This is a genomic window from Paraprevotella xylaniphila YIT 11841 (genome assembly GCF_900683745.1).
GTDB classification, from domain to species: domain Bacteria; phylum Bacteroidota; class Bacteroidia; order Bacteroidales; family Bacteroidaceae; genus Paraprevotella; species Paraprevotella xylaniphila.
This window is the reverse complement of sequence record NZ_LR215980.1, coordinates 2,549,043-2,779,728: the sequence shown is the minus strand read 5'-3', so window position 1 is coordinate 2,779,728 and position 230,686 is coordinate 2,549,043. Positions and strand designations below refer to the sequence as shown.

Below are 230,686 nucleotides of genomic sequence, written 5' to 3'. Positions count from 1 at the left end.
CCGCACGATAATGGACGAATTGCAACGAATCGATTCCCACCTCCTCTTTTATTCCTGTCTGGCCATGGACATGGGTGCGCTTACGCCTTTCTTCTATGGTTTCCGCGAGCGTGAGATGATTCTCGACATATTCGAGGATACCACCGGGGGGCGGTTGATTCAGAACTACAATGTGATTGGCGGCGTGCAGGCCGACCTGCATCCCGATTTCGTGCGGAAGACGAAAGAGTTTATCGTGCACTTGCGGAACATTATCCATGAATACCACGACATCTTTACGAAGAGCGTCATTGCCCGCACCCGTCTGAAGGGGGTCGGCTTGCTTTCGCGTGAGGATGCCATCTCGTTGGGCTGTACCGGCGGTACGGGCCGTGCCTGCGGATGGGCCAACGACGTGCGCAAGCACCATCCCTACGCGATGTACGGCAAGGTGGACTTCAAGGAAATCACCTATACCCATGGTGATTCGTTTGACCGCTATATGGTGCGCATGGACGAAATCATGGAATCCTGCCGGATCATAGAACAGTTGATAGACAACGTGCCCGAAGGGGAGTTCCGGGTGAAGACGAAGCCCATCCTCAAATTGCCCGAAGGCGTGTTTACGGCTTCCGTCGAGGCCAGTCGTGGCGAGTTCGGCGTGTTCCTCATCAGCCGGGGGGACAAGATGCCTTACCGTTTGCATTACCGGAGCACGGGCCTGCCGTTGGTGCATGCCATGGACACCGTGTGCCGGGGCGGGAAGATAGCCGACCTGATTGCCATCGGCGGTACGATGGACTTCGTGATACCGGATATTGACAGATAACATACAGACACATTTAAATATATGGATCAAGCATTTTTGGATTATTACAGCCTGGAACCGTTCACGCAGTGGATACACCGTACGTTGTGCGGCGTGATGCCTGAGGACTGGGCTGTTTTTATCGAAGGGTTGGCGCTGGGCATAGTCATTTTGTTGGCATACGCCGTGTTGGCCGTGGTGCTCATTTACATGGAACGCAGGGTCTGCGGCGCTTTCCAGTGCCGTATAGGGCCGAACCGTGTGGGGGGCAAAGGCGGGTTGTTGCAAGTGCCGGCCGACGTGTTGAAGATACTGACCAAGGAGATCATACGCCTCAGGAAGTCCGACCATGTGCTTTATGAACTGGCGCCTTATCTAGTGATTCTGGCTTCCGTCATTTCGTTTTCCTGTCTGCCCTGGCACAAGGGAGCAGAGATTCTGGACATGCAAATAGGGATATTCTTCGTGTTGGCCGCTTCGAGCATCGGGGTGATCGGCATTTTGTTGGCCGGATGGAGCAGTAACAGCAAGTACACGATTATCGGTGCCGTCCGCAGTGGTGCCATGATTATCAGCTATGAGCTGTCTTTGGGTATCACGGTACTTACGATGGTCATCCTGAGCGGGACGATGAGCATCAGCGGCATCGTGGAAAGCCAGGCCGGAGGATGGAACATTTTCAGGGGACATGTCCTGACGTTGGTGGCTTTTGTCATTTACCTCATTTCCGGCAATGCCGAAGCCAACCGCGGGCCGTTCGACCTGGCTGAAGCCGAGCAAGAATTGACAGCCGGTTACCATACGGAATATTCCGGCATGCATTTCGGCTTTTTCTACTTGGCCGAGTACCTGAACCTTTTCATTACGGCAGGTATTGCCACTACGCTTTTCTTAGGGGGGTGGATGCCTTTGCATGTGGCCGGGCTCGACGGGTTCAATGCCGTGATGGACTATGTTCCCGGTATCGTATGGTTCCTGGGCAAGACGTTTTTCGTCATATTCCTGTTGATGTGGATCCGGTGGACCTTCCCCCGTTTGCGTATCGACCAGGTGCTGACGTTGGAATGGAAATACCTCATGCCCTTGTCGCTCGTAGTCATGTTGGCCATGGTGGTGATGAAGGTTTTCGGATTGGTTTTTTAAAACGATAGTAATGAAATGAGTAAATTCACAAAATATATAAAGAGATATTGGCGTAGCACGGAGAGTCTGGCGGGAGGACTGAAAACGTCCATCAAGGTGTTCTTCCGGAAGAAAGTGACGGAGCAGTATCCGGAAAACCGGCATACGACGCTTTACATACCGGAACGTCATCGGGCACAGTTGGAAATGATTCATGACGACCGGAACCAGCATCATTGTGTGGCCTGCGGGTTGTGCCAGATGGCCTGTCCCAACGATACGATCCGTGTGGTTTCCGAAGTGAGGGAAGATGCGGAAGGAAAGAAGAAGAAGTATTTGGTGAAGTATGAATATGATTTGGGTTCCTGCATGTTTTGCCAGCTTTGTGTCAATGCCTGTCCGCATGGCGCCATACGTTTTTCCAATGATTTTGAGAATTCGGTTTTCGAGCGTGACAAGTTGCTGCTCACGTTGAACCGGGAAGGTTCGGTGTTGGCACCGGCTCCTGAGAAAAACAAACCTATAAAAGCATAATGTAATATGGAAGGAATCACTCTTGGGCAAGTAGTTTTTGGGGTTGTCTCACTGATGATGGCGGTCTGTTCGGTGTTGGCTGTGACATCGGGGCGTATTTTGCGTGCGGCCACGGCTCTGTTGTTTGTGCTTTTCGGGACGGCCGGCCTTTATTTCATGTTGGGCTATACCTATTTGGGAGCGGTGCAGTTGTCGGTTTATGCCGGAGGTATCGTCGTGCTTTATGTCTTCTCCATCCTGTTGACCCGTTCGGACAAGAACATGAACGAACGTATCCCACGGGGACGTTGGTTTGCGGCCATGCTGACGGTATTGGCCGGTTTCGGGTTGACGGTATTCTTGCTGTCGTCTTACGGTTTTGCACGTTTCTCCGTTCCTCCGTTGGTGGAACTGGATCCGGTGAAAGTCGGCAACGCGCTTGTCGGAATGGGGAAATACCAGTTTGTCCTGCCTTTCGAGGTCGTCAGTGTGTTGTTGTTGGCCTGCATGATCGGTGCCATCATGATTGCGCGTAAACGTTGATTAAACAAACAGAGTTATGGAAATAGATGCTTTTTATTATCTGATACTGAGTTCGGTGATGATGTTTGCCGGTATTTACGGCTTTTTCACGCGACGCAACCTGTTGGCCACGCTCATCTCCGTGGAATTGATGCTGAATGCCACGAACATCAACTTTGCCGTGTTCAACCGTTATTTTTATCCGGGTGCGCTCGAAGGCCATTTCTTCACGCTCTTCGGCATTGCCATCTCGGCGGCGGAAACGGCTGTGGCCATTGCCATTATGATAAATGTGTACCGTAATGTCCGGAATATCCAGACGGATGATGTCAGCGACCTGAAGGGTTGACGCCGGAAACTGATAAAAAGAAGAATGATATGGAATATACGATATTGATACTCCTCCTGCCCGTACTGAGTTTCTTAGTGTTGGCTCTGGCAGGTATGAAGATGTCCCATCGCGCAGCCGGTCTGGTCGGTTCGTTGTCATTGGGGGCTGTGGCCGTGTTGAGTTATGCCGTGGCATACGGTTATTTCACCTTGCCGCGTTTGGCCGACGGGACGTTTGGGACCCTGGTACCTTATAATTTTGTATGGTTGCCTTTCACGGTCGGCCTGCATATCGACATGGGCATCCTGCTCGACCCTATCTCGGTGATGATGTTGGTGGTCATTTCCACCGTCTCGCTCATGGTGCACATCTATTCTTTCGGGTATATGAAAGGGGAGAAGGGTTTTCAGCGTTATTACGCTTTCCTGAGCTTGTTCACCTTTTCGATGCTCGGCTTGGTGGTAGCCACGAACATTTTCCAGATGTATGTGTTTTGGGAACTGGTGGGCGTGTCCTCTTACCTGCTCATAGGGTTTTATTACACGAAGCCTGAAGCCATCTCCGCTTCCAAGAAAGCTTTTATCGTGACACGTTTTGCCGACCTCGGATTCCTCATCGGTATCCTGATTTACGGTTATTATATGGGTACGTTCACCTTTGCGCCTGCCGAGGAGAACCTTATGCAAGGCGCATTGATGCTGCCGTGGGCATTGGGGCTGATGTTCGTGGGCGGTGCCGGTAAGAGCGCCATGTTCCCGCTCCACATCTGGTTGCCCGATGCCATGGAAGGTCCTACGCCGGTGAGTGCGTTGATTCATGCGGCCACGATGGTCGTGGCCGGAGTGTACCAAGTGGCACGGATGTTCCCGCTTTATATCGCATACGCGCCGGAAACGTTGCACATTGTGGCCTACGTCGGGGCTTTCACGGCTTTCTATGCCGCTTCCGTGGCTTGCGTGCAAAGCGACATCAAGCGGGTGTTGGCCTTTTCCACCATTTCCCAAATCGGGTTCATGATGGTGGCTTTGGGAGTCTGCACTGGCATGCCGAGCCATGAAGGCGGTCTGGGCTACATGGCTTCCATGTTCCATCTTTTCACCCATGCCATGTTCAAGGCTTTGCTCTTCCTCGGCGCGGGTTGCATCATCCATGCCGTGCATAGCAACGAGATGTCCACGATGGGCGGCTTGCGCAAGTATATGCCGGTGACGCATGTCACGTTCCTCATCGCTTGCCTGGCCATTGCCGGTATCCCGCCGTTTTCCGGTTTCTTCTCCAAGGACGAGATCCTGACGGCTTGCTTTGCTTTCAGCCCGGTGATGGGTTATGTCATGACTTTCATTGCAGGGATGACGGCTTTCTACATGTTCCGTCTGTACTATTGCATTTTCTGGGGGCACGAGAACAAGGAACTGCATGCCGCGCACGTGCCGCACGAAAGTCCGCTTACGATGACTTTCCCGTTGATGGTATTGGCTGCCGTGACCTGTCTGGCCGGTTTCATTCCCTTCGGGCATTTTGTCACGGGCGACGGTTTGTCTTACGACATCCATTTGGACGGTGGCGTGGCAGCCACAAGTTGCGTGGTGGCTGTATTGGCCATCGCCTTGGCCACTTTCATGTATGCCCGCAGCGAACAGCCGGTGGCCGATGCCTTGGCCCGTCGTTTCCCGAAACTGTACCGTGCGGCCTACCGCCGTTTTTATATGGACGAAGCCTGGCTGTTCGTCACCAAACGGATTATTTTCCGCTGCGTGTCTGTCCCGTTGGCATGGTTCGACCGCCATGTGATAGACGGTTTCATGAACTTCCTGGCTTGGGGCACCCGTGCTTCGGCCGAGGAAGTACAGCCCATGCAGAGCGGGCGGATACAGGCTTACGTGATTTGGTTCCTGAGCGGCATTATCCTTTTGACTTTGGTCTTGTTGGCCGTCTGACGATTCTTTAAAAAAGTAAAAACGATATGAATATATTAAGTCTTTTCGTATTGATTCCCCTGTTGATGATGCTCGGTCTGTGGATGGCCCGTAGTGTCAACCAAGTGCGGGGAGTGATGGTAGCCGGTTCTTCCGCGTTGTTGGTGCTGGCGGTCTGGCTTGCCGTGGATTATCTCCGGCTTCGTGCGTTGATTGCCAATCTGCCTTTCCCGCAGCCTGAGATGCTCTACACGGATAGTGTCGTGTGGTACGCTCCCTTGCATATCTGTTATTCCGTCGGGGTGGACGGCATTTCCGTGGTCATGTTGCTGCTGAGTGCCATCATCGTGTTCACGGGCACTTTCGCTTCATGGAAACTGAAACCCCTCACGAAAGAATATTTCCTGTGGTTCACCTTGCTCTCCACGGGCGTGTTCGGTTTCTTCATCTCCACCGACCTTTTCACCATGTTCATGTTTTATGAGGTGGCCCTCATCCCGATGTACCTGCTCATTGGCGTATGGGGCAGCGGGCGCAAGGAATATGCCGCCATGAAGCTGACGCTGATGCTGATGGGCGGGTCGGCTTTCTTGCTCATCGGTATCCTGGGCATCTATTACGGGGCCGGGGCGCAGACGATGAATGTGTTGGAAATTGCCGGACTGCATAACATCCCCGAAGGGATGCAACGGCTGTTCTTTCCTGCGGTGTTCCTGGGTTTCGGCGTGTTGGGTGCCTTGTTCCCGTTCCATACATGGAGCCCGGACGGCCACGCTTCCGCCCCCACGGCGGTGTCCATGTTGCATGCCGGGGTTTTGATGAAACTGGGCGGATACGGGTGTTTCCGCGTGGCCATGTACCTGATGCCTGAAGGGTTGGCCCAGTGGGGCGACTTCTTCCTGATACTGACTACGGTTTCTGTGGTTTACGGGGCTTTCAGTGCCGTGGTGCAGACCGATTTGAAATACATCAACGCCTATTCTTCCGTGAGCCATTGCGGCCTGGTGCTTTTCGCCTTGCTGATGGCGACCCGCACGAGCTGCACGGGCGCCATCCTGCAAATGCTGAGCCACGGGCTGATGACGGCCTTGTTCTTTGCCCTTATCGGCATGATATACGGCCGGACGCACACCCGTGACGTGCGCGAGTTGAACGGATTGATGAAGGTCATGCCTTTCCTGGCTGTGGGGTACGTCATTGCCGGTCTGGCCAATCTCGGCCTGCCCGGCCTGAGCGGCTTCGTGGCCGAGATGACGGTGTTCGTGGGTTCTTTCGAACATCCCGATGTGTTCCACCGCGCCTGCACCGTCATCGCCACGGTGAGCATCGTCGTCACGGCAGTGTATATCCTGCGTGTGGTGGGCAAGATTCTTTATGGCACGTGCCGCAACCCCGGGCATCTGAAGTTGACGGATGCCACGTGGGACGAGCGTTTTGCCGTCATTTGCCTGATTGTGTGTGTGGCAGGACTGGGACTTGCCCCGTGGTGGGTGAGCGACACCGTCAGTTTCAGTGTAGAGCCTATTGTTTCACATTTTAATCTTCCCTGATCCAAGTCATGAACAGTAATTTATCTGCTATATTGTCTTTGCATGCCGAGCTTTCGTTGGTGTTGATTCTGTTGGTAGCCCTCTTGGCCGACCTTTTTGCCGGGCCGCTGCGCCGGCGTTGGTTCCATCCGGCCGTTTGCGTGCTGATGGCCCTCCAGATAGGATTGAACCTTACGCCCGACACCCGCGCACTCTTCGGCGGCATGTATGTCAACACCCCGTTCACATCTATCGTCAAGTCCATCCTTTCGGCCGGCACGTTGCTTATCTTCCTCCAAAGCGGCGAATGGCTAGGGCGGAAAGACACGCATTATAAACAAGGCGAGTTCTACGTGCTGACGCTCGCCACCCTGTTGGGCATGTTCTTCATGGTGTCCGCCGGGCATTTCCTGATATTCTACATCGGATTGGAGATGGCCAGCATCCCCATGGCCTGCCTCGTGGCCCTCGACAAATACCGCCACCACAGCGCGGAAACCGGTGCCAAGTTTATCCTGAGCACGATGTTCTCTTCCGCCTTGCTGCTCTACGGCCTGTCGTTCATCTACGGCACTTCCGGCACGCTCTATTTTGCCGACCTTCCGGCCATGCTTCAGGGCAGCGCGTTGCAGCAGTTTGCCCTGGTGCTCTTCCTGGCCGGGATGGGATTCAAGATGAGCCTCGTGCCCTTCCATCTGTGGACGGCCGATGTCTATCAGGGGGCACCCACAAGCGTGACGGCTTACCTGAGCGTCATTTCCAAGGGAGCCGCTGCCGTGGCCTTGGCCATCGTCCTGCGTTTTGTGTTCCCTTTGATGGAAGAAGACTGGACGCTCGCCGTGGCCCTGCTTTCCGTCGCCAGCATCACCGTGTCCAACCTGATGGCCGTTTTGCAGGGCGACATGAAGCGTTTCATGGCCTTCAGCAGCATCTCGCAGGCCGGTTATATCCTTCTGGGTGTGCTTGCAGGTACGGCTCAGGGCATGGCCTCGCTGGTGTTCTATGTGGCCGTGTATGTGGTGGCCAACGTGGCCGTCTTTGCCGTCATCAGCACCGTCGAACAGCACGCGGGCGGCCAGACGGGCCGTGACGCTTACCGCGGGCTTTATCGAACGAACCCGCGCCTGACGTTGGTGCTGACGTTGGCCCTGTTCTCGTTGGGCGGCATACCCCCGTTTGCCGGTTTCTTCTCCAAGTTCTTCATCTTCGCGGCGGCCTTTGCCCAAGGGTGGTGGTTGGTCGTGTTCCTCGCGTTGGTGAACACCATCGTCTCCCTTTTCTACTACCTGTTGGTGGTCAAGGCCATGTACATCTCCGAGCCCCTCACGGAGGACGGACTCCCGGCGGTGGCCCCCTTGCGCAGCCATCCGGGCGTGCGCCTCACGTTGGCGCTCTGCACGGCGGGCATTTGCCTGTTGGGCGTGGCGAGCTTCGTCTACGAGGGCCTGGCGCGTTGGGCGGGGATGATGTAGGAATCCTTTTTTGCTAACAAAAGGATTAACAATCTGATTTCGGATTTCTATGATTTAATTTACTGAAAATCAGTATGCTGAAATTATAAAATCACTTGGCGCAGAATGATTTTTCGTTCTGCGCCAAGTGATTTTTCAATCTGCGGCAAACGATTTTTCATTTGGCGCAGATTGATTTTATAAAGTGCTTTTCCTTGACAAATGCGAAAAAAAACTTTTTTGCTGATATAATCCTAATTTAAGTTTAAATAGTCCAATGATAGGGAAAGGATTACTCGTTATATTTGCAGTGTATCAAGGTTCTTCATTGAATTAAGATTCACTTTCCCGGGAGAATGGGAGGGTACGTAACATTAATAATTAACTTAAATTTCTGTGTAATGAAAAACAGGTTACTCGCCTTAATGGCACTTTGTGGTGCGACATCGTCCACCTTACCTTTATGGGCCGCGTGGGAAGACCCGGAGTTGCAATTCGTAGAGCCGAATCTGGCCACCGACGGTACAGGCGGCGGAGTGTACTACGTCTATCATGTGGCTACCCAGAAGTTCATGGGGAATTCAGCCACGCGTCTGGTTGTGTCCGACCAAGGTCAGGAAGTTACCCTGACTTACGGTGAGGATTATGAATTGAGCCGTCGTCCGGAAACGGATCCGGAATATTTCACGGGGAAAGGATGGCGCCTGAGCATGATGAACGCGCCCACCAACGGGGGATACCATGAGTTGTTCCTCAATACGGGCGGTGCCGAGATTTACGTGGACCACAACAAGACGGGCCACATCTTGTGGAAAATCGTGAAGGAAGGCGAGGTGTACCGTATCAAGGTGATTGACGAGGACAAGCTTTACGGCGTGGCAGCCCAAGATGGTTTGTATGCCAACTCATACATTGCGGTAGGCGAAGGCGAGACCGAGGTGGATCCGTTGATTGACAAGAGTATGGCCGGACAAGAGAATGCCGGGGATGAATGGAAATTCGTGTCTGTGGAAGCTTATGAGGCTTTCCAAGCCAAGAAGAAGTTGTTGGGACAGTTGAACAAGGCAGATGAAGTTGGTTTTACTGGTTACGGGGAATATGCCGATGTCTACAATAATCCGAAAGCTACAGCAGAAGAGGTCGAGGCTGCGGCTACCGGCCTTAAACAAGCTATAGTGAACTGGCAAAGTTCGAATGCGACACCGGAACACCCCGTGGACTTTACCAATGTCATTACAAACAATTCGTTTGCGGACGGCACGACCAATGGATGGACCACCGTAGGCACTCCTGGTGTCCAGTCTGTGAGTTATGAGACTCCCACGAATGAATACAAGATGCAAAATTTTGCGGAGAAATGGACATGGGCGGATGGGTCGAACCTGAACAGTCTGGCGAACGACCCGATGGAAGTGTCGCAGGTTTTGGAAAGCATGCCGGTCGGGAAATACCGCCTGACGGCCAACACCATAGGCTACCAACAAGGCAATAGGGACATAGTGCCCTACGGAGTGTACCTTTATGCAGAAAACGGTGGTATTGAGTCGCGTGCGGAAGCCCATAGCCTGGAGTTCGGTGGATTAAGGGAAGGGGTTGTTTCAGAGAGCGACCCATATCCCCGTAACACCGTGTTGGAATTCTTTGCCATGGACGGAACCATTAAAGTGGGGTTCAAGACCGTCAATACGAATTGCAACTGGGTCGCAGTCGATAATTTCAAATTGGAGTATTTAGGACAGGTTGAAGGCGGTATGGCCGAGGAATTGAAGAAAGTCATTACGCAGGCCGAGGAGTTGAAGAATGGTTATGACCTCCAGTTCAAGAAATATTCGGCTGCCGGCGAAACCAAATTCAACCAATCGGTTGAGACGGCCAAGCAGGCGGCAGACAATCCGGATACGGACGACAAGACATTGGGACTGGTACTTACTTCATTGCAAGAAGGTATGGACGAGTTGAAGGCCGACGTGAATGCTTACGAAATATTGAATGTAAAGCGTCAGGAGCTTCTTACGGAATGGGACGAGTCGCCTTATGCGGAAGTGGATTTCCCCGAGTATGAAAAATATGTGTACGGTCTGGACGATGCCTATGAACAGCGTACGTTCGACCCGGCAGAAGTGGACAGCATACAGCCGCGTGCCGACAGGCTGTGGATGTCGTGCGTGAGGGAAGCCTTGACGAACGGAGATACTGACAACGTGACCGGATTGATGGTGAACCCTAATTTTGAGGGGAGCAATGATGGTTGGACCAAGACCGGAGATGGGGATTTCAAGAACGATGGCACAAGAGTCACTGAGGTGTGGGGCGGACAGAACTGGGAGGTCTATCAGGAAATCAACAATCTTCCTCAAGGGTCATATAAGATAAAGGCCCAGGCTTTCTATAATCCAAGTTCTACCAATGATAATGCTTGGCATGAAGGATGGGGGCAGGAAGGCGACGAGACGAGTAATATCCATGGCTACCTTTTCGGTAACGATGCTTCCGAGCCGCTTCTTCATGTGACGGCTTGTCCGCAGGAGGAAAATGTGGCTGAAAACTGTGAGGAAGTGACTTGGACCGAAGATGCTTCTTTGGCCGGAAAGTGGTTGTGTTACGGCAAGAACTCCGCACAGGAGGTATTCGAGGCTGATGAAGGGAATTACCTGAATGCCACGACTTGTTACGTGGGTAAAGACGGGAAGCTCCGTGTGGGCGTGAAGATGTCGGGTGTGACTTGGGGAGCCGCTTGGGTCGTTTTTGACAACTTTCAGGTGGAATACTTAGGTGCCGACAACATGGACGGTGCGCAAACGGCTTTGGATGCTTTGATCCGTGAAGCCAACGAGATGTTGGCTTCCGATGCTCTGACCACGCAGGAGGCCAAGGACGGTTTGAGCAAGGCCATAGAAGCAGCTTCTGGCGTGGGAGAGTTGACTCCGGAGATTTATGAGGAACAGACGGAAGCGTTGAATGCCGCCATCAAATTGGGGCAGGAGTCCATGGATGCCGCTGTGGCATTGGAGGATAAAGCCATCGTGCATTCGGATAGATTGAGCGGTACGGGCGAAGCTAGCTACGAAGCGTACGTGGGAACAGAGGGGTATGGTGAGTTGGAAACTTTGGTCGGTGAAATCCTCGACAACAAAATTGCCGATGCGGGCATCTTTGCCACTTTGGATGAAATCAGCGGTTATTCCCTGCGTCTGGACAAGGCTTATTCCAAGATGCTGAGTGCACATATCGATTTCACCACGGCAAGCAAGGACGAGCCGGTGGATGCCACGGGATTGATAGTCAACCCGAGCTTCCAAACCAAGACGGAGAACGAACAGGGTGAAATTGTAGACACCCAGTCGGGTGAAGGATGGACGATTGAGTCGGAGTACGACATGACTGGTATTAAGGATGCCATGCTCTGTGAAATCTATAGCGACAGTAGCAAGGTGTACCAACCGTTGTACAATGCTCCTGCGGGTTATTACCGCGTCATCTTGAACGGCTTCTACCGTGCGGGCGGTTATATCGAGGCCGGTGTGGCCCGCCGTGACGGCACGGAGGCTCGGAATGCCGAGTTGTTCATAGAGTCCGGCAAGGGCAAGTGGTCGGAGAAGCTGCCCTCCATCTTCGAGAACGTCAGCGAGTGGAAATATGAGACCAGTGATGTGGCATTGCCGGATTCTCTGTTCCCTGAATCCGACAAGTTGTACCATTTCATCGTAGATCAACCGGGCGGTGCGAAGTTGGCCTTTGAGGACGGTGCCTATGAGTGTGACACGTACTTCTACGTGGGTGAAGGCGAAGTGCCGGTATTGGGTGTCCGCAAGACGGGCATGCTGACGAACGACTGGTCTTGCTTCGACAACTTCCGTCTCTATTACTTGGGAGATGGCGATGCCAACAAGCCGGACGGTTTTGTAGATAGCATTGACGGCGTGGCGGCCGACGGTACGGCCAAGGTGGTAAGTTCCGCTTGGTACACCATCAACGGTGTACGTGTGGCCGAGCCAAAGCAGCGTGGCATTTACATCCGCCAGGACATGATGAACGACGGCACGAAGAAAACAGTGAAGGTATTAGTTAAGTAGTGTTTTGCTAAAGTTATTAATAGGAGTGGCTGTCCTGCGCCGGAAAAATGAGGCGCGGGGCAGCTTTATAAGTAAAATCAACATAGTTACCATTATTTTCAACATGGTTACCATTGTTTTTATGGATTTAAAGTATAATTTTGCATCACATCTTATATGTAATACCATATTATTATAGGATAAAGAACATTAATTATTAACTTAAATTTCTGTGTAATGAAAAACAGATTACTTGCCTTGATGGCACTTTGTGGTGCGACATCGTCCACCTTACCTTTATGGGCCGCGTGGGAAGACCCGGAGTTGCAATTCGTAGAACCGAACTTGACCGCCGATGAAACAGGCGGAGGCGTGTACTACATCTATCATGTGGCCACCCAGAAGTTCATGACTAACGGGCAGCCTTATGGTACACGATTGGTTGTAGCGGAAACAGGTCAGGAAGTAACCCTGAGCTACGGTGAAGATTATGAATTAGCCAATCTTCCGGAAACGGATGAAGAATATTCCACTGCCAAAGGTTGGCGTTTGAGCATGATGAAAGCACCGAGTAACGGAGGATACCATGAATTGTTCATTAATCCGGGTGGTGCCGAGATTTACGTGGACCATAACAAGACGGGCCATATCCTGTGGAAAATCGTGAAGGAAGGCGAGGTGTACCGTATCAAGGTGATAGACGAAGACAAGATTTACGGTGTGGAAGCCAATGGAGGCTTGTATGTCAATTCCTACATGGCAGTAAACGAAGGGAAAACTACGGTGGATCCGTTGATTGATAAGAACACGGCCGGGTATGAGAATGCCAAAGACGAATGGAAGTTCGTGGCACCGGAAACTTACGAGGTCTTCCAAGCCAAGAAGCTGTTGAAGGTACAGTTGGAAGCTGCCGATGCCATCGGGTTTACGGAATATACCGATTATGCTGCTTTATATAACCAGGCAGATGCCACGGTAGAGGCGATAGAAAAGGCAGTGGAAGACTTGAAGGCCGATATTATCGACTTCGGTTATTCCGTGGCTACGGAAGAAAATCCGTTGGACGTGACGGAAAAGTTCGTAAAGGAAGCCTCGTTTGCCAACAGTACGGACGGATGGGACATCGTGCAAGGTTCAGGTGCCAACTACCAACGCAAGACGGGCGACCGTTTCGAGAATGGCGCGGGAAGTTTGCCGGAAGGGTTAGCCCTTGAGAACTTTTATGAGTGCGCCACCAACAATGGTAGTAATATGCCTGACTGGTCTATCAAGCAGAAGATAGAAGGGGTTCCTGACGGAAAATACCGTGTGGGGGCTTGGATTCTGACCAACAAATTGCCGACGGAGGATGCGCCCACCCCGAAAGGGCTGTTCTTGTATGCCCAGTCTTTAGCCGGGGAGAAAAAGGTGGAGGCCACTGACCCTGCGGAAACAGCCAATGAAGGGCGCGGTTATGGTACGTGGCACCATTACACCGTGGATGTAGATGTCATTGGTGGCATCATCACGATAGGATATGTCGTACAAGGAGCCAATTCCACCTGGTCGGCCGTGGACAACTTCACGTTGGAATATATGGGCAAGAGTGGAAGCGGTGAGGTCAATATACGCGAAATACTGAACCAGAATATTGAGAGTGCAGAGGCACAGTATGCCGAATATACCGGTGCCAACAAGGCTTTCAGCGAATCGGAGAAGGTGAAGTACGAAGAAATGATTGCTGCGGCTAAGGAAGCTTATCAAAACCAGAGTCTGGACAGTGAGGCGCTTACCGGTGTCATAACTTCTTTGTTTGCGCGGATGGACACGTTGGCCAACAACGTGGCTGCTTACGAGACCTTGGCCCAGAAGATAGAAGCCTTGAACAAGGCTTACGATGAGACGCCTTATGCCAACGACGGGTTGGAGGACTATGAGGTTTATTTGGACGAGGTTTTACAAGCCGGTTATGACAATGGTACGTTCGATATAGCCGAATTAGATAGCGTTCAACCCCGTGCCGACAGGATTTTCCGTGAATCTGTGATGAAAGCTTTGGCAGACGGGACTACGGATAATGTGACCGGCTTAATGGTGAATCCCAATTTTGCGGGGAGCAATGATGGTTGGACCAAGACGGGCGACGGGGATTTCAAGAACGATGGCACGAGGGTTTCTGAGGTGTGGAACGGACGGAATTGGGAAGTCTATCAGGAAATCAGCGGCCTGCCCCAAGGATCGTATAAGATTACCATGCAAGGGTTCTATTCCCCGAGTTCCGGAAATGATAACGCATGGCATGAAGGTTGGGGGCAGGAAGGCGACGAGACGAACAAGATTCTGGGTTACCTTTTCGGTAACGATGCTTCTGAACCCCTTCTCCATGTTACAGCTTGTCCGCAGGAGGAGAACGTGGCTGAAGACTGTGAGGAAGTGACTTGGACAGACGACGCTTCCTTGGCCGGGAAATGGTTGTGCCATGGAAAGAATTCCGCACAGGAAATCTTCGAGCAGAATAGCGAGAATTACCTGAATGCCACGACTTGTTACGTGGGTGAAGACGGTAAGCTCCGCATAGGGGTGAAGATGTCGGGTGTGTCTTGGGGGCAGGCTTGGGTCATCTTCGACAACTTCCAAGTGGAATACTTAGGGGCCGACAACATGGAAGGTGCCCAAACGGCCTTGGATGCCCTGATTCGTGAGGCTAACGGGATGTTGGCTTCCGATGTCCTGACCACGCAGGAGGCCAAGGACGGCCTGAGCAAAGCCATAGAGGCCGCTTCTGCCGTGGGAGAGTTGACCCCGGAGGTTTACAAGGAGCAGACAGAGTCGTTGAATGCCGCCATCAAGTTTGGGCAGGAGTCCATGGATGCCGCTGCGGCATTGGAGACTAAAGTTACTGCCCACGATGCTAAGCTAAGCGGTAATGGTGAAGCAAGTTACGAAGAGTATTCCGACACAGAAGGATATGAAGAGCTGTATGACTTGACCATTGAAGTCTTCGACAAAATAGACGGGGAAGGCATCTTTGCTACTTTGGACGAAATCAACGATTATTCCCTTCGTTTGGACAAAGCTTACTCCAAGATGCTGAGCGGGCATATCGATTTCACCACGGCGAGCAAGGACGAGCCGGTGGATGCCACGGGCTTGATAGTCAACCCGAGTTTCCAGACCAAGACGGAGAACGACAAGGGGGAAATCGTGGATGCCGCATCGGCCGATGGATGGGTTGGTGCCACTTTGGACGAGAACAGTTCTAGCAAGGTGACGGGAGCTATGATTTATGAGATGTTCAGCGACAGTAGCGAGATACATCAGTCGCTTTATAATATGCCTGCGGGATATTATCGCGTTGTCATGAATGGTTTCTATCGTGCGGGAGGCTTTATTGAGGCGGGCGTGGCTCGTCGGGACAGCGCAGATGCCCGGAACGCTGAGTTGTTCGTTGAATGCGGCGAAGACAAGTGGACCGAAAAGTTATCGTCCATTTTTGAGCATGTCAGCGAGTTGAAATATGACGGCAGCGATGTGGCATTGCCTGATTCCTTGTTCCCGGAATCCGATATGTTGTATCATTTCATTGTGGATAAAGTCGCAGGTGCGAAACTTGCGTTTGAGGATAATGCCTATGAAGTAAACTTTAGTTTTTACGTGGCTGAAGGTAAAGAACCTGTATTGGGCGTACGCAAGACAGGCATGCTGACGAACGACTGGACTTGTTTCGACAACTTCCGCCTCTACTATTACGGTGACGGCGATGCCAACAAGCCGGATGACTTCGAGAGCGGTATCGGTGGCGTGGCAGCCGACGGTACGGCCACGGTGATAAGTTCCGCATGGTACACCATCAACGGTGTGCGCGTGGCTGAGCCGAAGCAGCGTGGCATTTACATCCGTCAGGACATGATGAGCGACGGCACGAAGAAAACAGTGAAGGTGTTAGTTAAGTAATTTTGTTTAGGTTAAATTTGTGAGAGTGGCTGTCCTGCGCCGGAGTATGAGGCGTGGGACAGCTTTTTCTTTGTAGTCTCTTGACGGGATGGCAAAAAGAGAGGGGTGGCAAAATGATAGTGCCACCCCTTCAATACTTGCTAAGAAGAATGAGAAAACTTCATAGCTTTTTCCGGCATTTACTTTCCGGTTACCACATATTTCTTTCCGCCAGCAATGTAGATACCCTTCTTCAGTCCTTTCACGGCATCGGCGCGTTTCACTTGGCGGCGTACGAGTGTTCCGGTAAGGTCGTATACATCCACCAATTCGGTTTCCAGAGATTCGGAATCTTTCAACACTTTGTCCATGCTATCGCCCTTTCCAGAGTTGATGTAGTAGAACCGGAAGTTGTCAGCAAACCATTGTTGGCCGTGGCCGCCCACGACACGTCCGTCACCCTTTATTCCGATGGTCACAGCCCCCTTGTCTACATAGACGGCAGGAATTATGGTATTGGTACCAACCTCGGCTTGTGCGATGTCCCAAAGGTCACGGTTGCCGTTCAAAATGGAATATTCAAACTGGTCTTCGGTGTACGTGTACACGGTGCTGTCTTGTCCGAGGATGTCGGGCACGGTGGAAATTTCCACGTCGTTTGTCTGCGCATAGAACCACAGCGCATCAGCTCCGCCGGTAGCATGAGTGGCTGCTTCCACACGGTAAGTACCCACGGGCAATTCGAATTTGCCTTCTTCGCCAATCTGTGTTCCCACAACCTGACGGTAATTGGTAGCTGATCCGATGTTGTGACCTTCATGTCCGGACCAACTGTAGCACCACAACCATGTGTCTTCTGTATGTTCAGTGCGGTCCGTCCCGTCTGCGTTGGTTTCGCAAATCCATCCGTTGATGACTTTCCTGGAGGGGTTACCGGCTTCATCCACGTAATCCTGGTAGATGTTGGGGTTCACCACGAAGGTGGTCATGTCGAACGGGTTGTCGCTCGTGGCTTTGGCCAAAACGTCGGGTGTCATGGCTGTCAGGCAAACGGCTTGCAGTTCTTTCACCGCCATGTCTGCATCTACGTTGTCAAATTCATCCTGTTTGAGCAATTCCTTCACGTTCTTGTAAGCCTCATTTTCAGAGAGTCCGCCAATCTGGTTCGCCAATACAATGGCAGTTCCCATCGGGTAGCAAATGGCGATGGAGGACTTCAGGGTAGTGGTAGCCTCATTGAGAGCTTCAGTCTGACGTCCCACTTCGTCGCTCACATAAGTCTCCCATGTCATGTCTTCTGCTATGATGGAGGCCTCCACCAATGCGTCGGTAAACGTCTTGCGTGCAGCCGGTTGTGCAAAAACCTTTTCATTGTTGAGGGCATCGAACAAGTCATTGCCCTTTCTCACCAACGGGGTGAGAGCCAGATACTGGTCTATCACTTTTTGGGCATCGAGGATGAGGTTGTCCATGTCTTCGATGGCAGTAATCATATCTTGGATGGGCACGCCATCAGCCAAGTACTGGTAGTAGCCTTCTTCTTCGTCCAAGACCCAACCCAGATAATCCCAGTCGTCGATACCGTAGTTCACCAATGAGTCATGCCATACGATGCCTTCTTCCAGGCGTGCGGTCAAACGGTCTCGATAGGCTTCTGTGGCATCGGAACCCACGTAAGAAAGACGGAAATTATCGGCACGCCATTCCGCTCCCATCACTCCGCTACGGCCTTCACCGTTGATTCCGATGTAGAGTTTGCCGTCCGACACCAGGATATTCTGCACAGTCGTAGTGGTTCCCATGTTCTTGGAAGCGTCGCCATAAGCTTCTGCGTCCCGATTGAAAATGGCCCTGGAGAAATTCACGCTGTCGGGAGTAGCGTACAAGTAAATTTTTGTGCCTTCCTGGCCGGTTGTGTACGTTGCGGCACTTAACTCATACACTCCGTTAGGCAGCTTCACCCCGTCTTCCTTGCCTATCATCTGTTGGTAATGTCCCTTGCAGATGCTGTTCGCGTCGTTGTCCGACCAACTGGAACAGTGCAGTTCCGTATCCGCGTGGTCTGCCAGTGTCGGACTACCGTTGTCGGAACTTCCACGATCGATCATCACCCATCCGCCGGGCATTTCGGTCATGACTCCATCCTGGAAGATATTGGGGTTGGTAATGAAACTGGTCATGTCTATCGGATGTTCAGCCGATGCCGTGCCCAGGAATTGTTCCGTCATCGCGGCCTTGCATACGGCATTCAGTTTCTCCACATCAGTCACCATGTCTGTATAAGTAAGTTCGGTCGCGTTGAGGTCGGCCGCTACTTTCTTGTATTCCTCCGTGTCGCTCAGTCCGCCAATCTTGTCTGCCAGCCCCTTGGCTACTTGCAAGGAGTGGTTGAGGCCTACCACCGCATTGGTATTCTTGATGGCTTCTTCTATGGCGGGCACACCTTCCACCAATGCGTCGGCCACCTCTGCCAGTGTAGGTTTGGCAAGTACGGCCTTGGCTTCGGAGATAGCCTTGCTGAGATTGGCCTTCACTTGTTCCGACACGGTGTAGGCTCCGCTCTCAATCTTGTCGTAGATGCCTTGGGCTGCGGTAATGTCTTTCTGCATCGTGTTCGCGTTCAGGCATACGGCCATGGCCAGTTCCACTTTTCCGGCAATTTCACCCACGGCTGCGTTGATGTCTTCTTCAGGCGTGGATTCTGTGTAACCGGAATATTTATCGAGCAACGTGGTAAGTTCGGAAGAGGCCGGTATGTCGAGGGTGTTCAACGAGTCGCGCATCACGGTGGCACGGTTCATCTGCATGCGGAAGGCATCGAAAGCCACACCGTCGAAATAGAGTTTGAAATCGTCCCAGCATGTCCACTCGCCGCCACGCATGTCCACGCCGATAAGCATTTCGCCTTTGTCGGAAACGGTGAACTCCAATACGTTGTTATACTGGTCGGGGTGGGCTTCACAGTACTTCGCCATGCCTTCCATCCCGTCTGGCCAACCATCGCGTTGGTTAGGTATGGTTTCGTCTTTTACCCCGCTATAGAGGGATACGAATGGGATTTCGGCATCTCCTGCTATCAGGAACGCATTGATTACTTCAGTACCGGCCTCATAATCCTTTCCGCCATTAGCCCCTGCGGCGCGATGGAAACCGCGAACGGTCAATTTGTAGTTGCCGGGGCGGAGGCCGAACACTTTTTGTCCGGCAATATTCTTTTTCCTGAAATATTCCGCATTCTTGAAGTCCTTATTTACAACCGGATCCAAATTCCCGTCTTGCCAACCCTCTGAAGTTCCGGTCGAGAAATCCGCGTTCTCCAGATAAGTATCCGTCACATCAATCCACTGGTGTTGTTGTGCGAACAGCACCGCACTGCTCATCATGGTAAACATGATGGCCAACGGGATACGCTTTCCATTTCCTTTTGAAATTTTTCTTTTCATGTTCATAAGTTTAAAGGTTCTCATTTTACGTCTTCCTGTTGCCGAACCTGATGGCAATAGGAGCGTTTCTTAATTTTGTACTATCCGGTTCGGTTATGTCAGTACATGGCTTTTAGCGCATTTTCATTCCTTGCGTGCGGCCGGAGGTTCCCACATAGTGCAACAACCAACCTACGTTTTGTACCGGGAGGCCAACCTCATTCTTTCCGGCCGTACAACGCACCGACTTGACCAGGCGGCCGTCGAAAGAATAGATTTTCAGCATGCCGCTTTCTTGGGCTTCTACCGCCAAATGGTTGCCGTGACGGTTACAGGATATCAATTGTGCCTCTTCACCTTTCATTTCGGCCATCACCTCTTCCATTCCGTCGGGGTTATCTGTCTTTTTCACGATACGGAAGGGAAATCCGGAGCAAGGGGCTTGCGACACTTCCAACAACATGCCGTCCTCGCTGGGCAACAGCATGCCACCGGAAGCCGCCGGTGAGCGTTGGATGGCATATACACCTTCGTCCGTACACTTGCGGAGTATGTTGAACGAGTTGTTGGCATAATCGCTCCCGTTCATCATCTTGCCGTCTTTGGACAGATGCATCTTGCTGTTCGTGCGGCTGAAGAGCATATAACGGTTGCCATAACTTGCGCTCAAGCGTCGCAGGCGCCACAGGTAATCCTGGTCGTTTTCTTCCGCGTATGGTACGAACTGGGCATCCGTGTTACGAAGATAAGCACCCCACTCATTACTGATGTAATAGCTGTCTTCCGAGGACGGGTCTTCCGTGCATGCTTCATACGCGTCTACGTTGAAATGGCAAACAGACTTGGCTTCCGCTCCCGATTCGGCAACCCTTTGGAAAACCAACTTGCACTTGAAACAGCTGTCAAGGCTCTTGATATGCAAGGTGTCGTTCAAGTCGGCCACTTTGTTGCCTTGTTCGTCCAGATGATAAGTCAAAGTGTCTGCCTGGATGGTATCCGTGCCCACTACCCACTTATAAATACGGGTGGTTTCCGGCAGCTTGCCTAAGATAGATGTCGGAACGCCGTACATGCTGAAGGAAGAACCTTTCTCCAACACCAGGTTGGTTCCCGGTTGGGATTGGTTTCCGTGTATCACATAAGGGTCCACCTCTGCCACTTCCACAAGGAAATTCTTTATGATGGTGGCACCGGACGGATGTGTCATGGTCACACGGTAATAGTAGGTCTTGGCCACGCTTTCAATCTCCAACAGGTTGCAATTCGTTTTCAAGTCAGTCCACCGCTTGCCGTCTGTGCTGCGTTCCCATTTCCATTCACGGATAGTAAAGCCATCATAATTCATCCCTAATATCACGTTGGCATATTTCTTGGCATAAATCACGGAGTCATGGATTTCCACACTGTTGACCTTCGCATAAACATCGGCATAGCCTTCGGGGGTTCCTTCGCCTTCCACGTGCAGGGAGTACATGCGCGTGCATTCCACGCCCTTGCTGTTGATGTAACGCACGCGAATCACACTGGATGTCTCCAAGGTAAGTTCTCGCTCGTTGCTTTTACAGGTGGGGTCGTCGTCCCATGACCACTTGCCGGTATCCTCTTCGTCCTCCGGCAAAATCACGGTAATCTTCATCTGTGAGCCTTTCGGGATGTTGGATACTTCCGTACGGGTGGTGGACACGCCGTTGTACTGCACCGTTCCGCCCAATTTGGTCGGCACCTTGGTTTTGTCTGTCAATGGATCCAGGCTGCACATCAATGCGGTAAAGCCTAAATGGTCATAACCGCCTCCTCCGCCATAGAAGCCTCCTCCGCCGTCAAGTCCTGTGCCATTATTATGCCTCATCATGATGGCATGGCCCCAAGGCATTTCCACCCCGCGCACATTCTCATAATAGTTTATGATACGCGGCCAGCATGGGCGGTCCACGCCGCGTCCGCCCCACCCGGGTTCCGGGAAATAACCTCCCTCCATATTCGTGTAGGGTACGTATGGAACGTCCTGCCACATGTTATAGCGGGCCACATATTCAAAACCGGCCGCAATACGGTCGTCCTTGTGCATATAGGCATCCTCCCCTTGGTTGCGTCCCACGCCGCAGACATCTGCCGCCAGGGCTACCGCCATGCTGGCATGGCTTTGGTCGCGGTTGGACTCATGCATCTGCCCTATGTAGCCGAACGGGCCATCTTCATCCTCGAACAAGTGGTAAACCAACATGTGGATAGACTCGCCGTAACGGTGGTCCTCCATATACTTATAAAATTCCATGCCCCGGTTATACACCCATACGTCATCGCACAATATGCCTGCGGATATGATGCAAAGCACATTGCACAATCCCCAATTGGACCAATAATGGTCGTCGTGCCCTTCCGCGCGGTTTTCAAGGAAACTGAGGGAATTGCGGACGAACACCCTACGTATAAAATCTTGGTAACGCTTGAAGTCTGCGGGTTTCCATCCCTCATAGTCGCGCATCAGTTCCCCCGCGTTGGCAAACGCATAGCCGGAAAGTCCCGAAGCCAGGGCGTAATTGTTGTTCCCGCCGATGTCCTTGCAGGTTCGTGCCCAGGCGTTCAAGTACTCGACGGCTTTTCGGGCATATTTTTCATCCCCGGTAATCTTCCATTCGAGTGCGAATTGATAGGCCGCGTGCGCATTATCCTGTGGTGTTCCATAGTTATCCGTGTTTTCTCCTGGGGGTAGCCACGGGCAACCGGCCCCGCAGCCACGGACAATCCTGCGCACCGGAGTGGGATGCCGGTCGTCCACGGTCATGATATACGGGCTGGTTTTGAAAAACTTGTAAGCTGCAGTCCATGGTTCTTCGCCGTTGGCCAGCTTCTCTTTCACCCGGTCAAAATCCGCTTGGGTATGCAATGCCCCCGGATGGATAAACCCTTGTGCCATGCTTCCCAACGGGAAACATAAGGTACATAACCATAACAAAACGTTTTTTTTCTTCATACCATCTCGATTTTATTTTCATACCTTGCAAATATATGTTCAATATTCAATGGGTTATGGGTCAAATAATAACATAATATGGGGTATTACATACCATTTTAAGAAAAATGGACTTCCGGTTGACAAAATGACACCTTCCTTTCCTTTTTGTGCTTATGCTTGCCCCTGTATTTGTAGCCTTCCATAAGCTTTTAAAACCCTTTCCGGATACATAAATTTGCGTTTCAGCCTGTTATTATACGTTTTTTAACCTAAGTAGAACCCCAATCTCAGCCGAATGATTTTTCGTTCGGCTGAAAAAACATTTTTTTTGTCCGCATCTTGTTCCGCCGATGTCCGTTTGTGGGTGGAAAAGGCTTTGGAAGGCAAAGTGAAAAACGGGCTTTTGGCACCTTGTTTTTCCTATTTGGATGGGATTTGCCTTCAAAATCCGGATGTCAGGATGTCAGGCCGGTGCCACGATGTGCTGACGTGTTTCCGGTTTGCCTGCGCATGCCGCGTGGCGAGGCCGGGCAATTTGCCAATATAAAGAGAGGCCGGGGTGGCGAAAAGACATTTTCCTGATGCGTGAGAATCGTGTATCGGGGAACAAGGGCGGACCGGGGGACAAATAGCGCAGCCACGTGGAGCCTGAATTGACAAATTGACAATTTGGCAATTTCCGGGTGCCGTTCCCTAAAAAACGTGAAGCTTTGCGATAAACTACTTCTTCCGTCCTCTTTTCTGAAAGGCTTTCGCTATATTTGTGTACATGAATAAAAAAAAACGTGGGAGTATGAAATATAAAATGTTAGTGCTCGACGTGGACGGGACACTGTTGAACGACGAGAAGGAGATTAGCAAGCGGACGCTGAACACGTTGCTCAAAGTGCAGCAGATGGGCGTACGCATCATGTTGGCATCGGGACGTCCCACTTACGGTTTGTTGCCATTGGCCAAGAAACTGGAATTGGGTACATATAACGGGTATATCCTCTCTTATAACGGTGGCCAGGTGATTAACGCTTCCAACGGAGAGGTGGTATTTGAACGCCGTATCAATCCGGAACATATCACTTATTTGGAGAAGAAAGCCGAGAAAAACGGTTTTTCGATCCTTACTTATAACGGGGATACGGTCGTGACGAATAACCCGGATGATCCGCATGTGCGAGCCGAAGCGGCCTTGAACGGCATGAAGTTGGAGCATCAGGAGTTTTTCTCTGCGGCAATAGATTACCCGCCTTGCAAATGTATGTTGGTGAGCGATGACGAGGAAGCTTTGGTGGGGTTGGAGAACCATTGGAAGCGTCGTTTGAACGGTGTATTGGATGTGTTCCGTTCCGAGCCGTATTTCCTGGAAGTGGTGGGCAGCCGGGTGGACAAAGCCAATACGTTGGGCGTCATCATGGAAATGGAGGGCATCAAGACGGACGAGATTGTGGTGTTCGGCGACGGCGTGGCCGACGTGACCATGTTGCAGTTGGCCGATTTGGGCATTGCCATGGGGAATGCCCCGGATTCGGTGAAGCGTTGTGCCGACTACGTGACCCTCTCCAACAATGAAGACGGTGTGGCCGTGGCGGTGGAGAATGCTTTCCTGGCCGAGGTGCGCGAAAGCGAGATACCGCTTGATGCCTTGAATGCACAGGCGCAGACTACGTTGATGGGGAATTTGGGCATACAATATACGTATGCTTCCCACGAGCGGATAGAAGCCACCATGCCGGTGGACCACCGCACGCGCCAACCTTTCGGCATCCTGCACGGCGGGGCCACGTTGGCTTTGGCAGAGACAGTGGCCGGGTTGGGGTCGATGGTGATTTGCAATCCCGATGAATTCGTTGTGGGGATGCAAGTGAGCGGCAACCATATCTCTTCGGCCCACGAGGGGGATACGGTGAGGGCTGTGGCCACGATTGTGCATAAAGGGCGCTCTTCACACGTGTGGAACGTGGATGTGTTCACTTCCACGGGGAAATTGGTGTCTTCCATCCGGGTGATGAACAGTGTGATGAAACGCAAATGAGCCGCATGCAGGACGACGAGGCGGTAATAGATGAATGGATTAAGGGCGGAAAAGATGCCTTTGTGTTCTACCGTGAGCCGGGGGAAAGTGTTTGTCACGGCATACGGGCGGCACGGTCCTCCCTGCAATCTTTTGAAGGCATCCCGCCGTTGGACGGGAAGACTGGTTTTGTGTTTGCCCCTTTTCGGTTCGGAGAGGGGCATCCTTTATGGCTGCTTCCCTTGGAGGAGGAAATAGAAGCCGGTATATCCCGGGCTGTATGTTCCGATGAGGTGGAGGCACCTGCGCCGATGCCCTTTTGCGGACAGTTGGAGGAACAGCCCTCGAAGGGGTACCGTGAGGCTTTTCGTGTTTTTTCCGGTGCGCTTCGTGCCGGGGATTTTCAGAAGTTGGTGCTTTCGCGTCGTTGTACGGATGCTTTTCCCCGGGGCTTTTCATGGGCACGGGCTTTCACGGCGGCCTGCCGCCGTTATGTGCATTCATACGTGTATTTGTTCCATACGCCTCAGACTGGTTTCTGGTTGGGGGCTACGCCCGAAATTCTTTTGGCCGGAGGCAAAGGGGAGTATCGTACGGTGGCTTTGGCCGGTACGCAATTCCTGAAAGAGGGCAAGTTGGCAGTTCCGTGGTCGGAAAAGAACATCCGCGAACAAGCATTCGTGACGGAATATATCGGCGATTGCTTGCGCGAACGAGGTATCCGGTTCACTTTGGAAGGGCCTTATACGGCTACGGCCGGAGAACTGGCCCATTTGAAAACCGATATCCGTTTCCGTCTTTCTTCGGCCGAAGCCTTAGGCGGCTTGTTGCAGGCTTTGCATCCTACGCCTGCCGTATGCGGGTTGCCCAAAGAAGAGGCTTTTCGCTTCATCCTGTCGCATGAAGGATATGACCGTGGCTATTATGCCGGTTTCCTCGGACGGTGGGAGCCGGAGGGGAAGACGGCTTTGTATGTGAATTTGCGATGCATGCAATGTGGCGAAGGGGCGGAAAAAATCCGCCTGTATGCCGGAGGCGGGATCTTGCCGGCTTCCGTGTGCGAAGAAGAATGGATGGAGACGGAACGTAAGTTGCAGGCTATGAAATATGTAATCTCGAAAGGAGGAACTGATGTATTCGGATAAGAAGAACGTGTTGCAGCTTGTTGCCTTGCTGCGTGCGCACGGCATTCGCCGGGCGGTGTTGTGTCCCGGAAGCCGTAATGTACCGTTAGTACAGGCTTTCGCCACGTGTGAGGATTTTGAATGCTTTTCGGTGACGGACGAGCGCAGTGCCGGTTTCTTCGCCGTCGGATTGGCTTTGCATGTACAGGCTCCCGTGGTGGTCTGTTGCACCTCTGGTTCGGCTTTGCTCAACCTCCATCCGGCGGTGTGCGAGGCATTTTACCGTCGGGTGCCTTTGGTAGTCATTTCCGCCGACCGTCCGGCGGCTTGGATCGGGCAGATGGACGGGCAGACTTTGCCGCAGCCGGGTGTTTTCGGTGGCTTGGTGCGGAAGGCGGTCAACCTGCCCGAGGTACGTACCGGGGAAGATGAATGGTATGCCAACCGGCTTGTCAACGAGGCTTTGCTTGAAGTGGACCACCACGGCTACGGGCCGGTGCATATCAATGTCCCCCTTTCCGAACCGTTGTTTCAATTTACGGCGGAAGCTTTGCCTTCCGTACGGCGTATGGTACGGCGGGATATGTCCGACGAGGGACGGACTTTGTCTTTCTTCCTGAAAGAAGAGCTTCCCAAGTACCGTCGGGTTCTGGTCGTGTCGGGGCAGATGTCTTCGGACGAGGCGGCCGGTGTAGCGGCTTGCCTGTCCGGCAGTCGCGTGGCTTGGTTGGCTGAAGTGTTGGGGAATTGCCCGTCGGCTTCAGATGCGGTACGGGGCTTCGATGCATTATTGTATGCAGCCCGTGAGGAAGACTTGCAGGCGTTGCGCCCGGACTTGGTGATAACCGTAGGCGGGCATGTCGTGTCGAAACGTTTGAAACAGTTCCTGAGGCGTACGCCTTCGTTGGTGCACTGGCATGTTTCGCCGGATGGCCTTCCGGCGGATTTGTTTTGTGCGCTGACCACGGTTGTGGAGGCTTCTCCTGCTGATTTCTTCCGTTTGTTTTTCCGGTCGGAGGCTTTGCCGTCCGGGGCGTATGCGCAGCTATGGCATGAAAGTTGTGCCCGGTTGGCCTCTCCGGAAACCGGATACTCCGAGATGTATGCCGTGCGGCGCGTGTTAGAGGCATTGCCACCCCATGCAGTGCTCCATTTGGCCAACAGTTCGGTGGTGCGCTTTGCGGAATTGTGCCGCCTGCCCGAAGGTGTGGAAGTGCAATGCAACAGGGGAGTGAACGGCATAGAGGGTTCCGTGTCGGCTGCGGTAGGTTATGCGGCAGTGTCCGACCGGATGAATTTCCTGCTTGTAGGTGATTTGAGTTTCTTTTATGACATGAATGCGTTATGGAACGGCCATATACGTTCCAACCTCCGCATTGTCGTGTTGAACAACGGCGGCGGGGCCATTTTCCATGCCTTGCCCGGATTGGACATGGCCGGGGATACGCGGCGTTTCGTGACGGCTTCTCATGGCGCGTCGGCGGCAGGTTGGGCTGAATCGCAGGGATTCACTTATTTGCAGGCTACGGACACAGTGTCCCTCTTGGCCGCTTTTGATGATTTGTTGGACGAAACAGCCACGGCACCTGTCTTGTTGGAAGTGTTTACCGATGCGGAGGCCGATGCCGAAGAGCAGCGGAGTTACTATCATGCGATAAAGGAGAGATGGAAGAATTTTTAAGATGAAGGATATGAACAGAGAATGGAAAACTTTGAAGGAATACGAGGATATTCTTTTTGAATTTTATAACGGCATTGCCCGTATCACCATCAACCGCCCGCAGGTGCGCAACGCTTTTACGCCGCGCACGGTGTCGGAGATGAGCGACGCGTTCTATATTTGCCGCGAGCGACGCGATGTCCGTGTGGTGGTGTTGACAGGAGTGGGCGACAAGGCTTTTTGTTCCGGAGGCGACATGCACGTGAAAGGGCACGGGGGATATGTCGGGGACGACGGTGTGCCCCGTTTGAATGTGTTGGAGGTGCAAAAACAAATCCGTTCGTTGCCCAAGCCCGTGATTGCGGCGGTCAACGGTTTTGCCATCGGCGGAGGGCACGTGCTCCATGTGGTGTGCGACCTGACGATAGCTTCGGACAATGCCATTTTCGGGCAGACCGGACCTCGCGTGGGCAGCTTCGATGCCGGTTTTGGTTCCTCTTATCTGGCCCGTGTCGTAGGTCAGAAGAAAGCCCGTGAGATATGGTTCCTGTGCCGGAAGTATAATGCCCGGGAGGCCCTCGACATGGGATTGGTCAACAAGGTGGTGCCTTTGGCTGAATTGGAAGACGAATATGTGGCATGGGCGGAAGAGATGATGCAACTCAGTCCGTTGGCCCTGCGTATGATAAAGGTGGGGCTGAATGCCGAACTGGACGGCCAGGCTGGTATTCAGGAACTGGCCGGGGACGCCACGATGCTTTACTATATGACTGATGAGGCTCAGGAGGGTGGCCGTGCTTTCCTGGAGAAGCGTAAACCGAAGTGGAGGTTCTAAAAGTATGTGGAACAAGGCGGTGTAACAGGTGGCAGCGTCTATCTTATTTTGATTGGGTCCGGATTGAAACGGTAGGTTTTCAATCCGGACTTTTTATATGTCCGATTCGTATCCTTCTTTTCAAAGGAAGAAAGGAATATGGCATGATATATGACGGAAAACGGGTCGGAAAATGTATTTTGGTAAGATTTATCCTATCATTGGTTATTTTATGTCTTATTCCAATGTGGGGGAAGAATATAATTTTGTATCCTGAAAAAGGAATAGAAACAAGTTGGCTAGCATGATGTTTATTCCGTATGAAAGCTCCGTGTCCTCGTCAATAGGTTCGGTGGCGGCACGGTGGAAAACAATAGAACCTTAAAATTTTTAAACATGAAAAAGAAAATACCAAATTCTTTGTTCCCGTTGATGGGGAAGCGTAGGCCGTTGATGGCTGTGTTTGTGGCTTGTATGGCCGCGAACGGGGTGTGGGCACAGGAAGAATCTTCTTGGGTGGGGGAACCTTTGCCTGCCGAAGGTGGAGAGTTTTACCTTTATAATAAGGAAGGTGGAGGATTCCTGCTTGGGGCAAATACTTGGGGCACGCAAGCCTCGTTAGGGCAGCCCGGCCTGTTGTGTACGTTAGAGGTTATGCCCGATGGTAAATATGCCATCAAGACGACGGCTAATAATTATTTGAAAGATGACTACATTGACAAAGACAAGACCGGATATATTTTTACTGACCAGAATATAGAAGACGAAGTGTATGAGTTTTCCTTGTTTGGGAATGGTCGTTATTTACATTACAATGGTTCGGGTACGGTTCTGGCACGGGTGGAAACTGTAGATGTTTGCGAATGGATTTTGGTATCCAAGGACCAACGTATCAAGGCTTTGGATAACGCGACGGAAGAGCAGGGCGTAGATGCTACGTTTTATGTCACAGGAGCTAATTTCGACCGTTCTCAGCCGAGTGAATGGAAGGAAAGCCATACCGGTGGTACACTGACGCTTATCGGACCAGACAGGGCGGCAAAGTCTACAAATTCCTGTACTGAGGCGTACGACAATGCAAACTTTGAGGTATACCAAGTTATGACAGGATTGAAAAACGGATGTTATTTGGTATCCTGCCAAGGGTATTATCGTCCAGGCGGTAACGTGGATGCCAATGGGGCACAGAATGCTATTTTATATGCGAATGCAGATGAGACTCCGCTTCAGTTGCTGAAGGATGACGGGAAAGGCATTCCTAATAACATGGAGCAGGCTGCCGATGCTTTCTTGGTTGGGCGTTATGGCGGTAATGAAGTACGTACGGTCGTGATGGATGGTACATTGAGGATTGGTGTGAGGAAGGATGTACATATATCAAAAGATTGGGCGGCTTTTGATAACTTTCGTTTAACGTATTTGGGAGAGGCAGATGCTTCTGAGGCATTCCAACAGTCATTGAAGATGTTGGAAACCTTGATTGCGGATTTTACAGTTTCCGGGGCAACCGCCATCGCCACGGAGTTGCAGGAGGTGTATGACAAAAATAAAGATGTTTCGGGCGATGGTATAGAAGTAGCACAGAAAGCTCTGTCTGAGGTCATGGCCGAAGCTAAGGACGTGCAGGTCAATGTGGACAGTTTAGTGGCTTCCATAAAAACAGCCGAGTCGCTTTATGCAAAGGTTGAGGACGGTACATATACCTTGTCCACCAAGGGGAAAGAAGCTTTGGAGCAGGGCATAACTGAAGCCGAAAGGATATTGCAGGAAACGCAGATGTCGGCTATGGGTACACAGGCTCCTGTTTACGTGGAAATTCTTAATGCCCAAGTCCGGGATGCCAGGCTTTGGATGGGTATGATATATCCGTTGGAAAAGGCCAAAGAGCTGGCTGATGCGATAACGGGACTTGGCGAGACGGATGCTTACCGGCAAGTCGTGAGTGATTTGGATGATGTGGCATTGACTTTCGAGAAAGTAACAACCGATGTGGCGGCTTTGAATTTGGTTTGCCGCAATGCAATGACTATGGATTTCTTGTCGAAGGCTACATCAGATGCTCCCATAGACATGACCTGTTTTATCCAGAACCCGAATATTTATCAAGTAGGAGAGAACAAGGAAGCTCCGGACGGATGGGTCGTGGCCGCACTTGGAGAAAACAATAGTCCTGATGTCACCACTGGGGGGAAAGGAGATGCCGCATTATGGTCTTCTAGTTGGTCAAGCAATGAAAACAACAATGTAGGCAAGGCTCATTATTATACTAAAATAGGAGGGACAGGAAACCGTGTAGCTAATTTGCCAGACGGTACTTATCTGTTGAAAGCTGCCACTTATTGTACTCGTGATGCCGCGAATGTGAATTTATATGGTTCGTTGGATAACGTAAACATGGAGTTCTCTGATTTCAATGGCGATGAAGCGGTTTATAATGCCGCTACCGGGGTGAACGATGGTTCAACCACGGAACTACGGATGGACGTAAGTGGAGGTGTCCTTTATTTGGGAGTGAAGGGTGAAGATATCGTACATGGTAATGGACAGCATTGGGAGGCCGACAACTTCCGCTTGTATTACATCGGTGTCCCCGAATCCGCCTCGCAGGCTATTCGCATCTCTGACGCAGGTATGGCTACTTATTATTCCGCTAATGCCTTTACTGTGCCTGAAGGTCTGGAAGCCGGTGTCGTGACCGGGATTTCCGATGGAGGAACCACTTTGGCTGTGGATTGGCGTTATGCTTCGGGCAGTACTGTCCCGGGTTTGACCGGTATCCTTCTTAGGGGTAAGGCCGGTGGTTATACGGGTAACTTTAGTGTGGCAAACATGTCGCGTCCGGAGGATAACCTGTTGGAAGGCACGTTGGTGGAAACCACTGTGGATGCCGAAGGCTACAAGTACTACAAACTGGCTGATGATGTGACGAACGGTTTAGGCTTCTACTTTGCCACCCAAGACGGCAGCTCTATCGTAAACGGAGCGAACAAGGCATATTTGGCTTTGCCGGAGGCCGTGGCGCAAGAGGCCAACTTCCTTGCATTCGACTTTGATGCAACGGGTATCACCGATACAGAGCTTACGGCAGAGGAAGCCCCTGTGGATGTCTACGGGATTTCCGGCATACGCGTGCGTTCCGGTGTGAAGGCTTCTGAGGCTTTGGAGGGGTTGCCCAAAGGAATTTATATTATAAATGGAAGGAAAATCTTAAAATAGGAAACGAAATGAAAAAGAAGGTATATGTAACTCCTGAGGTTGACGCAGTGGTATTGTTGCAACAAGACATGCTTTGTGGGTCAGGAAATGGAATGGATATCCATGATGATTATTCGGATGCCGAACAGTTGTCGAACAAGAACGTTTGGGATGATATTTGGTGAATCCTTTAGCCGGAATTAGACAAAAAGCGTCAAAAACGGGTAGAAATGGTGCATAAAGTGCATTTGGATGAAAATGTCCCATTTTTTGTGCTTATCTGTCACCAATGGAATGGATGATTCGTTTTATCTTTGCCATGCGTTTCAGAAATCCTGATGTGAAGGCATTCTAAGATGATGGAGCGTACCTTGGTCTAATAAGAGAGATGCAGTTAGAAATTAGGTTAATATTGGTGTGAGTAGCCTGATATGAGGTATCCTGTGAAGGATTGAACTCATATCAGGCTACTTTTTTAAGGATGCCGGGCAGGTTTCCGAGGGATGGAAGAAGGATTCCGTTGGGGGAGATTACCGGTCTTTTCCAGTTTGAAATCCGTGGCTGAGAACCAAGTCCCGTCCCATGTCCTGCTGCGGATATTGGTCACGCCATAGCGTATGGTACCGTTGTGTGTGACGATGCTGTCAATCCTTACGGTGCTCCATCCATAGCCCTTTCCTCCATTGGCTTCGGTGATATTTCTCCATAAGCCCAATGAGACGGTACCGTCGTTCTGTTTCTTTTTGGCATCCTGCCAGATTTCGCCGCCTTCATTGCTATATATAGGTACTTGGGTCTTTTGTTCCTTTCCTCCGGAAATGGCGAAGATTTCGCAACCATGCCCGTCAGTCCGTGCGGCGGCCTCCAACCGGTAGATGCCGGGTGCCATGTGTACGGTTTGTTCCAACTCATATTCCATGTTCCGGTTGCCGCTCCAGGCATCGATATATTGCATTTCATGGTCACCGGTATAATATTCTCCGCTTTTCACGTAACCGTCACAGTTTTCGTGCCTGATGACTGTCCAACCTTCGTTTTTCAGGTAGCTTAACTGTTTCTGTCGGTGGGCGGTGTCTTCACGTTCTTGTTTTTCTTTGTAGAACTCCCGTCTGTAACGTTCATAAAAAGCATTGCCCTGAATGGCCGATGCAATGAAGACAGCCAGGCATACGACCCATGTCCCGAGGAGTGCCAACCGTTTCATGGCGTTCATTGGGGCTATGCGTCCGGCCATGCGTAAGATGGAATGTCCGCCTATATACAAAGTGAGGACCGACAAGACAATAAAGCTTATCGAGGCTATCCAATAAATGCCTTGGCCGATGGAACCGTTGACAAGCCCGTTGAAAAAGGCTTGGTCTGCCGACGAACTGAACACGCCCTCGCTTATACCTCCGCAACATGCGGAAATCAGGAAAAGGCAGAGCATGACCAAAGCGAACAATAAGACGATGGACAATATGAGAATCAGTCCGCCAATGAAGACAAAGAGGCAACCTTTAAAAACTGCAGTGATAATGTCCAGTAAGACAGTGAGGCATCCGCGTGCTGTTTTTTTCGTTTCCGGTGCTGTGGCATATTGTCCGGCTTTGCGTGCGCCTTCCATGATTTCGTCGCGCAGGTTTTCCATGTTCACGGGGCGTCCTTGCATGCGCAAGCGGTCTTCCGGGGTTTGGGCTTCCGGGGTAATGATCCATAGGATGAGGTAGATGACAATCATGGTGCCGAGGGAGAACCAGGCAAACAATATCATCAGTAGGCGGAGCCACAGTGGATCGATGCCGAAGAAACAAGCCAAACCGGAGGTGACGCCGCCCAACATTTTGTCGTCCGGGTTACGGAAAAGTTTCTTGTGGATGGTTTCTTTCGGTTTGCGTCCTTCATGCGGTTCTTCTGTGCCTTCGGAAAGGTTTTCTGATTCCGGATTATCCATTTCTTCCGGGTTCCCGATGCGTTTGATGATTTCCTGCATGTGTTCTATGGTAATGGCTTCCACCCCGGACGCCTTCAGTTCATCGAACAATTCAGCAATGCGGCGTTCGATGTCCTCCGCAATTTCTTCGCCCCCTTCTTGGCGGGAAAAGTAGCGTTGCATGTTCTTTTGGTATTGGTTCAACAGTTCGTAAGCGTCCTCGTCGATGGCATAGAGCGATCCGAAGAGGTTGATGGTAATATTCTTTTTCATAAATATTATGTATTTAAAAGTTAAGGATTCAGTCTTTTTCTTGTAGGGGAAGCCTTATGGGGCTTTCTGATTTCAGATGCCCCACGGTGGCGGAAAGCTCATTCCAGGCACAGTCCAGTCCGGCCAGGAAAGTTTCGCCGTCGAGGGTCAGGGCATAGTATTTGCGTGGAGGTCCTTGGGTGGACTCGCGCCATTCATAACTCAGCAACCCGTCCTTTTTCAGGCGGGTGAGCAGCGGATAGAGCGTGCCTTCCACGACAATCAAATCGGCTTCCTTCAGCCGTGTGATGATGTCGGAGGCGTATGACGGTTCCTTGCGCAGCAACAGCATGACACAATATTCCAACATTCCTTTCCGCATTTGTGATTTCGCATTGTCTACGTTCATAGGCTTTTAACGTTTAAGTAAGGAGACGTCCGGCCGGTGCGTCCCTTTGTTCCGTGCAAATATATGTATTATATTGGTACTATGCAATACATAGTAGTATGTTTCTTCTGATTTTCAATAGGAGAATTTCTTCATCACTCGTTTATCACCGTTTACTGACCAATAGGTTTAGATAAGTTCGGATACTGCAAAAAGAAGAAAAAATGAATGGAGAACATCAGTATTCATCATTTTTTCCTATATTTGCCTTGTACATTTCCGCAGAAAGCCCAAGGGTGGGCAAGGATATGTGCATTATATATGGAGAAGACGTTTACAAGCGTCTGGCTTTCGGGTTTCAGAACTTCGCACCTTTTGACCTGTCGAAAGAACAGATGGCAACCGGTAACGTCCTCGTGGTATGTATATTTACGTACTGTCCTTCCCTTTTTGGGAAAGGACATGCCGTATACATATCGGCGTGGGCTTTCTGCGTTGCTCGTTCTTGACAGGTGGGCATGCGAAGGCCTTGGAACTCGGAACGGGCAAAGGTAAGATTCCTACGCCTTTTCTATATACAGGCAGTTCTTATGTTGGATTTAACATGTCCGTTGGGAGTCCGGATGAATAAAGAGGGGTATGCTGCATATCGGACAGCTTATAGCTTGCACGCTTCACGAGCAAGGGCGTACGGTGACATGGTTTGCAAGACAGTTGTGTTGCACACGGCCTAACGTATATAAAATATTCGGCAAAGAAAATATTGATATCTCTTTGTTGTGGCGTATTTCTTGTATTCTTCATCATGACTTTTTCGGAGACCTTTCACAGGAAATGAAGTGTGACGTAAATTTTTCCCTTCCTTTTAGTTCCGGAACGGAATAGGGATGTTAATCAAATGGCAATATTTCTGTCAACTTCTTGGAACTATCCATTTCCGTTTCATCTTCTCGATTTGCCTATCTTTGCATGGTAAACTGAATTCGAGAACAACATTAAATTAAAAAAAATGAAAAAGTTATGTTTTAAATGTCCGGTTTGGATGTGGATTTTGGGCATGATGTTTTTTGTATCGTGTAGCGACGATGATAACGGTGGGACGGGCGGCGGCAACGGTGACAAGGATGCGTATTCCGTGACCATCCTGACGCAACCGTATTCGGGATTGTCTTCCACCACTGTGGAGGTTTCCGGGACGTGCTCCATAACCGGGAAAGTGCCTGAGGTGTATGCTTTTGGTTTTGTTTACGGGACATCGAAATCACCGGAAGCCGGCAATGAAGGAGTGGTGAAAGTACAGGTTGGTATGTCGGAGACAGGAGATTTCAAAACGACTCTGGAAGGTTTGACACCGAATACGACCTATTATTACAGGGCATATTTTGAGAAAGACGGGGCTTATGAATATGGCAATACGAAAACATTCACGATGAAGCCTGCTGACGATGGTATCGATGTGCCTACGGCTGGCGAACTGGTAGACATGGGAGGTCGGGTGAAATGGGCCTCGTGTAATTGGGATGCGTCTTCACCGGAGCAGACCGGCGTTTTGTGCGGATGGGGCGATCCTACGGGAACTGTCAAGTACCAAGGGATTATTGATACTTATGACTTTTATGTGCCTGCTCCCGGATGTTATGAGTATTATGCCGGGGTGAATCCTCCGAAGGAGATAAGCGGTACGGAGTTGGACATTGCTTACGTGAAATCGCAAGGCCGCTTGCGCATGCCCACGCGGAAAGAAATGGATGACTTGGTGGAAGATTGTCTCGTGAAAACGGTTCTGTATAATAATGTGGAAGGGCTGCTGTTCATTGCTCCCAACGGGAACAAGCTCTTTTTCCCCTCGTGTGGACGACGGATAGGGTCAGAAGTCCTTACCAATGGGCTTAGCGTTTATTGGACAGGGACGTTTGAGCAGTATTCTTATGGTAGTCTACTGGTTTATGGATTGGGATTCCAAGGTGGTGATCCTGGACCGACAGACGGGATGGACTGTTGTCTAGGGGGAGCCATACGCCCGGTGGCCGATAAATGATTAATTAAAAGATAAAATGCGATGGATATGAAAAGTTTCAAATTATGGCAGTTGCCGGGATTCATGCTGTGCCTGTTGTTGGGGTTGGTGTTTTTTTCTTCTTGCGATAAGGACGATGACGAGGCAGGTGGCGGAGGCATCATGGGGTATTGGTTGCCATTGACAGACCTCCGTGATATGGCGAGAGAAGCGGTGGAAGAAGACAATGCCGATGAAGACGGTTTTACAGGAGGAGCCGTTTCATACCGTTTCCTGAATGCTAATACCGTAGAAAGTTTTACGACGAATTGCTACATAGGCCATAAGTCCGCTGCGTTTCATACGGAAACTGTTTCAGGAAAGACGGTGTCTTTCGTGGCGGAAAATGTGAGGACTTACACTTATGTGCTTGATGGCAATAAGGTGTATATCACGGATGGTACCATTGGTACATTAGTTAATGGTGAATTACGGGTGGATGGTTTGCTGTTTATTTTCCAGAAATTGGAGTGAGTCATTCCTTTCGTGCCTGGGAGAGTGTGTAAAGTCTGTTACTTTTATTCCCGTCGGTCGCGGAAGATTGTGTTTTTTAAGGTGGAAGCATGATTATCCGAAGATTTTTTCTAAGTTTGCACCCTAAAGTGATATGCTGCAGGTGGGTTTCCGTATGTGGGAATGTACGGTGCATGCAGTGACATTGAGGATAGAATGGGAATGATAGATTATAAGATAGATGTTTTCCCTCGGCTTTTTCATTTTAAAAAGCCGGCGGGTACGTCAAGGGGAATGTACACGGAGCGGCGGTCGTGGTACGTCAGGGTGTCATCCGCTGCCTGTCCGGGACGTGAGGGATGGGGCGAATGCGCTCCCTTGCCGCAGTTGAGTGTGGATGACTTGCCGGATTACGAAAGCGTGTTGCGCGGGATATGTGCGGAGGTGGCCCGTACGGGGCAGGTCGATATGGAACGGTGGAGGGAATACCCCTCCATGCTGTTCGGGGTGGAGACGGCTTTGCGCCATTTCGGACAAGGGACGTATGCCTTGTGGGATACGTCCTTTTCGCGCGGTGAAGAGGGCATCTGCATCAACGGGTTGATATGGATGGGCGACCATGACGCCATGTACGGGCAAATCAGGGAGAAGTTGGAAGCCGGCTTCCGTTGTGTCAAGTTGAAAATCGGTGCCATCGGTTTCGAGGAGGAATTGGACTTGTTGCGTTTCATCCGGCGGCATTTCCCGGCTCGTGAGGTGGAACTCCGGGTGGATGCCAACGGGGCTTTTGCTCCTGCTGAAGCCTTGGACAAGCTGAAACGGTTGGCCGAACTTGATTTGCATTCCATCGAGCAGCCCATACGGGCCGGGCAATGGGACGAAATGGCCGGACTGGTGTCGGTTTCGCCCTTGCCCGTCGCTTTCGACGAGGAGCTGATAGGACATTGCAGCCTTGAAGCGAAGCAGAGGCTGTTGGACGCGCTCCATCCGCAGTATATCGTGCTGAAACCCTCGTTGCATGGCGGGTTCTCCGGTTGCCGTGAGTGGATAGAAGAGGCGGAAAAGAGGAACGTCGGATGGTGGATTACCTCGGCACTGGAGTCGAACGTAGGCTTGAATGCCATTGCGCAATGGTGTGCCACATGGCACACCCGGATGCCTCAGGGATTGGGCACGGGAATGTTGTTCACTGACAACGTACCGATGCCGTTGGAAATCCGGAAAGATTGTTTGTGGTATGTGGCAGACGGAGATTGAACGGCAGCATGTCGGCGTGGAGGGGCAGCGTTTCTCGGCGGCAGACTTGCACGAACTGGCCGCGTTGTCCGTTGAAGAGGAAGATGAGGCTTTGCGGGCCGTTTATGCCTTTCTGGCGGAATGGTTCTCGCCTGCGTCTACGGTGGAAGTGCAGACTTCCGGTTCCACCGGTGTCCCCAAGCGGATGAGAGTGGAAAAAGAGCGGATGATGCGTAGTGCCGTTCGGACGTGTGAGTTCCTCGGCTTGCGCCCGGGCGACACGGCTTTGCTGTGCATGGACTTGAAGTATATCGGGGCCAAGATGATGGTCGTGCGTGCCTTGGTGGCCGGACTGCATCTATGGGTCCGCCGTCCGTCAGGGCATCCGTTGGCCGACGTGGAGGAGCGGGTGGATTTCCTGTCTGTCGTGCCGATGCAACTTTACAACACGTTGGGGCAGGCGGACGAGCGGGAGCGTCTGGCACGTGTTCGTTGTGTCATCGTGGGGGGCGGAGCGGTGGACGAGGCATTGGAACGGCGTTTGGAGTACTTGCCCTGCCGGGTGTATTCCACTTACGGCATGACGGAAACATTGTCGCATGTCGCTTTGCGTCCACTTAACGGGCCGAAGGCTTCGGCAGGTTATCGTCCTTTCGAGGGGGTAAGTTTGTCGCTGTCCGCCCGGGGGACGTTGGTGATTCATGCACCGGAATTGTGTGTTTCCGATTTGGAGACGAACGACGTGGCGCGTTTGTATGACGACGGCACGTTCATGATTGTGGGGCGTGCGGATAATGTGGTAAACAGCGGGGGCGTAAAAATCCAGATAGAGGAGGAAGAGCGTTGGCTGAAGGAGCTTATCGGCGTGCCTTTTGCTTTGACTTCCGTGCCGGACCGGCAGTTGGGCGAGGCTTTGGTGTTGTTGTTGGTACGTGATTTCCCGATGGATGATGCCGACTTGTTTGGTGCGATGAAGGCTTTTCTGCCTCGTTACCATGTTCCCCGGCATATTTTGCGCGTGGAGGCCGTACCGGTGGCGGGAAATGGTAAGGTGGACCGTAAGGCTTGCCGGGAGTTGGCTCTTGGAGTTGGGGCTGTCCGTTGATGCTTTTTATAATCTTGACAAAAGGGGCGGTTTTTGCAGGAGGACAAATGCCTTTGCCGAAGGTGTTCTGCCGATATGAGGCAAACGGGAAATCGTTTGGCGCAGAATGAAAAATCAATCTCATGAGATTGAAAAATCGTTTGGCTGAGAAAAAAATGTTAAAACGAGGAGCCTGATGGAGTAATATGTAGATTGCAGAATCACAGTGTTTTTGGATTCCCAAACGATAAAGGGTATAAAAAAAGACCGCTTGCGAAAAGCGGCCTTTTTTATATCAGTCTAATGATGATTAATCTTCAACAATCGTACAGATGCTGACGCGGTTCCAATCCGGTTCCTCGAACATGTAGCCTACGCCTTGTCCCTTAGCTGTAATACGGCGAACGTCGATTCTGTATTTGTTCACCAACATATTCTTCACGGCTTCCGCACGTTGGTTGGCGATACGTTCGTTCACTTCGGCACTTCCTTCAGGAGAAGCATATCCTAAGATGTTCACCTTAGCTTCTTTATGGTTCTTCAGATAAGTGGCGATACGTTCTACGTTGGGTTGCTGTGACGCGTCGATGACGATCTTGCCTTGACGGAATGTTACGACAGACTCCAATGTTTTCTTGTTGTTCGTAATCACTTTCGGGCCTTGGTTGCGGCATTCTTGCAGTGCACGTTCCAAATCGGCAGATTTCTGTTCCTCGTTGCGGAGTCGGTTAGCCGTATTTCTCATGCTTTCATCCTTGGAGCTTACGTCCTGACGCAAGTTGTTGATGGTAGCGTTCAGTGCGCTGACTTCCGATGCGTCGTAGGCTCTTACCTTTGTCATGTGATGCTTGCCGTTGCTGTTCTTGAAGTGATAAACCACTCCGGCTGTAATTTCCCAGTTGGCATAATTGGCATTGAAATTGGGGTGGGAGTGAGCCCTGTCGGCATCCCACATGCTCATATCCCATAGGATAGCCGGTTTGATGGCTACGGTCCATGCTTTCTTTTCTCCCAAATTGAAATTGAAGTTTACTCCGGCTTTTGATGCCAAGTGGTTGGCACCTTCGCCTGTCTCATAGAAATCGTTCAGGCGTAACCAACCAAATCCGCCTACGGCTTCTACTTCGAACAGGCGTGGCTGACCGTTGTATCCTGCAAACATGTTGTTTAGGTTGAGCCGATTCAACAACATCAGGTTGAAGGCATCGAATGCCGTACCGCTCTTTTGGGCGGCCATTCGGCTTTGGGTATTAATGCTCCAGTTGCTTTCCAATGTCAAACCGTAAATGGGGCTTAACTGTTTATTAATGTCAAGACCGATGACTGCACGAGAGTTTTTAAAAAATGTACTATGGGTGAGGGGAGTGGCTATACCACCGTTCAGGCCTATTGACCAGTTGTCACCAAATTTGTTTCCACCCAAATTATAATCTTGGGCATTTAAGCCGCTTATACTGAAAGCGCTTAATATAACTACAATTAAAGACTTTTTCATAATTTATTTGTTTAGTAATACATCACAAATATAAGGTAATTTATATCAGTTTCAAAATAATAATGGTAATATTTTTTAGGAAGTAACCTTTTTTAGTAAATAAAGAGAGGGCGGCCCAAAGGTCGCCCTCTTTTTGTGATTTAATTAAAGATTGTTGTATGATTATTCGGTCACGCAGATGCTTGCACGGTTATAAGCCGGTTTACCGAATATGCTGCCCACTCCCTTACCTTGGGTTTCGATTCTGTTGGCGCTGATGCCGTATTCTTTCACCAAAATGTTCTTCACGGCTTCCGCACGTTTTTCAGACAGCTTCTGGTTGAACTTGGCGTTGCCTTCCGGTGAAGCGTATCCTGAGATGGTGACTTTGGCGTTGCTGTTCTTCTTCAAATAGCTTGCCAAACGGTCGATATTCGGCATCTGGAGCGCGTCTACTTTGCTGCTGCTCTGACGGAAGATGACTACGTATTCGTTCTTTTCTACAGTCTGCGTAGCCGTGGTTGGCACCTTCTTGTTCTTGCAGTCATTCAAATCCTTCTGTAAGTCGTTGATGGTTTTTTGTGCGTTCTGCAATGCACGGTCCTTGCCTGCAGCTTCAGCTTCCATCGAACTGATGGTGGCGTTCAGGGCTGCAATCTGGTCTGCATGGCTGCAACCATTGGAATAGTAGTGCTTGCCGTTGCTGTTCTTGAAGTGGTACACTACGCCTGCTGTGATTTCCCAAGCAGCTTGGTCGGAATGGAAGTTGATGTTGTCTTTTCCAAACTGGGTTACATTCCACAATATAGCCGGTTTTACTGCTATGGTCCATGCTTTCTTTTCACCTAAATTGAAGTTGAGGTTCAAGCCTACTTTTGAAGAAAGCCAGTTGCCGTCCTTGTCCCCGTCTTCTCCGTAATATGCGTCGTTTACGTGCAACCAACCGAAACCGGCCAATGCTTCAACTTCAAACAGGCTAGGTTTGCCTTTGTAACGGCAGAACACATTATTTAAATTGATGCGGTGCAACAACATCAGATTGCTTGCATCAAAAGCTGCACTGCTCTCGAACGTGTTGATGCTCCACATGTTTTCAAATGTCAAGCCATAAATCGGAGAGAGTTGCTTGTTGAGATCAATACCCACGGTGGCACGGGCATTCTTGAAGAATGCACTATGGCTGAGCGGAGTCACAATACCACCATTCAAACCAATAGACCAATTGTCACGGAACTTTGTAGTTTGTTCCTCAGTCGTTTGGGCGTTCAGGCTACTTATACCTAATACACCCGCTAATAACAGTAGAGACTTTTTCATAATTGTTTAATTGAAAATTAATAAATATGTTATTTATAACCTATCCCAAAGGTACATATAAAAGTGGAAGTTCATTCTGTTTTTATGTTATTAAAAGTAAAAAGAGGCTTTTTCGGCCTCTTTTTACTTTGTTTTAAGTCTTAAACGACCGGATACGCAGGGAGCGGTTAAACCAAATGGGCTATCAAATCTTCACGCTCGCCCGGCAGCAGGTCGATGACGGGTATTTCTATCATCGTGTAGCAGCCAGGTTGTTGTTTCATCGAGGCGCGAGCCACGCAAACCAATACTTGTCCCGTCAGCGCCGGGTTGTTGATATGCATGTTGAATTCGAACAACTGGTTCTGGGTCTTTCCAGATACGCCTTTGCGTGTCAGGTTGACACCGTGTCCCATGTCCAACAACTCGTCTACACAAGGTACTTCTATGACGTGGGTTTCATCGTTGACGAAATAGGGGTCGGCTTTAATGGCAGCGGCTACTTTCTGGAACTCGTATCCTTCCTTTACCTCTATGTATACCATGCGGCGGTGAATACCCGTGCCGGTGGGGATGGTCATGGAGAGGGCAGCTTTCACTCCTTCCACGGCTTTCACGGCTACGGTATGTCCCATGCTCATGCCTGGCCCGAAATTCGTGTAGGTGATGCCTTTGGGGGCAATGGCCTGTAACATGGCGCGTACGATGGAGTCGCTACCCGGATCCCACCCTGCGGAGATGACGGACACAGCCTTGCCGGCTTTTGCGCTTTCGTCGAGCGAGCGGCGAAGGGAAGTGATTTGGGTGTGGATGTCGAAACTGTCCACTGTGTTGATGCCGAGCGCGAGGATTTCTTTGGCGTATTTCTCCACGCTACGGGTTGGCGTGGCCAGGATGGCTACGTCTACGTCCTGCAATTCGCGGATGTCCTTCACCACGTTATACTTGGCCAGTTCTTCGGGCTTGTTTTCAGCCCCGTTCCGGCGTACGACACCTGCCACCTCGAAGTCGGGCGCGGCTTCGAGTGCCTGCAAGGCATAGTGTCCTATGTTGCCGTAACCTACTACGGCTGCTCTGATTTTTTTCATTTCCGTTGTCTTGTTATTGAGTTCGTGTGTATGTTATTGTTCATTTTGGAACATGGGATCCCATGCCGGCAAACGGACGGGCTTTTGTTTCAGCATGTCCAGAACGTTTTGCGGGCAGTACTTCTTGTTGACGACCACGCGGAACATGTATTCGTCGAACCACTCGTCCGTCATGATGAGATGGCCCTGATAGCCGGCATCTTTGCCCCAACTGTTTTCCACCATCCATTTCTTGGGCTTGCCGCTATCGTCGAGGTCGACGGCCATCAGCGTCATGGCGTGGGTGCTGCCGCTGTCGAAGCTCTGGATGCGTTGTTTCTTGTTCATGCCGAACGTCGTGCCGAAGAGGCTGCCGTAGTCGTAGTTGTTCAAGTCGAGCGTACCTTTCTTGGAATCCAGAAACTTGCCCACGTCGCAACTGAAGTACATCATGGTGCTGTCTTTCAGGCTGGCAATAGCCATTTCTTTGATGTCCTCGATGGGCAGGTTGATGTACAGCCAGTTGTGTCCGTCGTAAGTGTGACGGTCATAATCGATTTCATATACTTGGTTGAACGGACGTGAAGGGTCGTTCATCAGCATGACGTAATTGGCGTTCAAGTCTTCTCCGCCGCATACTTCCTTGTAGAAACTTTGGGGCGTGTAAGTCTTGGGCTTTTCTGTATATTTCCCGTCGATTTTCGGTGCCCAAGTAAAAGAAGTTGGAGGCTCTCCGTAGGCATAGACCAACATACGGTAAACCGTTTTCATCATGTCTACCTTCTGTTGTTCCAATTCCTTTTCGGAGGCGCCCTTCTCGGATGCTTCGCGCAGTAACATGCCGTCTTCGCGCAATTTTCTTTTCAAGAGGGCTGAAAATTCATTGGTGTTGTCGCTGCTGTAAGTTTCGGCCATGACCTCTTTGGGGACAAGCCCATATTTTTCAATCAGATCCGAAACACCTGTGAATTGCCCTCCGTCGCTCAGTGGGTTACGGAACAGCCATTCCACCATTTTGTCGTCGATGGGCTTTTTGCGCGTGTCGATGATGCCTTGAAGAAAAAGGTTGCTCTTTTCCAGTTGGTCGTAGAAGAAGTTGTAGGCCTGCGAGAAAAAGAAATTTTTCATGCCCGTACGGGCCATGACTTGTGCACGAATCACGTTGGTACCCGTAAACAGCCAGCAACGTCCGCTGCTTTTCTGGTCGCTGATGCCGGAGCTTTTCACCTTGTGGCTGAACCACGTGTCGGGCGTAGCCGCCTGTTCGCTGTTGGCCGTAAGCTTTTTGATGGAGTTGGCATTTACGGCATTCCGGATGGCTTTGTGGGCATCGTCGTGCGAGTAGCTCTCTTTCAAGGTCTGCAGGACTTCGGGGGTGAGTGCCTGTTGGGCGAAAGAAATGCTGCCGCAGAACGGAAAGGCCAGATATAATAATAATGATGTTTTTTTCATAAAGTCCTGGTGTTATTTTACGTATTCGGCCCAGTCGGTCAGTCGCATGTCTCCCTTGCGCAGGTAAGTGTCGTGCATGGCGAATGCTGCCGACAGGCAGTGGTGGGTGTGTCCTCCGTTTTGGGCTGCGTACTTCATGTAGTCGAGCAAAAGCGGACGATAGTCGGGATGGGCTACCTTGACAAGTTCTGCTGCTTTCTCCATGGCGCATTTTCCACGCAGGTCGGCCACGCCGTATTCCGTGATGACGGCATCTACGAAATGGCTCGTATGGTCGATGTGGGAACAGAAAGGCACGATGCTGCTGATGGCTCCGCCTTTGGTGGTGGAACCGCAAGTGAAAATACTCAAATAAGCATTGTTGGTGAAGTCTGCCGAACCGCCGATACCGTTCATCATCTTCGTGCCGCAGATCTTGGTAGAGTTTACATGTCCGTAGATGTCCACCTCGATGGCCGTATTCAGAGAGCATACGCCGATGCGGGCGATGACTTCGGGGCTGTTTGAAATTTCGGAAGGACGGAGCACGAGCTTGTCTTTGAAGAAGTCCATGTCGTTGTAAATGCCTTGCAGGCATTCGTTCGTCACGGTGAGCGAACAGGCTGATGCCGAGAGTACGCGGCCTTCGCGCATCAGTTGTACGGGGGCATCCTGAAGCACTTCGGTGTAAATGCTGAAATTCGGGACGTCCGGGCATTGGCCTAATGCGCCCAAAACAGCGTTGGCCCCGCTGCCTACCCCACTTTGCAAATTAAGGAAAGTAGGTGGTATTTTCCCGCTTTTCAGGTTGGCTAACAGGAAGTCGGCCACATTGTTTCCGATTTGTGTCGTGATGGGGTCGGGGGCCTTGAAAGAGCGAGCTTCGTCGGGGATGTTGCATTCAATGATGCCTTTGATGCGGTCAGCATCCACTTCCACGTAGGGTTTGCCGATGCGGTCGCTCGCCTTCATGATCATGATGGGCGTGCGGTAGGGATGGTCTTCTATTTCGTACACATCGTGGATACCCATGCACTTTTTGCTGTGGAAGGCATTGACTTCGATGATGATGCCTTTGCGTGCCAGACGGCAGACGGTGGGACTGATACCTCCTGCGGCCGTCAGGTAAATACGAGCCTTACTGCCTGTTTGTTCGATTTCGCAAGCTTCGATGATGGCCCAGTCTACTTGTCCGAGATAACCTTGGCGGATTTGAGTGGCCATGTTGGAAAGGTTGAGGTCGGAATACGAAATCTCATTATTGTTGACATGCGTGCGGAAGTCTTTGTTCGTGGTGTAAGGGGCACGGAATTTGATGGCCTGGGCATTGGCCAACATGCCGTCGCAACTTTGTCCAGTAGATGCGCCGGTAAGGATGTTGATTTTAAACTCTTTGCCTTCAGCATGTTCTTTCTCTGCTTTTCGGGCTATCTCTGCCGGTACGCTTTTAGGCACACCAGCGGGTGTGAAGCCGCTCAGTCCGATGGTATCTCCGTTTTGGATGAGGGCAGCAGCTTCGGCTGCTGTGATTTTGTTGAATCCCATAGAGTTGATTGCTTAATAGTTATACCTTATTTAATATGGCGCAAAGTTAGCTATTTTTTTTGAAAGGTGTTATCGTGTCAGGCTTATTTCCTTTTCTATTTCTTTTGGTAAGTGATGAAGGCGGTACTGGCTCGGGGCGCAACCAAACCTTTTGAGGAAGGCGCGCCGGAAGGTACTCCGTGAATTAAAGCCGGAACGGTCAGCTATTTCTTCGATAGGCATTTTGGTTTGCCGAAGAAGTCGTTCTGCATGGGACAGGCGGTATTGGTTGACATAATCGAAGAATGTTGTGCCCAACACATTGTTCAGGTAATTGGAAATATAGGTGCGGTTCGTGCCGATGGCTTGGGCCAAGTCCATGATGGTCAGCTTGGGATTGAGGTAAAGGTGCTCTTCCTCGAAAATCCGATGCAGGTGGATGGCGAATTGATGTGGGTTCTCTTCGTTTTCCAAGGTCGTCTCAACGTCTTGGTGCGAACGGGCCGTCAATGAGCCGAGCACTTGCTCCTGCCGGTTGATGAAGTAGCTGATGAGCGACCAAATGATACAAGTGAGCAGGTAGTACAGCGTGTCGTTGAATTCGGAATAGTAGGTGGAAGACAGGCTCCATACCGCCAGGAACACCACGAAAGAGAGAAGGATGATGTACAGCCACCGCAGGTCGATGCGTTCGTGGTAAGAATAACTTTGCTTCAGCCGCTTGTGATAAGCCGGTATTTCGAACAAGACATAAAGCATCACGGCCGTACCGTATGCCACGGCGCAGGCGATGGCGCTTTCGTATAGCATCTCCATGGGATGGAACGCGTAGATGAGTATGAAGAGGATGAACGGTATTTCATGCAGTGCAGCCCGCAGGAGTGTCATGGAACCGGGGCGTGTGAGTTCGAACAGCAGGAAGGCGCAGGTGGGGACGGCTGTCATGTCGATGAGTACGAAAACATGGTGAAGGAACTCGAACCGGACGGTAGGATACCATATCAATGCAATATCCTTGACCGACTGTATGACCCATACGAGCAGGACCCAACCTGTGATTTGGCGGAGTCGGTTACCGCTTCCGTTCCGGAAAAAGTATGCACACAGCCATAGCAGGAACATGAAACTTGTCCCCGCCGTGTACTGCATGAGTTGTATGTAAGTGGTATCATCGCTCATTTTATTGCCGTATAGACCAATCTGCATTACTTAAAAAAATAAGCGGGGTTTTCACAAATCCCGCTTACTCAACTAAACCTTAACTATGAAAAAATCTAATGTTTTCATTCGGAAGCAAATATCGCAATTATCTCTTTGATAATAATAATTTGTACTCTATTTTAACTTCGTTTTTAGTCTTTTTTAAGAAGATGTGTTTCTTCTTCAATTTCTTTGCAGAAGTAAATGGTACTTATATGTATGATTTTGACTGTCTTTGTTTCACGAGGATAAGATGCGGCTCAGCATAGCCAAGCCAGAAAACTGCCTTTTTGCTTGTCTCTGCGCTCGCCTTTCGTTATCTTTGCAGCCTGAACTTGAAAGAACAGCATGAAAAAGCTTTTTATAGAAACTTATGGTTGCCAGATGAATGTGGCCGACAGTGAAGTGGTGGCTTCGGTGATGCGTATGGCAGGATACGAGACGTGCGAAACCCTGGATGAGGCGGATGCCGTTTTCCTGAATACTTGTTCCGTACGGGATAATGCCGAACAGAAAATCATCAGCCGTCTGGAGGCTTTGCATGCTTTGAGACGGAAGGGCCGGCATTTGGTTATCGGCGTGTTGGGCTGTATGGCCGAACGGGTGAAGGAAGAATTGATAGAGAACCACCATGTGGATTTGGTGGCAGGCCCCGACGCTTATTTGTCCCTGCCCGACCTGATAGCCCAAGTGGAGCTGGGGCATAAGGCCATCAACGTGGAACTGTCCGTGGCGGAAACTTACAGGGACGTGATTCCGCAACGTGTGTGCGGCTCGCATATTTCCGGTTTTGTCAGTATCATGCGTGGCTGCAACAATTTTTGCCATTACTGCATTGTGCCTTACACGCGTGGACGGGAACGCAGCCGGGATGTGGAAAGCATCCTGAATGAGGTGAGGGATTTGAAAAAGCGCGGGTATAAGGAAGTCACGCTTTTAGGGCAGAATGTGAATTCTTACCTCCATGTGGGGGGCGACGGAAAGACAGTTTCTTTTCCGCAACTTTTGCGGTTGGTGGCACACGAGGCCGACGGGATGCGCGTGCGTTTCACCACTTCCCATCCGAAGGATATGAGCGATGACACGTTGCGTGTCATTGCGGAAGAACCCAATGTGTGCCGGCATATCCATTTGCCGGTGCAGAGCGGGAGCGACCGTATCCTGAAATTGATGAACCGCAAGTACACCCGTGAATGGTACCTTGACCGTGTGGCGGCCATTCGTCGGATTGTGCCGGATTGCGGTTTGTCCACAGATATTTTTTCGGGTTACTGTTCCGAGACCGAAGAAGACCATCAAATGTCTTTGTCGTTGATGCGTGAATGCGCCTACGACAGTGCTTTTATGTTCAAGTATTCGGAGCGGCCGGGGACGTATGCCTCCAAGCATTTGCCCGACGACGTGCCGGAGGACGTGAAGGTGCGGCGTTTGAACGAATTGATCGCTTTGCAGAATGAACTCTCGGCAGAGAGCAACCGCCATTGCGAAGGCCGGGTTTATGAAGTGTTGGTAGAGGGTGTGAGCAAACGTTCCAAAGAGCAGTTGTTCGGACGTACGGAGCAGAATAAGGTGGTCGTGTTCGACAGGGGAAAGCATCATGTCGGTGATTTTGTAAAGGTGAGAATTAGCGGAAGTTCTTCGGCTACGCTGAAAGGAGAGGTGGTAGAAGACTGACAATCAAGTTAAATGCTGTTAAAGAGAGAACCAATCCCCGTGTTTCGTTGTATTTTTGTAAAATACGTAAATACGGCCGGATAGAAGTCATGGGAAAGAAAAAAGCAAAAGGTTCTTTGGGGATGCAGTGGTTCACGACCGGTGTCAGTACCACGTTGGTGTTGATACTGTTGGGAATCGTCTCCTTTTTTATATTGTTTGCCCAACGTTTGTCTGATTCCGTGAAGGAAAACCTGACGGTAACGGTCTTGCTTGACGGTGAAGCAAGCCGTTCGGACATCCATGAATTCCGGAGGGCATTGACGGACGAACGTTATGTGTATGCTTTGGATTACGTGTCCAAAGAGCAGGCGTTGAAAGAGCAAGTCAAGGCCATGGGCAGCGATCCGTCCGAGTTTCTCGGGGCCAATCCCTTCACGGCCTCGTTTGAATTACGTATGAATGCCCTTTATGCCAACTCCGACAGTTTGGCATGGATTACTGCGAAGTTGAAAAAGAACCCTTTGGTGGAGGATGTGATGTACCAAAAAGAGTTGGTCGACACGGTGAATGACAATTTGCGGCGTATAAGTTACGTGCTTTTGGGCTTGGCCGTGCTTTTGGCCTTGGTCTCTTTTGCGCTTATCAACAATACGGTCCGGTTGAGCATTTATTCCGGCCGTTTCGTTATCCGTACGATGAAATTGGTAGGAGCGAGTTGGGGATTTATCCGTCGGCCATTTATGGCACGGAGTTTCAACCTCGGGTTCTTGTCCGGTTTGTTGGCCGATGCTGTGCTGTTGGGAGGCGTACATACCCTTTTGCGATACGACCCTTCGCTTTCCCAATATATCCATGTCGATATGTTGCTCGCCGTAGGGGCGGCGGTGCTGTTGTTCGGCCTTTTGCTTACGTTGGGCTGTACGTACCTCTCCGTCAACAAGTTTCTGCGGATGAAAGCCGGTGATTTGTATTAAATAGGAAACATATAATAAATAGAGGTTTATGGATAAAAGAAATTTTGCTTTCGACAAGGTGAATTTTATGTTGTTGGCCGTCGGGATGGCGATTGTAATCATCGGGTTCATCCTTATGTCCGGTTCCGGGAGTTCGGAGACGGTATTCAATCCGGACATATTCAGTGTGCGCCGCATCAAAGTGGCTCCAATGGTTTGCCTGTTTGGCTTTTTGTTCATCATTTATGCCATTTTGCGGAAGCCTGCATATACGCCGTTGGAAGAAGAAAATGAGGGTGCCGGGGAAAAGAAAGACGAAATGTCCGGTACGGACGCCACAATCAATAAGGATTAAGCATGGATGTAATAGATGCGTTGTTGATGGGCCTTTTGCAGGGCCTGACGGAATATTTGCCGGTGAGCAGTAGCGGGCATCTGGCCATCGCTTCCCATTTCTTCGGGATAGAAGGAGAAGCCAATCTGACATTTACGGTGGCAGTCCATGTGGCTACGGTGTTCAGCACCTTGGTGATTCTTTGGAAAGATATCGTGTGGATATTCAAGGGGTTGTTTGACTTCAAAGGGCCGGGGATGAACGAATCCCAACGTTATGCCCTGAATATTTTGGTTTCCATGATACCTGTGGGCATTGTGGGGGTTTTCTTTAAGGACTATGTGGAGATGATATTCGGCAGCGGCCTGTTGGTTGTGGGCATTTGTCTGTTGCTGACAGCTTTGCTGCTGACGTTTTCATACTATGCCCGCCCCCGCCAGAAAGAGAACATATCCCTTCGTGATGCCTTTGTCATCGGGCTTTCCCAGGCTTGCGCCGTGTTGCCCGGCTTGTCCCGTTCCGGTACGACCATCGCTACGGGCTTGCTGTTGGGTAACAACAAGGCCAAGTTGGCCCAGTTCTCTTTCCTGATGGTGATGCCTCCCATTTTGGGAGAAGCCATACTCGATATTGCAAAGGGAGTGACCCACGGGGTAGAAGCTGCTTCTGCGGGTATCGGGATGTGGCCGCTTGCCGTGGGATTCGTGGCGGCTTTCGTGTCGGGATGCCTGGCTTGCAAGTGGATGATCAATATTGTCAAGAAAGGCAAGTTGGTATATTTTGCCGTTTATTGTGCCGTGGTGGGTGTCGCGCTCATCGTGCATCATTGCCTCTAACCGTTAAAATTCGCTTAAGTGGATTTCAAGAAAGGAGAAATATTGGCTTTTGACAAGCCATACGAGTGGACGTCGTTCGGGTTGGTGGCCAAGGTACGTTACCTGTTGTGCAAGAGATTGGGAGTGAAGAAACTGAAAGTGGGACATGCCGGTACGCTCGATCCTTTGGCCACCGGTGTCCTGCTCGTCTGCACCGGTAAGGCGACGAAGCGGATAGAGGAACTTCAGGCCCATACGAAAGAGTATGTGGCCACGCTCCGTCTGGGGGCTACCACGCCTTCGTTCGACCTGGAGAAGCCCGTGGATGCGGAGTATCCCACGGAACATATCACGCGTGAGATGGTGGAGGAAACGTTGGTTCGTTTCGTAGGCACGATAGAACAGGTGCCCCCTGTCTTCTCGGCTTGCAAGGTGAACGGGAGCCGTGCGTACGATTTGGCCCGCAAAGGGGAAGAGGTGGAACTGAAAGCCAAGACCCTGGTCATCGACGAACTGGAACTGTTGCGTTGCGAACTGCCGGAAATCGTCATCCGGGTGGTATGCAGCAAAGGTACTTACATCCGGGCGTTGGCCCGTGACATCGGCGAGGCCCTGCACAGCGGTGCCCACCTGACGGCCTTGCGCCGTACGCGAATCGGGGATGTCAAAGTGGAAGACTGCCTGAAACTGGACGGTTTTGCCGAGTGGTTGGATCGCCAGACGATAGAGATAACAGAAGATAATTAATCAATATAAGAAGAACTATTCTATATGAAGCTGTCACAATTCAAATTCAAATTGCCTGAAGAACAGATTGCCCAATATCCTGCGCGCCATCGTGACGAATCCCGTTTGATGGTGTTGCACAAGAAGAGCGGAGATATCGAGCATCGCGAGTACTTTAAAGACATCCTTGACTATTTCGACGACAAGGATGTGTTTATCTTCAATGATACCAAGGTGTTCCCGGCCCGCCTTTATGGCAACAAGGAAAAGACGGGTGCACGTATCGAAGTGTTCTTGTTGAGGGAGCTGAATGAGGACTTGCGCCTGTGGGATGTGTTGGTCGACCCGGCCCGTAAGATCCGTATAGGTAACAAGTTGTACTTCGGTGAAGATGATTCCATGGTGGCAGAAGTCATCGACAATACGACGTCGCGCGGGCGTACGCTCCGTTTCTTGTACGACGGGCCGCACGACGAGTTCAAGGCCGCCCTGTATGCGCTTGGCGAGGCTCCGCTGCCCAAACATATAGTGAAGCGTCCGGCCGAACCAGAGGACATGGAGCGTTTCCAATGTATCTTTGCCCGTAACGAAGGGGCTGTCACGGCTCCCTCGGCAGGACTCCATTTCTCAAGGGAACTGATGAAACGTCTTGAAATCAAGGGCGTTAATTTCGCCTTTGTTACGATGCACTGCGGCTTGGGCTGTTTTCGTGACATAGACGTGGAGGACTTGACCAAGCATAAGATGGACAGTGAAGAAATGTTCGTAGGCGCGGATGCCTGCCGCATCGTCAACACGGCAAAAGAGGGCGGGCATCGCGTGTGTGCCGTCGGAACTACGGTGCAGCGCGTGTTGGAAACGGCCGTGGGGACGGACTGCAACCTGAAGGAGTTCACCGGATGGACCAACAAGTTCATTTTCCCGCCTTATGAATTCGGCGTAGCCGACTGTATGGTGGCCAATTTCTATATGCCTTATAGCACGATGCTCATGCTCACGGCAGCTTATGGCGGTTACGACTTGGTGATGCAAGGCTACAAGGAAGCCTTGAAGGAAGGTTACCGTTTCGGGACATACGGTGATGCCATGCTTATACTGAACGATTGATGACGGACTTGTATTTGGGCCTGGGCAGCAACTTGGGCGATCGTGAACGGTTGTTGCACCGGGCCGTAGAGATATTGGTGGAGCGGATAGGCGGATTGAAAAGCCTGTCCGCTTTTTATGAAACGGAGCCTTGGGGGTTTTGCTCCGAACATCCTTTCCTGAACGCCGTGGCTGTATTGCGTACGGGGAAAACACCGGAAGAGGTTCTTCATATCACGCAGGCTGTGGAGCGGGAACTGGGGCGATGCAGCAAGAGTACGGGCCGGGTGTATGCCGACCGCCCGATTGACATCGACTTGTTGCTCTATGGCGACGTGGTGATGGAGGCGGATTTCGATGTGCCTGGGGAAGAGGGGAGGAAAGTACACTTGTCCTTGCCCCATCCGTTGATGCACGAACGCAGTTTCGTCATGGAACCTTTGGCCGAGGTGGCACCAAAAGTTGTTCATCCGGTGTTGAAACGGACTTTCCGGGAGCTTCTGGCTGCGTTGGCAGACCGGTAAGGCTTCATTTTCGGGTAAGAAAATATTTGTCATGGATACTATTTTTCCCGAATGGAATAAGGCTTATTATTTCCTTGTTGTTCAGAACTTTACGAATCTCCTGAAATTAACATTTTTTCTCAGCCAAACGATTTTTCAATCTCCTGAGATTGATTTTCCGTTCTGCGGCAAACGAAATACCGTTTGCCGCAAGGTGTTTTCAAGGCTGAATATTCATGACATCCGTTTGCCGGAAGGATGGAAAAAGGGCTGTCCCGTAGCGATGACGGGGCAGCCCTTTGTGGTTTCTGCCAGTTCTTTAAATGGTGGCTTTTATTTCACGAGCACGTTCTTTCCGTTGATGATATAAATGCCTTTCTTCAAGCCTTTCAGATCCTCACGGGTGGCATTTCTCTTTACTAATATGCCACTGATGGTATATACCTCTGCCGTGTTTGCTTCATTCAGGATGCTTTCTATGCTTTGTCCATCCATGACGGTGAAGATGAATTCCAGTTGCGGAGCATAGTCTACAACAGTTGGATTCTCTTCTCCGGCCGATTGCTGGATCATCTTGGCCGGGATAACCAATGTGTAAGTGCCTTTCGTGTTTACTTCATTGGCCAGAGTGACTTTTATTTCGTTGGGATTGTCACCGGAGGCCAACGTGGCTTCCTCTATGCTTTCCCCGCTGTTGTCGGCAAGGTAGGCCTTGTCTTCATTTTCAGTATTGATTGCAGCGTAGGTGGTGTCTGCCACGAATTGGAGGACGAATTCATGCAGGGAATTCACCGTGCCTTCAGCAGGCGTGATGGATACGGGTTCGTAGTCGTGTCCAATCGTGTAGTCGTACTTTAAGTTCGGGGCATACTCTGTTTTTACCGTAGGCTCGGTTGTGCCGTCGCCTTCATCCATGCTCGTCTGCTGTATCATGCGGGCCGGGATGACCAAGGTATAGTTACCTTCTGCGCTGACCTCTTCGGCCAATGTCGCAATGACTTCGGTCGTGTTCGTACCGATGGCCAGCGTGGCGGCTACTTGGCTGCCGTCTTTGCCGTTGAGCAAGTAGGCCTGGCTTGCGGATTCTTCGTTGAGCTGCGGTACTGTCCCCTCGGCAAACTCTATGGTGAAGTCTTTCAGGGAGAATACTTTTCCTGCGGCAGGCGTGATGCCAGTGGGGGCGAAGTCGAGCCCGATGGTATAGTCGTACTTGATTTCGGGCGAACTGAGCAACACTGTGGCGTTTTCTGCGTTTTCTTCTCCCGTTGTTTCCGTGTAGGCAACGCGTTGGATCAGGCCTTCCGGAATGACGAGAGTGTAGGAACCTTCGGTTTTCTGCTCTTCGTCCAACGTGAGTTTGATCTGGTTGGGCCTGTTGCCTTGCGAGAGCGTGGCCGGAACCTGGTAATCGTTATCGTTGTTTACCATGTAAGCCAATGTGGTTGCTTCGGGATTGACTTGCGCGTTTGTCTGTTCCGGGAAAGTAAGGGTAAAGTCTTTCAAAGAGCCATAGTTGCCTTCGTCTCCCTCGATGCCGGTAGGCATGTATGCCGTTATTCCGGTGGTGGTGAACGTCTTTGTAAAGGCCGTGTTCCAATCTCCGTTAGTGCGGCAGACGGCTTTCTCGGGTACGGTGAGCGTGTATGTGCCGGCTTCAATCGTGGGCGGCAGGATGATTTGTATCTGCTTGGCTTGTCCGCTTGCTTTCTTCACGGTGACGTCCAATGTTTCGGATGCGCTGTTGGTCAAGGTGATGGCCGGTGCGCCTTCCATGGCATTGGGATATGCTTCTTCGTTGAAGTTCAACGTGATGTGGGAGAGCGACTCGATTTCTTTCCGCCCAGACGGGTCGGTAGACATTACGGTGAAAGCGGAAGTCGGGTTTTCGTTCAGGTTGACATCTGTGGTGGAGAACTCGGAAGCCTGCCAAGAATAAGTCACGGCCTGTACGCCGACGGTGTAGTTGCCCTCTTCCACTCCCTCGAATGTATAGGTAGTAGGATTCACGTAACCTGAGAATGCGGTGTATGTGAGTTGCTTGCCGTTTTCTGGGTTGGCCGGGGCAATCATGAAGGTCTTACCCGTGGCCTTGTTCTTTAAATACAGGTTGTAGAAAGCTTTGCTCTCCGTGTCGGGAGTGTAGCATTCAGCCCAGGTCACGGTGAGCTGTTTCGTTTCCGCGTTGTATTCGGCTTTCACGTCTTCGGGTGCTCCGGGGACTTGTATGCCGTAATCAGGTTCGGTAGTATTGATTGTCCACGACAAGCGGTCGCAATTATCTTGTGTAAACAAATCGAGCAGGCCGTCGTTGTTCAGGTCGCCGTGGGCCATGTAGGCCTCTTTGATACGGATGGGAAAGTTGTCTTCCTCCACACCGTCTTTGTCTTCCACAATGTAAAAACCGTCGTATGAACCGCTGCTACTCGATATGGCAGTAACCCAATTCCCGTTCCATCCCTTGCAGATGAAATCTAACCAACCGTCTCCGTTGAAATCTGCCAACTCAGCCATGCGGGTGAGGGTTGCGGAAGCAGGATAAAGTTGGGTCTCTACTTTTTCAAAAGCAATATTGTCGCCTGTGGATACGTTTTTCAGCATTAAGGCTACCTTACCGTTTTGGGCATAAATAGCTTCGCCTTGATAGTTCATTCCACCGATTATCAGAAGGTCTTGCTTGCCGTCTTGGTCGTAATCTACGGCAAAGATGGAATGTTCGTCCCCCCAGGGCTTGTTTAAGAACGCGGAAAAGCCATTGATGTCTGCGTCAAAGTCCGTGGTGGCCAATTGGAACGTTCCGTCTTTCATGTTGCGGTACAGGTGGATTTGCCCTTCATTGTTAAGCCCGAGTTCTTCGCATCCATCGCCCCATCCGGTGCATACGATGTCAGGCCATCCGTCGTTGTTGAAATCGCCGAATGTCAACTGCCCGGCTGTCTGTGGGATAAAGGGTTTGCCTACTTCTGAAATGAACGGATCGGTCACACGTTCGAAATGGTCACCCTCGACGTTCTTGAAAAGCCATACGGCACGTTCCCAAGGATTCTCGTTTTCGAACTGTATCAGCACGTCTGGGTAGCCGTCTTTGTTGTAGTCGGCAATGGAAATGGCATGGTTCTGCTTTCCTTCATTCCATTTGTTATCGGAAATTTTGGGGTTGATTTGAGCCAGTGCGGCATCTTCTTTCATGGTGAAAGTGCCGTCACCGTTGTTGATGGCCAAAAGCAGAGACTTTTTGGCTTCGAATGTCCAACCCACGTTGACGCTTGGATAGATGAAATCCACCAAGCCGTCCTGGTTGAAGTCGAAAGCCTTGTTGCCGATGCCGCCATAGGCAAAAGGCAGGCCACTGTCGCTGTCGCGGTTCTTGACGGTCCATGTGTTGTCCCCGTTGTTGAACGAGAGGGGGGTGTCGTCATACCAATCCCATTTCCAAATCACTTCTCCTTTCTCGTCCACTTCCGAAGTGGGGCGCCATTCATAGGTTTGTCCCGGTGCCCATAGGTCCATGAACCCGTTGTTGTCGAAGTCTGCCACGACGGGCACTCCGTCACTCGTCTTTACCCCGATGGCATCTGATTCTTCGTTTTCTGCCACACGGAACGTGATCTCTTGCGCTTTAATCGTGCCTTGAAATGCCATTCCTGCCAACGCGGTGCAGAATAGCAAAGGCTTCAATGTAAAGTTTCTCATGATAACATTTTGTATATAACATTAGAATTAGTCGGGATAAAGATAGTTTGTTACAGGCAATCAAGATGGGCTTTTTGATTCAATAATTATCATTTTGGCATAAAAATAGGATTTCTTATAGGTTTTGCAGCAAATGAGATAGAAAAAAGGGAAGGTCATAATAAAAAATCCGGTGTCGTGGATGCAAGACACCGGATTTTAATAGAGTGGGAAATGTTTTTTTATTTCGGTTGTTTGCCGATATAGGCCAAGATGCCTCCGTCCACATACAGTACCAAGCCGTTGACGAAGTTGGAAGCATCAGAAGCCAAAAATACGGCCGGACCTTGCAAGTCTTCAGGAGTACCCCAACGGGCTGCGGGGGTCTTGGCCACGATGAAACTGTCAAAAGGATGACGGCTGCCGTCCGGCTGACGTTCACGTAACGGAGCGGTTTGAGGAGTAGCGATGTAGCCCGGACCGATTCCGTTGCATTGGATGTTGTATTCTCCGTATTCCGAGCAAATGTTGCGCGTCAGCATCTTCAAGCCGCCTTTGGCTGCTGCGTAGGCTGATACGGTTTCACGGCCCAGTTCGGACATCATGGAACAGATGTTGATGATTTTGCCGTGCCCTTTCTTGATCATGCCGGGAATGACAGCCTTCGATACGATGAACGGGGCGTTCAGATCCACATCGATGACTTGGCGGAACTCTGCGGCCGACATTTCTGTCATCGGGATGCGCTTGATGATGCCTGCATTGTTGACGAGGATGTCTATCACGCCGACTTCCTTTTCGATACGGGCAACCAAGGCATTGACGGCTGCTTCATCTGTCACGTCGCACACGTAGCCGTGGGCTTCGATACCTTTTTCCTTATATGCGGCCAGTCCTTTGTCCACCAATTCCTGCTTGATGTCGTTGAAAACGATGGTGGCACCGCACTGTGCGAAAGCCGTCGCAATGCCGAACCCGATTCCGTAAGATGCTCCGGTAACCAAAGCAACCTTGCCTTCCAAAGAGAAATTCTGCAAAAAATTCTTTTCCATGTTCTTGTTGATTTAATAATGCGTTTTCCTTTCCGGCAAAGTTAGAAAAAGTAACTGACATACGCACACAATTTGACGAGAATCTTTTTCCTTTTTCTTTTTCCGGTAGGATGTTGGTCTCTATAACCTGTTCTTAAACAGCGTGGCAGCCACTTTCTGATATTGGCACTCCAGTTCCATGAAAGCTTGCAGGTTGCGATAAATCTGGTCGGCTTCCACAAAGTAGTCCGTCACGGACAGTTCGCCGCCTTTTACGCTTTCTTTCAGCAGTTCGAGCGTCTGCGTCATCAGGGGTTGGTCGTACACCGACATGGCTCGTCCCAGTTGCTGAAGTTCGTTGAAGCCGGAATGCAAGGCAGCTTCCGCTTTCAGGCGCGTTTCGTCCGCTTGTAAGCGTGCACCGATGGATTGTGCCTGCGCCATTTTTACTTGTCTGCGGTTGGAGAACAACGGGATGGAGCCTCCTACAAGGAAACCGTGCTCTTTGCTGCCTTCGCCCGTGTTCCGGCGGTACCCGATTTCCAGTTTGGGCAGCCATTTTTGACGGTTGACCGTGAGGGTGCGTTCGGCAGCCCGTGTATCGGCTTCGGCGGCTTTGAGTTCTGCATCGTTGCCGAGTGCTTCATCGCACAAAGCGTCGAAGTCGAGGGGAGACGGGACGATGGGATATTCCCGTCCTTCAAACGTGAGCGGCATGTTGCCGTTCAGAGCCAGCAACGACTGCAAGGCCGTGCGGTGGTCGGTATGGTTTTGCAGGACTTCTGTCTGTATGCTCATGCGCTCCATCTTGATTTTGTTCACCTCGATGACTGTGGCATCACCGGCTCTCAACCGCTCTTCGTACAGGGCCAACAGCTCGTCGGCATTTTGCATGCGTTTGTTTAGCAAGTCTCTTTGTCGGTTCAGCCGTATCATGTCCAGGCAAAGGGTCTTGGCTTCGAGCAGCACGTTGCGGCGCAAGGCTTCGGCACGGTAGTCCACGGCTTCTTTCTTGTCGTGTCCGGCACGGTTACGGCTGTTATATACTGTGGGAAAGTCGAATCCTTGTGATACGACCAGTTCGGAACCTGACTGCCCGTTGACTCCTTTGCTAAAGAAAGAGCTGTATTCCACCGTAGGGTCTTCCAGGCCGTTTTCAGCTTCGATGCCTATCTTCTCGGCTTCTCCGTTTTTTTGTTGTGCCTGGATGGATTTGTTATGTTGTGCCACGCTCTGCAGCACTTCGTCCACGCTCTGGGCCTGCAAAGGGAGCAAGCCACAGGCGCAAACGGTTGTGATAAGAATGATTCTTTTCATGACTGTCGTTTTTGTTCAGGAACGGACACTTTTGCGGTTCATCCATTCATATATAATAGGAATAATAAAGGCATTCAGGAAAGTGGAGGTCAGCAGGCCGCCCAATATCACCTTGGCCATCGGACTCTGGATTTCGTTGCCCGGAAGGTCCCCCCGAAGGGCCAACGGAATAAGGGCAAGAGCCGACGAAAGTGCGGTCATCAGGATGGGGTTTAATCGGTCTAGCGACCCGTGCAGGATGCTTTCCCGCAACGACAATCCTTCTTCGCGCAACATGTTGTAGTGGCTGATAAGCAACATGCCGTTGCGGGTCGCAATGCCGAAAAGGGAAATGAATCCGATGATGGCCGGAATGCTGATTTCCCCGGTGGTCAGCAACAGGGCGAACACACCGCCAATCAGGGCCAGGGGCAGATTGAGCAGGATGACCCCGCTCTGCGCTGCATTACGGAATTGGAAGTAAAGCAACAGGAAGATGACCACGATGCTGATGAACGATGTGAGCAACAACACCCGGCTAGCCGACTCTTCGCTTTCGAACTGGCCGCCGTATTCGATATGGTAACCTTCGGGCAGTTTCACTTTTTCGTCTATCCGGCTGCGGATGTCGTTCACCACGCTGCGCATGTCTCGCCCGCTGGCATTGGCCGAGATGACGATTTTGCGTTTCACGTTTTCGCGGTTGATGGTGTTCGGCCCCATGGACGACCGGATGTCGGCCACATACGACAAGGGGACTTTGTTGCCTTGCGCATCGTCGATCATCAGGTTACGGATACGCTCCATCGTGCTGCGGTTTTCTTCTGCCGAACGGACGATGAGGTTGAACGAACGCCCTTTCTCGTACACTTGCGATACGACTTCTCCTCCCATGTTCACCGTGACAAACTCATTGAATTGCGGTAATGAGATGCCGTATCGGGCCAGCATTTCCCGTTTCGGTTCGATTTTCAGTTCCGGACGTTCGATTTGCTGTTCCACATTCAGGTCGGCCACACCCTCCACGTCGCTGACAGCCGATTTGATTTGGTTGCCGATTTGGTACATTTTGTTCAGGTCGTCACCGAACAGTTTGATGGCGATGCCGGCCTGCGTGCCGCTCAACATGGCATCTATACGATGGCTGATGGGTTGTCCTATCTCGATGTTCGCTCCCGATATGACGGACAGTTTATGTCGCACGTCCTCTAAAACCTCGGTGTGGCTACGGTCTTCCAGTTCAAACGGAGCCTCTATTTCCGATACGTTCACGCCGAGGGCATGCTCGTCCAGTTCCGCCCGTCCTGTCTTGCGTGCCACGGTCTTGATTTCGGGGATGGAGAGCAACAGTTCTTCGGCTTGCCGTCCGATTTTATCCGATTCCTCCAAGGAGATACCCGGAAGGGAACTGATATTTATGGTAAACGAACCTTCGTTGAACGGCGGCAAGAAGCTGCGTCCCAACGTGAGGAAGCTTCCCAAGGCTGCGACGAAAAGCGTAAGCGTGGTGCCCAGTACGATTTTCTTGTGCGACAAAGCCCAAGACAGTCCGTTCTGGTAATGCTTCTTTAGATATACGGCCAGGAATGCTTCTTTAGGCAGTCCGCCCGTCTTGGCTTTGTGCCCCAACAGGTAGCTGCAAAGTACGGGCGTCAGCGTCAGGGCTACGATGGTGGAGGCGAACAGCGATACGATGAAAGCCACGCCCAACGGCACGAGCATGCGTCCTTCCATGCCGCTCAGGAAAAACAGCGGGACGAAGCTGACGATGATGATGAGTGTGGAGTTCAGGATGGGCATACGCACCTCCCGGGAGGCGTTGAATACGACATCGCGTACACGTAACCGTTCGCTTTCCGGCAACATGCGGTTTTCGCGCAGATGTTTCCATACGTTTTCCACGTCCACGATGGCATCGTCCACCAACGAACCGATGGCGATGGCCATACCGCCCAAGCTCATCGTGTTGATGGTCAGCCCCATGTAGTGAAGCACCAAAATGGTGACCAACAGCGAAAGAGGGAGGGTGACCAAAGAGATGACCGTTGTGCGCACGTTGCCCAAGAAGAGGAACAAGACGATGACCACGAAGATGGCGCCTTCGAGCAGCGAATCCTGGACGTTACCGATGGAGCTTTCGATGAAGCGGGATTGGCGGAACACGTCGGTGGACACATGCACGTCGGCCGGAAGGCTCTTTTGCAGGTCTTGCAAGGCTTCTTCCAACTTTCCGGTCAGTTCTATCGTACCCGTGTTCGGTTGCTTGGTCACGGTAAGCAATACGGCGGGCTTGCCTTTCTCGGAGGCCAAACCCAGCTTGGGCTGTTGGCTGCCTGTTTTGACATCGGCAATGTCTTCCAACGTGACCGGCGAGCCTCCTGCGGTCTTGATGACCGCCCGGCCCATTTTCCGCACGTCGTCGGTCGAGACGACTCCGCGTACGATGTATTCGTTGCCGTATTGGTAAATCACTCCGCCGTTGGTGTTGGTATTCATGTTCCGCGTGACTTCCATCACCTCGCCTAGCGTCACTCCGTAGTGTTTCATCCGTTCGGGGTGCAGCAGGATTTGGTATTCCTTGATGTCACCGCCCAATACGGCCACTTGGGCTACGCCTCCGGTGGACATCAGGCGTGGGCGGATGACCCAGTCGGCCAATGTACGTAAGTCGAGCATGGAGGTGCTGTCGGCAGTCAAGCCTACGATAAGCAATTCTCCCAAGATGGAAGACTGTGGTCCTAACGTCGGGTTACCCACGTTGTCGGGCAGGCTTTCTGCCACTGTGGCCAGTTTTTCTGATACGATTTGCCGGGCCAGATAGATATCCGTATCCCAGTCGAATTCCACCCATACGACAGAGAAGCCTGTGGTAGATGAGGAACGTACACGACGTACACTGGTGGCACCGTTGACGGCGGTCTCTATCGGGAAAGTGACCAACTGTTCCACCTCTTCGGCTGCCATGCCTCCGGCTTCTGTCATGACCACAACGGTGGGGGCGTTCAGGTCGGGGAAAACATCCACTTCCGTATGGTAAGCCTGATAGAGGCCTCCTATCATCAACAGGACGGAGGCCATCAATATGAATAAGCGGTTCTGCAGGGAGAACCGTATGATTTTGTTCAGCATAATATATCCTCCAAGACAAGTTTAGTGGGAATGGTTGTGGGCCGGGATGGCATTCGAGGCCGAAGCCAGTTTCACGTGGTAAGCACCTTGTGTGACCACGCGGTCGCCGGGTTTCAGGCCCGAGAGGATTTCTACGCGCAGCCCGTCTTCGGCTCCTGTTTTTACTTCCTGTTTACGGTACACTTCCTTGCCTTCCTGCAAGTAAACGAAGTATAGCCCTTGTTCTTCAGTCAGTGCTGAGACGGGCAGGGAAATTACTCCGGTGCGTTCTGCCCCACGGAGGTAGGTTTCCACATAACTTCCTGGCACGATATCGCCCGTGTTGTCGAATTCAAACAGGACAGGGATGTAGAAAGCATTCTCGTCCGAAGCCTTTCCGTAGGACAGGATCCGTCCGTGCAGGTTTTCCAAAGCATAAACCTTGTCATCATACGGGGTCTTGAAGTGGGCCGAAGTGATTTGCTTCAGTGCGCCGTAATAACGTTCCGATACATCGGCACGCAGTTGCAGGCGTCGGTTTTGGGTCAGGGTCATCAATGCTTGTCCGGTGGTCACATAGTCACCTTCTTTCACCGCCACGTTCTTCACATATCCGCCCGTCGGAGCCGTGACGGCTATGCCTTTCCGTGTATGTTGGGGATCCAGGGCCTCGTAACTGATACGTGCGTCTTCGTAGGCCGCTTTCAGGTTTTCAAGGTCTTTGCGCGTCACAATCTGTTTCTCAGCCAGCGGTTTGGCACGTTCGTATTCTGCCTTGGCGTTTTGGTAAGCGACGTATGCACGTTCCAAAGGATCTCCGCCTTGTATCTTTTCCGAGGACAAATGAAACAATACAGTGCCGCTTCCGATCTGGGCACCGGCGGTCAGCGTCCGTGCGAACCGCACCACGCCGGACGTTCCGGCCACTACCGTGGTTTCTTCTCCTTGGGCAGCGAGTATCTGGCCGCCGGTCGGGATGACTTGCCGGAACGTGTCCCGTTTCACGGTTTCGGTGGCGATGCCTGCCGCTTTGGCTTTCTCGGCTGTCAGGATGATTTCATCCGCATGTTCGTTATGGTTCTCTTTTTCAGCGGTCTTCTCGCTGTCGTGTACATGCTCGTTCTCGTGGTCATGGTTGTGGCAGGCGCTCAGCATGCTTATAGCCAAAGCGCCCATCAAGAAATATATTTTCTTCATAGGAATATTAAAATTTGGGATGAATAAGATGAAAAATGTCTTTGTCTCGGGCTAAGCCAAGGGAGGTGCCCTTAATCCTTTCCCCCCGACGGGCAGGGAAAGGTATAAGTCGGTCCGGTCTGTCTGGTAAGTTCCTTTTGATGTTTGTGGGCCATGAATGACCGGAAAGTCGTATGACGTCCGCAGCAGGCATGAAGGACGGGATACGTTTTTCTTATAAGAGACGTGGGAGCCAGACGATGGCATCGTCAGGTGGAAATGCGTGATGCACTCCGAACCGCACGCATGTGTTCCTTTTGCCGGACGGGCGGTTTCCATGTTGTGCCCCAGACAGAGGGCTTCGGCATGATGGTGGTGGGGAAAGACCGAAACGGCCTGCACCAACATGCAGAGCCATAACAAGATGATGGCATGGAGTTGTTTTTTCATCGTTTCGGTGATTCTTGTTTTCGTGGGAGCAAAGATAGGGGAAAAATGCCAAGCACACAACAGTTTGGCATGCAACTTGGTTGCAATTAATATTTCTCTACGGCGAAGAGGTAATGGGGCATGTCGGTACCACGATAGTGTTTCACCATGATTCCCGGTCGGCGGGTCATACCGATACGTTGTGCCACGCGTTGGGAGGCGGTATTGGTGTCGCGTATGATGGCGCACAGCCGGTTGGCCTCCAACTGCCCGAAAGCATACGTTTTGCAAGCCTTGGCGGCTTCCGTGGCGTAGCCCTTGTGCCAATGGTCGCGGCGGAACAGGTATCCCACCTCTATCACTTGTCGTTCCAACCAATATTGCCGTGTCAGTCCGCATTGCCCTATCAGTTCGCCCGAATCTTTCCGGATGGCGGCCCACAATCCGTATCCGTAGGTGTCGTACCGTTGGAGTTGCCTTTCAATCCACGTGCGGATGTCGCAGTCTGCGAACGCTCCGTTATAGGCTTGCATCGTCTGCTCGTCTTGCATGATGAGGCAAATGGCTTTGAAATCTTCGGGCGACATTTCGCGAAGGTACATCCGTTCTGTTTCCAAAATGATTTTGTCCATGGCTTTTTTCGTGTTGGAGTGGTTTTGTCGGGGGCAAAATTATAAGAAAACTGTTGTTCGTGCAAATTTGTTTCTCAGTCGGGGGACGTATGGCGGTTCTGGTGGTGCGTCGCCTTGCGTTGCACATCCATGATGCCGTAGGCGCGGCATATGGTACGCCTTCCACGACCTTGTTTTGTCATTCCTTTTCATTTCACGAAATGTTCTGCGCCAAACCGTAAATCGTTTGGCGCAGAACGGAAAATCAATCTCAGGAGATTGAAAAATCATTTGGCGCAGAATGAAAAGTTAAACAGAGGAGCTTTCTAATCGTTTGGCTATCAGATGATTATGAAGGAACGTGAAAATGGCGTGCCTGTTTCATCTGTAAAAGAATAGGTTTGTACTGCGTGGTAGGCTGTTTGTGAGGGGATGTCGGAAGAGGGGACGTGGATGGAAATAGCCATTCTACTATATTGTATTACATGAGATATGGAAGATACAAAAGGAAGACCTCCGGAATTTTAAAATTCCGGAGGTCTTCCTTTTGGTTGGGATACCTGGGTTCGAACCAAGACTAAGACGACCAAAATGTCTTGTGCTACCATTACACCATATCCCAATCCTTATGTCTTTCTCTCGAAAGCGGTGCAAAGATAGCGAGATTTTCGCTATCCTACAAATTTTTCTCTGTTTTTTTATTTTGCGATGAGCAGGAAATAGTTTTTCTTGCCACGTTGCACGAGCAGGTATTTGCCGTTGAGCAGGTCATCGGTTGTTACCATGCGGTCGAAAGCTGTCAGTTTTTCCTTGTTCAGCGAAACGCCGCCGCCTTGTACCATCTTGCGCATCTCGCCCTTGCTAGGGAAGCATTGCGTCATCTCGGCTGTCAGGTCTACGGCTTTGACTCCGGCCGACAGGGCTTCGCGGCTGACTTCGAATTGCGGCACGCCCGCGAACACGTCGAGCAGCGTTTGTTCGTCCAACTTCGTCAGGCTTTCCTTGGTCGCCTTTCCGAACAGGATGTTGCTAGCCTCCACAGCCATGTTGTAGTCTTCTTCGCTGTGTACCATGATGGTGATTTCCTTGGCCAGGCGTTTTTGCAGGATGCGCTGTCCCGGGTCTTCATCGTGTTGGGCGATGAGGCCGTCTATTTCTTCCTTGTCCAGTGTGGTGAAGATGCGGATGTAACGTTTGGCATCGTCGTCGGCCACGTTGAGCCAGAACTGATAGAAGGCATACGGGCTAGTGTAGTCGCGGTTAAGCCAGATGTTGCCTTTTTCGGTCTTGCCGAACTTGGTTCCGTCGGCTTTCGTCACTAACGGGCATACCAAAGCGAACACTTCACCACCGTTGGTGCGGCGTATCAGTTCGGCACCGGTCGTGATGTTGCCCCATTGGTCGCTTCCGCCCAACTGGAGGCGGCAGCCTTTATGTTCGTACAAATATAAGAAGTCGTAACCTTGAAGAAGTTGGTAAGTGAACTCGGTGAACGACAGTCCGTCGCGTGCCTCGCCGTTCAGACGCTTTTGCACGCTGTCTTTGGCCATCATGTAGTTCACGGTGATGTGCTTGCCGACTTCGCGGGCGAAGTCGAGGAACTTGAAGTCCTTCATCCAGTCGTAATTGTTCACTAACTCGGCGTGGTTGGGAGCGTCGCTGTCGAAATCCAGGAACCGGGCTAGTTGCTGTTTGATGCAGGCCACGTTGTGGCGCAACGTTTCTTCGTCGAGCAAGTTGCGTTCCTGGCTTTTACCCGAAGGGTCGCCTATCATTCCGGTGGCACCTCCGATAAGGGCCAACGGTTTGTGCCCGCAACGTTGGAAATGCTTGAGCATCATCACACCACAAAGATGGCCTATGTGCAGGGAGTCCGCCGTGGGGTCGATGCCCAGATAGGCGGTGACCTGTTCTTTTTCAAGTAAATCCTCGGTGCCCGGCATCATGGTGTGGATCATGCCTCTCCATTTCAGTTCTTCTACAAAGTTCATCGTATGAATGTATTTTGTTTAATAAAAATTGAGTCGTACAAAAGTACGACCTTTCAATGAGACTTGCAACTATATTCTTATTTTTTAGACGATGGGCCGGTACGGACGAGGTTTTCCCAACATTGTGCGCGCAGTCCTTCCGGTGTACAAGAGCGCAGTTCGGCAGCTATATGGTATAGTGTGTCTATGGGACGCTGGTCTTCGTCGCTTTCAAAGAAGAGACGGTCGGACGGGCAGAGCGTCAGGCTTTGCGGATGGAAACGGAAACCGAAACTGAGGTAAAAGCCTTTGCTTAACAAGCTTTCGGCCAGTTGGGGCTTTCCTCGGAAACCATGGATGATGCAAGGTAATGTTTCTGGGAAGTCTTTTTTTATGGCCAGTAATTCGTCCCATGCCTTGACGCAGTGGATGATGACGGGAAGTTGACGAGAGACGGCCAGTTCCGCCTGCCGTATGAAAAGTTCACGTTGTAGGGGAAGTGGGGTAGATGCATATTTGTCCAGTCCGGCTTCTCCTATGGATTTACAAGAAGGAGAGGCTGCCAGGCGCTCCAGTTCTTTCAGGGTTTCTTCCGGATGTGCGGGGATATACCAAGGATGGATACCGGCGGAAAAGGTTTGCCCGTATTCGGGCTCTTCGTGTCCGGAAGGAGGCAAGGGGAGGATATAGTTGCGGACAACAGTCTCCGACGGAGAAGCGGCCGGCCGGTGGGCATGGAGGTTCAGATATGTTTCCATAGGCTTACGGGACGGGGTCATAACCGCTTCCTCCCCAGGGATGGCAGCGCAGGATTCGGCGCACGGCCAAGTACATGCCTTTGAAGGGGCCATGCTTGCGGATGGCTTCGATGGCGTATTGCGAACAAGTCGGCGTGAACCTGCACGACGGGGGAGTCATGGGGGAAATCACGCGGCGGTAGAACTGGATGGGAGCAATCAACGCGGCGGATAACCAATGTCGGAAACGGTCATAAGGCAGATGCATTGCCGGGGTGTTCGGCCGGGGATGCCGGAAGTTGTTCGGAAATACGCACCAACAAGCGTTTTACGCAATCGTCCACTTCGGCCGAAGCATACAATCGGTCGGAAAGCCAGAGGAATGCCACGGCCAAGCCTTGCCCGGAGGGCGTGGGTAAGGCGGATGTCAGTATGTGTTTTTGTTTGCGGTAAGCTTCGCGGATTTGCCGTTTCACCCGGTTGCGTTTTACTGCCCTTTTGAAACGCCGTTTCGAGACGGATACCAGTACGGATACAGGAGGAGCCGGGGCCTCTACGGGAACCGGCATGAAGACTACGCGAAGCGGAAAGGCCGACATGGACTTGCTGCCTCCGGCGAACAGGGCGTCTATGACGCGTTTGCTGCATAAGCGCTCCGATTTATGAAATGAAGAGTCCGGTTTCTGTTCCATAAGGTACGGTGTTGTCAGGTAAAGGAAAAAGGGTGCTTTTCCGGCACCCTTTCTTATTTGATGAGCATCAACAGTTGTGCTTCTTCACGAAATCGTCCAATGCAGCCGTGATAGACGGGTATTGCGAAGTGGGAGCTTCCATGTCCAACCGCAGTCCTGCGTCTTTGACGGCTTGGGCTGTGGCCGGTCCGAACGTACCGATGGCGATGTCTTTCTGCTCGAATTTGGGGAAGTTTTTCAGCAAAGCCTGTATGCCCGACGGGCTGAAGAAAATCAACATGTCGTAATCGAACTTCTCGTCGCTCTTGAAATCGTTGCTCACTGTGCGGTACATCACAACTTCCTTATGGATGAGTTTCTTGGCATCCAACAAATTGGTAATTTCGTCATTATGTACATCCGACAATGGAACCAGATATTTCTCTGTCTTGTGTTTCACCATGGCCGGTATCAAGTCGTCCACTTTGCCCGTGGAACCGAAGAATACTTTGCGTTTGCGGTACTGCACATATTTCTGGATGTACAGTGCAATGGTTTCCGTGATGCAGAAATACTTCATGTCTTCGGGTATCGTCACACGTAATTCTTTGCACAGAAGGAAGAAATGGTCTATGGCATTGCGTGAGGTGAATACCACTGCGGTATAATCCAATATAGAGACTTTCTGTTGGCGGAATTCCTTAGCAGACAAACCTTCAATCTTGATAAATGGTCTGAAAACTACTTCCACACCATACTTGGAGGCAATCTCGAAATAAGGAGATTTCTCGGAGGTTGGTTTGGGTTGTGAAACCAGAATCTTCTTTATCATAAGTGTCCAAATATTTTATAATAGTATGTCGTTCGTATATGTAAGTGCTTGCCATAAGCCGCACAAAGGCAGCATTTCAAGGGCACAAAAGTACATAATTAAATGGAAAAAACCATGAATTTTTGGGAAAAATATACAAAAAGTTTTATAAAAGAGTAGAAGTCTGATGAAACCCAACAACAGGCATAAACATAATATCACATCGTGGGTCGGAAGATTGAAAAAGACTGTGATTAGAGCAAGCGGAAAGAGCAGTACTCCTTCGGCCGAAATGAGGAATGAATATGATTTGAGCCAGGTACTTCTGCGTTCTTTGTCAAAAAAGATCCAATTGACAAACGTGTAAAACAGTTGCTTGAATCCTAAGTAAGTCCAACAAATCAAAACATAGATTCCCAATAGGGTATGGGAGGAAACGGGGGACATGAAGAGGTCCCAGGTAGTTTGTGTGTAATCGAAGAAAAAAAGGCTGACGAGCAATCCGCTTTGCATATAAAGGAAAACGGCGTGGCGCATTTCGCGGCCCGTCTCTATCGAGAAAAGTTTCTCCTTGTCCATGCGGTTGAGGAAAAAGTCCTGTAAGCGTTGTTTGATAAACTTTTTGCTGTTGGCGAAGATGGTCATGACTACCAGGAAACAGCAGAGCAGGATGCCCGTGACCCAGTCATCGTGGCGTAACAGGTAGGGTAACGGGTCGGCATCCATGCCGGTTGGGCGGATGTTTGTTTCAGCATGGTAATAGGGCGAGGTGCTGAAAAAGTTTTCATCGTATCGGATGCCTTGTACGGAGAGGGTACTTTTGGCCGACGGTATCTGCCATCCCGGAAGGTTCAGGGTGTCGGGACGTGTCGAACGCACGGTCGGACGTGGAGGCAGCATCGCCTGGATGGCAGAATCCTGTTGGGCCGGTGTGGCATCAGCGGGCAGGCTTTCAATGATTTGTTTCGGGTTGAATTTCTGCCGGAGGGGATACGAAGCGTTCTCGTGTGCCGGAAGAGCCGTTTGAAGTGAGTCTTTCATGTTCAAATGGCGGCAAACTTGCGGATTTCCTTGTCCCAGACAGGAGTGGAGTACAATAAGTCGATGGCTTCTGTAGGAGTGGAAGCCACTTTCCAGATGTCCAAATGGGCCGGACGCATGAAATGCTCTTCGGCGGCTCGGTCGAGCATTTTCAACAAGGGATCATAGAATCCGTTTGTATTCAGTACTACAATGGGGTTCAGATATAGTCCGAGTTGTTTCCACGTAATGATTTCGAGCAATTCTTCCAACGTGCCACATCCGCCCGGCAAGGCAATGACACCGTCTGAAAGGCGGGCCATTGTCTGCTTGCGGGTGTGCATGTCTTCCGTTTCAATCAGTTCCGTAAGCCCGGGGTGTTGCCAACCTTGTTCCACCATGAAACGGGGAATCACGCCGGTCACTTGCCCTCCGGCTTCCAGGCAGGCATCGGCGCAGGCTCTCATAAGCCCGAGGTTTCCGGCACCGTTCACCAGACGGATGCCATGGTGTCCCAAGAGTTCACCCAATTCCCGTGCAGCCCGGAAATAGCAATCGGCTATTTTCGTACTGGAGGCCGAGTATACACACACTGACTGAATCGCGTTCATCTTATAGTCCGAATGTTTCTTTGATTTGAGCAACATAATCCAATTTCTCCCACGTGAAGAGTTCCACTTCGAGGGTCTTGGTAGGCATATAGCGGCTGTGGAACTCCTTGGTCACGGTCTGCGGTTGGCGTCCCATGTGGCCGTAAGCGGCAGTTTCTTCATAAATGGGATTGCGGAGTTTCAGGCGGTCTTCGATGGCTTTCGGCCGCAGGTCGAACAACGCGTCTATCTTTTGCGCAATCTCTCCGTCGCTCAGGCTGACATGGCTGCGTCCGTAAGTATTGACGTAGATGTTCACAGGGCGTGCCACACCGATGGCATAGCTGATTTGCACTAGCATTTCGTCGGCCACTCCGGCTGCCACCATGTTCTTGGCGATGTGGCGTGCGGCGTATGCGGCCGAACGGTCTACTTTGGAGGGATCCTTCCCGGAGAAGGCGCCTCCGCCGTGGGCACCTTTGCCCCCGTAGGTGTCTACTATGATCTTACGGCCGGTCAGTCCGGTATCGCCGTGAGGACCGCCTATCACGAATTTACCGGTGGGGTTCACGTGGTAAGTGATATGTTCGTCAAACAGTCGGAGTATGGCCGGGTCGTGAATCTCGGCAATGACACGCGGCATCAGGATTGTAATGACATCCTGTCGTATCTTGTCCAACATCTTCCGGTCGGCTTCTTCTTGGTTGCCGTCGGTCGGTTGGATAAACTCGTCATGTTGTGTGGAAACCACAACCGTGTCTACGCGAACCGGTTTCCCGTTATCGTCATATTCAATCGTCACTTGGCTTTTGGCATCGGGACGCAAGTACGTCATTTCTTTGCCTTCGCGTCGTATTTCGGCCAATACACGCAGGATTTTGTGGCTGAGGTCGAGGGATAGCGGCATGTAGTTTTCCGTTTCATTGGTGGCATAACCGAACATCATGCCTTGGTCGCCTGCCCCTTGTTCCATCGGGTCTTGGCGTTCCACGCCGCGGTTGATGTCGGCGCTTTGTTCATGGATGGCAGAGAATACGCCGCAACTTTCCGCTTCGAACTTGTATTCCGCTTTGGTATAACCGATACGGCGGATAGTACGGCGGGCTATTTCTTGCAGGTCGACGTAAGCTTCTGATTTTACCTCTCCGGCCACGACAACCTGACCCGTTGTCACCAATGTTTCACATGCGACTTTCGAATTAGGGTCGAAAGCCAATAATTCGTCCAATACAGCGTCGGAAATCTGGTCCGCCACTTTGTCCGGATGTCCTTCGGACACCGATTCGGAAGTAAATAAATAACCCATTTCTACGTAGTTAAATTAAAAAAATAATAATAAGAATGGGGTTTCATTGGGAAGGTATGCGTGCAGTTTCAAAACTGTATTTAGCATTTTTTACCGTGGTTGCAAGCCGCCCAAATCTATCCACATTTGTATTTACGGCTGCAAAGTTAAGGAGAAAAAAGGAGAAAATGGTGTGTCTTCCACATTTATTTAGATTTTTATTAGGTTTGAAACGTGGATTTAATTACTTTTGGGCAAAGATGGCAACGTCTTGTAAATTAAAAACATTAACCTCTATATTTTTCATGAAATGAAGGGCAAATCTTTTTTCAAGAGGCTTATTCCCGTTGCATTTTACGCAATGTGTGTGGCCTCTTCCATGGCACAAGTTACATTGAATATCGATGCCGGACAGCGGGGAGCTTCCATCGGTGGTCGCCATTACGGCATCTTTTTCGAGGAAATCAACCATGCCGGCGACGGTGGGCTTTACGCCGAGCTGATTCACAACCGTTCTTTCGAGGACAATGCGTCGAACCCTGACAAATGGTGGCCTGTGGGGAATGCCCGTATGGCCGTGGTTACCGACGGGATGCTGAATGAGGCACAGGGGCACGCGCTCGAATTGGAATTCAAAGGCGCGGGCGACGGTGTGCGTAACGAGGGTTTCTGGGGCATTCATGTGGTGAGCGGGCAGACTTATCGGTTGTCTTTTTGGATAAAAGGAAGTCCTGATTATAAGGGTGTCATTACAGCCGAGTTGCAGACTCAGGGCGGTCGGAGTTTGGGTAGCCGAGAGATGACGGTGGATGTCGGCTCGGGATGGACGAAGCTGACGGCGGAAATCACGGCCACGGGAGAGGCTCGCGACGGTTGGTTCGCCCTGAAGGGTTCCGTGCCCGGCACGGTCGTATTGGACGTGGTAAGTCTTTTCCCGCCTACTTACAAAGGCCGTGACAACGGTTGCCGCATCGACTTGGCGGAAAAACTGGAAGCCATGAAGCCGTCGTTCGTACGTTTTCCCGGCGGTTGTTACGTGGAAGGGCATTATGCCAACGGAAAAACCAACCGTTTTGAGTGGAAAAACACCATCGGCCCTATCGAGGAACGTCCCGGGCACATGAACCAGAATTGGGGATATAGGGTGTCGGACGGTTTCGGATTCCATGAGATGTTGCAGCTCACCGAGGACTTGGGGGCGGAACCTCTGTTCGTGGTCAATATGGGCATGGGGCATGCGTGGGTGGAGGACTATACCCGGATAGACGAATACATCCAAGAGGCTCTCGATGCGATAGAGTATTGCAACGGCGATGCCAAAACTACGAAATGGGGCGCGTTACGGGCCAAGAACGGCCATCCCGAGCCTTTCAATCTCCGTTTATTGGAAATCGGGAACGAGAACTATAATTACAGTTCGGAAAACAATAACGACCAGAGCGACCACTATGCTGAACGTTACGAACAGTTCCGCAAGGCCATTAAGGCCAAGTATCCCGAAGTGACGCTGATTGGTAACGTGGAATCATGGGGCACGGACAATCCCAGTTGGCGTAACCCATATCCGGTGGATGCGGTTGACGAGCACTATTATAGGAATCCCTCATGGTTTGTCAACCAATATAACAAGTATGATTCTTATAGCCGGGCAAGCCACAAGATCTATGTGGGAGAGTATGCTGTGACACAGGACTATGGCGTCAATGGTCATTTGAATGCGGCGTTGGGAGAGGCGGTCTTCATGCAGGGGATGGAAAACAACTCCGATGTTTGCATCATGAACAGCTATGCCCCGATATTCGTCAACGAAAACAATTACAACTGGCGTCCGGACATGATCCGTTTCAACAGTTATACCAGTTACGGTACGCCTTCGTACTACGTGCAGCAGCTTTTCCCGAACAATGTAGGAAAACAGAATGTGAAGTGGACGGAGGAAAACAACCAACTGTTGCGCTCCGGGGGCATCGGCTTGAGCACGTGGAGCACGAGTGCCACTTTCGACAACGTGAAAGTCACGGCAGGCGACGGGACGGTGGTCTTCCACGACGATTTCTCGTCCGTAAAACCAGAATGGAAGGCCAACGGAGGCACGTGGACCACTTCGGGCGGCGTGCTGAAACAGACGGATAAGGGCATGCAAGGCAAACTTTATGTCTGCGATGTGCAGCCGGGACAGGACTATACGTATGAGGTGGAAGCCACGAAGACCGGTGGGGCGGAGGGTTTCCTCATCGCCTTTAATTGCGGGGACGGAGACAATTATTGTTGGTGGAACCTCGGCGGATGGGGCAACACCCAACACGGGGTGGAAGTTTGCACCAACGGGTCGAAGACTACGGTGGCTTCCGTGAGTGGGTCTTTGGAAACAGGACATGCCTACCGTATTAAAGTCGAAGTGAACGGCACGCACGTGAAGTGCTATCTGGACGGTGCGCTCCTGCATGATTTCACTTTGCCGGTGAGCCGCAAGATATACGTCTCTTCCAATATCGACGACGAGGCAGGCGTGTTGTACGTGAAGTTGGTCAATCCGTCTTCCACACCGCAAGAGGCTACGGTTAATCTGGCACATGCTTCCACGACCGGCGGTTCGGTGGTGGTGCTGACAAGTGGGAACGGTACGGACGAGAACAGCCTGGAGCACCCGGACAAAGTGGTGCCCCGTGAGCAGGCGTTGGAGGTTTCGGGCAGTAGTTTTACTTATACTGTTCCGGCCTATTCGTTGAGTATCCTTCGTTTGGACGTGAAGGACGTGGAACTTGTTCCAGAAGAAAAACCGGAATTGCCGGAGCCGTTGGTGCGGTATTCCTTCGACGGTGGGCAAGCAGCTGACGATGCTGGGAAGTTCGTTGGGAAGTTGTGTGGAGGTGCTTCCATCGTGACGATGGATGACGGCAACCATGCCCTTTATACTGGTGCTGTTGGTGAGCAAGGTTTTTTTGATTTAGGCGTGGACATGGCACGCCGTACCTTGGCCGGGTTGGATGCCGATTATACCATGTCGGTCGACATCGCCTTGCCCGGCGTAGGAACGTTGGAGGATTATTGTTGGGCATACGCTTTTGCCCATGGGACAGAGCAATACATAGGGTTGGTGAACAGCCCGGGCAACACGGGTTGGTATTACACTATCAAGGACGGGGCGAGCACGGATGCCCCTTCGCACGGAGGGTTGGCTTATGGCGTGTGGCATAATATCGCATACGTGCAGTCGGGCGGTATGGGGCGGCTTTACGTGGATGGTCGTCTGGCCAGTGAGCAGCAAGTAACGCAACGTCCGGACAACGTGGCGGAACGTCTGACGGAAGCCTATATCGGGCGTTCGCCCTTTGCCGCAGATGCCTTGATGGCCGAGGTCTTCTTCGATGATTTCCAGATTTATGACGTGGCTTTGGACGAAGGGCAGGCGAGGGAACTCTATGCCCGGGTGAAAGACCGTGCGGCGGAGTCGCGGGAAGTGGCCATGAGTGTTGGGCGCGAAGGACTGGCACGGTTTATGAAGAAGTTCAACTGTTTGCATGCCACGACGGAATTACCCAACATGATTTCCGACAAAGTAGGCGTGGAATGGCTCTTGTCCGTAGGCCAAGGCTATGAGGATGCCGTTGCTTTAGAGGATGGGAAACTGGTGGTACGCGCCCTGCCGCAAGGGGATGAGGCTGTCCGTGCCGGAATGTTGTCTGCCAAGTTAAGTTGCGAGGCCGACACGGTGGTAGTGGAGTGTCCGGTGATGTTGGCACCCGACGACAACCGCTATGGTTACTTGTACTGCTTCATGAACGCAGGAAAGGAAATCACCAATTTCGCACTCGGTGCGAAGGAAGATAAAGGCCGTGTGTTCCACGTATTGTTGGACGGGGAAGAAATTTTCGACACGGAACAGGTGGCAGGAATAGAACACGGCACGCGTGACGCCTATATCGGGCGCGGTAAGGCATCGGACGGCTATTTCATCACGACCACCGACATGAAACAGCACGCTTCCGGCGTGTGGAACAACCACGGCATCGACTTGGTACGTTCCCGGGATTTGATACATTGGGAGAGCACGACGTTCGACTTCAACCGGGGAAAATCCGTCTTCTCCGACCCCGATGCCACGACGGGCGTATATGACACCGATGAGGAATATGCCCGTATCAACCGTGTATGGGCACCGCAGTTCATCTGGGACAAGGACTATAACGGGGGAGAAGGTGCCTATTTAGTGTATTATTCCATACTTTCCACGAACGAAGGCGACAACCATGACCGTATTTTCTATTCCTATGCCGACCGGGAGTTCAAGACGCTGACCCAACCCCGTGTCTTTTTCGACCCCGGAATCTCGGTAATCGACGCGGACATCGTGTATAATCCCTACGACAGCCTCTACCACATGTATTACAAGCGTGAAGGGGCTTCGGGTACGGAACGGGGTATTTATGAAGCCACAAGCAAGAAGTTGGTGGGTGGTACTTGGACGGAAGTGATGCACGTGACGAACGAAGGTTCGGAACAGGTGGAAGGTTCCAGTACGGTGCGCCGCATCAATGAAGACATGTACAACCTGTATTATATGCGTTACTCCGGAGGTAATGCCTACAAGTATTGCGAGACCGACCATTTAGGATTGAACGTGACGCATTCCTCCAACGTGGAAGGGACCGGAGCGTTCCAGCACGGTTCCGTCATGACGGTGACGGAAGAAGAATACCGCCTGTTGCAGGCATGGAGCGACGTACGTTTGTACCTGCCACGTGTGCAGGACGTGAAGGAGGAGAGCGGCAGCCAAGTGTTCGATGCCGCCATCCGGCAAGCCGAAAAAGCGTTGGACCTGACTTCCGTGCCGGAGCTAGCAGTGGCTTTGCCTGCGGCTTATGAAGCCCTGAAAGCGGCGATGGAAACCTATACGGAGGATTTGTGCGCCGGTTGGACGCCCGGAGAGGAAGTAGACCTTACCTGGCTTTTAGTCAATCCCGATTTTTCGGAAGGCAGCAAGGGATGGGAAGGCACGCCTTTTACGGCGGCTTCTTCCGGCGTGGCTGAGTTTTATGACAAGGTTTACGACACTTATCAGGTGTTGGAACGTATGCCGGCCGGTACATACCGTCTTCGCGCCCAAGGCTTTTATCGCTATGGCGACAAGGCGGAAGCCTATAACGCGCATCAGGACGGTTCGGAACAGTTTTTGGCCGGGCTGTATCTCAATAACAGCCGCCAGACGTTCATGTCTTTGTTCGACGGTTCCGCTCCCTACACTTACAATCCCTATACCTATCCCGACGATGTGCGGTCGGCTGACAATGCCTTCAACCGCGACGGGGAATACCGTGCCAATGAAGTGGAATACGAGCTATTGGCGAAAGGGGATTTGCGGGTCGGTCTGGACAAGACTGAGTATAGGTACCACGACTGGAACTGTTTCGACAACTTCAAGTTGCTGTATGTCGGCAAACCGACTGCCATACGTGAAGTGACGGGGTCGGCTGCGGTTCCGGTGGATGTGTACACCGTGAGCGGCGTGAAAGTGCGCAGCGCGGTCATGCCGCATGAAGCCGTGAACGGACTTCCGCGCGGGATTTATATCGTGGGTACGAAGAAATTTGCGATTAAGTGAGCGCAGGCCGAGCTTGCTCGAAGCCTGCCGAGCGTGAGCAAATTATGCAAATTTGCGATTAAGTGAGCGCAGGCCGAGCTTGCTCGAAGTCTGCCGAGCGTGAGCAGATTATGCAAAGTCGTGGTGGATTGAGGTACTTCATATTTCTCTTCGTCATTTGTATGTGTATTCTGTCTTTGGATATTTGATATAGGATTCCCTCTTTATGTCGACAAAATGTAAGCTATATGCCGATTTTTGGGGTGATGAAATGAGCCTGAAAAGTACATTCCGTATAATTTTCAGGCTCATTTGAATACATATATTCACATTTCGGCCTCGTTTTTCATGTATCTAAAGCATTTTTAGGAATCAGTCTCAGCCGAATGATTTTCCGTTCGGCTGAGAAAACACTTTTTATCTGCGCAGGACTTTTTGTGTTTGTCCGCATGTCGTTGGAAAAATCGGCTTCGGGCGGTACGTAGGTGTGTCCCGATGGCCTGTTTTTCTTTTAAATGGAAGCCCGTTCCTGTCCAAATCCGTGTGGCAAGATGATGGGCCGGGAAGGCTATGGGCTTACGTGGTGTGTAATGGCTTGTGCACGGGATGATGGCTTTGTATGCAGGAAGTAAGCGTAAGGAAGGGAATGAGTGACACGAAGGATTTTGCAAGGCACGCGAGAATCGTGTTTTTTCGTCCGTGTGCGCCATCATGCAAGAAAATGAAATCCTAAGGGTGTTAGATTGGCAAATAGACAGAATGTAAGGATGGACAGGAGAACGGAATGCACTACTTGTCCCCGTGGCCGCGCAGTGCTTTCAGGTTGCGGATGAGGCCCTCGTATTTCGCCCGTTTCACGGCAGAGCCTTTGAAGAGCATCCGGTAGTGTTCCACGTCCAACCGCACCCAGTCTTCCTCCTCCATTTGCAGCAGTTCGGGACGGGGAGTGAAGGCCGGTTCCGTGGTGGAGATGGCGGAACGCAAATGAGGACAGGCACGCAGGCAACGGTCGCAACCGTAGAAATAAGGATACATCCGGGCAGCAACCTCTTCGGGAATTCCGCCCCGGTTCTCGATGGTCAGGTAGCTCAGGCAGCGGCGGGCATCCAGTCCGCACCCTTCTTCCAAGGCATGCGTGGGGCAGGCTTCGATGCAACGGCGGCAGGTGCCGCAACGGTCGGTGGGGAAAGGCGTATCGTAGGCATCCGCCGGTAGGTTGAGCATCAGTTCGCCGAGGAAGAATGCACTGCCCGCCCGGGGGATGACGAGCTGGGTGTGGCGGCCTATCCACCCCAAGCCGCACCACCAGGCCCAATAGCGTTCCAGTACCGGTGCCGTGTCGCAGAAGGCACGCCCTTGCAAGGTGCCTTCCGGCGCACTGTGCCGCAGGGCTTCGAGCAGGCCGTTCAGCTTCTGCCGCATGATGTCGTGGTAGTCCTGCCCGTAAGCATACCAGGCGATTTGCAGTTTGTGGTCCGGGATGGGCGTGGACGGGAGGTAGTTCAGGGCTACGCTGACCACTGTCCGGCATCCTTCCACGAGGAGGCGGGGGTCAAGCCGTTTGGCTTCATGCCCTTCCATGTAAGCCATACCGGCCTGCCGTCCTTCGCCGAGCCAGCGTTTGAAGAAAGCGGCGTGCTGAGGGGCGACCGGTCCGGCCGGGGCCAGCCCGCAAGCAGAAAAGCCGAGGCTGGCGGCCTCGGCTTTTATTTGAGTGGCAGAGAGTATGTTTTTTGTCATTCTATCACTTTGAAAACATATCCTTGGTCTTTCAGCCATTGCAGGGATTCGGGCAAAGCCGTTTGCAGCTTGTCGATACTTTTCAGCGAGTCGTGGAACGTGATGATGGAACCGTTGCGTGCGTAGCGTTTCACGTTGTTCACCACGTCCTCCGCCGTCACCCTTTTGCTGTAGTCACGCGTCACCAAGTCCCACATGATGATGCGGTAGTGCTTGCGTAGCAGTTTGAATTGCAGCAACCGCATCCACCCGTGTGGAGGGCGGAAGAGGTTGGTATGCAGCAGGCGGTTGGCTTTGTCTGCATTTTCCAGATATTCTTTGCATGAATGCCGGAAGCCGCCGATGTGGTTGAACGTATGGTTGCCGACGCGGTGCCCGCGTTCGACGACCATGCGGTAGATGTCGGGATGCTTGCGCACGTTGTCTCCCACCATGAAGAAAGTGGCCTTGATACCAAACCTGTCCAATGTGTCTAACACAAACGGGGTGGCTTCAGGTATCGGTCCGTCATCGAATGTCAGATAGACTACTTTCTTCTTGCGGCTCATCCGCCATATCGCGGTCGGATATAGCCACCGGAGGAACACTGCGGGTTGTTCTATGAACATGGATTCCTGGGTTTCAGACTGGGATTACAAGCTTATTCCTCTTTGATGGCAACGTGAAGCATAGTTGTTCACTTCCATGATGCACTCTTCGGCTTTCTTCTTGTCTGCGGCCTCCCAAGTTTTCGCGATGCTGTTCAGGATGTAGAGCTGTGTGAGGCATTCCCGTGACGATTGCAACAGTCGCGGCGTGCTCAGGCTCAGGTACCATTCCAAATATTCTTTCGCGTTTTGTCGTGCAGCTTCGAGCAATTTGCCTCCTTCTGCCTTATGGCCCAGTGACAACCACGCCCTGCCCAGTTCGATGGAATGTCCGTAGATGGCTTCGTGCGGGACGATGCTGCCCGGAATTTCTTCCTCAGCCCGTTGCAGCACTTTCAATGCCTTCTCTTTCTTTCCTTCTTTCAGCAGCTGTTGGGCCAGTTGGTTGAAGAGGCGGCGGTGTGTGTAGCACATGCGTATTACGGTCTCGTCGAGGTAGATGTCCGGATTCTCTTTCAATCCACCGTATTTGAACTTGTTCATCATGTTGTCGTACATCCTCTCGCTGTCGATGGTACGGCCGCTCTGTTTGGTGTCGAACGGCGTGATGCGGCAGGCAAGGCCTTCCTGTACGAAGTTGTCGCCCAGATGTCCGTAATTGTCGGGACCTACCGTCGTGGACATGTAGAGCGGGCGTTCCCAGTTGGCCTGTGAAATCATTTCCAACATCATCATCTCACTCTTGTAGACGGCGCGTTTGCCTTTGAGCGAGATGTGCATCACGTCGGGAATGGAATCGGCGGCAATCATCATGCCCGAGCGTTTCACGGCTTCCTTGTCCACCGTCACCACGATGCTGTCGGTCGGGAAAATCTGCAGGTCAGGGTTATCGTTCAATATCCAGTGCCGGATGATGTTCTTCAACTCATACGGGTTGTCGCCCAACATCTGTTTCAGGTCTTCCGGACTGTCTTTGTAATAGTCGATGACTTGCTGTAGGGCGTCGGGCTGCACGGGGATGCCTTCGCGCGTGCCGGTGACGTATTGCAGACGGGTCCAACTGATGGGCAACGACGGCGAGTCGTAGGCCGGGCGGCGCATCTGGTCGATATACCAGTCTGTCTGCAGGTAACTCAGGTTGCAGACACGGGCATCGGTACGCACGCCTTCCGTTTCCTGGTTGTACCACAACGGGAAGGTGTCGTTGTCGCCGTTGGTGAAGATCACCGGATTGCCCTTGGCGTCCATGGAGTTCAGGTAGTTCTGTCCGAAGTCGCGGCAGGTGTAGCGTCCGCTGCGGTCGTGGTCGTCCCACGTCTGTCCGGCCATTTGTATGGGGACGAACAGGGCGAGCAGGCTGACCAAAGAGGCTGCGGTTTCCGGCACCTTGAGACGTTTCAGCCCGTCTACGATAGCGGCTACACCCATACCTACCCAAATGGCGAAGGCATAGAACGAACCGGCGTAAGCATAATCACGTTCACGCGGCTGCAACGGTGTCTGGTTGAGGTAGACCACAATGGCCAGACCGGTCATGAAGAACAGGAAGAAGACCACCCAGAACTGGCGTACGCCTTCCTGGTTCTTGTAAGCCTGCCAGAAGAGTCCGATGAGTCCCAACAACAGGGGCAGGCAGTAGAATACATTATGTCCCTTGTTCTCTTTCAGTTCGGTGGGCAGTTTGCTTTGGTCGCCCAGACGGGCATTGTCGATGAACGGAATTCCGGTCAGCCAGTTACCGTGTTCCAGTTCGCCATTACCCTGTATGTCGTTCTGCCGTCCGGCAAAGTTCCACATGAAATAACGCCAGTACATGAAGTTAATCTGGTAACTGAAGAAGAAACGCAGGTTTTCGCCTTGCGTCGGTACCTTTACCATTACCATTTGTCCGCATTGGTCGTAAGGCACTTGCTTGCCTTCCACGCCGCCCATCCAGTCTTCGTAAGCCCTGACGTGCTCGGGGCGGTCGGAATACATGCGCGGGAACACCATGTTCTGGGCATAGATTGGTTCCCTGTCGTAGTACACGATACGGTAAGCATCTTTCTCATCGGTGGAATGTTTCTCCACACGTTGGTAAATCGGTGCCCCTTCTTTATATTCCGGCATGCAGTAGCCGTCTTTGGTCTCTAACTGCACCTTTGAAGTGTAGGCCTGCCCGTAGAACAACGGACGGCTGCCGTATTGTTCACGGTTCAGGTATTGTCCCAACGTGAAGATGTCCTCAGGTGAATTTTGGTCCATCGGCGGATTTGCCGTGGAACGGATGACGATGACGGCGTATGTGGAATACCCGATCATGATCATCAGCATGCAAAGCAATGAGGTGTTCATGACGCGGGGGCTGATGAGCGGTTTTCCCTGTACCTTGCGACTGAGGATGAAAGCCAGAATGCCCAAAACGATGACTCCGATGACGAAGCTGCTCCATCCGTATCCGTAGAAAGGAATACCCAACATGCCTACGGCTACCAGATAGGCGATATTCATGCGGCGACGGCTTTTCTGGACAAGCGTTTCACGGATAGCCCAAAGTACGGTGGCTATCAGGCAGAAAATATAGAAAATAAGACCGGTGTTGAACGGAAGTCCCAAAGTGTTGACGAAGAACAGCTCGAACCATCCGCCTACTTTCACGATGCCCGGTACGATGCCGTACAATACGGCGGCTACCAGGATAAAGGAAGCCACCAAAGCCCAAAGTGAACCTTTCAGGTTGGCATCGGGATTTTTCTTGTAATACCAAATGAGCACGATGGCCGGCAAACAAAGCAAGTTCAGCAAATGCACACCGATGGAAAGCCCTGTCAGGTAGGCAATCAGTACGAGCCAACGGTCGCTGTGAGGCTCGTCGGCATGTTCTTCCCATTTCAGGATGAGCCAGAACACCAATGCCGTAAACAAGGATGAATAAGCGTAAACCTCACCTTCTACGGCACTGAACCAGAATGTGTCGCTAAAAGTATAGACCAACGCGCCTACCAAACCGCTACCTTCGATGGTAATCAATTTGGCTGTTGTCATCTGGCTGTAGTCACTGCATACCAACTTGCGTGTCAGGTGCGTGATGCTCCAGAAAAGGAACAGGATACAACCGGCACTCATCAACGCCGACATCGTGTTGACCATCAGGGCCACTTGCGAAGGGTCGCTGGTAAATTGCGAGAACAAGTTAGCCGTAAGCATGAAGAAAGGTGCGCCGGGTGGATGTCCCACTTCCAGTTTGTAGCCGGTAGTGATAAACTCCGGACAGTCCCAGAAACTTGCGGTCGGTTCAATGGTGGAACAGTAAACCCACGCGGCAATAGCAAATGTAATCCATCCCAAAAGGGTGTTTACAAGTTTGAACTGTTTCATTGTTTTGCTGTTATTTGATTTTGTTTTTATCGGTCAAGTTGCAAAATTAGTAACTTTTTCCTTTTTGTACGGCTCTTTCCTGAATTTTAAAAGGTTTGTCGGCCGTTTTAACTATGTTTGTGACATTTTAGTACACGGTGGGGATAGTTGCCGTGTCCTACCAAATCTATGGGGCAGTTGAATTTGTCTTCGAGCCAACCTTCCGGCAATTCCGTATCTGGATGGTAGTCGAGGGTTTCGTTTACGCAGGCGATACTCTTCACATTTTGCAATACGGAGCCTAAGTCGTGACTGACAAGTATAATGGCACTTTCGCGGTTGATTTCTTCCAGTTGTTGGTAGAGTTGTGTTTCGAACCGCTTGTCAATATAAGTATTGGGTTCATCCAATATGACCACATCCGGTTGTGATATGATGGCCCGGCCGAGCAGGGCGCGTTGCAATTGGCCGCCGCTGAGATGGCCTATTGGGCGGTCGGCCAATGTGTCCAGTCCCATGCGGCAGAGCATGTCCCGCGTGGCTTGGTGCTGTGCCTTGGAATAACGCTTCCAGAAGCTTTTCCGCAGTCCCGACAGCACGACCTCGTAGACCGAGACGGGAAAGTTCTTGTCTATTTTGTTGTATTGGGGCAGATAGCCCATGCGGATGGAGGGGACGGGCCGGCCTTCACGGAAGAAGGTAACTGTCCCGGACATCGGTTTTTTCAACCCGAGAATCGTTTTGATTAAAGTGGTCTTTCCACCGCCGTTCGGGCCGATGACACCCAAAAAGTCATGGGCATATACCGTCAGGTCGATGTCCCGCAAGACTTGTTTGCCGTCATATCCTACCTGAATCCGGTTTAATTGTATAAGTGGGGTTATTTTCATTGTGCGTGCAGTGTACGGGCTATTTTCAGCATTTCTTCTTTCCACTCGTAAGAGAGCGGGTTGATGTCTACGAGGTGCGTGCCGGTTTCTTTGGCTATGAGTTCCGCGTTTCTCCGGTCGAATTCCTGTTGGACGAAAATGGTGCGGACTTGTTTTTCTTTGCAAAGCCGGATGAGCCGGACGAGTTGTGCCGGGGACGGTTCCTTACCGTCGGTTTCTATGGCGATTTGCGTGAGTCCGTAGTCCTGTGCAAAATAGGTGAGCGTGGGGTGGTATATAAGGAATGCTTTGGGGTGCAGGCTGTCTACGAGCGTGTGTATGCTGTCTTCCGTGGCTTGCAGGTCGGCCAGTGTCTGTTGCAGGTTCCGGCGGAATTGCCGGGCGTGTGCGGTATCAAGTTTGCAGAGCGCGGCACAGATGTTTTGTGCAATGGCCTTCATGCGAGCCGGCGAAGTCCATACGTGCGGGTCGGTTTCGTTTTCCGGTTTGTCGGGCGTGCCGTGATGATGCCCCTCTATGAGCTTGATGCCTTCCGAAGTCCGGACGAACGGGACTTCGGGTGACGTTTGCCGGAACCGGTCTGTCCAAGTACGTTCAAAGCCTAAATCGCCGATTGTGAAATAGACCAGACTTTGCCTGAGTTTCATCATCTGTTCGGGAGTCGGCTCGTAAGTCTCGGGGCTGCTGCCTTTCGGTACAAATGTTTCCACGTGGAATCCGTCGCCTGCAATGCGTTCTGTAATGTAACGCAACGGTTCGATAGATACGGTAATAACCGGTCGCTGTGTGCCTTTGTTGTCTGTACGGCCGGACGGTTTGCATCCGGTGAAAAAGCAAAGACATGCCACGAGGTAAAACAGGAAGGGAAGTAATCTCATTTGCATTAAAATAAAGTGACGGTATAAACTAAAATAGCGTAACGTACCAGTTTTCCAATCGTAATGGAAATCAGGCATATCAGCCAGTTGGCACGCATGAAACCCAATGCCACGGAAATGGCATCGCCGATGACGGGAACCACACACAAGATGCCGCCCACCCATGCGCCTTTCCGTTCCATCCAATGCTGTGCTTTCTCCACGCTTTCCCGTTTCACACGAAGGTATTTTTCTACCCATTCCATACGGCCGAGACGTCCGATGCTGTAATTGAACATGCTGCCGCCTACGTTTCCTATGGTGCCCCATACAAGCAGTAAGAGCGGATCAAGTCCGGCCAGTTGCAGGCCGACCATGACAGCTTCGGAACTGAACGGGAATACGCTGGCTGCCAGAAATGCCGCCAGAAACATGCCCCAATAGCCGTATTGTATCAGAAAGTCAACCATTGCTTCCATATATTCAGGAAAGATAAAGCTGCAAACATGAATAGGAACAAGATGAATACCGCATCGGTAAACCTTTTGCTTGTCAAGGCAAAGTAGTGGGACAGGATGGGAGCGGAGTTCATGACTAATAATCCCAAAAGAACTTGGAAATGTACCGGTTGCAAGGCCATGAGCAGTACGATAAGAAGTTCTTGTGTGAGGATGAGATATAGAAACATTCTCGTGCGTATCTTGTCGTTAAAGCTAGTGCGTATGCCATGCAGGGCGGCAATGATGGTGAAAGCTATGACCAGTCCTATGGTGCTGATTTGTAAAAAGTCGAAATTCCGATAGTTCTCATAATATATCGGTTGGAAAAGGATAAGTTCCCGGAAATGTCCGGTGAACCGGCCGAAGTCTTCCATATAAAGGAAGTATCCGGCCATGAACCAGTAAGGGAGAATCAAACCCGTCATGGCCGCCCAAAACGTACGCCACGTCAGCGAACGGAGGTAGACGGCGGTGTACCAAAGATAGAACGGGGCGAAGAAAAGCAGTTGCGGGAAAAACAAGCTGCCTATGCCGAGACAGAGAAATGAATGGAAAATCGGGCTTACGGCTTCCGTTTGCTGATAGGATTTGAACAGCAGGTAATAGGATGCCAACACGAGGCAAGAAACGATTAAGCCGTCTTGCAGGGGATGCAGGCAGAATATACACCCCGTCATCCACAGGTAAATGGACGGTGTCAGCCGGCTGCGGATACGGATGAGTGAATGGGCGTTGTTGGTTTCCACCCAGAAGTAGGCTGTCAGGCCGCAAACGCCCCATCCCAACAGGCGGTCGAGCGTATAGATTCCTTCCGCACACCACAGCAGTGTGGTGAGAAAAGCGGCTACGGGCAGTGTGAAATTGCTCGTAGCCACCTTGTTCTGGAACCTGTTACTCCTCATTTCGTTATAGGTCTTGACCGATGTCGGAGCGGAAATACTTCTTCTCGAACCGGATTTTCTGTGCCTGGCTGAAAGATTGCTTCAAGGCTTCTTCCTTATCCTGTCCGTAAGAGCTGACGGCGATGACCCGCCCACCGGCTGTAACCACCTGTCCGTCCTTCAAAGCCGTGCCGGCATGGAAGACGATGCTGTCCTGTACGTCTTCGATACCCGTGATGGGGAATCCTTTTTCGTAGGCTTCGGGATACCCGCCGGATACCAACATGACACATACGGCACTGCGTTCGTCGATTTCCAGTGTCCGTCGGTCGAGGTCGCCTTGTGCCACGCCTTCCAGAAGGTCCACCAGGTCGCTCTTCACACGGAGCATGACACTTTCTGTTTCCGGGTCGCCCATGCGTACGTTGTATTCGATGACCATCGGTTCGCCTTCCACGTTAATCAGTCCGAAGAAGATAAATCCTTTGTAGTCGATTCCTTCTTCGGCCAATCCTTCTACCGTGGGGCGGATGATGCGGTCTTCGACTTTCTGCATCCATTCCGGGGTAGCGAACGGGACGGGAGATACGCTTCCCATGCCTCCGGTGTTCAGGCCGGTGTCATGTTCTCCGATTCGTTTGTAATCCTTGGCTTCCGGCAGGATTTTGTAGTTCCGCCCGTCAGTCAGTACGAATACGGAACATTCGATTCCGCTAAGGAATTCCTCTATGACAACCGATGAAGAGGCTGTGCCGAACATGCCGCCCAACATTTCTTTCAGTTCTTTGCGGGCTTCTTCCAGTGTGGGCAGGATGAGTACGCCTTTCCCTGCACAAAGTCCGTCGGCTTTCAGTACGTAAGGGGCTTTCAGGGTTTCCAAGAATTTCAGGCCTTCTTCCAACGTCTCCCCCGTGAACGTGCGGTAGGCGGCTGTCGGTATGCCGTGGCGTTGCATGAATGCCTTGGCAAAATCTTTGCTGCCCTCCAGTACGGCACCTTGTTTGGACGGCCCGATGACCGGGATGTCTTTCAGTTGGCCGTCGTTCTTGAAGAAATCATATACACCTTTGACCAAGGGATCTTCCGGACCGACTACTACCATGTCCACGCCTTTGCTGAGGACAAATTGCCTGATGCCTTCAAAATCATCGGCTTTGAGCGGTACGTTTTCCCCCACACTGCCCGTACCCGCATTTCCGGGTGCGACGTACAGTTGGTCCACTTTCTTGCTTTGGGCGATTTTCCAGGCCAGAGCGTGTTCGCGCCCTCCGCTGCCTAACAGTAATATCTTCATATCCGATTGTTTTTATTTCAAATAGTCTTCAAAATATTGCGTGATGCGTTCGTGCAGGTGTATGCGGTCCTTTCCCATCATGTTATGTTCGTCGCCCGGATAAGTGAAGAAATCCGGTTGGGTGCCTGCGTCGATACAGGCACGCAGGAACGACAGGGAGTGTTGCGGGACGCATACCGGGTCGTTGTAACCGATGATGACTTGGAGTTTGCCTTTTAGGTTACCGGCCTTGAGTTTCAGGTTACTGCCTTTGTAGCCTTCGGGATTGTCCTGCGGACGGTCCATATAACGCTCGCCGTACATCACTTCGTAGTATTGCCAATCGATGACAGGTCCTCCGGCCACACCTACTTTGAATACGTCGGGATAAGTGAGCATGAGGTTGGTGGTCATGAAACCACCGAACGACCAACCGTGCACACCCATCCGGTCGGCGTCGACGTAAGGCAGTGATTTCAGGAACTTTACGCCTTCCATCTGGTCTTTCATTTCTTCTACGCCCAGATGCCGGAAGGTAGCGTTCTCGAAGGCCAACCCCCGATGTTCCGAGCCTCGGTTGTCGAGGATGAAGAGCAGGTAGCCTTTCTGTGCCATGTAGATTTCCCAACCGCGTGCCATATAATTCCGGCTCGCCTCCACGTTGTGGGCGTGCGGCCCGCCGTACACGTAGATTACGGTAGGATATTTCTTATCCGGGTCGAAATCCACGGGTTTCACCATCCGATAGTAGAGGTCGGTGGTGTCGTCGGCGGCCTTGATGCTCCCGCATGTAATTTCCGGCACGTTATAGTCTTTCCATGGGTTTTCGGCAGTCAGCAAGTTACGCTCTTTCCCGTTCCGGGTGTCTGTCAGGCTGATGCCGCGCGCCACGGTAGGGGAAGAGTAACGGTCTTCTACGTAAGTGCCGTTTGCATTCACGCTACCGTAGTGTATACCCTCACCGTTGTCCAGAAGGGTACGTTTGCCATCCTTTACGCGTACCTTATATATATTGGACTGCAACGGATGGATTTCGTTGCTGCAAAAAAGCAGGCTCTTTTCTTTCTGGTCAAAACCCAAGACTTCTTTCACCACCCATTCGCCGGAGGTCAACGGGGTGACCTTGACATGTTCTTCGCATGAGCCGCCTTGGAATGTCTTATGTCGTTGTGAAGCCTGTGGCTTGGACAGGTCGAACAAATAGAGATGGTTGTAACCGTCCCGTTGACTTTGATAAATAAACTTGGAACTGTCCCACGGCAGGAACTGTAGGCCGTGCATCGGTTCCACGTATTTGGGATGCTCCTCTTCGTATATCACGCCTTCCTTTTTACCCGTAGCTGCATCGTAACAAACCAATTCCGCGTGGTTTTGGTCGCGGTTCAGTTCGATCATGTATATTTTCCGGTTGTCCGGACTCCAAGAAATGTTCGTGAAATAACGGTCGGTGGGGTCTCCGGCTTGCAGCCATACTGTCTGGCCTGTGGCCGGCGTAAAGATGCCCACCGTCACTTTGTGCATCTTTTCTCCTGCCATCGGATATTTGCAGGGATAAGTGGTGGCTATGCGTGTCGTGATATCCACTTGCGGATAGTCGGGCACCATGCTTTGGTCCATCCGATAGAAAGCGAGCTGTTTCCCGTCCGGGCTCCAGAATGTTCCTTTGGTGATGCCGAACTCGTTACGATGTACGGCTTCACCATACACCAAGTCGTTGCTGCCGTCGGAAGACACGGCCATCGTTTGTCCCTCTTTCGTCGTGACATATAGGTTGTGTTGCCGTACGAAAGCCAGGCTATTGGAAGACGGGGAGCGGTCCAATGCCGTGGCATCCGCCGGATATTCCTGTTCCCATACCTTCTTTCCCGATTTGAAGTCTACTACAGTGTATATGGAGGTCGGTTTACCCCCGTTTTTTCCTTTTCCGGAAATGACGGTGGCTACCCATGGTTGTCCGCCATCGGGGAACTCCACATTGTAGCAGCTATGCACGACCGATGAGTCTTCCCCGGCTCCTAGCCATTGGTTCAGTTGCGATAAGGTGAACAGCACCTTCTTGCTTCCGTCCTTGGGGTTTATCTCATGGCAGCCGTCCAAGTCCGTATCCACCAACCGGTCGCCCCACCAAGCCGTGTACAGGTTTTGGGGCTGTAATTGATGGTATGTACTTCCTCCCGGAAGCAAATCATCCAACGTGAAACTCTTTTTTCCTTGTGCCATGGCGAGGATTGACAGTAATGAAATCACTATGAAAAGATTAATCTTCTTCATCATAGCGGTCGAATTTACGGTTTTTCCCGAATGGTTTCCGGTCGCGGTCGAACGACTTGTTCTTGCGGTCGAACGAGCGTTCTTTGCGTTCGAAAGTTTTTCCTTCGCGTTTAAACGGACGTTTTTCGTATGACGCTCCTCTGTCCTCGCGTTCTTCTCGCGGACGGCGGTCGAAAGGACGGTTTCCGCGTGACCGACTGTCGCGGTCGTCATAATCCCTTCTTCTGGGGGGGAAGTCTTCTTCGTCGTCATCAATGGCCCTTTTAAATTCGCGGTGCATTTTGAAACGTCGTTTTTCTGCCATTTGCCGACGTTCCTCATCGGTCTTGATTTCCTTGCCTTCGGCGCGTAATTCCTTGTATTTTCCACTGAATATTTGGTATTTGCGGAACTCGCATTCCAACGAACCGTTGTACAAAGGTATTTTGATGGACGGTTTCAGCCCTATTTCGTCAAAGCATTCTTCGCGGTAGCTCAGGACCCAGGCATCGTTGTCCAGGAACTGGTGTTTCAGCCGTTCGCCTATGGTCCGGTACAATCCCAGTAAGTCGGGTGTGGAGATGCGTTCGCCATACGGCGGGTTGGTGATGATGATGCTTTTCTCGGCCGGTTGCGTAAACTTGTGGAAATCTTGTTGGGCTATTTCGATCTCTTTGCTCAGTCCGGCAGCTTTGACATTCCGTGTGGCGATGTCTACGGCGTTGCGGTTGATGTCGTAACCGTAAATCTTATGTGTGAATTCACGTTCTTGCGACTCGTCGTTGTAAATCCGGTCGAACATCTCTTTGTCGAAGTCCGGCCATTTCTCGAAAGCATACTCTTTGCGGAACACGCCCGGTGCGATGCCGCGGGCGATGAGTGCCGCTTCGATGGTTATTGTTCCCGAACCGCACATCGGGTCTATCAGGTCGCATTCGCCGTCCCATCCCGTCATCAGGATCATGCCGGCGGCCAATACCTCGTTCAACGGGGCTTCCACAGCTTCCTGCCTGTAGCCGCGCCGGTGCAATGATTCACCGGAACTGTCCAATGACAGCGTGCAGTCGTTTTCTGCGATGTGTATGTTCAGGCGCAAGTCCGGGTTTGTCACGCTGATGTTGGGGCGCGAACCGGTTTTTTCACGGAAGTAGTCCACGATAGCATCCTTTACCTTATAGGCTACGAACTTGCTGTGGCGGAACTCTTGTGAGAAGACCACGGAGTCTACGGCAAAACTGGTTTCATTGTTCAGATACTGGTTCCAGTCGATGGCCTTGACGGCATCATAAACCTGGTCGGCGGATTCCGCCTTGAAATGTTTGATAGGTTTAAGGATGCGGATGGCCGTGCGCAGGGCGAAGTTGGCGCGGTACATGAGTTCCTTGTCACCGGTGAAAGACACCATCCGGCGTCCGGTCTGGATGTTGTTTGCTCCTAAGCCGGTCAGCTCTTTGGCCAAAACATTCTCTAATCCCTGGAAGGTTTTGGCGATGAGTTCAAATTCAGTTTCCATTGTGTAAGTTTTGTTGGATAAATCGCTCATGCTCGGCAGACTCGAGCAAGCTCGGTCTGCGCTCGCTTACTCGCGATTTTCGATGGATGCTTGTTTGCTATTGGTTTATTTATATTTCTTTTGTACGAGTCGGGCGCCGGCGGGCACGTCCTCCGTCACCCAGATATTACCGCCTACTGTCGCGCCCCGGCCCACCGTGATGCGCCCCAGAATGGTGGCGTTGGAGTAGACAATCACGTCATCTTCCAAAATCGGGTGGCGCGGAATACCTTTGATGGGGTGTCCGTCGTCATCGAGCGGGAAGCTTTTGGCTCCGAGCGTGACTCCCTGATAGAGCTTCACGTGGTTGCCGATGATGCAAGTCGCCCCTATCACGACGCCCGTGCCGTGGTCGATTGTGAAATGGTGGCCGATTCGGGCGGCGGGATGGATGTCGATACCTGTCTCGGAATGTGCCATTTCCGTGATGATACGCGGAATCAAGGGCACGCCCAACAAAAGCAGTTCATGGGCGATGCGGTAATTGCTCAACGCCTTGATGATAGGGTAGCAACTGATGATTTCGCCGTAAGACTCGGCAGCCGGGTCGCCGTTGTAAGCCGCTTCCACATCGGTGGCCAGCACTTCGCGCAGGGCCGGCAGGCGGCTGATGAACTGTCCGGCCAGGTCGATGGCCTTTTCGCGTTTGGTGTCGCATGCACAGTCGCCTGTTTCCTTGGCATCGAAGCACAGTCCGGCATGTATCTGTTCGGTCAGCAGGTTGTACATCCGCTCGATGTTGACTCCGATATGATAAGTGATGGTATGATGGTTGACCGTGGATTTCCCGTAAAATCCCGGGAAAAGGATGGCACGGCACAATTCGATAATTTCGTGCAGGACTTTTCCCGAAGGGAGGGGGTCTCCGTCTTGATGTTCATGAAACAAACCTTTCAGGGACGAGTCTTCGGATAATTCCGTGACGGTTTGCGCCAAAAGGTGAGTGAAATTCAACAGACTCATTAAATTTTAAAATGTGTGATATTCTCCGTGCAAAGATAAAAAAATCAGGCTTCCTTCCCAAAAAAAAGCCTGATTATTTGTTACGAGCCTACGCATTGCCCCGATATTGCGGCGCGTCATGCTTCTTTCGCGCTTTTCACCAGTTTGTATAGCTTGTCGTTCGGCCTTATTTTCTCCGGCACTTTGAACGACACACGCATGCCTTTTCCTACGGTTTCCACCGGTTTCAGGTCGTAACGCACTTCTTCCAAATCCATGAACAACGCCCCTGTCGTGGGACCGGTGACGAGCAGGCGGTCGCCCACGCTCATGTCCGCCGCTTCGATTTGGAACTCTCCCACGCCAAGTTTGGAAAAGTATTTGATGGCCTTGCCCACGTAGACCTTTTTTTCCGTGGCGGCCGAGCCGTAGTTCGTCGTCCATTCGCCTAAAGTCTGTCCCTGGTAGTACCCGTCCCAGAAACCACGGTTGAACACGCGGGCCAACCGCTCGTCCCATCCGTCTTTTTTCTCTTCGGTAAACGTTCCGTCCAACACGCTTTGTATGGCTTCCTGATAGCAGCCCACGACGGTGGCCACATATTCCGGTCCCCGGGCACGTCCCTCTATTTTGAACACGCGTACGCCTGCTTCCATCATCCGGTCGATGAAACGTACGGTCTTCAAGTCCTTCGGGCTCATGATGTATTTGTTGTCGATTTCCAGTTCCGTACCCGTTTCGCGGTCTTTCACGATGTAGCCCCGGCGGCAGATTTGCATGCAGGCTCCGCGGTTGGCTGACCGGCCCGTGTTGTCCAGACTGAGGTAACATTTCCCGCTGATGGCCATGCAGAGTGCGCCGTGACAGAACATCTCGATGCGTATCAGCTCTCCGCCCGGACCGCAAATGCGTTGTTCCTCTATTTGCCGGTGTATGTCGGCCACCTGCGTCATATTCAGTTCGCGGGCCAATACCACGACATCGGCAAATTGGGCATAGAATTTTAAGGCTTCGATGTTGCTGATGTTCAACTGGGTGGACAGGTGTACCTCCTGCCCTATCTGCCGGCAGTACATCATGGCGGCTACGTCCGAAGCAATGACAGCGGAGATGCCGGCTTCCTTGGCCGCATCTATGATGGTACGCATCAGCGGAAGGTCCTCGCCATAGATGATGGTGTTTACCGTCAGATAGCTCTTGATGCCGTGTGCGGCACAAGTTTGTGCCATTTCCTTCAGGTCGTCGATGGTGAACGTACTGGCCGAATGCGCCCGCATGTTCAGGTTTTCGATGCCGAAGTATATGGAGTCGGCTCCGGCTTTGATGGCTGCGGCCAATGATTCGCGCGAGCCTACCGGTGCCATGATTTCAAAATCTTTTCTCGTCATGGTGTGGGGTTTTGTTTGCAAAGATACGCCCTTTTCCCGATATACCGGAGACGCGGTAGTGTTTTTTGCTTTTTTACGCTCTCTTTGGGCTTTCTTTGCCGTTTCCTTAAAAAGGTTGCCGACCTTTGCTTCCCGCGAAGGTCGGATTCGGTTCGGCAAAGCCAAATAAGAAAACTCCGTTTTCATTTGCCTCTGCTCTCGCCTTTCACTACCTTTGCACCCATGAAAATAGGAAATGTGGAGTTCGGGCCTTATCCCGTGTTTCTGGCCCCGATGGAAGATGTGACGGACATCGGTTTCCGTCTCTTATGCAAGCGTTTTGGCGCGGCGATGGTATATTCCGAGTTTGTGGCGGCAGATGCCTTGGTGCGCATGGTGAACCGTAGTTTGGAGAAACTGGCAGTGTGCGACGACGAGCGTCCCGTGGCCATCCAGATTTACGGCAAGGAACCGGGCCCGGTGGCCGATGCGGCCCGTATCGTGGTGGAACGTGCCCGTCCCGACGTGCTCGACTTGAATTTCGGTTGCCCCGTGAAGCGCGTGGCGGGTAAGGGAGCCGGGGCCGGCATGTTGCAGAACATTCCCAAGATGTTGGAAATCACGCAGGCCGTGGTGGATGCCGTGGACATTCCCGTCACGGTGAAAACCCGTCTGGGATGGGACGAAAGCAGTAAGGTGATTGTGGATTTGGCCGAACGCCTTCAAGATTGCGGCATCCGGGCTTTGACCATACACGGCCGTACCCGGGCGCAGATGTACACCGGCGAGGCGGACTGGACGCTCATCGGGGAGGTGAAAAACAACCCGCGCATGACGATTCCCATCATCGGGAACGGTGACATAACCTCGCCCGAACGCGCCCGTGAGTGTTTCGACCGTTACGGGGTGGATGCCGTCATGGTGGGGCGTGCCACTTTCGGCCGCCCGTGGATTTTCAAGGAAATCACGGATGTCTTGAACCCGGGAAGCGCGTCGGCCGCGCACGAAGCCGTGAAGAGCGGCTATCCGGTGATGAGTGCGGATTGGAAAATAGACGTGCTCAAGGAGCAGGTGCTCACTAGCGTGCGCCGCATCGACGAATACCGGGGCATCCTGCACAGCCGCCGCCATCTGGCCGCTTCGCCCGTGTTCAAGGGAATCCCCAATTTCCGTGAGACGCGTATCGCCATGTTGCGTGCCGAAACGGTGGACGAGCTTTTCGCCATTCTGGAGCGTGCCCGCGAGGCGGTGAGGCGGGTTAGTCCATGTGATGCCGGTCTATAGCTGTGAATCTAACCATGTATTGTATTTGGCTATGATTTCCATCCCTACCGACATGATGTTGTGAGCCATATTTTGACTGGCTTTTAAGGCTGCTTGGGCAGAGGGCTGTTTCTGCATTTCGCACAGTGTACGCAGGTCGTCCTCGCTTACGTGGTCTGTATAAGCGTTCAACATGCAGGTCTTCATATTCTCTTTGACGTAGTCGATCATCTTTTCTATGAGGTCGGCATTCGGTATTTCCGGACTGTCCCCGTTCTGCGGAATCATGTTGTTCAGTTGGGAGAGGACATTGTCTATGGTGGCTTGTGCGTCCGAAATCGTATAATATTCTTCAAACCATTTCCTGTAAGTATCAGTACATGCTTTGGGGGATACGGTTTCCGGTTTTTCTCCGGTTAAGATGACTTCCATCCCTTGGCTTATGCTTTCTTCTATAACGGGTGAAGATGAAGCTGTCAATACATGTTGCATGGCTATGCGTACCTTTTCGTCTTTCAGCCTTGCGGCATAATCTTTCAACTGTTCCAATGACACTTCTTTTCGGAAATAGGGTGAGAGTAAATCAGCGAGGTCTTTTTTGAATGCGCCTTTAAAGTACTTCTGCGTCATTTCCCGGGCTGCTTGCTCTTTTTCTTCCTCGCTCATTTTTTTGAACTCTGATTTGTCCGATTCTTGTATTTTCTCTTGAGCCATTGGAATGAAAGCCAATTGGTAATCATTAAACTTATCCATACTTCCACTGTATTCCATTATTTGGATGAGTAGTTGTCCATATTCGTCTGTTTTCTCTTCAGGAGTGTCCTGCGATGTCTTTTGATTGCCACATGCTATGTTTGTTCCACATAATAGGATGAGCAGCAACATGAAAACTGTTTGAAAATTCCTCTTTTTCATTTTTCTTATTTTTAGTGGTTAATTGTATTGGGTTTATTCTTTTTGGGAGAGTTGCTCTTTTAATGCTTGTATCAGTTTGTCTTTTTCGTTGGGACGAGGAGCATTCTTGGTGACGAGCCGCCCCGCCTTGTCGAAGATGGCGTAAGAGGGATAACCACCGTTCAAGAGTATGTTTTCTACGGCTTCCTGTTGTGTGCCGGGCAGGTTGTAGTGTACGGTTTGCGCCCCTACTGAGCCGTATTCCTTGATGATTTGCCGCCATGCGTCGTCCGGTGTACGGTTGGCCAAATAAAGGAATACGACGTCGCGCCCTTTCATGGCTTCTTTGATGGCCGGGACGAAGTCACGCATGTGCCCCTTGCACGGGCCGCACCATCCGCCCCAGATGTCGGCATAGACCACCTTGCCGCGATAGGGGGCGAGGATGCGTTGCAGGATTTCGTTCCCGTCGGTCAGTCCGGCCACGATGTCGTTGCTTTTCAGCGAACCTTGGTAGTCGAAGGGCGTTTGCAGTTGGCGGGTGTAGAAGTCTTGCCGCCGGGCGACGGCCTCGCGCAACACGGGAGTTTGGATATGCGCCATGGTTTCGCGCATCAACGGTTCCGGAAAGGGGGTATGGTCACGTTCCAATGCCTCCCATGCCATCAAGGTTCCGGCAAGGTCTTTCTGGAAGCGGGTCCATGTGGAAGACGCAAGGAGTTCCTGGTATCTTAACAATTCCGCGTTTCCGATGATTCGGGGCTCCCGTTCCCGAAATACCGGAAACTGGTGTATTTCTCTCGCAATCTTGAAATGGTTTTCATTATATGCCTGCATGGCCGTGCTGTCAGCCGGATTGTCGCGGGAGAACTTTCGTCCCATGTCCACCGTCCGGTCTATGAGCTGCAAAAGCGTGTCGGGGAGGTGCAAGTCTTCTTGCCAGGGCAACACTTGCTGTAACTTCTCCAAGTCTATCATGACGGCAAAACGGACGAGAAACTGTTGGTACTGATAGTAAACGGATTGTTGCAGGAAGCCGTGGTAGTCGGGGAAGATGGTGTAGGGTACGGGTGGTATGGTATGGCATAAGGAATCAATGGCTCGTACGATTTCCGGGGAGAGACGCTTTTCGCCGAAATCCGAAAGGTTGTAGCGTTGGTAGGCGAGACGGTGGAGGGCGCTGTAACGGATTTCTTCTTCTTTCAGTGTGCGGTAACGCCGGGACAGGTTGGGGTGTTTGCCGATGAGGCTGTCTAATTGCCGTTCACGGCGTGCCAGTTCGTGCCGTACCTCGTCAAGGCAGGTACGGTTGTCTACCGAGTGGATGTCCCTTTCGGTCGGAGAGAATACGTCTAAATTCATTCCGACAGCCAACAGTTCGTTGCTCGTCCGTGCATCTTCCCCCATCAGTATAGGGGAACGGCCGTCCATGTACAGGTAATAGTCTTGTTCCGGATTGAGCAGTAGCGTGAACGTGTGCCCCGCGATGCGGCAAAGGGCTTGTGCCGGTCCAAAGGCTGGAAAGCGCAACCGGAAACGTCCGAGTGAGTCGGTTTGTGGCTGGAATTTGGGATATTCGGTGAGTTGGGGCATGGAACAGGTAAAAGTGGCATGCTCCATACTGGGCAGATAACCGCACAATGTGACGCTGTCTTCCCGGTAACTGCATGGTTGCGGCGGCGTGTCGTCAGCTGGCAGGTAGGAAAGGATGCCTTTCGCGCTGTCCCACAGCCGGTAGGTCTGTGCCTTTCCGTCGTTGACGGCGATGGTGCAAACGGAGTCGTTTCGGTAGCGGATTTCCAGTTGCAAGGTTTCTTTGCCGCTTCGTAAGGTGACGGCGGTTTTCTTTCTGCCTTCCTTGACGGAGACATATTGCCATTGACGTGCGTCGTGTACGGCAAAGTCCTTGAAGAATCCCCATTCCCACGCGCCGGTCGCGGCGTTAAGCCAACAGGCATCGCGGTCGGTTTGTGCCTGTATGCCTGCGGCGGCATAGAACAAGAAAAGGGATAAAACAGCTTTTTTCATGGTGTATTTATCGGTTGAGTTGTGTTTCCAATACCACTAATAAAAGGAAGAACAGTGGCGTTACGGTTATTCGGATTTCCGTTTCAGTATCACGCGGCTGTAGTTTCCTGTGGGGCTTTGTCCCGCTATAAACGCTTGGTTTTCGTCCAGTTCACCGATAAGGTCGCCCAATTCGAACTCCAAAGTCTTGTTTCCGGGATTGAAAGTGATTGTAGCTTGGTACTCAGCCATTTCGCTATAGCCGTCTAACACAGTGATGAATGCCTTGTTGCCGATGACTTCGTTGAGAGTTATCTTGTTTTCGGATACTCGCTGTGGTGAAGTGGTGGCAAGGTTCATCCATCCGTCGGCCGTTCCGCCGTCTCCTTTTACGGAGTTGGCGTTGTAGAAATCAAGCTTGAGAGTAACGATGGCGGCTGGTATGTCATCATCATAGTAGTCGTTGTGGATCATTTCATCTGTCCAACTCCAAGTGCCGCGGAAAGGTTGCGAGTAGTCTTCTTCTGTGACATCCGTCGTCTTTTCAGTAGGAGCGTCAGCTTCGACCATTTCGGCTGTGGGCTCGTTAGCGGTTTCGGGTTTATTACCGGATTCATCTCCGTTTTCAGGTGTTGTCCGGTTCGAGATACGGTCGAGTGTGAATGTCACGGGGAAGATATAACCGTATCCTCCACATTCCAATTCAGGCGTATCTTCGTTACCTACGGTGATGTCTATTTTTGCGCTGTCCGTCCGGAGGAAAAGCGTGGTCGGCACGATGATATCTTTGTTTTCCAATTCGTCCCACCATGTCAGTTCGAGCCTGGCCGTATTGCCCTCCACCTGGACAGAAGCCACGTCGAAACTGATAGAGAAGAACCCCATCTCTTCTTTGCTACCGAAATAGAATGTGCCTTTTGTGGAATCGCCTTTGAGGTCGAGGATGAGTTCGGCGGCTTCGGATTCGTTGTCGAATCGCCATGTACCCGAGAATTTTTCCTTAGCGGAAGAACCACAGAAAGCCATGCAAATTGCTGTAACGAGGATGGCCAAAGCGATACCACCGTAAAGGAGGATCTTGTTCCTTTGCGAAGGGCGGGATTGGGGAACGCTGTTTTCGGTATCCGGAGTGTTCGTATGGGGTGTGTACAGGGAGGTGTCTGTTTGGGCTTCGAGGGTAATGGGAGCGGTTACAGTTGAGTTCTCATCTTGTGCATTGGTTTCCTCTACGAGGCGCCCCGCATGGATGTTGACCCATCCGAGGATACGCAGCACGAACTGCATGACAGACCAATAAAGCATAATGAGGCCGAAGACCAGTACCTCAAGCCCTATGGCAAAAACGGTACCCTTGATTTGACGGGAGATTTCATCGAAGCCCGTGTACATAAGGTTGTTGAAATCTATACCTTTCGTAAAGAGAAGAATGCTGACCACTATGACGGCGGCAGCTACGAACGGCATCCAAATCAAGTTGATGTTGTATACGGCGGATTTGCGTAGCTGCTCGGCACCTTTGAGAGCCGGTTTGCTCCACGTCGCTTCTTCACGGAGTTCTTCAAAAGCCGATTTGAGAAGGATTAGCGAGATTATCGTGCATACGAAAGCGCCGAACCGAAATAACCAACCGAAAATGACAGGTAGGAAAGAGGCCGGGAAGAGCAATAGGGTGGCTGTGATTTCAAAACCGCAAGCAGTGGAGATGCGTCCCACCATGGCAGATGCCTCGTAATTCTTTTGTATCGCCTTAAAGCCATTCAGTCCGACGAGGTACAAGATGTAGCCTATGATAGTCAGGGTTTGTGCGCTGAGAGTGAACGGTTTTAAAGGCAATTCTTCTTCGCCAACCGCTTTCAGCAAATCGTTGGCAGTGTCTATGGCAATGGAAGCCGTTTGTAAGATACCGGCCACCCAACCGGCTATGGCTACAATGATAACTCCCGTCAGGATGAGGCGGGTATGTTTGGTCCAAATTTCGTTGTTGTACATACGGATAAGGTATTAATAAGGTATAAAAAGGAAAGTTATTTCAATCGGAAGTGGACGGGGAGGGTGTATTTCACCCTAACCGGTTTGCCTTTCTGCTTGCCGGGTGTCCACTTGGGCATGGAGGATACCACCCTGAGGGCTTCTTTGTCGAGAGAGGAATCCACGCTTTTGGTCACTACGGTGTTGCTGATGCTCCCGTCTTTCTCCACGCAGAATTGCACGAGCACCCGGCCTTGTATTCCGTTTTCCATAGCTATTGTGGGATACTTCACATTACGGGCGAGGTAGGACATGCAAGCAGACAACCCTCCCGGAAACTCCGGCATTTGTTCCACTATGTTATAGATGTTCTCGTCTTTCTCTGTCTCCGAGGGCTGCTGTTCCGTACTGGGGATTTCCGTATCCGCAATGGCGTCCTCCACGATGTTCTGGATTTCTGGTAATGCGGGTGGAGGAGATACCGTTTCGGCTTTTTGGGCGGCTTCGCGCCTTTCGTTTTCCAAAATCCGTGCCAATGCCTCGTCATGGATAAAGAAACCGTTGAACGAGGATGGTGCATAGCCTTTGAAAGCCGACACGATGTCGAACTTGAACGATTTGCCTTCCGTGATGGCCGGGAAGATGTAAGCCCCGGCTATCTGTACCCGGTTGTTGGGAAGCAGGTACATCATATTGATGGTATGGGAAGAAGATGACTGGGCCGCCTTGCCGTAGATGCGGAATTTGTAGCCGCCTGATGACGGACCGAGACAGAGGATTTGCGTGACGTGCCAATAGCGGTCCACTCCGGCATCGGTCTTGTGAGGTACTTTCACGGGATACGCCTTGGCGGGCAGTTTTACGGTAGTTTGTGCATGGCTTCCGAAGGTAACGATAAAAAGCCACACCAATGATACGAAAGCTACAATTGTCTTTTTCATAAGTTTCATCAGTAAATGTGAAAGAATTGATTCCCAAACATGCTGTAAAGGTAGTGATTTTTCTCAAATGGAAGTATGCTGAAGTATATTATTTTTGCAATATGCCTGTTTTTCACCATTTACGTACCCCCTAAAATACTTTTGTTATTCCTTTGTTAGTCGACCCGGTAGGGGCTTTGTGCCATGGGTTTGGCATGATGATGGAAGAAGGTGTTGTACCCTATTGCGGCTTACTCAGGTGCGGGATTTTTCCTGCACCTGAGTTTAAGTTACTCGTCTAAGAGGGCGTGTTTATACCGTTTCCTCTTTGGCCTTGAAAGCCAAAGCGTACATTTTCATTTGTTTAAGCATGGCTACCAGACCGTTGCTTCGGGTGGGCGAAAGATGCTCTTTCAGTCCGATACGGTCGATGAAGTAAAGGTCGGCATCGAGAATCTCTTGCGGGGTATGTCCGCTCAACACCCGCACCAACAAGTCCACAATACCTTTTACAATCAGCGCGTCGCTTTCGGCGCGGAACACGACCCGTCCTTCCCGGTAGTCGGCTTGCAGCCACACCCGGCTTTGGCAACCGTCTATCAGGTTCTGTTCAGTCTTGTACTCTTCGGGGAGCGGTTCCTGTCCGCTGCCCATGTCGATGAGCAACTGGTATTTGTCCATCCAGTCATCGAAGCCGCTGAACTCTTCGATGATTTCGTCTTGTACTTCGTTAATCGTTTCCATTTTATTGGTTTTCGTTATAAATCACTTGGATTACCGTCTGTCCCACAGCTTTCAGTACCTGTCGGTCTATGTGCTCCATATTGTCGTTTACCGTGTGCCACGTAGGGCCGAACCCGGACGGGGCATCGGTAAAGTAAGGGATAATATCGATGCACGGGATACCGGCTATCTCGTTGACCGGTACGTGGTCGTCGGTGATATACCCCCCGTCACGCATAGGGAAGAATTGCCCGTATCCTAATTGGGCAGCCGTGTTCCAAACCAAATCGACGACTTGTGAGGCGTATCTTTGGGAATATCCTTCTTTGGAGAAAGTACTGCCTTGCCCGCCGACCATGTCCATCAAGATGCCGAAGCGTGCCTGATAACCGTATACATGCGGGTTGGCCGCCCAATATTGCGAGCCGAGGCACCATGACGAAGCGTCTCCGGCTTGGTCGGACCATTGCGGCACGCCGTAATCTTCCGCATCGAAACAGATAAAGTCTATTCCTATTTCAACGGGATGAAGTTGGATGAGCCGCGCCATTTCCAACATGACGGCCACATCGCTGGCTGCATCGTTGGCAGCCAACACCGGTTTGTGCCAGTTGGCAGAGTCCGGGTCGTTGTCGGCCCACGGACGGCTGTCCCAATGCCCGCAAACCAGTATGCGTGCCTTTGTGTCGGGGTTATAAGATGCGATGATGTTACGGGCTTTCAGGACCGTACCGTCGTATGCCTTCACGTCTGCATATTGGTCGGTGACGGTCGCGCCGAAACTTTTGAATTTCTCGGCAATGTACGTGCCGCAAAGACGGTGGGCTTCCGTGTTCGGTACGCGAGGCCCGAACGCGCATTGTGCAGCCGTATAGGCGAAAGCACTGTCTGCATTGAATTCCGGTGCGGCAGCCATAGGAATGCTGTCGGTTGTGCCTGTCCCGTTTCCGGTTTTATGCCCGCAAGCCGTACAGACGGATAGAAAAACACCGAGGACTGTGCTCCATTGCAAGTTTAAAATAGTTCTTTTCATGAATCTGTTTTGCTTATTCTGTTTTCCGGTCAGCAAGTCCTGCTGTCTTGCACGAGTTGCATGACCCTTAGGAAATTTCCTCCCCAGATGCCGGCTATGTCCGTGTCATTGTATCGTTCGGCTAACAGGCGGCGGGTGAAGTTGATGGCTTCCGCTGCCGATGCGCATCCCGGTATTCCTCCGTCACCGTCGAAGTCCGTTCCGATGCCTACATGCTCTACGCCCATGATGTTTACCATGTGGTTCAAGTGTTCTATGGCATCGAGGATGGAAGCTTCACCGTCTTCGCGCAAGAAGCCTTTATAGAGAGTGACCTGGGCCACTCCGTCTTTTCGGGCGAGTGCCTTCATCTGTTCGTCGGTCAAGTTGCGCGGTACGTTGCACAAGGCACGGCAAGACGAATGGGAGCAGACGATGGGAGTGGTACTAAGTTCTAACGCATCGTAAAAGCTGCTTTCTGCTCCGTGGGAGAGATCCACCATCAATCCCAAGCGGTTCATTTCCTGCACAGCCTCACGGCCGAATGCGCTGAGTCCGCCGTGCTCTCCTTTTCCCCGTGCCGAGTCGCAAATATCGTTGTCGCCGTTATGGCATAAAGTCATGTACACGACACCCCGGTCACGGAAGTGGCGCAGGCGGGAGAGGTCTTTCCCGATGGCGTATCCGTTTTCGATGCCCAACATGATGGCTTTCTTGCCGGCATTTTTCAAACGTAGCAAATCGGATGGGGTGTAAGCGATGTCCACAGACGTACAATGAGCCGCCGCCATTTTTTCTATTTGTGTCAGTATGAGGTCGGCTTTTGCTGTGGCGGCCTGTAATGCCTCGTCCGTCCGTTCGCCTTGCGCCAGATAGGCCACCATGATTGTGGCATCCAACCGGCCTTCTGTCATTTTGTGGAGGTCGACAAGGACGTTCGGGTCCCGTTGGTCGAAATGGATGCTTTTGTGGAAAAACATGGGGGTGTCGCAATGACTGTCCAACGTCAGTATTTTCCGGTGAAGGGCTTTGGCTTCGCGGAAAGAACCGGCTTCTTCACATAGCCACCGGAACAAGGGCATCATGCTCTCGTCTTGCCGCAGGATGAAACATTCGGGATGCCATTGCACGCCCAATACCGATTTGTATTCCGCCGACTCCACTGCTTCGATAAGACCGTCCGGTGAAGTGGCGCACACCCGCAGGAGGGGGCCTGCCTCTTTGACGGCCTGATGGTGGAAAGAATTGACCGCGACCGGTGCCTCGCCGAGCAAGCGGCGTAAAACCAGACTGTCGGCTGTCGGCTGTATGGTATGCGACGCATACCTTCGGTCCAGTTGTTGGTCGTGTCCGAGCAGTTGCCGGTCCGGTTGTTGTCTGTAGATGTCCTGGTAGACAGAACCGCCCAATGCCACGGTGAGCATCTGTATGCCCCGGCAGATGCCCAGTATAGGAATCTGTCGGTCGTAAGCCAGGCGGATAAGCAGCAGTTCGGCCAAATCACGTTTGTAATTGACGCTGTGCAGTTGCGGAATCGGTTCTTCGCCAGTAAACAGCGGGTTCAGGTCGCCTCCGCCCGAAAGCAAAAGGCCGTCTACATGCTCCAACACATTGGCCAACGCATCCCGGTCCTCAAAAGGAGGGATGATGACCGGAGTGGCTCCCGCTTTCAGTATGGATTCAAAATAGCCTTCGGCCAGTTCGCACCCCTTTTCTCCGAAATTGCCTGTAATACCGATTACAGGTTGTTTTTTATATCCCGGGAAGCAGTTGTGGTATTGGCCGTAAGCGGTTTCCCAGTCGAAGTAACCGGAACTCATGAGGGTTATTTTTTATTTAAAACGATAGGAATTTCTTTATTGATGCTCTGTTCCAGTGAAATTAAGGTTTCGGTGGAGATTACTCCCGGAATTTCTTGCAGCTTGTTGTTCAACAGTTCCATCAGATGGGCATTGTCGCAAGCATACAGCTTGATGAGCATCGTGTAAGGTCCGGTGGTGAAATGGCATTCCACGACTTCCGGAATGTGGTTCAGTTCCTCTACCACGCGTTTGTACATCGAACCGCGTTCGAGAATGACACCCACGTAGGTACAGGTGCTGTAACCCAATGTCTTGGGGTCTACGTGGTAGCCCGAACCAACTATGACACCGAGGTCGATGAGGCGCTGTACCCTTTGGTGGATGGCCGCACGTGATACGCCGCATTCCGCAGCCACATCTTTAAATGGAATACGTGCATTTCCCGTAATGATTTCCAGAATTTTCTTATCTAAATTGTCTATCTTCTCCATAGGTTGTTTTTTATATTGATTGGACATTTTGTAAGCAAATATAGCCGTTTTTCTGCAAACTGCATGCAGCTTTAACAAAAAAAGACGCCAAAACATGTTTTTGGCGTCTTTTTATAGAGAATAGTTCACTTATTTTTCAATTTCCAACAGCTCAACCGTAAAAATCAATGCGGAGAAGGGTGGAATTTTGCCGGCTTCGCGTGAGCCGTAACCCAGTTCCTGTGGAATGTAGATTTCCCATTTGGAACCTACCGGCATTTGGGTAAGTGCTTCCGTCCAACCTTTGATGACTTGGTTGCAACCAAAAGTGGCCGGTTGTTTACGTTCGTATGAACTGTCAAAAACCGTACCGTCTACCAAACGTCCTTCGTAGTTCACTTTTACTTTGGAGGTGGCGGTAGGAACCTCACCGTTGCCTTGGGTCAATACCTTATATTGCACTCCCGAAGGCAAAGTCCGTACGCTGTCCTTTTTGGCGTTGGCTTTCAGGAAAGCTTCACCGGCACGGCGGTTGTCGCCATACTTGCGTTCCATGTTCGCGTCATGGTAATACTTCATTTGCTTCTGGGCCACTTCCTCTGCTTTTTGCAAACTCATGTCCGTTGGCAGACCTGCTAGCATCTTGCCGAACCCGTCCAAAAAGAGGTCCCGGTTGAGGGTCTTCACGGAGTCGTTCCCTGCTATCTGTCTGTCTATGCCCGGGATGACTTGTTCCTCTACCTGTTGGCGAATCTGCAATCCGGCACTGTATGCCTGCAACTTTTTGCGTTCGGCTTCCGAGAGCGAAGCGTTGAAACCTTCGATGAAGTTTGCCATATAGGCGGTGTCCACGTTCATACGGTTGGTGACGTAGTTTTTCAGCCCCTGCGTGTTAGCCATGCCCATGGCGTAACTGAACGTGTCTACGGAACATGTGTCCACCCGGACTGTTTCCGCTTTCTTGGCTTTCTTGTTTTTTCTCTTTGCGCTGCCGTCGAAGCAGGCGAGGACAGCCAAGGAAAGGACCGCATATTTCAATCCGTTCATTTTCCGGTTTTATTTTTTGATGCTCAGCAATTCGATTTTGAATTTCAAGGCAGAGAACGGCTTGATTTGGCCGGCTTCTCTTTCAGCGTATGCCTGATCCTGCGGGATATATACCATCCATGTCGAACCGACGGGCATGTGGGTCAAGGCTTCAGTCCACCCCGGAATCACTTGGTTGCAACGGAATGTGGCCGGGCTCTTGCGTTCGTATGAGCTGTCGAACACCGTGTCATTGATAAGCTTGCCTTCGTAGTTTACTTCCACGCGGCTGGTGTCTGCCGGAATTTCACCGTTACCTTCTTTGATGACTTCGTAATATACACCGTTGGCCAGTTTCTTGATACCGGCTTTCTTGGCGATGTTCGCCATGAACTCTTCTCCGGCCTTTTTATTGTCGCCGTAAGTCTTTTCAAGGCTCTTGGCTTTCACTTCCTTCATTTTGGTCTGAGCCAGTTCCTGTGCTTGTTCGAGGGTCATTTGGCCGCCTTTTTCCATCACGCCGGCAATGAAGCCTGCCAAGAAATTCTGCAAGCTGATGGTTTGGGTAGAGTCGTTGCCGAACACTTCGTAGTTGATGCCCTTGATCATTTGCTGGCTCACTTGTTGGCCGATTTGGATACCGGCATAGTAAGCTGTTTTTTTCTTGTCGTCGCCAGCGTTGGCACCTTCGTTCAGACCTTTTACGAATTCAGCCAAATAAGTGGTGTCCACTCCGAGACGGTTTACCAAATAAGGTTTCAGACCTTGGGTCTGTGCCATACCGATAGAATAACTCAAAGAGTCCACATCCGTTTTCATGTCTGCCTTCGGAGCCGAAGAAGAACAAGAAGAAATGAGTGCTGCCAAGCCGGCAGCCGCGATAATACCTGTTTTTTTCATTTTTGTTACTATGAATTAAATAATTTTTAAAGTACTTTGATGAGTTCCACATCGAAAATCAATGTGCTGTAAGGCGGGATGGAATTTCCTGCGCCGCCTGCACCGTAGCCTAACAAGTAAGGGATAAAGAAACGGTATTTTGCACCTTCTTTCATCAGTTGGAGCCCTTCGGTCCATCCGGCGATTACCCCGTTGAGCGGGAAGTCGGCCGGTTCGCCGCGTTGCAGGCTGCTGTCGAAGAGCGTCCCGTCGATGAGCATCCCTTCATAATGGCAACGCACCTTGTCTGTCGCTTTCGGGCTTTTGCCGTCGCCTTCTTGCAACACCATGTATTGCAGTCCGGAGGCAGTCGTGACCACGCCCTCTTTCTGCGCGTTTTCTTTAAGGAATTTCTCGCCGTCCGCTTTCGCCTGTTTGCCTTTGGCTTCCTTTTCCTTGTTCATGGCTGCTTCTTTTTCCTGAAAATATTGGGTCACGATGCTTTGTGCCTCGTGGTGAGATACTGCCAGTTCTTTGTTTTCGAGTACGTCCTTGATGGCTTGTGCGAAATCGTCGATGCAAAGGTCTTGTGCTCCCATGCTTTTGAGTTGTTGTCCGATACCCAAGCCTAATGCGTAGCTTACTTTGTTCATTTTGTGGTGTTTTTAATAATAATGTCCTTACTAAGGGCGCAAAGTTAATTGAATTATTTGACCTTTAGGATGATTTGCTTGTATTTTTTCCTATTTTTGTAGGTAAAAAACTAAAATAGATGAAAAAAGTTGTTGTTTTGACGGGGGCAGGCATGTCGGCCGAAAGCGGTTTGAGTACGTTCCGGGATTCAGGCGGGCTGTGGGACCGCTATCCGGTGGAGGATGTGGCCACTCCTGAAGGATATGCCCGCAATCCGGAGTTGGTCACACGTTTTTATAATGAACGCCGCCGTCAGTTGCAAGAGGTGGAACCATGCCGGGGACATGTGTTGTTGGCAGCCATGGAGCAAGATTACGATGTGACGGTCATCACGCAGAATGTGGACAACTTGCACGAACGTGCCGGCAGCACGAAAGTGGTTCATTTGCATGGCGAACTGACGAAAGTCACATCGAGTTTGGAACCGGACAACCCTAAGTACATCCGTGAACTTCGCCCTGAGGAATGGGAAGTGAAAATAGGCGACCGTGCGGCAGACGGCAGCCAGTTGCGGCCTTTCATCGTTTGGTTCGGCGAGCCTGTCCCGATGATAGAGGCTGCCATCGACATCACTTCTACGGCGGATGTTTTTGTCGTTATCGGCACTTCCCTGAATGTTTACCCGGCGGCAGGGCTGCTGAATTACGTCCCGTCCCATGCTCCCATTTATGTGATAGATCCCAAGCCCGTGGCAGGTATCCATGGCGGGGGACGTGTGCATCATTTGATGAAAGGAGCTTCCGAAGGGGTGGAAGAGCTTATGGTTTGTTTGGAAAAATTATGAAAGGGCAAAAGGAGGAAGCGCGTCTTTCCCTCCTCCAGGAATTTTGGGAAAACATGTTTCATCTTTCAGGTTGTTCTGTAAGTCTCTTGTATATAGCAAGTTATGAACTGAAGGATGATTTCACCATCTTTCAGCCCTGTTTCAGTCGTGCCTTGTATAGAACCGGAAATCGTTCGGCATACGAGGCACTTTTTTTCTGCGCCAAACGAAAAATCAATCTCAGCCGAATGATTTTTCGTTTGGCGCAGATTGATTTTCATCTTTCTGCATGACAGTAGGCTGAAAGATGTCCGAATCATCTTTCAGTGTATTAATTTTCTTTGTTCCAGTGCTTTATGATTCATCCTGAAAGATGAAACATGTTTTTGGAAAAACTCTGGGGTAGGGAAGAATGCCTTTTCACGGCTCTTTGTTAAAGAGTTCTAATGTTGTAATTTCTTAATAAGTAGTTTTACACCTTCATACGTATATATTTATAAAATAGTCAAGCGTATGAAAGGTATAGTTTACTTTATGGTTTTATGTGCGTGTTGTGCTTGCCGTTACGGGAACACAGCCGTGGAAGAGGCTTTAATTGCAGGGGGCGCTTTTTATAAAATGGGGAGCCATGAGGAAATCCGAGGGGCTATAATAGGAACGGATGGCTCTTGGGGCAACAATCCGGAAAGGATGAACGAATCTTCACATACGAAGAAGGACGGCAAGTGTGGTGGTAAGACGGCTACATGAAGAAAATCTTAAATACGGATAGCTATGGAACAAGAACGTAATTTGAAAGAGAAAATGATGTTGTCTTTTCGGGGGATAGTTAAAGCTCTATTTAAAGGAAAGGGTATTATTATGATGGGCGAGCATTTGTTGGCAAAGGAATATCTGAGGTTTATAGAGCGTGTGCATCTGGTTTATCCCAAATTGACCAAGGATGACATGCTTATCGTGCTACTTATGCGGATGCGCCTCAGGAATACGGAGATAGCCCGGTTGCTGCATGTGAAACCGGCATCATTCCGGCTACGCCGATGGAGGTTGAAGAAAAAACTGGAAGGGTTGGGGAGTGATTTACGTAGCATAATAATGAAGTTGTAAATACGCCATTGTGTTAAGGACTGTAAAAAGCGTATACAAATTGAACGTGTCTGAATTTGTATACGCTTTTTGTTTGGAGAATACTTTTTTAAAACCTTATTTTACATAAACAAATAGAATGAATATGAAATGGAAGAAAAGTGACCAAAGCATATATTCGCAGCTCTTTTGTTTTGCTATGTTTGTTGTCGATTTGATTGTGGGTGTCGACCATTTATGTGAAAGAAATACCAATGCTTTTTTCAAGATAGGCATGTCTTTCGTTTGGCTGTTTGCAGGGTTGAAGGGGAGGAACATTTGGGTGGATTGGTTGGGATGGATTATATGGGCCTTCTTCCTTTTGCTTCAAATATCGTTGATGCTTGACCGTGATTTTTGGAAATCCGTTTATTTCGTCCGGTAGTTTTTCATAAAGTAAAACTGAGAGCATACAATGAACAGGCAAAACGTTATTTTGGGGCATGCTTCTTACGTGTGCCGTATGGTTGAAGCCATACTTCGGAAACCCATAAAAGTGGAATAAATAGTTGGTAATTCTGATGAGACATAAATATAAAAACGATATAGTAGAAGCCTTTTCTTGGATATGGGGGATAAGTGCGTTGGCTTTAGGGCTTTATTTTTTGGCTGGAAGGAACTGTTGGGCAGTTGTTTGCTTTTCTGTCGGTGTGCCGATGTTTAGAACCAAGTTGCGGTGGGCGAGGATAGGATATTGTATCATCATGATGGGGCTGCTCTTATTCTGTGTGTATGTATCCTGCTCCGGAGGTTTTTGGGCTGTTGGCGAGGACTGGTTGCAGAAGGCAGTTGTTTGATGTATTGTTGGATATAAATTCTAAATAAATGAAGAGTATTTTATGTGGGGTAAGCTGGGTGGTATTCTTGATGTGGAATATGCCGATGGCAGCACAAGTGTCCACAAGCGGACGACTGGGAACGTGGAAAGAACAGTTGGAGTATGCCCTGAAACATCATGGGGAAGAGGCTGTGAAAAGCCGTGATGGAAACGGAGTCGGCCTTTATCTGAAAGGGTACACTTACCGGGGGAAGATTGATTTGGAAAGAGAATTGGAGGAGGTGAAGTCGCGCCTGTTTTCGGACGTGGCCAACACGGTGTGCTATTATGACAACACCCGTTATGCCTACGATGTGGTGAGCGTGGGGCTGATGAGGTGCTTGTCAGGTGTGATGGGGCAGACCGTTATGATTGATGCCATTCGCAACGATTGTGAAAAGGAGATGCATACGGGAATGGAAGTCATTGAGTTGGAATGGTGCAAGGAGGGTAACACCTACCGTTCGTGGGCTGTAGCGGAAAAGGAGGGCCGTATTGTGTTTGAGAATATAGGTTGCCTTATTGCAGACATGGAAAGTATGGAGCAATGCGACAGGGACAGCGCGGAATCGGAAAGAGAAAAAGTATTCGAGAAGTCCTGCACGTTGAGGAACTTGTTGGGGATGGAACTTTATTCATATCGCATGTATTGCCGCTCTTCCTTTGGCGAAGACGGGATTTTGAAGTCCGTCCAAATGCATGCCAAGCAGTCTTCCGCTTTCGGGTGGCATTGTTCGGCTGAGATCTATACGGAAGAAGGGGTAATAGACCAAGACGCTTACCATCTTTGTCATTGGAAGAATAAGGTCACTCCTCCTTGGGGCGGTGCCATGGGTGAAAGCGGAACGTTCACGCACAGGAAAGAATAGGGAAAAGTGCAAAGTTACAGCTTAAGTATATGTGTTAAAAAAACAAAAGCAAGAGGGCTTTTCTGCTGTTTTCTACCTAAAAAGTAGTATACTTGCACAAGTTATTGATATAAAAATGAATTTAAACCAATTTGAACGATGAAAAAGTATATTTGTACAGTTTGCCAGTGGGTTTACGATCCCGAGGTAGGAGACCCAGAATCAGGTATTGAGCCGGGAACGGCTTTTGAGAATATTCCCGAAGACTGGGTTTGTCCGGTTTGCGGTGTGGGCAAGGATGATTTCGAGCCTTACGAAGAATAAGATTTAAAAAAGGACAAAAAACGAAATTGCTTCCGGTTTGGATTCAAGCCGGAAGCAATTTCGTTTTTAAGACCTCCCATTGTTCCAAAGCGTTTTTGATGGTTTCGTCCATATTGAAGTAACGGTACAGTCCCAACCGTCCTCCGAATGTAATGTGGGGGCATTCCCGTTGCGCCAATGCGTGGTATTGCCGGTACAGCGTGTTGTTCTTTTCATCATTGACGGGGTAGAAAGGTTCCCGGTCTTTGTCCCATGTTTGTGGAAACTCGTGGGTGACGATGGAGACCGGTTGTGTGCCGAAGGCGAAATGCTTGTGTTCGATGCTTCGGGTATAGGGTATCCGGCTGTCCGTTTCGTTGATGACTGCGATGCCTTGTACGTTGGGTTGTTCGAATAAAACATGCTCGAAAGTCAGGCTTCTGTATTCCAGTGCCCCCAAGCGGTAGTCGAAAAACGCATCAATCGCTCCGGTATATAAGACATGTCCGGCTTTCTTCATCCAATAGTCCTTGTCGGCGAGAAAATCGGTATTCAACCGTACTTCCGTACCCTCCAGCATTTTGTCCACCCAAGGTGAGTAGCCTGCCATGGGAACTCCTTGATAAGGGTCGTTGAAATAATTGTTGTCGAAAGTGAAACGCAGGGGCAGGCGTTCGATGATGAATGGAGGGAGTTCCGTGGCTTTCCGTCCCCATTGTTTCTCGGTATATCCTTTAATCAGGGTTTCATACATCGTGCGGCCTACCATGGAGACGGCTTTTTCCTCCAGGTTCCGGGGATGGGGGTAAAGCCCTTGCTCTTGCCGTAACCGCAATGCGGCTTCTTCCGGAGTCTGGGTCCCGTACAATTGGTAGAAAGTGTGCATGTTGAACGGCAAGTTGTACATTTTGCCGCCATATCGTGCCAGAGGGCAATAACGGAAATGGTTGAACGGGGTAAATCGGCTGGCAAAGTCCCACACTTCCTGATGGCGTGTATGGAAGACGTGAGGCCCGTATGAATGTACATTGATACCCTCCCGTATTTCATCGCGGATATTTCCACCGGTGAAAGCCCGTTTTTCGATGACTAAGCAACGCCATCCGGCCTGATGTGCCAGATAAGCCGTGACGCAGCCGTATAAGCCGCTGCCCACTATGATAAGGTCATATTCTTTTTCCATGGAAATTATATGATTAGTCCTATACTTAATATACCTTGCAAGTTCAAGTCTTCCGTGGCATCGAAATCGGCAATCCTCCGGTCGATATAGTCGGCCAGTTCTTTTTCGCTGAATGTCCAAGCGATGCGTTGTCCGTAAAGCAAAGACCTCCATGCTTGCGCCGTGAGTTCTTCCGGTGAAAGGGCATACAAGGTATCAGGATAACTATCGGCAAAAACTGTTTTTACACCTGCATGGAGAAGGAAACGGTCGATGGATTCTTGGCAGAGGATGGAGAAAACACCACCCTTTTCCGTGTGGCGGTTGATGGAAGCCTTGAGGTTTTGGATCATGTCGCTTTGGGTCGTCCAATAATTCTTGTCTTTCTTATGACGTTCCAGAAGGTAAAAGTGGGGGAGGATGAAGTTTCCTTTCGTTTCGTCACCGAAATCAAAATCCCGGTTGAGTACAGGAACTATTCTCTTGTCCACGTCATGAAGTATCGCATCCATGTCCCCAAATGTCCATCCTTCATTTAAAATCCGGCAGATGGCCCATCCGGCAGCGGTCACTTTTTGAGATATTTTAGGAAGTTGGGATACACATCTCTCAAAACACCGTAATGCAAAATCACGGTAAATGTCTATATCTAATCGTTGGGAAACTTTGAACAGTAAAAGGGAAGCCTCTGCCTGTTCGGCACAAAATTCCGGTGTGTCTATAAACTGGTGGTTCACCATTACGGTGTTGGCTATCTGCCATAACATCTTTTCACGTATTTCCATTATCATATTATATGAGGGATTGAAAGAAGCGGATAAGTTCGGGCGTATGTGCATCCATTGTAAATTCCATCCGATGCTCCTGCATGTTTCTTGTTAGAATATCCATGAAATCCTTGTCGTGCAGTTGTGTTGCCAGTTCGGTGATGGAATCATACAAAATGCCTATTCCATATTGTTCCGACAGTTCTTTTGAAGCTACGATATGTTCTGTATTCCGCCGCAAAATCAGGGGAAGACCGGCTGCGGCCAATGTGCCCACCCTTGCGGGGATATTCAGATCATCCCACATGGCACGGAACAAATCTCCCCTGTTCCGGCTGTGGCCGGCATGTAGCCAACCCGCATCATAACGGGAAAATTCTTCCACCCATTTTTCATTGGGGCAATAGGCATGCACATGGAAATATCCTTGTGCAACCCTGCCATACAAGTTATTGCCCGTGTTCTTCTGCCTGTAATAACTGGCCGAGTACAAATGCACATGGATGCGGTGTGCGGCCAATCTCCGCATGTCTTCCACGGAAATCCCGATCATCCGTCCGATAACCACCGTATGGATTTCCCCGTCTGAAGCCGAGATTTTAGGCGAAAACGGTCTCTCAAAATATTCTTTTTTGGGCATTTCCTGATCCAAAATCAGATAAGGTTTGCCTGTCGGCAGAAACAAATCATACCACTCTTTTGTCCGCCGGTTTGTGATAATGTTTCCGGCTGAAAGTTCATACAGTTCCATCAGTTTCGGCCAAGTCCCGAAACGCATGCAAAGCTGCGGTCCTTCTTTCAGATGCCATACGAAAGGCACGTGTACGCCTGCTTTCCGCAACTCCATCATGCTGTCATACACAAACTCCAAGGAAGAACAGCAGAAACACAGGTAAATCAAGTCCGGGCAAATGTCTCTGACCCTTTCCGTCCAATCTGCTCCATGGGGTATGGTTTCAATATGCCCGAAAGGGAACGGGCCTATGCTTTCATGAGCCATTGAAGGCACAGGATACCAATAGCCATACAGTTGGCATCCGGCTTCTTCCCAAGCACAAAAACGTTCCGGGTTGTAATTCAACGCCCCGATGATGAGTATCTTCATCAACGGTTTGCCGGGAATGGAACGTGCCACCGGTTTATACGTTTCCTTTTCGTCCAATAGCCGGTAACGGCTCATACGGATTCTTACCGGTTCCTTCACTTGGTAATAGTCCTTGTACTTATACAGGTTGCCTCCGAAATCTTCCTCGCAAATCTTATGCCTTTGCCAAGGATGGTTCGTCCATTTCGCGGTGATTCTCAGGGTTGGCATGAAGATACCCTGTCCGGCCAGTTTATGCCAGAACATGATAAAAAGATCCGCAGTCACCAGTTCTTGCCGTTCCGTCCACCGGTCGGCAGTCTTACGGTGGGCGGCCTGCACTAACTGCAAAGAATGGCCAGGCATCATGGTCAGCGAATCTGTATTGTCCCTTGGGGCATAGGCATCCGTGTCATCGAAATTCACCCCTGAATAAGCCAGGACAACCCGTTCGTCGGACTCGAAAGCCTCTTTCAAGTCTTTCAGGTGGTCGGCATAAAAGAAATCATCCGACGGAAGATAAGCAATATGTCCGTACCGTGCTATGTCCAACCCTTTGTTCAGGGCATATCCCATCCCCCGATTATCCGGATAATGCAGGTATTTGATTCTTTCATCCTGTGGCAGGCCGCTGATGATTCTGTCCGTAGCGTCTGTTGAACCATCATTCACGATAATCAGTTCCCACTGCGGGTAGGATTGCCTTATCAGGCTCATGACCGCCCTGCGGATAAAATAAGCCTGGTTGTAAGTAGGCATGATAACCGAAAAACCATTCACCATAACGTATTTTTGTTTAAAGAGATTTTGGAAAATACCAGATGCCACAGTTTCACCTTATGGGTATAGACATAGCCGGACAGTTTGGAATTACCTCTAAAAGCCTTTTCCACGGCAGTCCGGACATCAGGTGTCATGCAGACCACATAATAATCCGGTTCTTCCATGACAGACTGTATGGTAAACGTCAGCTTCTCCCCCTCCATGGCATCTATGGTCAGGGAGCCTCCCTTGTCCAAGGAAAGATAAGTGTTTTTGACCACGTAAGCCTTATATTCCCCTTTTTCCTTCAGGAGGTCGGCTGTTACTTTCTGGTTGATGTCCACCGTGTTCAACATCACGACAATGGCCACTAACATACACAACAATACGGTAGAAATGCCGTAGTGCAGTAAAAAAGCATGTATGGTGTTCCTCTCTTTCATGATTCGGCCAGTTCCAGTTGGTTTTTGACTAATTCCCAATAATACCCTTTCTTACTCACGAGTTCCTTGTGTGTGCCGGATTCCACCACGCAACCATGGCGCAGCACGATGATATGGTCGGCATTCTTCACGGTCGATAGGCGGTGTGCGATGACCAACAATGTACGCCCCCGGCATATACGGCCTATGTTTTCCGTAATGCGGTGTTCATTCTCCGCATCCAGCGAACTGGTAGCTTCATCCATCATCAGGTAAAGCGGATTCTTGTAAATAGCCCTCGCTATCATGATACGTTGTTTCTCTCCCCCGCTTACTCCTATGCCTTCGGCTCCTATATGAGTCTGCAAGCCCAAAGGAAGTCCTCCGATGTATTCGTCCAAGCAAGCCGTACGAATAGCCTCGTCCATCCGTTTCCTGTCGAATGCTTCCCCCATCGTGATATTGTTCTGTATCGTATCTGAAAAGATGAAGTTCTCCTGCATGACGATGCCCGAAGCCTTTCTGACAGATTCAGCCTTGTAATCCGCCAAATCATCTGTTCCGAGCCGTATATGCCCTTCCGTAGGTGTATAAAATTTCAAAAGCAGTTTCATGAGCGTGGTCTTTCCGCTCCCACTTTCTCCCACGATGGCCGTCATCTTTCCGGAAGGGATGGTAAAACTGATATTTTCCAAAGCGGCCTTTCCGATGCTGCCGGTATACCGGAACGTGACGTTTTCCAGACGGATGTCCAACGGAGGCCGGTCCGGCGTGAGTTCCTTCATGTCCTCCCGGTCTTCATTCTGGCACAAATAGACCTCTTCGGAACGTTCCAAACTGATTTTGGCATCTTGGTATTGTTGCAGGAACCCGATAAGCTGCGACAGCGGGCCGTTTACCTGTCCTATGATACTGGAAATGCTCATCATCATACCGAGCGTAAGGTTGCCCTGCACCACTTCGGCCGCAATCCAGAACGTGATGAAAATATTCCGTATTTGGCCAATGACCGTATACCCCGTGTTTTGTATTTGTCCCAACCGCAGACTTTTACGGCTCATACGGTATAGTTCCTCCTGCATCCCGTTCCATTCCCCTATCTTGTATTGCTCGTAAGTGTTGACTTTGATGTCCACAATGCCGTTCATCATTTCAAAAAGCTTGTTCTGGTTCCTCACTCCCACGCGGAACTGCTCATAATCAAGCGATTTGCGGAGCCTGAAAAAATAGCTCATCCAAGCCGTGCTCAATCCCGTAATGAGAAGGTAGGCCGCAAGAATGATGATATTGTAGTAGCCGATAATGACCAACAATACGGCACATGACACCAGTGAAAAAAGGGTTTGCATGGTGGCTTGCGTGGTAAATCCCTGTATTCTTCCGTGGTCGCCTATCCGCTGTTGGTAATCTCCCACGCTCTTGGTTTCAAAGAAAGTCATGGGAAGTTGCAGCAACTTGCATAGATAGTCGTGGAGCACGTTGATGTTGATGCGCGTCCCCATGTACAGGGTCACCCAGCTGCTGATCATCCCCATGGAGAAAGAACCGATAAACAGGGCTATCTGGGCAAACAAGAGGTTGCGGATGACATCCATGTCGCGCATGGCGATACCGCTGTCCACCATGGCCTGCGTAAGGAAAGGGGCTACCAATGAAAGCAGGATGCCACTCAGCATGCCGAAAGACAACTGCACCATTTCTTTCCTGAACGGCCATACATACTTCTTGATAAATTGCAGGAAACTGTGCTTCTCCTTGACAGATTTCTTTTCGTAAAATGCCGGGGTCGGTTCTGCCACCACGGCGATTCCCTTGTCTCCGTTCAACCAATATTTGGAAAATTCCTTTTCCGAGAAAGTATATTTCCCATATGCAGGGTTGGCCACGGCATACTTCCATGCGCCGTTCCATTTGCTTTGCCGCACATCGTACAACACCACGAAATGGTTCTGTTCCCAATGCAAGATGGCCGGTAAAGGGCAATCGGCCCGCAGTTGTTCCAACGTCATCTCAAAAGACGCAGACCTCATCCCGATATGTTCCAAGGCATCACGTATACCGGCCACGCTCACCCCTTCCCGGCTCAAATGCGCCAAGGAACGCAGATAGGATATGGGGTACTGGCGCCCGTGGGCGTCAGCCAGCATGCGGACACAAGCCGGGCCGCAATCCATTTGGTCGAACTGCCGGGTGAATTTCATCGTTTCATTGTTTTTGGATGAGGTCAAGCAAAGGCCACCAGTCAGCCTGTTCTTTTCCTGTGATTTTGGCCAATAACGCCAGTCCCAATCCGGCATAGCCGAAAAGCCCCAACGAACTGGTACGGTTCATTCTTTCTGCCACCTCTTCCGGACAAGAGAAAGTCCATGCGGCAGCAGTACAGGCCGTTTTTTCCTTGTTTAAGATATTCCATACCTTGCGGTCGGTTTCCGTGAGCCTTCCGTTCTTTTCCCGGTAATGGAAATAAGCTTGGAAAGAAGCCCTCCATTCCTCGTCTATTTCCTCCGTCCCCATGTTGCACAGGTAATTATAGGCGTAGTCGTTCACTTCGTCCAATGCCACGTCCAACAGGGAACAGTCCATGAATTGGTACAAGTATTCCATGCAGACGGCCATGCCCAGGAATCCCCACTCCTCAGAAGGCGTTTCCGTGTCCAAGTCCTCCTCCCACACCTCGGCAGTCTGTTCCAGACAAGCCGGAAGGTCGAAAGGCGAATGCCTCAGTTTCCCATATAAGTACAAGAATATCCATACGCCGATGGTGCCGTACCGGTATCCCCGTACCTTATATATGTCCCGTTTGGCATACAGGAAGGAATGGATTGTATCCAACAGGCTTTCCCACGTCTCTTTCGTCCCGTCGGCTATGAACGGGGCATGCAGGCAGATTTCGTCTACCAGACGAACAAACGGTTTTGATACCCCTTCCGGGTCCACTTTACGGGCAAAGAAGAAATCCCCCCGCAGAACCCGTGCAAAGTCACTTTCATCCAACACGGCAGGACGGTTGCCGTTCCGATGCTCCCAACAGATGTAACGCAGATGTTTGTTGACCACTGTGGAAGCGAACGGGGAATTCATCAGCAACGTCTGGGTAAACATCTCGTCGGGCAGGAGCGTGTCGGTATAAAGTTGTTCGATATAGTCTTCTTTCTCCAACAGATATGCCACGCATTCCCGGGTCAGGTTCCACCACGCCGGTCCTCCGTAAAGCGGAATGCCGGGTAAGGGGCGGCGTTTGTTGCTTTTCCGTTGCTCTTCCAATTCTGCAGCATAACGTTTATGTTCCTCTTGGTCTCTCAGGTTATATTTCTCCGTGCGGTGGAACAGCGTCATTTTCTGGAAACACTCCTCGTCGAAAGTTCCGCTTTCGGAATTGTACTTGCCGTATTCCATGAAGTTTTCCCCTTTGTGTATTTGGAAAAAATGTTTGAAGCAGGCTGCATTGCGCGTCAGCATGTCCGCATCACTGATAAGGTGGAAATACTCCACATCCCCGTGTTTCATCGCCTCCCGGCAGAGCAATAGCGTTACCCGTACCAAGCCGTAGCTTCCCCAGTTCACCGGATAGTCTTTCCCCAAGAATTTCACGCAGGGATGCCCGGCCAGCATGGCTTGGTCGGCCTCCGTAAGTTCCGCCCTTTTATCCCAATGGATAAAGACCAGGAAATCGTCATCAAAATTATCTATGCAGCGTTTGATGAAATCCGCTTGATGGTAAGCGATAATCAGAATGGCATGTTTCATATTCGTCAGTTTTTCTTTTTCGGTTCGCGGTTGAATTTATATACCACCCTTAACATGGCATATCTTTGGACCACATTATAATACGTCTCGGTTTGTCCTTGGGCGTTGATGTTGTAACGTATGTTGGACAATTGGTTGAAGATGTCGAAACCGTCCAGCATGAACACCAGCTTTCCTTTAAGTACGGATTTGCTTAAATGGAGGTTGCACAAGAGCTCATCCGTGTTCAGTTGGTTGGTTTCAAGTCCACGCCTGCTGTACATCATCAGGTCTCCGCTAAGTCCGAAACCGGCAGGAAGTTCCCAGTTCCCGTTCAACCCGTAGCTGTAATCAAACGTGTTGATGGTGGAAATATTCTTCCCCTTGGCATTCGTCCAATAGAAGTTCCCCCTCAACCCGAGAAACAGCTTGTCTTTCCGGAAGTCCAAACGCAAGGATTCCTTTACGGTCGCCTTGTATACAATATTGCGTATGCTGCTTTGATTGTTCAGGCTGAGGTAATCCACATTGTGGCTATATGTCCAGTCTGTAAAATTGGAAAAATAGAACCATCTTTTTTTGTCAATCGGTGCCACAGTGTTGAATCCACCATAGTAATACCAGTTCCCGTTCACGGTTTCCGGCCTGTAAGTGCGTATACCGGTCGCAGCATCATAGGTCATAGACTGGCATAGGGAATTCATCCGGTAGGTATAATTTGAATAGAAAAAGACCCGGAGTTGTTTTTCCGGTATGCCCCAATTGTAGTCAAACCCTACGAAATGGCTGTGGGTGTCGGGCAGGTTGGGATTCGTCATCCATACTTCCAACGGATTGGAAGTATCCATGTAATTTATCTTATAGGTCAGATTCTGCGCCCATGAATTATACCTGTAATCAAATTTTAGTTGATTGTATTGCCGGTTGTTTTCATCCGGGTAATAAATCATGAACAACCTTGGATTGAAAAAAGCGGTTCTGCGGTTCATTGCCGTGTCCACGACATTCCGCCGGTAATCCAGGTTTTCTTGCACGATATTGACCGGTAGCTCTGCCTGCACCCATAATTTATCTTCATTTTTGTGGTCTTTCCATGCATAATAAACCACGAGCTTCGGGATATGGGTGTAAGTCTCGTTTTTAGAAAAGAAACTGTTGGTCCAATCCATGTATTGCGTCAGGCTCCCCCTTAAAGAAGACAACTGGTCCACCTCATGCGCCCATAATGTCGAGTCCGTAATATCATAAAACGGACGTTCGGAATTCCTGTGATTATATATAAAACTATATTCAAAAGGAATATTCAGGTAATGGCGTTCAAAACTGGAAAGCAAACTGTAAGTCGCCCTGTAATTGAAACTGGAATTCCGGTAATTATCCATGTAATATTTGGTTTTCCGTTCATTGCCGGTATTGTTTCCCTTATTCCAGTACGACATCTCATATCGGTATTTGTTGGAATAGTCATAATCCATATATTTGTATCCGCCAGAAACTTCAAGGAAATCCCTATTGAACTTTTTAGGCCTGAAAGCCAAATAGAAATTTGCTCCACCTGATAGAAAGGATTTTTTTTCGTTTTCCCAACTCCGAAGCTTATTGATTAGGTTTTTCGTATATTCGCGTGAAGCTGTTGGAGAGAAAAGGCTGTCCAAGGCTTCTCCTTCATATCTTTCGCTGAGGTTTGCCTCCATATCCGCACTTCTTGTCCAACTGTCATATTCTTCTTTACTATAGTTTACGTAAGGACTGACTGTAAAGTAGAAACCATACCGGGGAATATACTGGAAAGAGTTGTTGAAATTAACATACCATTTTTCCTGTTGCGTATTCCATTCTTTACGCTGATACACGTTTCCGGATTGAAAGAACGTAGTGGAGTTTTGGTTCATGTCAATATCCTCTTTGTTGTGTACAACGCTTAAACTATGTGTCGTCTTGATTTTTTTCTCTTTGTCCTGCAATAAAAGGTCTATTCCTCCGCTATGCCGGTCGATGGTACCCACCGGATTCACATTGGAGTTCCAATTGCCGTTACCGTCCGGGCTGCTCAAATCCGTAATGTTGTTGAGATTCCCGTATACGGTCAACCTTGTACGGGGTGAAAAGCGAAGTCCGAACAGTTTGGCGCTATATCGGTCTTCTATGCCTCCTCCGGCATCCACATTGGCCATCCATCCCACACTATATTGTTTTTTCAGGTTGACATCCATGACCAACGGCTGTTCCCCTCTTTTTTCCAACCCCATGGCTTTGTCCCTGTCGCTTTGTTTTTCATAAACCTTAATCTGGTTTACCGTATAAGCCGGCAGGTTTTGTAAAGCAATGGAAGGATCTCCCTTAAAAAAATCCTCCCCATTCAAAAGCAAACTGCTGACGAACCTGCCGTTCACATAAATCTGTCCGTTGCCACGAAGCTCCACTCCGGGCAACCGGGCCACCAATTGGTCCAACATGGAGCCTTCCGCCAGTTGGAAAGCATCCGCATTAAATACCACCGTGTCTTTTTTCATCACCATTTTGACCAATGTGGCGGTCACTTTAACTTCTTTCAGTTTGCGTACCATTTCCCTGTGCATCGGGATGGCATCTAAAATAACAGTAGGTCTTCGAGATTTATGATATTTTAAGGTCACGTTCTTATATATGGAGGTATATCCTTTTTTTTCAAGGTGTAGTATATAATTTCCCGAACCCGGTACATTTCCTATTTGGTAATTGTTGTTGGTGATGCCATTGTCGAAAGAAGTTACCGTTCCGATACAAACGCTGTCTTGGCTCAACAGAGAAACTTTCACTCCCGATAAGATACCATGCGTATTTGCATCCAAAACTTGTCCCCATACATCAAACCGTGTCGGTTTGTTTTGAGCTGCGGCAGCGGATAAAACGGCATAAAATATAAATAGAAAGGTAATCCAATGTTTCATAAAACTATTTCTTTTTCGGTTCGCGGTTCAGTTTATACATTACGTGGAACATGAAGTAGCGTGGCATGACATTGTAGTAGGTTTCTGTCTGCCCCTGTGCATTGACGTTATAACGCACATTAGACAGTTGTTTGAACAAGTCGAAGCCGTCTATCATGAATACCAGATTGCCATGAAGGATGGATTTGCTCAGGTGTATGTTACACACTAACTCATCTGTATTCAACAAGTTGCTTTCATAACCTCTCCGGCTGTACATCATCAAGTCTGCACTGACTTCAAGATTCCAAGGCAAAGGGGCTTTTCCCGTAATGCCATAGCTGTAATTATAGCTTTCGATGGTACGTATGTTCGCTCCTTTCGCCCTTGACCAGTTGAAGTTTCCTCTCAACCCGGCAAAGTATCCGTTTTTGCGGAACTCGCAATTCAGGCTTTCTCCCAACGTGGTATTGTTGACCGTGTTACGGATGCTGTGTTCCGCATCATCCAGATTCAGGAAATCCACGCTATGGTTGTAGCCCCAGTTGGTGTAAGTCACTAAGGTGAAGAGCTTTTCCTTGTCTAATGCCGTGGTGGTACTGAACGTACCCCCGATGTTCCAGTTCCCGTTGACGTTTTCTGGCCGGTAAGTCCGGATTCCTGTCATCCGGTCGTAGGTGAGTGATTGCGCAAGGGCATTGAGTCTCAAATTATAGTACAGGGCAGTATAGAAGAACCTTTGCTTTTTCCAGTCCCCCCAATTGTAAGATGTGTAGAGATTGTGGTTATGCGCGTTTTTCAGTCCCGGATTAGTCAGGCGGACTACCAAGGGCGTGGCATCATCCCGATAGTTTATGTTATAAGACAAATCCGGTGCAGAATGGGTAAGCCGGTAGTTCAAGATGAAAAATATGTCCCGGTTTTCTACTTTCGGATAGTACTTTAATTTCAAATCCGGTTCAAAGAAATTCAGATGCCTCCGTAGCAGGGTGTCTGTCCGTTCCCGTTGGTAATCCAACTTCTCGGTAGCCATGCGCATGGGAAATCTCACATACAGCCATAGTTTTTCATTGCTGTTTTCTAAAATGGAATATTGCAGGTTTACGAATGAATTGTGTGCCCAAGTCCTACGGGTGGAGTAAAAGCTGTTTTGCAGGTCAATGTATTGGGTCAAGCCGTCTTTCATGGACGAAAGTTGGTCTACATCGTATTCCCACATTCCGTTTGCGTCCAAGGTATAAAAAGGATGTGATGTATTTTGATAAGTGTAGTCTATCATATATCCTGGCGTAATCCGCCACACCATGTTCTTGTTGGCCAGTTCCAGTGAATATTCGCCCAACAAGTCGTAATAGGCATTCTTGTAATGGTTTTCCCCGTATTGGGCAGTACGTTGGTTGCCTGTATGGCTACCGTGGTTCCAATAAGAGGCATCATATCGTTGGAGATCCCTGTTCCGGTTTTTATTGTAATTGTAATTCCCTCTTATGGTGAACCTGTCATTCCCGGTCACTCCTTTGGTGGAAAGTTCTATGCTGCTCCCTGTGCTGAATTGGTATGCCTTTGATTCCTGGCTGTTCATCAGGCGGTTTACCAAAATGCGGGTGTAAACCTCCGAAGCATTGGGGGCAAAGAGGCTGTCCAAGGCTTCTCCCTTGTAATGTTCGTATATGTTTTCCGTGAAGTCCGCACTTCGGGTCAATGCGTCTCCTTGGTTGTTTTGGTATCTTGCGTAAGGGTTGATCCTGAAGAACAAACCTTTCTTAGGAGTGAGTTGTAAGTCGATATAGGGATTTATATACCATTGTCTGTTCCTAAAGGAATTCGATGTACGGTTATAAATATCCCCATTGGAAAAGAATGTAGTGGAGAGGCGTTGCATGTCTTTTTTTTCCTTCTGATGGTAGGCGGTGAGCGTGCCGGTCAGCTTATACTGTCCTTCTTTGTCTTTTACTAACAAGTCCATGCCACCGGACTGGCGGTCGGTAGTGCCTTCAGGGACGCTTCCTCCATTCCAATTCCCGTATGTATCAGAAGTACGCATGTCGTTGATGTTATTAAAATTTCCATATAGGGACAAACGGGTTTGGGGAGAAAAGCGCAAACCGAAGAAACGTGCCCCATACCGGTCGTCCGTGCCATATCCCGCGTCAGCGTTGGCTATCCAACCGATGCTGTATTGTTTTTTCAGGTTCACGTCCATTACCAAAGGCTCCTCACCCATTTTTTTAATATCCAAGGCTCTGTCACGGTCGTTTTGCCGTTCATACACCTTTACTTTGTCCACCATATAAGCCGGTAGGTTGTCCAAAGCTATTTTAGGATTACCCTTGAAAAAGTCCTCCCCGTTGAGCATCAGGCTGCTCACGAAACGTCCGTTTACGGTGATTTGCCCGTTTTCCAATCGCACACCGGGCAGTTGACGTACCAACTCGTCCAACATGGAGCCTTGTGCCAATTGGAAAGCTGCTGCATTGTATACCATGGTATCGCCTTTCATGACCATTTTCACTAAAGTGGCTTTCACTTCCACTTCTTTTAGTTTGCGGGTCATTTCTTTGGTCATTAGTATGTCTTTGTCTAAGAATACGCGGGTCTGCCGTAAACGGCTGTATTTTAATTTGACCGGGGTGTCTATGGTGGTGTAGCCTTCTTTTTCACAGCGTAAAATATACGTTCCGCTTCCGGGTATGTCGGTTACAGTGAAATTGGGACTTCCCGGAGTGCTTCCAACAGATACATCTTTTACGATTTCTACACTATCTGGGGTCATTAAGGTTAAGTGGACATTACGAATGGATTCTTTTGTAAAGGCATCGCGTACAGCTCCCCATAGTTGGTATGGAGTTTGCTGTGCGGAAATCGTAGAGCTGCATAAGGCAAATAGAAAAGTAATCCAATGTTTCATAATTATTACAAGCTTGGTTTAATGTGAGGGGATGGGACTTCCCCATTCCCTCTTTTCTTGAAATTTGTTAGAAGAACCCAAACAGTCCAAAAGTAGAACTACTGGATGAAGGAGACTGAGTCGTTGTGCCTCCACCTGTATTACTATTTGAGGAAGAGGGTGAAGAAGAGGAAGAACAACTACAGTTATTTCCGTCGCACATACAGTTATTCGGGGGATCGCAACTTGTGTTACAGTCACAGTTATTACCGTTGCACATACAGTTATTTCCTGTAGAAGCAACAATCGCTGCGAATCCTCCTAAGAGTTTTCCCTCTTTACTTTCTTCCAGAGGTCTGAAATTGCTACTGAGTAGCAACTTCAACGATTTCTTTCGCTGTTTCATAAAATTTGTTTTTAAAATGTTACACATAGGATTCCAAAAGGAAATCCACTCTATCTCTTATAACCTTTGTCTTATAGATATCAGAATAGTTACGGATGCATCCGGATTGTCCTTGTGCCTCAATCTTTACTTGGCTACAACTCCCATGACAGAGCGGATATATCCGGCAGGCCATGCAGGCTTGATTCCCATACTTTAATTGTTCACGGAGTTTGCGTTTTTCGTTCCATCGCATTTCACCGTCCGGTAAAAGTTTTCCCTCACTGTTTTCAGGTATGAAATCCCGAGCCGTACATTTATATAAATCTCCATTATAGTTTACCACAATGTCATTGGCTTTGTCTGCATAACATCGGCTGATGTCTATATGCTTCAGCTCATTCACGCGGAATCCTTCTTGTAGGAAAAGTTCCCGAAGTTTCTTTTGTTCTGTGGGCATATCCACGTCAGTACGTGGAGCATCCTGCCATACCCGTTGAAAGTCAATGGTCACAAAGTTCTTGTATTCTTGTGGCAAATTTTTCAAATCGGATACCACATCTACAAATGTGCGTATATTATATCCTGTGCAATTTAAACGTAATGTGACTGGCATTTTATGTCGGAGTACCATGCGGATATTGGATAAAATCCTTTGGTAAGAACCTTTTCCAGAAGCCAAATGGCGGACTTTGTCATGGGTCTCTTCATTACCGTCCAAGGTGATTTGAAAAGAGACAGCATTGCACAAGTGTAAGGTTTCTAATTGGGATATGATGTCCTCTGAAAGTAGATAAGAGTTGGTAACGAAACTTGTGCTAAACAATTTACAATGTTGTACACATAGTTCATCTGCCTGAAATAACAGAGGCCAAACAGATTGTTCAAAGCTTAACAGTGGCTCACCGCCAAAGAAAGCTATGTGTACTCTTTTTAATTCCGGTCTTGCTACTTTTTTCCGGATTAAATTAAGCAGGGCTGAAATCGTCTCGGAAGTCAAATTGGTATTTTCTCTATGCTTCTCATAACAATACCAACAACGCATGTTGCAATCCAAAGTGGAATTGACAATAATGTTGAGGCTGTCGCCTTTCTCCTCTTCCTCTTTCCACTTCCTGATGACTTCTTCTGCCTCGTTCACTTTATTGTCCACAATGAACTGTTCCCGAAGCAGGTAGTCGTAAAATTCAGGATGGATGTCCTGGATGTGGTCTACATCACCGGATTCCAACCATTCTCTCAACCGGTCTTCCAACACGGCCATCTTTTCCGTCCAACAATTGTACAAAACGTAATCAGAACCTCTCTTGATGACAAAAGAATACTTACTCAACTTCATGGCATATATTTTTAAAGTGAATTAAATTCAACGCATAACCGGCTACGCCCGACAGGCCGTCTGTCCAAAATGCTTCGTCCTTGGGAAGGAAATCGGGCACATCCGTAATATCACTGACGAGCAACGGGAGGGTAGCCCAATCGTCTTGCTCTAACAAGGCGGCCAACATCAGCACGGACACCCAACGGGCGTCCGGCTTTTCCGGACGGACTGCCAAGGCCGCTTTCGCGGCTTCCACCGTTTCGTGGATATAGGTCTCCGGAAATGTGACGGGAACGTGCATCCTCTTTTGATGGCCTATCCGGGCGGTGAGATAAAGCAACAGGCCGCCCAAACCGGTTTCGAGGGACAAATCCGTAAGGCGCAGGGGAGACAGCGACAAGGCACGGCGGTCAGCCTCTGCCAATTCCTCTTCTACTTCCTCATACGTCACATACCCTTGTTCCCACAGGTAGATGAAAGCCCAACCGATACCGAATATCCCGTTCCGGAAAGTCAACGGCAGTTCTCCCTTGGGGATTTCTTCGCATACTCGGTTGAAACACTCCGTGGCTTCGTCTTCATAACGTGTTTCGCCGGAATAGCGGAAGTAAGTCCAAAACAGCAGGACGTATCCCGTCAGTCCGTCCATCAGCCCATAGGTGGATACTTGCCTGCAACGGGTTAGGCACGCTGATACGATATGCGCCAAGGAGGTGGACTTCCGGTCGATTTCTTTCTCCATCTCCCGGCTGACCTGCCGGTTGATGCCCATTACGAAAGGCCAGTCATGTCCTTGGAAGGTACGGAAAAAGGATTTCAGTCCTTCGTTGCGTGCCTTGTACCATTCCATCCATTTCAGGGCTTTTCCGTAGGCATCCCCGTTCCGCAACCAGGCCAACGCGAATGTCTTGCACTTCAATGAGGTGGGGAAGAGCACCTCGGCCACAAACAAATAATTGTACAGGATTTGCGATGGATAGACGGTGTAGGAGAACCGGTCTTTATAGATATGGCCGATTTCCACTTCCGGCACAAGGCGGCAGCCTCCGCCCTCCAACCACGCCTTCAGGCTTACATAGAGTTCCTCGCAGCCGTAATGTACCAATCCTTGGAAACCTTTCAGCTTGTCCCAATAGGTTTTGCTCCCGGCATATCCTGCACCGAGAATACAAGGAATCCGGTTGTCCGTAAGATGAAGGGCCTTCTCGCGGCAAAGCCATGAAACGGAAGGGATGGTCTCGCCTCCGTGGAAAGACAGGTATGCCCCAAAAGTGCGGATGTCCGTCGTGTCTTTTATCCGGCCCTCTCCCTTTTGCAGGACGCGGGTCTGGCAGCAAAGCAAACGATGGTCGTTTTCCTGCAAAAGGCGTAACAGAATCCGGTGCCAGCCGGAGATGTAGAAACGCATGTGGGCATCCAACAGGAGGAAGTAAGGGCTACGTGCGCTGCGGATGCCTTTTTCCTTGGCTGCGGCCGCCCCGATGCGGATGGAGTTACGGATGTAATGCGCCCCGTATTGCCGGGCGCAGGCGACATAGTCCCATCCATCATCGGAACAGTCGTCCACGAGAATGACCTCCACTTCGTCCCCGACGGTCTGCCGGATGCTCTCCAAAGTGTTCCCCACCTCTTCCCTTTCATTATAAAAAGGTATGACCACGGTAAGCGGGAGATTGCTGAGGGGAATTTCCACCTCTTCGAGTGCTACGGCTTGTTCCTTTTCGGCCCATAACCGGCCGTATTTGTCCTTCAAGGCCATGGCGTGGGCTGCTTGGATTTCCTTATACTTACAACTGATTTGTTCAGGATTGAAACGGTAGTGCACCACAATCTTGTCCAGATTGCGGATACGCAATCCGCCCAACAGGGCATCCAACCACAGGTTGTAGTCTTCGGCGTAAATGCCTTCGCTACGGTAGGACAGGTGGTGCGACACCCAACTTGACCTGCGGATGAAAGACGTGGGATTGGGCTACATAGCATTGTTCCAGCATTTGAGGCATGGTGATGTCCGTGCCCGCAGGCAGGATGCAATCGTACTCCCCGGCATTGAAACAGTGCATGTGCCCGCCCAAGATGTCGGTTTCGGGGTGCGCTTCCATATATTCGTATTGAGCCTGTAAACGGTCGCTGACCATTATGTCGTCCGCATCCATACGGGCAATGTATTTGCCGAGTGCATTGTTGTACAGAAGGTTCAGGGAGGCAATATAGTCGTGCCGGTGACGAATGAGCCGGATTCTTCTGTCCGGATAAGAACGGATAATATCCACAGTATCATCTGTGGAGCCATCGTCCACAATCAGCAGTTCATAATCGGAGAATGTCTGGGACAGGATGCTGTCCAAGCATTCACGCAAGAACGGTGACGCATTGTAAGTCACCATGCAGACGGATATGGAAGGGACGTGCTTGTTCATGGTCGGGAGATATTTTGTGATGGGCTTTCGGCCAAAAGGTTACGATAGTAGGCGATGGTCTGTTGCAATCCCTCACGGAGGGATATCCGGGGTTGCCAGTCCAATGCCTGCCGTGCCAATGTGATGTCCGGATTGCGCCGTTTCGGGTCGTCGGCAGGGAGAGGACGGAGTACCATCCGTGACCGGCTTCCTGTCAGTTCAAGAATACGTTCGGCAAATTCCAGGATAGTATGTTCTTCCGGATTGCCGAGATTGACTGGTCCGGTGAAGCTGTCCAGGGTGGACATTATACGTTCCATGCCCTGAATCAGGTCGTCCACGTATTGGAAACTCCGGGTTTGCATGCCGTTGCCGTAGATGGTGAGGTCTTTGCCTTGCAAGGCTTGCAGGATGAAGTTGGAAACCACACGTCCGTCGTCACAGGCCATGCGCGGCCCGTAGGTGTTGAAAATGCGGATGATTTTCACCGCTACGCCATATCTCCGGTGATAGTCCATGCAAAGGCTTTCGGCACAGCGCTTGCCCACGTCATAGCAGGAACGGATGCCGTTCGGGTTGACGTGCCCCCAATAACTTTCGGGCTGTGGGTGGACTTCCGGGTCGCCGTAGACTTCACTGGTAGAGGCTTGGAGGAACCGGCAATGGTTTTCGCGTGCCAGTTCCAACAGGTTGAGCGTGCCGATGACCGAAGTCTTGGTGGTTTCAATGGGGGAGTCCTGATAGTGTATGGGAGAAGCCGGGCAAGCCAGATTATAGATTTCATCGATACCTTTTATCATATAGGGCATGGTGATGTCGTGTTCCACTAATTTGAAGTATGGGTGGTTCGTTAAGGCTGACACGTTTTTGGGATGTCCCGTCCGGAAGTTGTCCAGACAGATGACCCTATCACCTTTATGTAGTAGGTATTCGCAAAGATGGGAACCTATGAATCCGGCTCCTCCGGCTATGATGACGTGTTTCATGATACCTCCGTTTTGGTTAGTCCAAATGTAGGAATAAAAACAAGGATGGAAGGAATGTTTCGGAAAAAATGACTGTATGAAGTCTTATTTTTATCCAAAAGGGTAATTTTTTGACCGGGAAAAGAATGAAAAGGCCTGTGCTTTCATCGGAAGGCACAGGCCGGAAGGGGAAGAACGTTGTCGTCGGCACTATATCAAATGGTGTTGGAGGCAGAGTTGGCAGAAACTTCTGAAATTTTTTGTTCCGCTTTTTTTTAACAGGTTACGCCGGACTTTCTTGACAGCGTCAACTCCCCGGCATATTTCTTCAGCTGTTTCTTGGAGGGACATGCCTTTTAAGCCGCAGAAGATGACTTGTTTTTCTATTTCGCTCAAGGTGATGAAAGTAAATTCCGACCATGCTTTTTCTTTCAGGGAATAGAAAAATGCAGAGGGGATACCTTGGTGTTTGCGAAGGAACACTCTTCCTGTTTCATTACATGCTGCAGGGGTCATTACACAAAGGGCCAACCATAATTTACCATGGCAGAGCTTTAATGGAGCGATTCTTTGGTTGACCAGGATTTTGAAGCTTTCTTTCTTCAAATGGAAGTTGTAATAGAGGGAATACTCCATTTTGTCTTGTTCCGGCAGTTGGTTGAAACGCTCAAATCCCGCGCGTGTGATTTCAAATAACATGGGGGCTTCGTTTTTGGGGATACACTTGAGGTAAAAGTCAAATCCCATACGCCGGACTTCTTGTGGTGTGTATCCGCATAAAAAGCAATGGTTTTCGAACACATGGTAAAATTCCATTTTATAGAAATCAATAATGTAGTAACTTCCCGGTGAAATATATGTATTGGCTCTGACGCCAGTTGTCAAATCTTCCAATTGGGTGTATTGGTCTTCACTGATTTCCTCGGTGATGGCAAAACTATTAAGAAGGGTTTTATAATTATCCATGATGATAAATGATTAGGTTAATAAATTTACTTCGCAAAAGTAATGTGTTTAATGTGGAAAAACAAATTTTGTTGCTTTTATTTGCCTGTCATAAAACGATAAACGGAGGGGGAAGAGTTCTTCTGTTCAGGACGGTGTGTTGGTCTCCAACCGTGCCTCCGTTACATTGAGGATGCAGTCGGAGAGTTGTTCGCATTCGTTGATGACATCCATATACATTGCCCCGGTCTGGTAATTATACACTCCGTTGTTTACGTCTGTAAAATTCAGGTTACGCAGTTGGTTGCGGAATTTATTGATTTCCTTTTCTATATAGTAGGCTGCAGAAGCCTCTCTCGGGGCTTTCCGGATGGATAAGATGGTTCGCATTTGTTCCAATGCTTGTTCTGCCAGTTGGAACATCTGGTGGATGTGTTCCAACTGTTTTTCCGTGAGTTGTTGGGTGCTTCGATAGTTCCTCCGGGCGGTATGGGCGATGTGATGGCAACTGTCTCCGATGCTTTCTATTTCGGCCACTTCGCGTAGCATGCCGCAGATGGCACGTTTAAGGTCGGCCGATGGTTCTTCGGTACAGACTTTGTTCAGGTAGTTGGCTATGTCTACTTCCATTTCATCGCAAATATCTTCATAGTGTTCCACCAAGGTGAAAATATTTTTAAATTCCGTTTCATTGGATACGGAGAACAGGAAACGGGTTTGGGTGAACATTTTTGTAACGGTGTCGGCATAGTTGATGATTTCCTTACGGGCTTCCATGACGGACTGTTCCGGAGTGTCGAGCATCCCTTTGGTAATGAAACGCAACTGGCTTTCCTCTTCGTCGTTGTGCCGTGGCTTGGCCACCCAGCGGGTAGCCAGTCGTTCGAGAGGGTTGACCAAACCGATAAACAGGGCGGCGTTGCAAAGATTGAAACCGGTATGGAAGGCTGCTAAAACGTAAGCCAGGTTCTTGTCGGCCGCCATGAGCTTTTGCGTCGGGTCGAAATGGATAAAGTCGCATAGCAGATTGACGAAATAAGGAAAGGCCAAAAACATCCAGGTTACGCCACTCAAATTGAAAACGAGTTGTCCGAGAGCTGTACGGCGGGCAGGCGTTCCGGCAGAAGATGCCGCACGGCAAGTGACGATGGCTCGGCCGATGTTTTCACCCAACACAAAAGCCACGCCGGAATAGATGGACCATACGCCGGTGGAACACAGGGCCATTGAAGTGGCCATGAGCACGGCGGAGGACTGTACGCCGAAAGTGACGGCAGCACCAATGAGCAGCAATATGGCATACGAGGCGTAATTCTCATCGGAAACAGCCAAGTAGCGGGCTATGCCGTCTGGCCCGGTCAGCGTCATGTCGTCGGCCATGTGGCAGAGCAGGCCAAGGCTCAGCAGGATGAAGCATAGGCCGAAGATAGAATTGCCCAACGCGCTCCATTTGCGGTAGTAGGTCATTATAAACGCCACTAATATCAAGGGGTAAATGTAGTTGCTGATACTGAAATTGAATTCGGCGGCCATAATCCAGGCGATGAATGTATTGCCTACTGATGCTCCCATGAGGATGGGCAGGGCTTGGACGAGCGTGAGCATGCCGGCATGCACGAAACTGACGGTCATCAGCGAAGCTGCGGTGGAAGACTGTATCATGGCTGTGACCAACGCACCGGTGAGTAAGGACGTGAAACGGTTGGTGGTCAGTGAATCGAGGATATGCCTGAGCCGTTCCCCGGCTAATTGTTGCAGGCTCTCTCCCATGAGTCTTGTACCGTACATCAGCAGGCCAAGGCAACCTAAAAGTTTTAAAAATGCTAAAACCACCATAAACAGTCGAAATATAAGTGAACGATAGTATGTTTTCTCCGTCCCATTGCCTATTTTTAAGGTGTTTATTCAAATCCCCGAAAAGCTTTATGGTACAAGAAATCAAAATACGTTGCAAAAATAATAAAAAAACTCTTCAACTCCCTATCGGAAGTACACTTTGGGACGCTTATCATGCGTTAAATCTGCAAATGCCTTACGGGCCGGTCAGTGCGAAGGTCAATAATAAGGTGGAAGGACTTCATTATCGTTTTTATAATGATAAAGATGTGGAGTTCCTTGATGTTACCTCGTCTTCAGGAATGCGTACTTATACCCGCTCGCTTTTTTTCGTGTTGGTAAAAGCAGTGAAAGATTTATTTCCCGGGTGTGTGTTGCGCATCGAGACGCCGGTATCGAGAGGGTACTATTGCGACTTGCGTATAGGGCGGCCGATAGAAGAGGATGACGTGACGGCCATTTGGCGCCGGATGCGGGAAATTGTAGATGCCGACATACCTTTCCATCGTATACAAAGTCCTACAGAGGACGCGATAGAAATGTTCCGCCGTCAGGGAATGACGAGCAAAGTGCGGTTGCTGGAGAGCTATGGTGCTATCTACACGCATTATTACCAGTTGGATCAGACGGTGGATTATTTTTACGGTTCGCTGCTGACATCGACGGGAGGATTGAAGGTGTTTGACGTAATGAAATATTATGATGGCCTGTTGTTGCGTATTCCGTCCAGGAAGAATCCCGAAAAACTGGAGGAGATGGTACATCAGGAGAAGATGCTCGAAATCTTTCGCGAGCATCATCGTTGGCAGGAAATTGTCGGACTGGGTACTGTAGGTGACTTTAACAAAGCTTGTCAAGAGGGTCGGACTACGGAGTTGATCAACGTAGCCGAGGCATTACAGGAAAAGAAGATCGTACGTATTGCCGATGAAATACAGTCGAGGCGGAATTTGAAACTGATATTGATAGCCGGTCCGTCGTCGAGCGGAAAGACGACGTTCAGCAAACGCTTGTCCATTCAGTTGATGGCCAACGGGATAAAACCTTATCCCATATCGTTGGATGATTACTTCTTGGATAGGGAGCATACGCCGCGGGACGAGCATGGAGAGTATGATTTCGAGTCGCTCTATGCTTTGGATCTTCCGTTTTTCAACAGCCAACTGCAAGCGTTGTTGGCAGGCGAGGAGGTGGAACTGCCCCATTTCAATTTCCAGACAGGCTTGCGTGAGAAGAGTGGGAAGAAACTTCGGTTGGAAGAGCACATGATACTGATTCTGGAGGGCATCCACGGCTTGAATCCCGAGTTGACCGCCCAGATTGAGGAACAATACAAATATCGTATTTATGTCTCGGCCATGACGACCATCCTGTTGGATGCGCATAATTATATTCCGACTACGGACAACCGTTTGTTGCGGCGTATCATCCGCGATTACAAATACCGGGGGTATTCGGCCTTGGATACCATCCGCCGTTGGCCCAGTGTGCGGGAGGGGGAAGACAAATGGATTTTCCCTTATCAGGAAGAGGCCGATGCCATGTTCAACAGTGCTTTGTTGTTCGAATTGGCGGTCATCCGCAACCAGGCTCTGCCGATATTGGAAAGGGTGCCTGAAAATGTACCGGAGTATTCCGAGGCTTATCGTTTGCGTAAGTTCCTGCGCTATTTCGTGCCTATGGCAGACGATGAAATTCCACCGACTTCCCTGCTGCGTGAGTTTGTGGGGGGAAGCTCTTTCCACTATTAAGGATAGTTCATGCGGCTTCCCTCCCAAGAGTTTTACGAAATTGCCCTTCATCTTTCAGCCATGTTTCAGCCCTACTTCGTAGAGAGGCGGACATTGCCTTGGGTATGACGCTATTTTTTTCTGCGCCAAACGAAAAATCATTCTCAGCCGAACGATTTCTCGTTTGGCGCAGAATGATTTGGCCTCTTCTGCATGACAGCAGGCTGAAAGATGCACACCTAATCCTTCAGCCCGTCAATAGGCTTTCAGACAATGGGTTACGGGTCGAACTGAAAGATGAAGGGGCTTTTTAGAAATTTATAGGGGGATCCATTAATCCTTTCAAGCTCATCTTGAAAGCGTTCCCATGCCATCAAGTCCTCGTGCCAGTTTTCAGATTCTTCCCAATCGTCCATAATCCTTTTTTATTCTATAATTTGCCAATATCCTTGCTTCCTGCCTCCTATACGTTTCAGTAAGCCAAGCTCTTGAAGGCGGGAAAGATTGTGTATAACACCTCCCATTGTCACACCTGGAATCTTCTCACATAATTCTTTTCGTGTGGCATTGGGGTGTTCATTCAGATAGACCAATATGGCTTGTTGTTGCTCCGTTAGCTTTTGTATGGTCTTTTGTATGGTCTTTTGTATGGTCTTTTGGGTAGTTTTCTGGTCGCTTTGGATCGTAGCCCTTTCCGGGTACTCAAACTTAAAGGTTGTCCATATACCCGAAGCATCATAACGAAATTCCGGTGTGGAGAATCCATCTTTCTTACAAGCAGTGATAATGCGCTCGATGCCGCGTCCCCATGCCTCAATCTCACCAGCACGAAAAAACGTATTGGCTATATCAGGGTTATAAGGCATACTCCGATGTGAGGACAATAAGGTTTCCACCGTCCATCCTTCGGGCAGTACCCCACCGTTGATTATCTCCAACTTGTTTTCATACACGCGGATTTGAATAGGAGAAGGTTCTGCGTAGTCTTTGTTGATGCAGGCATTCAATAATGCTTCACGGAGTGCCTCATGGGGCATAGGCAATGTTTCTATCCGTTGGATGCCTTCGTAGGTAATGATGGCTTTCATGTACTTGGTACACAGCAAGTCCATCAGTTTCATGATTTGCTGGAACAGATTGCCGTGCACTTCGTCCTGATATACCAAATCCATACCTTCGCGGAAGAAGCCAACCTTTACAAACGCTCCGGTCACATACTTTTCCGGGTCGGGATGGAATAGTAAGGCAGCAGCACGTTTCAAGTAACTGCCTTCATAAAGTCGGAGCTTCTCCAACAGTCCATGATTATCGTCCATTAAGTCCGCTTCCTCCATGCGTCCGCTCCGTTTGGCATACTTGCGGAACAAATCAAACGTAGCGTTATCCAAGTCCTCCGCTTTCAGATAAGGCACAGGCACACCATCCCAAGTCTTGCCCTGCTTGCGAAGCATGAAGCGGTCGAGTGCCTTTGAATTCTATGTTTTGGGATTCGGTTGACATCATATTTTATCTAAATGTAAAATGTCTTTATATATTATATTTGCTAAAAAATCAGTTCTTTTTTGAGGCAAAAATTCTTTGTCTCCGTAACGATTTGCCAATTCTCTAGCCATTTTATAATTAGAATCCCTATAGAAGTTCAGTTTCTCTCGGAAAGGCTTGTCTTTACAATTTTGATTAATTCTATTTTCTAACAAGATAATATTACCGATTAAGGCGTTTTCATTATCTTGTGAATCAGGAAGAATATGCTCAAGAGAAGATTCCTCAAAATTAATTCTACCTGACAAATGTTCTTCTATCAACTCTAATACGATTCTGACCCTATCTTTATTCTTTTGAGATTTATAAAAGTCATTGTGATTCGACCAGCCTAATGTCTTTAATCTTTCAGTAAATGTTTTTAATGACGGGATTTTCTTTTTTATACCGTTTATAAAGTTTTCTAATTCTTGTTCGCTAAAATTATTCTCTAAAATTGGAGCATACTTATATACCACATCTTCCAGTTTGTTTGATTTTTCTTCACCTATAATATTGTAACACACAAAAAATGAGTACAAGAAATGCAATGCATCTTCATATTTCTCAGATGATAATTGGTTGTTTTCTTTCTTATCCATTAGACTTAATAAAATAGGTCTAAATTGTTCTGCACGTTTTTCTTTAAAGAAAGAAAATACTTTGTATTCAACTTCAGAACAATTTTTATTTTCACCTGATTTCTGGGGTGAAATAATAGTATGATAATAACGGGACTTTAACATGATATCTTTCATTAGAGCACCCACTTTATCTTTAGGATAAGTTCTCTGGAGAATTCGAAAAATTTGTTCTTTATTTGTTACTTGTATCTTATGCGCTGTATAATGTTTAAAGAAGCGATTAATAGATCCACCTAATAACCCCTCTAATATCTCCCATTTTTTTTTGACTTCATCAACCGCATTTTGTGGTAAAATATATCTCATGATATAATTTTTCAAAAGTTCATGATCAGCCAAAGCTTGTCCCCGGGCATTAAGGATTTCAAATATAGTATAAGAGTCCTCTTCTGTATCTGCAATAATTTCCACACAATTTGTATCTATGAGAGCATCTCGCATTGCTATTAAGTAAGCACTTGGTTCTATTTCTTTATTACTCATTTCTTTTAGCTCATCGTAAAAGAAAAGAATGGCTTTAGCTATATTATCTTCCTTTTTTCTGTCTATGCTTGACAATTTTATGAGTTCATTTATATTTCTATTCTCATCATAATTAGTAACTTTGAATACAAAATCCTTGATAAACAAATGTTCCTCTGAGTGTAATATGCAATATGCCTCATTTTTTCTATCTTTAGAAATTAAATATGGTATTGTTCCTTTAAAATCCTTCTCCATTTCTTTATCTTGGAACAATTTCATTATTGCAGATAGAAATAACATAATGGTGATGGTTCGTTGTTGCCCATCAATTATAGTATACCTATCCAATCCGTTTATAGATTCCTCTCTTTTTAACACAATACTACCAATAAAGTGTCTTTTATCATCCTTATTTTTTACAATAAAGTTAATATCAGAAAGTAAATCTTGCCAATTATCTTTCTTCCAAACATAATGTCTTTGATTCCGAGGAATCTCTAGTATGCAATCATTTAATAGCTTACTAATGGGTCTTTGTTCTGCTGAAAAAGCCATATATTTTTTATTTAAACTTCAACTTCGGTAATCTTTTCACGATCTTCACCGTCTGTACCGATACATTTATGACCCGGAGCAGAAGGTTGAAGATGTATTTCTCATCGTTATGCTCGCGTGCCCAGTCGTTAGGGTCGTTGGTGATGCCGCTTTTCTTGTCGGTAGTTATGGAATAGCGTTCCATTATCCACTCGATAGCAGACTTTCCGTTTACCACATATTCGTAGGCTTCGGCGGGAATGCCGGTAATGGTAATGGCATGGTTATAATGGATGACGCTCTTGTCGGATGTCTTACTATCAATTTTGCCGAAACGTATTTTCTCTACGTGATAGTTCATTTTGTCTCCTTTGTTTGTCAGCGGTGCGAATTGGACAATACATTTTCGATAAGGTTCTATCGTTTCATAATTCAGATGCAGGTTGGCAAGCTCACGTCCGGCTTTGCAGAATGTCCAGAAGTCATCCGCTTTCTCCACCAAAGGCAGGCGTGGCAAGGACTTTTTCAAGTCTGTGGCAAAAGAGGTACGATAGTCGGGGGAATGGAGCAGTCCATAGACGTAATAGAAGATGTCCTCTTTCGTTACTTTGTAGCCATATTGCTTACGGGTTGTATTTAATATCCAATCGGTTACTCCGTCTTTACGCACATATCTGTCCATCGGCCTTTCCGTTTCTTGATTAAACAAGTTGGCAATATCAGTGTCGTTGCTGTCATACCAATAAAGAGGGAAACATTGAGTATCACCTATATAATGTAAGTCTGGAATGCAATCTGTTAGAGATACAGATAATCCATTATTGGCACTGACACATGACACACAAATCACAAGGTTCTTGTGGTTGGGAGTGGGGAATAGTTTAGATGAAAGACCTATACGTTCAATAAAGGGTTTATCAAAATATAATCTTTGTTTGAAAAATGGGCGATATGCGCTATCTCTTAAGTCTGAAACATAATTATGTTCTATGTTTCTTTCAATATCTTTTTTGAGATTGACAGTCCAACTTATCTTAGAATCATCTGTATTGATAAAACTTTCCACGAACAATTTCTTATCAACCTTTATCGCATCGTTATATGCTTCCCTCTGTCGATTATAAAAGTCAATCATAGACCGCATATTCTGTTCAAGTCTTTGCCGAGAAGAATTATAAACCCACGCATCTCTATTGGTAGCTACACCAATAGCATACGTGTCAAAGAAACTTTTCTGCCCCTTCGCAAACTTCTTTTCAGGCTCAATAGGGATAAACAGCTTGAACATCTCGTTGCGGGGGGAAATCCAATCTCCATGCTTATTCGGTTCAACCAATTTCCACATCATCGTAGGGTTGCTGATGTCACCCATTTGCCTGATGATTTTCAGTTTGTCTTCCCTGCTTAAATAATCCCCAATATCGTGATAAAAGATTTGTGCTTTCTCTAAATTATTTGCTTTACGCTTTTTCACCAAAATAGTGATAGCAATTGGAGTGCGAGAGCCTGAACCAAATATTTTTCCACCCTCTTTGCGAGACAGTTCTCCACTGGTCCGTTGATTCCCCCTTAAATTGAACACATAAATCGAAGAGAATTCCTGTTCAAAGCATTTGCGCATACCGTCCAATCCATTGGCATCCAACCAAGCACCATTAGTCACAAAACCGATAACTCCACCTTCTTTCTCATTCAAACGGTCAGAAGCCCAACGGAAAGCCTTCACATAACTATCGTATGCAGATTTGTTTAGATTAGCTTCCGATTGCGCTACATAAGTCGTTTCAATGTGTTTCTCCAATCTTGGATAAGATTGGTTCTGTGCATTGTCATTGGCAGACTTTTGTCCAATGGAATAAGGAGGATTACCCACAACAACTGTAATCGGGCATTTCTTCTGCGCCATGACACGTTTGGAGTTAGTAGGAAATTGTTCGGAATAAAGATTCTCGTCAGAATCTTTTTCTCCTAATTGGAACGTATCGGTCAAGCAAATGCCGTCAAAAGTCCGGTATTCTTCTTCGGGAACGAGCGAATGAAATACGCTCTCGATGTTAATAGAGGCTATGTAATAAGCCATTAATACGATTTCATTGGCATGGATTTCTTTGCAGTACTTCCGGGCCAATGCCTCGCGGTTTATCAGTCCACTTTGAAGCAAGCGAGTGATGAATGTGCCGGTTCCTGTGAACGGGTCAAGGATATGTACATTCTCATCAGAAAGCGAACGTCCAAATTCTTTTTGAATGATATAACCTACGGAACGGATGATGAAATCTACTACTTCCACAGGTGTATAAACAATGCCCAATTTTTCCACCGTTTTAGGCGAAGCCACCTTAAAGAACTTGTCATAAAGCTCTACAATCAGGCGTTGGCGACCTTCTGCATCGGTAATGTCACCGACCGTAGTTCGCACATAATCATAGAATTTTTGCAGGCGTTCATTTTCTTCTTCCGTCTTGGCTTCATCATCTAGCAAGGCAAGCATTTTTTGCATGGCTTTCGATACCGGATTGCTGACAGCAAACTCGTAATTACCGAAAAGAGCTTCGAATACAGGCATGGCTATCAGATGCTGCGAAAGCATTTCAATGACTTCCTGTTCAGTAAGGTTGGGATTGATATTCTTGCGCAGTCCGCGCATCAGTTGCTCAAATGCTTTCTTGTGCTTGCCTTCGTCTGCAATCAATGTTTTGATGCGCTTGATGTGTTCTTCTGCTATTTTAGCGATGTCTTTTGCCCAAAGCTCCCAATAGCGTTTGCTCCCGACCTTGGTCACCATCTTGGCATAGAACACGTTCTGTAAATCTTCGAATTGCAGTGAAAGCTGTTGTGCCATTTGCATGGCTGCGTTGGTGGCGTCTTGCCTCGTAGCATCTGCAAGGCTGCTGTCCACACTGTCGTCATCATGTGAACTACCCACACCTCCGAAAAGGATGTGTTTAGGTTTCTGTTTGGAAAGTTCTATCTTGTTGACTTCAGCATTGAAACGGTCGTCATGAGCACGCAAAGCATTGAGCACCGTCCATACCACTTTGAAATTAGGGTGTTTGCTCAAAACCTCATCACCTTCTACATTCTCTGGTATGACTACCGGAATAATGATGTAACCATATTTCTTTCCGGGACTGCGACGCATGACACGTCCCACTGACTGCACCACGTCCACTTGTGAGTTTTTAGGCGAAACGAAAACAACTGCATCGAGCGAAGGTACGTCTACACCCTCGCTCAAGCAACGGGCATTTGTCAGCATACGACATTCCTTATCGTTATCAGACTGCTCTTTTAGCCACATTAGCCGTTGGTCGCGTTCGGTAGCCGACATCGTACCGTCCACGTGACGTGCCACGACATCTACCATCATAGCCTTGTCTTCTGTACTCACGTCTTCCATATAAGCCGATTTGCAATCGGTAAAAATAGTAGCCGTTGCTTTTGAAGCCTTAATGGTGGAACAAAAAGCTACGGCACGGTGCATAGGTAGTGGGTCGGTTGTCTTGATAAGTCCTTCGTCGCCCAATACCCGTTTTGACAAAGCATTGATGCAACCCACAAATTTAGAAGCGTCATCTACGGTTATCGTGCCGTCTTCATTGGTTATCACATCACGGAGTGCAGGCGTAATATCCTTGTCGCCTACGGCAAGAATCAATACCTTATAATCAGTCAGTAATTGTTTTTCTACGGATTCACCGAAACCGATACGAAAAATCTCATCACCGTACATTGACACATCGTCCATAGAGCACAATATCGCATCATTTTCTTCTGCTTTCTTGCGTGCTTCATCTGTATAAAGACGAGGCGTGGCAGTCATATATAGTCGATGTTTTGCCTGAATGAAATCGTTGTTATGTACTTTGATAAAGGCACTTTCATTCGTCCCTTTCAATGAGACTCCGGTAGTGCGGTGGGCTTCATCGCAGATAATCAAATCGAAAATGCCATATTTGCCTTGTGTACGACTTAGCAATTCTTTCTGCGCACGTGATATGACTTCGATAGACTGGTAGGTAGAAAATACGACTGTCATACCTTCTCGTTCTTTGCACCGGATAATTTCGAGCTGATGAATAATATAGTCTGTATTGGTTGAGGCAGGCAAAGCCAAATCGACAATACTCACTCCGTCTTCTTCATTCTTTACTTTCTGTTGAGAAACTTGCCCGTCTGAACAGATACATACGGCATGGATAGGAACACAGGCTTGTGCTGACCAAGCTCGTAAAGTCTGTCCCAACAATGCAATGGAGGGAACAAGGAAAAGCACCAAACCGTTGTTGTTTGTTTCGTTTTCTGCTATTTTAAGAGAAGTAAAAGTCTTTCCTGTTCCACAAGCCATTATCAGCTTGCCCCGTTCGTGAGTTTGGAAATATTCATGTACCCGATTGACTGCCTTTCGTTGATGCTCCATTATAGAGAAAGGTTGGGGGCGAGAAGCCTTGCCATAAAGTCCATGCTCCAGTTTTTCCCAATCCACATCATCAGTTTCAAGGTCAATCAAATTAAGGCGTGTTACAGGCGGTGTTTGATTCTTGATTGTCAGTTCGGCGGCACTGTTCCATTTGTTGGTAGTAGAAATCCACAGGCGTTGGGCAAAAGCGTGCTCTATGCCTTCCGCTTCAAAGGTCTTACTTGAAGTGGAGAGGAATGTGTCTACATCTGCTTTTGTAATATAGTTGTCATCCGCATAACATTTGCATTGTATAGCCCAAAATTCTCCGGTAAAGGTCTTCGCGACTAAATCAATACCTAAGTCTTTTCCTCCAAATTGGTCCTGACAAGGGAATTCAGTCCATAGCCAAACTTCTTCAAAAAGTCCTTCGTATAAGGCTGTAGTTTTCAGATAAGCCTGCATCAGGCGTTCAAAGCGAAAACCTTTATCTCGTTCAGACCATGCTTCTTGTCGGAACTTGTCAATTATCTTTGTAAATGTTGTCATTTCGTTTCGTTGTTAATACCGTTGTTTATCAAATCTTTTGAACTTATTCCCAATATGGCAGCTATCTTCATTAACATTTCCAATGAGGGTTGGCTCGTATTAGAACACCATCGTGAAATAGTTGCCTCGTTCTTTCCTAACTGTCCGGCAAGCCATTTTCTAGTTTTACCTTGTTTATCAATACTTGTTTGTCTTTTCTGTTCCCATATTTGGCTTATATTGCAAATGTGCGATAATTGATTGATGATATTTGCAAAGTTAGTGATTAACAATGAGAACTTAACAAGAACCTTCCATTTTTGTATTGTAATTGCGCCTATGGAGTTCGTATTAAGCGTTTTATACGTATCATTTGTTTCACTTTTTATTGTTGTTCATTTGTCTTTTTTTGCTTCAGATAGAAATCACCGAAAAAGATGCAAAAAGAAATAAAAAAAGCAGCTACCTTAATTAGTAACTGCTTGACTTTCAAGTGGTGCCACCAGGAATCGAACCGGGGACACAAGGATTTTCAGTCCTTTGCTCTACCAACTGAGCTATGGCACCGACTTACTTTTGTTTTGCGAGTGCAAAGGTAGCGATTTAATTTGAAATGCCAAATATATTCGATATATTTTTGTGTAATATAGGAGAAAAAAGTAAACTCTCACCTGTTTTCTGGGTCGGAGAAGACAGGCAAGAGTGTAGTTAAATGCAGACGGATTGTCTTTGATAGCAAGGAGGATTGTTGTCCAACCAGGCTGAAACAATGCGGCACATCAGCCTTTAAGTGGGTTCCAACCTTGAGCTTTCAGTTCAAATTCCTGGCCATCCCTACTGATGAGTGCATAGCCTAATTCGGCCTTGGTGATATGGCCTATTATTTTAATGTCCTTGATTTGGCTGACTTTTTCGTGGTCGGCAATGGGGACTGTGAATAATAATTCATAGTCTTCTCCGCCATTCAGGGCGCAGGTCGTGACATTCATGTTCAGCTCTTCTGCCATGACAGCCGTCTGGTAATCTAAGGGAATATGTTCTTCATATATCCTGCAACCGACACCGCTTTGCGTACAAATATGCAGTAATTCGGAACTGAGTCCGTCTGATATGTCGATCATGGAAGTCGGACGGATATTAGCGGCTGCCAATGCTTGCACAATGTCACGTCGTGCTTCTGGCTTTAGCTGTCGTTCCAGTAAATACTCTTTTCCGCTAAAGTCCGGTTGGGCTTCGTATAATCCCTCTGTGGTCTTTGGGCTTTCGTTTCTGTGAGCTTCCTGCAACTGTTGGTTGAAAACGGCTTTTTCGCGTTCGAGCAACTGCAATCCCATGTAAGCTGCTCCTAAATCTCCGCTGACACAGATTAAGTCGGTTTCTTTGGCTCCGTTGCGATAAACCACTTTGTCTTTGTCTGCTTCCCCGATGCAGGTAATGCTGATGGCCAACCCCGTAAGCGAAGATGTCGTATCGCCTCCTACAATATCGACTTCATGAGCTTCGCATGCCATTTTGATACCATCGTAGAAAGCCTCCATGTCCTCTACACAGAAACGTTTGCCTAAAGCAATGGAGACCACCATTTGACGGGGGGTACCATTCATGGCATAAATGTCCGAGAGGTTGACCATGGCAGCCTTGTATCCGAGATGTTTCATCGGGACGTATGTCAGGTCGAAATGTATGCCTTCCATCAGCAAATCGTTGGTGACGAGGACTTGTTTGTCGGCCGGATATTCCATGACGGCACAGTCGTCACCAACTCCATAGCGGGTGGAAGAGTTTTTCAGCCGGATATTTTCTGTCAGGTGCTTGATAAGCCCGAACTCTCCGAGCGTAGAGATTTCTGTCCTGTTTGTTTCTTGCATAAATTTATGGGCTTTAAGCGCGGTTTATCATCTCACGCATAATCTCGGCCATAAGGGGTTGTACGGCATCGGCAGCTTTCTGTACTTCCTCGTGGCTGACTTCCACAATCTTTCCTTCCACTCCAAGGTCGGTGATGACACTGATACCGAAGCATTTGATTCCGCAATGATTGGCTACGATGACCTCGGGTACGGTAGACATGCCAACCGCATCGGCGCCCCAAATGCGGAACATTTTATATTCAGACGGAGTCTCGAAAGTCGGGCCTTGTGTAGCGAGGTATACGCCTTGCTGTACCTTGATTCCTTTTTCTTCGGCAATGGCGAGTGCTTGCCGGATGAGTCCCTTGTTGTAGGCTTCCGACATATCTGGGAAACGGGGGCCGGTCGGAAAGTTCTTACCGCGTAGCGGATTCTCAGGAAGTGCGTTGATTTGGTCGGTGATAATCATCAGGTCGCCAATTTCAAACTTGGGGTTGGTGCCGCCTGCAGCATTGCTGACGAACAAGGTCTTGATGCCCAACTCATACATGACACGAATGGGAAAAGTGACCTCTTGCATGGTGTAGCCTTCATAGTAATGAAAGCGGCCTTCCATGGCCAGAATGTCTTTGTCACCCAGTTTTCCGAAGATAAGATTACCCGAATGCCCTTCTACCGTAGAGACTGGGAAGTTGGGAATTTCTTTGTATGAAATGCGGGTCGCATCTGTGATTTCGTTGGCCAGTTTACCTAATCCGGTACCTAAAACGATAGCCGTTGTGGGGCTTGTTGTCATCCTACTTTTTAGCCAGGATGCTGTTTCTTGAATTTTTGAATACATAACCAGTAATGTTTTCGTTAAACGATTCTTGTTGATTTTGCAGTATCTCTATTTCGACCGGCAGGGCATAGAGAGATTTTCTAACCTCTTCGCTCAGGCCGTTGAGGCCCTTCAGGCGGGTCGCATCTTTTTCTGTGGTTACAATTAGCTTCGGCGGGGACATTCGGGCGTAAGTTGCGTTGATTAGGGCTACGTCTTTGGGCGAGAAATAATGGTGGTCGCCGAAAGAAAGCGGCGTGATATCCGTTTCATAATGTTCGAGGTCCATTTTCATTTGTTCCGGCGAAGCGATGCCGGTGAGCAGCAAGACATGTTTGTGGGGCAGCAACTCGTCCAAAGGATATTCTTCCTCTCCGAACAACGGTATGAGACGGCTGTATTTCAGTGTTGAGAAGAACAGCTTCTGGTAGGGATACAACTTTAGCGCCTTACTGATGACCCGGAACCCCATGGGCTTGATGTCTTCCGGACATTTGGTCACGATTACGATATTGGCTCGGTCTTTTCCTTCTTTCGGTTCGCGCAAACGTCCTGCGGGGAGCAACTTGTCGTCGCAAATCAAGCGATGGTAATCTACTAACAGGATGTTGATACCTGGTTTTACATAACGATGTTGGAATGCGTCGTCTAACAGGATGACTTCTGTTCCCGGTGCGATTTGCTCGTCGCATAACCTTTCAATTCCCCGGCGACGGTTTTTATCCACAGCGACATAGACATCTGGAAACTTTTGTTTCATCTGATAAGGTTCGTCGCCTATGGCGGGCATAGACGTTTCGGATGTGGCTAAAATGAATCCTTTTGATTTACGTTTGTATCCCCGACTCAACACGGCCACTTTATGCTTCTTTCGTAACAGGCGGATGAGATATTCCGTATGTGGTGTTTTCCCGGTACCGCCTACGGTGATATTGCCGACCGAAATAACGGGTATGTCGTAACTTTTGGATTTCAGGATTCCCATTTCGAAAAGCTCGTTACGAATCCTTACGCCTATTCCGTAAAGCCAAGCTACCGGTAACAACCATTCGTTGATTTTGATTAAGTCTCCTTCCATGATGGTTTAGTTGATAAAGTTGGGCTCATACGGTATCCGGGCTTGCAGGACGCTCATTTGCCGGATCTGTCTCAGGTTCATTAGCGGGGCGTAATATGTTCCGAGGGTCTCTTGTAAGGCCGTGTTCAGATAGTCCTTTTTCTGTTGGTCAAACAACCCCTCGTACCAAGGGGCCGGAGTCGGTGCGTATTCCGTATGGTAATCTTTTATTTTGGCCAATGACGCCGCTTTTTTGATAGCGGTCTGGAGGTTGCCATTGGCATCGGCCAGTCCGTTCTCTACGGCCTGCTGTCCGGTCCAAACCCGTCCTTCGGCCAGTTTTTCCACTTGGCTGGTTTCCATATTCCGTCCCTCTGCTACACGTTCGGTAAACAACTTGTAACCTCGTTGTATATATCCTTGCATCATTTGAGCTTCCGAAGGATTGAACGGGCGTGCAGGCGTGCCGAAATCGGCGTGTGCATTGGTTTTTACTACATCGAAATGCAGGCCTAATTTGTCGCTGAGCAGTTGGCTTGCGTCGGGAATGAGGCCAAAAATGCCGATACTTCCGGTCAACGTAGTCGGTTCGGCCACGATATAGTTGGCGGCGCAGGAGATGTAGTAACCGCCCGAGGCTGCCATTCCACCCATGGATACGACCACGGGTTTGGCTTTACGGAGTAATTTCACTTCATGCCATATCTGTTCGGAGGCGTAAGCGCTTCCGCCTCCGGAATTTATGCGAAGTACTACCGCTTTGACCGATTTGTCTTCACGCAGGGTTCTCAGGTCGTGGCATACTGTTTCTGCGTCTATCACATTTTCGCTCCATTCTGTCTTTCGGTCTACGATGTCTCCGTATGCATAGTAGACTGCAATCTTATCACCTTTTTTCGGGGTTGTTTCGGTGGCAGCCGCCAGTTCTTTCACACTGACGAGGGGTAGGGCGCCTTTGTCCTTTCCGGTTTTTGCGCGTAACATCCGGCTTATCCCGTCGATATAGCAAAGGCTGTCTACCATGCCGTTCCGTACCAGTTCTTCTGCGGGGCGGAATGTGAGCATGCTGTCTGCGTATTCGTCCAACAAGTCCTTCTTGATGGAGCGTGAGCGGGATACGTCCGTCAGCATGGTTTGCCAGATGTCGTTCAGGTAGGACGTGACTTGTTCGCGGTTGGCGTCACTCATTTGGGTGGCTGTAAACGGTTCCACGGCCGATTTGTAGCTGCCTACTTTGAACACTTGCATCTTAATGCCTATCTTTTCCAACAGGTCTTTGTAAAAAATAGGCTGCGAAGCCATACCGCACCAGTTTACCTGCCCCTGTGGATTAAGGATGATGCTGTCGGCTATGCTGCAAATATAGTAAGCCCCTTGGGTATAGTTGTCTCCGTATGCGATGATATATTTGCCGCTTTTCTTAAAATCGGCGAGGGATTCCCTGATGTCTCGTATCATGGCGGGAGTCGCCCCCAAGAGGGTTTGTGCTTCTATATATATACCGTCTATGTTCGGATTTTCTTTAGCACCTTGGATGGCTGTCTGTATTTCTCTCAGACTGAGGGTGGGGTAAGTACTGCCGAACAGGTCTCCGAGAGGGTCGTTCGGTGCATCTTCCTGTAATTCACCGTTTAGCGTCAGGCGAAGCACGGATTGGGGTTTGATGGATGGGGCGGTACTTTCCATGGTCATCATCCCCGCAATGGACAGGATGCCTAATGTGAAGAGGGCTATGCTAGCCAGAAACAAGCCACAGAGCGTGGCCAAAGTATATTTGACGAAATCTTTCATACGTTGTATAAGTAGGTAAAACCACACAATTACGCAAATATACAATAATGTCTACGATTTACAAACGCTATACCTTATAATAATACTTAAATTGGTTCTGTTGGCGGAATACAGCTTCGTCTGGGAGAACGCTTATGGATTTTATGGGGCTATCTACCTCCTTCCATTCTGAAAAAAAGTTTTCCCTCAGTGTGTTCGGTGTTTCCTGCTGTAAAACACGTGTTTTACAGCGTGTTTCTTGTCCATGTGGTTGTGCTTGTGTGTCCTTGTGCCGGGGTTGGCCCGGAAAAAAAGTTGGTGAAACGTTTGGCAGTTATGGTAAAAGGTTGTACCTTTGCACTCGCTTTCGGGAAGCAAGGCCTTGTGTGGCCGCTGCGGAGCGGGGGCGGTAAATGAAAGAGTTCATTGAAAGTCTTACATAAAGAGAGAAAGTAGTACAAGAGCTTGGATGTTTTTTTGGAGGTTGTTTCCTCTTTGAGAAATGTCCAAGGGTAAAAAAGAAACGAACCGTCATACCCCTCATTCGAGTTGAGGGGGAACCAGGAGCGGCACGCCGGTAGGCGTGACAAGTTCGGGGAGTCCGGAACAGACGATATGCCCCGCCGTAAGGCGGGTCAAAAAGATATTCTACAATGGAGAGTTTGATCCTGGCTCAGGATGAACGCTAGCTACAGGCTTAACACATGCAAGTCGAGGGGCAGCATGAACTTAGCTTGCTAAGTTTGATGGCGACCGGCGCACGGGTGAGTAACGCGTATCCAACCTGCCCTTTACCCGGGGATAGCCTTCTGAAAGGAAGTTTAATACCCGATGAATTCGTTTAGTCGCATGGCTTGATGAATAAAGATTAATTGGTAAAGGATGGGGATGCGTCCCATTAGCTTGTTGGCGGGGTAACGGCCCACCAAGGCGACGATGGGTAGGGGTTCTGAGAGGAAGGTCCCCCACATTGGAACTGAGACACGGTCCAAACTCCTACGGGAGGCAGCAGTGAGGAATATTGGTCAATGGGCGCGAGCCTGAACCAGCCAAGTAGCGTGGAGGACGACGGCCCTACGGGTTGTAAACTCCTTTTATAAGGGGATAAAGTTGGCCATGTATGGCCATTTGCAGGTACCTTATGAATAAGCATCGGCTAATTCCGTGCCAGCAGCCGCGGTAATACGGAAGATGCGAGCGTTATCCGGATTTATTGGGTTTAAAGGGAGCGTAGGCGGGCAGTCAAGTCAGCGGTCAAATGGCGCGGCTCAACCGCGTTCCGCCGTTGAAACTGGCAGCCTTGAGTATGCACAGGGTACATGGAATTCGTGGTGTAGCGGTGAAATGCTTAGATATCACGAGGAACTCCGATCGCGCAGGCATTGTACCGGGGCATTACTGACGCTGAGGCTCGAAGGTGCGGGTATCAAACAGGATTAGATACCCTGGTAGTCCGCACAGTAAACGATGAATGCCCGCTGTCGGCGACATAGTGTCGGCGGCCAAGCGAAAGCGTTAAGCATTCCACCTGGGGAGTACGCCGGCAACGGTGAAACTCAAAGGAATTGACGGGGGCCCGCACAAGCGGAGGAACATGTGGTTTAATTCGATGATACGCGAGGAACCTTACCCGGGCTTGAATCGCAGGTGCATGGGCCGGAGACGGCCCTTTCCTTCGGGACTCCTGCGAAGGTGCTGCATGGTTGTCGTCAGCTCGTGCCGTGAGGTGTCGGCTTAAGTGCCATAACGAGCGCAACCCCCCTCCCCAGTTGCCACCGGGTAATGCCGGGCACTTTGGGGACACTGCCACCGCAAGGTGCGAGGAAGGTGGGGATGACGTCAAATCAGCACGGCCCTTACGTCCGGGGCGACACACGTGTTACAATGGGGGGTACAGAGGGCCGCTGCCCGGTGACGGTTGGCCAATCCCTAAAACCCCTCTCAGTTCGGACTGGAGTCTGCAACCCGACTCCACGAAGCTGGATTCGCTAGTAATCGCGCATCAGCCATGGCGCGGTGAATACGTTCCCGGGCCTTGTACACACCGCCCGTCAAGCCATGAAAGCCGGGGGTGCCTGAAGTCCGTGACCGCGAGGGTCGGCCTAGGGTAAAACCGGTGATTGGGGCTAAGTCGTAACAAGGTAGCCGTACCGGAAGGTGCGGCTGGAACACCTCCTTTCTGGGGTCCTTCCCGCAAAACGGTCCATTCCGCGTCCGCTCCCGGGTAGTTTCCTCTTGTACGGCTGTCTTTCTTGTTTTGGTATGTGAGGCTTAAAAAAGGATAAGTGAGGGATGCAGGAGGCTCAGCTTCCGCCCGGTGGCGTTTCCGCCGCCCGCCCGCATCCGGGTCACAGGGTCACGCCAGTCCCATAGCTCAGTTGGTCAGAGCGCCACACTGATAATGTGGAGGTCGGCAGTTCAACTCTGCCTGGGACTACGCGGGTATTTTCGGGGGGATTAGCTCAGCTGGCTAGAGCACCTGCTTTGCAAGCAGGGGGTCAACGGTTCGAATCCGTTATTCTCCACCCGGCCCCGAGGGGGCATGCGATCATTGACATGTTGGACAGACAAAACGTAAAGAAAGCGAACGAGGTATGTTTTAACGAACATGTGCAGGCAGGCCCGCCTGCCGTATCTTCCCTGGTGGAAGGCGGCCGGCGGCCGAGGCGAAAGTATTCAAGGGCGCACGGCGGATGCCTAGGCTCTTACAGGCGATGAAGGACGTGATAAGCTGCGACAAGCCGCGGTGAGGCGCAAATGGCCATTGACCCGCGGGTATCCGAATGGGGCAACCCAACGTTTTGAAGAAACGTTATCCCGCGAGAGCGGGAGGCGAACGCGGGGAACTGAAACATCTTAGTACCCGCAGGAGAAGAAAATAAATAATGATTCCCCCAGTAGTGGCGAGCGACCGGGGAATAGCCCAAACCGGCGTTGTCCAGGCATCGCCGGGGTTGTAGGACCGCGATGTCGCAAGAGTGATGGCGAGTGGAAGGAACTGGAAAGTTCCGCCATAGAGGGTGACAGCCCCTTACACGAAGCCATGCGAAGCGTAGCGGAATCCTGAGTAGCGCGGGACACGTGTAATCCTGTGTGAATCAGCCGGGCCCATCCGGCAAGGCTAAATACTCGTAAGAGACCGATAGTGAACCAGTACCGTGAGGGAAAGGTGAAAAGCACCCCTGTTAGGGGAGTGAAAAAGATCCTGAAACCGTGCGCCTACAAGCGGTCGGAGCGCCCATTGGGCGTGACGGCGTGCCTTTTGCATAATGAACCTACGAGTTGCCGTCACCGGCAAGGCCAAGGGGCATGAGCCCCGCAGCCGCAGCGGAAGCGAGTCTTAAAAGGGCGCAGGAGTCGGTGGTGGCAGACGCGAAACCGGGTGATCTACACTTGTCCAGGATGAAGTCCCGGTAACACGGGATGGAGGTCCGCACCAATAAGCGTTGAAAAGCTTCTGGATGAGGTGAGTGTAGGAGTGAAAGGCCAATCAAACTCGGAGATAGCTCGTACTCCCCGAAAGGCATTTAGGTGCCGCCTGTGGAGTTCCCGGCGCGAGGTAGAGCGACTGATAGGATGCGAGGGCTTCACCGCCTGTCAAGTCCTGACAAACTCCGAATGCGCGCCGGCCAATCCATGGAGTAAGGGCACGGGTGCTAAGGTCCGTGCCCGAGAGGAGAAGAATCCAGACCACCGGCCAAGGTCCCGAAATGCTGGTTAAGTTAGACTAACGCAGTCCGTCCCCCCAGACAGCTAGGATGTTGGCTTGGAAGCAGCCATTCATTCAAAGAGTGCGTAACAGCTCACTAGTCGAGGGGATGGGCGTGGATAATAATCGGGTATGAAACCAGTTACCGAAGCCGTGGGATATGAGAATATCGGTAGGGGAGCATTCCATCCTGCGTCGAAGGCGCCGCGCGAGCGGCTCTGGAGCGGATGGAAAAGCAAATGTAGGTATAAGTAACGATAAGGAGGGTGCGATCCCCTCCCGCCGAAAGACCAAGGTTTCCTGAACAACGCCAATCGGTTCAGGGTGAGTCGGTCCCTAAGCATAAGCCTAAGGGCGAGGGCGATGGATCAAACGGTTAATATTCCGTTACTGTCTTGGTGTGTGACGCGGCGACGGAGAAGTGACACGGCCGCCCCCTGACGGAAAAGGGGGTTTAAGCGCAAAGGTTACGAGGGAGGCAGGCAAGCCCACCTCCCGAGCCGAAGCGCGAAAGTACGCGGCGCCCTTCTGGGCAACGCGACAGCGCCGGTAACCATGCTCCCGAGAAAACCCGCTAAACTCCAGCACCAAGTCATCCGTACCGTAAACGGACACACGTGGTCGGGTAGAACATACTAAGGCGCTTGGGAGATTCACGGTTAAGGAACTAGGCAAATTGACCCCGTACCTTCGGAACAAGGGGTCCTCGTGTAAACGAGGCGCAGAGAATAGGTCCAGGCAACTGTTTAACAAAAACACAGGGCTGTGCAAATTCGAAAGAAGCCGTATACAGCCTGACACCTGCCCGGTGCCGGAAGGTTAAGAGGAGGGCTCATACTTATGTAGAAGGCCCGAATTGAAGCCCCGGTAAACGGCGGCCGTAACTATAACGGTCCTAAGGTAGCGAAATTCCTTGTCGGGTAAGTTCCGACCTGCACGAATGGTGTAATGATCCGGACACTGTCTCAACCGTGATCCCAGTGAAATTGTAGTATCGGTGAAGATGCCGATTACCCGCGATGGGACGAAAAGACCCCGTGAACCTTTACTACAGCTTAACGTTGTACCCGGGCCGTCGATGTGTAGGATAGGCCGGAGGCGTAGAATGAGGCACGCCAGTGCCTTTGGAGCCGTCGTTGAAATACGGCCCTTTGGCCGTCTGGGTACTAACTTGTTGGATACAAGGACCGCGTTTGGCGGGTAGTTTGACTGGGGTGGTCGCCTCCAAAAGCGTAACGGAGGCTCCTCAAGGTGCCCTCAGGCCGATTGGTAACCGGCCGCAGAGTGTAATGGCAGAAGGGCGCTTGACTGGGAGGCCGACAGGCCGCACAGGCAGGAAACTGGAGCATAGTGATCCGGCGGTTCCGCATGGAAGGTCCGTCGCTCAAAGGATAAAAGGTACTCCGGGGATAACAGGCTGATCCCTCCCAAGAGCTCATATCGACGGAGTGGTTTGGCACCTCGATGTCGGCTCGTCACATCCTGGGGCTGGAGAAGGTCCCAAGGGTTGGGCTGTTCGCCCATTAAAGTGGCACGCGAGCTGGGTTCAGAACGTCGTGAGACAGTTCGGTCTCTATCTATCGTGGGCGTTGGAAATTTGCGTGGTTCGGGCACTAGTACGAGAGGACCGTGCCGGACCGACCTCCGGTTTGCCGGTTGTGCCGCCAGGCGCACCGCCGGGTATCCGCGTCGGGTATGGATAAGCGCTGAAAGCATCTAAGCGCGAAGCCTTCCACAAGATTAGATTTCCTTTTAGAGGGCCGTCAAAGACGATGACGTGGATAGGGTGCAGGTGTAAAGGCGGCGACGCCAAAGCCGAGCACTACTAATAGCCCGAAAGCTTTCGCCGTTCGTGGTATCCCTGCCCGCACATGGCATTCCTGTTCGTCATCCTTTCGTTTTGTTTGTTTGACTTGTGTCCCACACTCGGTCCGCGCCCCGGCGCGTGCCGCAGTTCGAATCCATCATGGTGGCTATAGCGGCGGTGTCCCACCTCTTCCCATCCCGAACAGAGAAGTTAAGCCCGCCCTCGCCGATGGTACTGCCCGCAAGGCGGGAGAGTAGGTAGCCGCCTTTTTCCATTCCGTTCCCCCGCGCACGGCCCATGCCGGGCGGGGGAACGGGTTTTTTATTCCCGGGGGCTTCTGAATTGTCACATTGGTATATGAAATAAGTTGTATGTTATTCTTGGCTTCTATGGGTATATGACTTTCTGGCCTTCAATAATGTAGATACCTTTTTTTACCTCTTTTGCAGGGCATCCGGATAAATCGTATATAGATTTCATGGTTCTGTTCCCGTGATGATGGACAGGTTTGACAGACAAGCCGCCTTCTCCGATAGAGAAATCTGTTACTCTGTTGCTCATCGTGTTTAAGGCTCTGACATCCGTTGCTTCCAAAGCCCGATTGTATAGGATAAGGTCATCCATCCTTACGTCTATGGAACCCCAAAAAGAGCCGTAGCCTAAATAGAAATTAGGGCATGATTGAATGAAGTCTATGACCCGATTATAATCAAAGTCTTTTGTGTCTGTAATATTGATGCCATTACAGTTTCCGATGTATTCAACGTCACGTATCTTACTTCCGTTGACGTATATGGTACACCCTTGGCTACGTGAAATGGTTATCGTGACGAGACACCATTTACCGACAGGAATACGTTCGGAGATAATACTACCAGGATGGTTGATGTCGAACCAGTCTTTGCCATTGTTAAAGCCTACGTAGGAATTACCTGTAAGATATAGCCTGGTGTTAACCGCAGGATTGTAGAAAGACCATATTGCGTCCCATGGAATGTCGTCAGTACGTTTCACCCATAAAGATACGGTCATACCTTCCAAACGCTCATTCCTTAGCGGATTGGGCATTTGTGTGTAGCTGCAATAGCCGCTTGCGCCGAAATATTGGTGCAGGATGCTGCCGTTGCGCAGACTGTCCTTTTCCAACGACGGTTTGTTGTTGCCGCCTTGCGACAAGCGCTTGGCTGTTTGTACGTGGTCGTATGCATTGACGAAGGGCTCTTGGTCGAAATCATAATATGCTTTTATGCCACCAAGCCAATTACCGTCGGGCAGAGATTCCTTGCGGGCCGTGACGTGGAACGTGTCAGTCCAAAAGTAGTCACCGCAGGACAGTTCGCAGGATAATTGCACGGGGATGTCTTCCGTCAGGTCGGCCGGGTTGTATCGTCCGGTATGGGAAACCACGTCCGGAGTGTCGGACTCCCATTTGGCGTTGACATTGATTTCCTTCTCCAGTCCATACAAGTCCATGTTGCGCGAGATGTATTGGTTGTCCTTGACCGGAATGGTGGTCGTATTGAGTGTATAAGCCAAGGCGTATGCATCTCCCATCCGGTATCCCCATAGATTTGTGCCATTGTCGCCACATGCAGTGAAACAGATGGCTTTGATGGTGGTCGGCTCCATTTGTTGCTCCGTTACGACTCCTTCGTAAACCGTACCGTTCAGGTTCAAGGTGATATATGAATTGCCGTCATATATCTTCCAAGTTCCGCTGTATGCCCCTTCTACCTTCCCGTCTTCGCGGAGCAAGATTTCTGTGGGGGCGGTCTCTTCGTAGGCGGCATGGTTTTGCCCGTAGGGATGGACGAGGACGTGGTAGCGGCCTGCTACCTCTTTAGAATCGAACCGTTGGGAAGAGGCTATCTGACGGTCGCCTGTCGTTTCTCCGTGGAACTCGAACGGAGCGGCTACGGGCCAACCGGAACGGTTCAGGAACAGTTGGTGCACACGAACCTGATGTCCCGCCGTTCCGTCGTTGAATTTGGTATGGTAAACCAAGTAAGTGCGTCCCTCCTCTGCGGCAAGCACGGAATTATGTCCTTGTGCACGTTCGCCGACATTCATAAATCCCCAATGGTTGTAGGCTCCCAATAGCTTTTCACCGCGATTGTCTGCATTGGGACCGTAATTAAGTTTCCAACTTGTGAAGATGGCATCAGTCCCGTTCATGTCCTTGTACGGGCCGTCCGGACGAGACGAACGGAATACGCGCATCTCGTATCCGCCGTTGGGTTCAAGCCCGCCATAGCTCATGAACAAGTAATAGTGGTTGCCGATATGTTCGATATAGGAACCTTCGCCCGATACATAACGGCCGCCTGCGATTTTCTTTCCGAAGTACGGGTCGGATGTCACGTTAGCCCCTTTCGTATCGAAGTCCCCCGTATAAGTGACGTTGTAGTCCCGCAGACCGGTATTCGGATCTAATTGCAGGATATAGATGCCACCCGACCAGGAGCCGTACGACATCCATAACGTCCCGTCTTCATCGTAGAACACGCAAGGATCTATGGCGTGCGGCCAATAATCTCCCCATTTTTCCTGTTTATACCGTGCAGGGAGGCTCGATTGCTTCCCGACGACTAATTCCAAGTCGGTTTTGTGGAAAGAGATGCGCTCGTCCGTGTCGCTGCGGAATCCGCTGAATATTACAGGTCCCTGATAGACGTAAGGCCCCTCTATGCGGTCGGCCGTAAGCAGGATGATACAAGAATTCCATTGCGGACCGTTCAAGCTGAGGTATTGGCACCACTTTCCTGACACGGGATTGTAAATAATGTCCGGAGCCCACATGTTGCCGTCTACGGTCCATGGTATTTCTTCTCCATTGGTACCGGTACCGGGAAGGGCGCAGTTCCAAGCTGCGGCATCGAAATTACCGAAATCCACCGTTTCGCCGTGAATGGTGATTTTCCGCGTTTGGTGGGTGTGGAAAGCGTCTGCCGGAGCTACGTCGGACGTGATTGTCCCGTCTGTATTCACCATGCCCCAAGGAAAGGACACCCCGGTCCAGTTCTGCAAATCCCGGGTTTTGGCAGTGGCCATGTGTGAACCGAAGACGTAATACAGCCTGCTCCCCTCATCATAAGCGATGGAAGGGTCGTGCGCACTGGTGCGTTGCATGTTTATTGTGGAATATTTGTTTTTCGCATCTTCCGTAGTCACGGGAATCCGGAGAGGCTCCTCTTGCCCATGTGAAGGCAAGGAGTGGGATAGCGTAACAGTGAGCACCAAACTTTTCAATAGGGAGCAGAATACTTTTTTCATGACTTTAATCAGGCTAATGGTTATAGTTAAAATGGTTTTAAAACACAAAACGCAACTAACTTTCCTGAAGTTAATTGCGTTTGTATTAAGTTGCGGAGGCTCGACTCGAACGAACGACCTCCAGGTTATGAGCCTGGCGAGCTACCAACTGCTCCACTCCGCGATGTGTTTCTTGTTTCTGTGTGCAAAGGTAATGCTTTTCCACAGAATGGCCAAATAAATTGCGGATTATTTTCGTGAAATTGCGAATGTGACCGTTTCGTTGCCGGTGGTGGAGCGTTCCGTGTTCCTTGTCTTGCAGCGGTGGTAGGCCACCATTAGTCTTGTACAAGGATATAGTTTATTTGGCTTTCTTCGTTGGTGGCTTCCTGTTTGAAGATGACCGGTCGGAGACCGTCGTTGCAACTACACAGATGGCAATGCCTGCTTTGCTTATCCAATCGCCGTAGTAGAACGGCTCTTTCGTTGCGCCGTGGGCCAACGCAAATACATATTGGTAAATCGCTTTCCAAGCCTCGTCGCAAAATCCGTCGGGTTTGGCATAGTCGGCATAAAATACCTGTCCTTCGCGGAGCATCGGGCATGGGGGCAGTCCTGCTGCGCCGTATGCAAAATTACGGAAAAGCCGGTATGGCGGCAATAAAGTCTGTGTTAATTTGAGCCGGGCTTACCCGTTTCGGATAACAATGGCAGGCTTTTTTGCCGGACTGAAACGAAAATTAAGGGGGAAATATTGCCTGCTTGCCGGATTTCGCTTACATTTGTAACAGTTATGGCTGTTTCGAAGACAAGGACACGATTGGTGGATGTGGCGCGAGGGCTGTTTGCCAAGCAAGGGCTGGAGAATACGACGATGAACGATATTGCCGTAGCCTCGGGCAAAGGACGCCGTACGCTTTACACCTATTTCAAGAATAAGGAAGACATTTATTTTGCCGTGATAGAAACGGAGTTGGAGCATCTTTCGGCCCAGTTGTCGGAAGTGGCCAATAAAAGGATGGATTTGGAGGAAAAACTGGTGGAAATCATTTATGTCCATTTGCATTCCATTAAAGAGGTCGTGTTGCGCAACGGTAATTTGCGTGCCGAATTCTTCCGTAATATCTGGATGGTGGAGAAGGTGAGGAAACATTTCGACCAAAAAGAAACGGAGTTTTTCATCGGGGTGTTGAAAGAAGGGGTCGCCTCGGGTGAGTTTTCCATAGAGAATGTGGCATTGGTGGCCGATGTGATGCACTATTGTGTGAAAGGGTTGGAGGTGCCTTACATCTACGGCCGCTTGGGAGAGGGACTGAACAAGGCGGAAACGCGCCGTATGGTGAAGACATTGATACACCGCGCATTGCGGGGAGAACGTTGACAGATAATATATTTAACCATTAAATAATAAATTGATTATGGGATTATTGACAGGAAAGACGGCTTTGGTGACGGGTGCCGCCCGCGGCATCGGCAAGGCCATAGCCCTGAAGTTTGCCGCCGAAGGCGCGAACGTGGCTTTTACGGATTTGGTAATTGATGAAAACGGGCAGGCTACCGAGGCGGAAATCTCCGCTTTCGGCGTGAAGGCCAAAGGCTACGCTTCCAATGCGGCTGATTTTGCACAGACGGAAGAAGTGGTGAAGCAGGTGAAAGAGGATTTCGGTTCGATAGATATTTTGGTAAACAATGCCGGTATCACCAAAGACGGCTTGATGTTGCGCATGACGGAGGCACAGTGGGACGCAGTGATTGCCGTCAACCTGAAGTCGGCTTTCAACTTCATCCACGCTTGTACGCCTATTATGATGCGCCAGAAGGGCGGTTCCATCATCAATATGGCTTCCGTGGTGGGCGTGCACGGCAATGCCGGGCAGTGCAACTATTCGGCTTCCAAGGCCGGTATGATAGCTTTGGCCAAGTCCATAGCTCAGGAGATGGGAGCCAAAGGTATCCGTGCCAATGCCATAGCACCGGGCTTTATCGAGACGGCCATGACGGCAGCATTGTCGGACGACGTGCGTGCGGAATGGTGCAAGAAGATACCTTTGCGTCGTGGCGGCACGCCGGAAGACGTGGCCAACGTGGCACTTTTCTTGGCTTCCGACCTGTCTTCTTACGTGTCGGGACAGGTTATCCAGATTGACGGTGGCATGAACATGTAATCCGTATGGACGTAGTCTACGAAGACAACCACCTCATCATCGTCGACAAAAGCAGTTCGGAGATTGTGCAGGGCGACAAGACCGGCGACAAGCCTTTGGCGGAGATGGTGAAGGAATACATCAAACAGAAGTACCACAAGCCGGGGAACGTGTTCCTCGGCGTGGTGCATCGTTTGGACCGTCCCGTGAGCGGACTGGTGGTCTTTGCCCGTACCGGCAAGGCTTTGGCCCGGCTCAACGAAATGTTCCGTACGAAAGAAGTGCACAAGACGTATTGGGCCATTGTGGGGAATTGTCCGCCTGCGGAAGAAGGGGAACTGGTGCATTGGTTGGTGCGTAACGAGAAGCAGAACAAGTCGTATGCTTACGACAAGGAAAAGCCCGGGGCAAAGAAAGCCATCCTCGATTATAAGCTTATCGGACGTTCGGAACGTTATTTCCTTTTGGAAATAGACCTCAAAACCGGCCGCCACCATCAAATCCGCTGCCAGTTGGCCAAGATGGGCTGCCCGATCAAGGGGGATCTGAAGTACGGTGCGCCGCGCAGCAACCCCGACGGGAGCATTTGCCTGCATGCCCGCCGTGTGCGTTTCGTCCACCCCGTATCCAAGCAAGAGATAGACGTGGAGGCACCCGTGCCCGAGGGCAATTTGTGGCATAGCTTCCAAAATGACAAATAGTCATTTCCGGGTCGACGGGAATGGCGTATTTGCAAGCCGGGACGGGAGCGGTCGCGAATAATGGATTCTCGTGCATCGGGAATCTGACAGAATGCTGCCTTTTGTTTTTGGAGCTTTCTTTTCGATAGAGGATATGCCATGTCTTTCCGCATGGCTTTTTTTATATGTCTTTCCGTCGGGCGTTTCCGTTGTCGTTTTGTTTTTCCTTTTTGAGGCTCTCGGGCTTCCATGTAGGTGGGAAAACAGGGCTTTCGGCATCTCTTCTCCACGGTAAGAAGTCGTTTTTCCGTCTTTTGGTACAGGTTGCCCGCAAGTTCTGCGGACATTGGAAAATCGCTTTCAGCCGAATGAATTTTTATTCGGCTGAAAGCGATTCCGGGAAATGCCGCATAGGAGCAAAAGATGCCCTTGCTGCATGGCTTTTTGTTAACGTTTGGCTTCCCATGGCAGGAGTTTCCGTTTTTGGGGCTATGGTGTAAAAGAGGCGGTTGCTGTCTTTTTGCCGGCATTTTCATTTCTTTTCCTGACATCCTGTCCGCACGTAAGTGTTGGCTTGTGCGGCTGTCCGTAATGCCGGATTTTTCGTTTTTTTGGCCGGATTCAGGCTGTATGCCTTGAAAATGATACAAAAAACAAAATAAATGTAACATAGGCGAAAGAGAAATCTTGTTTTTATTCGTAATTTTGCGGCAGGAACAATCAAATAATTAATCAATAATCCATGAAGAAATACTTCTTGCTCGCATGTGCGTTTTGTGCGTTTGGGGTGGCAGATGCGGCCACCATACAGTTTTCAAGTCCTGATAAAAAGTTGCAGGTGACGGTGGCCGATGACGGTGGCCGCCCTACTTACCGTGTCGTTTGCGGTGAGACCGTGTTCTTGGAACAATCTCCTTTGGGATTGCTGACGAATATCGGTGATTTCTCACAAGGGATGACCTTGCAGGAATCTTCTTTTTCTTCCTCGCCGGTGTCCGGCCACTATGAATTGCCTACTATAAAACGCAGCAAGGTAGACGTGCGGGCTACGAAAGCGGTTTGCCCTTTTTATAAGGACGGCAAGCACATTTTCGATGTCGTGTTCCATGTGTCCGACCATGATGTGGCCTTTAAATATAAGATGTATCCACAGGGGAATACCTTGTGCTGTGTGGTCAAGGAGGAGACGACGGGCTTCGTGCTTCCTCAGGGTACCACGACATTCCTCTGTCCGCAGGCCGGGCCGATGGGAGGATTTGCGCGAACCAGCCCGAGTTATGAGACATCGTACACCGCAGACGGTGAGATGGGAAAGAACGGTTGGGGTAACGGTTACACGTTTCCCTGCCTGTTCCGTACGGGGAATAAGGGCTGGGTGCTGATTTCCGAGACAGGAGTGGACAGCCGTTATTGCGCAAGCCGCTTGATGGGAAAGGACGGCGGCCTTTACACCATCGGTTTTCCTCAGGAGGGGGAATATAACGGTAACGGGACGGCCTGCCCCGGTATCGCCTTGCCGGGCGAAACGCCTTGGCGCACGGTTACCGTGGGGCAGACGTTGGCACCGATTGTGGAGACCACCATACCATACGACGTGGTAGAGCCTCTCTATGAGCCTTCGCGCCGGTATGTCTACGGTCGCGGCACGTGGAGTTGGATTATCGCAGGCGACAACAGCATGAACTATGACGAACAGAAGCGTTATGTGGATTTTGCGGCAGACATGGGTTACGAGAGCGTGCTCGTGGATGCCTGGTGGGATTCGCGCGTGGGATACGAACGGACGGCAGAACTGGCCCGTTACGCCGCAGGCAAGGGGGTCGGCCTGTATTTGTGGTACAATTCCAACGGTTATTGGAACGATGCGCCCCAAGGGCCGCGTGGCCGCATGGACAACATGATAGTCCGCCGCCGGGAGATGAAATGGATGAAGGAAACCGGCATCCGGGGTATCAAGGTGGACTTCATCGGGAGCGACAAGCAACAGACCATGCAGCTTTACGAAGACATCTTGGCTGATGCCAACGATTACGGTTTGATGGTGATTTACCACGGTTGCACCCTTCCGCGTGGTTGGGAGCGGATGTATCCCAATTTCGTGGCCAGCGAGGCGGTATTGGCCAGTGAGAACCTGAACTTCTCGCAGAAAAGTTGCGATGCCGAGGCTTTCAATGCCTGCCTGCATCCTTTCATCCGGAACACGGTGGGCAGTATGGACTTCGGTGGCAGTGCGCTGAACAAGTATTACAATGCGAAGAATGAACCGCGCGGCAGCCGCCGGGTGACGTCCGATGTCTATGCGTTGGCTACGGCCGTATTGTTCCAGTCGCCCGTGCAACATTTTGCCCTCGCCCCCAACAATCTGACGGACGCTCCGGCTTGGGCGATAGACTTCATGAAGCAAGTGCCTACGACGTGGGATGATGTCCGTTTCATCGATGGTTACCCCGGGAAATACGTCATTCTGGCACGTCGTCACGGCGATAAATGGTATGTGGCGGGAGTGAACGCGCAGCAGGAAACGCTGAAGACGGAAATCAGCCTGCCGATGTGGGCTTCCGGTACGGAATTGCAGGTATATGCCGATGACAATAAGTTGCAGGGCGAAGTGAAGTCGGTGAAGTTAGGGAAGAAACAGACCGTGAAAGTAACGATTCCGTGCAACGGAGGCCTGATGATGGTAAATCGGTAGGAGAATGATGACGTTCTTGAGCATGATGGTTTTATGCTTCGCCTTAGGTTGGCCGGCCTTGGCGAGGGCACAAGGGAATCCGTGGAACAACCCGGTCGTGTCGCCCCGTGTGGGTACCGGAGGGGAAGTGACTTTTTCGGTCAGTGCCCCTTCTGCTTCACGGGTGGAGCTTTCGGGGCAGTTTATGGACGGTACATGCCCGATGCGGAAAGGAACTGACGGGGTGTGGAGCGTGACGGTAAAGATAGGCCGTCCCGACATTTATCCTTACTCATTCCGCATCGACGGGGTGGAGGTTTCCGACCCGAGCAACCCCCTGGCCTTTCCCAACGAACGTTTCAAGGCCAGCTTGTTGGAGATGCCGGACACGGCAGCCCTCTATGCACGCCATAAAGATGTTCCGAGGGGACAGGTACGCTATTGCAGTTATTATTCCGAGGTCTTGCAGACCGACCGTACGATGTTGGTGTATACCCCTCCGGGCTATGACCGGGAGGCCGGTCGGCGTTATCCCGTGCTTTATCTCGTGAGCGGCACGACCGATACGGAGGAAACCTGGTACAAGGTGGGGCGCGTGGATGCCATTTTGGACAATCTCATCGCCAGGGGAGAGGCCGAGCCGATGCTCGTGGTCATGCCGTACGGTTATATGCCGTCCCACGGTACGCCTATGCCCTCATCGCCTGAGGCTGCCGAAATGTATGCCACCTTTGCCCGCGAACTAACGGAAGCCGTGATACCCTATGTGGAGTCGGAGTTCCGTACGGAACTTTCGCGTGAGTCCCGTGCGGTCGGCGGGTTCTCGCGTGGCGGCGGGCAGGCTCTGTTTGCAGCCTTTTCCCATCCTGAATTGTTCGCCCATGTGGCTTCTTATAGTGCCTATCTTACTCCGCAGGTGATGGACCGTCATTTCGGGCGGCTTATGGAGGATCCCGCACGTATGGATTCCCTCTACCGGGTGAAATGGTTCGGTGTCGGGCGCGGGGATTTCCTCTATGCCGATGTGATGAGGCACCTTGATTATTTTCGGGAGAAAGGTATTTCCTGCCGGACGTGTATCACGGACGGGGGCCATACATGGATGAACGCCCGTGCCTACTTGGCTGAAACGTTGAGGCTTTTCTTCCGGTCGTCCGAATCCTGAGGATGGTTTTTGGGGCTATAAAATAATAACCTTTAAATAATAGATTGGTAAAATGAAACATTCACTTATGACCTCTGCCCTCGCCGCATTGTTGGCATGTGCAGGGCAAACCGTGCTTTACGCACAAGATCCCATTATCCAGACCAAGTACACGGCCGACCCCGCGCCCATGTTACATAACGACACCGTGTTCCTTTATACGGGGCATGACGAAGACGATGCGCAGGGTTACGGTTTCAAGATGCTTGACTGGCAGCTTTATACGTCTACCGACATGGTGAACTGGACCGACCATGGCCCGGTGGCTTCCACGAAGGATTTTGCATGGCGCAAGCGTGACAACGGAGCCTGGGCTGCACAAGTGGTAGAGCGGAACGGCAAGTTCTACATGTACTGTCCGCTTCACGGCAATGGCATCGGCGTGTTGGTATCCGACTCGCCTTACGGGCCTTTTAAAGACCCTATCGGCAAGCCGTTGGTATGGCAAAAGGAGCATTGGGACGACATCGACCCCACGGTATATATCGACGATGACGGTCAGGCTTACATGTATTGGGGTAACCCCAATCTTTATTACGTGAAGCTCAACGAAGATATGATTTCTACCTCGGGCGATATCGTGAAAATCGGCAAATTGAAGACTTATCAGGAAGGGCCATGGTTTTACAAGCGCGACGGCCATTATTACTTGGCCTTTGCTTCCACCTGCTGTCCCGAAGGTATCGGTTATGCCATGAGTGATTCGCCCACCGGTCCGTGGGACGTGAAAGGATACATCATGCGTCCTACCGAACGCACGCGCGGTAACCATCCGGGCATTGTGGACTACAAGGGGAAGACTTATGTGTTCGGACAGAATTACGACCTCTTGCGCCTGGAAATGGAGGAACATCACGAACGCCGTTCCGTATCTGTGGCTGAAATGCATTATAATGCAGACGGCACGATTCAGGAAGTGCCTTATTTCAAGGATGTGAAAGTGGAACAGGTTGAACTTTTCAACCCATACCGCCGTGTGGAAGCCGAGACGATGGCTTGGGGCTACGGCCTGAAGACGGAGAAGATGCCGGGCGGCGGCATTTATGTGACGGCGGTGGACGATGGCGACTCGTTGATTGTACGTGGGGTGGACTTCCGGAAGCGTGGTGCCAAACGTTTCCGTGCTTGCATCGCTTCGGAACAAGGTTGTACCGTCGAAATACATTTGGACAGTGTCGACGGGCCGTTGGTGGGAACGTTGGAGGTGAAAGCCACCGGAGGCATGCAGGCGTATAAAGAAATGGAATGCCGCGTGAAGGGAGCTAAAGGCGTACATGACTTGGTATTCCTCTTTAAGGGCGGTGCCGGCAAGAACCTTATGAATTGGGATTTTTGGCGTTTCAGCTGAAGTCGTAAACGATAAAAAAGAAAGTAAATGCGCACGGGAGGCCGGATAGGTGAACTTTTCCAAAGTCGGTTTCCCGTGTGCTTTTTTTGTAAAAGACTATTTTTCCCCGTTGTTCGTTTGTTGCCATGTAACATAGGTTTTTCCTGATGTAGCATGTCGGTGAAGGATTCAACATGGTTATCATGAATTTCAACGGGAGGATGGCTTGGGAACATGGGTCGGAATATAATTTTGCATCGTGAAACTATAAAACAATAGACAAGATGAAAAGGACAGTTTTGCTTTTTTGCGGGCTATCTTGTGCGGCCTTCGTGACTGCGCAGGATTACCAACGTACTGATTACGGCATTAAAGCCACAGTGGATGCCGTGGATGTGGAGGTACAGTTTTTTACGCCCTCTATGGTGAGAGTGGTCAAGTCGCCCCATGGCGAGAGTTTCAAGAAAGAAAGCCTGTCGGTGGTGGCTTTGCCCGAAAAGGTGGGTTTCAAAGTCGGCACCAAGGACGGTGCCATCGTGATGGGTACCAAGGAACTCCAAGTGAGCTTGGACACGTCCACCGGTGCGCTTTCCTATGAGACAGCCGATGGCAGGCACTTGCTTGCCGAGAAGCCGGCGGAGAAACCCTTCACTCCTTTTGACGATGCCGGTGATGCGACTTATAATGTATACCAGGCTTTCAAATTGGAGACTGACGAGGCCATTTACGGCTTAGGACAGTTGCAGAACGGGAAGATGTCGCAAAGAGGGCAAGTGAAGAATCTTGTGCAGGGCAACGTGGAGGATGTCAGCCCTTTCATCCAGTCTACCAAAGGATACGGGCTTTTCTGGGACAATTATTCACCTACGCTCTTTACCGACAATGCCTCGGAAACATCTTTCCGTTCGGAGGTGGGTGATTGCATGGACTATTATTTCATGTACGGCGGGGATGCCGACGGCGTAGTGGCGCAGGTTCGGCATCTTACAGGTGAAGTGCCGATGTTCCCACTTTGGACTTATGGTTACTGGCAGAGCAAGGAGCGTTATAAGAGCCAAGGGGAAACCGTGGGAGTCGTGCGCAAATACCGTGAATTAGGCGTGCCTCTCGATGGCATCATACAAGACTGGCAATATTGGGGACACAACTATTTGTGGAATGCCATGGACTTTCAGAACCCTCAATTCAATAATCCCCGGAAAATGATAGATGACGTGCATGCGATGAACGCGCACATGGCGATTTCCATCTGGTCATCGTTCGGTCCGGCTACAAAGCCTTACCGGGAGTTGGCTGATAAAGGATTGCTGTACGATTTCCGGACATGGCCTGCATCAGGGACGGAAAGTTGGCCGCCTAATATGGAATATCCTTCCGGTGTGCGGGTGTATGACGCTTATTCTCCCGAAGCCCGTGACATCTATTGGAAATACCTGAACGAGGGAATCTTCAAGCTTGGCATGGATGCATGGTGGATGGATTCTACCGAACCGGATCATCTGGATTTCAAGCCCGAAGATATGGACACGAAGACCTATATGGGGTCTTTCCGGAAAGTACGTAATGCCTATCCGCTCATGTCCGTTGGTGGAGTGTACGACCATCAGCGTGCCGTGTCGTCGGACAAACGCGTGTTCATCCTGACCCGTTCGGGCTTTTTGGGGCAGCAGCGTTACGGGGCTAATGTGTGGAGCGGCGACGTGGGCTCATCATGGGAGACCTTGCGTAAACAGGTGCCGGCCGGCTTGAATTTCTCGCTTTGCGGCATGCCCCATTGGAACAACGACATCGGTGGCTTCTTTGCCGGGCAATATAATAAGAGTTGGAACGACGGGACGGCTCCTAAGAATCCTCTTTATCAGGAGTTGTACGTGCGTTGGCTGCAATTTGGTGCCTTTACTCCGATGATGCGTTCCCACGGAGCGGATACACCCCGTGAAATATACCAGTTCGGAAAGAAGGGCGAACCCGTGTACGATGCCATTGAGAAGATGATTCGTTTGCGTTACTCGTTGTTGCCTTACATTTATTCTACGTCTTGGGAGGTCACGCACCGGCAATCTACGTTCATGCGCGCTTTGGTCATGGACTTCCCGAGAGACAAAAAGGTGTGGAATATGAATGATGAGTATATGTTCGGCAAGGCTTTCCTCGTGGCACCCGTACTTGAGGCTCAGTACACTCCCGAAAAAGTGGTGAAAGTGGACGAGGAAAGCGGTTGGAACCGCGACAATGCGGGGAAGGCTGATGAAAGGGTACACGTGGATTTCATGCAACAGAAGTCCGCAGAGGTCTATCTTCCGGCAGGGACTGCATGGTATGACTTTTGGACAAATGAGAAAATGGAGGGAGGGCGCACCGTGACACGTGCCACGACGTTCGACATCATACCTTTATATATTAAACCAGGTAGTATCGTGCCTCTCGGACCCGACGTGCAATATGCCACGGAGAAGCCGTGGGATAACCTGACTCTCCGTGTTTACCCGGGTGCTGACGGCAGTTTTGTGCTTTACGAGGACGAGTTCGACAATTACAATTACGAGAAAGGAGCTTATACAGAGATTCCCATGGCCTGGGATGATTCCTCGCGTCGTCTGACTCTGGGAGCACGCAAAGGCGAATACAAAGGCATGTTGCAATCCCGTAAGTTTACGGTGTTGCTTCCCGACGGGCGGCAAAAGGCCGTGTCTTATAATGGAAAGAAAGTTTCGGTGAAATTTTGATAAGGTGTCCTTTGTCGTGTGGCAAAGGTGGAGTCCCCGCAAGAGGCTACGTTTGCAAGCCTTTTGCGGGGTCTTTTGTTCAGGTTTCATGCCTAAGGATAAGGCTTGTCTTTTGGTATGCCCATTTGCTTAGGCAGAAAACCGGATAGGAGGCTAATATTCCGGCAATGGCATCCACTAAGTAATGTGCCTGGATATAGACTGTGGCCAGTGTCAAAAGGAGGGCGAAAGGTGATAATATGAAGAGGAAACGTTTGCTTTGCGGACGGACCAGATAGAGCAGGATAAAAGTAATGCCGATATGTGAGGAAGGAAAAGCGGCTGTCGGGCGTTCGCCGGAATCCTGCGCCCATTCGACTAAATGACAGAAAAAACCGTCGGCATAGCCCGGTGATGGGAGCATGTCGGTACGATGGCTGAAGTAGGTACCTAAAGACGGGAATATCCCGCTTTCGGCACATTCCGGGGTTATGGCCTGAAAATAGAACTGGGGTCCGGCAACGGGGAGGAATATATAGATGAGGTAAAAGATGAAAAAGGAGCACATGACAGTGAATGAGGCTTTCTCGTAATGGTTATTGCGACAGAGAAAGAAGAAAACCATGACGGCCACAATCATGGGATAATAAGAGAAATAACCCATATTTACGGCTTCGGAAAACCAAGGCCATGGGCAAAGGCGGCTGAACTCCAATGAGGGTTGGCAACTGAAAAGCACTGCATCCCATCGGGCGAATATGTGGTCCAAATTGGGAAACGTCCGGTTGAACTCGTAAGTGTCCGGATACCAGTAGCTGAGCAAAGCCATCTGTGCTGTGATGCGGATGAAAGTCATAAGTCTGCGCGGCCAAAAGAGATAGATTCTCCACAATAAGATTGTACCGAGAAAGATGTACAGACGGTCGGCCAACATGTCCCGAGGGTGGTCCATGTCCGGCCAAAGCACGAACATGGCCAAGGTCGTGAGGATGCTGTAAGTTATGGCCAACCATTCAATCGGCCATAAGCCTTTGGGTTTATTGTCGTTTCCGGTAAGCCATTGGACGGAAATTCTCATAGCCATCCCTCCTTTTTATACCAGTCCATCGTTTCTTTAACTCCTCGTGCCAAAGGGTATTCGGGACGGAAATCCAACTCTTCCACGGCCGGTTGGATGTCGCATTGCCAGTTGCGTTGGCATAGAATGTGGAATTTGTCGCGGTTAAGGGTGGTGGTGCGGCCCCGCCATGTGCTGAAGCTGCCATTTATGGCACATACGAAACGAAGGAACCATACCGGAGCCTTGATGCGGAGCATGAACGGATGTCCAAGCTCCGTGCGTATCAAGTCGCTGAATTCAGTACTGTGGTATACGTTTCCGTCGCTGATGAAAAATTCGCGCCCGATGACATCTTTTACCATGGCAGAGAAAACGGCTTGTACAAGGTCTTTCACGTAAACGAATGTGATTTCCTGCGGACGGTATCCTACGCTGAAGTCTACGTGCTGTTTGATACTTTGCGCCATGACGAAGTAGTCTTTTTCACGTGGCCCGTACACACCGGTGGGGCGGAGAATGACGTAGGGAAAATCTTTCAAAGACTTGAGATAACGTTCGGCTTCCAGCTTGCTTTCCCCGTATGCCGTGTTGGGGCGTGGCGTATCATTTTCCCGTATCGGGGCATATATCCAGGGATTGTCCGAAGTGGCGTGACGTACTGCCTGTTCGCGTATGGCACCGAACACGCTGAGGGTACTGATGAAAATAAAACGCCCGGGCGCCATGTCCAGTTCGCGGAGCGCATCGACAAAATGACGTGTTCCCTCCGTATTGGTGCGGAAAAAGTCTTCACGTCGGATACATTTGGTGGCTCCGGCTGCATGTACGATGACATCCCAACCTCCGAATTCGGCTTTGCATGCCGCCAGTTGGGGGCGTAGGATTTCAGGATGTTCCATGTCTAATTCGACGAAACGGATTCGGGAGTCCTGAAGATAGTTCCGGCTACTGGTGGCGCGCATGCCTGCCCATATCACGTGTCCTTCCGTCAGTCCCTTTTCAACGATAAAACTACCGATGAAGCCGCTTGCTCCTGTTACTAATATTTTCATACGCGTTTGTTCTATTTGTTTTATTTCCTGTAAGTTCCGTCGGCATCCTTCACAGGCTCCACATGGATGCCCACATGGGTTTCATTTCCGTATTTCTCTTTCAATTTGTTTTCTATGACCGATGCCTTGGCGTGTGCTTCATACAAAGTCAAATGCCCGTCCATCCGGACGTGCATCTCTATGGCATAGTGGTTGCCGATGCGGCGTGTGCGCAAATTGTGTATGGCCGATACTCCCGGTGTGTTCTCCGCAATGAGGCAGATTTCCTTTTCTATTTCGTCCGGCAATGATTTTTCAGTCAGCTCGTCCACGCACGGTTTCAAGAGTTGGACGGACACCTTCATGATGAAGAAACTCACGATTACAGCAGCCATGGGGTCGAGCACGCTCCATGATTCGCCCAGGGCTATGGCCCCTCCGATGCCCATGGCTGTTCCAATGGAAGAGAAAGCATCGCTACGGTGATGCCAGGCGTTGGCTATGACTGCGCTGGAATTGATTTTGCGTCCCACGTGAATGGTGTAACGGTATATCAGTTCTTTGGAGACGATGGAGATGATGGCTCCTGCGAAAGCAAGCATGCCCGGGACAGGAAGACGGCCTCCTTGCCATACGGTTTGGATGGCTCGCAGTCCGTTCCAACAAATGCCTGCGCCTACGGCAAAAAGTACAATACCGATTATTGCCGTGGCTAACGTCTCATATTTGCCATGGCCGTAATCGTGATTTTTATCTTGCGGTTTATTGGAAATACGTGTGAAGATGAGCACGACGATGTCGGTTGCAAAATCAGATAAAGAATGTACGGCATCGGCTATCATGGCCGCGCTGTGCCCCAGGATTCCGGCTATGAGCTTGAATACGACTAACAGAAAGTTGACAAAACTTCCTGCCCATGTAACTTGATAGATGGCTTTTTCCCGTTCGGTTAGTTTCATTGGTCTGTTGGCTTATGAAAAAGAAAGAACAAAGATAAGCATTTTCAGAAAAAATAAGAGATAAAAGAGGAGCGGAATGAATAAATATGCTTAACTTGCAGAAAGATTACAGATAACAAACCTCTAAAATATCAAATTTATGGGAAAAACAGGAAAGAAGGGCGGCAAGCGCCTGAAGAAAAAAGAACTGGCGAAAATGTTAATGGAACTTTTTCAAAATAATCCCGCCGAGGTTTACGACATTAAACGTATATTCAGAGACTTGAAACTGGACACGCATCCTGCCAAGTTGCTTTGTATGGACTTGTTGGAAGATTTGGCGATGGATGATTATATAAAAGAAACAGAGAAGCTGCATTTTCGCTTGAATACCACGGGGCAAGTGTTTGAAGCCATATTCAATCGCAAAGCGAACGGTAAAAACACCGTGACCCCGTTGGATGGAGGAGAGCCTGTCCTTGTGGCCGAACGGAACTCTTTGCACGCCATGGGAGGAGACAAGGTGAAAGTGACTTTGTTAGCCCGCAGGAAGCATCATGTACGCGAGGCACAAGTGGTCGAGATTCTCGAAAGGAACGACAAGTCGTTTGTCGGAAAGTTGGAAGTGCGTAAGGATTTTGCTTTCCTGCTCACCGAAGACCGTACGTTGGCCAACGACATATTTATTCCTAAAAAAGCGTTGAAAGGTGGTAAAAGCGGAGATAAGGCTGTGGTGAAGATTACCGAATGGCCCGAACATGCCAAGAATCCGATAGGTAAGGTCGTGGATATATTGGGGCAGAGTGGAGACAATACCACGGAAATGCACTCCATTTTGGCCGAATACGGCTTACCTTATGCTTATCCCAAGTCTGTGGAAGATGAGGCTGAGAAGATTGACCCGGGCATCACTGCCGAAGAAATCGGGCTGCGTGAGGACCTGCGTGAGGTGACGACTTTTACCATCGACCCGAGGGATGCCAAGGATTTCGACGATGCGATTTCCATTCGTAAAACGGACGACGGATTGTGGGAGGTAGGAGTACATATCGCAGATGTCTCGCATTATGTAAAAGAGGGGAGCGTTATAGACAAAGAAGCTGTGAAGCGTGCCACTAGTGTGTATTTGGTAGACCGGACGATTCCGATGCTGCCTGAACGTTTGTGCAATTTCATCTGTTCTTTACGTCCGAATGAAGAGAAGTTGACTTATAGCGTCGTGTTTAAATTGGACGACAAGGCTGTAGTCAAAGACTGGCATCTGGCTCATACTGTCATTAAGAGTGACCGCCGTTTTACGTATGAAGAAGTACAGAAGGTGTTGGAAGACCATAAAGAAGCTTCGCCTGAAGACTATAAGATGCCGGGCGACCATGAGGCAGATCCGAACTTTAACGGGCCGGATGTGTTGCCGGCCGAACATTTTGCCACGGAATTGATTACATTGAACCGCTTGGCCAAACAACTTCGTGCCCGGCGCTTTGAGCATGGCTCCATCAATTTCGACCGTAGTGAGGTACGTTTTGACATAGACGATAAGGGCAAGCCGATAGGAGTGTATTTCAAGGTGGCGAAAGATGCGAATAAATTGGTGGAAGAGTTTATGTTGCTGGCCAATCGTACAGTAGCCGAGAGCGTGGGGAAGCAGCCTAAAAATAAAAAGCCCAAGACACTGCCCTACCGTGTACATGATTTGCCGGATCAGGACAAACTGATTAATCTGAGTGAGTTTATTGTGAAATTCGGCTATAAACTGAAACCGACAGGGTCTAAGGAAGAGGTGGCCAAAGGATTGAACAAGCTATTGACCGACATTCAGGGGAAGAAAGAGCAAAATCTGATAGAAACCGTTTCGTTGCGGGCCATGATGAAGGCACGTTATAGTACGCATAATATCGGGCATTACGGGTTGGCTTTTGATTACTATACGCATTTTACTTCCCCTATCCGCCGTTATCCTGACGTGATGGTGCATCGGTTGCTGACGCGGTATGCTGACGGAGGGCGCAGTGCCAGCCAGGACAAGTATGAAGAGTTGTGTGAACATTGCAGCGCGATGGAGCAGTTGGCAGCCAGTGCCGAGCGTGCCAGTATCAAGTATAAGCAGGTGGAATTCATGAGCGACAAGTTGGGGCAAGTGTTTGAAGGAACTGTCAGCGGTGTGACGGAGTTCGGCCTGTATGTGGAAATCAATGAGAATAAATGTGAAGGTATGGTACCCTTGCGTGATTTGGATGACGATTATTATGAATTCGACGAGCGTAACTACTGCTTGTGGGGACGCAAGCACCATCATCGTTATTCTCTGGGGGATACGGTACAAGTAAAAGTTGTGAAAGCCAATTTGGAAAAGAAGCAATTGGATTATGCTTTGGTCAGGGAATGAGAGGGCGGAATCCAATCATTTGTCTGAATATATTTGGCATTTTTCGGGTCATACGCTAACTTTGCAACGGAAAACGTCTCATTAAACGTGTATATATATGTCACAGAAATTAGTTCAGTCTCAATCTATGCAGCAGGTCCAGACGCTGTCCCCGCAGCAGGTGCTGCAGGTGCGGTTGTTGGAAATGCCTGTTTCAGAACTGGAACAACGTGTGAAAAACGAATTGATAGATAACGGAGCGTTGGAAGAGAGTCTGGGGAGTTCCGAGGATGCCGATACTTCTTCGGAAGATGTCTATGACGGTACAGATGATACAGAGTCGGCCGGGGGCGAAGCTTCTGGGTTGGACGGTGGTTTGCCTTCCGATGAATATCGTCCGGCTGAGGTACGGCAGGCGATGGACGATTATCGCACACCGGACGATGTGCCGGACTATCTGTTGCAGGAACGAGGAGGGAAAGACCGTCCGGAAACGATGGATTATGGCGATACGACATCTTTTTACGAACAGATGACGGAGCAGATGAACGAATGTGACCTGACACCGCGTGAACGGGAATTGATGGCTTATCTTATCGGTTCGTTGGAAAATGACGGCCTGTTGAAAAAGAAACTTTCCACGTTGGCGGACGAGTTGGAGATTTATGCAGGAATACAGACTACGGAGTCGGAACTGGAAGCAGTGTTGGCTCGGTTGCAGACTTTCGACCCTCCCGGAATCGGGGCACGCGATTTGAGAGAATGCCTTTTGTTGCAACTCCGTCGGGATGAACATCGCGGAAGCCGGCAAAAGCAGTTGGAATATGAAATTATCGACAAGCTGTTTGATGAATTTACCCATAAACGTTGGGACAGGATTGCCGCTCGCTTGCATTTGACAGAAGCAGAGTGCGAGCGTTTGCAGAGAGATTTAAAGAAACTCAATCCGCGTCCGGGGAGTGCCATGGGCGAGGTGGTAGGACATAATTACCAACAAATCGTGCCGGACTTTGCCGTAGAGACCGATGATGACGGGGGAATTACCCTTTCTTTCAATAAAGGCGATGTGCCGGAGTTACGTATCAGTCCTTCGTTCATGGAAATCCTTCATCAGGTAGACACCGGACGCGCAAAGTTAAGTCGGCCGGAACGGGAAGCTTTGCAATATACTCGTCAGAAGATAGAAAAAGCACAGGGATTCATCGAGGCTGTGAAACAGCGTCGGCGTACGTTGACCGCTGTCATGCAGGCTATTATTGATTGGCAGCGTCCTTTCTTTCTGGAAGGAGATGAGACTTTGTTGCGCCCGATGATATTGAAGGATGTGGCCGAGCGTACGGGATTGGATATCTCTACCGTATCCCGTGCTGCCAACAGTAAATATGTGGAGACCCATTACGGGACTTATCCGCTCAAATGGTTCTTTAGCGACGGTTATGTGACAGGTGACGGGCAGGAGATTGCCACCCGTAAGATTCAGGCCGCTTTGAAGGATTTGGTAGAGGCGGAAGACAAGAAGAAGCCGCTGAGCGATGAGGCGTTGACGGCGATGTTGAATGAAAAAGGCTTTCCCATTGCGCGGCGCACGGTGGCCAAATACCGGGAACAACTGGGGATACCTGTAGCACGGTTAAGGCGATGAGATATAGGAATCTTATTCTATCGGCTCGTTTATTGTCGGTCGTTTTTAGGCCGTATCATGCGCCTATTGTGGGATTTGTGTCTTTGTTCACGTTTACTTACTTGAGCCTGTTGCCGTTGTTTTATAAGCTGACCATTTTGTGTATGGTTTATGTTTTCACCATATTGTTGCCTCGCTTGTGTATTTACGTATATCGTAAACTGAACGGATGGGCACCGGTGCAACTGCGTTTGCGGGAGAACCGCGCCATACCTTATATATTGTTCATCCTGTCTTACGTGGCCTGTCTCCATTTGATGTTCCGTATGCACATGCCGCGTTATATGTGCGGTATTTTAGTGTCGGCTTTGCTGATACAGATGGTATGCGTCATAGTGAATGTGTGGTGGAAAATCAGTATGCATTCGGCCGGGGCAGGCGGCGTGATAGGCGCGTTGGTGGCTTATTCGGTACTGTTCATGTTCAATCCTGTTTGGTGGCTGTGTGTTACGGTACTGATTTCAGGAGCTGTGGGGACAGCACGCATGTTGCTCCGTCAGCATAGTCTGGCGCAAGTGGTGGCCGGTACTCTCGTGGGAGTGGTTTGCGGTTTTGCCGGTATAATTTTATTATAGGAAATGAGTTCAATTAAAAATTCAGATAAGTCATGAAACCAGTTGTAAGTATTATCATGGGCAGTACGTCCGACCTTCCGGTGATGGAAAAGGCTGCCAAGTTCTTCGACGAGATGGAAATCCCTTTTGAGATGAACGCTTTGTCGGCTCATCGGACACCGGTCGAGGTGGAAGCATTTGCCAAAGAGGCTGCCGGACGCGGCCTGAAAGTAATTATTGCGGGAGCGGGGATGGCGGCTGCTTTGCCTGGTGTGATAGCGGCCAACACGACGTTGCCCGTCATCGGGGTTCCTATCAAGGGGATGTTGGACGGCTTGGATGCCATGCTTTCCATTATCCAGATGCCTCCCGGCATACCGGTGGCTACGGTGGGTGTAAACGGAGCGCAGAATGCTGCCATTCTGGCCGCACAGATGCTGTCGTTGGCTGATGAAGGATTGGCTTTGCGTTTGGCGGGTTATAAAGAAAGCCTGAAGCAGAAGATTGTAAAGGCCAATACGGAATTGGCCGATGTGAAGTATAAGTTTAAGTGCAATTAAAGACAGACGGATGAACTTGTTCGATTACCGACGCAGGGAGACCGGTGAAGTGCAGATTGGCGGTACGCCGTTGGGCGGGAACCATCCGATTCGGGTGCAGAGCATGACGAACACTTCAACGATGGATACCGAGGCCTGTGTGGCTCAGACGTTACGCATTGCCGAAGCCGGAGGAGATTATGTACGTCTGACGACCCAAGGGGTGCGTGAGGCCGAGAACTTGCGGAACATCAACGCCGGTGTACGTGCGGCAGGCTGTGCGGTACCTTTGGTGGCCGACGTGCATTTCAATCCGAAAGTGGCCGACGTGGCAGCTTTGTATGCTGAGAAGGTACGTATTAATCCCGGAAACTATGTGGACGCAGCCCGTACGTTCAAGCATCTTGAATATACGGACGAAGAATATGCGCAGGAGTTGAAAAAGATTGAGGAACGTTTCGTGCCTTTCCTACGCATTTGCCGTGAGAACCATACGGCTATCCGCATCGGGGTGAACCACGGTTCGCTGAGCGACCGCATCATGAGCCGCTATGGGGATACGCCGGAAGGTATTGTGGAGAGTTGCATGGAGTTCCTGCGCATTTGTGTGAAGGAAGGTTTTAAGGACGTGGTGGTGTCCATCAAAGCCAGCAACACGGTGGTGATGGTACGTAGTGTGCGTTTGTTGGTCGATGCCATGGAGCGTGAAGGAATGTGTTTTCCTTTGCATTTGGGTGTGACCGAAGCCGGTGACGGTGAGGACGGACGTATCAAGAGCGCTGTGGGCATCGGGGCTTTGTTGGCGGACGGTATCGGTGACACAGTCCGTGTGTCATTGAGCGAAGCTCCGGAGGCTGAAATTCCGGTGGCACGTAAGTTGGTGGATTATGTGCTCCGTCGGGACGGTGCCATGATGATACCGGCAGCCGAAGCGGAGGATTTCGATTACTTAAATCCCGTACGGCGGAAAACGCGGGCCGTGCGTAATATCGGAGGAGATCATGTGCCGGTTGTCGTGGCCGACCGTATGGATTTGGCTGCTTCCGGCAGGTTGAAGGGCTTCAAAGCCCATCCCGATTTTCGTCCCGACTACATTTATTGCGGCCGTAACCTGCCTCCCGTGGAAGAGCGTGAGGGGGATTATATCGTGGATGCGGATGTCTGGACTGGTGAACCCGGTACGTATCCGGCTTTTCCTTATAACATGCTGCCTTTCATGAGCCAGTGTACAGCCGATTTGAAGTTTCTTTTCCTTTCATACGGGGCTTTGAATGAAGAGGTGCGTGCCTGCCTGAAATATCATCCGGAGGTGGTGGTGATTTCCCAAAGCAACCATCAGAACCGTTTGGGCGAGCATCGTGCCTTGGTGCACGAACTGACGCGCGAAGGTTTGCAGAACCCCGTGGTCATTTTCCAGCAGTACGCCCACGGGCAGGAGGAAAAGGAGGATTTCCAGATAGAGAGTGCAGCCGACATGGGTGCCTTGCTCTTCGACGGGCTTTGCGACGGCCTGTACCTATATAATAATGGTACGTTGGATCATCGCGATATAGACGCCACCGCATTCGGCATCCTTCAGGCTGCCCGTTTGCGGACGACCAAGACGGAATATATCTCTTGTCCCGGTTGTGGGCGTACGCTCTACGACCTGCAAGACACGATAGCGCGCATCAAGGCGGCCACCGGGCATCTGAAAGGCTTGAAGATTGGCATCATGGGCTGCATCGTGAACGGTCCCGGTGAGATGGCCGATGCTGATTACGGTTATGTAGGGGCTGCGCGCGGCAAGGTCAGCTTGTATAAGAAAAAAGAATGTGTGGAGCGGAACATTCCGGCGGAAGAAGCCGTGGAGAAGCTGCTCCGTCTGATCCGGGAAAACGGAGACGACCCGGAATATGCATCATAGACCATCAAATACATTGATTATGGAACAAAAATTGTTTATCTATAATACGCTTTCCCGTAAGAAGGAAGAGTTCAAGCCCATCACGCCGGGGCGTGTCGGGATGTATGTCTGCGGACCGACGGTGTATGGGGATGCCCATTTGGGACATGCCCGTCCGGCCATTACGTTCGACCTGCTGTTCCGTTACTTGCAGCATATCGGCTATAAAGTACGCTATGTGCGTAATATTACGGATGTGGGGCATTTGGAGCACGATGCCGACGAAGGCGAAGACAAGATTGCCAAGAAGGCCCGTTTGGAGGAATTGGAGCCGATGGAGGTGGCACAATACTACACGAACCGTTTCCATGCGGCCATGGAGGCTCTGAATGTGTTGCCGCCCAGCATCGAACCACATGCCACCGGGCATATTATCGAGCAGATAGAACTGGTGAAGGAAATCTTGGATAACGGTTATGCCTACGTCAGTGAGGGCAGCGTGTACTTCGACGTGGAGAAGTACAACAAGACGCACCATTACGGCAAGCTTTCCGGACGTAACTTAGAGGATGTCATCAACAACTCCCGGGCTTTGGACGGCGTGGGAGAGAAGCATAACCAAGTGGATTTCGCTTTATGGAAGTGCGCCCAACCGCAGCATATCATGCGTTGGCCCAGTCCGTGGAGCAACGGTTTCCCCGGTTGGCATTGCGAGTGTACGGCCATGGGCCGCAAGTACTTGGGCGACCATTTCGACATTCACGGTGGAGGAATGGACCTGATTTTCCCCCATCATGAGTGTGAAATCGCACAAGCCGTGGCTAGTCAGGGTAGCGACATGGTGAACTATTGGATGCACAACAACATGATTACCATCAATGGGCAGAAGATGGGCAAGAGCTTGGGTAACTTCATTACGTTGGCACAGTTCTTCAGCGGCGGGCACGAGAGCCTGACGCAGGCTTACAGCCCGATGACTATCCGCTTCTTCATCCTTCAGGCTCATTATCGCAGTACGGTGGATTTCAGCAATGAAGCCTTGCAGGCCAGTGAGAAAGGATTGTCCCGCCTGATGGAGGGCGTGGCCAATCTGAAGCGGATTACCCCGACAGCCGGTGGCAGCGTAGGGATGGCGTATGTGGACGAACTTCGCCGGAAGTGCTACGAGGCGATGGACGACGACCTGAATTCACCCATCGTCATCAGCCACTTGTTCGATGCCTGCCGTGTCATCAACACGGTGGTAGACCGGAAAGCCACGATGTCCGCTGACGTATTGGCCGCCTTGGCCGAAGTGTTCCATACCTTTGCATTCGACATTCTTGGCCTGAAAGAAGAGACGGGGGGCGGAAGCGGACGCGAGGAAGCTTTCGGCAAAGTGGTGGATATGCTTTTGGAACAGCGTATGATAGCCAAAGCCAATAAGGATTGGGCTACCAGTGATAAAATCCGCGACAATCTGGCCGCTTTGGGCTTTGAGGTGAAAGATACGAAAGACGGTTTTACTTGGAAGCTGAATAAGTAGGGGGTCGGGTCTTCTTTTCCGGTCATGCCGGATGGATAGGAATTGCGCACGTAAGGGGGATGCCTTTACGTGCGCAGTTTGTTTTGCAGGTTGGCAGTTTAGGGATTGTTTCGTTGTCGGGGCATTCCATCTTGCCGGAACGGCTTGGACATAGAAAGGGGCAGCCCTTCCTTGGACTGCCCCAAAACCGGGAACTCCTTGTAGTACCGTTCCTCTTCGGTCGGGAAACCTTAAAACTCGTTACCCCAGATGTCTGTGAACTTCTCCATGTTGGTCAACACCTCAATGTTCCCGTCAGCAGGGTCATCGAAACGGGAAGGGTTGCCGGGGCTGGTTGCCATCATCCGGTCAGTTTCCACATGGCATATTGAAATCTCCGGTTGGATATATTTGCTCTTTTCCATAATCTTTTTCATTGTTTTTGGTTTTTAAATCTTTGGTTTATTTTACGGCTTTCTTTGTGCCGTTCACGATGTAGATGCCTTTGGAGAGGCCTTCGAGGGCCTGGCCTAACTTCACGTTCTCGCGTACGAGTATGCCGTTGAGGTCGTACACGTTCACCAAGGCATCTTCTGCCACGATGCCATCGATGCCCGTTCCGATGCCCGGGAGGAGCAAGGCCACGATGTTGGCTTCGGCCACGTCTGCGTTGATGTAGGCACGGTAAGGCTTAATGGTCGGTTCGCTGCCTGCCATCACCTTGTAGAACCCTACTTTGCCCTCTTGGTTTTGGAGTACGTAAGTGTTGGCAACGGCTTTTTGCTGTGTGAACGTACCCGTCATCAGTCCGGTTGCATATTGGTCTTTCAGGGCCGTACCGTATTCGGAGAAGTCGTAGGTGTCTCCCTCCTTGCCTTTTACGATGTACGGTGTGTGGGCTTCGATACTTTCAGCTTTTTCCAATACCAATGCCGTGGATGTTCCTACCGGAACTTCTGTGCCTGTGCAACTGTACACTTCAAAACCTTGCGGGATTTCTGCGTCGAACGGCAGGATGAGCGTGCACCAACCTGCGGCCGTGATGGACAAGGTCACGTTGGCTTTTTCCGCTTTCACGAGAGATAGGTCGGAAAGGTCGTTGGTGGTGAACAAGTCGTCGTTGCCTGTACTTCCGAAATTGTTTCCGTGTTTGGTGTTCTTCAATTTGTATACACCGTCTCCGGCCAGTAAGACTTCCACAGGAAGTGCTTTTTCTGCCTCTTCCGTCACGCGGATGCGGTCATGCCTTGTGCTCGCGTTGTTCCCGTCCATATACCCTGCTAAGGCTTGTGTACTGAAATAGCGGGTATTACCCTCTTCGTCGGTGAAACTGATAGTGTATTGGTTCTTTTGTCCCTCCACAGGAGTGAACTTGAGAGCCTGTGCGTAGTTGACATCCACGATGTGCGACCATTTGAGGTTGTACTCTCCATCGTTGATTTTATCCGTGCTATAAATGGGAGACAGGGCATTGTTCTTGTACCCGAAGCCTTCCGTGATATTGACCATGCAGAAGAGTTCATCTTCTTTCGGGGCGTTGAGTGTCGGGTTCTTCAATGCTTGCATTGCTTCTTCCAGTGCCTTGGTGGCTGCTTCTATCTCATCGACTTTTTCTGATGAATTGTAGATGTTGTTGGCTTTGTTAAAGACATCGTCGAATGCATCTATGGCCGTTTCCGGGATTTGGAAAGCTTCCGTGCCTACGTTGGTTTCGGTATCCATGTTGCCTGCCTCCTCTAATTTGGCATAGAGGGCTTCTTTGGCTTTGGCAGAGGCTTCAGCGTCTGTCAGTTGGGAGAGGTATTGCAACTGGATGTTGGTGATTCCAATCCAGTTAGCCCCACCGATATTCAAGCCGAAAGTCAGTTTGTGCTCATCTACTATCACGTCGTCGATGACCGGTTGGGTATAGAGGTTTGTGGTGTTATCCAACGCCACTTCCTTGTCGTTGGCCGTGAACGAAGTCTTGCCATTTTCAGACGTGAAAGTGTATGCCGAAATCTTGTAATGGCCGTTGGGAAGTTCGTTCAACGTGTAAGTCAGCGTACCCGTGAAGTCCACACCGTCATTCCATGCTTCGATGAACCCCGTCTTGTAAAGTCCTAAATCAGCATTGTTTTTGGAAGCGTCGTCTTTCTTGTATTGGTAGTTGTCGAGATGTGTGTATTCGGCAGAGAAGTTGTTGGTCCATCCGTTCTTGGAGTTGCCTACTTCGGCCACGAGGAATGCGTAGTCAAAAGGATAACCCGTTTCTGGTTCTGCATTCAGTAAATAGGTCTGACATGCAGCCTGCAAGGTTTGGGTGGCTTCTTGGATGGCTTCAACCATGGTGGCTGCGTCCAAGGCAGCTTGGGCATCGGTCATGGCCTTTTGGAATGCCTGTTTTACGCTTTCTTCCGCACTTGAGTGGTTGGCATAGCCTTGACACGTTGCCATGAGGGCTTTGAAAGCCTCGGTGGCCGGAACTGCTTGCTCTGCCAGGGCAATGGCTTGCGTCAATGCCGTAATGGCTGCGTTCAGGCTTTCTTCCGTGTCTTGGGCATTATTGCCTTGGGTGATGGCTGCATTTACGATGGCTGCAATGCCTTTGGGGCAGTTTGCCACACAGGCTTGGGCTGCCGTGAGTTTTTCCTGCAGCAAGGCTTTCAGCACATCCGTTCCGACGGAAGTGGAGACGTACAGCAACTTGAAGTCAGATATGCTGCACCACTCATGTAGTGCTGTGGAAGAAGATTTCGCGGTGATATTGAGCTTGCCGTCGATTATGGAAAGGGTTACTTTGCCGTAGGTCCATCCGCGTCCCTTGTCGTCGTTGGCAAAGGACTTCCCGGCCTCGATGCCGGCAGCCACGTTTTCCCATTCCGTGCCGTCGGTGGCTATCGTGCCCCCTGTGTCTCCATTCGATGGGAATGTGACAGATTGGCCGTTAGCTGTGAGGGTCATCGTGGCGTTAACGGATGAGCGTCCCGTAGCCGTAAGGATGTACTGGCCCTTGGGCACGATGATGGCTTGTGAGATGCTGCTTTCCCAACCGGTTGCTCCCCAATTGCAAGGTTCGATGTATTTTGTGCCAGAATTGCCGTCCCAATGCTGGCCGCTATTGGTGCCTACCGTGCCGGATGTCGTCCATCCGGGGACGCAGGAACCGTTTGCCGAGGCGATGTATCCGGTCAGGTCCAATGGGTTGCTTTCGCTCACGTTCTCTACTTTATAGAGGCGAAGGTTGTCCCAGGCGATGTCCGAACGTCCGCTGTTTTTCATGTTCTGTACGAGGGAGATGGTTACGGTGGTGGGTTCCGTCACGGTAAACATCGTGCCTAATTCATTCCATCCGGCGTTGACCATGTAAGTGTCGTTCCCAGGGTTGGAACCATTGTTTGCTATGGAATAAGCCCGTCTTACGGCAGGATTTTCTCCCAAAAGGTTTGAGGCTGCATCGTTCACTTTGATGCCGATGGTCGTACCGTTATTGTCCGCATTGTTGTGGTTGGAATAGTCTGCCGCCTTATAGTCGATGACGGCATAATAAGTTCCGGTAGGCAGTTCTTTCGAAGTGGTGGTCTTCAGCTCGGAGTCCTTGTTGCCCCATCCTTGCCGATTGAAGTAATAATAGGTGCCCTCTGTCGGTTTGATTTTGCCTGAACCGTCGGCAGGGAAACCCGTGGCCGAGCCGCTTGCCTCGCTCTCCACCTGGTAATTGCTCATCGAGGCGACTTCCCATCCGTACAGGCCATTTTCAAGCGTGGTCTTTACCGCCACGTCGGTTGAACCATCCGCAGTTTTTAAAGTCTCAAAAGATGGATTGACGAGATACTCCTTAGTGACATCAGTCTGGGCTTGTGCGATGCCCAATGCTGAGCAGAAAACCCATACACTTAGTACTTGTTTTTTCATTTGGTTTAAGAAATTAGTTAATGTTTTATATGAAACTCACTGGTGTTCGTTAATAGGTTGATGAGGCTGTTTTTCCGGCGTGTTTTTCAGTCGCTCTCTTAGGGAGAGATAAACCGATACTGGCAAGAATTTAAGTGTCACCGCTGCAAATGTATGGATTTACAACGACATAAACAATAAATCGGGACATTTTTTTCGTGTTTCTCCTCATAATTTTGTTTTCGTTTACGTACACAGTATTTTGTAATACAATACTGCTTTGCTTATAAGCTGCTGTCTGTGAATTTATTGTACGCGACAATCTATCTCTCCCTAAGAGATAAACCGTTTTCATCTCCGCTTGAAAATATTTAGCCATGCGAGGGCGTATCCATAAAATGCAATGTCTTCTTTCGGGCATTGAAAGCCGTGCCGGGGGCAAACGGGAAGTCGGAGGCTTACAAATTGACAGAATGTTAAAGAGGCAGGTGCGAGATTCGCGTATTTACGGGCAAGGTGGAGGGGAGCGCGGAAAACTCGAGTATTTCGGAGGCGGGGTTTTGACATCCGGGACGGTTTCGGGCATAATGGCTTACAAGGCACGGGGCGGTATGCGGTACACGGTTTACAAAACGGACTCCCAAGTTAATGCAATGGGGAAAACGCTTACTTTTTGATTCCGGTTTTAACGTTTCGGGGACGGGGCAACGGGGAGGAAAAAGCCGGTCACGGCAGGCCGGACAGACACTCCCAAGGTGTTTTCAGGGCAAAAAACATGGACTGAAAAATCGTTTGCCGCAGATTGAAATTTCTCTTTCAGCCGAATGGAAAATTATTCGGCTGAGAAAAATCGGAAAAATGGGGTAGAAATGTTTCCATATGGCAGTTCCGTCAATCCCTTTTTAAGGAATACCGTTCTAAATGCCCCGTTTCTTCTATCCTTTCCATACGGATAAAACGCCTGAAAACTATCATTTTGCACAGTGCTATGGGCGTATAATGGCCAAAATGAAAGCTTAGGCGTTTCGTTGGGTAAGGGCAAAAAACGCACGGACGGCTGCCCTATGGTGCAGGGCAACCATCCGCGTGGAACGTCCGTTTGCGGGAAAATCCCGGACGGGGGTTAGCAATACATATTCACGATGGCTTCGTAGAGTTCCTGCTTACCACTGGTCTGGGCCGGTTCGCCTTGAGTCTTGGCGTATGCCACTACGTCTTCGAGCGAAAGCTTGCCTTCTTCGAACTCCTTGCCCTTGCCGGCATCGAAGCTGGCATAACGGTCGGCTACCATTTGTTTGATAGGTGATTTCTCCAACAGTTCGGCGGCGTTCTCCAAGGCACGTGCCATGGCATCCATACCGGCGATGTGGGCGATGAAGATGTCTTCCAAGTCGGTAGAGTTACGACGGGTCTTGGCGTCGAAGTTCGTACCGCCGTTGCCAAAGCCGCCGTTGCGGATGATTTGCATCATGGCTTGGATGAGTTCGTAGTTGTCGATGGGGAACTGGTCGGTATCCCATCCGTTCTGGTAGTCGCCACGGTTGGCATCGATGGAGCCCAACATGCCTGCGTCTACGGCACAAGCCAGTTCGTGTTCGAACGTGTGTCCGGCCAGTGTGGCATGGTTCACCTCGATGTTCACCTTGAAGTCCTTCTCCAAGCCGTGCGCACGGAGGAAGCCGATGACGGTTTCCGTGTCCACGTCGTACTGGTGCTTGGTCGGTTCCATCGGTTTCGGCTCGATGAGGAACGTGCCTTTGAAGCCTTTGGCGCGGGCATAGTCGCGGGCTGCCTTCAGCATCTGTGCCAGATGTTCCTTTTCACGCTTCATGTCGGTGTTCAGCAGGCTCATGTAGCCTTCGCGCCCGCCCCAAAACACGTAGTTCGTGCCGCCCAGTTCGATGGTGGCATCGATGGCGTTCTTGATTTGCACGGCTGCGCGTGCCACCACGTTGAAATCCGGGTTGGTGGCCGCACCGTTCATATAGCGTTCGTGTCCGAATACGTTGGCCGTGCCCCAAAGGTTCTTGATACCCGTGGCCTGCATTTTTTCCTTGATATAAGCCACGATGGCCTTCATGTTGGCTTCATATTCCTCGATGGAATTGCCTTCGGAGATGAGGTCCACGTCGTGGAAGCAGAAATATTCGATACCCAGTTTCTCCATGATTTCAAAACCGGCATCGGCCTTTTGCTTGGCGATGGCCAAGGCATCCGTGCCCTCGTTCCAGGGGAAGGTCTTCGTGCCGCCGCCGAACTGGTCGCCGCCTTCTGCGCAAAGGGTGTGCCACCAAGCCATGGCAAACTTCAACCAGTCTTTCATCTTCTTGCCCATGATGACCTTTTCGGCATCATAGTAGCGGTAAGCCAATGGGTTCTTGCTCTCTTTTCCTTCGAACTTAATCTTTCCGATGCCCGGAAAATACTCTTTCTGTGCCATAATTTTTTGGTTTTAAAAAAAGGTTTATGAAATTAATTTTGAGTTTGATGTATTTGTTACATGCTGCGTAGCACGCCTAACCAACGTTGGTAAGCCTCTTCGTAGACCGGCCCGAGGGCGGTGTCCGGTTCGATGACTTTCAGCCGCTCGAGCGAGGCGAACGCTTCGCGGTTGTCTTTGTAGATGCCGGCTCCGATGCCCGCTCCCTTGGCCGCGCCTACGGAACCGTCGGTCTCATACAGCTCGATGACGGCCCCCGTCACTCCGGCCAACGTGTCGCGGAAGAGGGGGCTGAGGAACATGTTGGCCTGTCCGGCGTGTATCTTGTCCACCTCCATGCCCATGCCTTTCATCACGTCGATGCCGTAGCGGAAAGAGAAGACAATGCCTTCCTGGGCGGCGCGCACGATGTGGTTGCGGTTATGGATGTTGAAATTGATACCATGTATGGCGCAGCCTGTTTCCTTGTTTTGCATGACACGCTCGGCTCCGTTGCCGAAAGGAATGATGCTGAGTCCTTCGCTGCCCACGGGCACGCTCTCGGCCATGCGGTTCATCTCCTCGTAGCTGCATCCTTCGGGCACGATGTTGCGGCGCACCCATGAATTCAGGATGCCGGTGCCGTTGATGCAGAGCAATACGCCGAGGCGCGTCTGTTCCGTGTCGGGGAATGCCGTGCGGTTGTAAGTCCCTGCGGCGTGGTTGACGTGGGCGAAAGTGTTGACACGCGAGAGCGGGTCGTAATTCACCGTCCCGTTCACTCCATATACCACGCCCGAGGTGCCTGCCGTAGAGGCAATTTCACCGGGATTGAACACGTTGAGCGAAAGGGCGTTGTTCGGTTGGTCGCCCGCACGGTAGGTCACGGGTATGCCGGCCTTGATGCCTAATTCTCCGGCCACGGCCTCCGTCACCCGTCCCTGCTCGCTGAAGGTGGGGCGTATTTCGGGAATCAGGTCCATGCCGAAGCCGTAGTATTCCATCAGCTCCTTGCAGACGCAGTTGTTCTTGAAGTCCCAGAACATGCCTTCCGAGAGTCCGGATACCGTGGTGCAGGCCGTACCCGTCAGCCGCATGGCGATGTAGTCGCCGGGCAGCATGATTTTGTCTATCTTCTCATATATTTCCGGTTCGTGTTCCTTCACCCATGCCAGTTTGCTGGCCGTGAAGTTGCCCGGCGAGTTCAGCAGGTGCCCGAGGCAGAAGTCCGTGCCTAACGTTTCCATGGCTTTTTGCCCGTAGGGGACAGCCCGGGAGTCGCACCAGATGATGGCCGGGCGCAGGGCTTCCTGTCCACGGTCCACGCATACCAGGCCGTGCATCTGGTAACTGATGCCGATGGCGGCCAGTCCTTCTTTCAGGACAGCGACCGGTTGACCGGCCTTTCCGGCGGCAGCGGCCATGGCTTCGGCCGTGGCGCTTTTCAGGTAGTTCCACCATGATTCGGGTTCTTGTTCCGCCCATCCGGCCTTCAGGCTCAAGATGGGAGCTTCTTGCTTGGGGTAAAAGGCTGTGCCCAACGTCTTTCCGGTTTGTGCGTCCACCACACAAGCCTTGACCGAAGAGCTGCCTATGTCATATCCTATCAAATACATAACAATAGATGTGTTTTTTGTTTTACGGTATTGTTGATAGGTGCAAATATAAGTGAGTTTTCCCGTCGGCGGTTCGTGCGGAGGTTAAAAAAATCTTGTGCCGTGGCGGGAAAAGCGGTTTTTCTGATTTATATCAGATTTATGGGCTTCGGGCGTTTTGTACTTGAATGAAAAAAACGTATCTTCGTCATACGGATTGTAAAGATGCAGAGTTGGATATGGAAAAGGGTTTGACCGCAGACAAGATACCGTCTTTTGCCACATTGTCCGACGGGGAACGCCGGGCGTTGTCGGATATTCTGGTCGTACGGAAAGTCCGGAAGAAACAGATGGTGGTGGAAGACGGGCAGATATGCCATTATATGGTGTACGTGTGCAAGGGGTTGTTGCGCCAGTTCTATTTCAAGAACGGGCGTGAAATCACGGAGCATTTCACGTGCGAGGGCAACATCGCTTATTGCATCGAAAGCATTTTCAAGAACAAGCCGTCGCACCTGATGATGGAAGCATTGGAGAACAGCGAATTGTGCCTCATACCTTATACAGGACTGGTGGAGCTTTCCTTGTCATATAAAGGCATTGCCGAATGGTTGCGCCATTTCTTGGAAAACAATCTGATCCTGCATCAGGTGAAAGCCGATTCATGGCGTTTCGAGTCGGCCCGCGAACGTTACGAACGCTTTTTGCGGGAATTCCCCACGGTGGCAGGCAGGGCCTCGGTCAACGACATGGCGTCTTACCTGCTGATGACCCCCGAGTCGTTGAGCCGGGTACGTTCAGCGGTGTCGAATGTGGCAGGGAAGAAATTAGGTTATATTCAAAAAACAGAAGAAGAATGAAAAGTACATTTGAAGAGGCGTTGGAGCATCGCCGTAGTTATTACTCCATAGGAAGCAGTTCACCCGTGTCGGACGAAGAACTCATGCGTGTAGTCCGCCAGGCAGTGAAACACGTTCCGTCGGCATTCAACTCACAATCGACGAGAATCGTGTTGTTGTTGGGCGACGAGCACCAAAAACTTTGGGAAATCGTGAAAGATACCTTGAAAGCGCGTATTCCGGCCGAGGCTTTTGCCAAGACGGAGGCTAAGATTGACGGTTGTTTTGCCAGTGGCCATGGTACGGTGTTATATTTTGAAGACATGTCTGTGGTAAGAGGGTTGCAGGATGCTTTTCCTTCTTACAAGGATAATTTTCCGACGTGGTCCCAGCATACTTCTGCAATGCACCAGTTTGCCATTTGGGCGATGTTGGAAGAGCGGGGATTGGGAGCTTCCCTTCAGCATTATAATCCTTTGATAGACGAGGAAGTCCGTCGTACATGGGAGTTGCCTGAAGATTGGATGCTGATAGCTGAAATGCCTTTCGGGGTCCCGACCGGCGAACCTGGAGATAAGGATTTTGGGGACGTGGACAAGCGCATGAAGGTTTTCCGTTGAGGATGGGACTTCTACGGTGGCATGTATTTACCATAATCGTTGTTTTCCATTTTCCATCTCAAAGATTCGTTCATCATTTCCACGTGAATGGTTACGAAGATAGAGTAATGCCCCTTCGGGGGCATTATAAGATAAGGAGTCCGATGTTGCGGTTTGTTTTCCTAAAGACTCCCAACCGTTTGTTTGGGCGTAGAATAATTCATATAGGTCTCCTTTACGGATAAAATTGTCTCGGTTGCGTGGAGAAAAGGTTATTTTTTGAATCTGTACAGGGTGGCCGAAATCCAATCCGGCCCAACCGCCTGACGGCTCACGGTAATCCATGGATGTATACGGGTCGCCATCAAATACATTTCGGAATTGGTTAACGATATTTCCGGCTACTGCCCCCGGGGGGCTTATCAGTATGCCTTGTAATGCGGAGGTGTCTGACGCTGATTGATAGAACGCCAGTTCTGAAATATTGCAATGGCGTGTTGGAGGACCGTAATATCGGACATAACGGTATGGTTTGCTTTTGGGAAGTCGGACGGTAGTGATTAAACGTGGAGGGCGTTCAGTAATGATGTGGATTGTGTCCTTCCCTCTGAAATTCGGGTGATTGCTTGCCTCGAATACGCCTCCTACCATATGGGCTTGGAAGTCCTCTTTAAATTTTTGTAATAAAGTGATGGAGTGTTTTTTACCAGAAGGTCGAAAGAAACGTATGTTACCGCTATACTTTTCGAGTAGAAATGGCAAGGAAATAAAAAGGGGTTTTTGATTCCTGCATACAGCCAGTTTGAAAATGACAGATCCTTCGACATTGTCAATGCGTATGGTATCGTGTTTAAAACGTCCATACGCAACGGGCAACCAGTGCATTTGTGAACTCATACATAAATAGACTGTTTCTCCATCCTGAGGCTTGACGGTAAGGCTATCAGCACTGATTCGTAACTGGTGGTTAATTTTATTTGCGTAAATAGCTGTCACATCACGCATTAATGGCTTGCGGAAATTTTTAGGTACATTCGGCATATCGAACTTCAAATCTTGTTGAATGTTCCGGTTCAGGCTGAACGTTTCCCTATAAACTTTGCCTTTTGGATCCCAATAAGTCTCAGCCTTTTCTAAATTCTTGGAATTTTGTCCGATGGATGTGAAGTAGGTACTGTCGTTCTCATCTAAAATGAAATTCCAATAATGGGGTACATTCTTATCTCCCCGTACCAACATTTTATCGCAACCACCTGGTAGCCCCAATGCTCGAAATACATATACAACCAAATCTGTTAGTTCTCGGCAATTTCCGGCACGCCATTTCACCAAATTGGGACCGACGTTGGGACCATCTGGAAATATGCCGGTGAAGAAGATGGGGGCATTTGAAAGGGAATCCATCAGCACCTGAGTTACGGCCCGGATATCGCTTCCGTACGGTGTGTTTCGAATACTATCCAACATCGGGTTGTATCGTTTGTATATTTCCTCACGCCATTCCATCAGTTCTTCATTGCCGATTCGGTATGGCAGAATATATTCCAGAAAGTTTTCGAACGTTACATATTTGCCCCAAGGCTGTTCGCGCCATACCTTGAAAGAAAAGTCTATATTGTGTATCAGATAATCTGCTTTCACGGAAGATATGTCGTAAACAGTATCCAATGCTTTGAGATTGAATTTTCCATCTTTTTGGATGATGGAGTCACGTACGAAAGTAGGACCCCTCCATGCGCTTACGGAGAAACGTTCAAAGTATTGGTAATACTTCTTCAATTCTTCTCCTTGATAGGAATAATGATAGGGCATATTCTCTATCAGGAACTGGGCTGCCCGTAGTTTTAAGCTGTCGTTTTGATAATATTCCAGTACTTTTTCGAGTTCCTTGCGGTTCTTCCCGGCTTGTATCAAGGCTTGTTCCAACGGGGTTTTTGTGCAGGCGGCCAAAATACATAAGGCCGCCATGCACATTAATGGCCAGATATGGTTTCTGTATTTCATTCTTGTATGTACAGACGTTGTGTTATTCTTTCTTTATTAACCCTTCGTCCTCCAAAATCTTCTTATATTGGCAATAATCATATAATTTCTGTTCCCAAATCTCCGAGTCATCTTCATTTTCGTTCGTAGGGGAGATAGTACACTCCTTTTCCCGTATGACGTGCGATGGGGCATCGACTTCTTCAGGTGTGATTTCTACGACTTCTATTTCTACTTCATCCCCCACATGGATGTCTCCTCCGTGCCAACTCCAATTCTCGCTTTCGTTGGTATATCCGGACGGACACCATATCGCTCCCCACCAATGGGAAAACTCAAAGGAAATGGTACATCCTTCAGGCAAACCGACTTTGTGGGTTTGATTGCCCCATGTACTGCTTTTTATGACAAAACCTTTCATTCTTCCTTTATTTTATAAGTCCTTTTTCTTTCAACTCATCTTTAAGCTGCTCGTAGCGTGCTTTCATCTTTTTCCTGTCACTTTGTTGAGTGATAAGTGGTTGTGATGTTTGCTCCGTTTCTACGATGCGTATTTTGATTTTATCTCCTATTTGCAAAGGGCGGTCCATCCAAGTATACCTCTCTTTGAAGCTGCTACCGGCTGCCACCATCCAGTCACCGGTTTTGCTTCCGCATGATACGAAGATGTAAGCAAAATTGTAAGTGCCGATAATGACGGTTTCTTTTTCGTTAAAAATGATTTCTGCTCCTATCATAGTAATAGTCTTTATATTAACCCTTCGTCTTCCAAAACTTTTTTAAGTTTCTGGTAAGTCTTTAACTTGAATTGCCAAATCTCAGGAGAATCATCCTTTTCTTGAGGATTTGGACAGGCATGGGGCTTTTTGAGTACAGGTGGTGTCGCCTCATCGAACTCCGCAAACTCTATGTCTATTGTGTCTCCCACATGCAATTCACCTCCTTTCCAAATCCAATGCTTTTCTTCTTTGGGGTTGTAACCTCCGATGCTCCAATAGCAATATTTGTCTCGTTCCATGGCATTGACCGCGATTCCGACTCCACCGTCTGGCATACCTATTTTACAGGTCTCACCGTTCCAAGTGGTGCTTTTTATAATCAATCCTTTCATTGTTTCAGTCTTCTTCTGTGATTAAACCTTTTTCTTCCAACTCTTTTTTGAGTTGTGCGTAGCGTGCCAACATCTCTTTACGGTCTTGTTTCTCAATTTTTAGAGGGGGAGACGGGGTTGAGGTTTCCACGATTTGGATTTTCACTTTGTCTCCTTGGTGCGGAACGACACTGAGCCAATGGTAACTGTTGGAGTAGTCAAGTCCATGTGCATAGATATAACCCATGTCGTCCGGTCTCATCGCTGTATCAAGCAGAACAAAAGAAAAATTCTCTGCTGCGACCACAACGGGTATTTTGTCGTTGATTTGAATTTTCAGACCTTTCATGCCTTATTTTGTTACAGGACTTGTGTAGAGTCTACCAAGGTTATGCAGAACGGTTTATTGCCGTTTGTTTGTTGGATGATACTAAAAGTTTCATTATGGGTTACGTTGGACTGTCTTGTTTTCGATTGGCGGCAAGCCAAAAGCAAGTAAGATAATAATAAGCCTAAAATACCATGTTTTAATATATCCATCGTCTTTGTAATTTTATCAGGTCATTGTGTGGGCAAAGTTAATGGATATGTTGAAATAATATTTTTTCTGTTGTTACATGTTTTTGTTTTGATGTAACAACATGGTTGAATTACTGGATTTTATGGCATGTCGTTTAAAATATAAATTATAGAATTTAGTAATTTACAGAAAACTAATAATATCTCTTTGCTGTTTACTTGATGATGGACGTTTGCGGGTTGCGTACCCCTTTGGCTTCCGTCAGGAAAGCTTTGGCACTTCCGAAACGCAGGTACATGTCCAGACGGACAGGCAAGTGGTTCTTGTCGTCGGTGATGTAGAATGTGACGACCTCTTCTTCTTTTCCGTCCTCGTATTCCACGAATGAGAATACGAGGCAGCGGTATTTGGTCTTGCTTTCTTCCATCTTGAATGTTTTCTTGCCCCGGTAAATCAACGTTTGTCCTTCTATCTTTCCATTGTCCACCATCGGGAATTTGATTTTCTGGCCTACTTTGTAGTCGGAAGCATCGAAAGAGCGGGCATAGAGCATCATGCTCAGCATGTCATGCACGCATTCCTTATATTCCTCTTCTTTCCGTGTGATTTCATCCTTGTGGCTTTTGAAGCGGAGTTTCACGTGGCTTTGCCCGTTGGGGTAGCTGTACCAGGCTTCGTCCACCGTGTAGCGGTCGCCTTCCAAGGCTCCTTTACGGTAATAATAAGGTACGAGTTGGTCGTCGACAATGCTGACGAGCGTGTCGCGGAGCACGAAAAGCCGGTCTGCCATTTTGTTCCCGCGTGTGATGAGATGGCAGCGGTGCATGTCTTGTCCTTGGTGGGTCGTGTGTTTGATGTTCATGTTGGCACTGCCCACCGTCACCCAAATGAATTTCCAATTAAAGTAGAGCTTATAGGACAGGTCTTCTCCGTCTGTAAAGGCCACGTTTTCTCCCGGGCATTGGGCCTGGGAGGGGGTGAAAGATGCCGCCCATACATGGAGCAGGCATATCAGCATTATTATTTTCTTCATGGTTTCTTGTTTTTATCTGTTTCGTTCTCTTTCCGCATTGCGTTGTTTGATTTTCTTTTCTGCATCCGGCTTTTGTTTGGTGATGGCTTCCGGCTTTTGTTTGTTCAACGGAATGCCTCTCACGTCCCAGTCTTGTTCCACCTCCCAACGTGCCCTGAGGGTCAAAGACTTAGGGAAGTAGAAGACTTCCTCCGGTTGGCGGTTGGCGGCATAGTCGCCGGTGGTCCATTTCCCGTCGTTGTTCCGGTCTATGAAAAGGCGCAGGTAGTATTCGCCCGGTTTCAGATAGAAGAAGTCTGCGCGGTTGTTTACGGCTTTGGCGCTCCGTACCACCTTGTCGCTGTTGTCCATGAGTTGTACGTAGGCAGCCGTGTCCGGCAGGATGAGGCGGATGAACAGCGAACTGAATTCTTCTTCCGGAGTTACGGGGATTTCTTTTTTTATGGCCGTGCTCACTTTACCCAAGATGCTTTTTACGGCATTGCTGTCCGCTTCGAACTTGTATTTGTCTCCGGGATGCCATTCCGCGTACAGCATGTAGCTGCGCATGTCTCCCTCCACCGGAAGGAATAGGTAAGGCTCTTCAAGCCATAAGCTGTCTCTTTGTTTGTAGAAACGCAGTGCGGTGGTGTCTATTCCGGCAACAGGTTCGGCAAATGTGAACTTGATGTTTTGGGTAGGAGCGATACCGCCGCTCGGCTGCATTTTATAAGTGAGGTCTTCGCGTAGGAAAGGGTTGGGCTTGGCGACATACTTTTCCTTTTGTCGGCGTTTGGCCTTTTTTTGTTGGTCTTCCCACTCTTCGATTTTCTTTTGCCGTTCTTTTGCTTGGCGTGCATGGGTAATCTTGGGAATCAGGTCGAGCGTATCCGTACGGTAGGCCAACTGTCCCAATGTGTCGGTATCTAAGTAAGTCAGGCTGAAAGTGAGCGTGTCTTTATAGGCCACCGTGGTGTCGGTGATCCAATAAGTCAGCGTGTCATTGTGCAGGGAACGTTCCAATACCATATTTTCCACTCCCTCGAAATTCAGTCCTTTCAAAGTCGGAATGGTATCTGACGGGCCTGTGAAATAGAGGGTGAACATTTCCGGGATAGGACGTTCGGTCTTTAGAAGATGCAAATCCTGATAGTCTTCCGTGAATCCCCGGAGAATGACATTGTCCGGATAGAAGTGGGTGTAAGGTATGGTCTTGACGGTGTCGATGTGCGTGCTGTCTATCCAAACCGTGTCCTGACGCGTATCGGGAGCACATGTAGGTTCGATGATGACGGAGTCGAAAGCAATCTTTTCGGCTTTTTGGCTGAAGCGGAAATCTCCGTCCATATCCTGCAGGCCGTAGATACGATATTTTCCCGGTGCGACGCCTTTGATGGTGAATTGCCCGCGGCTGTTGGTGCGGGAGACGCGAGTGAAGGATTGTGTCGTAAAGGCACTATCGGCTAAATCGGCATACAGTCCCACTAGCATTCCTTTGATAGGCTCAAGGTTTTCGGCTTCCAACAATGTACCGGAGACTTCCATCGTATCGATTTCCGCACCGGTGGAGAAAGCGTATGTAAAGTTACCCATGGGATTCCCCTCATTGTTGTCTACGATGGCATCGGAGAAGTCTACCGTATAAGTCGTGTTCTTTTTCAGACTGTCGTTCAGGGTTATGTGTATCCTCTTCCCCGAAGTCCTGATTTCCGGCATTTCCTTCTGCGGTGGGGATACCACGACCTTTTCCGAAGCATTCTCAAGCACGATAAACTCGTCGAACGTGAGTGTCAGTTTCTTTTCCCGGTTGTTTACCGACATGTTGGCCGGTTGGCATTTGACCACTTTGGGAGGGGTTTCATCATAGGCACCTCCGTCCGGGCTTCCGATGCTGGCGCAAGCAGCTAAGACGAGAATGCAGAGGAGGGCGATGAGGGGGTATGGTGTGAGTCTTTTTTGCATATTATGCTTCTTTTTGGTTTTTAAAGATTTTCCGGTTTTGCGGGGGCATTCATGGATAACATTTCGTCGATGTATGTGCGCGTGTTGCTCAGGCGCGGAATCTTATGCTGCCCTCCCAACTTGCCTTTGGATTTCAGCCAGTCGTCGAAGAGGTTCTTACGCGCCGGGATAATTTCCAGATGCTGCAGGGTGATGTCCTTGTAACGTTTGGCCTCATAGTCGGAGTTGATTTCTTGCAGTTTCAAATCCAGGATGTGTGCGAAATCTGTGAGCGATTCCGGTTCTTTCGCAAATTCTATCAGCCACTGGTGGCGGCATTTGCCGTGGGCATCCATGTAGACGGGGGCTGCCGTATATTCCCGTATTTGCGCACCGGTGGCTTCACATGCCGCTTTCAATCCATTTTCGGCATTGTCTACGATTAACTCTTCTCCGAAAGCGTTGATAAAGAATTTCGTACGTCCGGTAATAATGAACTTATAAGGGTTCTTTTGCGTGAATTTTACGGTATCGCCAATCATGTACCTCCACAAACCGGCCGAGGTGCTGATGACCATGGCGTAGTTCTTGCCGGTTTCCACTCCCCAAAGTGGCACGATTTGGGGATTTTCTTTATCTATTTCGTCCATCGGGATGAATTCATAGAACACTCCGTAGTCTATCATCAGGAGCATGGACCGGTCTTGCAAATCGTTTTGTAGCCCGAAGAACCCTTCGCTGGCATTGTACGTTTCCATGTAATGCATGTCGGATGCAGTGACGAGTTGCCGGTATTGTTCGCGGTAGGGGGTAAAGGCTACGCCTCCGTGGAAGAAGACCTCGATGCCCGGCCATACGTCTTCCAGGTGGGTTTTGCCGGAAATGTCCATGACACGAGTCAATACGGACAACATCCACGACGGAACTCCGCTCAGGTTCGTCACGTTTTCTCTGATGGCAGCTTGGGCTATCCTTTCGCGTTTCTCTTCAAAATCGCCCAATAATGCGACTTTTTTGGAGGGAATGCGGAAATAGTTGACGAACGGACTGGCGTTTTCGATTAATATGGCACTCAAATCTCCTACCAGGCTATGGGGGAGGTTGTAATTGGGCGAATGGCTTCCTCCGAGTATCAATGCTTTGCCGTCGAACATCCTGCTCCGGGGATTCTGCCCCAGATATAAGGCTACGGCATCCGTCCCGCCACGGTAATGCGTGTCTTGCAGGCATTCTTTGCTGACGGGAATGAATTTGCTTTTGTCATTGGTTGTGCCGGATGATTTGGCATACCACCGGACCTGTCCGCTCCATAATACGTCTTTTTCCCCGTGCCGCATACGGTCGATGTAACTTTTGAGTTCCTCGTAAGTGTTTACCGGAGAGGTTTTCGTAAAGGAATCATAGTCTTTGACTTGTGCAAATCCATGTGTTTGTCCCCATTCCGTATGAATAGCTTGACAGATGAGTTTATGAAGAACGTTTAATTGCAGTTCTTCCGTTTGGTTTTCATATTTGGATATGCTTTTTCGTCTGCCTGAAAGAAAGCAGCTGACTAACTTCGTCTTATTCATGTCGTATTTCCGCAGGAATCATTTTATTCTCTTGCAAAAATAACTTAAAGTTATCAGAATAACGAACTTTATACAGATTTTAATGGACTATGTGTCGCTATCTATGTACTTATAGTTCGGCTTGCATTATCTTCGGCTAACCATTCTGAAATCGGGGGATTCTGTGACAGAGACTTGAAGCTTCGGTGGAGCAATTACCGTTATGGTTTGCTGTTCGTTGTCTTGTATGGTCATTTCAGACAAAGCCTCTTTTTGTTTTTTGTTGGAAAGGATTTTGTCAACCAGTTTGGGGGATTTCCTCAATAGTGCCAGAGTGTCTTTTGCAGCCAGTTGTTGGCTCTCTTTTTTAGAATAGCCTCTTCCTTTGCAACATGTCACTCCTTCGATTGTGATTTGGGTGGTAAAAACGGGCGTACTGTTTCCCTCCTGTGCCTGATCTATCAGGTCGAAGGTAATTTCAACTCGCCTCTTTTGTCCCCATTCAATTAATTTGCTTTTGAAATTGACTTCTTTATAGGCCAGTTTGTCGATATTGATTAACTGGGTCATGATGCGTTTGCCGATAAAACGCATGCAATAGGAATAGCCCCGGTCCAGATAAATCGCACCGACCATGGCTTCAAAAGCATTGCCACACATATAGCTGTTGTGGGTGGAGGAATGTGTGGATGAAATGATAAGTTTATCCAAACCGATTTCTACGGCCAATCTGTTCAATGTTTCACGTTGTACGATTTTGCTGCGGGTGTTGGTGAGGAAACCTTCATGTTTGCCTTTGAAGTGGCGGAAGACAATATCTCCTACGACGGCATCCAAAATGGCGTCGCCCAAAAATTCCAACCGTTCGTTATTAATCCAACTTCCTTGCTTTTTTATAGATGAGGACTTATGATGCAATGCCTGTTCGTAATATTGGATATGGTGCGGATAGAATCCTAATATCTTATAAAAAGAAGAATAAAGCTCCTTGTCTTTTCTGAAAGGGAGCCTTATTCTTTCTATGATATCTTTGGGATACACGACTTATTCAGCGTATTTCTTAAAGATTACACATGCATTGTGCCCACCAAAACCGAAAGTGTTGCTTAGAGCGGCACGCACGGTACGCTTCTGAGCAATATTAAAGGTGAAGTTCAGATCATAGTCGATTTCTTCATCTTTGTCATCTTCCTCATGGTTGATAGTGGGGGGTATGATATCTTCTTTTACTGCCATCACACTGGCCATTGCTTCCACAGCACCGGCGGCACCGAGCAGATGTCCTGTCATAGACTTAGTAGAACTAATATTCAATTCGTAAGCGTGTGGACCGAAAACATCTTTGATGGCTTTGGCTTCCGAAATGTCTCCGACATGAGTTGAAGTACCGTGTACATTGATATAATCAATATCTTCCGGTTTCATTTCAGCGTCTTCGAGAGCTCTTTCCATAACCAGTTTGGCACCTAACCCTTCCGGGTGGGAGGCCGTGATGTGGTGGGCATCAGCTGACATGCCTGCACCGGCCATTTCAGCGTAAATTTTAGCTCCACGTGCTTTGGCATGTTCCAATTCTTCCAAAATCAGACATCCGGCACCTTCACCCATAACGAAACCGTCGCGACTTGCGCTGAATGGGCGGGATGCGTGTTGTGGGTCATCATTCCGGGTAGAAAGAGCTTTCATGGCATTAAAACCACCTACGCCGGCTGGCCATATAGCCGCTTCCGCACCACCGCTGAGAATCATATCTGCCTTGCCCAAACGGATAAGGTTGAATGCGTCAGCCAAAGCGTTGGTAGAAGATGCGCATGCCGAAGTGGTCGTGTAGTTCGGGCCATGGAAACCATACATAATAGAAATATGACCGCTTGCAATGTCTGCAATCATTTTCGGGATGAAGAATGGGTTGTATTTGGGACCCAATTCTTTTCCTGTAAGTGCATACGCTCCGGCTTCTTCTTCAAAAGTGTGGATTCCACCGATTCCCACCCCGAAGACAACACCTATACGGTCTTTGTTCACAGCTTCCAAATCCATGCCAGAATCGTCTACGGCCATTTTGGCTGCAGCCAAGGCATATTGGGTGTACAAGTCCATTCTGCGTGCTTCTTTGCGGTCAATGTAGTCGCCTACATTGAAATTTTTCACCTCGCAAGCAAATTGAGTCTTGAACAAGGAAGCATCGAAATGTGTAATAGGTCCGGCACCACTTACTCCCTCAATCAAATTCTTCCAAGTTTCCTCGGTCGTATTTCCCAATGGAGTAACGGCACCCATACCTGTTACCACAACTCTTTTTAATTCCATTATCTTCGTTTAGAGAAAATATTATTTTGCGTTAGCTTCGATATAGCTAATAGCGTCACCTACAGTCGTGATCTTCTCAGCTTGATCATCGGGAATATTGATACCGAATTCCTTTTCAAATTCCATGATCAATTCTACTGTATCCAATGAATCAGCACCTAAATCGTTTGTGAAACTTGCTGTGGCTACTACTTCTGCTTCGTCAACACCCAACTTATCAACGATGATAGCTTTTACTTTTGATTCAATTTCAGACATAATTGTAATTTTTTGATTATTATTAATGTAATTCTGTAAATCCAAGTGCAAAGGAACTTTTTTTTTCCCACTTATGCAAGCAATTAAGTAAATAAATTGCTCTTTTTTGCACAAAAGTATATGTAGTGTGCAGTATTTGCTCCCTTTTACGAGACTTATTCTATGAATTCTCTTCTTAACGGGTAATTACCTCTCAATTCTTCGAACATGGTGGGATGGGACTTGAGTTTCAAACTATCCGTGTGTGGATTATATAAAGCCAATGCCCGTTCTGTTTCCGTGAGATTGGGTTTCGGTAGCTCTTCTTTAGGAAGTTGAGGAACACGGATTTGGAAAGTGGCCTGAAGGTGGAAATGGTTGCACAATGCTGTGAGTGCCATACGGGTGGCATTGGCTTTTCCGTCGGCGGAGTAACCTGCGATATGCGGGGTTCCTATATATATAAGGTTGAGAAGTTCTTGATTGATATTCGGTTCATTCTCCCAAGTATCGATAATAGCATCTCGGATAATACCATCTTTTAAGGCTTGAAGTACGTCCGTATTATCCACGACAGCCCCTCGGCTTGTATTGATAATGATGGGTCGTTTTTTTAGTGCGTTGAAGAATGTTTTGTTCGCTAAATGGAAAGTCGGATAAGAACCTTTTGTGATTAATGGAGTATGAAACGAGATGATGTCGCACTTCTCTTGCAGCTCTTCCATGTTCAAAAAAAACTCATGAGGCTTTCCGGCTTTACACAAGGCTTCTTTTTGTGGTGGGTCATTGAGAAGGATTTGTACTCCCAAAGGGCGTATAGCTTCGATAACGGCATGGCCCACATGTCCTACTCCGACTAATCCGACCGTAGTCTTCGATAGGTCGTATCCTTTTTCTTTTTCCAAAAGCAAAAGGCATGAATGGATGTATTGTCCTACGGAATTGGCATTGCAACCGGGACAGTTGGCCCATGTGATATGGGCGCGTTTCAGATATTCAATGTCAAGGTGGTCATATCCGATAGTGGCGGTAGCGATAAAAGAAACTTTACTCCCTTTCAGAAGGGTTTCGTCGCAACGAGTGCGGGTTCTGATAATCAGGGCATCGGCATCATGTATATCGTCGGGGCTGATGGCTATCCCGGGTTTGTAAATCACATCGGTGGAAATCTGGGCGATAGCCTCTCGGATAAATGGGATTTTGTCGTCAACAACTATTTTCATGATGCAAAGTTAATGAGTTTTTATTATAGAATTATTGCCGATTCAAAAAAGTTTGTTTAGCTTTGCAATATTCTTTAAATAGAGGCACTTTTTTATTGTGTCATTAAAGTCGATACGGAATTTGTATGGAGAAACAAGACAAATGGACCAACTTGATGTATTACGTAGTGTTTGGCTTGAGCCATTTGCTATCCTTGCTTCCTTTTTGCGTTTTATATTTTCTGTCAGATGTCCTGTATTTGATAGTGTATCATTGCATCAAATATCGGCGTGATGTAGTAAGGGATAACCTATTGAAGTCTTTTCCCGAAAAGTCATCGGATGAGATTGTCCGGATAGAAAAGAAATTTTATCACTTTTTTTGCGATTATTTTGTAGAAACTTTGAAGCTGACTTCCATTTCGAAAAAGGAAATGAAGGAGCGGATGGTATTTCATGGAGTAGAGCAGGTGGAACAGGCTGTGCGCGAAGAGGGGCATAATTTCATATTCCTTTATCTTGGGCATTATTGTAATTGGGAGTGGGTGGCATCATTACCCTATACCATATCTCCTTCTATCCATTGTGCACAAATTTACCATCCTTTGTATAATAAAGCCGTGGATAGGTTCTTTTTGAAATTGAGAAACCAGTTCGGTGGGGAATGTATTCCGATGAAAAATACATTGAGGCGTGTGATTGAACTGAAACGGGAAAAGCGCCCTGCGATGATTGGCTTTATATCCGACCAACTACCCAAGTGGAACAGCATGCATTTTTTTGTTCCCTTCCTGCACCGTGAAACCGCTGTTTTTACCGGAGCGGAGCAGATAGGGCGGCAGGTAAAAGCGGTTTATTTTTTTGCGGATATCATTCGTCCCCGTAGGGGTTATTATGAGTGTACGTTCAGACGGATGGAGATACCGGAGGTAAATCGTACGGAATATGATATGACAGCTATGTTCATGGAACAATTGGAGCAAATGATCAGGAAAGCTCCGCAATATTGGCTGTGGACGCATAAGAGATGGAAGCGTACCAAGGAAGAATGGCTGAGACGCCAACAAGATTCGACAATAAAATGATTAAATGTGACCATACATGGAAAGATATGATTATTTGATAGTAGGCGCGGGATTATTCGGTGCTGTATTTGCCCATGAAGCCAGATTGGCAGGGAAACGTTGTTTGGTGATAGACAAGCGTGCCCATCGTGGCGGGAATATATATTGTGAGGATGTAGAAGGCATTCGTGTACATAAGTATGGGGCCCATATCTTTCATACGGACAATAAAGATGTTTGGGATTATGTGAACCGTTTGGTGGAATTTAATCGTTATACCAATTCTCCATTGGCATATTATGAAGGTAAATTGTATAACCTGCCTTTCAATATGAATACCTTTTATCAGTTGTGGGGAGTGAAAACACCGGCTGAAGCCAAGGCTAAGGTAGCTGAACAGCGTAAGGCGTATGAATTTATCTCTGAACCGGCGAACCTGGAAGAGCAAGCTCTGAAATTGTGTGGAAAGGATATATATACCCGTCTAATCAAAGGGTATACTGAGAAGCAGTGGGGACGTCCGGCTACAGAACTTCCGTCCTTTATCATCAAGCGTGTACCTTTTCGTTTTATTTTCGACAACAACTATTTTAACGATGCTTATCAGGGAATACCGAAAGGTGGATATAACGTATTGATAGATGCTTTGTTGGAAGGTATAGAAGTCCGGTTGGACACGAACTATTTTGAAAACCGTGAGGCTTGGGATGCTATGGCCGATAAAATTCTTTTCACCGGTTGCATTGATGAATATTTCAATTATCAATGCGGACGTTTGGAATACCGTAGCCTGCGTTTTGACCATCGTCATTTGGAGGTAGAGGACTATCAAGGTAATGCTGTGGTGAATTATACGGCTGGGGATGTACCTTACACGCGTGTGATTGAACATAAACATTTTGAATACGGAACTCAGCCTACTACGGTGATTACATACGAATATCCTGATGCTTTTGCCCCGGGTAAAGAGCCTTATTATCCGGTGAATGATGCCCGTAACTCTGAAATATTCAAATCCTATCGTGAACTGGCGGTATCGCGTGGGAATGTTTTATTTGGCGGACGTTTGGCTCAGTACACTTATGCGGATATGGATGATACAGTAGCTGCGGCTTTGGCATTAGCCAAGCAGCAGTTTTGTTAATTACGGGAGACAATGATATGAAAAGTTTGCAGGTCATTACGCCGGTAAAGGATTCCATCGATTTCACGCTTGAGACGATAAGAGCCGTATTGTCTTCGGAGACCAGTGTTCCTTTTACATATACCGTTTATAATGATTTCAGCACAGCTGAGAATACGATACGTTTGGAACAAGCATCCAAGGAACTTGGTTTTAAGTTGGTTAATTTGTGTGATTTGACAAATCATCCGTCTCCTAATTATTTATTGGTGTTGCAGACAGCCCGACGCGAAGCTTTAGCTGCGGATGCCGGCCTGTTGATTGTAGAGTCAGATGTCGTTGTGAAGAGGAATACTTTGCAGGACTTGTTCGACGGAGCTGTGCAACGTCCGGATTGTGCCATTGCCGCAGCGGTGACTACGGATGAGGACGGTTTGGTCAATTATCCTTATCTTCATGCACGGGGACGGGAAAACCAGGTTTATCCGGAGAAGAAACATTGTAGTTTTTGTTGCTCTTTGCTGACACCGAAGTTTTTGGGGCAATTTGATTTTGGGCAGCTTGATCCGACAAAGAATTGGTATGACGTGACCATTTCGCATGAGGCATTGAAAGCTGGTTTTCGCAATTACCTTTTTACGACCCTTCCGGTGTGGCATCGTCCTCACGGCAGTCGTCCATGGAAACAGTTAAAGTATAAGAATCCGTTGAAATATTATTGGTTGAAATTTACTAAAGGACTGGATAAAATTTGAATAGGATGAAATGGATTAAGCCAAGTCTTTGTCATTTATTGGCTCATCGGACGTTGGAACTCCGGCCGGATTATCAGGATTTGAAGGATTTTATGTATTCCATTCCCGAACGTTTTGCGGCCGGTGAAGGTTCGGTGGTTTATAAGGGACGCAATGAATTGAGGAAAATGACATATAGAGGGCTTGACTTGGTGGTGAAGTCCTTTCACCGTCCCAATTGGGTCAATCGTTTCGTCTATGGCATTTTCCGTCCTTCAAAGGCTAAACGTTCTTACGATCATGCGAGGATGTATCAAGAAATAGGGGTAGGGACTCCCGCTCCGGTCGGTTATCTTAATGTACGCAAAGGACTGCTTTTCGACCGTAGTTATTATGTGACGTTGGCGTCGGCTTGCCCATACGTCTATAATGATTTGTTCTATCAGCATTTTGATTATGCAGACGAGGTTGTTCGTACGGTAGGGAGAGTGACGGCCGTTTTGCATGAACATGGGTATGCGCATAAGGATTACGGGCGTGGGAACATTCTGTTCCAAAAGACAGACAAAGGGGTTCGGATTGAGATAGTGGACTTGAATCGGATGTATATCGGTCCGATTGATATGAGAAAAGGATGCAAGAATTTCGAGCGCCTTCCGGCTACGCCGCACATGCATCGTTTGTTGGCTGAAGAATATGCTGCCATACGCGGATTCGATGTGGAGGAATGTTTCAAGTTGATGCAAGCTTTTCGGAGTACCCAGCCTGGAAAAATAAACGACTTATATTAGTATGTATCATGAATGTGATTGCTGTTGTCGTAACTTATAATCGTCTGGAGCTTCTCAAACGGAATCTCTCTTGTTTGCGTCGGCAGACCGTACCGCTTACAACCCTTGTAGTGGTGGACAACGGTAGTACGGACGGGACGGGAGTGTGGTTGGACGAGCAGGAGGATGTGAAAACGATTCATCAGACCAATGTCGGGGGAGCCGGAGGTTTTTATACCGGAATGGAGTATGCTCGCCTTGCCGATGCCGATTGGATCTGGTGCATGGATGACGATGTTTTTCCGCGTCCGGATTGTCTGGAGCGGCTATTGGCGTACGCCGGATATGAAGGTGTAGGGATTTTGGCGCCGCGCCGCCTGTTGGAGGGCCGGATTTATACGAATGATTTTCTATCTTTCAACTTGACTCATCCGTTTTCATCCATGTATTCAGGACGATTGTCCAAGATGGAAGTGAATGCTCCTGTCGAGATTTGCGGAACGGCTTTCGAAGGTTTGTTCGTTCGCAGTGAGGTTGTGAAGTTGGTAGGGCTTCCCAATAAAGATTTGTTTATTTTTTGTGATGATACGGATTATTGCTTGCGCACGGTGATGGCCGGTTATAAGATTTTGTATGTTCCTACGGCCCTGATGGATAAAGAAAAGTTTTTCTCGGACGATTCGTGGGGGGAACGTAATAAGAAGAAAAAATGGAAACGCTTTTACCAGATACGTAATTCTTCTTATTTGAATCACCATTATGGGAAGAACTGGGCCGTGAAATATCTTCGCGGCTTTAACGGGGCCATCGGTTATATTTTAATAGCCTTTTTCTCGGCACCTTTCTCGGATGCTTATCGGTGGACTGATATTCCGATGTTTTGGAAAGCGTATACTGACGGCATAAGGGAAAGGTTGGGACGTTTGTAGGGATGTTTGTTTTTACATTCCCATCTTTCTGAATTTCCTGATATGCGCCCAACGGTACAAGGTAAGGGTTAGGTTGAGTACCTTACGGGTTTTCAGCTTCCGCCAAAGGCGGAAATACGGTTTGTTCAAGATTCGGTTTTGGATATGGTATCGGTCTACGGCATCGATAACGTTAAAAATTTCGGGGTAATCCTGCTCTGTGATTTTTCTTTGCCATCTGAGACTGATTACATAGATATTCAGAGCCTTGTCGATAAAGTGTATTTGGTTGGCCTGTATGGTTGGGTTTTGATGAAATTGCCTGTCCAAGTGATGAATCATGAAATTGATTACTTTGCAAATGTGCGATAAGTTCCCCTTTATAGACTGCACACTGGTAGATTGTTCTTCTCTTCCTATGAAATAATAATAGAGGTATAAATCGAATATAATGAAGCTCTTGATGCGGTCTATCGGCAGAAAACAGTATTGGAAGTCGGTATAACATATACCTTCTATATGGCGCAGGTTTACCTGTCTTAGGATTTCTGTTTTGTAGGTCATGCTATGCATGTTGAATTCATCGCCATAGGTATGTTCGCTTATGTTGAAAGACGAAATATCATAAATCTTATTGTATTCTACATTGCGGAAAGGGAAGTGTGTCACGATATGACGATTATTTTTATCGATCTTATATTCCGTACGGAGTGTAATAAACAAGTCCGTATCGCAATTCTTTAATACATTTAAAAGTTTGGATAAAACCTCCGTATCCATCCAGTCGTCTGCGTCCAAGGGCCTGAAATATTTCCCTTTTGCCATTTGTAACCCTGCATTGATGCACGAACCGTAGTGGCCGTTTTCTTTGTTGATGATGTGGATTATATCCGGTCTTTTTTGCTGAAAGGCTTTCATAATTTCCAGGGAACGGTCTTTGCTACCGTCATTTACAACAATGACCTCCAATGTCGGAGGTATACAAGGGGCGGTTACGGATTCTAAACATTTGGTGAGATACTTTTCCATGTTGTAGGTCGGGATCACCAATGTGAGGAGTTTATATGGCTCTTGTGACATTCTGTTGTATTTTGTATGCTTATAGAGGTAAATATTCTATTTCCGGGTAGAAAGTCAGTCCGTCATGGCATCCTTTCTTTACTGCAGCTAAGAACTCTTGTTTGTGTCCGTCTTTACGGCGGTTGATTCTTCGTTTCAGGATACGAAGCTTATTCCATATCGACAGCCTGAACAAAAGTTTGTTCGGTTGTTCGCGGTGCTTAAAGTAGCAGGTGTTGCGGGTTTGATAGTAAAAACGTTTGGCCATATTGACCGGTGCCTGTTCGATATTCGGGTCGTACACGTCCGGGGTCTTGTGTACGACAATGCTTTGTTCTGTATAGTAATTTTTGAATCCGGCTCTTGTGATTCTGAGGGTGTATTCGATATCGTCGAACCAGATAAAGAACTCTTTGATGGGCAAGCCAACTTTGTAGACCGCACGGCTGCTGACCAAGACAGAGACGAAAGTGCAGACTTCGCAGCGGCAGGCCGTGATACCGTTGTTTTCGATGGTGTCCTTTTTTAGTCCTCCGGGCATATTGCGGGGATGAATGGTATTGTCGGTCCAAAGTACTTTGCTGCAAACGAATCCGATGTCATTGGACTGTGAGGCTGTTTGCATGAGGGCTTCCAAAGCTTCCGGAGAGGGGATGGTGTCGTCATCCATCATCCATGTGTAATCTCCGCCGCCTAATGCGGATGTTTTTACGCCTAAAGAGAAACCGCCGGCTCCTCCGATATTCTGTTCCGTGCGGATGACTTGGAATTGAGGGCGTACAGCGTATGCTTTCAGGAAATCCTCCGTACCGTCTGTAGAACAATTGTCTATCACGATTACCTTGTGTATCGGATAGGTTTGCTTCTCTATGGCAGCCAGGCATTCTCTAAGTAAGGCCAGGCGGTTATATGTGACTACTACGCAGTTGACTTTCATGTTTCTTGTTTTTAAGGTTGTGTAAGATAAGTTTCAAGAATATGTCCGTAATATGTTTTCTTGCCCTCGACTGTGGTTTTGCAGAGAGGTATCTTGTAAGTTACCTTGTGGAAATCATACCGGGTACAGAATTCGTTCCATTTTTCTTCCGAGAACTCTTCATTCAGGCACTTGCCCAACGGTCCCATTTCTGTGATGGGTACTTTTTCGATCATATCGTGTACGGCCGGAATGTATTTACGAGCCATGGCAAATGTATAATCTAAAAGTAGATAATCAATTAGCTTTTTATGTTTCTTCCAATAACAGAGATGCATGTCAGCGATAAATGAGGGTAAAATATTACCTTTCCCGCAGGCCAAGAAGAAGCTGACCCATCCGCCTTGCGAGATGTTGTAGTAACGGGTATGGTGGTGGCAGCTCCAGAATTTATCTTCTGGATGGATAAATGTGCCGAGGTGTTTGGACGGTATCAATAGCGTACTGTCCATCCAGATTCCTCCGTGTCGAGCCAACAGCATCATACGCAGGATATCCGAGAAGTGGGTAAGGTCGATTTCGCCCGATTGTTGTTTTCGGATAATATAGTCGGGCATGTTCACGTAATCCTTGTAATTCTTTTCCGTAATGAGAATGACCGGGTGTCCGTCGGAAAACCGGTGCATGGCGTTGTAGCAGGCTTTTACGATGTCTGGCATTGCGTCCTCGCCCTGCCACCAACATGTCCATATCGGTGAACTCCCTGTAATGGGTTCGTATGCGGGCAGGTAATCCCGTGTGTATCGGGCAATTAACTCCTTTCCTCCTGCGCGGTATAGCAGATGGTGCATGATGAGTTGCTGTTTACGCCTGACGAAGAACTTTTCGATATGTTTGAAAAATCTTTTTATTTTACCCATGATAATGGCCTTTTGGACGATGGTTTCTGTTTTACAGGGATTCTAACCGGATATACTTGGCTTTTCTCATTCCTATATAAAAAGGTAACAAGCGGAAAAAGCGTTTGAACCTGTTCTTCACGCTATGCCATGGGCGTTCTCCTTTCCACGGGGTCAGATCCAGATATTGGAAATAAACATCCCGTAAGGGGTGTTGGCTGTCGTAGTTCCACGGCTTCCGGTTGGTGTAATGCAGGACGACCGGATGCCTTAATGTTTCGGCATGGGCTTTGCGCCATTCCGGGCTTATGGCCGGATGGTTGCGGTAAAATCCGTCTTGCACGTTCCATTGCAGACCCACTAACGTTTTATGCCGGTGCAACACACAGTTCAACAGGTCTTGGTCATTGAATATGATACGTTCCGGATATGCACGGTAATAATCGACGCAAGCTTGGGCGATATGGTGTTCTCGCCAATATGCGAGGTTGATAAGGAGGACACCGGAATTAAAGTACGAGTCTTCGGCCGGATATTGCAGGATTTCGTAACGCTGCAGTTCCTTGCACCCGGTGTCTTCCACTACGGCTACTCCCGTATGAGCGTCTAAAGGCGTACGCCATAGCGGAGTGATGTCTCCTAGTATTACAATATCACAGTCCAAGTACAGTACGCGGTCTATGCTTTCAGGCAATAGGGCAGACAGGAAGCACCTGTAATAGGCGGCCAACGACAGGCGGTTGTGGGTAGCCCGGATGGTGAATCCTTCCAACATTTGTGCGTCTGGTATATAATAACAGGCTTTATTTTTATATTTTTCGGCTAAAGCTGTTAAAATGTTCCGGTCTGTTTCCGATAATTCCCGTGCAATAATATGTACGGTGAAGGTCTCTTTTGGGTTGTTTTCAAATAAAGAGACCAAGGTAACGGCACAATGTCGCACATAATTGTGGTCTATATTGCAAGCTATGTGAATCATCATATCCTCATTTTTTATTGTTGTCCCGAAAGCCGGAAGTATTTGTCCAATACCATCAGCGAAATCAGGTTTTCCCGTTCCTTGTCTTGGAACTGCCTGATGTATTCATGGGCGTGGCGGATAATGTCTTCCGCTTGCTCCGGATGTTCGATATAATATTGCAGCTTCTCCGGTAAGTCCGAGAAATCCTCCTTCACTTCTACATAATGGTATCCGGCAACGAGCGTTCCTTCCATGAACCAAGTCTCGCAAGTCGGACGTGTCATGACGGCCAGTGAGTTGGACGACATGACCCATTTCAGGTTGGAAGCTACGTCGTTTCCTTCCAGGGCCATAATGAATTTATAATCCAAATGTTCGCGGATGGTTTTCTTTTCCCTCATCCATTCGTCCGGACAGCCTTCATTCCGCCCTACTACGCCGCAGTCGAACATCGGATGGTGGAAGAACATTTCCAAGAATTTTGTACGTACCCGGCTTTGGCGGATTTTTCCCCGAAAGATTGCCATGTCTTTCTTCTGCCGGAAAGGTATGGTGTCATGCACGAACATGAAATGGCGTAGTTTGTCCAACTTTAGTATCACGGAGTTACTATTGTCGCCGGTCAACAACCGACTTTTGACGATTGTGGGTGTGTCCGGAGTGAAATATACATCTCCCGGGCAGAAATTCCAACGGAAATGTTTGGGAAACCAACGGGTCACGTCGTGTTGGTCGAAAAAGTAAGCTGTATGGAACATTTTGCGGGTATAATCCCCTATTCGTCCAGTATAATAAATCCAACTACGTTCACGAGTGAGCCTGTTTGTGTCTGAGACGTGGAATGGTTGGTCCGTTTTGATGTAATAGTCCACGCGTTTGCGAATATAGTCGTAATCGGGATGTTTGGGCACTTGGGCGAGAAGTCCGCGCAACCGCTGCCGGAAAAAGGCATCCGGAATGGCTAATCCGGCAAAACCGGAAAGGAAATTGAGGAATTTGTTGGGCTTCCCGCTTTTTAGTTTATAAATGATGCTGTCTCCCATACATTAAGTAGGCATTTGCTTGAATATGGTATAATTACGGTTTTATCTCTTTTGAAGAGATAAACCGAATATCGGCAAAATTACATAATTAATTGATAATTACAAAGAAGTAAATGGATAAAAAGTATGCGAGAGTGTCTTTTTTTGCCTTTTGTTGAGGATAAACATATTACTAAATGACACCAATCTTTTGATTAACAATGGATAACGATATTCGGTTTATCTCTTCAAAAGAGAGCGATTATTAGTATATGAAGTTTTAATAAAGGTGGTTATGAGGTTGATAAAAATGACAGGTGGTTTGGGTAACCAAATGTTCATTTATGCCATGTACTTGAAGATGAGGGCTGTATTTCCAGATACAAAGATAGACCTTTCGGATATGGTCCATTATCGGGTACATTATGGGTATGAGATGAACAAGGTGTTTAATCTTCCCCGTACGGAGTTCCGTATCAACCGGAGTTTAAAGAAAATCATAGAGTTTTTGTTGTTTAAGACCATATTGGAACGGAAGCAAGGTGGTTCGCTTGTGCCTTACATCCGGAAGTATCATTGGCCATGGATTTATTTTAAAGGCTTTTATCAGTCTGAGGAATATTTTGCCGGTGTGGAAAAGGAGGTGCGCGAGGCGTTTGTTTTCGATGTTCGCCGGGTAAACAGAAAGAGCCTTTGTGCGATGCAGGAGATTATGGCCGACCCGGATGCCGTGTCCATACATGTCAGGAGAGGGGATTATCTTCAGGGGAAGCATTGGAAGTCGTTGGGGTGCATTTGTCAACGTTCTTATTACCTCAATGCCCTGTCCGAGTTGGAGAAAAGAATAGTCCATCCCCATTATTATGTATTTTCGGAGGATTTGGATTGGGTACGCCAGTACCTGCCATTGGAAAATGCCGTATTCATTGATTGGAACAAAGGGGAGGACAGTTGGCAGGACATGATGTTGATGAGCCATTGCCGCCATCATATTATATGCAATAGTACTTTCAGTTGGTGGGGAGCGTGGTTAAATCCGTCGCCGGACAAAATAGTGATTGCCCCGGAACGTTGGACGCAGACGACAAATAGTGCGGACGTGGTGCCGGAAAGTTGGTTGAAAGTCTCGATCGGTTAAGTGAATTAAATGAAGCGTAAAGTGAACCGATATATTATTCATAAAATAATCCGTGCCGTCTGGGATTTGCCGAGAATGTTCCTGAAACTTCCTGATCCCCGGTTGATAATGACGCTTCTGGTGAAAAATGAAGAGGAGTTATTGGAACGGAACCTGTTGTTCCATAAAGCTATGGGAGTGGATGCTTTTATTGTAACGGATAACAATTCGACAGACGGGACCTGCGGGATTATCGAAAAGTATCGTCGGAAAGGATGGGTGGTAGACGTGATAAGGGAAGCAGCTACGGGCTATGAACAAAAAGAGTGGGTAGACCGGATGATATGGAAGGCCAAGACGTCTTTCGGGGCGGATTGGGTGATTAATGCAGACGCGGATGAATTCTGGTATGCTCCCTCCGGGTCGTTGAAAAAAGAGTTAAGCAAGTCTCGTGCCAATGTGCTGACTTGCGAGGTGAGAAGCATGTATCCCGAAGAAGACAAACCTTTTTGGCAATGGTCTAAGGCCGTGCGGCCTGTAACCGATCTGGAAGCGTATGATTTGTCGTTGTATTCCTTGTTCGAACGCCAGAACCGTAAGGTAATTCACCGGACCGACGGTTACCTGCAAATATCCATGGGAAACCATAAGGTGAGGATGTTGCCTCAATATGCAAAGTCCTCGGCGATTCGTGTTTATCATTATAATGTGCGCGGCCGTCGTCAGTTTATGGATAAAATGGTGAATGGCGGTGTACAATTGGAAGAACATAAGGGCAGGCATGGCGGTCGTCATTGGAGGTATTTTTACCGACTTTATAAAGAAGGTTTGCTGGAAGAAGAGTACGACCGGGTGATAGGGAAGCCGCATTTTGAGGAATTGTGCAAATGTGGATATATTTATGCGGACGAGACGATTCGTGATGTTTTCAATTCGATAAACTGATTTTTAATATGATGCATATAGCATTTGCCATAGACAGCCGGTTCGTTCGTCCTTGTGCGGTAACGATGGTGTCGGTTTTGCGGAACAATGTCCCGTATGAAATAGTATTTCATATCGTAGGATTGAATCTACATCAAGAGGATGTGGCCTTTCTGTCTGCGTTGTGCGACTCTTATGGTGCGAAAGTGTTCTTTTATGAAGTGGCGGAAGAAAAGATGAAGGGCTATGAAGTGACATGGGAGAAGCAGCGCTTGTCGAAAGTCGTGTTTTTCCGTTGTCTGCTATCTTCCATATTGCCGTTGTCCGTGTCCAAGGTCTTGTATTTGGATTGTGATGTATTGGTTTTGTCTTCATTGTATGGTTTATGGGAGACAGACCTTACGGGAGTTGCTTTGGCCGGAGTGCCGGATAGCTTTACCGTCAATCCGGTGCATTGTCGTCGTTTGCATTATGCATCGTCTTATAACTATTTCAACGGAGGGGTCTTGTTGCTGAACCTGGAGTATTGGAGAGCACATGGGGTGGAACGTCTGTGTGCGGAACATTATCGTATGTATCCGGACAGGATTGTCTATAATGATCAGGACTTGCTGAACAGTCTGCTTCACGAACGTAAAAGGCTGTTGGATATGAAATGGAACGTCCAAGAGGGTGCCTACCGCAGGCCAAAGGGTAAGTCGGCCGGTTGGGTCCCTCCCCATATCGAAACGATTACCCGTCCGGCCATTTTGCATTATTCCGGGCGCAAGCCTTGGCAGTACCACTGCATGCATCCTTTGCGACGGTTATATTTCGAATACGAGAGCCTGCTTCCCGGTGTGGAGAAGAAAAATGACGGGTGGGCGGTGCGTTTGCATCGTTTCGTCCACTTCTTGCCTTATGCCTTAGGAATAAAAAGCGAGAAATATATAGATATACGTTACTACGGTTCGAGCAAAAAACCACTTGAGGGTCAGTCTGTTCCGTTAATCAGCATTGTCGTACCGGTTTACAATGTGGAACGATATGTGGAGAAATGTATCCGTTCTTTGCGAGGACAGACGTACGGCCACATAGAAGTTATCCTGGTGGACGATGCTTCTACGGACGGTTCCTATGACGTGTGTAAGGCTGCAATAGGAGGAGACCCGCGTTTCAAGCTGATTCGTCATCCGGTCAATCAGGGTGTTGCCGGGGCACGTAATCTGGGATTGTCTGTGGCAACGGGAGAACTCTTGGGTTTTGTGGACCCGGACGATTGGATAGAGCAGGATATGTATGCGCTTTTGTACGATGCCTATGTTGTCTCTGGTGCGGATATTGTGCAGTGCGGCTATTATTTGCATTTACAGAATGGAAATATTCAGAAGTGTGCTGTGGGAAAGAATGAACGTTGGGGTACGCGGGAAGCTTTGGAACTTTTATTCCAAGACCGGCTCATCAAGAATTATTTATGGAACAAACTTTATAAGAGGAAGCTTTTCGACGGAGTTTCGTTTCCTGTGGGTAGGACGTTTGAGGATATTTTGACGTTGCCTGAAGTGTTCGGACGTGCGAAGACGGTTTATGTGGCCGGAGATATAACCTATCATTATGTAGAGCGCCACAAAAGTATTGTCACCAAAGCTTTCCGACAAAACCAATGGGACGATTATTTATATGCGTTGGATGTCAAACACAGCCGTGCCAAGGCTTTAGGGCTTTGGAAGGATTCCGACCGGTTTCTGGCTAACATGTATCTACGTATTCTTGACCGTTCTTTAAGCGAAGACGGGAGCGGCAAGAAACGAAAGGTTTTGATGGAGTATTTGAGAAAGAATGTAAGTGGCGTTCCGTTGTTGACGAAGTCTCCTTATTTGGCTTTTCGCCGCTTCCTTTGCTTGCATCTCTTTGATTTATACAAGGGTGCCACCTTATTTTTCGCGAAGTTTAAAAAGAAATAATCATTTATTGTTATTGGAATCAGGATGGAAAATACACCTTCGTTTGCGGTCACGGAAGGGCCGTTGGTGACATTGGTTGTACCCATGTACAACGTAGCCCCTTATTTGGAGCGTTGTTTGCGTTCATTGGAAAAGCAGACTTACCGGAACATAGAGGTCATAATTATGGACGACTGTTCCACAGACGGGAGTTTGGATATAGCCGGTGAGATGGCAGCGTCAGACATGCGTTTTAAGGTTTTCAGCATGCCCCGGAACTCTGGAGCCGGCGATGCGCGGCAGGCGGCCATAGAAAAGTCCTCCGGTGAATTCATCGGTTTTGTAGATGCGGATGATTATGTGGATATGGATTTTGTAGCGGTGCTTTATGGCCTGATAACAAAGACGGGGGCGGATGTGGCATGTTGCCAACATTATTTTTATGATGAGGAGCATCAGCGTTTGACTACGCCATGGGCTTATGACGATAAAGTCGTGTGCCTTTCCCCTGATGAAGCCATGCGTAAGATGAAAGGTTATGACCAAATGGATGAAGGGTTGTGGAACAAGTTATGCCGGCGTGAGATTGTTGTAAGGCATAGGATGGAGACTTTTCCCTTCGAGGATGCTTTTGTATTATACAAATACGTTCCGGAGGCGGCGAGCGTAGCTTTGTGTTGTGTCCCGCTGTATTATTACTACCAACGAGACGGGTCGCTCATGCACACTGGTTATACGCCTTATAAGGCTTTTGCACGATATAAGTTGGAAATATTGAAAGACAAGGCTATCAGGGGAACGGACAGGTTGGAAACCGGAGTTGCCCTCTATTATATCCGGAAAGGCCTGAAGCTTTTGCGGGAGTTTGGGCTGTTGGAGCGATCAGCCGACGTTTCGGAAGCTTGTCGGGGAGTGTTGGAGTGTTTGCATGGGTTCGACTATGTCTCGGACACGGAGTTGGGTGTTAAGGGTTTGATTGCACGGCATTTTGTTTATAAACGTTTGTGGAAGTACTTGGAATTGAACAGGAAGTTTGTAGCGACGTTTCGGAAACGTAAGATGGAGAAAGTGTGCCACAAGTATTCATTGCAGACGATGGAGGTATTTCAGAAAGGACTGTAAAGGATTTGATTAAAGCAAAAAAGATAGTGGAATGATAAAGATAGCTTTGTGTACGGATACTTATTATATGATGGCTTGCGGTCCTTGTGTGGTTTCGATTTTTGAACACCACCGGAAGGTTCCTTGCCACATTTATGTGATAACGAAGGCTTTGCCACAAGTAGATGTGGAAGGGTTGGAAGAGATTGCTACCAGATATGGTGGGCTGCTGACGGTCAAGGTCATTGAGCCGGAGATTGTGCAAGGTTTGAAAGTCAGCGACAGGTTCAGGGAATCCATTTATTACCGTTTTCTTTTGCCGGATTTGTTTCCGGACGAGGAGAAGATGCTTTATATGGATTGCGATATTCTGGTAAACGATTCGTTGCAGGAACTTTGGAAGACGGACATAGAAGGTTATGCGTGCGCGGTGGTGGAGGATCAGGAGGCTGATGACATAACCTTGCAAAACAGGATTGGGGTGTATGGCGCGCCTTATTTTAACTCGGGGGTGCTGTTGGTCAATATGGGCTATTGGCGGAAGCATAATGTGGCATGCCGGTTGGTGGAGTTCATCCGGGAACATCCTGAGAAGTGCCTTTTCCCGGACCAGGATGCTTTGAACGTGGTGCTGCACGGTGCAGTGAAATACCTCCCATACGGATATAATTTTCAGGATTTATGGTATACGCGGGATTATCAATGGGTCAGGTTGCATGCCTCTAAATTCAAGGAAGTGGAACGATGGAAGGAGCATCCGGTCGTGGTGCATTTTGCAGGTGGAGGCAAGCCGTGGAAAAAGGATTGCAACCATCCTTTCACGCCGTATTATTTGGAATGTCTGGCCAAGACGAAGTGGACTGTGGCACGTTATAAGAAAGTAAGGGAGGAAACTACTCCTTTGTATGGAGGAAGTTCCAAAACCTCTCATAAATATATCAGGAGATTCAACCGCCTTTTGGCCGTTTTTGTCATTGAAACAATAGCTTTTGTCGTGTATTGGTTTTGTTCGGCGAGGTGATGGTATTTATTGCGCGAAATGTAAGTCCTAAAGCTCCGGATAATATTTATGGGATTCCGAAATGTAGCAAAATGACAAAGAAAAGTAGCGAGGCCGGTATGAAAAGATGTGTTCTGTATGTTTCTGAGCTCCTTAAAATGACATATTTTAATCTTTGTTTATGCTTTTTTACGCAAGAATGGGCATAACAGCGGATTAATCTCATGAAAGAAAAAAATCACTTGGCGCAGAAAACACTTTTTTTCTCCTCATATCGGGGCGAAGATGTCTGCCGGTGGTGGAATATTCGGGCGTAAAACGGGAGTTCATGTACAGTCTGGAGCTGATTTTTATGCTAGTTGACAGGCGGTAGTGCTCCAAAAACGGGAAGCACGATGTAATCTTGTGCTGCATATTTCCTGACACGTAGTCGGGAGGCGTGCGGGCAAATGGTTGGAGGCGATGTCGCAAAGCGGTGTTTTCCTTCCGGAAGGCATCAAAAAGTCAAAAGCCGGACGCGTGAGACTGCGTTATTTGCCGTCAGGGCGGCCGGCGGGCGGAAATGAGCGATTCTCATGATAGCGGGATTGTCATTTTGACATTTTGCAAACTCGATGCACGGATTAGGTTGTCCGGCTGTGGGGCGGTGGTGGCGCATGGGCCATGCAGACCGGATGAATGTGAGTAAAATATGATAAAAAACAACGTCGTGGTTGGTCACTTGGAGAGAAATGCCTACCTTTGCACCAATCCATTCATTTGAAATATATATGATTAAAGAATTTTTCTCCTTGCTCAAGCGGTATATGAAACCTTATCGTAAATATCTGACTTGGGCTGTCATATTGAATTTTTTATCGCAATGGCTTAACGTGTTTTCGTTTGCAGCCTTGGTGCCGATTCTGAATATCTTGTTCAAGATTGATACGACAAAGTATGAATACATGCCGATGGATATCCATCATTTGGATAAGGATGTCTTGGTCAATAACGGATATTATTTCATCAATTATATTATTGAACAGAATGGGGCTTTTGTCACTTTGATATTCATGGGGCTTATCCTGATTGTGATGACTTTGTTGAAGACTACGGGATATTTCGCGTCAGCAGCGGTGATGGTGCCTCTTCGTACGGGTATTGTCCGTGATATACGTATTGAAGTATATAATAAAGTGCTGAAATTGCCATTGAGTTTTTTTTCGGAGGAGCGCAAAGGGGATATTATTGCAAGGATGAGTGCGGACGTGTCGGTAGTCGAGAATTCACTGACCAGTTCACTGGATATGTTGATTCGTAATCCGATAGCTCTGGTGGTTTGCTTTATTACTTTATTTACCGTTAGTTGGCAACTGACGTTGTTCGTGCTAGTCATTCTGCCTTTGGCCGGATGGGTCATGGGGTCGGTAAGCCGTAAATTGAAAAGTCAGTCGGTGGTGGCTCAGGGGCAATGGGGAGACATCATGTCTCAGTTGGATGAGACCTTAGGAGGCCTTCGGATTATCAAGGCCTTCATTGCAGAGCGCAAGATGTCTGAACGCTTTGCCAAAATCAATAACGGTTTCCGGGATGCCATGAATGCGATGGTTATCCGTCAGAGTTCCGCGCATCCTATGAGTGAGTTCTTGGGTACTTGCGTGATAGTGATTGTATTATGGTTTGGCGGCGCATTGATTTTGAATCAGTATTCCCCGATAGATGCCGCTATGTTTATTTTCTATCTGGTGATTCTTTACAGTATCATCAATCCTTTGAAAGAGTTCTCCAAGGCTTTCTATAATATTCCTTTGGGTTTGGCCAGCATGGAACGTATTGATATGATCTTGAAGGCTGAGAACCATATCAAGGAGCCGGAAAAACCCTTGCCTTTGACTGCTTTTGAGCATGAGTTGGAATTCCGTGACGTTTCCTTTAGTTATATTGAGGGGCGGCAGGTCTTGAAGCATGTAAACTTGAAGGTGCAGAAAGGGAAGACGGTGGCTTTGGTAGGGCAGTCCGGGTCTGGTAAATCCACGATGGTCGATTTGGTGCCCCGTTATCATGATGTGGGTGAAGGAGCCTTGCTTATAGACGGGAAGAACGTGAAGGACGTATCTATTCCGGCCTTGCGTTCTCTGATCGGTAATGTGAACCAAGAGGCCATCCTGTTCAATGATACCTTCTATAATAATATTACGTTCGGCGTGGAGAACGCGACGATGGAGCAGGTTGTCGAAGCTGCCAAAATAGCCAACGCGCACGATTTCATCATGGAATCCGAGAAAGGTTATGATACGATGATTGGCGACCGTGGAGGCCGTTTGTCGGGCGGGCAGCGGCAGCGTGTCAGCATAGCCCGTGCCATCCTGAAGAATCCGCCGATATTGATACTGGATGAGGCGACTTCCGCATTGGATACGGAGTCAGAGCGTTTGGTGCAGGAGGCGTTGGAACGCTTGATGAAATCGCGTACGACCATTGCGATTGCGCACCGGCTCAGTACAATCAAGAATGCAGATGAAATATGTGTGCTTTACGAAGGAGAGATTGTAGAGCGTGGGACGCATGAAGAGCTTATTGCCCTCAACGGGTATTACAAGAAACTAAACGATATGCAAAGCCTCTGACGCATCCGGCCCAACTCGTGAGAGCGGTGGCTTGTCGGGATAAAAAGAGGTTGTATTTTAATTTATTGTGAAAAATATGGTGAATGATAAGGTGGTTCAAAAGGCTGGGAGCGGGAAAATACTTTCCATAGTAATACCAACCTATAATATGGAAAAATATCTGCCTGCCTGTCTGGATTCTGTGACCGATGAGCTTGTCAGCGATAGGCTTGAAGTCATAGTGGTGAATGACGGCAGTACGGACGGGTCTTTGGACATTATTCGTCGATATGAACAGAAAAGGCCCGATTTGATTAAAGTCATAGACAAGGCCAACGGACATTATGGTTCTTGTGTGAATGCCGGATTAGGAATTGCAACCGGAAAGTATTTCAAGATATTGGATGCAGACGATTGGTTCGATACTTCGGCGTTAGTGGAGTTTTTGCAGAAGTTGGAGACTTGTGATACCGATTTGGTGATAACGTTAAGGGTGGATGAGATTTTTGACAAAGACAAGAAGGTGGATGAAATCAAGCATTCTTTCTGTTCCGTGTTTAAGGACCATGTCTATCGGACGGATGAATTTTATATCCGTACGCATTCCTATGAAGCTGAATTTGGCATGAATGGCATGGCTTATAAAACTTCCCTTCTTAAAGAAATGAATTTCCGTTTGTTGGAAGGGATAAATTATACGGATACGTTGTATTGCTTTCTGCCCTATTCACGTGTGAAAGACTTTATTGTGTATGACTTGTATCTTTACCATTACCGTATGGGAAGGGAAGGGCAGTCGGTGGATACGGAGAGCCAGAAAAAGAATCTGATGCAGATTGTCCACATGGTGGAGGCTATGTTTGAAAAGATGGACAAGGAAAACGTGGGCAAGCATGTAAGGAAGAACCAGGCTTATTTTGTTGATGGAGCCGTAAATTTCTGCCTCCTCAGTCTGAAGATGCAGTCGAGGATACGGCCTTCGGATTATTCTGAATTCGAAAGCCTGATAAAACATATAAAAAACTATCGTGTACGCCATAAATTATTTAAAAAATGGTATTTAAAGTTATGGTGGGTTACGGAAAAGGCTGTAGTGTTGGATTATGCACTTAGATTTCATTCTTTTGTAAGTGTAAAATAACTATTAGTATCAATGGCGCCATTAATATCTGTAATTGTTCCTGTATATAAGGCCGAGGATACTTTGAGAAACTGTGTGGATAGTATCTTGAAGCAGACGAACCGTGATTTTGAGCTGTTGCTCATAGATGACGGCAGCCCGGATAGTTGCAGGGATATTTGTGACACTTATGCCGCAAAGGATGCCCGTGTCCGGGTATGGTATAAAGAAAATGGTGGAGTGAGTACGGCACGTAATTTGGGGCTTGAAGTGGCGTGCGGAGAGTGGATTGCCTTTGTCGACGCGGATGACTCCGTGGACGAGGGCTTTTTCGACGTCTTGAAAGAGGGGCTCGGTTACGATTTGGTGATAGGAGGGTACAAGACTCTTCCGAAGGGGGAGATATATTATAATTTCGAGGGGGCTTTTAAGGGCGATACGATGGGTGACTTCGTCGCCCGGCATTTATGGAATGGTTATGTTTGGGGAAAATTCTATAAAACCTCGATTCTAAGGGAGCACCGCATTGTGTTCCGTACCGATTTGGTCGTGTATGAGGACTTATTGTTCAATTTGGATTATATTCTACAGTGCAACAGCATCAAGTTGGTGCCTTTGTGCTTGTATCTTTATATGGATCCTCCCGGAAAAATGATTCAGGAGAAATATGCGCTTTTGCCGGACGAGATTAGGAAGATTTATGCACTTGTCGATGACAGGTTGGAGCGGTTGGCTCATAAGTTCCATTGTTGGCGTCCTGCATTTATCTTTGACTTTATTGAGCATTATCCGTTGGAGCGTCTTTTAAGGCAGGGGAGTGACGACGAACTGTACCAGTTGTATGTAGAGGTGAAAGGAAATGTGGATCGTTCGGTCTTTTACAACGATCGTATTGCGAGTCCTATTTTGCGTTGTATTTCCTGTATTAAGAAAGAATATATTGTCAGAAGGCATAGGGTGAGGGGGCGATTGTTGGCTAAAGCCTTGTCTTCTTTGTATGGAAGGGAACTGCTTCGGGTCAAGTACTCTTCATTCAGTAAGAAATTTCAGGCCATATTGATTACCTATCGTTTGTTTGGTCTGTTGGATGTTTATTTTGCAATCCGTTCTTTGGTGAACCGGTTTCGGAAGGTTTGATTTGAAAGTTCTTGGCATGAAGAAGGAGGTATCGTCAAGGGGACCGAATAATGAATTTTCAGTCTGCGGATTTTGAGAGTCCCTTTTCTTCATATCGTTTGCCGGATAAAAAATAATCTCTAAATTTGCAGCGGTTATGGCAAAATGTTTATCCTATTTGGTGTTTGCTCTGTGCCTTTTTCTGTGGGACTCTTCTTTTTCCACTGCGGAGGGAGATATGGCTTGCATGCCTTCTGCTACCATAATGGGGGCGGGAGACGGTGTAGGGGCAGATACGAAATGCTGCGGAGAGGATAAGGAGATACGTGCAGGGCTTGGATGGGGTGATATTGGCTATGCACTTCTTTCGTGTCCAACTGGACACTCGATTCAGGCTACGCGTTCTTTCAAAGGACATACAGTTTTTGCCGGATGGAAGAATGGTGTGTGGCAGGTTGCAGCCTTGTGGCTGCCGGAGAGAGGAGAGAAGCTCCCGGATACATCGTTTTCCGGCAATGCCAAATTATATTTTGTATATACGTTAAGGCGTATCCTTATTTAAGACTTTCCTGTAAGAGATTGCTGAGAAAGTCTTTTTTATGGCAGCTTTTCGGCTGCTAGTTTTCATTTTATTATAAATAAGGATATAAAGTAATGGATTTTATAATGGATTTTATCCTGCACATCGACCATTATATGGTGGAGATGGTGCAGCAGTATCATACGTGGACTTATGCCATATTGTTTGCTGTTATTTTTTGTGAGACGGGGTTGGTGGTCACGCCCTTTTTGCCGGGCGATTCCCTGCTTTTTGTGGGAGGGGCCATTGCCGCTGTTCCCTCTGTTCCGCTCGATGTCAATTTATTGTTCATGATATTGTTTGCGGCTGCAGTCTTAGGAGATTCCTGCAATTATATGATAGGGCGTTTTTTGGGAAAGCGACTGTTTCATAATCCGGATTCCAGAATATTCAAGCAGAGTTATTTGGACAAGACTCATGAATTTTATAAAAAATACGGTGGGAAAACAATCATCATAGCCCGTTTCGTTCCCATTGTCCGTACGTTTGCTCCTTTTGTGGCCGGAATGGGGCGTATGCATTATTATTATTTCATGATATATAATGTCGTCGGAGGAGGGCTTTGGGTGGCATCGTTTTGCTATGCGGGTTATTTTTTCGGAGACTTGCCTTTCGTACAAGGCAATCTGAAAATTCTCATTGTGGCCATTATTGTGATTTCGATTTTGCCGGCCGTAGTGGAGGTGTTGCGAGAGAAACTGAAAAAGACGAAATAGAATTTAAACACTTGATTTTATGAAAAATTCCTTTTTTAACAGCTTCGTACCGAAGCAACCTAATTTTTTCTGTTTGCTGAAACAGCTTGCGGATATCTTGTCTGAGGCAGCCGATGTGCTGTCGGAGAGTGTGGAACAGGGTAAACCGGAAGAACGGGAGACATATTACAGACGGGTGAAAGATGTCGAACGTAAGGGGGACATGGTGACCCATCAGGTGCTTGACGAACTGGAAACGACATTTATTACTCCTCTTGACCGCGAGGACATCAATGCTCTGGCCTCTGGCATAGACGATGTGATAGACTGCGTGAACAGTTGTGCCAAGCGTATCAACATTTATAATCCCCGTGCTTTGGGCGATAGTGCAATAGAGTTGTGTCATTTCATACAGCAAGAGGCTGCCTGTATTTGCAAGGCGGTGGAAGAACTGGATGTGTTCCGGAAGAATCCGGCTCGTTTGCGGGGGCTTTGTGTCGAACTTCATGATTTGGAGAATCAGGCAGACGATGTCTATGAGTTTTTTATCCGAAGGCTTTTTGAAGAAGAGAAGGACAGTATAGAGTTAATAAAGATAAAAGAAATCATGCAGGAACTGGAGCGGACAACCGATGCGGCCGAGCATGTGGGAAAGATTCTGAAGAATCTGATTGTGAAGTATGTATAAATGAAAGGCGAGAACCATGGAGTTATTATTGATTATCATTGTACTGTCTCTCTTGTTCGACTATATCAATGGGTTTCATGATGCAGCCAATTCGATTGCTACCATTGTGTCTACTAAGGTGTTGACTCCTTTCCAGGCTGTGTTGTGGGCTGCCGCTTTCAATTTTGTGGCTTTCTTCATTGCCAAATATGTTATCGGTGGCTTCGGGATAGCCAATACCGTATCGAAGACGGTCATGGAGGAATATATCACTTTGCCGATCATCCTGTCTGGTGTGATTGCCGCTATTATATGGAATTTGTTTACGTGGTGGAAAGGTATTCCTTCTTCCTCTTCCCATACGTTGATTGGTGGTTTTGCCGGTGCAGCTATCATGGCCAGTGGCTTCGGCTCTATCCAGTTGGATATCATATTGAAGATTGCGGCTTTTATTTTTCTGGCTCCTTTGATTGGCATGATAGTGGCGTTGGGATTCACGATTCTCGTATTGCACGCATGCCGGAAAGCGCATCCGCATACGGCCGAGGTGTGGTTTAAGAAGTTGCAACTCGTATCTTCGGCCTTGTTCAGCATCGGACATGGGTTGAACGATTCCCAAAAGGTGATGGGTATTATTGCAGCCGCCATGATTGCCGGTCATTCCGAAGGTGTAGGAATGGGAATACGCAGCATAGAAGATTTGCCCGACTGGGTAGCCTTTTCTTGTTTCACGGCCATCTCGTTGGGCACTATGTCCGGGGGATGGAAAATCGTGCGGACTATGGGGACGCGTATCACCAAGGTGACACCTTTTGAAGGGGTTATTGCGGAAACAGCCGGTGCTTTTACGCTTTATCTGACTGAATATCTGAAAATTCCGGTAAGTACGACTCATACGATAACGGGAGCCATCATCGGTGTTGGAGCCACTAAGAGGCTTTCGGCTGTGCGATGGGGCGTGACAAGGAGTTTGATGACGGCTTGGGTGTTGACGATTCCCGTGAGTGCTTTGTTGGCTGCTGCTGTCTATTGGGGCGTGACTTTATGGTTATAAATGCGGGATTGCTAATTGGGGAAAACATGTCAGTTTTCCCCTAATTGGTCGTATGAGGTTTGCAGGATAGCCATACCTTTTTCTTCACGTGCGCCATCGGGAGCAGGTTCGTTGTAGACCGTTTTTCGGGCCGCATTGTCGAAAATGGTCACACCGGTACTGTCCTTGAACATGAATCCGTCGCTGAACGTGGAGTAAGCGAAGGGATAGGTGTAGGAGTTCGAAAAGATATTGCGGCTGTATTTGAAATCTTGATGTGGCAAACCAAGTTGTCCGAGCAATGTGGCGGGCATGTCGCTTTGGTTCATTAAAGTGTGGATGACGGCCGGTGCTTTTATGGCTCCGCCTAACCATAGCATGGGGATATGGTAGAAGGTGGGCGACGTGACATTGAAAGTGGGTGAGCTGCCGTGGTCGGGCAGGCAGATGACCAACAGGTTGTTCCATACCGGGAGTTGTTTCAGACGGTCGATGAATTCACCCAAGCAATGATCGGTATAGGCAAAAGAGTTTTGCCGTTTGTCTTTTAACCGGTCGTAGGGGACTTCGAACGGTTCGTGGCTGCTGAGAGTCAAGAATCCGGTATGCCACAGTCGGTCGGCCGGTCGGGATTCGAGCATTTCATACAGCCGGTCGAATGTGTATTCGTCATGCGCGCCCCAGGAACTTGAAGTGCGTTCCTGTAGGCTGAAGTCCGTGTCACTGGTCAGGTGTTGGTAGCCCGTAGTCGTGAAATAACTTCTCATGTTGGTAAAGTTGATGTCGCCGCCGTAGAGGAAATCCGTTTGGTATCCTGCCTGTTGCAACGTACGGGCTATACCGGGTAAAAGGCGTGACTTGGCCGGGAGTTTCATGATGGAGGTGGTGGGGTAGCTGATATGTCCGCTTAACGTGCTGACCAGTCCGCGGTCGGTGCGGAAACTGTTGGCATATACGTTGTCGAAGAAGATGCCCTCACGAATGAGCCGGCTCATATTCGGTGACACGTTTTTAGCTCCACCCAGTTCTTCTATATATTCTCCTCCGAATCCTTCAAGGATGATGATGAGTATGTTGGGGCGTGTGGCGCGTAGCAGTTGCCGGGTGCAGTCCTCTGTCGAGGCCGGATAAAGCGGTGCATAGCAGGCGGCCCGTTTATGTTCGTCTAAATAATTGTATTTCCCGGCGAAGTTTTCGGATTTGTTCCAAGAGTACATCAGGCTGAAAGCCGGGTTTACGGCGGCATGGTTCATGTAGGTGTTTTCACTGAAATAAGCGTTGCCGATGTTCATGGTAGATCGTCCTACCCCTCCCCGTATGGCCAAAAAGATAAGGCCGCCTAATAGTACGTATGTGAAATTGTGAAGCAGCATTTTCAGGTTAATGGGCAAAACAGGAAATGTTTTGGGCGTAAGGCGGATGCAAGTCCATGACAAGAGAACGGAGAAGACCGTGATCCAAAACAGGCGCATGACGACATAGCCGGTGGAGACACTGGCCATAGCCTGTTTGGGAGCGTCCATGTAATTGAAGATCGTGGCGTCGAGCTTGAATTTCCAGAATGTGTAGAGTGATGTGTCTGCCACGCAAATCAGCGAGAGCAGAATGGCGATAAGGATGAAATAAGGGCGTAATACGGCTTTGGCCTTCATGCGACGCATCCAAATGCTGAGCCATACGACGAGGTATGGGAAGATGAGCAAGTATCCCGTTGTAGAAGCGTCCAGGCCCAACCCGTGGACGATGACTTGGAACAGGTCGCCAACCGGCAAGGGGGCGTTCAAATAGACGAACACGATTTTCTGCAACACAAAGAACAGCAGGAAGGCTAAAAACAATTTAATAAGGTAAGAAATACGTTGTTTCATCATTTTTCTTTTTTAGGAGACATAGGTGGAGATGATTATTTTCTGCCGAAATCGGCCGGGACTTCACCCCATCGTTCCGTTTCCCATTTCAGGATGGGAATGTCTGTTTTGTGGGTTCTGAGCCAGATCTCAGCCCGTTCTATCATCTGATAGAGTGCTTCTGTACGGGGGCTGCGTTCCAATTTGGTCTTGCAACGCTTTTGCTTGACCCAACCGATGGCGTTCCGGCTGTCTGAGAAAACCGGCATCCGGATACTTTTCTGTTCCATCAGAGCCAAGGCATGTACAATGGCCAGAAATTCACCGATATTGTTAGTGCCGTACACCGGTCCGAAATGGAAGACGGTTTCGCCTGTACGGAGATAAACGCCTCGGTATTCCATTGGGCCAGGATTACCACTGCATGCTGCATCGACAGCCAAGGCTTCTGCCGGGACTTCGGGTGGAAGGGGTAATACGGTGTCGTGCCGATAAGACGGCACGTCTGTTGGTTTGTTTCCGGAAACTGCCGGAGCGGTAGTCTTTTTTTTCTGGATATAAAGATAAGGAGAGGTGTTATAAGCTCTTTCGGCTTCCTCTTGGGTGTCGAAAGATTTATAAATGGCTCCTTCGAAGCCATTGATTTGCAGTTTGCAGTCAGTCCAGGACGTGTAAATGCCCGGACTGACTCCATGCCAAACTACATAGAATTTCTTTTTCCCCATCGCAAGAGGAGGTTTTTTACATGCGTTCAGGCACTTCTATGCCCAACAAGCCCATGCCCGTACGTATGATTCTGCTGATTTCGGCAGACAGTACCAGACGGAACGTTTTCTTGTTTTCGTCCTCTTCATGCAAGATGCTGAAATCGTGATAGAATTGGTTGTATTCTTTCACCAAATCGTAGCAATAGTTGGCAATGCAGCTTGGATTATAGTCGGAACCTGCTTGTTTTACTACGTTCGGGAAGTCGGCTAACATTTGAATCAAGCTGATTTCTTTTTCGCTCAAGTCCGTTTGGGCTGACAACGTTTCAGGGATGGAGATGCCTGATTCGGAAGCTTTGCGCAGGATGGAACGGATACGTGCGTACGTATATTGGATGAATGGTCCGGTATTTCCGTTGAAATCGATGCTTTCAGCCGGATTGAACAACATGTTCTTTCGTGCGTCTACCTTTAATATAAAGTATTTCAAGGCTCCCAAACCGACAATCCGTGCAATCTCATTGGCTTCGTCCTCGCTCAAATCCGTAAGCTTGTTGATTTTGTCTTCCGACATCTTGCGTGCGCTGCCTATCATCTCTGCCACCAGGTCATCTGCATCCACGACCGTACCTTCGCGGCTTTTCATCTTGCCGTTAGGCAGTTCCACCATGCCGTATGAGAAATGTACAAGGTCTTTTCCCCATTCGAAACCGAGTTTGTCCAATAAAATGGAAAGCACTTGGAAGTGGTAGTTTTGTTCGTTACCTACCACGTAAATCATTTTGTCTATGGGGTAGTCGCGGAACCGCAGTTTGGCTGTACCGATATCTTGTGTCATGTAGACGGAAGTACCGTCGGAACGGAGCAGAAGTTTCTCGTCCAATCCTTCCGGAGTCAGGTCTGCCCATACGGAACCGTCTTCTTTGCGGAAAAACAGTCCTTTGTCAAGCCCTTCCAAAACTTTCTCTTTACCTTCGAGGTAAGTCTCCGATTCATAATATATCTTGTCGAAGCTTACGCCAAGGGCTTTATAGGTGACATCGAAACCGGCATAGACCCATTCGTTCATTTTACGCCAAAGGGCACGGGTTTCCGGGTCGTTGTTTTCCCATTTTACCAACATTTCACGGGCTTCCTTGATGAGCGGGGCTTCATTTTTGGCTTCTTCCTCGCTCATGCCCCCTTCCATAAGTTCCTTGATTTGTTCTTTGTAGTGTTTATCAAAAGCCACATAGTAGTCACCAATGAGGTGGTCGCCTTTGATGCCGGTACTTTCCGGAGTGGCACCGTTTCCGTATTTCAGCCAGGCCAACATGCTTTTACAGATATGTATGCCGCGGTCGTTCACGATATTGGTCTTCACCACGCGGTTACCATTGGCTGCCATGATGTTGGCCAAAGCGCATCCTAACAGGTTATTGCGGACGTGTCCCAAATGCAAAGGCTTGTTGGTGTTGGGTGAAGAGTATTCTATCATGACCAACGGTGAATGGTCGGTCGCTTCGGTCAGGCCGAACTGTGCATCTTGATGGATATCGGTGAGCAGACCAATCCAACTGGCCGGAGCAATTACAAGGTTCAGAAAGCCTTTGACGGCATTGAAATCGGCTACGACGGAAGGGATTTCCGTTTTCAAGAAATGGCCAAGCTCCTGGGCTGTGTCTTCCGGTTTTTTACGAGATATTTTCAAAAAGGGGAAAACGACTAATGTCAGGTGCCCTGCAAATTCTTTTTTTGTCTTTTGGAGTTGCACTGTTTCGGGAGCTATGTCCTGTCCGTATAAAGTCTTGATGCCGAGAACTACGGCTGATACGATTTTATTTTCTATCTCCATAACCTTGTTTTTACCTTATTATTCAGGCTGCAAAGATACATAATAAAAAGGGAGAAGCAAACGTTTGCTTCTCCCTTTTTTCCGCAGAATAGATTTATTCTGGTTACTGGAGTGCGTCAGCTAATTCCGCACCAGCTTTGAATTTAGCTATTTTCTTGGCTGCAATGGTGATTTGCTCTTTCGTTCTGGGGTTAATACCCGTGCGGGCCGGTCTTTCACTTACGGAGAATGTTCCGAAACCTACAAGTGCAATTTTGTCACCCTTCTTTAATGCTTCAGAGATAGCACTGATTGTTGCGTCTAAAGCTTTCTTGGCATCTGTCTTGTTCAAGCCTGCGTTCTCTGCAATGGCGTTGATAAGTTCTGTTTTGTTCATTTGATGAAATAATTTAGTAGATAATAATTCGCTTATTTTGTATCCTATCATGCAAATGTATGTAAATTAGCCGTTAAAACAAACTTTTTCATTGAAAAAATATTTCTTTTTATGAAAAAGCACAAGCTTGAAGGGATTATTTTAAATGAAATGGAATAAAATTAGTATTTTTGCGGTCTCAATGAATAATGAAAATAGAGTGTGAATATGATGAATATGCCTCCCGTAACGAAGAATCTGATTATAATCAATCTTTTGTTCTTTTTGGCTAAATTGGTAGCAGTGCGCTATGGTGTGGATTTGGATAATTTGCTAGGACTACACTTCTTTTTAGCTCCTGATTTCAGCTTCTACCAGTTCTTTACGTATATGTTCATGCACGGTGGTGTCACGCATATCCTTTTTAATATGTTCGCCGTGTGGATGTTCGGTCGGGTGATGGAGTCTTATTGGGGCAGTCGCCGCTTCCTGCTTTATTATGTCGTGTGCGGTTTGGGTGCCGGTTTGGTTCAGGAAGGAGTGCAATATGTACAATATCTGTGGCAAGGCTTGGGAGCGTACGATACGGTTAATATCGGTTATACCGTGATTTCCATGGGCGACTATTTGAATCGTTGGACCACTATCGGAGCCTCTGGTGCAGTCTATGGAATTTTGTTGGCGTTCGGCATGTCGTTTCCTAATGAACGCCTGTTTATTTTTCCGCTTCCCGTACCTATTAAGGCCAAGTTTTTTGTGATTGGTTATGCCGCCATAGAGTTGCTTTCCGCTTTGGGGAACTCCGGTGACGGAGTCGCTCATTTCGCACATCTCGGAGGAATGATATTCGGCTTGTTGCTCATCTTGTATTGGCGGAGAAACAGCGGTGGAGGGTATTATGGCAATCGCTCGTCTGCTGCAGAACGGTTGAAAAAATGGTTTGCCGGAGGACGAGACCGGTTTTCTTCTTATCGGAAGCCTAAAATGAATGTCTTTATGGGGGAGCGAAAGGATGATTATGAGTATAACGCCCGTAAAAAGGCAGAGGCGGAAGAGATAGACCATATTTTAGAGAAGGTACGTAAATCCGGATACACAAGTTTGACAGAGGAAGAAAAACGTAAGTTGTTTGATGCCAGTCAGCGTTGAAGATGAATACATTGAAACGTATATTGATACAGCTGTCAATCGGTGCAAACATAATGGCGGCTTTCATGTTGTGGGCCTGCGGACTGAGTTCCGGATTGAATCCGGCGGTTCATTCCCATGTAGCCCTATTCGGGTTGGGATTTCCCCTGCTGTTGTTGCTTAATATCGCTTTTATCTTTTTTTGGCTGGTTTTTTCCATTCGTTACGTTTGGTTGCCTTTTGTCGGAATGTTGCTGTCTGTTTCCTATATATATGACTATTGTCCGGTGAATTGGCCTGAGAAGCGTCCGGAAGACGCGCTTAAATTGCTTACTTATAATACAGAGTTCCTTGCCCGGGGAGAGAAGAATGCGGAAGGACGGTACCCGATTTTGGATTATCTTGTGGCTTCTGAGGCCGACATTATCTGTCTTCAGGAAGGAGTGGCGCCTAAGAATCTTAAATCTGAGTATGTGGATAGCATCATGGCAAAGGCTGGTTATCATATTCGTCGTCTGCATGATGGAAAGGCTGAGCCTCAATTCGTCTATAGTCGTTTGCCTGTATTGTCCGTACATCGGATAGCCTATGAAAGTACGACCAATGGCAGTCTTGCCGTAGAATTATTATACGGTCAGGATACTGTATTGTTGGTGAATAACCATTTGGAGTCTTATAAGCTGACACCAGAGGATAAGATGAAATATAAGGAAATCATTAAAGATCCGGAGAGTGGGCATGCGGAAAGTAACTCCAGAGAACTGGTTCGGAAGATGGCCGGGGCGAGTCGTTTGCGCGGACCGCAGGTCGATTCGGTTTTGAACTATGTCGAAAAATCAGGGAGGAAGGCTGTGATTGTCTGCGGTGATTTGAATGACTCTCCCATATCTTATTCTTGCCATCGCCTGTCTTCCCGGCTGAAAAGTGCATTCCGTCAATCGGGTAACGGGCTAGGCTTGTCTTATAATCAGAAAGGGTTCTATTTTCGTATCGATCATATCTTCGTTTCCGACTATTGGCAGACATACGAGACGCATGTGGACAAGACGGCTCCGTGGTCCGACCATTATCCGATGATTACTTACTTGAAAAAACACAAAAAAGAGAATTAGGGCATAAATAAATCTGTTAACTTGCGGCGTTAATGTGAAAAAAACGTTATATTTGCGCCTTTGTAGTCTGATTAGCTATTAAATAATAACATCATAATAATAAATTAAAATGCAAAACAAAGGATTTGTTAAAGTTTTCGCTTTACTGTTGACCCTTGTGTGCGTGTTCTATTTATCTTTTTCATTTGTAACTACTTACCAAATGAATAAGGTGGATGAGATTACGAAAACGCAAGGAGAGGAAGCTGGCGCACATTATCTGGATTCCGTGATGAACAATCCGGTGTGGTTGGGCGCTTATTCGCTGAAAGACTGTCGCGAAATGGAGATTAGTCTGGGCTTGGACCTGAAAGGTGGTATGAATGTCATTCTGGAGGTGTCCGTTCCCGAAGTGGTAAAGGCTTTGGCCGACCATAAGGAAGATCCGGCATTCAACAAGGCGGTAGCGAAGGCTGCGGAAGGGGCTAAGAATAGCCAGAGTGATTTTATTACCTTATTTGTGAAAGAGTACAAAACATTGGCGCCGGATGGAAATTTGGCGGAATTGTTTGCTACACAGCAGTTGAAAGGTAAAGTAACGACCAAGAGTTCCGACTCTGAAGTAGAGAAAGTGCTACGTGCCGAAGTGCAGTCTGCCATTGACAATTCTTATAATGTGCTCCGTACGCGTATCGACCGTTTCGGTGTGGTACAGCCCAATATCCAGACGTTGGAAGGACAGATGGGGCGCATTATGGTGGAGATGCCGGGTGTGAAAGAACCGGAACGTGTGCGTAAATTGTTGCAAGGTAGTGCAAATCTGGAGTTTTGGGAAACCTATAATACGGAAGAGATTATCCCATT

173 protein-coding genes, 5 tRNA genes, 3 rRNA genes and 1 pseudogene (2 of these 182 only partly in view) are annotated in these 230,686 nt (G+C 49.3%); 78 read left to right on the top strand and 104 right to left on the bottom strand.

What is annotated here, in order from left to right; genetic code table 11:
• From E0E47_RS11770 to E0E47_RS11720, 10 genes are all read left to right on the top strand, one after another.
• Positions 1 to 808, top strand: the 3' portion of a protein-coding gene (locus E0E47_RS11770; protein ID WP_130893780.1) for an NADH-quinone oxidoreductase subunit D-related protein. Its footprint begins 809 nt before the window's first position; the window shows 808 of its 1,617 coding nt (coding positions 810–1,617); the start codon falls outside the window, past its left edge; its stop codon occupies positions 806 to 808.
• A 21-nt stretch (positions 809 to 829) separates the two neighbouring features.
• The gene (gene nuoH, locus E0E47_RS11765; RefSeq protein ID WP_008628006.1) at positions 830 to 1,930 is read left to right on the top strand and encodes an NADH-quinone oxidoreductase subunit NuoH; all 1,101 of its coding nucleotides are present in this window, start codon (positions 830 to 832) and stop codon (positions 1,928 to 1,930) included.
• A gap of 15 nt (positions 1,931 to 1,945) precedes the next feature.
• A complete protein-coding gene (locus E0E47_RS11760; RefSeq protein ID WP_008627999.1) occupies positions 1,946 to 2,443 on the top strand; it encodes a 4Fe-4S binding protein in 498 nt (165 codons plus the stop codon).
• 6 nt (positions 2,444 to 2,449) lie between these two features.
• Positions 2,450 to 2,965 (top strand): NADH-quinone oxidoreductase subunit J family protein, encoded by a 516-nt coding sequence (locus tag E0E47_RS11755; RefSeq protein ID WP_008627997.1) that lies wholly within the window; start codon positions 2,450 to 2,452, stop codon positions 2,963 to 2,965.
• Positions 2,966 to 2,981: 16 nt separating this feature from the next.
• Positions 2,982 to 3,293, top strand: coding sequence for an NADH-quinone oxidoreductase subunit NuoK (gene nuoK / locus E0E47_RS11750; RefSeq protein ID WP_130893779.1), 312 nt, complete (start codon positions 2,982 to 2,984; stop codon positions 3,291 to 3,293).
• Positions 3,294 to 3,322: 29 nt separating this feature from the next.
• Entirely contained in the window at positions 3,323 to 5,212 is a 1,890-nt protein-coding gene (nuoL, locus tag E0E47_RS11745; protein WP_130893778.1) for an NADH-quinone oxidoreductase subunit L, read from the top strand.
• Between the two features lie 26 nt (positions 5,213 to 5,238).
• Entirely contained in the window at positions 5,239 to 6,741 is a 1,503-nt protein-coding gene (locus E0E47_RS11740; RefSeq protein ID WP_130893777.1) for a complex I subunit 4 family protein, read from the top strand.
• A gap of 8 nt (positions 6,742 to 6,749) precedes the next feature.
• Complete coding sequence (locus E0E47_RS11735) at positions 6,750 to 8,192, top strand: NADH-quinone oxidoreductase subunit N (protein ID WP_130893776.1); 1,443 nt, start codon at positions 6,750 to 6,752, stop codon at positions 8,190 to 8,192.
• Positions 8,193 to 8,572: 380 nt separating this feature from the next.
• Positions 8,573 to 12,244: a hypothetical protein gene (locus E0E47_RS11730; protein ID WP_172604697.1), complete on the top strand. Its 3,672-nt coding sequence runs from the start codon at positions 8,573 to 8,575 to the stop codon at positions 12,242 to 12,244.
• 216 nt (positions 12,245 to 12,460) lie between these two features.
• The gene (locus tag E0E47_RS11720) at positions 12,461 to 16,156 is read left to right on the top strand and encodes a hypothetical protein (RefSeq protein ID WP_172604696.1); all 3,696 of its coding nucleotides are present in this window, start codon (positions 12,461 to 12,463) and stop codon (positions 16,154 to 16,156) included.
• Between the two features lie 179 nt (positions 16,157 to 16,335).
• Here the strand turns inward: E0E47_RS11720 and E0E47_RS11715 are convergent, their stop codons facing one another.
• A complete protein-coding gene (locus E0E47_RS11715) occupies positions 16,336 to 19,578 on the bottom strand; it encodes a hypothetical protein (protein WP_130893775.1) in 3,243 nt (1,080 codons plus the stop codon).
• A gap of 112 nt (positions 19,579 to 19,690) precedes the next feature.
• Positions 19,691 to 22,531, bottom strand: a complete 2,841-nt coding sequence (locus tag E0E47_RS11710; RefSeq protein ID WP_130893774.1) for an alginate lyase family protein — start codon at positions 22,529 to 22,531, stop codon at positions 19,691 to 19,693.
• Positions 22,532 to 23,306: 775 nt separating this feature from the next.
• Here E0E47_RS11710 and E0E47_RS11700 point away from each other — a divergent pair.
• From E0E47_RS11700 to E0E47_RS17350, 6 genes are all read left to right on the top strand, one after another.
• Complete coding sequence (locus E0E47_RS11700) at positions 23,307 to 24,539, top strand: Cof-type HAD-IIB family hydrolase (protein WP_008627978.1); 1,233 nt, start codon at positions 23,307 to 23,309, stop codon at positions 24,537 to 24,539.
• Positions 24,536 to 25,663 carry an isochorismate synthase gene (locus tag E0E47_RS11695; protein ID WP_130893772.1) on the top strand — a complete coding sequence of 376 codons (1,128 nt, stop codon included), beginning with the start codon at positions 24,536 to 24,538 and terminating at the stop codon, positions 25,661 to 25,663. The genes E0E47_RS11700 and E0E47_RS11695 overlap by 4 nt, the downstream gene beginning before the upstream one ends.
• Positions 25,650 to 27,323, top strand: a complete 1,674-nt coding sequence (menD, locus tag E0E47_RS11690; RefSeq protein ID WP_130893771.1) for a 2-succinyl-5-enolpyruvyl-6-hydroxy-3-cyclohexene-1-carboxylic-acid synthase — start codon at positions 25,650 to 25,652, stop codon at positions 27,321 to 27,323. The genes E0E47_RS11695 and menD overlap by 14 nt, the downstream gene beginning before the upstream one ends.
• A 1-nt stretch (position 27,324) precedes the next feature.
• Positions 27,325 to 28,137 (top strand): 1,4-dihydroxy-2-naphthoyl-CoA synthase, encoded by an 813-nt coding sequence (gene menB, locus E0E47_RS11685; RefSeq protein WP_130893770.1) that lies wholly within the window; start codon positions 27,325 to 27,327, stop codon positions 28,135 to 28,137.
• A gap of 375 nt (positions 28,138 to 28,512) precedes the next feature.
• Positions 28,513 to 31,332: a hypothetical protein gene (locus E0E47_RS11680; protein WP_130893769.1), complete on the top strand. Its 2,820-nt coding sequence runs from the start codon at positions 28,513 to 28,515 to the stop codon at positions 31,330 to 31,332.
• Positions 31,333 to 31,340: 8 nt separating this feature from the next.
• On the top strand, positions 31,341 to 31,496 hold the full coding sequence (locus E0E47_RS17350) for a hypothetical protein (RefSeq protein ID WP_008627960.1): 156 nt from the start codon (positions 31,341 to 31,343) through the stop codon (positions 31,494 to 31,496).
• 290 nt (positions 31,497 to 31,786) lie between these two features.
• On the opposite strand, the gene E0E47_RS11675 is transcribed toward E0E47_RS17350, so the two are convergent.
• Positions 31,787 to 33,496, bottom strand: a complete 1,710-nt coding sequence (locus E0E47_RS11675; protein WP_130893768.1) for a PspC domain-containing protein — start codon at positions 33,494 to 33,496, stop codon at positions 31,787 to 31,789.
• Positions 33,497 to 33,524: 28 nt separating this feature from the next.
• Positions 33,525 to 33,884 carry a PadR family transcriptional regulator gene (locus tag E0E47_RS11670; protein WP_130893767.1) on the bottom strand — a complete coding sequence of 120 codons (360 nt, stop codon included), beginning with the start codon at positions 33,882 to 33,884 and terminating at the stop codon, positions 33,525 to 33,527.
• 618 nt (positions 33,885 to 34,502) lie between these two features.
• On the opposite strand from E0E47_RS11670, the gene E0E47_RS17630 reads away from it, so the two are divergent.
• The 5 genes from E0E47_RS17630 to E0E47_RS11640 all read left to right on the top strand — a co-directional run bounded on the left by E0E47_RS17630 (position 34,503) and on the right by E0E47_RS11640 (position 38,713).
• Complete coding sequence (locus tag E0E47_RS17630) at positions 34,503 to 34,748, top strand: hypothetical protein (RefSeq protein WP_008618897.1); 246 nt, start codon at positions 34,503 to 34,505, stop codon at positions 34,746 to 34,748.
• A gap of 124 nt (positions 34,749 to 34,872) precedes the next feature.
• The gene (locus E0E47_RS11655) at positions 34,873 to 35,901 is read left to right on the top strand and encodes a hypothetical protein (protein ID WP_232038423.1); all 1,029 of its coding nucleotides are present in this window, start codon (positions 34,873 to 34,875) and stop codon (positions 35,899 to 35,901) included.
• A gap of 21 nt (positions 35,902 to 35,922) precedes the next feature.
• On the top strand, positions 35,923 to 36,393 hold the full coding sequence (locus E0E47_RS11650; protein WP_130893766.1) for a hypothetical protein: 471 nt from the start codon (positions 35,923 to 35,925) through the stop codon (positions 36,391 to 36,393).
• Between the two features lie 201 nt (positions 36,394 to 36,594).
• Positions 36,595 to 37,629 (top strand): o-succinylbenzoate synthase, encoded by a 1,035-nt coding sequence (locus E0E47_RS11645; protein ID WP_130894365.1) that lies wholly within the window; start codon positions 36,595 to 36,597, stop codon positions 37,627 to 37,629.
• A complete protein-coding gene (locus E0E47_RS11640; protein ID WP_130893765.1) occupies positions 37,610 to 38,713 on the top strand; it encodes an AMP-binding protein in 1,104 nt (367 codons plus the stop codon). The genes E0E47_RS11645 and E0E47_RS11640 overlap by 20 nt, the downstream gene beginning before the upstream one ends.
• A gap of 289 nt (positions 38,714 to 39,002) precedes the next feature.
• On the opposite strand, the gene E0E47_RS11635 is transcribed toward E0E47_RS11640, so the two are convergent.
• The 6 genes from E0E47_RS11635 to E0E47_RS11610 form a co-directional block, all read right to left on the bottom strand.
• On the bottom strand, positions 39,003 to 40,187 hold the full coding sequence (locus E0E47_RS11635; protein WP_008627945.1) for an OmpA family protein: 1,185 nt from the start codon (positions 40,185 to 40,187) through the stop codon (positions 39,003 to 39,005).
• A gap of 162 nt (positions 40,188 to 40,349) precedes the next feature.
• A complete protein-coding gene (locus E0E47_RS11630; protein WP_008627944.1) occupies positions 40,350 to 41,483 on the bottom strand; it encodes an OmpA family protein in 1,134 nt (377 codons plus the stop codon).
• A 167-nt stretch (positions 41,484 to 41,650) separates the two neighbouring features.
• Positions 41,651 to 42,550 (bottom strand): diaminopimelate dehydrogenase, encoded by a 900-nt coding sequence (locus E0E47_RS11625; protein ID WP_130893764.1) that lies wholly within the window; start codon positions 42,548 to 42,550, stop codon positions 41,651 to 41,653.
• A 33-nt stretch (positions 42,551 to 42,583) separates the two neighbouring features.
• Complete coding sequence (locus tag E0E47_RS11620) at positions 42,584 to 43,981, bottom strand: C1 family peptidase (protein WP_008627933.1); 1,398 nt, start codon at positions 43,979 to 43,981, stop codon at positions 42,584 to 42,586.
• Between the two features lie 12 nt (positions 43,982 to 43,993).
• Entirely contained in the window at positions 43,994 to 45,505 is a 1,512-nt protein-coding gene (locus E0E47_RS11615; RefSeq protein ID WP_008627922.1) for a butyryl-CoA:acetate CoA transferase, read from the bottom strand.
• A gap of 69 nt (positions 45,506 to 45,574) precedes the next feature.
• The gene (locus E0E47_RS11610) at positions 45,575 to 46,690 is read right to left on the bottom strand and encodes a helix-turn-helix domain-containing protein (RefSeq protein WP_232038422.1); all 1,116 of its coding nucleotides are present in this window, start codon (positions 46,688 to 46,690) and stop codon (positions 45,575 to 45,577) included.
• A gap of 342 nt (positions 46,691 to 47,032) precedes the next feature.
• Here E0E47_RS11610 and miaB point away from each other — a divergent pair, with 342 nt between their 5' ends.
• From miaB to folK, 7 genes are all read left to right on the top strand, one after another.
• Positions 47,033 to 48,358 (top strand): tRNA (N6-isopentenyl adenosine(37)-C2)-methylthiotransferase MiaB, encoded by a 1,326-nt coding sequence (miaB, locus tag E0E47_RS11595; RefSeq protein WP_130893762.1) that lies wholly within the window; start codon positions 47,033 to 47,035, stop codon positions 48,356 to 48,358.
• Between the two features lie 89 nt (positions 48,359 to 48,447).
• Entirely contained in the window at positions 48,448 to 49,314 is an 867-nt protein-coding gene (locus E0E47_RS11590) for a cell division protein FtsX (RefSeq protein WP_008627916.1), read from the top strand.
• Between the two features lie 28 nt (positions 49,315 to 49,342).
• Positions 49,343 to 49,648: a DUF3098 domain-containing protein gene (locus tag E0E47_RS11585; RefSeq protein WP_008627914.1), complete on the top strand. Its 306-nt coding sequence runs from the start codon at positions 49,343 to 49,345 to the stop codon at positions 49,646 to 49,648.
• A 2-nt stretch (positions 49,649 to 49,650) separates the two neighbouring features.
• Positions 49,651 to 50,463 carry an undecaprenyl-diphosphate phosphatase gene (locus E0E47_RS11580; RefSeq protein ID WP_008627913.1) on the top strand — a complete coding sequence of 271 codons (813 nt, stop codon included), beginning with the start codon at positions 49,651 to 49,653 and terminating at the stop codon, positions 50,461 to 50,463.
• Between the two features lie 18 nt (positions 50,464 to 50,481).
• On the top strand, positions 50,482 to 51,189 hold the full coding sequence (gene truB / locus E0E47_RS11575; RefSeq protein WP_008627911.1) for a tRNA pseudouridine(55) synthase TruB: 708 nt from the start codon (positions 50,482 to 50,484) through the stop codon (positions 51,187 to 51,189).
• Positions 51,190 to 51,213: 24 nt separating this feature from the next.
• The gene (queA, locus tag E0E47_RS11570; protein ID WP_008627910.1) at positions 51,214 to 52,275 is read left to right on the top strand and encodes a tRNA preQ1(34) S-adenosylmethionine ribosyltransferase-isomerase QueA; all 1,062 of its coding nucleotides are present in this window, start codon (positions 51,214 to 51,216) and stop codon (positions 52,273 to 52,275) included.
• On the top strand, positions 52,275 to 52,778 hold the full coding sequence (gene folK / locus E0E47_RS11565) for a 2-amino-4-hydroxy-6-hydroxymethyldihydropteridine diphosphokinase (protein WP_008627908.1): 504 nt from the start codon (positions 52,275 to 52,277) through the stop codon (positions 52,776 to 52,778). Before queA ends, folK begins: the two co-directional genes overlap by 1 nt.
• Before the next feature lie 312 nt (positions 52,779 to 53,090).
• On the opposite strand, the gene E0E47_RS11560 is transcribed toward folK, so the two are convergent.
• From E0E47_RS11560 to metK, 16 genes are all read right to left on the bottom strand, one after another.
• Positions 53,091 to 56,447 (bottom strand): FG-GAP repeat domain-containing protein, encoded by a 3,357-nt coding sequence (locus E0E47_RS11560; RefSeq protein ID WP_130893761.1) that lies wholly within the window; start codon positions 56,445 to 56,447, stop codon positions 53,091 to 53,093.
• A gap of 221 nt (positions 56,448 to 56,668) precedes the next feature.
• On the bottom strand, positions 56,669 to 57,463 hold the full coding sequence (locus E0E47_RS11555) for a gluconate 5-dehydrogenase (protein ID WP_039864973.1): 795 nt from the start codon (positions 57,461 to 57,463) through the stop codon (positions 56,669 to 56,671).
• 135 nt (positions 57,464 to 57,598) lie between these two features.
• Positions 57,599 to 58,774 carry a TolC family protein gene (locus tag E0E47_RS11550; protein WP_130893760.1) on the bottom strand — a complete coding sequence of 392 codons (1,176 nt, stop codon included), beginning with the start codon at positions 58,772 to 58,774 and terminating at the stop codon, positions 57,599 to 57,601.
• A 15-nt stretch (positions 58,775 to 58,789) separates the two neighbouring features.
• Positions 58,790 to 61,882 (bottom strand): efflux RND transporter permease subunit, encoded by a 3,093-nt coding sequence (locus tag E0E47_RS11545; RefSeq protein ID WP_130893759.1) that lies wholly within the window; start codon positions 61,880 to 61,882, stop codon positions 58,790 to 58,792.
• Between the two features lie 21 nt (positions 61,883 to 61,903).
• Positions 61,904 to 63,058 (bottom strand): efflux RND transporter periplasmic adaptor subunit, encoded by a 1,155-nt coding sequence (locus tag E0E47_RS11540; protein ID WP_008627899.1) that lies wholly within the window; start codon positions 63,056 to 63,058, stop codon positions 61,904 to 61,906.
• Between the two features lie 51 nt (positions 63,059 to 63,109).
• The gene (locus tag E0E47_RS11535; protein WP_232038421.1) at positions 63,110 to 63,487 is read right to left on the bottom strand and encodes a DUF6769 family protein; all 378 of its coding nucleotides are present in this window, start codon (positions 63,485 to 63,487) and stop codon (positions 63,110 to 63,112) included.
• Between the two features lie 86 nt (positions 63,488 to 63,573).
• Entirely contained in the window at positions 63,574 to 64,098 is a 525-nt protein-coding gene (locus E0E47_RS11530) for a GNAT family N-acetyltransferase (protein ID WP_008627896.1), read from the bottom strand.
• A gap of 527 nt (positions 64,099 to 64,625) precedes the next feature.
• Positions 64,626 to 64,699 (bottom strand) — tRNA-Gln (locus E0E47_RS11525).
• Positions 64,700 to 64,775: 76 nt separating this feature from the next.
• The gene (gene tyrS / locus E0E47_RS11520) at positions 64,776 to 66,068 is read right to left on the bottom strand and encodes a tyrosine--tRNA ligase (protein WP_008627891.1); all 1,293 of its coding nucleotides are present in this window, start codon (positions 66,066 to 66,068) and stop codon (positions 64,776 to 64,778) included.
• A 77-nt stretch (positions 66,069 to 66,145) separates the two neighbouring features.
• Positions 66,146 to 66,805 carry a TatD family hydrolase gene (locus tag E0E47_RS11515; protein WP_232038420.1) on the bottom strand — a complete coding sequence of 220 codons (660 nt, stop codon included), beginning with the start codon at positions 66,803 to 66,805 and terminating at the stop codon, positions 66,146 to 66,148.
• Positions 66,806 to 66,809: 4 nt separating this feature from the next.
• On the bottom strand, positions 66,810 to 67,052 hold the full coding sequence (gene yidD, locus E0E47_RS11510; protein ID WP_008627887.1) for a membrane protein insertion efficiency factor YidD: 243 nt from the start codon (positions 67,050 to 67,052) through the stop codon (positions 66,810 to 66,812).
• A complete protein-coding gene (gene rnpA / locus E0E47_RS11505) occupies positions 67,036 to 67,476 on the bottom strand; it encodes a ribonuclease P protein component (RefSeq protein WP_008627885.1) in 441 nt (146 codons plus the stop codon). Before rnpA ends, yidD begins: the two co-directional genes overlap by 17 nt.
• 67 nt (positions 67,477 to 67,543) lie before the next feature.
• The gene (locus E0E47_RS11500; RefSeq protein ID WP_008627883.1) at positions 67,544 to 68,287 is read right to left on the bottom strand and encodes a uroporphyrinogen-III synthase; all 744 of its coding nucleotides are present in this window, start codon (positions 68,285 to 68,287) and stop codon (positions 67,544 to 67,546) included.
• Between the two features lie 15 nt (positions 68,288 to 68,302).
• A complete protein-coding gene (locus E0E47_RS11495) occupies positions 68,303 to 69,307 on the bottom strand; it encodes a DUF4271 domain-containing protein (protein WP_130893757.1) in 1,005 nt (334 codons plus the stop codon).
• A 2-nt stretch (positions 69,308 to 69,309) separates the two neighbouring features.
• The gene (locus tag E0E47_RS11490; protein ID WP_040602894.1) at positions 69,310 to 69,897 is read right to left on the bottom strand and encodes an LOG family protein; all 588 of its coding nucleotides are present in this window, start codon (positions 69,895 to 69,897) and stop codon (positions 69,310 to 69,312) included.
• A gap of 1 nt (position 69,898) precedes the next feature.
• Positions 69,899 to 71,182 carry a methionine adenosyltransferase gene (gene metK / locus E0E47_RS11485; RefSeq protein WP_008627873.1) on the bottom strand — a complete coding sequence of 428 codons (1,284 nt, stop codon included), beginning with the start codon at positions 71,180 to 71,182 and terminating at the stop codon, positions 69,899 to 69,901.
• Between the two features lie 358 nt (positions 71,183 to 71,540).
• On the opposite strand from metK, the gene E0E47_RS11475 reads away from it, so the two are divergent.
• A complete protein-coding gene (locus E0E47_RS11475; RefSeq protein WP_232038419.1) occupies positions 71,541 to 76,763 on the top strand; it encodes an alpha-L-arabinofuranosidase C-terminal domain-containing protein in 5,223 nt (1,740 codons plus the stop codon).
• A gap of 768 nt (positions 76,764 to 77,531) precedes the next feature.
• Here E0E47_RS11475 and queG read toward each other — a convergent pair.
• From queG to E0E47_RS11415, 12 genes are all read right to left on the bottom strand, one after another.
• Positions 77,532 to 78,482, bottom strand: a complete 951-nt coding sequence (gene queG, locus E0E47_RS11470) for a tRNA epoxyqueuosine(34) reductase QueG (protein WP_130893754.1) — start codon at positions 78,480 to 78,482, stop codon at positions 77,532 to 77,534.
• The gene (locus E0E47_RS11465) at positions 78,479 to 79,090 is read right to left on the bottom strand and encodes a polysaccharide deacetylase family protein (RefSeq protein WP_130893753.1); all 612 of its coding nucleotides are present in this window, start codon (positions 79,088 to 79,090) and stop codon (positions 78,479 to 78,481) included. Before E0E47_RS11465 ends, queG begins: the two co-directional genes overlap by 4 nt.
• Positions 79,091 to 79,114: 24 nt before the next feature.
• On the bottom strand, positions 79,115 to 82,426 hold the full coding sequence (locus E0E47_RS11460) for a DUF2723 domain-containing protein (protein WP_130893752.1): 3,312 nt from the start codon (positions 82,424 to 82,426) through the stop codon (positions 79,115 to 79,117).
• A gap of 107 nt (positions 82,427 to 82,533) precedes the next feature.
• The gene (locus E0E47_RS11455; RefSeq protein WP_130893751.1) at positions 82,534 to 83,295 is read right to left on the bottom strand and encodes a metal ABC transporter ATP-binding protein; all 762 of its coding nucleotides are present in this window, start codon (positions 83,293 to 83,295) and stop codon (positions 82,534 to 82,536) included.
• A complete protein-coding gene (locus E0E47_RS11450) occupies positions 83,292 to 84,173 on the bottom strand; it encodes a metal ABC transporter solute-binding protein, Zn/Mn family (protein WP_232038418.1) in 882 nt (293 codons plus the stop codon). The genes E0E47_RS11455 and E0E47_RS11450 overlap by 4 nt, the downstream gene beginning before the upstream one ends.
• Before the next feature lie 5 nt (positions 84,174 to 84,178).
• Complete coding sequence (locus tag E0E47_RS11445) at positions 84,179 to 84,631, bottom strand: YqaA family protein (RefSeq protein WP_130893749.1); 453 nt, start codon at positions 84,629 to 84,631, stop codon at positions 84,179 to 84,181.
• Positions 84,607 to 85,554 (bottom strand): hypothetical protein, encoded by a 948-nt coding sequence (locus E0E47_RS11440; protein WP_130893748.1) that lies wholly within the window; start codon positions 85,552 to 85,554, stop codon positions 84,607 to 84,609. Before E0E47_RS11440 ends, E0E47_RS11445 begins: the two co-directional genes overlap by 25 nt.
• A 4-nt stretch (positions 85,555 to 85,558) precedes the next feature.
• Entirely contained in the window at positions 85,559 to 86,827 is a 1,269-nt protein-coding gene (purD, locus tag E0E47_RS11435) for a phosphoribosylamine--glycine ligase (protein ID WP_008627857.1), read from the bottom strand.
• 12 nt (positions 86,828 to 86,839) lie between these two features.
• Positions 86,840 to 89,080, bottom strand: a complete 2,241-nt coding sequence (locus tag E0E47_RS11430) for a S9 family peptidase (protein ID WP_130893747.1) — start codon at positions 89,078 to 89,080, stop codon at positions 86,840 to 86,842.
• The gene (locus tag E0E47_RS11425; protein ID WP_172604695.1) at positions 89,064 to 90,569 is read right to left on the bottom strand and encodes a THUMP domain-containing class I SAM-dependent RNA methyltransferase; all 1,506 of its coding nucleotides are present in this window, start codon (positions 90,567 to 90,569) and stop codon (positions 89,064 to 89,066) included. The genes E0E47_RS11430 and E0E47_RS11425 overlap by 17 nt, the downstream gene beginning before the upstream one ends.
• Before the next feature lie 105 nt (positions 90,570 to 90,674).
• Positions 90,675 to 91,571, bottom strand: coding sequence for a serine O-acetyltransferase (locus tag E0E47_RS11420; protein ID WP_008627850.1), 897 nt, complete (start codon positions 91,569 to 91,571; stop codon positions 90,675 to 90,677).
• A 116-nt stretch (positions 91,572 to 91,687) separates the two neighbouring features.
• Positions 91,688 to 92,938: a peptidase U32 family protein gene (locus tag E0E47_RS11415; protein ID WP_130893745.1), complete on the bottom strand. Its 1,251-nt coding sequence runs from the start codon at positions 92,936 to 92,938 to the stop codon at positions 91,688 to 91,690.
• A gap of 222 nt (positions 92,939 to 93,160) precedes the next feature.
• Here E0E47_RS11415 and dusB point away from each other — a divergent pair, with 222 nt between their 5' ends.
• Positions 93,161 to 94,201 carry a tRNA dihydrouridine synthase DusB gene (gene dusB / locus E0E47_RS11410; protein WP_130893744.1) on the top strand — a complete coding sequence of 347 codons (1,041 nt, stop codon included), beginning with the start codon at positions 93,161 to 93,163 and terminating at the stop codon, positions 94,199 to 94,201.
• Here dusB and E0E47_RS11405 read toward each other — a convergent pair.
• From E0E47_RS11405 to E0E47_RS11355, 11 genes are all read right to left on the bottom strand, one after another.
• Positions 94,196 to 95,095 carry a hypothetical protein gene (locus E0E47_RS11405; RefSeq protein WP_130893743.1) on the bottom strand — a complete coding sequence of 300 codons (900 nt, stop codon included), beginning with the start codon at positions 95,093 to 95,095 and terminating at the stop codon, positions 94,196 to 94,198. The two genes, dusB and E0E47_RS11405, sit on opposite strands and share 6 nt — an antisense overlap.
• Positions 95,096 to 95,128: 33 nt before the next feature.
• Complete coding sequence (locus tag E0E47_RS11400) at positions 95,129 to 97,102, bottom strand: TlpA family protein disulfide reductase (RefSeq protein WP_130893742.1); 1,974 nt, start codon at positions 97,100 to 97,102, stop codon at positions 95,129 to 95,131.
• A gap of 66 nt (positions 97,103 to 97,168) precedes the next feature.
• Complete coding sequence (locus tag E0E47_RS11395) at positions 97,169 to 99,070, bottom strand: hypothetical protein (protein ID WP_130893741.1); 1,902 nt, start codon at positions 99,068 to 99,070, stop codon at positions 97,169 to 97,171.
• A 35-nt stretch (positions 99,071 to 99,105) separates the two neighbouring features.
• Entirely contained in the window at positions 99,106 to 99,990 is an 885-nt protein-coding gene (locus E0E47_RS11390; protein ID WP_232038417.1) for an energy transducer TonB, read from the bottom strand.
• Positions 99,991 to 100,281: 291 nt separating this feature from the next.
• The gene (locus E0E47_RS11385) at positions 100,282 to 100,713 is read right to left on the bottom strand and encodes a SufE family protein (protein WP_130893739.1); all 432 of its coding nucleotides are present in this window, start codon (positions 100,711 to 100,713) and stop codon (positions 100,282 to 100,284) included.
• Between the two features lies 1 nt (position 100,714).
• Positions 100,715 to 101,725 (bottom strand): M28 family peptidase, encoded by a 1,011-nt coding sequence (locus tag E0E47_RS11380; protein WP_415957839.1) that lies wholly within the window; start codon positions 101,723 to 101,725, stop codon positions 100,715 to 100,717.
• Between the two features lie 29 nt (positions 101,726 to 101,754).
• On the bottom strand, positions 101,755 to 103,524 hold the full coding sequence (locus tag E0E47_RS11375) for a gamma-glutamyl-gamma-aminobutyrate hydrolase family protein (RefSeq protein ID WP_130893738.1): 1,770 nt from the start codon (positions 103,522 to 103,524) through the stop codon (positions 101,755 to 101,757).
• 5 nt (positions 103,525 to 103,529) lie between these two features.
• Positions 103,530 to 103,997, bottom strand: coding sequence for an Lrp/AsnC family transcriptional regulator (locus tag E0E47_RS11370; protein ID WP_021979496.1), 468 nt, complete (start codon positions 103,995 to 103,997; stop codon positions 103,530 to 103,532).
• 129 nt (positions 103,998 to 104,126) lie between these two features.
• Positions 104,127 to 105,023: a BamJ family beta-barrel-assembly machinery protein gene (locus E0E47_RS11365; protein ID WP_130893737.1), complete on the bottom strand. Its 897-nt coding sequence runs from the start codon at positions 105,021 to 105,023 to the stop codon at positions 104,127 to 104,129.
• Between the two features lie 9 nt (positions 105,024 to 105,032).
• Positions 105,033 to 105,902: a BamJ family beta-barrel-assembly machinery protein gene (locus tag E0E47_RS11360; RefSeq protein WP_040602888.1), complete on the bottom strand. Its 870-nt coding sequence runs from the start codon at positions 105,900 to 105,902 to the stop codon at positions 105,033 to 105,035.
• A gap of 26 nt (positions 105,903 to 105,928) precedes the next feature.
• Positions 105,929 to 106,534, bottom strand: coding sequence for a BamJ family beta-barrel-assembly machinery protein (locus tag E0E47_RS11355; protein WP_130893736.1), 606 nt, complete (start codon positions 106,532 to 106,534; stop codon positions 105,929 to 105,931).
• A gap of 119 nt (positions 106,535 to 106,653) precedes the next feature.
• On the opposite strand from E0E47_RS11355, the gene E0E47_RS11350 reads away from it, so the two are divergent.
• From E0E47_RS11350 to rd, 7 genes are all read left to right on the top strand, one after another.
• Positions 106,654 to 107,358 (top strand): SIR2 family NAD-dependent protein deacylase, encoded by a 705-nt coding sequence (locus E0E47_RS11350; RefSeq protein ID WP_130893735.1) that lies wholly within the window; start codon positions 106,654 to 106,656, stop codon positions 107,356 to 107,358.
• On the top strand, positions 107,355 to 107,630 hold the full coding sequence (locus tag E0E47_RS11345; protein ID WP_008627820.1) for a hypothetical protein: 276 nt from the start codon (positions 107,355 to 107,357) through the stop codon (positions 107,628 to 107,630). Before E0E47_RS11350 ends, E0E47_RS11345 begins: the two co-directional genes overlap by 4 nt.
• 220 nt (positions 107,631 to 107,850) lie before the next feature.
• Positions 107,851 to 108,087: a hypothetical protein gene (locus tag E0E47_RS11340; protein ID WP_130893734.1), complete on the top strand. Its 237-nt coding sequence runs from the start codon at positions 107,851 to 107,853 to the stop codon at positions 108,085 to 108,087.
• A gap of 24 nt (positions 108,088 to 108,111) precedes the next feature.
• Complete coding sequence (locus E0E47_RS11335; RefSeq protein ID WP_130893733.1) at positions 108,112 to 108,444, top strand: hypothetical protein; 333 nt, start codon at positions 108,112 to 108,114, stop codon at positions 108,442 to 108,444.
• Between the two features lie 124 nt (positions 108,445 to 108,568).
• Positions 108,569 to 108,847 carry a hypothetical protein gene (locus E0E47_RS11330; protein ID WP_130893732.1) on the top strand — a complete coding sequence of 93 codons (279 nt, stop codon included), beginning with the start codon at positions 108,569 to 108,571 and terminating at the stop codon, positions 108,845 to 108,847.
• Positions 108,848 to 109,287: 440 nt separating this feature from the next.
• Complete coding sequence (locus E0E47_RS11320) at positions 109,288 to 110,148, top strand: hypothetical protein (protein WP_130893731.1); 861 nt, start codon at positions 109,288 to 109,290, stop codon at positions 110,146 to 110,148.
• Positions 110,149 to 110,286: 138 nt separating this feature from the next.
• On the top strand, positions 110,287 to 110,451 hold the full coding sequence (rd, locus tag E0E47_RS11315; protein ID WP_008627816.1) for a rubredoxin: 165 nt from the start codon (positions 110,287 to 110,289) through the stop codon (positions 110,449 to 110,451).
• A 43-nt stretch (positions 110,452 to 110,494) separates the two neighbouring features.
• Here the strand turns inward: rd and glf (E0E47_RS11310) are convergent, their stop codons facing one another.
• From glf (E0E47_RS11310) to E0E47_RS11245, 14 genes are all read right to left on the bottom strand, one after another.
• Positions 110,495 to 111,613 (bottom strand): UDP-galactopyranose mutase, encoded by a 1,119-nt coding sequence (gene glf / locus E0E47_RS11310; RefSeq protein WP_008627815.1) that lies wholly within the window; start codon positions 111,611 to 111,613, stop codon positions 110,495 to 110,497.
• A 5-nt stretch (positions 111,614 to 111,618) separates the two neighbouring features.
• Entirely contained in the window at positions 111,619 to 112,383 is a 765-nt protein-coding gene (locus E0E47_RS11305) for a hypothetical protein (protein WP_130893730.1), read from the bottom strand.
• A 1-nt stretch (position 112,384) separates the two neighbouring features.
• Positions 112,385 to 114,226 (bottom strand): glycosyltransferase family 2 protein, encoded by a 1,842-nt coding sequence (locus tag E0E47_RS11300; RefSeq protein WP_130893729.1) that lies wholly within the window; start codon positions 114,224 to 114,226, stop codon positions 112,385 to 112,387.
• A complete protein-coding gene (locus E0E47_RS11295; RefSeq protein ID WP_130893728.1) occupies positions 114,220 to 114,648 on the bottom strand; it encodes a hypothetical protein in 429 nt (142 codons plus the stop codon). The genes E0E47_RS11300 and E0E47_RS11295 overlap by 7 nt, the downstream gene beginning before the upstream one ends.
• Positions 114,645 to 116,828, bottom strand: coding sequence for a peptidase domain-containing ABC transporter (locus E0E47_RS11290; protein WP_172604694.1), 2,184 nt, complete (start codon positions 116,826 to 116,828; stop codon positions 114,645 to 114,647). The genes E0E47_RS11295 and E0E47_RS11290 overlap by 4 nt, the downstream gene beginning before the upstream one ends.
• Before the next feature lie 4 nt (positions 116,829 to 116,832).
• Entirely contained in the window at positions 116,833 to 118,374 is a 1,542-nt protein-coding gene (locus tag E0E47_RS11285; protein WP_130893726.1) for a beta-1,6-N-acetylglucosaminyltransferase, read from the bottom strand.
• Positions 118,375 to 118,379: 5 nt separating this feature from the next.
• The gene (locus E0E47_RS11280) at positions 118,380 to 121,283 is read right to left on the bottom strand and encodes a porin family protein (RefSeq protein WP_130893725.1); all 2,904 of its coding nucleotides are present in this window, start codon (positions 121,281 to 121,283) and stop codon (positions 118,380 to 118,382) included.
• 4 nt (positions 121,284 to 121,287) lie between these two features.
• Positions 121,288 to 124,170 (bottom strand): porin family protein, encoded by a 2,883-nt coding sequence (locus E0E47_RS11275; protein WP_130893724.1) that lies wholly within the window; start codon positions 124,168 to 124,170, stop codon positions 121,288 to 121,290.
• A 404-nt stretch (positions 124,171 to 124,574) separates the two neighbouring features.
• Positions 124,575 to 125,873, bottom strand: coding sequence for a radical SAM/SPASM domain-containing protein (locus E0E47_RS11270; protein WP_130893723.1), 1,299 nt, complete (start codon positions 125,871 to 125,873; stop codon positions 124,575 to 124,577).
• Positions 125,860 to 127,791, bottom strand: a complete 1,932-nt coding sequence (locus E0E47_RS11265; RefSeq protein ID WP_130893722.1) for a glycosyltransferase family 2 protein — start codon at positions 127,789 to 127,791, stop codon at positions 125,860 to 125,862. Before E0E47_RS11265 ends, E0E47_RS11270 begins: the two co-directional genes overlap by 14 nt.
• A complete protein-coding gene (locus E0E47_RS11260) occupies positions 127,766 to 128,275 on the bottom strand; it encodes a glycosyltransferase family 2 protein (protein ID WP_130893721.1) in 510 nt (169 codons plus the stop codon). Before E0E47_RS11260 ends, E0E47_RS11265 begins: the two co-directional genes overlap by 26 nt.
• Positions 128,272 to 129,240, bottom strand: a complete 969-nt coding sequence (locus E0E47_RS11255) for a UDP-glucuronic acid decarboxylase family protein (RefSeq protein WP_130893720.1) — start codon at positions 129,238 to 129,240, stop codon at positions 128,272 to 128,274. The genes E0E47_RS11260 and E0E47_RS11255 overlap by 4 nt, the downstream gene beginning before the upstream one ends.
• Positions 129,241 to 129,429: 189 nt before the next feature.
• On the bottom strand, positions 129,430 to 130,185 hold the full coding sequence (locus E0E47_RS11250; protein ID WP_008627792.1) for a helix-turn-helix domain-containing protein: 756 nt from the start codon (positions 130,183 to 130,185) through the stop codon (positions 129,430 to 129,432).
• A 126-nt stretch (positions 130,186 to 130,311) separates the two neighbouring features.
• Positions 130,312 to 132,000, bottom strand: a complete 1,689-nt coding sequence (locus tag E0E47_RS11245) for a Na/Pi cotransporter family protein (protein WP_130893719.1) — start codon at positions 131,998 to 132,000, stop codon at positions 130,312 to 130,314.
• 89 nt (positions 132,001 to 132,089) lie between these two features.
• Here E0E47_RS11245 and E0E47_RS11240 point away from each other — a divergent pair, with 89 nt between their 5' ends.
• Complete coding sequence (locus tag E0E47_RS11240) at positions 132,090 to 133,751, top strand: nucleoside kinase (protein WP_130893718.1); 1,662 nt, start codon at positions 132,090 to 132,092, stop codon at positions 133,749 to 133,751.
• A 257-nt stretch (positions 133,752 to 134,008) separates the two neighbouring features.
• On the opposite strand, the gene E0E47_RS17345 is transcribed toward E0E47_RS11240, so the two are convergent.
• From E0E47_RS17345 to sppA, 10 genes are all read right to left on the bottom strand, one after another.
• Positions 134,009 to 134,146, bottom strand: a complete 138-nt coding sequence (locus tag E0E47_RS17345; RefSeq protein ID WP_008627787.1) for a hypothetical protein — start codon at positions 134,144 to 134,146, stop codon at positions 134,009 to 134,011.
• Between the two features lie 9 nt (positions 134,147 to 134,155).
• Positions 134,156 to 135,181, bottom strand: a complete 1,026-nt coding sequence (locus E0E47_RS11235; RefSeq protein ID WP_008627786.1) for an ATP-binding protein — start codon at positions 135,179 to 135,181, stop codon at positions 134,156 to 134,158.
• 48 nt (positions 135,182 to 135,229) lie between these two features.
• Positions 135,230 to 136,915: a DUF262 domain-containing protein gene (locus tag E0E47_RS11230; RefSeq protein ID WP_130893717.1), complete on the bottom strand. Its 1,686-nt coding sequence runs from the start codon at positions 136,913 to 136,915 to the stop codon at positions 135,230 to 135,232.
• A 7-nt stretch (positions 136,916 to 136,922) separates the two neighbouring features.
• On the bottom strand, positions 136,923 to 141,842 hold the full coding sequence (locus E0E47_RS11225; protein WP_130893716.1) for a DEAD/DEAH box helicase: 4,920 nt from the start codon (positions 141,840 to 141,842) through the stop codon (positions 136,923 to 136,925).
• The gene (locus tag E0E47_RS11220; protein ID WP_130894363.1) at positions 141,839 to 142,024 is read right to left on the bottom strand and encodes a helix-turn-helix transcriptional regulator; all 186 of its coding nucleotides are present in this window, start codon (positions 142,022 to 142,024) and stop codon (positions 141,839 to 141,841) included. The genes E0E47_RS11225 and E0E47_RS11220 overlap by 4 nt, the downstream gene beginning before the upstream one ends.
• A gap of 291 nt (positions 142,025 to 142,315) precedes the next feature.
• A tRNA-Phe gene (locus E0E47_RS11215) sits at positions 142,316 to 142,388 on the bottom strand.
• Between the two features lie 212 nt (positions 142,389 to 142,600).
• Positions 142,601 to 143,689 carry a thiamine-phosphate kinase gene (thiL, locus tag E0E47_RS11210; RefSeq protein ID WP_130893715.1) on the bottom strand — a complete coding sequence of 363 codons (1,089 nt, stop codon included), beginning with the start codon at positions 143,687 to 143,689 and terminating at the stop codon, positions 142,601 to 142,603.
• Positions 143,690 to 143,702: 13 nt separating this feature from the next.
• Positions 143,703 to 144,512, bottom strand: coding sequence for a purine-nucleoside phosphorylase (locus E0E47_RS11205; protein WP_130893714.1), 810 nt, complete (start codon positions 144,510 to 144,512; stop codon positions 143,703 to 143,705).
• Positions 144,469 to 145,569 carry a tetraacyldisaccharide 4'-kinase gene (lpxK, locus tag E0E47_RS11200; protein WP_008627764.1) on the bottom strand — a complete coding sequence of 367 codons (1,101 nt, stop codon included), beginning with the start codon at positions 145,567 to 145,569 and terminating at the stop codon, positions 144,469 to 144,471. Before lpxK ends, E0E47_RS11205 begins: the two co-directional genes overlap by 44 nt.
• A gap of 6 nt (positions 145,570 to 145,575) precedes the next feature.
• Positions 145,576 to 147,339, bottom strand: coding sequence for a signal peptide peptidase SppA (sppA, locus tag E0E47_RS11195; RefSeq protein WP_130893713.1), 1,764 nt, complete (start codon positions 147,337 to 147,339; stop codon positions 145,576 to 145,578).
• Between the two features lie 629 nt (positions 147,340 to 147,968).
• Between sppA and E0E47_RS11190 the strand changes: the two genes are divergently transcribed.
• The 5 genes from E0E47_RS11190 to rrf all read left to right on the top strand — a co-directional run bounded on the left by E0E47_RS11190 (position 147,969) and on the right by rrf (position 153,104).
• A 16S ribosomal RNA gene (locus E0E47_RS11190) occupies positions 147,969 to 149,497 on the top strand.
• 184 nt (positions 149,498 to 149,681) lie between these two features.
• Positions 149,682 to 149,755: transfer RNA gene (locus E0E47_RS11185), tRNA-Ile, on the top strand.
• A gap of 14 nt (positions 149,756 to 149,769) precedes the next feature.
• Positions 149,770 to 149,843, top strand: a tRNA-Ala gene (locus E0E47_RS11180).
• A gap of 140 nt (positions 149,844 to 149,983) precedes the next feature.
• A 23S ribosomal RNA gene (locus tag E0E47_RS11175) occupies positions 149,984 to 152,877 on the top strand.
• 115 nt (positions 152,878 to 152,992) lie between these two features.
• A 5S ribosomal RNA gene (gene rrf / locus E0E47_RS11170) occupies positions 152,993 to 153,104 on the top strand.
• Together the 16S, 23S and 5S rRNA genes with 2 tRNA genes alongside form the textbook arrangement of a ribosomal RNA operon.
• Before the next feature lie 117 nt (positions 153,105 to 153,221).
• Here the strand turns inward: rrf and E0E47_RS11165 are convergent.
• The 3 genes and pseudogenes from E0E47_RS11165 to E0E47_RS11155 all read right to left on the bottom strand — a co-directional run bounded on the left by E0E47_RS11165 (position 153,222) and on the right by E0E47_RS11155 (position 156,747).
• A complete protein-coding gene (locus E0E47_RS11165; RefSeq protein ID WP_130893712.1) occupies positions 153,222 to 156,107 on the bottom strand; it encodes a family 43 glycosylhydrolase in 2,886 nt (961 codons plus the stop codon).
• A gap of 90 nt (positions 156,108 to 156,197) precedes the next feature.
• Positions 156,198 to 156,270, bottom strand: a tRNA-Met gene (locus E0E47_RS11160).
• Between the two features lie 154 nt (positions 156,271 to 156,424).
• Positions 156,425 to 156,747, bottom strand: a pseudogene (locus E0E47_RS11155) (TIGR04076 family protein).
• Positions 156,748 to 156,879: 132 nt separating this feature from the next.
• Between E0E47_RS11155 and E0E47_RS11150 the strand changes: the two are divergent.
• From E0E47_RS11150 to E0E47_RS11120, 7 genes are all read left to right on the top strand, one after another.
• Positions 156,880 to 157,467, top strand: coding sequence for a TetR/AcrR family transcriptional regulator (locus E0E47_RS11150; protein ID WP_130893711.1), 588 nt, complete (start codon positions 156,880 to 156,882; stop codon positions 157,465 to 157,467).
• A gap of 37 nt (positions 157,468 to 157,504) precedes the next feature.
• On the top strand, positions 157,505 to 158,251 hold the full coding sequence (fabG, locus tag E0E47_RS11145; protein ID WP_130893710.1) for a 3-oxoacyl-[acyl-carrier-protein] reductase: 747 nt from the start codon (positions 157,505 to 157,507) through the stop codon (positions 158,249 to 158,251).
• Positions 158,252 to 158,256: 5 nt separating this feature from the next.
• Positions 158,257 to 158,931 (top strand): RluA family pseudouridine synthase, encoded by a 675-nt coding sequence (locus E0E47_RS11140; protein WP_008626714.1) that lies wholly within the window; start codon positions 158,257 to 158,259, stop codon positions 158,929 to 158,931.
• Positions 158,932 to 159,652: 721 nt separating this feature from the next.
• On the top strand, positions 159,653 to 161,602 hold the full coding sequence (locus E0E47_RS11135) for a glycoside hydrolase family 97 protein (RefSeq protein ID WP_130893709.1): 1,950 nt from the start codon (positions 159,653 to 159,655) through the stop codon (positions 161,600 to 161,602).
• A gap of 4 nt (positions 161,603 to 161,606) precedes the next feature.
• The gene (locus E0E47_RS11130) at positions 161,607 to 162,746 is read left to right on the top strand and encodes an esterase (protein ID WP_021980202.1); all 1,140 of its coding nucleotides are present in this window, start codon (positions 161,607 to 161,609) and stop codon (positions 162,744 to 162,746) included.
• Positions 162,747 to 162,798: 52 nt separating this feature from the next.
• Positions 162,799 to 164,133: a glycoside hydrolase family 43 protein gene (locus tag E0E47_RS11125; protein WP_130893708.1), complete on the top strand. Its 1,335-nt coding sequence runs from the start codon at positions 162,799 to 162,801 to the stop codon at positions 164,131 to 164,133.
• 263 nt (positions 164,134 to 164,396) lie between these two features.
• Complete coding sequence (locus tag E0E47_RS11120) at positions 164,397 to 166,838, top strand: glycoside hydrolase family 31 protein (protein ID WP_130893707.1); 2,442 nt, start codon at positions 164,397 to 164,399, stop codon at positions 166,836 to 166,838.
• A gap of 79 nt (positions 166,839 to 166,917) precedes the next feature.
• On the opposite strand, the gene E0E47_RS11115 is transcribed toward E0E47_RS11120, so the two are convergent.
• From E0E47_RS11115 to E0E47_RS11105, 3 genes are read right to left on the bottom strand one after another with little or no spacing between them, the layout of a single operon-like run.
• A complete protein-coding gene (locus E0E47_RS11115) occupies positions 166,918 to 167,901 on the bottom strand; it encodes a phosphatase PAP2 family protein (RefSeq protein ID WP_008626693.1) in 984 nt (327 codons plus the stop codon).
• Entirely contained in the window at positions 167,892 to 168,929 is a 1,038-nt protein-coding gene (locus tag E0E47_RS11110; protein WP_130893706.1) for an NAD-dependent epimerase/dehydratase family protein, read from the bottom strand. Before E0E47_RS11110 ends, E0E47_RS11115 begins: the two co-directional genes overlap by 10 nt.
• A gap of 20 nt (positions 168,930 to 168,949) precedes the next feature.
• Entirely contained in the window at positions 168,950 to 169,867 is a 918-nt protein-coding gene (locus E0E47_RS11105; RefSeq protein WP_130893705.1) for a cation diffusion facilitator family transporter, read from the bottom strand.
• Between the two features lie 139 nt (positions 169,868 to 170,006).
• On the opposite strand from E0E47_RS11105, the gene rnr reads away from it, so the two are divergent.
• From rnr to cysS, 6 genes are all read left to right on the top strand, one after another.
• Positions 170,007 to 172,232, top strand: coding sequence for a ribonuclease R (gene rnr / locus E0E47_RS11100; RefSeq protein ID WP_008626690.1), 2,226 nt, complete (start codon positions 170,007 to 170,009; stop codon positions 172,230 to 172,232).
• 91 nt (positions 172,233 to 172,323) lie between these two features.
• Entirely contained in the window at positions 172,324 to 173,853 is a 1,530-nt protein-coding gene (rpoN, locus tag E0E47_RS11095) for an RNA polymerase factor sigma-54 (RefSeq protein WP_420873308.1), read from the top strand.
• Positions 173,850 to 174,467 carry a membrane protein gene (locus E0E47_RS11090; RefSeq protein WP_008626686.1) on the top strand — a complete coding sequence of 206 codons (618 nt, stop codon included), beginning with the start codon at positions 173,850 to 173,852 and terminating at the stop codon, positions 174,465 to 174,467. The genes rpoN and E0E47_RS11090 overlap by 4 nt, the downstream gene beginning before the upstream one ends.
• A gap of 32 nt (positions 174,468 to 174,499) precedes the next feature.
• Positions 174,500 to 175,006, top strand: a complete 507-nt coding sequence (purE, locus tag E0E47_RS11085) for a 5-(carboxyamino)imidazole ribonucleotide mutase (protein WP_130893703.1) — start codon at positions 174,500 to 174,502, stop codon at positions 175,004 to 175,006.
• A 10-nt stretch (positions 175,007 to 175,016) separates the two neighbouring features.
• Complete coding sequence (locus tag E0E47_RS11080) at positions 175,017 to 176,891, top strand: 4-hydroxy-3-methylbut-2-en-1-yl diphosphate synthase (protein WP_130893702.1); 1,875 nt, start codon at positions 175,017 to 175,019, stop codon at positions 176,889 to 176,891.
• A 19-nt stretch (positions 176,892 to 176,910) separates the two neighbouring features.
• Positions 176,911 to 178,395, top strand: coding sequence for a cysteine--tRNA ligase (gene cysS, locus E0E47_RS11075; protein ID WP_130893701.1), 1,485 nt, complete (start codon positions 176,911 to 176,913; stop codon positions 178,393 to 178,395).
• A 230-nt stretch (positions 178,396 to 178,625) separates the two neighbouring features.
• On the opposite strand, the gene E0E47_RS11070 is transcribed toward cysS, so the two are convergent.
• The 4 genes from E0E47_RS11070 to E0E47_RS11040 form a co-directional block, all read right to left on the bottom strand.
• The gene (locus E0E47_RS11070; RefSeq protein WP_130893700.1) at positions 178,626 to 178,811 is read right to left on the bottom strand and encodes a hypothetical protein; all 186 of its coding nucleotides are present in this window, start codon (positions 178,809 to 178,811) and stop codon (positions 178,626 to 178,628) included.
• Positions 178,812 to 178,836: 25 nt separating this feature from the next.
• Complete coding sequence (locus E0E47_RS11065; RefSeq protein WP_130893699.1) at positions 178,837 to 182,268, bottom strand: hypothetical protein; 3,432 nt, start codon at positions 182,266 to 182,268, stop codon at positions 178,837 to 178,839.
• Between the two features lie 1,102 nt (positions 182,269 to 183,370).
• A complete protein-coding gene (gene xylA / locus E0E47_RS11045; RefSeq protein WP_130893695.1) occupies positions 183,371 to 184,687 on the bottom strand; it encodes a xylose isomerase in 1,317 nt (438 codons plus the stop codon).
• A 56-nt stretch (positions 184,688 to 184,743) separates the two neighbouring features.
• Complete coding sequence (locus E0E47_RS11040) at positions 184,744 to 186,282, bottom strand: xylulokinase (protein WP_130893694.1); 1,539 nt, start codon at positions 186,280 to 186,282, stop codon at positions 184,744 to 184,746.
• Between the two features lie 218 nt (positions 186,283 to 186,500).
• Between E0E47_RS11040 and E0E47_RS11030 the strand changes: the two genes are divergently transcribed.
• Entirely contained in the window at positions 186,501 to 187,121 is a 621-nt protein-coding gene (locus E0E47_RS11030; RefSeq protein ID WP_232038416.1) for a Crp/Fnr family transcriptional regulator, read from the top strand.
• The gene (locus E0E47_RS11025; protein WP_130893691.1) at positions 187,118 to 187,720 is read left to right on the top strand and encodes a nitroreductase family protein; all 603 of its coding nucleotides are present in this window, start codon (positions 187,118 to 187,120) and stop codon (positions 187,718 to 187,720) included. The genes E0E47_RS11030 and E0E47_RS11025 overlap by 4 nt, the downstream gene beginning before the upstream one ends.
• A gap of 27 nt (positions 187,721 to 187,747) precedes the next feature.
• On the opposite strand, the gene E0E47_RS11020 is transcribed toward E0E47_RS11025, so the two are convergent.
• The 12 genes from E0E47_RS11020 to E0E47_RS10965 form a co-directional block, all read right to left on the bottom strand.
• The gene (locus E0E47_RS11020; protein WP_130893690.1) at positions 187,748 to 189,511 is read right to left on the bottom strand and encodes a hypothetical protein; all 1,764 of its coding nucleotides are present in this window, start codon (positions 189,509 to 189,511) and stop codon (positions 187,748 to 187,750) included.
• Positions 189,512 to 189,725: 214 nt separating this feature from the next.
• Positions 189,726 to 190,103 carry a hypothetical protein gene (locus E0E47_RS11015; RefSeq protein WP_130893689.1) on the bottom strand — a complete coding sequence of 126 codons (378 nt, stop codon included), beginning with the start codon at positions 190,101 to 190,103 and terminating at the stop codon, positions 189,726 to 189,728.
• A 7-nt stretch (positions 190,104 to 190,110) separates the two neighbouring features.
• Positions 190,111 to 190,419 carry a hypothetical protein gene (locus E0E47_RS11010; protein WP_130893688.1) on the bottom strand — a complete coding sequence of 103 codons (309 nt, stop codon included), beginning with the start codon at positions 190,417 to 190,419 and terminating at the stop codon, positions 190,111 to 190,113.
• Positions 190,420 to 190,430: 11 nt separating this feature from the next.
• Positions 190,431 to 190,793: a hypothetical protein gene (locus E0E47_RS11005; protein ID WP_130893687.1), complete on the bottom strand. Its 363-nt coding sequence runs from the start codon at positions 190,791 to 190,793 to the stop codon at positions 190,431 to 190,433.
• Positions 190,794 to 190,797: 4 nt separating this feature from the next.
• Entirely contained in the window at positions 190,798 to 191,121 is a 324-nt protein-coding gene (locus tag E0E47_RS11000) for a hypothetical protein (RefSeq protein WP_130893686.1), read from the bottom strand.
• A 385-nt stretch (positions 191,122 to 191,506) separates the two neighbouring features.
• Positions 191,507 to 192,325 carry a DUF3108 domain-containing protein gene (locus tag E0E47_RS10995; RefSeq protein ID WP_130893685.1) on the bottom strand — a complete coding sequence of 273 codons (819 nt, stop codon included), beginning with the start codon at positions 192,323 to 192,325 and terminating at the stop codon, positions 191,507 to 191,509.
• 12 nt (positions 192,326 to 192,337) lie between these two features.
• Positions 192,338 to 194,266, bottom strand: a complete 1,929-nt coding sequence (locus tag E0E47_RS10990) for an Ig-like domain-containing domain (protein ID WP_130893684.1) — start codon at positions 194,264 to 194,266, stop codon at positions 192,338 to 192,340.
• A 20-nt stretch (positions 194,267 to 194,286) separates the two neighbouring features.
• Complete coding sequence (locus E0E47_RS10985) at positions 194,287 to 195,816, bottom strand: GH3 auxin-responsive promoter family protein (protein WP_130893683.1); 1,530 nt, start codon at positions 195,814 to 195,816, stop codon at positions 194,287 to 194,289.
• Between the two features lie 126 nt (positions 195,817 to 195,942).
• Entirely contained in the window at positions 195,943 to 196,836 is an 894-nt protein-coding gene (gene rnc, locus E0E47_RS10980; RefSeq protein ID WP_130893682.1) for a ribonuclease III, read from the bottom strand.
• 3 nt (positions 196,837 to 196,839) lie between these two features.
• Positions 196,840 to 198,105, bottom strand: a complete 1,266-nt coding sequence (gene fabF, locus E0E47_RS10975) for a beta-ketoacyl-ACP synthase II (RefSeq protein ID WP_130893681.1) — start codon at positions 198,103 to 198,105, stop codon at positions 196,840 to 196,842.
• Positions 198,106 to 198,126: 21 nt separating this feature from the next.
• Positions 198,127 to 198,363 carry an acyl carrier protein gene (locus E0E47_RS10970; RefSeq protein ID WP_021979430.1) on the bottom strand — a complete coding sequence of 79 codons (237 nt, stop codon included), beginning with the start codon at positions 198,361 to 198,363 and terminating at the stop codon, positions 198,127 to 198,129.
• Positions 198,364 to 198,518: 155 nt separating this feature from the next.
• Positions 198,519 to 199,565: an NAD(P)-dependent oxidoreductase gene (locus tag E0E47_RS10965; protein ID WP_172604693.1), complete on the bottom strand. Its 1,047-nt coding sequence runs from the start codon at positions 199,563 to 199,565 to the stop codon at positions 198,519 to 198,521.
• Between the two features lie 125 nt (positions 199,566 to 199,690).
• Here E0E47_RS10965 and E0E47_RS10960 point away from each other — a divergent pair, with 125 nt between their 5' ends.
• Genes E0E47_RS10960 through E0E47_RS10940 form a run of 5 tightly spaced genes read left to right on the top strand, consistent with a single transcriptional unit; the run spans position 199,691 to position 204,164 of the window.
• Positions 199,691 to 200,629 (top strand): lysophospholipid acyltransferase family protein, encoded by a 939-nt coding sequence (locus E0E47_RS10960; protein WP_130893680.1) that lies wholly within the window; start codon positions 199,691 to 199,693, stop codon positions 200,627 to 200,629.
• A 16-nt stretch (positions 200,630 to 200,645) separates the two neighbouring features.
• Positions 200,646 to 201,752, top strand: coding sequence for a UDP-galactopyranose mutase (gene glf, locus E0E47_RS10955; RefSeq protein ID WP_130893679.1), 1,107 nt, complete (start codon positions 200,646 to 200,648; stop codon positions 201,750 to 201,752).
• Positions 201,753 to 201,769: 17 nt separating this feature from the next.
• A complete protein-coding gene (locus E0E47_RS10950; protein ID WP_130893678.1) occupies positions 201,770 to 202,486 on the top strand; it encodes a glycosyltransferase family 2 protein in 717 nt (238 codons plus the stop codon).
• 5 nt (positions 202,487 to 202,491) lie between these two features.
• Entirely contained in the window at positions 202,492 to 203,256 is a 765-nt protein-coding gene (locus tag E0E47_RS10945) for a lipopolysaccharide kinase InaA family protein (RefSeq protein ID WP_130893677.1), read from the top strand.
• Positions 203,257 to 203,264: 8 nt separating this feature from the next.
• Positions 203,265 to 204,164, top strand: coding sequence for a glycosyltransferase family 2 protein (locus E0E47_RS10940; protein WP_130893676.1), 900 nt, complete (start codon positions 203,265 to 203,267; stop codon positions 204,162 to 204,164).
• 12 nt (positions 204,165 to 204,176) lie between these two features.
• Here E0E47_RS10940 and E0E47_RS10935 read toward each other — a convergent pair whose 3' ends face one another.
• Genes E0E47_RS10935 through E0E47_RS10915 form a run of 5 tightly spaced genes read right to left on the bottom strand, consistent with a single transcriptional unit; the run spans position 204,177 to position 209,021 of the window.
• Entirely contained in the window at positions 204,177 to 205,223 is a 1,047-nt protein-coding gene (locus E0E47_RS10935) for a glycosyltransferase family 2 protein (protein WP_130893675.1), read from the bottom strand.
• A gap of 19 nt (positions 205,224 to 205,242) precedes the next feature.
• On the bottom strand, positions 205,243 to 206,139 hold the full coding sequence (locus E0E47_RS10930) for a glycosyltransferase family 2 protein (RefSeq protein ID WP_008626636.1): 897 nt from the start codon (positions 206,137 to 206,139) through the stop codon (positions 205,243 to 205,245).
• Positions 206,140 to 206,150: 11 nt separating this feature from the next.
• A complete protein-coding gene (locus E0E47_RS10925; RefSeq protein ID WP_008626634.1) occupies positions 206,151 to 207,038 on the bottom strand; it encodes a capsular polysaccharide synthesis protein in 888 nt (295 codons plus the stop codon).
• Between the two features lie 31 nt (positions 207,039 to 207,069).
• On the bottom strand, positions 207,070 to 207,999 hold the full coding sequence (locus E0E47_RS10920; RefSeq protein WP_008626633.1) for a glycosyltransferase family 8 protein: 930 nt from the start codon (positions 207,997 to 207,999) through the stop codon (positions 207,070 to 207,072).
• A gap of 11 nt (positions 208,000 to 208,010) precedes the next feature.
• On the bottom strand, positions 208,011 to 209,021 hold the full coding sequence (locus E0E47_RS10915) for a glycosyl transferase family 90 (protein WP_130893674.1): 1,011 nt from the start codon (positions 209,019 to 209,021) through the stop codon (positions 208,011 to 208,013).
• Between the two features lie 274 nt (positions 209,022 to 209,295).
• Between E0E47_RS10915 and E0E47_RS10910 the strand changes: the two genes are divergently transcribed.
• The 12 genes from E0E47_RS10910 to E0E47_RS10850 all read left to right on the top strand — a co-directional run bounded on the left by E0E47_RS10910 (position 209,296) and on the right by E0E47_RS10850 (position 222,881).
• Positions 209,296 to 210,138: an alpha-1,2-fucosyltransferase gene (locus tag E0E47_RS10910; protein WP_130893673.1), complete on the top strand. Its 843-nt coding sequence runs from the start codon at positions 209,296 to 209,298 to the stop codon at positions 210,136 to 210,138.
• Positions 210,139 to 210,213: 75 nt separating this feature from the next.
• The gene (locus E0E47_RS10905) at positions 210,214 to 211,062 is read left to right on the top strand and encodes a glycosyltransferase family 2 protein (protein ID WP_232038526.1); all 849 of its coding nucleotides are present in this window, start codon (positions 210,214 to 210,216) and stop codon (positions 211,060 to 211,062) included.
• 8 nt (positions 211,063 to 211,070) lie between these two features.
• Positions 211,071 to 212,984, top strand: coding sequence for a glycosyltransferase (locus tag E0E47_RS10900; RefSeq protein ID WP_130893672.1), 1,914 nt, complete (start codon positions 211,071 to 211,073; stop codon positions 212,982 to 212,984).
• Positions 212,985 to 213,008: 24 nt separating this feature from the next.
• A complete protein-coding gene (locus E0E47_RS10895) occupies positions 213,009 to 214,085 on the top strand; it encodes a glycosyltransferase family 2 protein (protein WP_008626624.1) in 1,077 nt (358 codons plus the stop codon).
• Positions 214,086 to 214,116: 31 nt separating this feature from the next.
• Positions 214,117 to 215,085 carry a glycosyltransferase family 8 protein gene (locus tag E0E47_RS10890; protein WP_008626622.1) on the top strand — a complete coding sequence of 323 codons (969 nt, stop codon included), beginning with the start codon at positions 214,117 to 214,119 and terminating at the stop codon, positions 215,083 to 215,085.
• A 749-nt stretch (positions 215,086 to 215,834) separates the two neighbouring features.
• The gene (locus E0E47_RS10880) at positions 215,835 to 217,670 is read left to right on the top strand and encodes an ABC transporter ATP-binding protein (RefSeq protein ID WP_008626619.1); all 1,836 of its coding nucleotides are present in this window, start codon (positions 215,835 to 215,837) and stop codon (positions 217,668 to 217,670) included.
• A 76-nt stretch (positions 217,671 to 217,746) separates the two neighbouring features.
• Positions 217,747 to 218,790, top strand: coding sequence for a glycosyltransferase family 2 protein (locus E0E47_RS10875; RefSeq protein ID WP_130893671.1), 1,044 nt, complete (start codon positions 217,747 to 217,749; stop codon positions 218,788 to 218,790).
• Positions 218,791 to 218,802: 12 nt separating this feature from the next.
• Positions 218,803 to 219,906, top strand: coding sequence for a glycosyltransferase family 2 protein (locus E0E47_RS10870; RefSeq protein ID WP_130893670.1), 1,104 nt, complete (start codon positions 218,803 to 218,805; stop codon positions 219,904 to 219,906).
• Between the two features lie 136 nt (positions 219,907 to 220,042).
• Positions 220,043 to 220,447 (top strand): hypothetical protein, encoded by a 405-nt coding sequence (locus tag E0E47_RS10865; protein WP_232038414.1) that lies wholly within the window; start codon positions 220,043 to 220,045, stop codon positions 220,445 to 220,447.
• A gap of 92 nt (positions 220,448 to 220,539) precedes the next feature.
• Positions 220,540 to 221,181 (top strand): DedA family protein, encoded by a 642-nt coding sequence (locus E0E47_RS10860; RefSeq protein WP_008626615.1) that lies wholly within the window; start codon positions 220,540 to 220,542, stop codon positions 221,179 to 221,181.
• 19 nt (positions 221,182 to 221,200) lie between these two features.
• Positions 221,201 to 221,848: a DUF47 domain-containing protein gene (locus tag E0E47_RS10855; RefSeq protein ID WP_130893669.1), complete on the top strand. Its 648-nt coding sequence runs from the start codon at positions 221,201 to 221,203 to the stop codon at positions 221,846 to 221,848.
• A gap of 16 nt (positions 221,849 to 221,864) precedes the next feature.
• Positions 221,865 to 222,881, top strand: coding sequence for an inorganic phosphate transporter (locus E0E47_RS10850; protein ID WP_130893668.1), 1,017 nt, complete (start codon positions 221,865 to 221,867; stop codon positions 222,879 to 222,881).
• Positions 222,882 to 222,910: 29 nt separating this feature from the next.
• Here E0E47_RS10850 and E0E47_RS10845 read toward each other — a convergent pair whose 3' ends face one another.
• From E0E47_RS10845 to E0E47_RS10830, 4 genes are all read right to left on the bottom strand, one after another.
• Positions 222,911 to 224,728, bottom strand: a complete 1,818-nt coding sequence (locus E0E47_RS10845; protein WP_130894360.1) for an LTA synthase family protein — start codon at positions 224,726 to 224,728, stop codon at positions 222,911 to 222,913.
• Between the two features lie 35 nt (positions 224,729 to 224,763).
• On the bottom strand, positions 224,764 to 225,432 hold the full coding sequence (locus E0E47_RS10840; RefSeq protein WP_130893667.1) for a ribonuclease H1 domain-containing protein: 669 nt from the start codon (positions 225,430 to 225,432) through the stop codon (positions 224,764 to 224,766).
• A gap of 16 nt (positions 225,433 to 225,448) precedes the next feature.
• Positions 225,449 to 227,248 (bottom strand): arginine--tRNA ligase, encoded by a 1,800-nt coding sequence (gene argS / locus E0E47_RS10835; protein ID WP_008626607.1) that lies wholly within the window; start codon positions 227,246 to 227,248, stop codon positions 225,449 to 225,451.
• A gap of 103 nt (positions 227,249 to 227,351) precedes the next feature.
• Complete coding sequence (locus E0E47_RS10830) at positions 227,352 to 227,624, bottom strand: HU family DNA-binding protein (protein WP_040602739.1); 273 nt, start codon at positions 227,622 to 227,624, stop codon at positions 227,352 to 227,354.
• 207 nt (positions 227,625 to 227,831) lie between these two features.
• On the opposite strand from E0E47_RS10830, the gene E0E47_RS10825 reads away from it, so the two are divergent.
• The 3 genes from E0E47_RS10825 to secDF all read left to right on the top strand — a co-directional run.
• Positions 227,832 to 228,752, top strand: coding sequence for a rhomboid family intramembrane serine protease (locus tag E0E47_RS10825; protein ID WP_130893666.1), 921 nt, complete (start codon positions 227,832 to 227,834; stop codon positions 228,750 to 228,752).
• Between the two features lie 2 nt (positions 228,753 to 228,754).
• Positions 228,755 to 229,843: an endonuclease/exonuclease/phosphatase family protein gene (locus E0E47_RS10820; protein ID WP_130893665.1), complete on the top strand. Its 1,089-nt coding sequence runs from the start codon at positions 228,755 to 228,757 to the stop codon at positions 229,841 to 229,843.
• 109 nt (positions 229,844 to 229,952) lie between these two features.
• On the top strand, positions 229,953 to 230,686 hold the 5' portion of the coding sequence (gene secDF, locus E0E47_RS10815) for a protein translocase subunit SecDF (RefSeq protein WP_130893664.1). The gene runs 2,314 nt beyond the window's last position; only the first 734 of its 3,048 coding nucleotides appear in the window; its start codon is at positions 229,953 to 229,955; its stop codon lies off the right edge, out of view.

Bases quoted from the DNA above. Each gene is read 5' to 3' on its own strand.
- nuoH (WP_008628006.1), top strand. From the start codon at position 830: ATGGATCAAGCATTTTTGGATTATTACAGCCTGGAACCGTTCACGCAG.
- E0E47_RS11760 (WP_008627999.1), top strand. From the start codon at position 1,946: ATGAGTAAATTCACAAAATATATAAAGAGATATTGGCGTAGCACGGAG.
- E0E47_RS11755 (WP_008627997.1), top strand. From the start codon at position 2,450: ATGGAAGGAATCACTCTTGGGCAAGTAGTTTTTGGGGTTGTCTCACTG.
- nuoK (WP_130893779.1), top strand. From the start codon at position 2,982: ATGGAAATAGATGCTTTTTATTATCTGATACTGAGTTCGGTGATGATG.
- nuoL (WP_130893778.1), top strand. From the start codon at position 3,323: ATGGAATATACGATATTGATACTCCTCCTGCCCGTACTGAGTTTCTTA.
- E0E47_RS11740 (WP_130893777.1), top strand. From the start codon at position 5,239: ATGAATATATTAAGTCTTTTCGTATTGATTCCCCTGTTGATGATGCTC.
- E0E47_RS11735 (WP_130893776.1), top strand. From the start codon at position 6,750: ATGAACAGTAATTTATCTGCTATATTGTCTTTGCATGCCGAGCTTTCG.
- E0E47_RS11730 (WP_172604697.1), top strand. From the start codon at position 8,573: ATGAAAAACAGGTTACTCGCCTTAATGGCACTTTGTGGTGCGACATCG.
- E0E47_RS11720 (WP_172604696.1), top strand. From the start codon at position 12,461: ATGAAAAACAGATTACTTGCCTTGATGGCACTTTGTGGTGCGACATCG.
- E0E47_RS11715 (WP_130893775.1), bottom strand. From the start codon at position 19,578: ATGAAAAGAAAAATTTCAAAAGGAAATGGAAAGCGTATCCCGTTGGCC.
- E0E47_RS11710 (WP_130893774.1), bottom strand. From the start codon at position 22,531: ATGAAGAAAAAAAACGTTTTGTTATGGTTATGTACCTTATGTTTCCCG.
- E0E47_RS11700 (WP_008627978.1), top strand. From the start codon at position 23,307: ATGAAATATAAAATGTTAGTGCTCGACGTGGACGGGACACTGTTGAAC.
- E0E47_RS11695 (WP_130893772.1), top strand. From the start codon at position 24,536: ATGAGCCGCATGCAGGACGACGAGGCGGTAATAGATGAATGGATTAAG.
- menD (WP_130893771.1), top strand. From the start codon at position 25,650: ATGTATTCGGATAAGAAGAACGTGTTGCAGCTTGTTGCCTTGCTGCGT.
- menB (WP_130893770.1), top strand. From the start codon at position 27,325: ATGAAGGATATGAACAGAGAATGGAAAACTTTGAAGGAATACGAGGAT.
- E0E47_RS11680 (WP_130893769.1), top strand. From the start codon at position 28,513: ATGAAAAAGAAAATACCAAATTCTTTGTTCCCGTTGATGGGGAAGCGT.
- E0E47_RS17350 (WP_008627960.1), top strand. From the start codon at position 31,341: ATGAAAAAGAAGGTATATGTAACTCCTGAGGTTGACGCAGTGGTATTG.
- E0E47_RS11675 (WP_130893768.1), bottom strand. From the start codon at position 33,496: ATGAAAAAGAATATTACCATCAACCTCTTCGGATCGCTCTATGCCATC.
- E0E47_RS11670 (WP_130893767.1), bottom strand. From the start codon at position 33,884: ATGAACGTAGACAATGCGAAATCACAAATGCGGAAAGGAATGTTGGAA.
- E0E47_RS17630 (WP_008618897.1), top strand. From the start codon at position 34,503: ATGCTGCATATCGGACAGCTTATAGCTTGCACGCTTCACGAGCAAGGG.
- E0E47_RS11655 (WP_232038423.1), top strand. From the start codon at position 34,873: ATGAAAAAGTTATGTTTTAAATGTCCGGTTTGGATGTGGATTTTGGGC.
- E0E47_RS11650 (WP_130893766.1), top strand. From the start codon at position 35,923: ATGGATATGAAAAGTTTCAAATTATGGCAGTTGCCGGGATTCATGCTG.
- E0E47_RS11645 (WP_130894365.1), top strand. From the start codon at position 36,595: ATGATAGATTATAAGATAGATGTTTTCCCTCGGCTTTTTCATTTTAAA.
- E0E47_RS11640 (WP_130893765.1), top strand. From the start codon at position 37,610: ATGTGGCAGACGGAGATTGAACGGCAGCATGTCGGCGTGGAGGGGCAG.
- E0E47_RS11635 (WP_008627945.1), bottom strand. From the start codon at position 40,187: ATGAAAAAGTCTTTAATTGTAGTTATATTAAGCGCTTTCAGTATAAGC.
- E0E47_RS11630 (WP_008627944.1), bottom strand. From the start codon at position 41,483: ATGAAAAAGTCTCTACTGTTATTAGCGGGTGTATTAGGTATAAGTAGC.
- E0E47_RS11625 (WP_130893764.1), bottom strand. From the start codon at position 42,550: ATGAAAAAAATCAGAGCAGCCGTAGTAGGTTACGGCAACATAGGACAC.
- E0E47_RS11620 (WP_008627933.1), bottom strand. From the start codon at position 43,981: ATGAAAAAAACATCATTATTATTATATCTGGCCTTTCCGTTCTGCGGC.
- E0E47_RS11615 (WP_008627922.1), bottom strand. From the start codon at position 45,505: ATGGGATTCAACAAAATCACAGCAGCCGAAGCTGCTGCCCTCATCCAA.
- E0E47_RS11610 (WP_232038422.1), bottom strand. From the start codon at position 46,690: ATGCAGATTGGTCTATACGGCAATAAAATGAGCGATGATACCACTTAC.
- miaB (WP_130893762.1), top strand. From the start codon at position 47,033: ATGAAAAAGCTTTTTATAGAAACTTATGGTTGCCAGATGAATGTGGCC.
- E0E47_RS11590 (WP_008627916.1), top strand. From the start codon at position 48,448: ATGGGAAAGAAAAAAGCAAAAGGTTCTTTGGGGATGCAGTGGTTCACG.
- E0E47_RS11585 (WP_008627914.1), top strand. From the start codon at position 49,343: ATGGATAAAAGAAATTTTGCTTTCGACAAGGTGAATTTTATGTTGTTG.
- E0E47_RS11580 (WP_008627913.1), top strand. From the start codon at position 49,651: ATGGATGTAATAGATGCGTTGTTGATGGGCCTTTTGCAGGGCCTGACG.
- queA (WP_008627910.1), top strand. From the start codon at position 51,214: ATGAAGCTGTCACAATTCAAATTCAAATTGCCTGAAGAACAGATTGCC.
- folK (WP_008627908.1), top strand. From the start codon at position 52,275: ATGACGGACTTGTATTTGGGCCTGGGCAGCAACTTGGGCGATCGTGAA.
- E0E47_RS11560 (WP_130893761.1), bottom strand. From the start codon at position 56,447: ATGAGAAACTTTACATTGAAGCCTTTGCTATTCTGCACCGCGTTGGCA.
- E0E47_RS11550 (WP_130893760.1), bottom strand. From the start codon at position 58,774: ATGAAAAGAATCATTCTTATCACAACCGTTTGCGCCTGTGGCTTGCTC.
- E0E47_RS11545 (WP_130893759.1), bottom strand. From the start codon at position 61,882: ATGCTGAACAAAATCATACGGTTCTCCCTGCAGAACCGCTTATTCATA.
- E0E47_RS11540 (WP_008627899.1), bottom strand. From the start codon at position 63,058: ATGAAGAAAATATATTTCTTGATGGGCGCTTTGGCTATAAGCATGCTG.
- E0E47_RS11535 (WP_232038421.1), bottom strand. From the start codon at position 63,487: ATGAAAAAACAACTCCATGCCATCATCTTGTTATGGCTCTGCATGTTG.
- E0E47_RS11530 (WP_008627896.1), bottom strand. From the start codon at position 64,098: ATGGACAAAATCATTTTGGAAACAGAACGGATGTACCTTCGCGAAATG.
- tyrS (WP_008627891.1), bottom strand. From the start codon at position 66,068: ATGAACTTTGTAGAAGAACTGAAATGGAGAGGCATGATCCACACCATG.
- E0E47_RS11515 (WP_232038420.1), bottom strand. From the start codon at position 66,805: ATGGAAACATATCTGAACCTCCATGCCCACCGGCCGGCCGCTTCTCCG.
- yidD (WP_008627887.1), bottom strand. From the start codon at position 67,052: ATGCATCTGCCTTATGACCGTTTCCGACATTGGTTATCCGCCGCGTTG.
- rnpA (WP_008627885.1), bottom strand. From the start codon at position 67,476: ATGGAACAGAAACCGGACTCTTCATTTCATAAATCGGAGCGCTTATGC.
- E0E47_RS11500 (WP_008627883.1), bottom strand. From the start codon at position 68,287: ATGATAAAGAAGATTCTGGTTTCACAACCCAAACCAACCTCCGAGAAA.
- E0E47_RS11495 (WP_130893757.1), bottom strand. From the start codon at position 69,307: ATGAAAGACTCACTTCAAACGGCTCTTCCGGCACACGAGAACGCTTCG.
- E0E47_RS11490 (WP_040602894.1), bottom strand. From the start codon at position 69,897: ATGAACGCGATTCAGTCAGTGTGTGTATACTCGGCCTCCAGTACGAAA.
- metK (WP_008627873.1), bottom strand. From the start codon at position 71,182: ATGGGTTATTTATTTACTTCCGAATCGGTGTCCGAAGGACATCCGGAC.
- E0E47_RS11475 (WP_232038419.1), top strand. From the start codon at position 71,541: ATGGCACAAGTTACATTGAATATCGATGCCGGACAGCGGGGAGCTTCC.
- queG (WP_130893754.1), bottom strand. From the start codon at position 78,482: ATGACAAAAAACATACTCTCTGCCACTCAAATAAAAGCCGAGGCCGCC.
- E0E47_RS11465 (WP_130893753.1), bottom strand. From the start codon at position 79,090: ATGTTCATAGAACAACCCGCAGTGTTCCTCCGGTGGCTATATCCGACC.
- E0E47_RS11460 (WP_130893752.1), bottom strand. From the start codon at position 82,426: ATGAAACAGTTCAAACTTGTAAACACCCTTTTGGGATGGATTACATTT.
- E0E47_RS11455 (WP_130893751.1), bottom strand. From the start codon at position 83,295: ATGAAAATAACCCCACTTATACAATTAAACCGGATTCAGGTAGGATAT.
- E0E47_RS11450 (WP_232038418.1), bottom strand. From the start codon at position 84,173: ATGAGATTACTTCCCTTCCTGTTTTACCTCGTGGCATGTCTTTGCTTT.
- E0E47_RS11445 (WP_130893749.1), bottom strand. From the start codon at position 84,631: ATGGAAGCAATGGTTGACTTTCTGATACAATACGGCTATTGGGGCATG.
- E0E47_RS11440 (WP_130893748.1), bottom strand. From the start codon at position 85,554: ATGAGGAGTAACAGGTTCCAGAACAAGGTGGCTACGAGCAATTTCACA.
- purD (WP_008627857.1), bottom strand. From the start codon at position 86,827: ATGAAGATATTACTGTTAGGCAGCGGAGGGCGCGAACACGCTCTGGCC.
- E0E47_RS11430 (WP_130893747.1), bottom strand. From the start codon at position 89,080: ATGATGAAGAAGATTAATCTTTTCATAGTGATTTCATTACTGTCAATC.
- E0E47_RS11425 (WP_172604695.1), bottom strand. From the start codon at position 90,569: ATGGAAACTGAATTTGAACTCATCGCCAAAACCTTCCAGGGATTAGAG.
- E0E47_RS11420 (WP_008627850.1), bottom strand. From the start codon at position 91,571: ATGAGTCTGTTGAATTTCACTCACCTTTTGGCGCAAACCGTCACGGAA.
- E0E47_RS11415 (WP_130893745.1), bottom strand. From the start codon at position 92,938: ATGACGAGAAAAGATTTTGAAATCATGGCACCGGTAGGCTCGCGCGAA.
- dusB (WP_130893744.1), top strand. From the start codon at position 93,161: ATGAAAATAGGAAATGTGGAGTTCGGGCCTTATCCCGTGTTTCTGGCC.
- E0E47_RS11405 (WP_130893743.1), bottom strand. From the start codon at position 95,095: ATGAAAAAGAGGAATTTTCAAACAGTTTTCATGTTGCTGCTCATCCTA.
- E0E47_RS11400 (WP_130893742.1), bottom strand. From the start codon at position 97,102: ATGAAAAAAGCTGTTTTATCCCTTTTCTTGTTCTATGCCGCCGCAGGC.
- E0E47_RS11395 (WP_130893741.1), bottom strand. From the start codon at position 99,070: ATGTACAACAACGAAATTTGGACCAAACATACCCGCCTCATCCTGACG.
- E0E47_RS11390 (WP_232038417.1), bottom strand. From the start codon at position 99,990: ATGAAAAAGACAATTGTAGCTTTCGTATCATTGGTGTGGCTTTTTATC.
- E0E47_RS11385 (WP_130893739.1), bottom strand. From the start codon at position 100,713: ATGGAAACGATTAACGAAGTACAAGACGAAATCATCGAAGAGTTCAGC.
- E0E47_RS11380 (WP_415957839.1), bottom strand. From the start codon at position 101,725: ATGAAAAGAACTATTTTAAACTTGCAATGGAGCACAGTCCTCGGTGTT.
- E0E47_RS11375 (WP_130893738.1), bottom strand. From the start codon at position 103,524: ATGAGTTCCGGTTACTTCGACTGGGAAACCGCTTACGGCCAATACCAC.
- E0E47_RS11370 (WP_021979496.1), bottom strand. From the start codon at position 103,997: ATGGAGAAGATAGACAATTTAGATAAGAAAATTCTGGAAATCATTACG.
- E0E47_RS11365 (WP_130893737.1), bottom strand. From the start codon at position 105,023: ATGAACGGATTGAAATATGCGGTCCTTTCCTTGGCTGTCCTCGCCTGC.
- E0E47_RS11360 (WP_040602888.1), bottom strand. From the start codon at position 105,902: ATGAAAAAAACAGGTATTATCGCGGCTGCCGGCTTGGCAGCACTCATT.
- E0E47_RS11355 (WP_130893736.1), bottom strand. From the start codon at position 106,534: ATGAACAAAGTAAGCTACGCATTAGGCTTGGGTATCGGACAACAACTC.
- E0E47_RS11350 (WP_130893735.1), top strand. From the start codon at position 106,654: ATGAAAAAAGTTGTTGTTTTGACGGGGGCAGGCATGTCGGCCGAAAGC.
- E0E47_RS11345 (WP_008627820.1), top strand. From the start codon at position 107,355: ATGAAAGGGCAAAAGGAGGAAGCGCGTCTTTCCCTCCTCCAGGAATTT.
- E0E47_RS11340 (WP_130893734.1), top strand. From the start codon at position 107,851: ATGAAAGGTATAGTTTACTTTATGGTTTTATGTGCGTGTTGTGCTTGC.
- E0E47_RS11335 (WP_130893733.1), top strand. From the start codon at position 108,112: ATGGAACAAGAACGTAATTTGAAAGAGAAAATGATGTTGTCTTTTCGG.
- E0E47_RS11330 (WP_130893732.1), top strand. From the start codon at position 108,569: ATGAAATGGAAGAAAAGTGACCAAAGCATATATTCGCAGCTCTTTTGT.
- E0E47_RS11320 (WP_130893731.1), top strand. From the start codon at position 109,288: ATGAAGAGTATTTTATGTGGGGTAAGCTGGGTGGTATTCTTGATGTGG.
- rd (WP_008627816.1), top strand. From the start codon at position 110,287: ATGAAAAAGTATATTTGTACAGTTTGCCAGTGGGTTTACGATCCCGAG.
- glf (WP_008627815.1), bottom strand. From the start codon at position 111,613: ATGGAAAAAGAATATGACCTTATCATAGTGGGCAGCGGCTTATACGGC.
- E0E47_RS11305 (WP_130893730.1), bottom strand. From the start codon at position 112,383: ATGATAATGGAAATACGTGAAAAGATGTTATGGCAGATAGCCAACACC.
- E0E47_RS11300 (WP_130893729.1), bottom strand. From the start codon at position 114,226: ATGGTGAATGGTTTTTCGGTTATCATGCCTACTTACAACCAGGCTTAT.
- E0E47_RS11295 (WP_130893728.1), bottom strand. From the start codon at position 114,648: ATGAAAGAGAGGAACACCATACATGCTTTTTTACTGCACTACGGCATT.
- E0E47_RS11290 (WP_172604694.1), bottom strand. From the start codon at position 116,828: ATGAAATTCACCCGGCAGTTCGACCAAATGGATTGCGGCCCGGCTTGT.
- E0E47_RS11285 (WP_130893726.1), bottom strand. From the start codon at position 118,374: ATGAAACATGCCATTCTGATTATCGCTTACCATCAAGCGGATTTCATC.
- E0E47_RS11280 (WP_130893725.1), bottom strand. From the start codon at position 121,283: ATGAAACATTGGATTACCTTTCTATTTATATTTTATGCCGTTTTATCC.
- E0E47_RS11275 (WP_130893724.1), bottom strand. From the start codon at position 124,170: ATGAAACATTGGATTACTTTTCTATTTGCCTTATGCAGCTCTACGATT.
- E0E47_RS11270 (WP_130893723.1), bottom strand. From the start codon at position 125,873: ATGAAGTTGAGTAAGTATTCTTTTGTCATCAAGAGAGGTTCTGATTAC.
- E0E47_RS11260 (WP_130893721.1), bottom strand. From the start codon at position 128,275: ATGAACAAGCACGTCCCTTCCATATCCGTCTGCATGGTGACTTACAAT.
- E0E47_RS11255 (WP_130893720.1), bottom strand. From the start codon at position 129,240: ATGAAACACGTCATCATAGCCGGAGGAGCCGGATTCATAGGTTCCCAT.
- E0E47_RS11250 (WP_008627792.1), bottom strand. From the start codon at position 130,185: ATGGATAATTATAAAACCCTTCTTAATAGTTTTGCCATCACCGAGGAA.
- E0E47_RS11245 (WP_130893719.1), bottom strand. From the start codon at position 132,000: ATGGTGGTTTTAGCATTTTTAAAACTTTTAGGTTGCCTTGGCCTGCTG.
- E0E47_RS11240 (WP_130893718.1), top strand. From the start codon at position 132,090: ATGGTACAAGAAATCAAAATACGTTGCAAAAATAATAAAAAAACTCTT.
- E0E47_RS17345 (WP_008627787.1), bottom strand. From the start codon at position 134,146: ATGGACGATTGGGAAGAATCTGAAAACTGGCACGAGGACTTGATGGCA.
- E0E47_RS11235 (WP_008627786.1), bottom strand. From the start codon at position 135,181: ATGCTTCGCAAGCAGGGCAAGACTTGGGATGGTGTGCCTGTGCCTTAT.
- E0E47_RS11230 (WP_130893717.1), bottom strand. From the start codon at position 136,915: ATGGCTTTTTCAGCAGAACAAAGACCCATTAGTAAGCTATTAAATGAT.
- E0E47_RS11225 (WP_130893716.1), bottom strand. From the start codon at position 141,842: ATGACAACATTTACAAAGATAATTGACAAGTTCCGACAAGAAGCATGG.
- thiL (WP_130893715.1), bottom strand. From the start codon at position 143,689: ATGCAAGAAACAAACAGGACAGAAATCTCTACGCTCGGAGAGTTCGGG.
- E0E47_RS11205 (WP_130893714.1), bottom strand. From the start codon at position 144,512: ATGTATTCAAAAATTCAAGAAACAGCATCCTGGCTAAAAAGTAGGATG.
- lpxK (WP_008627764.1), bottom strand. From the start codon at position 145,569: ATGGAAGGAGACTTAATCAAAATCAACGAATGGTTGTTACCGGTAGCT.
- sppA (WP_130893713.1), bottom strand. From the start codon at position 147,339: ATGAAAGATTTCGTCAAATATACTTTGGCCACGCTCTGTGGCTTGTTT.
- E0E47_RS11165 (WP_130893712.1), bottom strand. From the start codon at position 156,107: ATGAAAAAAGTATTCTGCTCCCTATTGAAAAGTTTGGTGCTCACTGTT.
- E0E47_RS11150 (WP_130893711.1), top strand. From the start codon at position 156,880: ATGGCTGTTTCGAAGACAAGGACACGATTGGTGGATGTGGCGCGAGGG.
- fabG (WP_130893710.1), top strand. From the start codon at position 157,505: ATGGGATTATTGACAGGAAAGACGGCTTTGGTGACGGGTGCCGCCCGC.
- E0E47_RS11140 (WP_008626714.1), top strand. From the start codon at position 158,257: ATGGACGTAGTCTACGAAGACAACCACCTCATCATCGTCGACAAAAGC.
- E0E47_RS11135 (WP_130893709.1), top strand. From the start codon at position 159,653: ATGAAGAAATACTTCTTGCTCGCATGTGCGTTTTGTGCGTTTGGGGTG.
- E0E47_RS11130 (WP_021980202.1), top strand. From the start codon at position 161,607: ATGATGACGTTCTTGAGCATGATGGTTTTATGCTTCGCCTTAGGTTGG.
- E0E47_RS11125 (WP_130893708.1), top strand. From the start codon at position 162,799: ATGAAACATTCACTTATGACCTCTGCCCTCGCCGCATTGTTGGCATGT.
- E0E47_RS11120 (WP_130893707.1), top strand. From the start codon at position 164,397: ATGAAAAGGACAGTTTTGCTTTTTTGCGGGCTATCTTGTGCGGCCTTC.
- E0E47_RS11115 (WP_008626693.1), bottom strand. From the start codon at position 167,901: ATGGCTATGAGAATTTCCGTCCAATGGCTTACCGGAAACGACAATAAA.
- E0E47_RS11110 (WP_130893706.1), bottom strand. From the start codon at position 168,929: ATGAAAATATTAGTAACAGGAGCAAGCGGCTTCATCGGTAGTTTTATC.
- E0E47_RS11105 (WP_130893705.1), bottom strand. From the start codon at position 169,867: ATGAAACTAACCGAACGGGAAAAAGCCATCTATCAAGTTACATGGGCA.
- rnr (WP_008626690.1), top strand. From the start codon at position 170,007: ATGGGAAAAACAGGAAAGAAGGGCGGCAAGCGCCTGAAGAAAAAAGAA.
- E0E47_RS11090 (WP_008626686.1), top strand. From the start codon at position 173,850: ATGAGATATAGGAATCTTATTCTATCGGCTCGTTTATTGTCGGTCGTT.
- purE (WP_130893703.1), top strand. From the start codon at position 174,500: ATGAAACCAGTTGTAAGTATTATCATGGGCAGTACGTCCGACCTTCCG.
- E0E47_RS11080 (WP_130893702.1), top strand. From the start codon at position 175,017: ATGAACTTGTTCGATTACCGACGCAGGGAGACCGGTGAAGTGCAGATT.
- cysS (WP_130893701.1), top strand. From the start codon at position 176,911: ATGGAACAAAAATTGTTTATCTATAATACGCTTTCCCGTAAGAAGGAA.
- E0E47_RS11070 (WP_130893700.1), bottom strand. From the start codon at position 178,811: ATGAAAAAGATTATGGAAAAGAGCAAATATATCCAACCGGAGATTTCA.
- E0E47_RS11065 (WP_130893699.1), bottom strand. From the start codon at position 182,268: ATGAAAAAACAAGTACTAAGTGTATGGGTTTTCTGCTCAGCATTGGGC.
- xylA (WP_130893695.1), bottom strand. From the start codon at position 184,687: ATGGCACAGAAAGAGTATTTTCCGGGCATCGGAAAGATTAAGTTCGAA.
- E0E47_RS11040 (WP_130893694.1), bottom strand. From the start codon at position 186,282: ATGTATTTGATAGGATATGACATAGGCAGCTCTTCGGTCAAGGCTTGT.
- E0E47_RS11030 (WP_232038416.1), top strand. From the start codon at position 186,501: ATGGAAAAGGGTTTGACCGCAGACAAGATACCGTCTTTTGCCACATTG.
- E0E47_RS11025 (WP_130893691.1), top strand. From the start codon at position 187,118: ATGAAAAGTACATTTGAAGAGGCGTTGGAGCATCGCCGTAGTTATTAC.
- E0E47_RS11020 (WP_130893690.1), bottom strand. From the start codon at position 189,511: ATGCCCTATCATTATTCCTATCAAGGAGAAGAATTGAAGAAGTATTAC.
- E0E47_RS11015 (WP_130893689.1), bottom strand. From the start codon at position 190,103: ATGAAAGGTTTTGTCATAAAAAGCAGTACATGGGGCAATCAAACCCAC.
- E0E47_RS11010 (WP_130893688.1), bottom strand. From the start codon at position 190,419: ATGATAGGAGCAGAAATCATTTTTAACGAAAAAGAAACCGTCATTATC.
- E0E47_RS11005 (WP_130893687.1), bottom strand. From the start codon at position 190,793: ATGAAAGGATTGATTATAAAAAGCACCACTTGGAACGGTGAGACCTGT.
- E0E47_RS11000 (WP_130893686.1), bottom strand. From the start codon at position 191,121: ATGAAAGGTCTGAAAATTCAAATCAACGACAAAATACCCGTTGTGGTC.
- E0E47_RS10995 (WP_130893685.1), bottom strand. From the start codon at position 192,325: ATGAAGAAAATAATAATGCTGATATGCCTGCTCCATGTATGGGCGGCA.
- E0E47_RS10990 (WP_130893684.1), bottom strand. From the start codon at position 194,266: ATGCAAAAAAGACTCACACCATACCCCCTCATCGCCCTCCTCTGCATT.
- E0E47_RS10985 (WP_130893683.1), bottom strand. From the start codon at position 195,816: ATGAATAAGACGAAGTTAGTCAGCTGCTTTCTTTCAGGCAGACGAAAA.
- fabF (WP_130893681.1), bottom strand. From the start codon at position 198,105: ATGGAATTAAAAAGAGTTGTGGTAACAGGTATGGGTGCCGTTACTCCA.
- E0E47_RS10970 (WP_021979430.1), bottom strand. From the start codon at position 198,363: ATGTCTGAAATTGAATCAAAAGTAAAAGCTATCATCGTTGATAAGTTG.
- E0E47_RS10965 (WP_172604693.1), bottom strand. From the start codon at position 199,565: ATGAAAATAGTTGTTGACGACAAAATCCCATTTATCCGAGAGGCTATC.
- E0E47_RS10960 (WP_130893680.1), top strand. From the start codon at position 199,691: ATGGAGAAACAAGACAAATGGACCAACTTGATGTATTACGTAGTGTTT.
- glf (WP_130893679.1), top strand. From the start codon at position 200,646: ATGGAAAGATATGATTATTTGATAGTAGGCGCGGGATTATTCGGTGCT.
- E0E47_RS10950 (WP_130893678.1), top strand. From the start codon at position 201,770: ATGAAAAGTTTGCAGGTCATTACGCCGGTAAAGGATTCCATCGATTTC.
- E0E47_RS10945 (WP_130893677.1), top strand. From the start codon at position 202,492: ATGAAATGGATTAAGCCAAGTCTTTGTCATTTATTGGCTCATCGGACG.
- E0E47_RS10940 (WP_130893676.1), top strand. From the start codon at position 203,265: ATGAATGTGATTGCTGTTGTCGTAACTTATAATCGTCTGGAGCTTCTC.
- E0E47_RS10935 (WP_130893675.1), bottom strand. From the start codon at position 205,223: ATGTCACAAGAGCCATATAAACTCCTCACATTGGTGATCCCGACCTAC.
- E0E47_RS10930 (WP_008626636.1), bottom strand. From the start codon at position 206,139: ATGAAAGTCAACTGCGTAGTAGTCACATATAACCGCCTGGCCTTACTT.
- E0E47_RS10925 (WP_008626634.1), bottom strand. From the start codon at position 207,038: ATGGGTAAAATAAAAAGATTTTTCAAACATATCGAAAAGTTCTTCGTC.
- E0E47_RS10920 (WP_008626633.1), bottom strand. From the start codon at position 207,999: ATGATGATTCACATAGCTTGCAATATAGACCACAATTATGTGCGACAT.
- E0E47_RS10915 (WP_130893674.1), bottom strand. From the start codon at position 209,021: ATGGGAGACAGCATCATTTATAAACTAAAAAGCGGGAAGCCCAACAAA.
- E0E47_RS10910 (WP_130893673.1), top strand. From the start codon at position 209,296: ATGAGGTTGATAAAAATGACAGGTGGTTTGGGTAACCAAATGTTCATT.
- E0E47_RS10905 (WP_232038526.1), top strand. From the start codon at position 210,214: ATGTTCCTGAAACTTCCTGATCCCCGGTTGATAATGACGCTTCTGGTG.
- E0E47_RS10900 (WP_130893672.1), top strand. From the start codon at position 211,071: ATGATGCATATAGCATTTGCCATAGACAGCCGGTTCGTTCGTCCTTGT.
- E0E47_RS10895 (WP_008626624.1), top strand. From the start codon at position 213,009: ATGGAAAATACACCTTCGTTTGCGGTCACGGAAGGGCCGTTGGTGACA.
- E0E47_RS10890 (WP_008626622.1), top strand. From the start codon at position 214,117: ATGATAAAGATAGCTTTGTGTACGGATACTTATTATATGATGGCTTGC.
- E0E47_RS10880 (WP_008626619.1), top strand. From the start codon at position 215,835: ATGATTAAAGAATTTTTCTCCTTGCTCAAGCGGTATATGAAACCTTAT.
- E0E47_RS10875 (WP_130893671.1), top strand. From the start codon at position 217,747: ATGGTGAATGATAAGGTGGTTCAAAAGGCTGGGAGCGGGAAAATACTT.
- E0E47_RS10870 (WP_130893670.1), top strand. From the start codon at position 218,803: ATGGCGCCATTAATATCTGTAATTGTTCCTGTATATAAGGCCGAGGAT.
- E0E47_RS10865 (WP_232038414.1), top strand. From the start codon at position 220,043: ATGGCAAAATGTTTATCCTATTTGGTGTTTGCTCTGTGCCTTTTTCTG.
- E0E47_RS10860 (WP_008626615.1), top strand. From the start codon at position 220,540: ATGGATTTTATAATGGATTTTATCCTGCACATCGACCATTATATGGTG.
- E0E47_RS10855 (WP_130893669.1), top strand. From the start codon at position 221,201: ATGAAAAATTCCTTTTTTAACAGCTTCGTACCGAAGCAACCTAATTTT.
- E0E47_RS10850 (WP_130893668.1), top strand. From the start codon at position 221,865: ATGGAGTTATTATTGATTATCATTGTACTGTCTCTCTTGTTCGACTAT.
- E0E47_RS10845 (WP_130894360.1), bottom strand. From the start codon at position 224,728: ATGAAACAACGTATTTCTTACCTTATTAAATTGTTTTTAGCCTTCCTG.
- E0E47_RS10840 (WP_130893667.1), bottom strand. From the start codon at position 225,432: ATGGGGAAAAAGAAATTCTATGTAGTTTGGCATGGAGTCAGTCCGGGC.
- argS (WP_008626607.1), bottom strand. From the start codon at position 227,248: ATGGAGATAGAAAATAAAATCGTATCAGCCGTAGTTCTCGGCATCAAG.
- E0E47_RS10830 (WP_040602739.1), bottom strand. From the start codon at position 227,624: ATGAACAAAACAGAACTTATCAACGCCATTGCAGAGAACGCAGGCTTG.
- E0E47_RS10825 (WP_130893666.1), top strand. From the start codon at position 227,832: ATGATGAATATGCCTCCCGTAACGAAGAATCTGATTATAATCAATCTT.
- E0E47_RS10820 (WP_130893665.1), top strand. From the start codon at position 228,755: ATGAATACATTGAAACGTATATTGATACAGCTGTCAATCGGTGCAAAC.